The organism is Paralteromonas sediminis, from assembly GCF_003820355.1.
GTDB lineage: Bacteria > Pseudomonadota > Gammaproteobacteria > Enterobacterales > Alteromonadaceae > Alteromonas_F > Alteromonas_F sediminis.
Window position 1 is genome coordinate 403,700 of sequence record NZ_RPOK01000001.1, and the last position, 230,686, is coordinate 634,385.

Genomic DNA, 230,686 nt, shown 5'->3' on the forward strand with positions numbered 1-230,686 from the left:
TTTGGGTCAGAATAAGATAAACCAAGCCGACGACAGCACTCAACTAGCGACCTTATTAAGTGAAATAGACGAACTCGTGCCAACCCATGGCACCGACTTGAGTAGGGCGCTTCAAACCATCACAGCCGCAATGCCAACCTTGAGCCATCTTTATGTGATCACTGATGGTCTACCTACTTTGCTGTCAGAGGGCAGTGGATTTCAGGAAAGCCGCGGATGCAGGCCAGTTAGTGGAAATGATACCACTATCACTGGGGATTGCCGTATGCGGCTGTTTTTACACGCGTTTAAGCAGCATGCACCCAAAGTGCCTACCAGTATTGTTCTGCTGCCCTTAGAAGGCGACTCGCAGGCACAGGCCGCCTATTGGGATTGGGCTGATATCTCAGGCGGCACCATGATAAGCCCTGCGGGGAACTGGCCATGAAAAAAACACGCGCGCCCATCGCACTATTCAGCTTGTCATTTCTCGACATTATCTCTTGTGCATTTGGCGCTGTTGTTATGCTAATACTACTAGCAAAAAATGGCGACGACGGTGAACTCTCGGACGTTTCCTCTATCGCCGAGCTCATCGTTCAACTGGACACGTTAGAACAACAACGTCAGTCGCTTGAACAACAAAACACCTCGACTGAGCAGTCTTTAGCTGCACTGTCTGCTTCAGTGTTGCGCAGTCGCGATCAGCTGCAAGTGTTGGAATCTGAGTTGGCTCAGGCTCAGAATGAGCAGCGTATGTTGGAGGATCAGGCCAGTGGACTTGAACAGGTGTTATTAGAGCGGGAGAGAGCGGCCATTGCGGTGAACCAGAATGAACGAAGGGATGAAAATGTTGGGGGGATCCCAGTTGATAGTAATTTTGTAGTATTTGTTGTTGATACATCAGGTTCGATGAAAAACATGTGGCCTCGCGTTATGCAGACAATGAATGATTTGTTGAATACCCATCCCGACGTGGAGGGTTTTCAAATTATTTCTGATAACGGCGACGTGTTAGGGGGGCGAAGACTTGGCAGCTGGCGTCAAGATAGCCCCACAGAGCGGCGACGCGCACTTTCGCAAATGCGCAACTGGAATGGCAGTTCAAGTAGCTCCCCGGTTGAAGGCATTGAATCGGCTTTGCGGGTATATCGGGGGAAGGCAGGAGATTTAGCCTTATACGTGTTAGGCGATGACTACTCAGGTGGCAGTTATGACGAAACCCTGAGTGCGATTAATAAATTGAATGATGCAGGAAATGGCAACAAGATTGCCCGCATTCACGGCGTTGGATTCAAGCCCAATGCGTTTGGACTTGAATCAACCATGATGCGTTTTTCTACCTTGATGCGTGAGGTGGCGCATCAAAATAATGGCGCGTTTATAGCGATGTAGCGTTTAAGGCATCAATAATCTGTGCCGCTTCTTGAACATCATTGTATATATGTAACGACAGGCGAAGTGTATTTGCTCTTTGATCAAAGAAGCAGTGTTGTTCAGTGAGTAATTTCGCTGTTTTAATCGCATTGTATTTTTCCAACGTCAGGCACAAGGTGCCGCCGTTGGCATCTAAATTGACGGGTTTAATATTGGCTGTGTCTATACTGTTGAGCACATAGCTGAGTAACTTGCGATTGTGCTGAAATATCGTGTCTATGCCGATCTCGAGCATGCAACCAATACTGGTTGCGGCCACAGCAAAAGGTGCAATAGAGGGGGTACCGCCCATAAAGCGCATTGCAGATTCAGCATAGTCAAAATGTCTGATATCAAACTCAAAGGGGTCTTGATGAGAGAACCAACCAACGTCGGACGGTTTTAATGACGGTAACACATCGGCGTTTATCCAGAGATAGCCCGCGCCGGGACCACCGCACAACCACTTAACACATGAGCCAATAACACAATCAACTTGCCACTGACGAAGAGAAATGGGAATGATCCCTGCGGACTGTGCAATATCGACTATGCTAAACACGCCTCGCTCTTTACATAGCTCTGCTATTTCTTGAACGGGGGATAACACGCCAGTATTGGAGTGCACATGCGTGATCAAACACGCCAGGGTGTTGTTGCAAATTGCTTCTCGCCACGCTTCAGGATCACTGGCTGAGCGCTGGCTCTCTATCAACTGCAATTGCAGGCCTGCGGAAGAAAGCGCATCGACGACGAACCCCATGGATGGAAACGCGTCAGCATGCATCAGCACAATCTTTTTGTCGCTATTTTGCGACATAGCTACCAATATCTTTGTCAGAGCACTGGACAAGTTAACCTGAGCACAAAAGTCGTCGGCTTTGCCATCAAGAAGTGTGGCTAGCTGATGATGGAAGTGATCGATTACGCCCATCCAAGTGGGCCAGGCATCACCGCCTTGCTGTTTCCAAGGCTTAAGGTAGTTATCGTGCAATGCCTGCTCGCTGACTTTAGGTAAGCAGCCTACTGAGTGGCTCAGAAAATAAGGCGACTTGGGTAAATTAAACTGTTTTTGATATGGATTCACGTACTTCTCCGTATTCACCGCCCCAACGGTCTGTCATTTCGCAACGGATGTCCCACAGCGCCGGGAAAAAGCGATGACGGGTGCCTGACTGCAAGAGCTCAACAGGTCTGCCTTTTAGTGACTTTGAGCCTAGACCAATTGAACGGTGAATAAGGAATAAGTGATTACTGCGAAATTTCTGCATTAACTCATCAAATTCAATGAGGGCCTCGGCCACCACATAGCTGTCGTCGTGCGCATACTCTTCATTGTATATTGCGGCCACTGTCTTTCCGCGCCCGGTGAGGTATTTGTCTTCAAATACTTTCCACATGTCATTGGGCATCTTTAATAGGGTTCTGAAACCTGGTGATTCCTGCCCGCTACCGTTTCCTAATTGCAAACGTATTTGCTGATATTCTTTTGGGGACATTGTCTCCAGTACATCGAGCTGTTCTATCATAAGACGCTGCAGACCATGTACGCGTTTCATTAAGGTCACGACTCTGTGGGTGTTCTCTTGTTCCATGTATTCAAGTACATCAACCAGCGTGTAAATGATGAGTTTCATCCACAACTCTTCTACCTGATGCACGATCTGAAACTGCAGTTCGTCTGCATTGCACAAATCGTTCAGCGGTTTTTGACTGGACAGCAATTTGTCACATTGCAGATACACGCCATAGTCAAGCATTTCGGGGTTGTTGAGCATGTGATGATATTTTTTTCGGAACATAGGGCCGTGACTCACAGGAAAATAATTCGACTATCGTAAACAACTCACTCACAAACATTGTTCCAAATATTCTTTATTATGGTTTATTCTTGGAACATTGTTTCAAATTTACGTTTAAATAGGGTTATTGTTTTGGATTCTATTGACAAAAAGTTGCTGGCGGCCTTAGAAAATGATGCCAGGCAGTCATTTTCAGCCTTGGGCGAATGTGTGGGTTTGAGTAAAACGCCCTGTTGGAACAGAGTGAAGGCACTGAATGAAAGCGGTGTAGTGCAGAGTTATGGCGCCAGACTTGATCCGGAAAAGCTCGGCATTCACATAAAGGCCATTGTTCACGTAGTGGTGGATTTTGCGGAGTATCAGGCTTTCGAATCAGCGATCATTGCCCACCGTCAGGTGCGTTCCTGTCAGGCGGTAACCGGTGAGTTTGACTATGTACTCGAAGTGTTTGCTACCAACATGGGACAGTTTGACGAACTGTTAAGAAACCAGCTTAGCCAGCTGCCGGGGGTGCAGCGGTTCAATACTGCAATTGCCACGCGAAGTGTTAAAGTGGGTGCGCCTTATACTGGTATGATGATTTAGTTAGCAACTCCATTAGAGGGCTGTCAGCATCTGGCGTCGTAAATATGCAATTTGAGTTTGGTGGCTGAGGTTTTTCGGGCATACATCCTGGCAGCCCAACAGCGTCATACAGCCAAAAACCCCATTTTCATTGCCTAACACCTCGTAATAGTCTTTTGACGTGCGACTGTCACGAGGATCGAGCGCAAATCGTGCCAGCTTTATCATTCCAACAGCACCAATAAATTCGTCTTTCATTGCTTTGGTGGCGCAAGCAGAGACGCAGCAACCACATTCAATACAACGGTCCAGTTCATAAATGGCTTCAGCCTTAGCTGGTTCCATACGTGCCTCAATCTGATGGATAGAGATGCTTTGCTCATGGTGGGAATGCAGCCAGGCTCCAATGCGTTCAGACAATGCCCGCATGAACTTACCCGTATTTACAGACAGGTCGCCAATCAGTTCAAAACCGGGTAACGGATGCAGATGTATATGCCCGTCTGTATACTGAGAAGTGAGTGTCCGACAGGCCAGAACAGGCGTACCGTTGACCACCATACCCGAGCTACCACAAATACCGGCGCGACAGACAAAATCAAACTTAAGGTCGGGAGCCTGATGTTCCCGGATGGCATTGAGTGCAATAAACAATGTCATGCCGTCTGTCTCTTCAAGCTGATACTGTTCTACACGAGGCTGATCGTTTTCAAGCTGAGGATCGAAGCGAAAAATATGGAAGGTGAGGGTTCTCATTTCAGGCGTCTCCTATACGTTGATTAGCAGCCTTGTAGCGTTCTGGCAAATCAAGGGATATAGGGGAGTTCTCCTCTGCACTGCGTTTCGCTGTTTCGGGATGCTCAACCACGTTGGCATTACCGTAACCCCGTGACCCCGGGGGAATTTCCATACTGTTTACGTCGATGTCTTCATACGATATTGCAACCTGGTTATTGCGCCAGTGATAAATAGAACGTTTCAGCCAATCGCGATCATTGCGTTCAGGATAGTCTTCTCTGGAGTGAGCACCACGGCTTTCTGTCCGCTTCAGTGCGCCAAGTGTTACGCATAGCGCAAGCTTTAACATTTTAGGTACACGTAATGCCTCTTCTAATTCAGGATTACAGTGACTGACCTTATTCCTTACTGCAATGTTGTCGCACTGTTGGTAAAGCGCTTGCAATGATTCATAGGCTTGCTGAAGTTCTGTTTGATTGCGAAAGATACCCACTTTGGTTGACATAATACGCTGCATCTGAGCTTTTAAAGTTTGGGCGCTGACACCTTCAGTGCGGTTGAGTATGTTGGTGATCTGTAAAGATTGCTGTTGGCAAAAGTGCTCAATAATACTGGTGTCGACCTGTAAGGTGTTTGCGTTGCAATGCTCGACTATATACTCACCCACTATCATGCCAGCCACCACAGTTTCTGCTACACTGTTTCCGCCAAGCCGGTTAAACCCGTGTAAGTCCCAACAGGCGGCTTCGCCAACAGAAAATAACCCTTTCAGGCCGATACTTTCACCCCGATGATCTGTGCGAATACCTCCCATAGAATAATGTTGTGTGGGTCTTACCGGGATGTAATCGACAGCTGGGTCGATACCCAGAAAGTGTTCACAAATTTCTTTTACTTCCCTGAGGTTTTTTTCAATGTGTTCGCGACCCAGCAGGGTAATATCCAGCCAAAGGTGGTCGCCATAAGGTGATTTTACGCCTTTGCCTTTACGCATGTGTTCAGTCATGCGTCGCGACACAACATCCCGGGAGGCGAGCTCGGCTTTTTCCGGTTCGTAATCGGGCATAAAACGGTGCCCGTCTGCATCACGCAAAACCCCGCCATCCCCGCGACAGCCTTCGGTGGTCAAAATGCCCGCTGGAACAATGGCGGTTGGGTGAAACTGAATAGCTTCCATATTGGCCAGTGGGGCAAGTTCTGTTTCCAATGCCATGGCTGCACCGACACCATCACAAATGAGCGCATTGGTAGAAATCTCATAAATCCGCCCAAAGCCGCCAGTCGCTATGGTAGTTGCTTTGGCAACGATGGCATATATTTCCCCCGTTATCATGTCCCGAACAACGGCGCCCAAACATCTTCCCTGGTGGTGAATAAGACGCAATGCCTGTTGTCTTTCCCACACCGGAATATCTAGTTCAATGGCTTTATTATCCATGGTATAGAGCATGCTGTGGCCGGTGCCGTCAGAGGTGTAACAGGTGCGCCATTTTTTGGTCCCGCCGAAGTCACGGGCAGTGATCAAACCGTGATCAGATTGTGCTTCCTCAATGGTTTGCTTTTCTGCGTTTACAATAACGTCGCGTTTACCTGCTGCTACTCGGTTCCAGGGCACGCCCCAAATTGCCAGCTCTCGCACCGCTTTGGGGGCAACATGGCAGAACATGCGAGCCACATGTTGGTCACACCCCCAATCGCTGCCACGTACGGTATCGGCGAAATGCACATCTTCATTGTCACCCTTACTCTTATAAGCAGAGGCTAGACTAGCCTGCATGCCGCCCTGTGCCGCCGCCGAGTGAGAGCGTTTTGCAGGTATGAGCGACAGGACAATCACCGCTAAACCAGCTTTTTTCCCAGCAATCGCCGTGCGTAAACCCGCCAGCCCGCCGCCTATGATCAAACTGTCAGTAACTTCTACTCTCATACTGATGCCATCCCAATTTGTATATACCGCACCAGTGCCGCACAACCAATGATTATGAATACACATGACAGGACATTTTTAACCGTTGCTAGACGAGGTCTGAAATGCGGTGAGTTAACAGGTATTAGGTTCCATTTTAGCCACACCCTGTAAAGCCCAACTGCAGCGTGTATCTCTGCTGCGACAAGCAGTGGTAGGTATAGCAACCAAAACCCTTGTTCATAAATCCGAATGGAAGATTTAACCGGACCAATAGAATCGGGTTGCGTTAGCATGACAAAAAGATGAGGGGGAAGAAGAAATAAAATGACTATGCCCGTTATGGCCTGTACCAGCCAGAAACGGGTGTCTCCGTGGTCGACAATCTGCATTTGTTGTCTTAATTTTCGCCATTGAATAAAGCTACTGGGTAACTTTCGGCATGCCAGAACTGTGTGAATAACAAACAATGCAAATATAGCGGCAGCTATTAATGACACGATAACAGGAAAACCTGAGCCGTCTTCAGTAAGGAATGCCAGTTCCATGGTTTTGGCAACCCAACGCATGGCGTCCTGGCTTATCAAAATGGACGACACCAAGATAAGATGCACCCAAAGAAATAGCGCTAGCATAGCGCCTGTTAGGCTCTGTAGGGCATCAAGCTGCCCTTGTTTTGTCAGTGCAAGGCGATACACATTCTGCTTCCAGCATCGGGTTGTTACGATACTGTAGCTGACACCTCAACAAAAAAACTTGATTTACCTCAAAGTGGGTCGTCGGCGCAAAACAACTTATACAATACAGCAATCACTTCAGTCACTTCATGACTGTTGAGTGAATAATAAATGGTTTGCGCATCCCGTCGTGTCGTGACATAGGCTTCTTTGCGCAGCCAAGCAAGGTGTTGAGATAAAGAAGACTGGGGAATGGGAATAATGTCATTCAGTTCAGACACACATAGCTCGCCATTTTGCAGCACACATAAAATCATCAATCTATAGCGATTACCCAGCGCCTTCAATAAATTGATGGCTTGCTGGGCATTGGCTTCCATTTTGGCAAAGTCTTGCATAAGCAGTGTCAATTCGCCCTATTTAGCGTTGATTCGACGGGCGACTATCATGCCAATTAACATGGCAAGAATAAACCCAAATACTTTGTCTTCCATACCACTGATATTCGCAATGGCCGGACCCGGACAAATACCGGACAAGCCCCATCCAATACCAAATAAAACAGCGCCAATGACTAATGGTTTATCAATTGAATTGGCGGAAGGAAGAAAAAATGACTTCTCGAATAACGGGCTAGTAAGTTGTTTCTTCACAATCTGAAAACCGGGGATAAACACCATCAGCGCGCCGCCCATAACAAATGCCAGGCTAGCATCCCAGTCTCCAGCAACATCTAAGAAGCCCAATACTTTTTGTGGGTCGACCATGCCTGATATCGTCAATCCCATACCAAACCCAATGCCGGCAAGTAACGCAAACAAAAAATTCATTAGGCAACTCCCATTACGTGGCGGACAATAAAAACGGTGATCGCCGCAGTGATCATGAAGACCATCACTGAGGTGATCGAACGCGGAGACAGGCGACCAATGCCACAAATACCATGGCCACTTGTACATCCTGAGCCATAGGCACTGCCAAAACCAACCAGTAAGCCGCCGGCTATCATCATCGCCCAGCTGCCTTCTATTGCAGGCAGTGAGAATCCTGTTGTACTTAAAATGATAGGACCCAGAATTAATCCCAGCACGAACATCCAGCGCCAGCCGTTACCGGGTTGTATCGTCAATAGGTTACCAAGAATACCGGATATGCCGGCAATTCTGCCACTTGCTATCAGCAACAGCAGCGCTGATAAGCCTAAAATAACGCCCCCAGCCAAGGGCTCAAAGAATTGTGTCACTTTACATCTCCTCGGGTAAAACTGATGGGTTGTTTGATATAACGTTTTCCATTTGCTGCCTTGGGCGGCAACTGACCGGCGCTAATATTGAGTTGAACTGACGGATAAAGGAGGCGCGGAATATCCAACGTTTCGTCTCGGCTCTCTCGCAGTTGCACAAACGCTTCACAGGTAGTGCCTGTGTGTATGTGGATGTTGTTTTTTCTGCTCTGTGCAACAGTGCAGTGATACTGCAGTGCTCTGCCTTTCGGTTGATAGTCATGGCACATCCACAGCACAGTGTCATCGGCAAGTTGATGCAGTTTTTCTATGCTTTTAAATAGAACCGCTGCACTGCCTCCAGGAAAGTCACAACGTGCCGTGCCTCCATCTGGCATAAACAAGGTGTCGCCTACAAAGGCATTGCCGTCGATAAGGTATGTCACGCTGTCATTCGTATGACCGGGCGTGCTCAATACAGTTACCTCTGTATTTCCCAATGAAAAGGAATCACCATCTTCAAATAAGTGGCCAAACTGACGTCCATCAGTTGGGATGTGTGACTCAGACAGGTCAAAAAAATCAACAAATGTTTTTTGCACGTGTACAACACCTGCGCCAGCAGCAAGCTTTCCACCTAGCTGTGTTTTTAAATAGTGAGCGGCAGAGATGTGGTCAGCGTGAGCGTGAGTCTCTAGGATCCATGTAACATGGAGATTATTTTCGTGGATGAAGGCTATTTGCTTGTCAGCAAACTCTGTCCAAAGCTTCCCCGAATGCGCTGTGTAATCTAGTGCACTGTCTATGATCATAGCCTCACGACTGGCTGTTTCATAGACCACATAACTTATGGTTGAACTGGCTTGGTGAAAAAAGGCATTTATAGAAATCACAACATTACCTCTGGCATTTATTTCTATATATCGTATATTATAAATATAAGATATACAAATAAAGAGAAGACTTTTGTTAACCGTTATTATTAGTGCTGTACTCATAGGGCTTAGTCTAGGGCTGCTCGGTGCCGGTGGTTCTATATTGACTGTACCCATGCTTGCCTATGGCGTTGGCTTCTCAGAGAAGCAAGCTATTGTTGGCGGTCTGTTTATTGTGGCAGCAATAAGCTTAAGCACCGTTTTGATGAATTTACGTGGCGGTCGAATCGCGTTTAATGCTGCCGCTTGGCTCTCTGTTACGGGTATGTTGGGGAGTGCGTTAGCGGCAAGTGCTTCTCACTGGATAAGCGGAAATCTGCAGTTTTTATTATTAGCTATCATTATGTTATTTGCTGGTCGGAGAATGCTGGCTGCCTCAAACATTGAGGCGCAATACAAAACGTCAAGTCGGGGACGTTTGTTTATTACCGGCCTCTTACTGGGCGGGACCACTGGGCTAGTGGGAGTTGGAGGTGGCTTTCTCATTGTGCCTGCCTTGGTAACATTACTGAACGTGCCTATGCGACTGGCTGTGAATACGAGCTTAACGGTTATCTTTTTCAATGCCAGTGCGGGTTTTGGCTATCATTTCTTTGCTAATCCTGTGTTGATTAATCAAATCGACTGGCAGGTTCTACTGATATTTACAGTGGTTGGCATTGCAGGAAGTTTTGCTGGGCAATTTCTGGCGAAAAAACTTCCCCAACATACACTGAAAAAAGGGTTTGCCTGGCTCATTCTTTTCATTGCTTTAGGCGTACTCACTCATTCACTTAGTCAATTGTTCACAGGTATATGATTATGACAAAGCTTTTAAATGGCAGACAGTTAGTCAGTATAATTCAAGGGGAAATTCAGCAGTGTGACTGTGAAGCCTTAAGCGAAGCCCTTCAACAAGGCGCTATCGTTATTGATATTCGTGAAGAGGCAGAAGTGAATTTAGGTATGATCCCAGGCGCGGTGCATATTCCAAGGGGGGTATTAGAAATGGAATTAACATCGCTTGATGCAATTAGCCATGAACAGGACCCATTGTCAGCACTGGCAACACGACCGGTATACCTTTATTGTCGTTCTGGTGCCCGCTCTGCTCTTGCCGCCAAGTCGCTGGAGTCTATGGGGCTGACCAAAGTGTGGTCTGTAGCCGGTGGTTTTAATCGCTGGTTAGCGCTGGAAAAACCCATTATTTCGAGTAAGGAGGCCAAAGTGTGGGAGGTTGATGGACTATTTGCGTGGGAGCAGGGAGGAGGGATTTAATTCACAGACTGTGCTAAGCTCGCGGCGTCTTCAGGAAGGAAAACCGATGCCGCATTCTGCTACTAAACTTTTCATATTCTTTGCACTACTTTTATTACTATTTGGTTGCACAGTGCCCATTTCTGAGCAACCTACGCCATCTAAAATTCCGGCTAAGCAGCCAGATAACGCGAATGAAGAGCGCAGGCCCAGTTTTTTACCAGATGCCCCTGTTGGTTACGAATGGCGTTTAATTCCTAAACATTCCGATGAGTTTACAACGCCCTATTTAGACACTGCTAAGTGGCAGTATATCTCCAGTGAAAACAATCCTAAGGCTTTAATAGCAGAGAGTGTGATTAATTTAGGAGGGCGAAGCCGATTAAATGCAATTAGAACGGCAGAGCCGGTAAGCAACGGATATACCGAATGGCGTTTAAGAACGATATTACCTACCTTTAACGGTCAATTAGCTTTGTTGCCAGCACTTCAAACCGTCACGGGGTGTTTAACTGGGTTGCAAATCAATATGAGTAGCGACAGCGTTGAAGGCAGTGTTCAGCGTTTCCCAAAGCAAAATTGTGACGCGCTTCAGATTGCGAGCAGCAATGCGGGCTGGTCGCAAGAAAAAACCGACAGAACCAAGTTTATAACCTTAGGAATTTGGCGGCAGTCAGCCAATAAGATAGGGATTACGCTGGATGGGCGCCCTGTTATATTGGAAAGCGATATGCACCTAGGATCAGATGAAGCCATGGTATTGGCGATGCAAGGCGATATGCAAATTGACCATATGCGCCATTATGTTCTTCAAAAAGCGCCAAACAATCTACTTAGGGCTCCTGATTTTGAAGGAGACGACAAAGCTCGCCATTGGCGTCTTTCCAGCCCCAATGCTCGTTTCGTCAGCACGCCGAATCGCATATTTACTCACTCCTACGCCCTTGAAATTGGCGCTAACAGCCGAGCCATGCAGGCGCTTGTGCTGCCCAGCAAAGGCACTTACACGCTAACTGGTTTTGCGAAAAAGATCGCAGGCGATGCGGGCGCAGTCGTGTCAGTAATCGATACCAAAGGCGATGTGTTGGCACAAGCCAGAGTGGTCTCATCACAATTTTCACCTTTGTCTCTTGCGTTTAACGTACAAAAGAAGCAACCAGTTAGTATTGTGATAAGCAATACAGACAAGCATTCGGTCAGTGTGCTTGATACCTTGTCTTTGCGAGCCCGCTAGCCCTTTTTATTGGTGGCAACTAACCAAACAGCGTGAATCACGCCTGGAAGCCATCCTAAGATGCATAAGATAATATTGATAAAGAAGTGCTTGCTGAACCCTACTTGTAACAGAGCCCCCAGAGGCGGAAGTAAAATCGCAAGAATTAGATTAACGATATTGACGTTATTTCCAGACATAGTCATTTCCTCTTATTTTTTAACAATGCCTATTTTGGTATGGGCATATACACCCTGAATGAATAGGGTAAGTTAGTATTGCTTTACACTTCTTGCTACACGTAGCTTAGCTATCGCTTTCATGAGTTGCAACTCACATTTGATGAGTTGATCAACATCACAATTTTGTAGCCTTTTTTCTGCGTTCCTACGTGCTTCCTGCGCTTTTTTCTCGTCTATGTCTTTCGCTCTTATCAAAGTATCAGCCAGAATAGATACGTTGTTCGGCTGCACTTCCATAAACCCACCAGCAACGTATAAAGAATCTTTTTCTCCCCCCTTTTTTACCATGGTTAACATGCTGGGAAGTAACCCTGTAAGCAAGGGCGCATGACCGTAACAGATACCGAGATCGCCTTCTGAGCCCTTAACCGATAAATGTACAATTGATCCTGAGTAAACATGATCAATGGGAGTGACAATTTGTACTTTGAAAGTGGACTTATACGCTGATTTCACGTTCTGTGCTGTTCCATATGTAAAGCTTCCTCCAGTAAATCTTCATGATTGAGCCACTCAAAAATCATACCTTACACCAAGTTGTGAATGATAGACATCGTCCACCTCAGCCAGTGGTGAACGCATCTGTGCTAGATAGTTGAGGCGTTCTATGGACAGCCATAGACGGATATCGCTTCTAATTGAATAAATATATTCCACTCTTAACGAATCGACTTCGCCGCTTGTTTTACATTTGTCTGCAGCCGCTCTGCCATGGATTTTGTGTGCTTGCCATTGGTAGCCGCCATACACACCATAACTGGTTCGTCTCTCTTGTGCACACGTCCGAATAGCATTGATCAGAGTAGCGGGTTCTGCCTGATGAATTTTGACAACACCTGAACTGCTTCCTGCATATTCATCGAAGTTTGATGATGCGTTATGAGCGTATACGGACAGAGTCCAATTTTTATCGAGGTAGTACCATAGCTTGGCTCCCACTAGGGTGCCTTGATGAGAACCAAACTGGTCGCGAATAATCGCGACTTGCAGTTTGAGATTCTGGTAGGAGGTTTGTCCGCCAAGTTGAACGTTGCGTAGGCCTAATGTTTGCGTTTCATCAAAGCGTATACCCATACCCATGCGGCTGTTTTTATTGTGATAGAAGTACTGCAGTAAATTGTCATCACGCAGCACGCCTTGCCTTTCTGTATCTAAGCCTCCCAGAAAATAATTGGTTCTGACAAACTGATGCCAGACCACATTTTGTCTTCCATAGAAAAGTGAGTGGTGTTTGTACAAGATACCCAAATAGGAAAGTCGTTTTTTTAAGGCATCTGTATTGTGAAGTTCATCCAGAAGCTGGCCTTTTAAGCCGTATTCGACATGACCAGTAAAAGATAAATCTTCATCTATTTTCCACTCTGGTTTAATCCCCACTCGGCTCAGGTAGTCGCGCCAGTACCAACCATCACCCTTGATGTCGGCATCAATATGCTCCAATCCCAAGCGTAAAGAACCATATGCGTGCCAACTGATATCGCTTTGGGCAAAAGCGATACTCTGAAATGCAAATAACAGGCAGAAAAAAACAGCGTTTAAACCTACCTTAAACGGTAAAAAAATGCCCATGTTTCCTAAGGAGTAATAGAAAAAGAGGTCTTCATTAGAGCAAAACTAGGCAGTTATTGATTTGACTTGGATCAGGGAGCTAGGGGATTACACGCCACTGCTTGGCTAAGATAAGGTAAAATGAAGAGTAAAAAAAAGCCTGAACAGTGTCAGGCTTCTTCTTAAAATGATTATTCGAGACTATTTTCTTTTGCGTAAAGCCATGAAAGCAGTGCCTGCTAACAGAAGCAGAATAGCCGCTGGTGCAGAAACATCCGTTGGCGTACTTTGTCTCAACCAAGCCGTGATATGGGAGGTGTCTTTGCCATTGAATACTTTGATGCTACCGCCGAACACGTAAACATTGTGCAGGCTGCTTAAATCAAACTGATACAAGGCAAACTCGTTTCCTGCTTTTACAGAAAAGATGATTTGGTCAAAAAACATCGGTTTAATGCCGTTTAGATCAACATCGAAGCCTGCATTTGTCCAACCACCTGACCCTCCATCGGTAGGTGTAACGTTAATCGATGACGACGCTGAACCTTCGAGCGGAGTGGCAGTCCAGCCACCAGCTGGGTTGATTTTTCCAAGCGATGTCCACGACGAGGCCGGGTCTGTGTCGGGAGAATTGCTGGTTAACCAACCGTCTGTGTCCCACAACTCCAGCGCACCTAAATCGCTCGAATTGAGCAAATGTGTATCATTATGACCACCGCTACCGTTGCCCTGGTAAGCAGCTAACAAGTCAGAACTTGTCAGACATGCACCTGCGCTTAACGAGAATGAAGTATCGCCGCTGCTATTGATTACGATATCGTTAGCTTGACACGTAGCTGCAGCTGCCGTTTCGGCTTGTTTGCCTGGTTTGTTTTCAGGCTTTCCTGCCAGCGCAGTAGCAGGCACCGCTGCCATAGCAATAAACATCAATGTAATAAGTGGTTTCATTTGCATCTGCCAATTAACTTCATAACTATATTTTATACCGAAATACTGAGCAAAAACCATTCCAAAAATTATATCCATATATTTCAGTTGGTTATAAATCCGTCGTTTAGACTGTGTAAAAAAAACCGACACTCTTTTGCCTTTAACTGCGAGTTTGCTGTAAAAGCTGTTCTGCGTCATTACGTTCCGGGAAGAAGAGGTCTGATGCAAGCGCACGACTAAGCTCTGCGTTGGCTTCTTTATTACGCCCCAAAGCAATGAGGACACTGGCTAGTCTGTATTTATTCGTTGGATTGACTGAATCAAGGGCGCCAGCATCGCGCAGCGTTTTTAGTGCTTTCTCATATGCCTGCTCCTGAAACTGGAGCCAACCTAGCAAACTTAGGTACTGCGCTTTCTGCGGTTGAAGCGAACTGGCTTTTTGTACATGCTTTTTGGCCTCAGCGCTGTCCGTCGTCATCAATGAGCGGGCAAGTTGAAAATGAATATCACTTTTATCGTCTAATGCTGCATTGTCTAACAAATACAGCCAGTGGTACTGGGCTTTGCTAAACGCCTGATTTTGCATGAATAACCTAGCCAGTAAACTACGTTGAAAATGCAGAGAGGGGGCTTGAGTTAACACACTCTCAAGTGTCTTTATAATTGGCTGTTGCTGACTACCCGCAATGGCTTGTTGATAGGCATGAAATGCCGCAACCTGATTGTCTGGTTGCGCGAAAAAAGCCTTGAGATGGTAGGTATTCGCATTTTCAATATTGCCCAGCGCCGATTCGGTTTGAGCAGCTAAAATCAATACGCTAGCATGTTTTGGGTGTGTTTTTAGTAACTCCGTGGTACGTTTTTTGGCATCATCAAGTGCATTTTCAATTAAGCTCACTCTTATCAGTTCAAGCTTATAGGCTAGGTTATCGGGTTCTATTTCGACAGCAGTTTTGATGCTGCGAAGTGCATTTGCACTGTCTTGCGCACGGGTTTGTAATTGGCTCAATGAAAACAGGTATTCAGGTTGTTCACGCCAGATGCCGTAAAGGATATTGAGTTGCCGGGATGCCTCATCATTTTGCCCCATGGCCAGTAATACTTCGGCTTTGGCCTGCAAATAGCGAGGTTCTAGCCTGTTTTGTTTTAGTAAGGTATCCAGTGTGGAAAGTGCTTTTTTATGTTCTTCTTGCTCAACAAAAAGGCGCGCAATCAGTTCGTAAGCATACCGACTGTCGGGTGTGATTGTCAGCGCTTTGTTGAACGCTTCCAACGCTTCGTCGTAGCGTGCTTTCGACGCCAGCACGCGACCTTTGAGCAATAATGCGTCCGCCTTTTGGGGGTGAGATGTAGTAAGCTTTTCTAATTCAATCAGTGCACTATCAGACTTCTTTTGCAAAAACAGTAGTTTGGCGTTGTTTAGCCTCGCTGGGTAAGGCGGTGTCAACGAGCGCAATAGCGGAGCCAGCGTATTCGCTGCCTCATCTAACTGGCCTTTTGCGATTAACAAGTTCGACTTTAAGATGAGTAGTTCCTGATTTTCTGGTGACAAGCTTAACGCTCTGTTAAGGCTATCGATTGCTTGGTCATACTGTCCCAGTGAACGGTATGCAGTAGAAAAGAGTGATGCAATATCCTGATTGTCTGAATTGTAAAAGTAATGATTTAGTAATTCGATTGCTTGCTGGTTTTTGTTTTCTGCTATGAGTAAACCCGCTTCAATAAACGCGATTTGTCCATTGTTTCCGTGAATTTGCTTTAAGTCATTAATCAGACGCCTACACCTAAGGAACTGTTTAGTGGAAATGTATAGCTCACAAAGTTGCCCCGAAAGTGGCGCACTTTGACTCACAACATCGGGGAATTTTTCCAATAGCGTTATCGCTCTGTCAGCCTGTTCAGTATTAAGGTAAGCAGAAACTAGCATGGATAATTGGTTGCTGTCTGGCGTATTGTCTTCAATATACGCCTCTAATTGCGCAGCAACCCCTTCAAAATTGCCCAGAGAAAACGAAGAGAGTGCACTCACCAACAATAATTCACTTTTTTGCGCCTTCACATCAGAAGGCAGTCGTGACATTAAGCTGTCAACTTCAGAAAAAACTGCCTGTGCACTTTCTTCCTGATCATTCATCATCAATAGGCGCCCTTTAATCAGAAGTGCAAAAGGGTCATTAGGCGTTTCAGCTAATAATTCATCATTGAGTTGCTGTGCTTGTGTTACATTGCCTGCGCGTAAATTAGCGTTGACCAGAGAACGCTTAAGCGGTAAATCCCGAGCATTCAGTTGGTATGCTTTTCGATAATGGTTGAGAGCGCTATCAAGCTGGTTCATTGCTTGATAATACTGCCCGAGTAAATATTCCGTTTTAAAGTGTTCGTCTTTTTGTTGCATGGCCTTGTCCAGAAAGCCTTTGGCTGCTGCAAGATCATTTTGCCTGAGGTGAAAATCAGCCAGGGCACTAAGAATATCTACATCGTCAGGATGGTTTTGATTGGCGCGCTCAAGTAATGCCAACGCACTCGTGACGTTATTTAGCTGATAGTGCGAATCAGCCTTAACCAACATTAATGCTTTGCGATTTTGCGGGATAAGCGGCTGTTCAGATATTTGAAACACTTCCTCATAGCGCTCCAGTAAATAAAGCGCTTTCGCGAGTGGCACGCTGGTTAAGTTGACATCTGCACCCATGGCAATGGCTTCATTAATTTCAATAAAAGCATCGAAGGGCAAGCCGCGAGTAAGTAGCACTTCACCCATAAGAATTTTAGATGGAAGGTGTTCGGGGTCGCCCTGAAGCGCATTTTTCAGGTAGATATAGGCTTCTGAAAAATCCTGTTTTTGAAAAGACTCAAGCGCGGTTTCATAGTCGTCTTTGGTTTGTGCAAACCCATTGCCACTCAATAAATAAAATGCAGTACAGAACTGCAAAAAAATCACTCTAACCATCTGCCAAATACATCTTGCGACTTGTTTTCTTTAGATACAGTTTACACCGTCTGCAATAGCAAACAATCTAAGAAGCTTGTTGTAGATAACTCATGGTGACTGTTATTTAGAAATTTGACTCACGATGTCGACCATTTCATTGGTCCGTTCGTTAATCTGATTAATAAAATCACCAGAACGTTTGATCAGCTCAAGGCCGTTTTCAGTACGATTCTGAATGGCGGCAATTTCTGCTACTGCGGCACTGGTTAATTTTTGATTTTCTTCAACCATTTTTTCTATTTCTGAAGTAGATGCCGACGTACGTGAAGCAAGTTGGCGCACTTCGTCTGCCACTACGGCAAAGCCTCTGCCTTGGTCGCCGGCCCTGGCAGCTTCTATAGCGGCATTCAATGCAAGTAGGTTAGTTTGGTCGGCTATTTCATGAATAGTATGCACAATATTGGATATTTCTTGGGATTGAGCACTTAATTGACTGACATTGCCGGCAGATTCAGAGAGTTCACTTTGCATTACTTCCATCGATGAAATTGCTTTTTTAAGCTCAATATTTCCCTCGTTGGCGATGTCGTCAGTTTCTTTAGATGCGGCCAGTGCTGTATTCACAGTTTGTTCTCTGGACAGGACTACCTGCGTAATGTCTGAGGCAATTTTCATTATTTTAACGAGGTTACCATTGATGTCATAAATCGGATTGTAAGAAGCCTCTAACCACAAAGGTTCACCATTCTTTTTCTGTCTTTCAAAAGTGCCATGCTGGTATTCTCCTCGGTTCAAAGCCTGCCAAAATGCATTATATTCATTGTTATTGGTAATGTGTGAAGGGCAGAACATACTGTGATGTGCCCCCACAATTTCATTTAATGAGTAGCCTGAGGCAGCACAAAAATTATCATTTGCAGTGATAATACTGCCATCTGCGTTGAATTCGATTGTGGCCATCGACCGGCCCAATGCCTCTAACTTACCTTGCATGTCACTTTTTTCATTCATCAAACTTGTGATATCTGAGGCCAATTTGACAACTTTGTATACCGAGCCGCTCTCATCCTTAACCGGGCAATAACTGGCCTCTAACCACACCAGTTCACCCTTTTTATTTACGCGCTGGATACTGGATGAGAAGGGGATACCTTGAGACAGTTTCTCCCAAAAACTGCTGTATTCTGGTGATTTTGCAAAGTCAGAAGTGCAAAACACGCGGTGATGTTTGCCTTTGATTTCATTCAGGTCATAGTGCATTGCGTTGAGAAAGTTTTCGTTGGCGGACAGAATAGTGCCGTCAGGCGAAAATTGAATCATCGCCTGACTATTGCTGATCGCAGAAAGCATGGCAAGGTTATCAGCGTTCGCCTGTTCTTTGGCAGCTTGCTCAGCACTATTTTTTTCCGTTCTTTTCCACCACATAATTAGCTTCTCGTTTGTGTTGTACGAATGGGAAGGTTGGATATCTTCATTTAATCTCCCCAAATTATCAGAGAATTCATACATCTTCGACCCAAGTATAGTCGGCATCAATGTTTATGCATAAAACGGCTTTACGTTGGGTGACTTTCAGTTGAGGGATTAAGCTTGCTAAGATACGTTGATAATTTTCTTATTTATGCCGTATATGCAAAGGATAAACATGAATAAAACCCTACTTACCGGTGCATTGTTAACTGCACTGAGTGGCAGCTTGTGTGCCGCGACACTTCCATCAGAAAATATACAGGCCTTAGGGCCAATTGACATCAGTACACCTCAGTTGCTTACTGAGAGCCCCAAAGCAGAATCTGTCTTTGATAGCCTGTCTGCAGTGGCCGGTAAAAGTGGCGACAAGCTAAATCTTTTTGGTGAAGAATATGTCTGGCAGCCGTTGAGTACATTTAATAAGGACAAAGAAACGGCGTTGAGCTTGTATCGGTTCACCTTAAGTGTTGATCGTTTTACTCAAGGCGAATTAGTCGTTGAAGGCGTAGACAAGCTAAATGTATTCGTTGCCGGGGTTGAAGCGAAAAAAGGCGAAAAAGGCTACTCACTGGCCCTACCTACCGGTGATCACGCGGTATTTATTACTGCAACAAAGCGCGCTGCAGAAACCGAGATTCAATTTAGCTTTGAAGGTAAAGCCGAACATGATCAGGTGACCCTGCATAAAGGTGGCAAAGTGCGCTTGGCGGCTAAGCAGCTGTTTGACTCAGAAACTATCTCAAGCGTTGAGCTGTCAGATAACGGTGAATATGCCCTTATCGCGAAACGGCATTATCACCAGGACACTGGCAATAAGGCTGTCACACTCACAGAGCTGGTCAATGTGGGTGATTTGTCAGTGATACACACTTGGGACAACGGCCTTCGCAGCGCAATGTTTTCACCAGACAATCAATCATTAGTTTATTTTCATAATAATAAACTTCACCAGCTAAACATCGACACGTTGAGAACCGAAACGATAAGCGCAGAATTGGAAGACGCCAGTGGCTTTAGGTTTTTTGGTAATGAAAGCCTGGTGTTTTCTTGGAATAAAGAGGGTGACGATGACGGTGATCTAGCCAAACGTTATCAGGCATTGCAGGACAGGTGGCGTAGTTGGCGAGATAACCGTCAGTTATACCAGTTAGATATTGACACTGGCTTTATCCGCCAGCTCACACAGCATGAAGCCAGCAGCACATTGCTGGATATTGATGAAACAAGAAATACCCTGCTAATAAGTCGTAGTCTCATTGATTACTCAGCCCCACCTCATGGCGCTACTGGCTTGTTTGAACTGAACCTCAAGACTGGTGAAGAACGGAAAATAGGGCACTATCGTGCATTTAGTTCTGCGCGGTATAGCAGCAAAGGATTGTATGTTACCGGTGGGCCCAATTTTGCCGGAGGCAAAGGCTTGAACGTATCCGAGGGGCTGGTTGCCAACGACTACGATGGCCAGTTGTATCATATGAACTTGCAGGGTGAAGATATTCAGGCGCTGTCTAAAGCATTCGACCCTGCTATCAACGGTATTCATGTCCTTAAAAATGACGATGTTATTTTTACAGCCAGCGAAAAAGACAGGGTGCCCTTGTATCAATATGATGCCAGTAAGGCGCGCTTTATTAAGCTGAGTGAGCAAACCGATACCGTTAGATCGTGGGCAAGTACAGACAACGCAAAAGCCCAGATTATGTACGCAGCAACCCATGCCTCACGCCCTCAGGCTCTGTATACCCAGGTTGTTGGCCGCAAGGCCAAAAAACAATGGGATGCCAGTGCGGCGTTTGCCAATACCAGTATCGCTAAGCTGAATGATTTTGACGTGGTAAATCCAGACGGCATATCCATTGATGGCCGGGTTTACTTGCCAGACAACTTCGATGCATCCAAAAAATACCCCGCGCTAGTTTATTATTATGGCGGTACGGCTACCGTTACCCGAGGATTTAAAGGGCGTTATCCTTTTAATCTATGGGCAGCAAATGGTTATGTTGTTTACGTTTTGCAGCCCACAGGGACTTACGGCTATGGACAAGACTTCTCTGCTAAACACGTTAATGCTTGGGGCGATTATACGGTTGACGACATCATTCACAGTACCAAAGCATTCTTAGAAGCGCATCCGTTTGTCGATGCTGATAGAGTTGGTCATTTAGGCGCGTCGTATGGCGGTTTTATGACCATGCTGCTAGCGACGAAAACCGATATTTTCGCAGCGTCTGTCTCACATGCCGGCATTTCAACATTAACTTCCTACTGGGGCGAAGGCTGGTGGGGCGCGCTCTATTCCGGGGTTGCATCAAGAAACAGCTTTCCATGGAACAATCCAGAGCTCTACACTGATCACAGTCCGATTTATCACGCTGATAAAGTCACTAATCCTATTTTATTAATTCACGGTGACAGTGACGTTAATGTGCCTGTTGGCGAGAGCCATACGTTCTACACCGCGCTTAAACTGTTAGATAAAGATGTGGAGTTAGTGGAGTATTTGGGCGATGACCACCATATACTCGCACGAGATAAAACGTTCCATTGGTGGGCGACGATATTGTCGTATTTTGACAAGCACCTGAAAGACCAGCCTGAGTGGTGGGAGTACCACTTTTCAAAATAGTTAAACGAGCCGGCGATAAGCCGGCTTTTTTATTCTCTTCTTCTTTTTTAAAGCGTAATCAGTTCCTCGCAAATAGGCTTAAGGTTATGCAATACATTATACCTTGTATAACAAGGTATAATGTATTATAAAGTATGAAAGCAGTAAAATTGATCAACAAAATGGCTTCTTACTATGGCAAATGAAAAAGATCTTGAGTCGAAATGGGACGTGCAGCTTCGCAAGGGGACACTCGATCTCGTAGTACTCGCTGCCTTGAACGGAAGAACCCTTTACGGCCTTGAACTACTGCAGTTGTTGCACAAGTTTGAGACAACACGCATTACTGAGGGCACCCTCTACCCACTGCTGGACAGACTAAAGCGAGACGGTCTGGTTACAGCGCAGTGGCGCCAAGAGGGTGAGACCCGACCTCGAAAATATTACGCATTAACTGAGTTGGGGAGCAACAAGCTATCAGCAGTGAGTCGCCGATGGCAACAAGCTGTATCAGATATCAATCATCTGTTGGCACACCCCGGCCCTGCACCGCTCAACGATGAGGAATAAGCAATGTCTAGATTATCCGACTCTCAGGAACGAGAGAAAATTCATTCCTACTTAAAAACACTAGGTAAGTATTTATCACGCCTGGAGGTTTACGAATCTGAAGAGGTACTGCGCGAAATAGAAAGCCACATATTCGACGCCATCGATCTTAAAGAAGTTAAAGGTGAGCCCGTAGATATCGACAGCATACTGTCTGGTTTTGGTCCGCCAAGACAGCTGGCCGAACAATACGTGAGCCATATATTACACGGAACGCCTCCTCCACCAGGCTTTTCAGCACTTGAAGTAGTAAAGCGTGGCGCTAGCAAAGGACTTTACTGGGCGACAGCAGGTTTTGGGTACGGCGTGGGGGCCGCTCTAATCCTTTTGGCCTTTGCAAAACTACTTGCGCCACAGCATGTAGGGGTTTGGTCAAGCGCTAACGGTAACAGCATTGTCATTGCGATAGTAAATAACCCCTTGCAACAAGGCGAAGATGTTTTGGGAATGTGGCTGGTGCCTGTTGCTGTAATCGCGGGCTTTCTTATTCTGCGTTTAACCTATTCGATTTTACGCGTATTTCGCGGTGCATAAGGAGATCATGATGAAAACGATACTCCTGTATTTGAAGCATTTCATTGTAGTGACATGTCTATTGTTATTAACCGGTTTTGCTAGCTTGGTTGCGATGCAAGGAAGTATTGCTTTTGGTACCGATGAACTTGCATACAAAGTTGGCGATGAAGGACCGCATATTTTTCATAACCAAGATTCATTGGACGTCATGTACATTCGCGGAAACCGGGAAACGGGATTTTCCATTGAAAAGACGCACTTTTCTTCTAATGAAACCATTGATATAGAAGTGTATTTTCCCAAAGATGGCAGTCGATTCAGCTTGCCGTTTACAGCTCATTATGAGACACCGGCCTCTCACTACAATGATGCGCAACCAATTTTTGTGATGTCTGACTTGGAAGGTAACTTAGCAACATTTCGGGATTTCTTACTACAACACAATGTCATTGATGCAGGTCTTACCTGGCAATTTGGGCAAGGGCATCTTGTGTTATTGGGAGACATGGTAGACAGAGGTTACGCCACAACGCAATTGCTGTGGTTCATTTATAAATTAGAGCAAGAAGCAAAGCTCGCGGGGGGCAGCGTGCATATGATCATTGGCAATCACGAAATCAAAAACATGCAGGGAAATATGAAGTCAGCGGCCAACAAGTATATCCCCATTGCTGGTATGCTGGGCAAACATCATGCTGAACTGTTTGGTGAGGACGCGGCAATCGGTCGCTGGCTGGCGAGTAAAAATGTGGTAGAGAGCATCAATGGATACTTGTTTACTCATGGTGGCATACATCCTGAGATTGCTGCACTAGGGTTGAGTTTGGATGACATTAATCAAACTATACGCAGTGCATATCGCCAATACTATTACCCCCGTGAAGACTATAGCCACGATCAACATCTGCTAATTTCAAATAAGACTGGCCCAGCATGGTATCGCGGATACTTTAAAGACGAGGTCAGCGAAAAACAAATGGATGAAACCTTAACGGCGTTCAATGCCAAAGCTATTGTAGTAGGGCATACGCTTCAATTTTCTGTTAACAGTCAGTTTGACGGAAAACTTTATGCAGTCGATGTTAAGCATCCTGAAGATTATACTGATAACTTCCCGTTTAAAGCATCGGAAGGACTGCTTCTTAAAGATGGCCAAGCATACAGATTATTAGATGATGGCACACGAGCGTTATTAGACGACTAAGCGTTCTAGCCGAACGTTGTTGATTCAAGGAAAACATATGAACCACGAACACCAACCGCAATACCTTGAACTATTAGCATCAAATCTGATGGGGTGGTTAGGTGAGAAAGGAGGCGCTTTATCAGAGTATGAATTGCTCGGTATTATCAAGGCAGAGATACCCCAATTCTTTCAACTGGAGCCACCACTAGATACTCTGTATCAAAAGCATTTTTGGCTATTCCATCATTTATATCGGCTTCAGCATCGCCTATCAGAGCAGAAGTTACACTTGAGTGTGAATGCGTTATCGATTCAGGTCGCGCCGTTAAACATTCAGTCTGATCATTTAGCCCAAACGGATCCGCTAAAGGCCTTTTACCTAGATATCAATAACCTGTATTTATCCCAGGACGAGGTCCATAAAATGCAAGAGAAGTTCTGGCAGCGGTATCTGGCGATTGATAAAAAAGCACAGGCGATTAAAACACTGGGTTTAACTGGCTGCCCAGAACTAACCCAAGAAGTGATAAAGCGCAGGTATAAGCAATTGGTGCATAAAAGTCATCCAGACAAACAAGGTGATGCAGCACAATTTGACGCGATTAAGCAGGCCTATAACACCTTGTTGTCACTTTTTTAGTTGCGTTAACTAATTTGCTGCCTTCGCTCGGCGAGTCAAAGTAGGGTGCCTATTTCAGACCAAACAACCAGCGTCCGACGTTAACGCGTTTGACTAATTCAAAGGTTAACCCACAACCCACTAGTGTAAAGCTCGTGATTAGTAGTAATTCTACGCCAACTGATAAAGACTGAGGCTTTAACCATGCAGCGGCAACGATAATTAGCGTTTGGTGCATGATATACCAAGGTAAGATGGCTTCATTGGCGTATTTTAAGAGGCGATTGGAAAATCGCAAGTAAGCACCAGCTAACCCAACAAGGCATAATATCCAAGCCCAGTGATTCAAAGTTACAATGACTGCATATAAACTTCGCACGGCTAAACTGTGCTCAAATTGATCGGCGAGTAATGACCAGGCATCGTGCCGATCGGCAATTAAAAATGCATAGCAACTAACAGCAATACTCAGTAGATACCAACGGCGACGAATTATTTCGGTCCACAAACTACCTAAATGAGGTAGGCAATAGCCAACGATAAACACCCAAAAATATTTAGCATGGCTATACCAGTCGTTAACCAAGTCATGGGTGACGGGAAATTCGCGTCGCATAGTTAGCCAAATCACTGACATTACTCCCACTAACACGCCAACAAAGGACCACAATGACGCAGCTTGTAGCGTGTTCAACTTACAAATTTTCACCAAGAACGGGCGCAGAAGTAGAGCGAAAACAGAGTAAACAAACACATAAGGGAGAAACCACAAATGATTCCACGTAAGTAATCCTAATGGCGAATGACGCTCTTCTGCCAAGGTTGTATTTAGGTTGTAGTAATCCGCTAAAAAAGACAGATAACTGGCGTTGTAGTCGGATGTTTCATGCAGTTCAATGAAAAGCTGCGGCGGCACTATAACCAACATGCCGAAAATCAGTGGGACCAGTAGTCGTTTACTCCGCAACGTAATTACGCCCTGATCAGGATACCGAAGTTGAAACAAACTTAACGCCATGGCGGAAAGAAAAAACAGTAATGACATTCGCCACTGATTGCTTAGTATCATGACATCCTGAAGCCAAACGCTCTGGTGTTCACTTTTTATGTGCCAGCCCCATTCAAACACGTAGTACATACCAATGTGATAAGCAATCAATATAAAAAACGCTAAGGTACGTAGCCAGTCAATGTCGTAGCGTCGCTGTTGAGTTGTCATTAGGGCCGATCTCCTTTATTTTTGGGCCATCGACAATGGATGATTTGTAGCAATGAAAACAGCCCAAAATAGCAATGTGGACGGGGAGCAGGGACAAGCGGTGGATAACAGGGATGAGAGTCCGTCGCGGTTGCAGCCTTGGATGAAAATGATTACCGAAAGACCGAACCGTTTCTTAGTGCTGGCGCTCTTTATCTACATGTTGATCAACAACACCATTAATGTAACGTCGGTATGGATGGAAATCACTCGTGATGGGCAACCCGAGTTTGCCCTGTGGGAATTGTTTGTCTGGGAATACTCTAGCCTGCTCGCTAACATTGCATTACTGCCGCTTATTTTTTTGGTCTGGCAACAACACCCTTTGCGTTTTTCGCACCCATACCGGCAATTGTTAATGCATTTTGGTGTAAGTCTTTTGTACGCCATCGGCCATGTATCCCTAATGGTGGCGATGCGAGAAGGCGTTTATGCGCTGGCAGGTGGCAATTACGATTTTGGCCCGGTATTGCGGGAGTTCTTTTACGAATACCGTAAAGATGTATGGGGCTACCTCTTCTTTCTGTTCATTTTTAACATTTATCATCGTGTATTAAGCCGTGTTTCTGGCGAGGCAAATATTATCGCCAACAGTGAAAAAGAAGCTGTTTCAGCACCACATGTACCGCCAGAACATTTATTGGTAAAAAAGTTCGACAAAGAGTTTTTAGTTAAAATTGATGAGGTGGATTGGTTAGAAGCATCTGGGAACTATGTCAACTTGTATGTAGGGGAACGTATTTATCCGCTGCGCAGTACACTGAGCCAATTAACGACAAAACTAGACAGCCAGTTTACTCGCATTCATCGCTCTCATGCGGTTAATCACAGGGCGATAGCACATATCCAATATAGCCCCAGTGGCGATGGTGAGGTAACACTGAAAAGCGGTGCCACACTGGCCGTTTCACGCCGCTATAAAGACCAGCTTAAACAAAAATTGACGGTTTAACTCAATTGAGGATTAATCACAGTTCAAATTGGCTGAGTCGATAGTGGTGCGGAGTCATTGGAACCCAAGTAAAACGCTGTTTTTTGATTGCTACTTGTTGTTGATGAAATGCCCACCTTGTTGCAAGAACAACAATGAATCGGATTGATATTGCATCTTCAGTATGATCACCAGCGTTTTTATAATTATATGAATTGAAAATCTGTATGAAAAAAATTAAAGCCATCCCAACGACGCAAACTAAAAATAATTTTTTGAGCATTTGCATATCGCCCTTGGCAATAGGTTTTAAACTACTCAAACCTGCTATTGACCAATGTTAATTCTTTTCTATACCAACCTCGGTTTAACACCATGGATCTGAATTTTCCATAATAGGTGCCGTAAACTCCTATAGAAAACCTCTCATCAGGAGGCAAGTCTATTGAATTATAAGCGAGTGTGATTTCCTCTTGCTGAGCTTGAGAAAGACTCTCCATTGTAGCCAATTTCTTAGATAAGCTAGCTGCAATCCTTTTGTGATGTAATTTAAGCGCTTTTTTAAACTCGAATTGCTCATAGGCAAGTATTTCATTGGAATCTAATTCGTTTCTAATCTTCGCCTCGAAGTTATGCTGATGTTTTTGAAGCTCAAAAATCGTTTCGGTGTAGTGTCTATCCTGCTTTATGATTTCATATTCAATTATTGTTTTCTCTTCGAGTATTGATTTCAGAGCACCACTTACCTCCGCGGTTAATTGCAGATGTTCTGAAATTTCGAGAGCCGCATGTTGAGCTTCTTTTACCAGATGCTCTTTATACGCTTCATCGTTGGGAGGATTTTTTAGCAACCCTTCTATTATAGAGGACTTTTTGTCATCAACATTGCCTTCATTGACAATACTGTTGGCGGAACTCATCTCAAGTTCAGAGTGTGTCGAGCGTGAAGACTGAACATCATCACTACTTGTCTCAGCAAGGTTCAGGATGTCGTTAGCCTGATTAACTTTTCTGCTCAAATCAATGTCATTATCAATAGCAGTAGTAGTTTCATTGATATCGAGCAAATACCATGACACTGCACATATCACGAATAATACCGAAGTGATTACAATTGCTCTTGCATTCATTTGCTGTAACTCCCTTTAGCAATGTTCGGTATCAAATTTAAACCAAAATGTTGGCTATTGACTACGACTTTTATGGTGAATTGCCTTTTTTTAGTTTCCAAATTGTCTCTAGGACTTTCCTTATTTAAATTTGCGGCATTTTATTTACGATGGACAGCGCTTGTTTGGATTATTAGTGGAAACCTCATCGATGTCATGGCGCTTTTTAGCGTAAAGAGGGTGGCTAGCGTTAAATCATTATGGAGTAGGTGTATAGGTCCTCACTTGATTTCTTCCTTGAGCCTTTGCCTGATACAATGCTTCGTCGGCACTGGAATAAAGTTGTTCAAAACTGTTTTTGCAGGATTGAGTCGTCATTCCTATTGAGGTTGTCAATGGAATTAATTCGGTGTTGTAGTAAAACTCTGTTGCTGCAATCTGCATTCGCAATCGCTCTGCGATTTCACTGGCTTCCAGTTGCGAAGAGGTGCCAAGAAATACTGCAAACTCTTCGCCTCCTATTCGACCGATGATGTCATATTGTCGCAATGTTGTCAGGAGTACTTGTGACACCTTTTTGAGTACCTCGTCTCCGGCTGGATGTCCGAATGTGTCATTGATTGACTTAAAATGATCTAGGTCCAAGATTAACATGGTGATATCGCCATTTTTTCGCGCACAACGACTTAGCTCAGATTCTACTGACTGGACAAAACTCCTGCGGTTTGGCAGTTGAGTTAGTTCATCCGTTAGCGCCAAATCATTTAGAGTTTGTATTGAATTTGAGAGTTGGTTTTCGAGCAGCTTCTGGGTGGTGATATCTTTGGCTTGTACCAGCAGTTCTCCGCTGGGTAACAATTGCTCTGAAAACAACATCCATCGGCCATTGACTAAATCTACTTCAAACAAGCGAAACTCTCTCTGACGCCGGACGGTTTCGACATATCCGAGCCAAGCCTCAATATCATCTGTTTCGATATTTATTCCCCGCTTTTTGCTATAAGCGTTACGAACGGTTTGGTCAAACGAAATAGGGTGGTTTGGGTCAAAGGTAAAACAAAAAATATCGGCAAATACATCATTGCTGTAAATAAGCTTATCGTCTGCGTCAAAGATTGCATAGCCGTCTTTGCTAACCTCTAAAAAGGTCCAAATTAACTCTAGCTTGATTTGTTTTTTCATAGCCTTAACGTCGTGCGTTACGTCTTTTTAAGCATAGTCATTAACGGAGGAATACAAAAGATCATAGGCGTGTTAAGAGTGGCTATGTAGCGATATACGTGTAACAACGAAATTTCTGTGGGCTTCCATAACGAGACGGAAATGATAACGAGACGAGCTTATGGTTTTAGAAACTTTGAAAATTATCGAATAAGAGTGATGACCCATTGTGGATGGGATGGTGTTATCAATCGTGTAAGGTGAATGCTGATCCCCCGTTTATGGGGTAGAGCCTCTTTACTTCGGCTTTAAGCGCTTGAAAATGGTGGCCCCTCCCACCATAGGTTATTTAAAAAAAGCTTTAAAAACGGGACTTTAAAGCCTTATAGGGCTATCTAATTCTAGTGTTTATAGGGTTTTGAGCCACCTTGTTCCACTCCGATTAAAAAATAAACGGTGGAGCAAAAGTGGAACATGGCTGAAATTCAAATCAACCTTACAGACAAAATTATTAATTCAATAAAGCGTCCAATTAACCTAACTGTTTACTGCGATGCAAGAAAACCAAACCTAAAGTTGATAGTTCGCCCGAGTGGCAGAAAATCATTTTATTTTCGCGGTAAACGAGGTGGTAAAGATGTAAAACGTAAGATTGGTGATACTGATAAAATTAGCTTGGCCTCTGCACTTTTACGTGTAGAAGAATATCTTCAATTATTTGACGGCGACACAACAGTAAAATCCAGTTCAGCTCGCAGAACTAAGCAGCAATATTGCATTAATGATGTCTTTGAGCTTTATAGAGACAACGAACTACGAAAAAGACAAACTATTGCGGGCAGAGCACACGGATTGGAGGTGGCATATCGCAACCATGTAAAAATGCCGTTTGGTGGAAAACTGGTTGCCGAGCTTACAAAAAAAGAAATCCGGTCATTCTTCCAAACTCTAGAATCAAAAGGATATAGCGTACATAACAAAGCACTTAGTGTTTTAAAATCAGCTTTCAATTATGTTATCGACTATGAAGAGCAAATGGAGATTCAAATAAATCCCTTTGCTCGCATGAAAAAAATGAAGGAGGTGTCTAGAAATCGTTATTTGACCTATGAAGAGGCAAAACGGCTATTATCAGCATTGGAGGTTGTAAAAAATCAGCATGTAGCCGACATTTACAGAATAGCCTTATTTACAGGAGCAAGACTTTCTAATATAAAACAGATGAGGTGGATAGATCTGAACCTCTACTCAGCGATATGGTTTATACCTGCAACAAACACTAAAACAGGACTGACTTATGAAATTCCTCTGCATGACAGGGTCATGGTTCTGCTCAAGCGCAGATCGGTAAAGCCTTTATCAAAAGAATTTGTCTTCCCTTCTTTAAATAAGTCCAAATACGGCTATATCACGGGTGGAGATAATGTTTGGAAGGAAGCGATTAAAATTGCAGGTCTTTATCACGAAAATCCAAATATTCGGCCTAGACCTCATGATTTAAGAAGAACTTTTGCAACTTGGCAGATTCAGTCTGGTGCGGATATTAGTATCGTATCGAAGTCTCTCTGCCATACTTCTTTAAAGCACACTATGATTTATGCTCATACTAATATTGAGCAGGTTAGAGAGTCTCTAGTTGGCGCATTCAAAGGGATTTAAAAAACACATGGATTTTCAATCCGTGCCAGCCTTGTTCTAATGATGCAAAGTATTGATTTTATTGATCTTAGAGAAATCTTCTTTGTGACAAATCATCGTAAAAATGCGAAAAAACGTCACACATAAAGTGTAGTTTTCTCAATCAGATTTAGCGGAGCACTAAAGTGAATGCAAGCATGTTTTGACCATGAATAGCATTCAAATAGTAAAAAATTTCACCTTGAACCAATTGTCCGAATTATAGATGTGCCCAACTGCCGAGTGTTTAAAGGATTGCCATTGGTATTTGTAATTGAAATCGATAGTGCTTCTGCAATTTCACGTAAATAAGGCTTTGTTGGTGTTTGAAGTTCTTCGCTTTTCGTAACTTCAATGGTTCCATTCTCAAGCTCTGTTATTGTATATTCTTTCCAGGTTACCTGTTGGACTGATTCTAGTTTTCTTTTTACAATTTTTGGCTGAACAAGTTTACTCATCGCAATTTTGCAAGCTGCATCTGACGATGGTTGAAACATTAGCTCCCTGGCTTCTTCAGTCGTGCCATCAAAAAGAGTTTCTATTTGCATTTCCTCAATATTGATCTTGAAAATCATTATGCGATCAACCTCATTTAGCGTTCGAGAATTAAATGAAACCTGACCACTAGAGCCTGCTCTACCTGTTGTTTTGACGGAAATTCTCTCTCCGCTTGCACTTACGACATCATAGCCTTTTTGGTTAACGTCTACGGCCATTTGTCCATTGGTGAGTAACGCTGCATATAGCTCTCCTATCCTGCCACTTAGATGCGTTAGCTCGGTTATTGGTACACCCCAGCTCAGTTCTTTGTCTAGCCAAGACATGGCTTCGCCGAGTGACTGAATAATTTGGATCTGCGTTAGGGCCATTTGATTCCCTTAATTGTATTTTGAATTAACTTAAAAGACGTTTCAGATAACTTTCCCGTTCAGACTCACTATTAAAATCGACGATGTTAACAAGTTCAATATCACCCTCGTCTTCCATGAATTCTGCCATCATTGATTCATCAATTATTACTAGGTATCTATCGCCTGACATAGCGGTATAAATAGCGCCACCTTCCGTTAACTTGTAGCGCTTTTTATGTCTAATATCCCAATGCATAACAAATTCCTCTAACGGTGTCAGTTTACCTTACTCGTTTTACTGAATACCGATAAATTTTCATTTATCTGTTTTCGAATGTCATTTTTTGCACAGGTGTATCGTCGCTACTAGCTACTTCCCGTGTGACGTTAATTCATTTATAAGAACTCGTCGAATTCACGTATTTGCTGCTCTAATAGCATCTCTCTTTGCCGAGCTGAATTGACACTGTCAACAATAGTGTGGTGATTTTCGGCAATAATGGAAGACACTTCATCTATTAACGCAGCCTTTACATTAATGAAATTACTACCTTTCAATGCTGTTTTGCGAATAGATGCACAGAGACGTTTGAAATATCTGGCCTGCTTATTCTCATCAATCGCACGAACAACAGTCATTGGAGTCAATCCAGTCACAGAGGCTCCGTCTGGTAGCAGCATAGCCGCATTAATGCCTCGTTGAGCGGCTTTATGGTCAGTTAACCATTGTCTGATGGTTTCTGATTCAATCCCTTTAGAAATTGTTGATTTCACTAGTTCATCAACTTCAATTCTTAAAGTTGAAAATAAGATTAATTCGCAGAATTCTCGTGCTAAGTAATTTGTCTGTTTAGCTTTAGGAAAGCCAAAGTCACAATATTGTTGGAAGCTAAGAGAGTTAGAAAAAGAAAACTGGGCATACCTAACGTAGTTACAGATCACTTCTTTCTCATATGAATTTACTCCATAAACGTCACGTAAGGGGTTCCAACGTGAAAAGCCAAGATGAAAATTTTCCAACCAATTCCCAATATACCGCTCTAAATATTTTGAAAACCCGTTTGTATAATCCCATTGATTTTCAGAGAAAAAATCTTTAATTGCCTCGTCTATATTAGACTCATTGATTTGTTTTTGCTCAACAATACCAAGTGGAATCGAGGACCAAGCGGAGATGTGCCGTTCTGAATCTTCTGGAAATGCTTTTTGCCAATTTTCCAAAAGGTGAGCGAGTATAGAGCGTAGCGGTCGAAAAGATAGGCTGTTTTCGATCCAGCTTGTGGATAAATATGAGGCGTCAACTCTTTGAAGTTGTAGAACATTGCAATTCAGCTCACTTTCTAAAACGTTCTTCCAATTTTCAGGTAATGCAATTGATAAAAAATGATTTAACTGTTGTATTGGTGCTTTTTCTCCTTCAAATAAGTATGAGTAGTACATAGTTACGAACTGTTTCCAAAAAGCTCGCCGATTATTGAGCTGACTCTGGCCATGCTCCATAGACAAATGCCAAATTTGATTGGGGTCATAAATTTCTTCTTCAGGCAACCCTGCATGCATAGCATTGCCAATAACAAGATCCATTTCACACTCTGTTCTTTGTCTTTGGAGTACATTTTCCATACATGCATTAACTTCACGTAATAATAGAGACTCCCTTGATTGGTCTGGAGCATTAAAATATATCGACAGCTCTGCTGGCAATTGCCTTTTTAAAAACTCTCTAACGTAATGATTTAAGTAAACTTCATTTAGACTTAATGCCTTCAACATTGGAACAATGTCATGTAAAGGCATATTCCTCTTATCTTTACAAACAGCAGACAAATTATTGGCAGAAGACAAAACCCTATTGGTATGTTTGCTGGCTTCGGAATGCCACTCATTGCGGCCCAAACCAGCTCGTTCGCGCAGTTTAGACCACATTTCACCTGAGGTTCGAAGCACCCCATCAGTTATATCAAAAATCAATCTGCTAATGCTCCTAACTAATATTTCTCGATAATAACAGCTCAAGAATAAATTAAAAAAGTATCATATTTGATATTTTATTTAGCGATTTTTGCAGGCTATTGTTTTCTTCGAGTACATTAGGTTGGAGAAAATAATGCTTTCAACACACGCAAAAATCAGGATGAAACAGAGAGGTTTTAGCCTAAATCAAGTTGAGTTAATAATTCGTTATGGCGAGGAGCGACATTCAAAAGGTGCTTTCGTTTACACTTGCACTAAGAAAACTTGCCAACATCTTCGTGACTGTGGCCAGTCTCTTAAGGATGTTGAAAAGTGTAGGGGTAGTTATGCAGTAGTTTCTGATGGCATCGTAATAACCGTAGCAAAGATACATTAAGGATAAGGAATGCCAAGAACATCATTACTAGAATCAAAAAAGCAGTTCAATGCAGCTCTCGACTCAGTGAAAAATCGTGCGGAAAGCCCAAACGTATATAGAAAACTGAAAAGACGCCTTCGCAACTTAGCAGAACTGTATACCAGTATTGTTGACAAATCTTCTCCTGAGGCTAGGCAAATACTTATTAAGCTGAATAGAGAAAGGATGGTATTAAAAGAAAAAATAGTTATCCAAGGAGCATCAGAATGTCATCGTTGTAAGGGTCGTGGTATGAGGCAATTTATCCACATAGAAGGTGGTAGGTGTTTTGAATGCAACTGCTACCCGAACTGACGACAGCATAAGAAAATACATGCAGCCCTTCACAGTTGAGCATTATAGTGATATTCATGAAGCTTGCGTCATTAGTGGCTTTTTTTGAGCTGTCATATGTACTGTCATATGTACTAGCTCAGACTTGATCTGACAGTTACCCGTTTTTTCAGGTGCCGCTGTCAGATTAGATTTGAGCTAAATTCTTTTCAGCTGTTAACACCAAGCGATTTCGTCGTACTAATTCAACCACACCATACAGTTCATCTGGTGTTTTGTTTGATCTATCTATCTTTACTGCGACTATCTTCATCTTTAAATCAACAGCTTTCCCAATCTCCCACTTTACCCAAAAGCTTTTATGAGTGTGTTTATCAACTATATATAGAAAGTAGCGGCATTATTTATCTTCGCTGAAATTGCTCGTGTTATTGCAGAAGCGTTTGTACTATTGATAGATACATCAGCCGAATGATCATGAAAGCTAAAGTTAAATTGGCTATTGGCATCCCACGCTTTTAGTAAGTTTTTATAGTTACGGTCATTGTCATAGCCATAACTTACAAATACATTCTTTTTAGCCATTATCCGCAACTCTTATTATTAACAAACCGTTCTCTTGGGTTGTTTATCCAATTGATGTGAGTGAATCGTCTGTTAAAGGCTGAATCAATCGCATTGGTCAATGTACCTTTTCTATTAGGGTAATCAATTACGCGAGCATAACAATCAACCTGAGTATCCGTTTGTTTAAGGTTTAAATTCAGGCGATTCGGGTAACTTTGCTTGTTGTAGCTCGGTAACTTAATGCCGAGAACACCATTTGGGGTGATAGTTTGCCCATTTCTTAAGGATGATTGTAATTCCCAATCTACGTACTTTCTTGCCCAAGTACATTTACCTAACATTACCAAGGTTACAGTAGAGTCCCTTAAATAAAGCTCGCGAATTCTTCTCATAACATAATCGGCATCGTTACTATCAATGATGTCGCCTGGCATTTCTTCGCCAATCCCTCTCGCAATAAACACATCTCTGCCATCATTAAAGGTACGAATAAATTGATTAACCTCATCTGCATCTTCTTTGTGATATGAAATAAAGCACTTATGCCTTGCCATGTTACTCTCCTTGTATCTTATTCTTAGAATTATTAAATGTTTCTACTTCCCAATTTTCAGGGTTTAAACTCATAAATAGCTGTTCGTATTTCTCTGCATCACTTACATTTTCAATAGCTAAATTACAATTTGATAAAGAGGCATAGACCCACTTTTTGTCTATTCGGCTTTCAAAATCACCAACTTCAACTAAATCAGTTAAATCCTTAACAATCTGCTGTCTAACTTTCTTTGCTGCAAACTTTGAATAAATTTGCTCTTCTTCATCTTCAACAGTCTTTGCTTTCTCACCCAAGCAAAAGGCGTAATTTTCTCCATTGTAGTAATCATTAGTAATGTTGAAGCATTTACCATAGTGTTCGATAGCTCTGTCTAGACTAGAAAGATCTTTCGTTGCCCACCACATGTTCTTGTATATCGCACCTGATATGCCCAACGTTTCAGGATCATTAGTTTGATGATCATCCACTACAAGCAGCGAAATAATATTTAAAGCATCAGAAAGTTTGGTCACATCACTAGGTGCCGATTTGTACGTACATAATGCCCATTGTTGTATAAAGTAGGGTTCTGACGGACTATTGTTACCAGCCTTTTCCCAAAACTTTGCCGCTTGGGTAAAGTTGCTATTACTCATTTCTAGCTTAGCTTTCTCTACTAAAGCAAAAATAGCTTTTTCTCTATCAGCTAAATCTTCAATCAGCTCTACGTATTCACTTTCCGGCAAAATCGGTGGGTTAATTTCACGAATAAATTCATAGAGTGGGCTATCAACTTGTTCTTGTTTGACCACATTTTCAATAAGTTCTACAAGATATTTTTTGCATCGTTCAGCTTCATCAACACCAATATCCTCACCAAGGTGAGAATACATGCACATTCTATTGTGATCTAAATCGAAAGGTATCTTTCCGCTTTTCTCTTTCAAGATTATAGTTGAGTAAGGCCGCACGCCATGTCTTATACCTAGCTCATAAATAGCATTAGGGTTAAAAGTCGTGATATCTGCAACAACTAAATCAGCTTGCATTAACAAGGCATACATACTCTTATCAATAAGGCCTGAATCTTTTATTTCGTCAGCGCGCACGCATTCAAAGCCAGCTTCTTCAACAGCGGGCTTAATAATGTTTTTATAGGTTTTATCTAAATCGTAAGTTTTACCAAGATCTGGATCAGTTTTCTTACCAAAACCCATAATTACAAAACAAATTTTTGTTTTAGAACTGCTATTCATGAAATGTCCTTATTGTTTCGTTAATTCACCGCGAAAAGCTTTAGCCAGAATTGACTGTGTGAGTTTGTCTAAACGAGCTTTGGCGGCGTTGTATTGCTTTTCCACAGTATTAGCGTGCTCAAATAATTCAGTTACTCGTTCAACAATCTCTAATTGCTCTTCATACGGTGGGAGCGGGTATGTTAATGCCTCTACATCCGCTACACGCAAATGCTTTACACCTGTTCCAATAGCTTGGCCATTCATACGTTCTTTAAAGTCGAAAGATAATGTATTAAAAACAAGGTAATCGGGCGACACATAACGAGGGTCGGGCCTTAGTAACATCATTCTTTGCCCCATACATAACTGGACAGCCTCCGGAACAATTCCAGCTTCCCCCATTGGAGCCTCTCTCGTAAATATAATATCGCCTGGCTCTGGCGGGCATCGGCGAGACCAGTAATCGTAAGTTTCTTGACTGATATACTTAGCCCCCTCAAGTGATATGACTCCATTTCGAATGTCAGTCGTTCTAATTAATGGTATCCCAGTGTCTATATATGGAGCGGTTTTGTTGTGACAATCAACCACTTTGACCATTGATGACATAAAAGACGTCCATACCCAGCCAGCTGGTAAACCTGCGTCTGGGAGTAAAGGGTTATGTTTTTTTATCTTGGAAATTAGTCGCTTAGTTTCCCTATTTCCATCGGCTATTTCTGCATCTAGTAATTTTTTCCTCTCTTCGCTAAATTGTGCCAGCAAATTAGCCGCAGACTCTACGTCATTCTCCTCTCGCCAATCTTTAGTAAGCTCGCCGGAGGTGGCGGCTGCGAGGACGGATTGGCGGAAACGTTTTAGGATGGTGGGGATTTTGTCGAGGCGTGCTTGTGCTGCTTCGACTTTGGCTAATAACGAATCCAGTTTATCTGCGATGTGTTTTTGGTCTTGTTTTGGCGGAATCGGTAACTCCAACAAAGACAGTTTTTTCTTTGTAATTCTTCTCCTCGTAGTTCCTGTTGCTTGCATTTGGATTTGCTGACGAATTTCAGGAGAGTTAATCCAATATTTTAATAGGCGATTATTTAATATTGAGTCGTCATTAACTCTTGCTATGCATACATCTACAACAGTTACGGATTGACTATCTAGTTTTGGAAATATACTGGCTCGGCCCAAAGGATCTGGCATTCGAGCAATCAACACATCTCCTTCTTTTAAAAATGTGCACCTCAAAAGCTCAGCTTTTTCGTGATTCATAAATCGCTGAGATTTATTTTTAAAAAAGCCATCGCCAATATCAGCTAGCTGAATTAGCCTAATTACACCATTGGAGTCTTGGTCTTTGCTCTCAACCCAGTCTCCATCGCTGAGTAAGCCACCATTTGTAATTTGAGAAATAGTTGCAACTGTCCAACCTTGAGGCAACTGACTCATGCAACAACCTCATCCGTTTCTTCCGCTGCATCTAGCTCAACCAAAATTGACTGTAAATCGGTAATCGCACCTGCTAGTTCTTCAATAGCCTCATTAATTAAAACATCAGGCTCAGGTAAGTTGGCAGAATCTTCAATGCTCTCATCTCGAATCCAAGCAAGGTCGAGTGAGTCGTCTTTAGTGGCAATTTCCTCTCGGGTAAAACAACGTAAACGGCACGTATCCACATCGCCAATTTCGCTACCGTTTTTGTGATTTTCAATGAAGGCTTGACGTTTGGCTTCGTCAACTTGAGTCAAATCGCTGCCAACTGCTTCATAAAATTCATCAAAGTGTGCTTTGGTTAAAACAGTACGCTTACCAAACTGAGGTGTATTGGCTCGAAGGTCATATACCCATACTTTCTGAGTGTTACCTTTATCTTTGGTGATATCGGTTGGCTTATCAAAAAACAGCACATTGGTTTTTACACCTGCTGCATAAAAGATGCCTGTGGGTAAGCGAAGGATAGTGTGTAGGTTGCACTTTTCCATCAAGTCATTGCGGATTTTACGCCCTGTTGAACCTTCAAATAATACGTTATCTGGCAATACAACAGCGGCACGACCACCTGGCCTCAACATGCTGTGATACATGGCATGTAAAAATGCTAGTTGTTTGTTAGAGGTGTAGTGAACAAGGTCGTCTCTTGTTGGTACACCACCACCTTGTTTAGTGCCAAAGGGTGGGTTCGCTAGAATCAAACTTGCCTTTGGTAAGTCTTTGCCTTCGTTTGATAAGGTGTCGCCAAACAGTACACCTGCATTGGTATCGTCTACCGCTAGGTCGTGCAGCATCAAATTCATCATGGCTAGGCGACGGGTGTCTGGCACTAGCTCCATGCCAAAGAATGTGCCATGTTGATATTTGTCGTAAGCGGCTTCGTCGAGCAGTTTTATGTCGTTGTGTTTTTCGATTTCATGGTGTGCTGCTATTAAAAAACCGCCAGTGCCTGCGGTAGGATCTACGATGACATCATTAAGGTTAGGCTTCATCAGCTCAACCATTACCTCAATAAGCACGCGCGGCGTAAAGTATTGACCCGCGCCAGACTTTTTCTCGCTGGCGTTAACTTCTAGCAAGCCTTCGTACATATCTCCCAAACCTTCTTGTTTGGCTGAATACCAGTCGAGGTTATCTATTTCAGTAACAAGTTTATTTAGTGTCGCAGGCTTACGAATACAGGTAGACGCATCTGCAAAGATAGCTTTGGTAATTAGTGAGCCATGTGAGCCTAAATGGATCAGTAATTTTTTATACTCTTCTAATCGTGTGGCGGCATTAAACTTTTCAATGTCTGACCAGCGGTAGCCTTCGGGGATAAGCTCGTCCTGACTGGTCTCTTCAATCATTTTCAAGAAGATAAGATAGGTCAGCTCGTTAAGGTACTCATGGTAGGTAACGCCGTCGTCACGAAGGAGGTTACATAAATTCCAGAGTTTGTTGATTAAATCTTGTGTACTCATTTAGTTGCTCTAGTTTTGTTCTTTTAAGTCGGCTTGGAAGCTGTGTATCAAAGCGTCCGAGTAATATGAAAATTATATGATTTCAATATTATATAGGGTTAGGCCGATTGCTGTTGCTCATCATCTGACCAAATAGCTTTATTAAACTGATTTAAAATCTCTGTGACAGGTTGGTCAAACAGTTTGCTGGCACGTTTAACTCCCCCCATATTTTTAAAAATCCCCTCGTTAAGGTTACTTTTATCTACCACGATATTGGCTTTAATTTGCCCTGCGATGGTTTCGAGCCACTCTCGCTGTGGTGTTTTCCAGGGTTGGCTGATAAGTATCTTGTCGAGTGCTCTATCTACGCGTTGGTCGTAAGGCTCCAGTGCTTCACCTATAGCTGCCTGACGAATAAAGCCTATGATGCGTGCAGCAATATCTTCATTTTTGACTTCTTTCCATGCTTCTTTTAGGTCTTGCTCACGAAATTCGTTTTTCTCAAGCTCTAAGGCTAACGCTTTAAGGCTGTCACGGGTTAGCTCCCAAGGGCGTTGGATTACGGTTTGAATGGCTACCATGCGATTACTGTTAGCATTCACAAAACTGGAAAATGCGGTGAGATAGTCTTCTGGCTTTTGAGCACTGCCGTACCCCGTAGACGTACCCGTGATTTCGTCGTCATGCTCGGAAATAACTATGGTAGTACCTCTACCCGAACTTGGCATTTTTATATCCAGCAGTTCACCTAACCCAGGATGATTGACAAACCAATCGGCAACGTCAGTCAACTTCATGCCCTTGAGCTCTTGAGCAAACTCTTTGGGTGGCTTGCCAACAATGCGCTCAAAGTCTGAGTTTTGCTTTGGCGAAAGATAATTCTTTTTGCTTTGTAATTTGGCGAGGAACTGGTCTTTTGCCAACTGTTGCAGTTTGGGGTCGGCGCTTTGCGTGATCTCTGTTTCTAGCTCCTTAAAAGTAATATCCACTTTGGTGACCACAGGTTTCATGCTGTTGACCTTTTCAAGCTGCTTATAGATATCCACAGCATCAAAAATACGGAATCGCTCTTTAGCAATATCGTCACAGCGGCGAGTAGCACGGCCCAGCATTTGCTCGAACAAAATGCGGCTGTTGACGCGGCGCAAGAACACAAGGTTACATATGGATGGAACGTCAACACCCGTGGTAAGTAAATCTACCGTTACCGCTATATTGGGGAGGCGATCATTTTTATATCGTCGAATTTTTTCTAGCGGTTTGTCTGATGCGCCCGTGATTTTTTGGATGGCATCGTCTTCTACTTCGCCGTGGTAGCTCTCACAAGCCTCTTTCAGTGCTTCTACTACTTCATCTGCGTGTTTGTCTGTTACGCAAAATATCAGTGACTTTTCCGGTGAGTACGGATTAAGTGAATCACTTTCTATCAACCATTTGCACACTATTTTTGTGAATTCTGGTGCAATGACTTTTCGGTTAAATTGGGCAACATCAAAGTTGAGTTCATCCGGCGTGTTAATTAAGTCCAACTGCTGAGTTTGCGGATCATAGACCTGCACTTCTTCGTTAACTTGGTACTTGATACCGTCGGTATTTAACTTGGTATGAATGCGAGTTGGTGGCAAGTGATCGACAAGGTAACCATCAATAACGGCTTCTGTGTAACTGTAAGTGAACACAGGGTCGCCAAAGATATCTTTGGTATGCAATGCAGGGGTTGCAGTTAGACCGACTTTAAATGCGTCAAAATATTCGATGACTGCGCGATACTTTGACATGTAGTCTTTTTGATCGCGGAATTTGATTTCAGTTTCACTGAGTTCGCGATCTAACAAGTAACCACGATGGCATTCATCCACAACAATGCAGTCGTACTGCCCCACACCAGGCTTAGCGCCATCATCAGATGGATACATAATACGCTTTACTAAACCTTGTACAGTGGCAACGTGAACTTTGGTGTCGTCTTCTGGGTTTGGTTTGGCGGCTTTTTCTGGCTCGATGCCTAACACTTCAAACGTATCAGCAAAGGTATTGAGGTTTTCCATTCGTACTTCGCCAAAATCAACCGTAGCTTGCACACCTAAAGCACTTCTATCGACTAAAAATAGAATGCGACGAAAACGTTCTGCTTTTAATAGGCGATAGACTAAGGCAATACAGGTTTTTGTTTTCCCTGTGCCCGTCGCCATTGCCACCATCGCTTTGTCTTTACCGTCTTTAATGGCTTGTTCAACACTTAAAATAGCTTTTTTCTGGTAGTCACGAAGTTTAAGTTCGTAATCAAAGCCCATGTCATCTAGCTCATCATTCGCTTTTTGAGGGGTTTGGCGCAGATAGGTCTTTATTTCGTGTGGCGAATACCAGCCTTTTAACGCTTTACGACGGTTAGTGTTGTCTCGAACGTCTAAAAACCAGATCCCGCTTTCTTGCTCTAGTTGTTTAATGTACGCGCGGCCATTTGTTGCGAAGGTAAGAGGTGCATTGAATTCACCATAATGGGTTACTTCTATGTCTGCTGACAATTGCTCGATGCCACTGGCGTAGCGCTTGGCTTGGTCAATTGCACCATATACATTCTTAGCTTTTTTCTTCGCTTCAATCACACCAACCAGCGTCATACCTATGAAAAGAGCATAGTCAGCTGGGCCTGATTTAGTCGGCCACTCGGCAATGGCTTTATTCTTGTTTGGTTCTGGCCGTGCGCCTTTTGAGAATCGTAAATTTTCAGTGTCAGCTTCCCAACCTGCATCAACCAGCTGTTGGTCAATAACAACACGCGTTTCTGCTTCATCCATCTCGAAGGGTGATTTTTCAATACGATTAAGTTCAGCCGCTTGTTCTTCTTTAGGTCTTGCTTTGAAGGCTTCAAAGTGATCTTGATTGGCCTTTTCTAGTTCTGCACGGTATTTAATTAACGCTTCTTCTTGTTCCTGTGCAAGCTGTCGCCACACCTCACGCTCTTCAGCCATATGCTCAGCGCGTCTGCGCTCAGCTTGAGCTTTCTCATGCTCGACTTTGCGTAGCTCTTCGGCCACTTTTATCCGGTCTGTTGTGCGTTGTGATTCTACTTGAAGCTGTGCAAGCTGCTCTTCAATCTGACGCAGGTATGCAGAAGGATCCTCGGGTTTGATGAATTTTGAAACTTTAAACCCTTTCGCTTTTTCACCGCCAAAGGTCGCATGAAACCACATTGCAAGCGCATGGCCCACCATCATCGATTTAAGTGCATCACGGTGACTACTGCTATCTATAAATTCATGGTTAGCGGTATTGCCAAGCTTTCTTAAGGTGTGAAACGCATCGCGAACGTTATCATCAAGCCTGAGCGAATAGTCGATGTCTCTAAGTAAATCGATTTGCCTGATATCACTTCCAAACTCAATACCAATCCGTGACGCAATACTCTGAGCAATAGCCTCTCCCAGCTGTCTCATCTTGATAAGCGTGGTATTGGGATCGGGTGCAAAATTTCGCTCTGCACTGGCAGCCAGGTTATAAAACCACTCGCCGTGTAATTTGAGAAATTCGAAGTTACTGGTATGAACCATACAACTGTCCCTGTGGATTCGATATACACACAGACTATATACCAAAGTAGAAGATGTATTCAAAACACATGAATTCACAAGAAATTTGTGAGATTTATTTAGTCAGCGTGATAAAGCGGACATTGAACAAACGTGGAGAGTTGTTGGCGAATACTGGTCAATCTTAGAATCAAGAGAACTAACATTATTACTGGTGATAGTTCGCCGTCCCTGGCTGAGGACAAAAACTAATAGAACCGAAGCAAGGCAAAACATAGCAACGCACGACCATCACCCTTTTGGGCGTAGCAAGCACGATAACGTCTTATGCCGAATGTTACTTTGGCGTTGAGCAAACAACTGAGTAACAACACCTCTGCGGCTGAGTAGACTATTGCAAGGGTGATGAGTACGCCGTGCAATAATCCAATGACCATGCAAAGTGCTTTCACTGCGGTGTTTTTACTCACCAGTCATCACTTAAGGCGTCAAACCATGTATCCATGAAGCTATCGCTGCCAGAGGTGTCGTGAATATCATTGAATGGGTCTATGCTACTGCCAAATATGTCATTGTCACATGCGCTTGAAGACTCACTGGTTGTTATCTCTTCTATCTCAGGCGTATTGGGTTGACCTATGGCATTACCCATGACATCAATGCTGGCATTTGGCGTTATTAGCGGTAAGCCTGTTGTAGGGTTGATTGAAGTTGATGTTGGCGAGCTATCATCTTGCTCGACATTGCTATCAGTGGCCTCAAATGTATTGTTGTCATCTTGACGTGGTGGGATACCTAAAAAACCGGCGAGGGTAAATTCATGTTTCATTGTTTTCTTTTCCTGTAAGTGATTCTCTACACTGGAAAAATTAATGAAATTATGGTAATTTTCAAATTCTTGACTGCGATGCTCAGCAACAACAATTTGCCCTAATGTAGAGATTGTTAGGTAAAAATTGGACAGGTAAAAGTGCCGACCAAATGGGCATTTGGCAGCACTGCATTTCTTTTTTGCACCTTGTGGTGCATCACTTTTAAAAAAAAGCGTATTGATTAACTGGTGTCATGTAGTGGCATCTTAGTCACACTCCTTATTGTTGATAGCTTGGCAAAAGTGGCCACGTTAATGTGTCGGTGACAGCGTTTAAATTCGGTGAACCCGTGGCTGTAGCGTATGAAGGTTAAGCAGATGAGAGCGTGCACAGACTCTCACTCGCTAGCGTTTCATAGGCATATTGTGGCCGATGCATTTTGTGCGACAAAAACTTGATTAGGCTAGGCGCTCTGCCTGTGCGAAGCGCACAACTCGCATTTGCGTAACACGCAAACTGCAAAAACAGCGTTTGTGAAACAAACCGATAAAACGCGTAAGAGAAAGACAATGACATTGTGTTTGTCTGAAGCAGGCCATTGTCCGTGGCAGCGGACTCCCCTCATTAACGTTTTGCCTCAAGCAAAATGGGGTGGCTGCTATAAGCAGACAGTCCACCTTTTTCTCAAAGCAGAAAAGCGGCATGTCGCCAACACACTACGCGTGTAAATAAATGGCACAGTGTTATGAGGCGTTAATGGGGGGAGTACGGTGCAACCGGACAATGGCCCTGGAATGGAAAGGTGAAGGTGAGAAAAACACCTTCAGTCAGCGTGTCAATTATGATTGACCGTAGAGCTGACGGGCCTTACCAGTCCATTTGCTCTCAGTGCGGTGCAGTGAGGGCAACTGCCGACAGGCAGAGTGTGTTGTGACAATCGTCACGACATTCATTCGGTTGTAGGCTTTACATCGTCTCCTGATGAAAATCAGGGTGTATGGCGCAGACTTGTGGCCTTAAAATTTCACTGTCTTGTTCCTTTTTAGTGATATCGCAATCAAAAAAGGAAACAGCATGACACTAACACCCCACGACCATGAGGTACTCAATCATTTATCCGGTATCGATATGCGCTACCACCATGGCAGAAATAATTATGAAATTGGGGCGCACAGAAAGGCATTGAGCCTATCCATCGCAGGTCGGTTTTCCATGATAGCCCCTGTGCTAATTAGGCCACTTTATGGTATTACCCAGCGCGCTGCACTGACGCACCTAAATAGCCTTGTTGGCCTTGGCTATCTGTCTGTCTTTCACACTCACCGTGCCATCGATAATCGGCTTTATGTATTAACAAGAGATGGGGCCGCCTATGCCTCTGAGCTTATTCAATACCCCATTCCATTTCGTTCCCAATCCTCACCCTCACTCCAGGTAAATCACAACACCATCGCCCATGACTTAATGAATGCGTATGTACTTTTACGCGGGGTTAATCGCGTTAATAGAAACGGGGAGCCCAATCCCCTGTGGAGCGGGTTTGTCACTGAGCGGGAATTTGCCAGGCTTTATCCATCACATCTTGTTCGCACCGTAGATGGACTAGTCAGAGAGGTTAACGAGAAGGCAGGCTTTGCGGCTCTAGAGCTTGAAAACAGTTTTAAAAGTCGGGCTTTAAGAAAAACCATCTTGGAGAAATATGCTTATGCACTTAAAAGCGGTTGTTACGACAAAGTGTTTTTGTTCTCGCAGCAACGCAAAATCTTTGATGATGCCAGGCGGCTTCATGACGATATTTTTGAGGCAGAGCGGCATGCACAAACCCAATCTAAAAAGGGAGTGTCACTGACATTGTCCGATATAGAGAGGTTAGAGCGAGACCTGATTTTTAGAACCGTGTTTTGTGATGAGCTGCAACATACATTCTACCCATAAAAAAAGCGCTCATCCGAGCGCTTCAATCATGGCGTGTACCCATACCTTCGCTTCACAGCATGAGGCGCGATGGATAAAACCCCCGCCGTTAATGATAAGAGTAGCAAGCCCTCATCCTTAACAGGCAGTGCAGGATGTAGCGGAATCTCACAGACGGCCCTTATCCCATACAAAATGAGAAAGCCGTAAGTAAATACTGTTAACACCTCTGCCAGTAAACTACATAGTGCCCTTATTAAAACGTATTTATATGTCCTCATGCATTGTTCTCCTTAAAGTTAGTCAAATGCATAGGTAAGTAGGTGCGTCGTAGGGGAAAATGACAACAAAAAGAGTGAAACGGAATAAACCCAAAAAAGAAAAGGCGGACCATAAGCCCGCCTTTTCCAAAAAAGTATTTGTCTTCAACACGAGGGTTGCGCGACGTCTCCTGCAACGACGTGACTCCATCAGAACGCTGTGGTTGCTGATTACGACGTAATATTCGTTCTGCCAATATTACCTGACTCAATCGCTAATGCGCGGCAGGTGCGCTAGGCGCATGTTTCGGCCAGTATCGTTGTCAATTTGTCCTAGTGAGGCTTCATGTGATGCCTACACAGGTATGTAGTCTCTAGGTAGGGAAATATCCAACATTTACAAAGATTTCCACCTCGCTTTTTATTTTTAGTGATACCTCCAATGATATTTTTTGAATAAACATTGCTGAATAGAGTTTCTGGGGCGGTAATGTGCGTAAAACGGTCGTTGGGATTTAGGTCAATCCCATTAAAAAAGTCTTTAGCAAACGTGTTGATGTAATTGTGGAAGTGTATATTTGCCCGTTACAAAGGCATTTAGCCATTTCGTTCAAATGAGATAAATATATATCGATAACCAACTACATCCACACCATCGACTTCACCATAAAAAGCGCTGCTACTTCCATAACCAGTTGCTCCTTCATTACGCAGAAAGTCCTGTGAATACAAATCACTATGTGCTTGGCTAGAGGTATCCGAGATCGTTTCAAACAAACGAACCTCACAACTACTTTGCTTACATGTCACTTTGTCTAGAAAAAAGCCATTTGCATCATCGTGAAAGTTCAAAAAATCACTTATCTGAGTTTCTTTATTCAAAGCCCAAGAATAATCTCGCTCCGCGTCTAAGTGTTCCTTGTACTTTTGCCGTGTAATTAAACCTGCGTACGTTATAGTATCTGTAAATGGATGGGGAAGAGCCGCATCAATTTCGTCTTGCGTCAGGTTGTCAGGTAAAGCCACACCGGCTTCCCTTAACAAATGCATTAATTCACTTATTTGATTTAGGCTCCCAGAATAGGTTTTACTCAGTCTTTCGTAGCGGTCTAAACTTTCTTGATAGGCTTCAGATTCGCATTGTCCAGTGTTTGCATTTTCGCGTGATTCAAACTGTGTGGATTTTGGAGAAGGTTCCTGTGTCTGTTGCTCATTTGATTCAATAGAGGGAATTGACTGAAACTCAACAAGGTCTGCTTCAGAATGGATAGGCTCTTGAGTTGGATTTAACTGAGTACCAAAACTATTGATTCCTAATGTATAGCCAATCAATAGTCCAGCAACTACTCCAATTAGCCACTTCCATGTACTCATATTTTTCACTCCTTTGGCTATATTAGTGATTTCTGCAATTACTTTTAGCAATTTACAACAGCTTACTGGTTCTCTTCAAATAATGCTTGAGTATCTTGAATCGTTCTATTGAGTCTCCAATCTCATAAAAGTCTGCTTCTCGCACACTTTTAATATTCGTTTGCTAGAAACCTACGCCGAATCGAATAGCTGCAAATTGTTCTTTTTAAGGCGATAAATGAAAGCTGTGCGGCTGAAAATTCCGCCAAGTGGCCCCACACGTTTTACATTAACTTAGATAAAGGGTAGCATTTTGCATCAGTTATCTATTTATCTATTAAGGGGGTGTCTTGTATGTATCGTCTATCTACAAAATCAAAATCTACACCGTCCTTACTTGCCTATCTGTTTTAGAAAGCAACTCTTACATTTATAGCTCGTAGGGACGACATTTTTATTTATTTGTCGGAATTACGATATGTACAAAGAATTAAACGGCGCTACTGCCAAACCTAAACTGTGGAATTGTTATACCGCAGATAAGCTTTGGACTGATGCTTACATCGCCAAGCAAATGCTATCTTTCCACCTTAACCCAGAAATCAATGCTGCCTCACGTTCATTTGACTTTATCAATAGGTCCGTAACTTGGATGATAGAAGAGTTCAAGTTAGGAGAAGAATCGAAGGTCATCGACTTTGGGTGTGGGCCAGGTCTCTACACCCACCGATTTAAGCAACGAGGCATAGGTAAAGTAGTCGGGGTGGACTTTTCGCAGTCTTCGCTTGGTTATGCTAAAGAACAAGCCCAAAAAGAAGCGCTCGCTATTGAGTATCACCTTGCAAACTATCTGGACTTTGAAAGCGATAATAAATATGACCTAATTACATTAGTAATGTGTGATTTCTGCGCACTGAGTCCCTTACAACGAGGTCATCTTCTCAAGAAATTCAAAAGCATGCTTGAACCCAACGGTATTATTGTACTCGATGTCTTTACGGCCTCCCGATTTGAGGGGCTTCAAGAGAACATTACCTTAGAAAAAGATTACATGGGTGGATTTTGGAGCGCCAATGATTATTGGTGTATTCATACGTCTCATGGATATGCAGATGAGAAAGTGTGGCTTGATAAATTCGAAGTTATTGAGAAGGGTAAGCAATGGGCTGTGTACAATTGGCTTCAACACTTCAGTCAGGAATCATTGAGAACTGAAATTGAATCACATGGGTTCACTATTGAGTCTTTCTATAAAGATCTTTGTGGTACTCCGCATGGAGATGCAGACGAAATGGCGGTAGTCATCAAAGAGTCGTAAAGAATCAGTGTGCAGATGGATGTAAGTCCAACTGCACACTTTTTAGATGTAAATAAAACTGATACGAAGTTCCTGAGGGTCTACAAGATTCGTACAGCAAAAACCAAGCGAACACAAATCATCTCTCACTAAAAGTGTCATTTGCAAAAAAATACGAACAAGATAGTCTGTTCTTTAGCCTAAACTCATGAAACTGCTTGTTACTTAATCCTATGAAGAAGAAAACGGACTTACAGAAAAACACAGAAAGCCTACTTAAAAATCTTTGGGTAAAAACTAAGAAAAAAACAGGTGAAACAGCAGAGAATTTAGACACTTCTTTTGATTTGTCAGGTAAATATAATTTAGCAGCAAACCAAACAAAGAAAGTTGCCAGCGATTTAAATAAAAAGCTATCAATAATAGATACGGCAAAAAGAGGGTTAGAAATCGCCTCTGACACTGCATATGAGCTTACAAGCACACAGCAGTACAAGCAGGTAAAACAAATTACAGCTACAGTAAAAGATTCAGCGAGACGTCATATCGTTAATCCTGTGAGTGATTTAATTGACGAACATGGCGTAAAAGGTTCTTTAAATGATGGTATCCAGTTGGCTGCAAAAGAATACGGTAGGGTAAGGTCTTTTATAAAACCCTATTATGCTCCAGAAACACCTCAGGAATTATTGCAAAGTACCAAAGACGAACTTGTCTATATCAACGCCTGCATATTGCAGATAAGCTGCAATGATGCAGAAGCGTTAGCCAATAAGTTTGGCTCTGCTGTTGTTTCTAAGATAGCAGGGGTCGCTTCAGCAGGATCATTACTTGCTTTAGCCGGCACTTTTGGTACAGCCGGTACGGGAACCGCAATTTCAACTTTATCAGGAGCAGCTGCCACTAATGCGTCACTTGCCTGGGTGGGAGGTTTATTAGGCGGCGGAATGGCGACAGGTGCCTTTGTTACAGGAGGGCTCTCTTTAGCTGTTGGGTATGGGGTGTACAAGCTAATCGGCTCTGAAGCTCGCCAAGAAAGTGACCTCAATGAGATAGAAAAACGAATCTTGGAATCAACAGGTTTTCTAATTGCTGCATTAAATGATGTGTTAAAAAATAAAGAATTGGCATTTTCAGTTGATGACGCGCGGTGTTTACTTGAGCAAACCTTAAAACCTTTGCATGCATTGCTGAAAGAGCACTCAGACACTATCTGTAAGCGATTAGATAATAAAAACGCTATAGCATATGAACAACATGGTCTTATCGATTTTCAAAAAAAGGTCATTGAAGGCTTTGAGTTTTTTATCAAAGAAAAAGCGCAGCAACGCCGCCAGAGATATCCAGAGTTTGCAGTTGCAGGTGTAATCTTTGCGCTCTTGACTGATTTTGAGCTGGATAACTCTAAAGAAACTCAATTAGCTTTAGAGGCAATTAGACGAGTCCGTAGTGACTGGAATGAAGACACGCCGAACGCTGAAATAGGGCAAACACTTGCATCATTTAATGACGAACAGATGCGAGGATTGGCCAACAATGCCAAAGGCATTTACCACGAATTACTTTACGTTGACAATTATAATACTGAGCACACAGATACCTATGCTCAAATTCATGAGAGCACAAACCATGCAGGCTCTGATGTTATCATTCGCAATAGCACAACGCATGAAACTATCGGAGAGTATCAACTAAAGGCCAGCAGCTCTGATGCTATTATTCGTGATCACTTTGAAAAGTATCCTGATATTGAAGTACTGTCGACCGATGAAGTTTCTAGAAAAATAACTGGTGTCGATAGTACTGGAATTAGCAATCAAGATATTACCAACGAAATAAACAGTACAACCGAAGCGTTAGCGCAAGGGGATGTCACATCCAGAGTGGAGGAGGCTGCTATTGCTGCCGCTGTCATTGCGGCGGGTAGGGAAGCTGTTCTTATGATGAATGGTGACGTTGACTCTAAATCCGGCAAAAATATCATAAATTCAGCAGGTGTGACGGCAGCTAGTACAGGTGTTGTGGCACTATTATTTGGTTGAGAATTCGTTGCCTTAGGAACTCAAAGGCCAAAGTACGGAAGCTGTACATAATTGCTACTAATAGAGTTCGTTGTGCAGCATTGCACCTTGAGTTGGACAGATGGACGTAACTCAGCCGCTAAGTTAAATCAATACCTTAGACTGGAAATGGACGTAAGCAGTCTGTCGGTACCAAATAAAAAACATTATCTCGTCCTCAAAAGCAGACCTGATTCAGCGATTGTAATTAAAGGGTTACATGTTAGTCTGGCCAAATAATTTAAATTAATTGGCGAAATGGTTCGGTCCAGCTATCCAACTGTTAAATGAACGCTTAATTATTGTTAAGGAAGTAAAACGATGAAAGCGGTACGCCATTACTCAAAAAGAACATGGCAGCAGACATAGTTTCAAAATTAAGTGGATTGATCAAAGATCCGGAGCTTGAGCGTCTCGACTTAACGCTATTAAAGCCCAACTTTTTCGAGATTTTGGGCTTGTCTCACATGGAGATACGCCACTCCAACTTTCTAGCGTGGATCCTCGACCCTCACCAAAGCCACAGGGTGGGTGATATATTTTTAAAGTGGTTCTTAAAGGATGTTTTCAGCGATCAAAAAGTGACTTGGATAAACGAGTTCAGAGTCGACAGCTTGAATACCGATTTCGTAACGATACACCGAGAGTTTAAGAGCATTGACTTATTATTAGAAACTCCTAACTTTGTTGTGATTATCGAGAACAAGCTCTGGTCAAAAGAGCACTCTGACCAGTTGTCTAGGTACAAAGCCGTGGTAGAACGCGAATTTCCTGAACGGGAACATGCGTTTGTCTTTCTAACTCCTTACGCTGAGGCACCTGAACAAGATGAAGATCGCGAAACATATGTGCTTTTTAACTACGAATCGATTATCCGTATTCTGGAAATCATCATGCAGACATACGGCCAATCAATATCTGACAAAGTCAGTGCATATATTCAGGATTACATTTCAGTCGTTAGGAGATACGTGATGCAAGATGACGAAGCTATCACCATCGCTCGTGAAATATACAACAACCATAGAGAAGCGTTAGATTTTATCTTTGAAAATAAGCCAGACCGGCTTCTTGAGGTTAAGCAGACTGTAGAGGATGCTGTTCTAAAGGCGGGTTATGTATTGGGCTCACTGGGCAAAGGTTATGCACGTTTTCTGACTCCAAAACTTGACACTGTTATCCCCAAAGGGCAGGACGGGGGATGGCGAAATGGTGAAGGATTCCTGTTTGAAGTTATCTACCGCAACAAAGTAATGACACTAAACTGCGTTGTTTCCCCTGGACCTCAGTCCTCTCGGGAGAAAATGATAAATGCCCTTAAAACCATTGATGGCGCTAAGAACCCGAAAGGCCTAAAGTGGAGCTCTGTTCATTCTCACTCACATCGTATCAATGTGAACCATGAGAAATACGACGACTTGGGTATGCTCGCAAAAGATATTGACGAAATGCTGGGCAAAGAAAAGGCATTTATTAACGAGGTAGAATCAGTCCTACTGAAAGCTTTGTATGACAAAGGTTAGGCAAAATTAACAATGCTATTCGTGTATTTAGTAGACTCGATTACTACTGTTAAAATCTTGGAATGAGCTGTTACGTGTCGATATTAGTTTGGAGTATGCTTAAACAATGCAAAATATTATCTATGTAATGCGTCACGTAGACATTGGCGGGAACGTTGATATTCCATATAAGAAAGTGGGTATAACAGGGGCAGGAAATGCGAGCCTAAGCTCTAGGTTACAACAGATTAGCAACACTAAGTCGCCCATAAAAGCACAATGCATAGCTGCCTGGGAGCATCATGATGCGAGGGCCGTTGAAAACGCATTACATATGCTCCTAGATGATAGTCGGGTTGAAGGTGAATGGTTCTTAGATAAAGACGATACTCTAGCTGAGCGAATGCAGCCAATTATGGACCTTATTGGTGCTTCAGAATTGCCGATTGAACAGAGTAATGATGCATACACCCAAAGCGTACTTCGTAAAGAAGTAGAAGCTAAACAAAAGTCTGACCATATTTTACTTGGCGAAATTTCGGATTTATTAGATAAGCCATTAAGGTCAAGTTCACGGATTGCGGGACCTACGTTTTTTAGTGATGAAAAACAGCTAACTTACTATGTAAATGCAAGAAAGTCCGGTAAGCATCACCTCTCTATTGGTCGAAGCAAAGGTGTTTATGATGATATAAAAGAATTCCTTGAAAGTAACGGGTTTGAAATTGAGCAAGGAAAAAAAGGAGGTGCAAAAGTTATGAGTTTAAGTACTGAAACTGTCGCTTCAGTAATTAATTTGATCGAATGTGAATTTGTTCCAATCAACACATAGTAGGGAATCGTCTCATTTAATCTGGCATTTTCTTTAAGGCTTGGTAAAAAGAGTGTTTAGCGGCCGTATTACTTGGATTGGCTCTAAGAATTAAACATACGTTTAAGCTAGCACAACTCAAGTTATGTAAAGCCAACACGTCTTCTGCTACAAATCATTTATAGCAAACCTTCAATTCTGAGTGACAACGAAAAAGTATGGGGCAATCAACATTTGTTAAGCATTGCTGAGCCGTGTTTGTATTAATGTTTATACTTTGGCTATTAGGTTCATAAGGCTGCTTGATGCCTATTGTGTTCGTTGGTTGCATGCACACACCTTGGTTTTTTCCAAATGCCTTTATACATTTGAGGCCATAGTCGCAGCTATAATCACTTGTGCATCTCTCGTTGAGAGAAATTACAGAATATTGACTGAATACTTCCTGGTACTTTCTAGCTGTTTGCCTGTCAGACACAGAGTTCGAGCTAGTCGGAGCAAAAGAAGTAGTAGCTTGAGACAGACCATTAAATATATTTGCTGCTTGTTGCGGATTGGAATCGATGTACTCTATGCCCGCCGCAATGGCTGCAATCGTAACAATTCCTACTACAACGTCGCCCCAAGACCAATCATTACCGGATTTGGTGCTTCTATAAACGGGTTCTCCAGCGAGCATTCGCTCATGAAACTCCTTGATATTTTGAAACCGTATCAAGTCTTTTTTAATATATTCATTTGCTAAACGAATCTCATTTTCCCATTCTTTCTGCGCAGTTCTCCATAAAATGTCATTGTTTTTCGCGTATGAACTAACTCTAGCTACGTTTTCATCAGGTGCGTAATTTTTACAGTATTTCGCAGCGATACCTTCAGTTCTATTTTTCTCGAAAGAGCAGAAACGTGAATACCAAGGTGCTTCATCGGACTTCATATAATAATAAGCTGCGGCATCATAAAGCCCAAGAGCTTCGGCATTTTCACCTAAATAATGCCATGTCAGATTTGTATCAGGCATCATTTCAAGTAAATAGAGAGTACTTGCAATGTACTTTCCATTCTTCTGAAGGTAGATACTTGAATCAAAAACCGAAGCATCAATTGGGGAACTGCTGGGCAAAACGACTGTTTTCGAAACAAAATCATCGAAACTAGTCTGACTAGTAGAACGATCCGTTATATTTGGTGCGAGTGTGGTAGCACACGAAGTGATAAAAAAGAAAAAACCAAATATCGCGTACCTTGGAATATTACGTATGTCCATTTACATTCTGTCTAAAAGTTTTTGTAACTAAAAAACTAAACTAAAACAATACTGTATAGAATGTAAAGCATGTCTTAACTATGAATGTCCGCTCCTTATCTGAAGTGGCCTGTAAGGTCAAAAGCTTAAAATAAGAGTATTAGAGTGGACACAAGTTAAATCGCCAGGAAATTGTATATCGAGCTGTTAGACAGGCAGGTTTTAATCCTGGCACACCATCTTTTCTAGCGTTTATCCGTTTTCGATTTCCCAATTCCAAGTTCAGAATTGGCTATAGTTGACAAAAACTACGAAGGATATATCTTAAAAAGAACGCTCAATAAGGCAATGAACGTAATGAAATTCAAATGGATTGGCAGCATGCTCGCTTGTTTTATAGTGTCAATGCCTGCATTCTCAAATATTACTATAAATATTCCAGCAAATAGCTTTTCTGAAAGTTATGCAGAAAACGTTCAGGTCAGCGGTTCTGTTTTGGCATCTTCTTTCGTCGCAGGTAACTTGGAATATGTCTCTCCTGACAAACTCTTTGTTTATGTTCCTCGCTCTATTTCAACGCTAAATATCATTTTATCTAGTATTGATGGACGATACACAGCGGATGCTCAAATTGAGTTGACCCGCGAACAATTTGGATGGGTGCAATTAAAGATACCAACTCAGTATAAATCCCAATTCGTCAAATATTTTCCGGATCGATTGGTCGCTTTTGCATTTGCTGATAGCGAAGATATGTTTGGAAATTATGTCCAAGAGGTATTTCCTACATCTTGGGGAGAACCAAGTGGAAATGATCTTACTTTCTACATCAATAGCGCGGGGGGAAACCCTAATATTACATTCAGAAACGGTGAACAAGAATTGATTTCAAAAGACTGCACTATTCTGAATGACAAGTATACACGCGTATTCAATCATGAATGTGAGTTTAACGAGTCGTCTATCCCTGAAAAAGTTATTGTTACATTTAGTCCAGAATACGAAAGCTCGGGGAAAAATTATATTATTTGGACATTAAATGGGAAATGATGCAGAAGAGTTATCTACCACGGAAGCTATTTTACAAAAGCTAACCGCAAAAAATTTAGCCGGCCCGACCATATTCCTTGGTGTGGCAGTTGTCCTTGTATTTATTCTTTTCTTTGTTGCGCTTGGTCACGCGACGTTTTCGAAATTAGATGCAAATACAGAATATTCCGTTCGAGCGACAACTCAAATTATTAAGTATTCACCGAATAATTCATCAATACCAACAGCGAATCTAGCTGAATTCCAATTAGTTAAAAATATTGAAAAATGTCCTCGCTTAACTCGGTTAGAATGGTTGAAAGGTGGCGAGTTGAAGTTCTACGCCAATAGTACTGTAACTGTCAGAGTTATGGAGTCGTCACTGATTCAAATCAATGTTGAGCCCATTGAAGTTGGTCAGCGAGCAGCTGAACTAACCACTTCAAAAGGTCGCTGTGTCTTAAAAGAGAAGGTTGTTATTAATGTTAAATTGAGCGAAATGAATTCAGAATTAATAATGATTCTGATCGGTGATGTGACAATCGGGAAGCAATTAAGTTATGACACAAAAACCACTCCATTGCTCTTGGAGGAAGGTGAAATAGCAATCAAGGACAAAAGTTTTTGGTTTGAAGACACCATATTTTTGCCCGATATAGAGCTCAGTAAAGGTGATACGGTTGTCTTCCCTGCTGATAAGGAAGACGCAACCATTGGTCTTGTTACCATTAGCCATGGTGATACCGCTTTTGAAGGCGTGTTTACCAAAAAAGGTGGACAAGTCCGAATTGTAAAACCGTTTGCTAATAATGATGGCGACCCCATCGAAATTAGCTTTTTCGAACGGCTATACAGCGATAACGCACTTGCCATTGCAATAAGTGCCAGTTTTATCGTCATTCAATTACTTATGTATTTGATCAATACACTCATCCGACTGACTTTTATTCCCAAGCCATATGGCGCTCATGAAAAGAGTGCTAAGGATAATAAGGGCATTTCCAATGATTAAAATAAAAAGCGCAGTAACGATGTTACTTTGTCTATTTTGGGGGCAATCGGTCTTTGCATCGGATGCGTATGTTCGGACAGTTCACCAAGAAGGGCAAGGGATTCTCCGTCCTATCGGTGAATCATGCTTTTTATACACTCCTGCACATGTAGTAACCAAGTCACAAGGAGTGCTGGTTGAAACTCGTTTAAGAAAAAACTTAAAGGGAGAGTTAATTAATACCTACCCGCAAGATCTGGCTCTTGTGAAGCTAAGAGATGCTAGCGCATGTCAAGGCAATAGCTGGAAAGATGGTGGTGAGCGCGTTGAAGCTATTATCAGTGTGATTTCAAGTGGGCGGTTAAATTATAAGCATCAGCAAGGTCGCCTTGAAGTCTTCGACGTTGATATCACAGATAAAGCTGTCGACAGCACGTTCTCTATTAAATTAAAAGATGGCAAGCAATTTCGTAAAGGCATGAGTGGGTCAATAATTACCGTAGGGGATTACCCTATTGGTATGTTGTTGTCGGTTAACGATGACGTTGGCACTGTTCTACGAATGGACACTATGGCCGACTTATCTAGGAGAGTTATCTTAAGATATGCCACGGACAAAGAGCGTATTGAACTTGGCGATTTGAGGGCTACTTTGCCTGTTGATATGCCTGAAAAGCCGTCAGATAATGCAAAAGCTCCAGTCAATCATGCCCCCGCACAACCGCCAACCGAAGACTTGGTATTCAGTGGTTCGCTGTCAAACGGGGAAACAGTTGAGTACAAATTCCTTGCACGGGGCAATACGGCTTATCGGATTGTCAGTGAGCCTCAGCGCCAAAACGTTCAATATGTTGCACAGATTCTTGATGATGCTGGGAATGAGCTATTTAGAACCGGAAGAATGTACTCAAAAAATAGAATGGATTGGGGGATAGGCGTCACGCAATCAGGTGAATATACACTGAAGATTTATGGTACAGACTATGCGGGCCAGTACCACTTTACGGTTAAGACTATTGCCACGCCAGAAGAACTAGTCTCTGACAGCAATATCATTGGAACGAATGGTACAGTTACAGGCGGATTATCAAGGGGAACCTATGCTGAGTATAAGTTCCTCGCACGAGGTAATACGGCTTATCGGATTGTCAGTGAGCCTCAGCGCCAAAACGTTCAATATGTTGCACAGATTCTTGATGATGCTGGAAATGAGCTATTTAAAACCGGAAGAATGTACTCAAAAAATAGAATGGATTGGGGGATAGGCGTCACGCAACCAGGTGAATATACACTGAGGATTTATGGAACAGACTATGCGGGGCAGTACAATTTAAAATTACTTGAAGACTAGACATCGCTAAGGTTTGTCGGTTCGCGTTGTACTGCTGTTGACTAAAACATTTGTGCTTACTGTATGGCGCTTCAAATCCAACGTGTTTGGAGTTGGCTGTAAGTATAAGCTAAGTGAGTCTAAGACCTCCTCGAATAGCTGTAATGTCCGCTCTTCGTTTAAAGCTACCTAAAGCCTCTATCTAAATATTTCAATGAAATGAACACCATGAGAAGACAATAACCAAGCAAGTGCCGTGACATTTAGTATTACTGTTATCCAAAATATAAACCTGAATTCTTTTTTCTTGGATTTATGTCTTAATATTTGCTGAGCAATCGCTGCACCAGGCCAGCCTCCTAAAATAGACAAAAAGTGTAATGTACTCTCTGGTGTTCGCCAGTCTCCTCGTTGCGCCTTTGATTTATCAAATGAATACATAGTGAATGTAATTAGGCTAAGCCCAACGTAGACATACAACAGCTTAAATGGCACGTTACCTAGGATAGAAGCAATAGTCATTGCGCTCACAAACAGAAGCGATAAGTAGATTGAAAACTTACTAACGCTTTTGGCTTGTTTTACTTGGATCTTTTCACCCGAGTACATGGCATCTGCTGCACAATTACGTCCTTGCTTATCTTTGCTAAGAGTGAATGTAATAACATCGTCTAACTGGGGCGTTCGTTTTCGATTTGAAAACGCCGTTTTATGAATAAAGATGTGGTTACCACCACCATTAGGCGCGATAAAACCAAAGGCTTTTTCAGTGTCCCATTTGACTAACTTCCCTTTCATTCTCATTCTGCTAATTCCCTGCTTTGGTCTGTCAATGGCTATGATGCCAGAGCGGTGTCGTTTTCAAAAGTTGGATCACTAATCACAAAGACAATTGACGCGAACAAACATTGTTGATGCTGTTATTGCCCCATGCTAAGTCAAAACCCAAGGAAGACCTTGAACTTACTATGGTGTAGATATTTTTCCTTTGTTGGCCCTATGTGAAAGTGAGGACAACTAACAAAGGATTATATGAGATGACATCACTAAGCCAAACCGATGATGGCCGATTTACAGCTACTGTTGAACCTGAGAGCGTTACACTGTTTGAGTGTGATAACCCAAAGGTAAGCATTGTTTTTCATAGAAATCTTCAAGAGCAATGTGAATACGTCAGTGTGTCATATGGAATAGCGACTACCAACAGCCATGGCATGCTGTATGACAAGCGCATTTTTTTGATACACGAGTATGCTGCCTTATTGCCTTTTGAAAAGGACATAGTTTCATACATCACACAATGTGAGCACCGCCACTGCTATTTTGAAGCATTCTTAAACCTTTCTGTTCACGCGTTTTTTCGCGGAATAAATAGAGCAAGTTAAGATGTTGAGAAGTAAACAGTGCTAAAACCTTGAGCCAGCAGTTGCTGGCTTTTTTCTTTTTTTAATAAAAAAGCGACTCATTAAGAGTCGCTAAACATACCTGCATCACGCAAGTCCTTGTGCCATCCAGGTGATGCGGCTTCGAGCCAACTAACCGCATCAAGTCCCATGATGGCGCAGATGTCATCAGAAAAGTGTGCGAGAAACGCGACAATCTCATCTTTCAATTTAAATAAGACCTCTATCATATCAATGCCGTTTCTGTGCTTGCCTTTGCCATCGTCAAGTTCATCGACTAATTGATTGCTGAGACTGAGTCCCAACCATCTACCGACTTCATCTCGATGCAAATACACGTACCTGTCAAAACGCAGTTGCAGTGACTCTACATTCTCAATTGATGCAAACAGCAAAATAGTTGAATCATCACCTGAAAACGGTGAGCGGCTGCTGCGTTTGTATTTTCTGATAATACTCGTTGTTTTGGCCTTCATAAGTTATCTCCGATTGATGTACTCAGAGATAACAAGGCGCATCAAAAGGGAATTTTGTCTCTACCAAAGTCAAATTGGAGTTGTAATGGCTCGTCATCCAAATGTGACTCCTCTAAATCATCACCAGGCTCACCATGCAATGCAGTATCTGAACAAACCACGGAGAGTATCGTTCTTAGCAACACTAACTCTTCATTTGAAAAGTTGAGCGCGGCATGTTGTGCAAATAGCGCATAGAGCGCCTCGTAGTTATTGCCTTCAGTGCGAATATGCAATGCGTTGATAAAATCTGACTCGCAATGGAATATGTTGCCCAGCCGAATAAAAAAGTTTTCCGCCAACGTAGCGTTAACGTATTGATTTTCCATATCTGGAATCCCTGTTTTTATTTACTTATTTACTAATAGGTGTTTCGGAGGAGAAATATTCGGTGAGGCCAAATACAGAGTGTTATGGCTTTTTTATCCCATTATTTAGTTAATTATTTAAACATTTTTACTACCAAAGAAAGAATGTTTTTGGGCAAAAAGAAACATTGAGGTTTTCAAACATAACGAACTTTTTTTGAAAGAGATGTTTTCGGCTAACCTAAAGCTCGTCGATAACTACGAGTTGAGCAATGTCAGCAACCCAATACTCTGATAATACATCAGTAACTGCGCTAAATGGTGCAGTTGGGGTTACTGTGCATACGCACCCCAATAGAATGCTCTCTGTTGAGCATGTCATGGACGAGCTTGATTTAGAGTTCATAGATGTTGTTGAATTATTTGAATCAGGAGAGTTGAGAGGTAGATATTTTAAGTCATCGAACAAGTACAAGTTTCATCCACTCGCGGTAACGTTCTTTCTTGACCAACTAGAAATGACAACACCGCAAGAGTCAGAAAAGCAGGCCAAAACTGTAACTCGAACTCAATTTCATCCAAAAAAGAATCCCGTCATCAGTAATGGCTATGAAAAAGATAATAAACGCTTTTCTCAACCAAAAACTGAACATTGCGCTTACGGAGAGGTACTGCCCGCTACTGAGGTCAAAAGCACGACAAAGCTAGTTGATGAGCCAACAGTTGCGCATATAGAGGATAAATCCGAAAAAAGTCTCTTGGATACCGTTTTAAGAAACAAGGCTATCGATTTTGAGCATATTCTCAACAATGAGATAACCGGTGCGATATTGGCTGAGGGAAAGAGGAATATAAAAATTGATGGGACAGGTATAACAGGACTTAAATTGGAGCTAACAAAATCAAAAAGAAGAATAATTGTCAAAAGTAATAAAAACAAAGATCACAGCCGATGTGCGCTTATAGATTGGCCCTTAGATTGTCCTCCGAGTTTGGATGAAGTCACAGCTACTTTGAAAAGCTACACGCGCATCCAATCTGAACTTGACAGAAAGCCAACAACTCAAGAATTTAAATTACAGAATCGCGTCGTTGAGACGTTAGGTGATGTTTTGAGTGTTCACTTAGCGTTTAATATCTCAGAGACCAAAGGAGAAGGGTCTGAGGAATATAATACTATAAAGGCCCTGATAAAAAACCACCTATCTAAACCCAAAGAGGTCACTTTGCCTAATGGGAGTAGAAAATCTATTGTGCTTACCAAGCAACGTTTAACTGACTTTTCTGTTGCCACATTCAATGCTTACTTAAAAAGTTATGCAGAAAACAATGGCGTACATGACAAGATTGTAACGAGAATAAAAGCTGCTATTAACTACTGCCTTAGAGAAGGACTCATCAGCCATAAAAAATCATTACCCTATACAAGTGCAACTAGGATAAACAAGGAAAGGCACGTAGTGATCAGTAATGAGGATATGAAAAGAATATTTCATCACATAAGCGAATCAGCAAGTCCAGAATTTGCTTTATTCTTATTGATTGAAGCAACAGGTCATTTCAGAACTAAACAGACGATTGGACTAAAATACTCACAATTTGATTTTAACAATCATAGCGTGACGATTACACCGAAAGGCGGCAACGGCTATAGTAAGCCCATACCGTTGCATAAAGAGGTATGTAAAAGAGTCTATGAAAGAATGACGTCACATCGTGAAGAATATGGACGTGCCGAATTTGTGTTCCCGTCAACACAATCTAAAAGTGGTCATCGCGAAACTTTTGATAATGAATGGAATGCGTTAAGAAATATTGAAGGCTTCTATATCATAAATGAAAAGGGAAAGAAGGAATATAAGTATCGCCTTCATGATTTTCGAGAAACACTTGTCAATAGATTATCTCATATGGACGACCAATCTCTGGCAGCATTATTGGGACATAAATCAACATATACTGTTAAGCGCTATCGAAAAGCTGATTGCTTACGAGTAAGACAAGGCTCCAACACAGCATATGAGTTACTGCCAAAACCGGAAGACGCTAAATGTTAAATGCTACGCTTCTAACGCTATTTTTTATGTGCGGTTCGATTACATATTACTTTGTATTAGTTGTTAATGAGTGGAACAATTTGACATTGCCAACTCAATACTTATCATCAAAGAGTGGAACAAAAGTGGAACAAAATCTTTTTAAAACCTCTGGAGGCCTTGATTTATAAGGGGTTCCAGTAATCGGATGGTGGCCCCTCCCAGACTTGAACTGGGGACCTACCGATTATGAGTCGGGAAAAATAACCAATACGCACCAATACCAAAATATACTAATTATAATAAAAACATTGGGTTACTGATTTTTATTGTAAGGTGGCACATTGTTTTATATTGGTATATATTAGCCAAATAACGATCCGCAGCCGATCCGCAGAATAATCCGCAAAAAAAAAGCCCCGATGTGCTGCAACACAAACGGAGCTTACCAAGTGAACCAATAGGGGGTTCAAATGGCTTCAGCCAATACTAGCACGAAAGTAAACTTTACAGCCGGAAGAGTGGCAGATTTTTCATGTCCCGAAGGAAAGCGAGAAGCGTTTCTATGGGACGCAAAAACTCAAGGGCTAGGCTTACGCGCCTTTGCGTCAGGTAAGAAAACTTACATTTACCAAGCTTGGATAAATGGCAAAACCCGCCGGGCTGTTATTGGTCCATCTGAAGTGTTTGATATTGGGCAAGCGAGAAAAGAAGCTGAAAAGCTTGCGGTTCAAGCAAGCCAGAATATTCCACCAGCTAAAGTTAAACGCGAAAAGGCAGCCGCAGAGCGCGCAGAAGAGCGTGAATTACTTAGAGGTAGGGTAACGCTAGGCGAAGTATGGGAAGAGTATGTAAAAGCGAATAAGAGCGACTGGGGCGACCGTCATATTGAACACCACTTTAAAGCAACACAAAAGCCTGGGTTACCATTGAAAAGGGGTAAAGGAGTAACCAAAGCAGGGTGTTTAAATTCGCTTATTAGTACGAAGCTAGCAGACTTTAACGACCGAAAAATTGAGCAATGGTTAAGAGAAGAAAGCAAAACCCGTCCGGGTGTTGCCGCGCAAACTTATCGTATGTTGTTTGCTTGCTTAAACTGGGCAAGTGAGCAAGAGCAATATATAGGACTAATTAAACCAGACAAGCTAAAAACAAAAGCTATAAAAAAGAGAGTCCCAAAGCTAGCGCCGAAAAGTGATGTTCTGCAAAAAGAACAGCTTGCAGGTTTCTTTACTTATGTACGGCAAATATCCGATCCAGTCGTTTCTGCTTACCTGCAAACACTGTTGCTCACTGGCGCGCGTAGGAACGAACTCACTGGGCTAAAATGGGAAGATATTGACTTTACTTGGAGTACGTTAGCAATACGAGATAAAGCCACCAGCAAAGGGCAAGACGCAGGATTGAGAGTTATTCCACTTACCCCATATGTCGCTAGCCTCTTAATCAATTTACCACGCCGTAACCAATGGGTCTTTTCAAGTCCTAGAAGTGCATCAGGTAGGCTGCAGGAGCCAAAAAAAAGCTTTCAACAAGCAAAGGCGTTAGCTGGAATTGAAATCACGTTACACGGATTGCGACGCAGCTTTTCAACGCTTTCCGAATGGGTTGAAGTGCCAACTGGAGTAGTAGCGCAGATAATGGGACACAAGCCCAGCGCTACTGCAGAGAAACACTACAAGCAACGTCCAATAGACCTACTCAGAAAATGGCATTCTAAATTAGAAGGCTGGATATTAGAACAGGCTGGGTTAGTACAACCAGCAGTGCCGGTGCAGAGATTGAATGTTGTAGGTGGTGTCCATGACGTATAAATACGCACCCATTATGCTTTTAGATACAAGTAAATTATTAAGTGGAAAGACTACAACATTTACTGAAATTATCGAACACCAGTTTGAGCAAATAGCAAATTACTGTAAAGATTTAAATGAAGAGCCTTTCACAAAAATACAAAAAACAGATGCCAGTCTGTACCGTCTCATTGGTTTGTTGGCTGTGGCTAGAGAGGCAGGAGGAAACAATGTCACTGGAATTGACACTGATCAATTGGTAGCCTCGATTAATACTTATAGAAATCTGTGGAGAGATCTAGCAATTGAACTCAATAAATTTTTTGACAACAATGGAGCAATATCGAGTACAACTGATTATGATCCAATAGATGCTTATTCTTTGGGCTATGCAGCAGGAAAACTGTCAGCATTTGAGCCAGAGCGCGAAAACTTATTTTTTGAATCACTTATACAAATCCAAAGTGAACAAGCTGGTTTGAATAGTAGAAAGAGGAACCAAAAACTTATTGAAGAGTACGTTGGTAAACTAGCAAGGGAAGTCTTAATGGAAGATACAAAAAAAGTATGGAATGTTTCAAAAGTTGCTCAAAAAGTTCATGGCCAATTAGAAGAGATTCACGGAAAAGAAAAAGTAGACATTGTTTTAAGGGGGCAATGCGGAATTGTAAATGCTGATAAAAATTTTCGTACTTTCAAAAAATACATCAGAACACAACTAACTGAGCCGAAATATGCTTATCTTTTTCCAAAAAGAGGTAGGCCAAAAAAGAATTAATTAACGTCACGATCGTCGTGCATTTTAATTCGTTTTAACCTTTGCCATATTGCTAATGCCAACTAACGAGAGGGTATTAGTATGAACGCAGTAATAACACCACAAAACTACACCACTGAAGAGTTTGCCGAGCTTATTTGTTACAAGCCCGGAGCTATCCGAACACGCCTATGCAAAGCAGGAAGTTTTTATGGAATCAGGCCAATAAAGCTTCCATCTGGTCGTCTGCTATGGCCAGCAGAAAAAGTTAGTGCTTTTTTATCTGGTCAGGAGGTTTGATCATGATTAATCGTAGAGGCCAACCAGCAGTTGCACCTGCTGGTCAGCAAATGCCAATCGACAGCACACCAATGCAATCAAATCAGCAACGAGAGTATAGCTCAGCAGTATCACAAAGTAGAGCTGTACAAATGGCGCGCTTACTTACTTATTTGAAGGAGCATAGACGAATCACCACGTTACAAGCCCGGCACTTGCTATCGATAATGCACCCAGCAGGGAGAATAAAAGAGTTACGCCAAGAGGGGCATAAAATAGAAATGCACTGGGTGTTTGATTTTGATTCAGCGGGAAAAAAACATAAACAAGGATTGTATGTGTATAAGGGGGGTAAACATGGCTGAGTTTATAAAACAAAACCCCGAAACTGGGCAGGTTAACGGGGCATTGAATGTGACTCAAAACGTGACAAGCGCACAACCTCATAATAGCACAAAACTTAAGCTATCGCGGACATTTCAAGGAGGGTATAGCAATACGGAAGTACAGCCTTTTGAACTAACCATACGCGAATTTGCAGATATGGTGAGTCTTTCCAAAGTGTCGGAAGGACAAAAAGATGGTCCCTATTTTCTAAGGGGCTATTGCAACGGCCGTCGTAACGATAAATCTATGCTTGAATCGAAGAATCTGCTGATAGTAATTGATGGCGACAAGTCTATTTCCGAGGACGGAGAGATAATTGATAGTGCGCCTAACCCTGAGCTAGTGCATAACGCAATGAAGTCTGCGAATGTTGAGCACTTAATCTATTCAAGCCATAGCAACAACAAGCAGGGGCCGGAGTTTTATAAATGGCGATTGCTCGTCCCAAGCAATGCGACAATAAAAAACCTAAAGCAAGGTGTGGAAGCAATTATTGATATTTTGCATTTAGCAAAGGTAAAGGTTGCACCAGTCAAAGAAAACTACTCCATTTCACAACCGTGGTACTTTCCACGCATAGCCGAAGGGCGAAAAGGGGGTTACTACTCTGCAAGTTATGAAACAGGACACCCATTTCACGTGCCAGAGGAGCATGTCCATCCACTACAACAACCAAAGCAACCATATAAAACCCAGCAAGGAGAAAGTGTTATACATAGTTATTGTGAGCGTTTTCCGTTAAGGGGGGAGCTACATAAAAGAGGTTTTAAATACGTGCGCGACGACCGTTATTTACCTCCAGAAAGCACAAGCGGCATTGCTGGTGCAATAATATTAACAAGCGAAAGAGACGGACGCGAACGGCTGTATGTGCACAACTCAAGCAGCCCTTACTATGGAAAGGCCAATGATTCTTTTGATTTGTTTTGTATAGATGAGCATAGAGGGGATTATAAAGAAGCAGTAAAAGCAGCGGCCGAGCTTTTAGGTTTGAGCGCCAGTGAAGATGCTTTTGCGCTATTTCTCGAAACTCAAGAGGAAGAACCTCCAAGCAACGAATCATTACCCGTTGACATTTCAAGTGTCATTTTAGAAAAGCCGCCGGGGCTTGCTGGTTTGATTTGTGACCACTTGTTGCGGACAGCAAACAGACCTACACCGCTTATTTATCCGCTTGTTGCGTTGCAGGCTATCTCTCTTGCTGCAGGCGATAAAATGGGAATTAACGGTATAAAGCTAAATCTTTTAACACTTGCAATTGCGCCTAGTGCTGCAGGAAAAGAACACGGCCAAGCTTGGTTGGCTAAAACAGCCGCAAATCTAAAGTTGGGCCGTCGTATTGCTGGTGGTATTTCTTCTGATGTTGATATGATCCGAAATCTCATCGAAGCGGACGGACGATGCTGTTATCGAATTGATGAAATACAAGGGTTGTTTAACGCAATAAAAAGCAAAAACGCCAATACATATGAAAGTAAAATAGGTGACCTAATATTAACCCTTGCAACGTCTCATGTGTTTATGTTTTCAGGTAACCATCGCCGCCAGTTTTTAAGAGAAATAGACCATGATATTGAGCAACTTAAAAAACGGATAGGTAAAGCAAAAGACGCTAAAAAAGGTGACACAGCGCTTGAAGACGAAACCGTCAATATCGAAAATCTTAACGGTCTTTTGCGCTGGTTGTTCAAAAAACGGGGTTACATTGAAAATGGTTGGCCTAATCCTATTGTTTCAATAATGGGGCATTCAACACCGACCGGGCTAGATAGTTTAGTTACTGAAGAAAATATTGGGACTGGGCTTATAGGACGTTGTATTGTTATTCGTTGTGCTGAAATGCGAGAGAAACTGCAGCGCGCAAAGAAAAGAGATTTTTTCTTTGATTACAGAGTCGAAAATAGGCTTAGAGATATTAAGGACAATATCGAAAGTGAGTTAAAAACCACGCCAGAAGCCTTGCAAATGCTTGAAGCTATTCAAGTCTATTATGATGAAGATGAACGCTTAAATGCGCCTGTTATGGGCGCAATATACGCACGCGTAATGGAGCAGGTGCAAAAAGTGGCTAGTTTACTAGCACTAGAAGAGGGAACCGTTACTGTTGAGCACGTAGCATATGCTTTTGCGCTTGTTAGCCGTTGTACTGAAGATATTGCATTTTTAGTGCAAAAAGACACAGCTTTAAAGGCTGATGCCAGTATCGCAGAAATTGCAAACTATGCTAGGGAGTCAATCAAGCGTCAATTGAAGTTACCTCAAGGGAAGACACCAAGCCAGCTTAAGCAGGTTGTACTAAAATGCTTCAAGCCACTAAAAAAGTTGGTGGAGAAGCAAAGGGCCAGGGCTTCAGATAAGGCCGATACTTTTGATTTGATCATTCAGCGAATGGTGGAAATTGGTGATATAGAGTTGATCAAGGATGGCAGAAAAACACGGTATATTTTGAAAAAAAAGTAAGAAGGCGTTCCATAAAAAAATCAGCTTGGCTAGGGTTTACAACAACCCCGCCAAGCTTTTTTTTACTGGCCGTTCATTTGATATTTTGTCTTAAGTGATCTTGAAAGGAAACTCGCGTCCCATGATCCTTCTGAGTTTTTCGGTACGCACTTGACAGTTAATCCAGATTCAGGGGAATAGAGGTCAGTGCCGGGAGTATATGTTGTAGTTGAGGTGCCAAATGCAGAATTGCCAAAACCTTGAGCGCTTGCAGTTGTCGTACTAGAACCCGGAACGTGAGCTGTTTTTATAGTTTCAGTAGCGACGTTGCCAACCTCCATATAATTTAAATTACGACTCAAGCATAGCTCACTAGCCCTTAGCATTGCGAAATCAGATGCTCTTTCTTTTGATGTAAATTCATTTCCTAGAAATCTAACGTTAAAAACATTGGGCTGTATCTCTGTTTCTGAAAAGCCACCATCATTCCAAAAAGATCTCTCGCCGTATGAAGTAGCGCAGCCAGTTAGAAAAACGGCCAAAGAAATGATTGTTAATTTATACATAAATATTCTCCATGTAATGCCAAACTGAGTTTTTTTGCAAGAATGTTCAAAAAGTTGGACAGTAGTTCGTTATACCTTCTTTATACCTAACGAGGTATAACGCAGATCCCTTTAAATTGTGAGTTAGAACGTATCTTTATACCTTTATACTATATTTTTGATTTTTTAACCTAAAAAAGTAGCTCATCTATCTCTATGTCCATCTATCTCTTAATTTTGACTGTAAAGGTTTAAAGTTGTTTGAAACAAAAGAAAAACAAGGGTTTTAGCTTATACCATGCTAGGTATAATAAAGGTGTAAAGGGAAATAGAAAATTCAAATTACCTATAAACAGCATATTGGTTCTCAATCAAGTAGGGCTAATCAAAATGAACAGAAAGTTGCAGAGAGAAAGACGCCAGTATGTTTTACAGTTGGTTTATCTGAAAGTCAGAGACACCTACAAGATACCAAGTTATAAAAGCATAGTGTTTTATCTCAATGAGGAAGGAATAAAAACCAGTAGGGGCAACCCATGGACGCGTAAGGCCTTGTTCCGCTTCTTACAAAATGCAGGCTATTCGGGGTTATGGGGGCTATCTAAGTGCGAAGGCTTGCCAAACATCAAACTCCATTCAGCATAATTCATAATTTAAAGAACTTGCCCGCTATATTTTCTAAACATAGCAATGGGTATTTTCGGCATTCTTGCGCGTAAAGGTAAATAAACTATAAAAAGGGTATTTTCAGGCTCTATAAAAAACCGTACTTAATGCCAGTTTTCTAGTACCACTCAGCCAAGTAGGCTTTATTTACGTTGCCTGCTAAACACTGATAATTATGGAAAAGCAAATTAACCAATCGTTAGTCGAAATCAATGAGAGACTTGAAATAATGATCTTTCTTCTTGAAAGAGAAATTGAAGAACGAAGATTAAAAAACAATGAAATTCCGATCCGCTACCGTTCCGCAGGATTGGAGTTGGTCTTTTGTAAGTATTTACTATCGCTTGAAGTCTTTAAAAATGGTGGCCCCTCCCAGACTTGAACTGGGGACCTACCGATTATGAGTCGGGTGCTCTAACCAACTGAGCTAAAGGGCCACATCAGAAATGCGGTGCGAAGTATAAGCACTTTTTATTTTATTGTCATTAGCAAATCCAGCACATTTTTCCGTTTGGTGAAATTTTGTTCGCATCGGTGGCTGAGTTGTTTTGATGACGTCAACGACAATCGTAATGGGTTTTGGCTAGGGTGCTAGATGTCCTACCTTTACATAAATCAACGCACCGTCGTCTTTGGTATAAGGCTGATGTGCCGACAAATGTGGACTGCGGATCCAAGTTCCTGTTGGGTAAGTGCCATGTTCGTCATAGAACGTACCTTCAAGTACCAAGATTTCTTCACCTCCCCAGTGCTGATGAGGTGAAAAGCGCGTGTTGGGAGCCCACCTTACCAAGGCAACATTTTCTCCCTCAAAATTGTGGAGTGGCATAACGGTGAGGCCCTCAACCAGTCCTGGGTGCCATGATGTAGACTCAGTATCTACAGCAAACTGGTGAGTATCGCCTTTAGAAAACTGATGGAGTTTCACAAATATGGTTGCGCCTTTTTCGCCAACTTTAGGTCGGTGAGAGGTGCCTATGGGGTTTCTAACATAGGTCCCTTTTGGATAGGCAGCATGCTCATCTTCAAACACACCCTCTAGAACAAAGAATTCCTCACCACCATCATGAATGTGGGGGCTAAATTCAGTATTCGGTGCATAGCGCACCAGCGAAGTAGCACGCCCTGTTTCTTCACCTAATCGGTCGAGTTTCATGCGCTCAACACCGGGCATGGGAGAGGGAACCCATTGATAATCTTTGGGGCGTATGACCACGCGTTTAGAAAAGTCTGTATTTAGCATGGTTCTTAACTCCAATTACAATGTGACTATCTACCTATAGGTAGATAGTAATGCCAGCATAAGTAGAAACCAAATAAATATGTTCATGGTGAGTGAGATTAACTGTAAATTAATCCTTCCAAACTAAACTTTTAAAGTGACTGCGGCACAGGGATTCATAGCGCTCATTACCGCCAATTTCGATTTGTTGTCCGTCGGTAATGGCTTTGCCGTTTTGGTCAAGACGGGCAACAAAATTCGCTTTTCTACCACAATGGCAAACCGTTTTTAATTCAAACAGTTTATCTGCCCAGGCCAACAGATGATGGCTGCCTTCGAAGGTTTCACCCATGAAGTCTGTCCTTAAGCCGTAAGCTAGAACAGGTATGTTCAAGTCGTCAACAACATCAGTGAGTTGTCGAACCTGTTGTTTTGTTAAAAATTGCGCTTCATCGATAAACACACAGTCTACCGGGGCGCTGCTGTGCATTTCATGCAACACAGTAAACATATTGGTTTGGGAGTCAAACAGCTGTGCATCGGCCTGCAACCCAATTCGTGACGAGACTTTACCCTGGCCATAGCGGTCATCTAATGCGGCCGTAAAGATACAGGTGCGCATGCCCCGTTCAGTATAGTTGTAAGCTGATTGCAAAAGTGACGTAGACTTTCCCGCATTCATTGCGGAGTAATAGAAATAGAGTTGTGCCATGAGAGAGTTGCTTTTTTAATTAATTTTTTGTGCGTTTAGCGAACTGTTTACACCATTCTGGAAGCGCGTTATTGGTCATAGGTTTGGCAAATAGATAGCCTTGTAAGCAGTCTACGCCCATTGATTTAAGGCGTTCTGCATGTGCTTGTGTTTCTATACCTTCAGCAACCGTTTTACACCTAAATTCTTTGGCAATAAATACCGTTGCCCGAATAATGGTGTCGCTGCCTTCTTCGAGATTTTGTACAAAAGCGCGGTCAATTTTGATGTGATCAAAGCTCAATGACTGAAGCTGCGAGAGCGACGAAAATCCAGTGCCAAAGTCATCGATAGAAATTTGAATGTTGCGTTGTTTAACAGCATTGATTTGAGCCAGTACTTTTTCCTGATTGTCAGCAAAAACGGATTCAGTAATTTCAATGTGCAGGCGTTCTGGGGCGAGTCCTGACGACAGGAGGACTTTGTCTAGGGAGCTGATGAAACTGTCATCCATGAGTTGGATTACTGATACATTTACTGACACCGAGGCACGAGTAAATTGCCATTGCGCTGCATCGATACAGGCCCTGTGTAATACCCAATTGCCAATATCACTAATAAGCCCAGACTTTTCAGCTAGAGGAATAAATACCGCAGGAGAAACCGGCTTGCCGTCAAAATTCCACCTTAACAGGGCTTCAACAGACCAGATAGCATCACCTTCTGCTTCGATTATTGGTTGATAACACAGTGAAAGCTCATTGTTGGCAATGGCATTTCTCAAACCATCACGCAACATGAGTTCTTCCTGCAGCGCATCGTAATATTCCTGACTATATACCGCGTACGAACCCGGCTTTCTTTTCTTTTGCTCGTACATGGTTAAGTCGGCAAGCTGAATCATGCCTTGGGCATCGTCAGCATGATCAGGAAACAAGGAAATGCCGATAGTGGCATCGAGAGAGATATTGTATGACTCTACGTCTATCGATAAGGCGATGCTGCTTCGTGTTGCATTGGCTACTGCCATCGCAGTGTCGTCATTGGCATAGGGTAACAACATGACAAACTCGTCACCTCCCCATCTTGCCAAATTGTCTTCCTCACTGTACCGCGCAAGGCGACTCGCCACTTCTTCCAATACTCTGTCGCCAACTTGATGTCCTAAGCTATCATTAACCTGTTTAAATCCATCAAGGTCAACAAACAAAATAGCAAACTTGTTATTCATTCGCTTTGATGCGGTAATTTGCTTGTTGAGCAAGCGCATAAAGCCATTTCGGTTCATTAGTCCGGTTAGCGGATCGCGATTGGAGAGACGGTGAATATCGTCTGTGCGCTTATTTACTTCAATTTCTAAAGACGCATTAGCGTGATCGAGCGCCTCGTTGGAACGCTGCAATTCTTCTTTAACACTGCTGGCTTCTTCATGGGCATGCTTGGCTAACTCTTTAAGCTGCTGGTTTTCATTTCTAAGTACTATGGTTTCATTAACAAAGCGGTTGCTTTTTAATGCTAGGCTTATCAGCGCAAACCAATATGCAAGGCCAATCGCGCCGAGAGAGAAATAATGCATACGCGAGTCTTGTAGAGCAATAACACAGAAAGGCAAGAGCACCAAAGTGCAATAGGTAATGCTCAGTTTTCGGCTCGGAGCAAGGATAGAACTTGCACCGGTTGTCATCGCGCAAGTAACAATAATGCACGCTGAGAGTGACAGAATATCAAAGTCGTCGTATAGCAGAACCACATAAGCTGACCAAACAACTGCGGTCAGTACTACTCCGGCGGCGTATCGGTAGTAGGTAAGGCTGGGTTCAAAATCCGTATCCCGAACAGTAAATGCCCAATACACCAAATCAAAGGAGCGTATCGCCAAAGTAACTACCATGGCTGCCCACAAATCATATTTAAGTGTGTTAGTGACTTCAGTAGATATTAGAAAAGTAACAACTGATACAGCGACAAAGGTTAAGACAATAGCAGTCCCCGCACTTTGGTACAGAAGCTCAATCATTTGGCGCAGTGTCTGCGTCTCACTGATGGGGGCTGGACGCGATTGTTGAGACAAAACCAGCTTATTCCTTATTCACGGCTGTTACTTACAAAAAAGGGTAGCGCAGAGGCTACCCTTAGACAATACAACGAAACGTTAATTTATGCAGCGTTTCTTTCGTCTTTCTCTGCATTTATCTGCTTCGTAGGGTCGGTTTCCTCTGGGCTCAGCAAGTCCATATCAAAGGTAAACTCGTCTACACGAACCGCCAACTTACGTTTTTCGTTGTAATCGTTCAACTTGGCAGCTTCATCGGCAGTGACAAGGCCCTTCTCCTGCAATTTATTGATTGCATTTTCGAAAGACACAAATGGCACTACAGGTTCTTTGCGCAGCGCTTTCTGTACTTTACTCAGTAGAGGTAGCACAGCGTGTTTCGCTTTAAAGGCCTGTTCGTTAATGTCATTGCCATCGCCAGGTACCACTTTAACAAGGTGTGTTAGTTGGTCTTTCACACTGTTGTCTTGCATGGCAGCCAAAGATAGCTTGCGGACTAAGTCGTCACTGATGCCCGTAACACTGTTTGTATAAGTGTTGGTCAGTAAGCGCATTAATCCACGTGCTGGCGCATTGGGGAAATTGCTTACGAAATTAACGATAGCCTGTTCAGCTTGCTGCAACGACCATTGCATGGCGTATTCAAAATACGGTAACGCAAGTTTACGGTCTTCTATACGCTGCTCGTAGAAGCGAATAGCTGCCATGGCACCGTACAAGTAGCTCATCACGTCACCTAAACGCGCTGACAAAAGCTCTGCTTTTTTCAAATCTCCCGCTAGCACAGCCAACGACAAATCAGCGAGTGGAGCCAGTTTTGCTGCCAGAGCATTAACACGTTTTTCATACGGCTTCACTTCAGGCAAGGTTGTAGAGGCCTTGCGAATAGGCGTCAGGTAGCTGTTGAATAAACTGCGGAAGGCGTTTTTCACACTAAAGCTGACTGTTTTGCGCAATACGGCGTTAAATTGTGCATCAGCACTGCTGTCATCACTGTGAATGAGGTCAACCATCTCTTTTAGATACGGATGGCAACGCATGGTACCCTGACCGAATATCATCAGGTTACGCGTTAAGATGTTCGCGCCTTCTACGGTAATCGCAATTGGCATGGCCTGATAGCCACTGGCAAGGGTGTTTTGCGGACCACGTTGGATAGCTTTACCCGCTTGTAAATCCATCGCTGAGTTAAGCACATCACGGCCAAGTTCGGTCATGTGATATTTGGCAATTGCAGTAATTACAGAGGGCTTCAAGCCCATGCCCAAGCCTTCTGTTGTTAATACACGCATGGCTTCAAGCAGGAAGTTCTTACCCGCAATGTCCGCCAGCTTTTCCTGAATACCTTCAAAGCGACCGATTGGCAAACCAAATTGTTCGCGAATAAAGGCATATTCAGCTGCGCCTTTGAACGACGTTTGTGCGGTAGCTACACCCATTGCTGGTAGTGAAATACCACGACCTGCACCCAGGCAGCTAACAAGCATTTGCCATCCGCGACCAATGTTTTTCTGACCACCAATAATAAAATCTAACGGGATGAATACATCTTTACCACGTGTTGTGCCGTTGTAAAAACGCACGCCCATAGGATCGTGTCTGTTACCCAACTCTACACCTGGGTGGGTTTTTGGTAACAGGGCACAAGTAATACCAAGTTCTACTTTGTCACCCAATAAGCCGTCGGGATCAAACACTTTAAATGCAAGACCAAGTACGGTCGCGATAGGTGCAAGTGTAATATAACGCTTGTCCCAGCTCACGCTTAGGCCAAGTACTTCTTCACCATTGTAGGTACCTTTTGTGACAATTGCCGCATCAGGAATTGCACCGGCATCCGAACCTGCCTCAGGGCTGGTAAGGGCAAAGCAAGGAATATCGCGACCATCTGCAAGACGCGGTAACCAATAGTTTTGTTGATCAGCAGTACCATAGTGCATAAGTAACTCACCGGGCCCAAGGGAGTTAGGCACCATTACTGTTACTGCCACGGCACCACTTTTCGACGCCAGCATAGACACTATGGTTGAATTTGCATAAGGGCTAAATTCAAGACCACCAAATTTCTTGGGAATGATCATTGAGAAGAAACGGTTTTTGCCGAGGAAATCTAAGATGTCCTGAGGAATATGTTCACTGTTGCCCAGTTTGAAATCATCAATCATTTCAAGCAACGTCTGAACAGGGCCATCTATAAAGGCTTGTTCGTCAGCACTTAACTTCGCCGTTGGAACAGCGCGAAGTGCTTGCATGTCAGGTTTTCCCTGATAGATAGAGGATTCGATCCATACGTCACCTGCATCAAGCGCTTCCTGTTCAGTAACAGAAATCGGGGGTAGGACTTTTTTTAGGTTTGTACGTAAGCTCATAATACTTGTCCGCTCATCTGACCAGTTAGGGTGAAATGTATGATACATCTTTTTAACGGAAGTTCAACATACCTATGGTATTGTTTAAAAAACGTACAGATAGAGGTGTATACCTAGGCTGCCAGCGAACAGTTAACAATATGATATTTAATGTATTTGTTGTTAGCTGATAGGGACACGCCTATACTAGGTGAGACTTTTCATTTTCCATTATTTAGATGGCAGGGATAGCAGCATGCTACAACACCGCCCCTTACTGGTATTAGCTGGCTGGACGTTTTTTGCACTACTGCTCGGCATTGGCATGAGTATGTTGACTTTTCGCGGTGACTATCGCGTGTATTTTGAAGATGACAATCCGCAATTACTTGCTTTTCAAAATGTGCAGGAAGTCTTTAGTAAAAGCGAGAACGTGTCGTTTTTAGTGGTCCCCGACAGTGGAAACGTATTCAATGCAGACACCTTTAGTTTGTTGATTGCGTTAACCGAGGGCGCCTGGCAAACGCCAATGTCTAGCCGCGCTGAGTCTCTGGTCAACTTTCAGCATACTTACGCGTTTGATGACGATTTAATCGTGGAGGATCTTATTGAACCTTCACGTATGAGCCAGACCGATATTGAGCGGGTAAAGCAAGTCGCAATGAGCCTGCCAGAGATAAATAATCGACTTGTGGCCAGTCAGGGTGATGCCGCCGTGGTTGAAGTGACCGTCAATTTACCGGAAGGGGACCATACTCTGGCAGTGGCTGAAATAGCTGCCTACGCGCGTGAATTAAAAGCTGAAATGGAAGCGGCACATCCTGGTCACACTATCTATTTGTCAGGGGTGGTTATGATGAATCACGCCTTTGCCGAAGAGGCACAAAAAGACGCGTCTACGCTTGTGCCCCTTATGTTTGCCATTATCGCTATAGCTATTGTATTGATGACGCGCTCTGCGGTGGCATCACTGGCAACTATGATTGTGGTCGCGTTGTCAGTTGTAATTACCATGGGGGCAGCGGGGTATGCTGGGCTATTTTTAAGTACTGCCACGGTAAATGTCCCCACGCTTGTGACCACATTGGCAGTGGCTGATTGTATGCATCTAGTAGTGAGCATACGCCAGGGGATGAAACAGGGTATGTCATTGGATGAGGCTATTCAGTTTAGTCTGAACATCAATACTAAGCCTGTTCTTATTACCAGTATTACTACAGCAGTGGGGTTTTTAACGTTGAACTTCTCCGAAGTTCCCATACTCGCCGACCTGGGTAATTTAACCGCTTTAGGTGTCATGCTTGCTTGTGCATTGTCACTTACCTTAGTACCAGCCTTCTTTCGTTTATGTAAAGTGAATTTGGCTGGTCAGACAGAGCAGGGAAATGACTTTTTTGCCAAACTAGGGCAATGGGTCATTGTCCACTACAAAATGATTTTACCCGTCAGTGTGCTGGTGTTGCTGATTTCTGCCTACTTTGTGAATAAAAACGAGCTCAACGACATTGTGGTGAAGTATTTCGACCAAAGTAGCGAGCTGCGGCAGGCTGTTGATGCGCAGGAGAGACTGATTGGCGGCATGACCAACATCGATTTTGTGATAGATACACAATCTGTGTCGGGCATTAACTCGCCGGATGTGCTGCAGGATTTAGAGGCATTTACGCATTGGCTTCGCACCCAGCCTGAGGTAATCCATGTGTTTAGCATGGCAGATACCTATAAGCGGCTTAATAAAAATATGAATAACGATGATGATAGCTTTTACATCTTGCCGCAGACTCAGGAAGAAGCTGCCCAGTTTTTATTGCTGTATGAAATGTCACTCACCTATGGGCTGGACATTAACAATCAAATTGATATTGATAAAGCAGCAACGCGTGTTGTGGCAACCCTGCAAAACTTAGGCAGTAAAGAATTTACTGAGTTTGAGCAACGGGCCAAGCGGTGGTTTGAGTCCTTAGATACTCAGGCAACCTTGTCTGCTGCAAGCCCTCCACTGATGTTTGCGCACATTGGTGAAGTCAATATGCGAAGCATGGTAAATGGTGCACTGGTTGCACTGGTGTTGATCTCAGCTATGCTGGTATTTGCACTCAAGTCTTGGCGACTAGGCGTTATTAGCCTATTGCCCAACCTTATTCCCGCGGGGATTGGTTTTGGTATTTGGGGCGTTATTTCGGGAGAAATTAACCTGGCGTTGTCTGTTGTGCTAAGTATGACCTTAGGCATTATTGTTGATGACACGGTTCACTTTTTGTCGAAATACAATGTAGCGAGGGCGCAAAATAAATCTGTAGAAGCGTGTGTTCGTTATGCGTTTAGTACGGTAGGCATGGCCTTATTCACCACGACAGTCGTCTTGGCATCAGGCTTTGGTGTGCTGACCTTCTCATCGTTTGCGTTGAATGCTGATATGGGGCTGCTGACGGTGATTATTATTGTTGCAGCGTTAATTGTTGATTTACTTTTTTTACCCGCCTTCTTATTGTGGTTAGATAAAGCAAACAACCAAAAGGAAAAGTCATATGCAAATTAGAACAGTGTCGTTAATGTTAGTTTGCGTGAGTTTGCTGTGTGCAGGAAGTTATGCGCATGCCGATGAGGCCTCTAAACTAAAGGGCCTTGAGATAGCAACAGAAAGAAAATCCAGAGACATGGGCTGGGGCGATTCCAGCGCAGAGGCAACGATGATTTTGCGCAATGCCAGTGGCCAGGAGGCGTCCAGAGAACTTAGGATGCAATCATTTGAGATGCTTGAAGACGGTGACAAGGCACTCACGATTTTCGATTCTCCCAAAGATGTGGCTGGCACTGCGTTTTTAAGTTTTTCTCATGCTAGGGAGCCGGATGAGCAGTGGATTTATCTGCCCGCAATTAAACGGGTAAAGCGCATTGCGACTAAAAACAAGTCTGGGCCTTTTGTCGGAAGTGAGTTTGCCTTTGAAGACATGACGTCCTTTGAGGTTGAAAAGTACGATTATGACTTAATACGGGAAGACACCTTTGACGGTGAAGCCGTGTGGGTTATTGAACAAACCCCAAAAGACGACTTTTCAGGCTATTCAAAAACGCTGGTATGGGTCGATAAATCTGAATACAGAGCTCGTCAAATTGAGTATTTTGATAGAAAGGGGGCACCCTTAAAGATACTCGTGCTGGAAGATTTTCGCTTGTATAAAGACAAGTACTGGCGACCTCACAGCTCTGAAATGATCAATTTGCAAACGGGAAAGAGTACCCGGCTTATAACAAACAAACTTGAATTTGATACAGGTGTAAAGGAATCCGATTTTGACAAAAGCAAGCTTAGACGTGCGCGCTAATATAGCCCTTGCTATGGGGGCTATCGCTGGCGCATTTTCTTTATCAGCCTCGGCTGACGTGACTTTTTCTGGCGAATTTGGTGTGCAGCAACGCTACTATTTACAAGACGCTTTGTATCCTACGCAGCCAAGGGCGCAGGGCTCGCTGTTTCTGCAGCCTTCCTTATATACTGAATGGAACGAGGGCTATGACAGTCTGGTATTTACGCCATTCGTTCGTCTTGACCAGGAAGACAGTGAGCGCTCTCATGCTGATATTCGCGAGTTGCTGTGGCTCCATGCTGCTGACAACTGGGAACTGCGCGTCGGCATTGGTAAGGTGTTTTGGGGGCAAACCGAATCACTGCATCTGGTTGACATCATTAATCAGACTGATGCTGTGGAGTCGGTCGATGGAGAGGATAAACTGGGTCAACCCATGGTGAGTTACACCTGGTTGCACGAATATGGCAGTTTGAGTGCCTATGTTCTGCCTTACTTCAGAGAACGGACCTTTTCTGGCTTAGAAGGAAGACTACGGCCGCCGGTACCGGTTAACACCGACAAACCCCTGTTTGAATCTGACGATGAGGAGAGCAACGTTGACTTTGCACTTCGCTGGCAGCAGTCGATCAACAGTTGGGAAGTGGGGGTATCTTTCTTTCATGGGACCAATCGAGAGCCAGAGTTGATAGGGACGTTGAACGAAATGGGTGAGCAGGAGTTGCTTCCATTTTATCGTCAAATTAACCAGGTTGGCATCGATGTATTAAACGTATCGGGCGACTGGCTTTGGAAGTTTGAAGCAATTTACAGGGCGGCTGAAACAGACAACGCCATCAGTCCTGCCATGGGTGTACCCTTAACTCCAGAATCAGAGGCGATAGACTACTTTGCTGCTGTGGGTGGGTTCGAATATACCCTGGTTGGTTTTATGGAAACGACCTATGACCTGGGTATATTGATGGAATATCAATATGACGAAAGGGATAACAATTTCTTTGCCCCTGCTCAGAATGATCTTATGCTAGGAGTAAGGTGGGCTTTAAATGATCAGGATTCTACTGAGGTGCTAGTCGCACTCATACAGGATCTTGACGACACGAATTCGAGAGGAGGCTTTATTGAAGCCTCCAGCCGTATGACGCAAAATTGGCGTTGGACACTTGAGGGCTATTTCTTCGCGGCTGAAGATCCTTTGAAGCCCCTGTATTTTGTGCGTCAGGATGATCACATCCAGTTTGGCGTAGAGTATTTTTTCTAGGAGCTGAAGTATGACAAAGGCTATAAAGCTAGCTGCACTGGCGTTAACGATGAGCTGCGCTATGTCAGTGTCCGCCACAGAGCGTATGTATGGCGTTGTGGGGTTAGGGTATGCCGACAGTGAAATCGCTAATAGCAGTACAAGTGATTTAAGTTATCGCCTGGCATTGGGGCACCAGTTTGACCGTCAGTGGTACGTCGAGCTGGGTTATCAAAAACTGGTGGATGACAGCGGAGACGGCCCGGGAACCGGGTTAACCGCAGACGCACTGTCTATATCTGCGCTGGGCAAAGCGGCCAATCGTTCCGGTGAACTTTTTTACCGGATGGGGCTAGCAAATGTTGATCTTAAAGGTCAGGCATTGGTAAATAACGATGATCAGTGCGAGGTTGGCGGCGTTATTGGACAGACAGCCGATATGGTTGATGTCTGTGGATTTGATGAAGGCGTCTTCGCGGGTGTCGTCGGCCTGGGTTTTGATTATCATCTAGGTTTAAATACCATGCTGCGACTCGAAGGCGAATACATGTTTGGTGAGGACGATTTTAGTACGGGTGCGGTTTATGTAGGCATCCGCTATAACTTTAATTAGTCGATGTAATCGTTCTGCAGAGTGGCGTCGTATGTAATGTAAAAAACAAAGGGCTCTTCTTGTGCAGAACGAATTAGATACAAAGCAGTTACTTCGTGTATTTGAAAAAGTGCGTGTTCACGGCACTCGTGAAGGTGAACAGTTTCATTTAGAAGGTCTGATTGGCTATTCGGATTTTGACGGATATACCATTTATCTTGAAGACGCCAAGGTAAAAATGAGCTTTGGCTTTCACAATACCTACCACTTCGATTACGAGGCCGCCAAGGACCTCGAAGCGTTTGAGAAGAAGCTTAGTTATATCGATAAGCACTACGACTGAGTGCGAGTAGGCCTACATACAAAAGCATCAATAAATTTAACGGGCCACCACCTGACGATGAAGGCGCTTGTGGTGGTGGCGGCGCAGTAACTGGGGCTGCCACACTTACCGTTACTGTATCTGCTACCTGAACACCAAATTCATCCGTTGCAGTAAACGAAAACGTGAGAGAGGCTTGCTGATTCGGTGCGGTAAATTGTGTAGTGTCAGCACTTGGATCATTGAGCGTGACCGACGGCCCATCGGTTTGTGTCCAACTAACAGTTAGCGCGTTGCTTTCGGGATCAGACGCTGAGCCCCTCAATTCAACGGTGGCTCTCGCGTTTACTGACATATCATCACCCGCATTGACAGTGGGGGGTAAGTTACTCTCGTCATCAGCTACAGAGATGGCAATGGAAGACGCGCCGGCCATCAAAGTAAACACTTCTGTTTCCTCAGTGAGATTGTCATCGACAATGGTTACCTGAATACTTTGTGTTTGCGATTCACCATCACGCCACACTACTTCCTGCTCCGAAAGCGTAAGATCGCTACTTGCATCGTCTTGAACAAAGGATAGAGGAACCCGTAATTCACCCGTATCGCCGCCGCTTCTGACGAGTTCGATGGTGGCGGTTTGCTGATTTTCCAAAACACGTAGCGTAGCGTTGGCAAACACCGCCTGGCCTTGTGCACTGGTATCACCAGCAATCGATACCTGTATCATCCTTTCTTGTGGCGACAGAAAGCCCCCTTGTGGTGTATGTAACCTAATAAACAACAATTCTTCAGGCTCACTCACGTCATCGCTATTGATCGTCAACGAAAGCGTACGTTCTGTTTCATCGCCGGCTTCCCAGCGAAGTTCACCTTTAAGTTCTTCAGCATCGATGCGATCAGCGGAGCCATATACCATGGTGTAATTGACAGTCATCGCATCGGTACCTTGTTTAACCACGCTGATGGTCGAGGTCTCGCCTTCACGAACTTCAATGTGAGACTGTGCGAAGCCAACATTTGCCTGTTCGGCCAAGGTGTTGTCACGTAATATCAGCAGCCCGCTTTGAATATCACTGACCAGGACTAAGCCGCTAGGTAGAAAAGGATACACGCCCCAGGCACCATTAAATGCACTGCCGTTTGCCAAGGGGTATGAATCAAAGAAACCCGCTTCGGTAACATTTAAGGGGTCACTGATGTCGAGAATGGTAAGCCCACGCTCATAATTTGACATATAATAACGACTCCCGCGTACAAACCCATTGTGGTCAATGGCGCGTGTAGGCCCAGTCCAAGTAGAGACTAATTGGGGCGCGGTCAGCTCGCTCACATCAAAAATATTGATGGTGGTATTTAATCCCAACCGTGATTCATCAAGTTCATCATGCAAAAAGACATACCGGCGATCCTCACTCCACCATCCACTGTGGGCATATTCAGCATTTGGGTAGGGCGTCTGTGATAACTCTGCTGCCGAGGTCAAAGTGGTGTTATCCCATAGTCGCAATGCATTTTCATTGAAATCAATCAATACGATACATTGCCCGTTTTGTACATTTGGACAGTCGCGTTCGGCTCTTTCATCCTGCACCAGCATGGAACTGGCATCATGCGCATAGTCACTTCTGTTGAGGTTACTTGGCACATAACTGGGCTGCGGCGAGCTTGGGTCCAGCAAATTGTAACTGCGCAAAGCGCCGCCGAAATTGTTTGCACCCATTACGTGGATTTGAGGCGCGATGTCAGTATTCGCAATATTCAAGCTATAGTCTACGCCCGAGATGTACACATTGTGTGCTCTGGGATCTGTCATGTCGCGCGTAGCCACCGAAATACCATTTTCAAGGTTGTTTAAGTCGACGACTAACAATCCGTCTGAGGCTCCGTCAGCGGTGACATACGCCCAGGCTTGCCACCTAGCCAGGGCAGGACGATATTCTTGATAGACCTTGATGTCGCGCCAAGTGGTAACCTGACCGGCTAATGAACCGACAACGCGCGGTGCTTCGGGGTCACTGATGTCTACTACAGACACGCCGTTACTCAGACCGACTATGGCGTACTCTTTGCCAGTATTAAGGTCGATATGACCCCAAATGTCATTGGCTTCCGCTGCTCCTGCTCTAAGTTCGGCAGGGTATAAGTGGCCGACAAGAGAAATCCCCTCGCACTCCAGATCACCCAAACGTGGGTTAGAACATGTATTGGCCTTGCTAGTCTTGCCAAACGCCATGGTTGGCTTTTGTGCTGCTGTTAATTGCGGGATGCGCTGTCCCTTACCATCATGTAGCACAGTAAAGCCATTTTGATAAACATGGTCGTGATGCTGTTCGGGCAATCCCAACAGCAGCGTTTCATTCAGTGAGGGATGTTGTGTGGTGAAATGATCTTGTGTGGTGTAGCCCCCTCTGACAGGGACACGATTGTTGGCGATATAAGCAATATCGCTTTCTTGAAGCATATATTGACCCGACGCCACCAACACTACATCGCCTTTATTTGCTTGTGCAGCGGCATAGGCAATTGACCTACAGGGACGAAAGCGATTATCGCACAGACCGGTATCAACACCTTGTGAGGAGACAAAGCGTCCTTTGTCATGCTCGCTGTGTGCGAAGGCATAATTCATACAGAAGTGACCAAAAGCGGCAACTAACGTTGCCCAACCAAGTCCTTTTAATTTTGCAGTCGAGCCGTTCATATACATCCAGTTATGCGTTATCTTAACCAAATAATAACAATTTATCTGTGCGAGAACATATATTGATCAGGAATAAACGCACTTATCTGACGGTTTTTGTCATCATGGTCTTGTTTGGGTTGGTTGCATGCTCCCGTCAGCCAGCGGTACTGACCTTTGTATCAGATTTGCACACGCCGCAAATTTGTGGAGCCTTGCCGAAACAGCCAGACTATCAGGTACGTCAGTTCACCTTCTATATCAGTGGCCTGGAATTGTTGATTGATGAACAGTGGCAGCCTGTAGATTTTTTTCCCACAGAGTATCAGGCCGAGCATACCGCGATGATAGATCTGACACCACATTGTGACGATGCTTCTGTTCAAACACAGGTGCAAGTGCCTTTGGCCGTTGGGTATCACCATTTTTCGAGTGCAGAGGCTATCCGCTTTGCTATTGGCGTGCCTTTTACTCACAATCACAAAGACCCGCTTACGCAGCCTGCACCCTTGAACGAAAGCAGTATGTTCTGGTCATGGCAGCGAGGTTATAAATTTTTGCGTTGGGATTTGCAGCACAATGATACGGGACATGGATGGTCGTTTCATTTGGGCAGTGTCGGGTGTACCTCAGCGTCTGCGCTCAGAGCGCCTACACAACCTTGTTCAAGCCCCAATCAAGTCACTATCAGTATGAAAAAAGACAGTAACGATGGGTATATTTTTGTTGAAGCTCAGAAATTGCTTAACGATGTCAATCTAGATAACAGCACGGGCTGTATGTTTCACCTCCCCGAAGAAGCCGACTGTCAACCTTTGCTCAATCACATCCAACAGCCCTGGATAACATGGTTAAATCGATAAAATACTGTTTTTTGGGCGTCTTACTGGCGGCCATTGTTGCTTGCAGTGGTCAGGATACGACGCCTTACCAATGGAATTTGCCAGACAGTATTCCGCCACCGCCATTACCTGAGCAAGCAGTAATGACGCAGGCCAGTGTTGAGCTTGGGAGGCACTTGTTTTACGACACTGGGCTAAGTGGAAACGGAACTCTGGCTTGTGCCAGTTGCCATATGCAGGGATTAGCCTTTGCAGACAATAGAGCTAAATCAGTCGGCGCAGAAGGCGAAGTGCTCAAGCGCAACGCGCTGGCACTGGTTAATGTGGCCTACCACTCTACATTGACCTGGGCTCACAACGGTATCACCCAGCCAGAGCAACAAATTTTATTGCCGTTGTTCAATGAACACCCAGTCGAAATGGGGGTAACGGGCAATGAAGCAGTAATACTTGAGAGGTTGCGGTCAGCACAGTACCAAAGATTGTTTGAGCATGCGTTTGGTAACCCTGAGCCGACTTGGCAAAACATCGTTTTAGCCTTAAGTAGTTTTGTTCGAACACTGGTCTCGTTTCGCTCGCCCTTTGATGCTTATGCCTATGGGGGGGATGATGACGCTTTAAGTGAACAAGCGCTTGCTGGATTAAACTTGTTTTTTAGTGAACGGCTGGAATGTTTTCACTGTCATGGCGGTATTAACTTTACCCAGTCCAGCCGACACACGTCTCAGGCAGTGCTGATCAAACCTTTTCATCATACAGGGTTTTTCACCGGGCAAGGCGACACGGGATTGTATGATGTTACCCGCGATCCCAATGATTTGGGGCGCTTTCGCGCGCCTACACTTAGAAATATTGCGGTAACTGCACCTTACATGCACGATGGCAGCTTGCAAACACTTGAGCAAGTTATTGAATTTTATGAAAATGGCGGGCGAGGAGAAGGAAAATATGATCCTCGGAAAAGCCCCTTTATTACAGGCTTTGCGCTGAATGACGAAGAACGACAGGCCTTATTGGCGTTTTTACACAGCCTAACGGATGACCAGTTTCTTTCCAATCCCGCTCACAGTGCGCCTTTTGCCGTTCCTGAGTAGTGCATAGTGCCGCAATGTTTGCTATCTTTTGATTTTAAACGATTATGTGCCTCGCCTGGAGAATATTACAATGACAGAAAAGCCTTTTCTGGTTAGTGGCCGCAACACTATTATCCACAAAGTTAGAAAGTTAGATTTACTATTATTGAACGGCGATGACTATCCGCCAGTATTAGTCACCCACAAGGGGCTAAAAGAATATACGGGCAATGTCCCTGACAATAAGCGCGACGCTAAAATGATGGATATGGAAATGGTGGATATCACTTCAGGCGAAGTGTTTGGCGATGAAAAAACCTTGCTTTTTGTACAAACACTGAACGGCAAAGAATTCAAAATTGATTATTCTAAAGTGGGTACTTCGTTGTTCATCAAAGTGCATCAAGACAACGCTTTTTGATAGTAGCCATGCGAGTAAAGTTACAGCAAACCCCGCTAATCAGCGGGGTTTGTTGTTTTAACACAAGGGGATAACTACAAGGTAATGTGGATAGCAAAAGTGATCGCTTGCTGGTTTGTGCTTTGCGGCTATTTTCTAATTGGTAGTGCCGTGTCGCGATGGCTGGATTTACCCTTATCTGGCGCAATATGCGGCATGCTGTTGCTCTTATTTAGTCAGTTTTGCAGCCGTAAACTGGCAAACTGGATATTGCTCCCCGCTCAACCCGTATTACAAAACATGACCCTGTTTTTTATTCCAGCTGTGCTCGGTGTTGTGGCTTATACCGGCATGATCAACAAAGCTTGGCTTGCACTGGTTATGGCAATAGTGGTCAGTACCATTATTTGTTTAGGTTTATGTGGGCTTGCTACGCAGTATTTATTGGCATCACGCAAAGGGAGAAATAATGACGGAACTTGATTTGTTAAAGACGTCATTGGAGTCTGCTAGCACCTTGCCCGGTATTCTGGCCCTATTTATAACGGTATTGTTGTTTGTCCTTTTTCAGTTTGTGCACAAAAAGTGGCTACCTTATTCATTGACGCACCCCTTAGTGTTAACGGCTTTATCCTTGGGGGCTGGCATTGCGTTATTGCCATATTCTGTGGGTGATTATCAAACCTTAGCGGCACTGATCCACTGGAGTTTAGGCCCGGCTACAGTTGCCCTCGCTATCCCCTTGTATCAGCAGTGGCGGGCAATCCGGCAGCAGGGCCTGCCGATGCTTTTGGGCATTATTGTTGGAGGTGTGGTGGCCCCTGCACTAGCTTGGTGGTGTGCATGGCTTTTCAATGGACCTGTGGTGATCCAACTGACATTGTTAGCAAAATCAATCACAACACCCTTTGCCATGGAGGCGGCTACTGCCATTGGCGGCGATCCGGCACTGGCTGCCGTGTTTGTAATTATTACCGGTATTGTCGGGGCAATGGCCGCCAATACCGTATTTAATGTTTTCAATATTAACGACAAACGCGCACAGGGAATTGCACTTGGCACAGTAGCACACGCCGTTGGCACGGCGAAGGCCATTTCTGATCATCCTACAACAGGGGCTTGCGCATCAATGGCATTGTGTTTAAATGGGATTATGACAGTAATTGTACTGCCGCTTATGTTTTGAGCTAATGATTGGCGAATGGAAAGATAAAAAGGAAAACTTTACAACAATGACTATGCTTAAGTAGTTGATAAAAAAGATATCAAAACAATTGAGCATTACATAACCGTTGCCGATAACGTTTGGTGATATGTTAAACCTCTGATAGATGGGTTTGTGATTGAATGTTTTCTGTTTTAGTGTGTGACGACTCGTCAGTGGCGAGAAAGCAAGTTGCTAAATGCCTGCCGCAGGATTGGCATGTGTCGGTTCATTTTGCCAAGCACGGCAGGGAAGCGCTAAATCAGCTCGATCAAGGAAAGGGCGATCTGCTGTTGCTCGACCTGAATATGCCCATTCTCGATGGCTATGAGACCCTTCAGGCCATCAACGACCTCAATCTGAATACCAAAGTCATTGTGATATCGGGTGATATCCAACCGGAAGCCAATGAACGGGTTAGAAAACTCGGCGCTATTGATTTTATCAAAAAGCCTGTGAATGGCGAAATACTGCGTGAAACCTTGGTTAAGCACAATTTGATGGCCGGGGAAGAAAACCAAGAAATCGAACCCGAAAGTCTGGATCAGGACATTCGCGATTGCTATCAGGAAATTACCAATATCGCGATGGGCCGGGCAGGGGACCATTTAGCACGCATTATGGATGTATTTGTTAAGCTACCTATCCCCAATGTTAACTTAATTGAAGTGTCTGAGCTGCATATGATGCTGTCAGATATAGAAACACATGAAAGAGTCACCGCCGTTTGTCAGGGCTTCCTGGGTGCTGGTGTAAGTGGCGAAGCCTTATGTATATTGAGTGACAGCAGCTTTAGTGATGTCGCCCGTATTTTAAAAGTGACGGAAGAAGTTGACGACCAGATTCAGCTAGAAATGGTAATGGATGCGGCCAGTATTCTCATTGGAACCTGTCTGACTGCCTTAGGCGAACAAATGGATTTGCACTTTAGTCAGGGCCATCCGGTGGTACTAGGTCAGCACCAGAGTGTCAATGACCTCATTGCTTTGAATAAGGTGAAATGGCGACGCACCTTGGCAATAGAGATTAGCTATGGGCTTGAGGGATACAATGTACATTGCGACCTGATTCTTTTGTTTACTGAGGAGTCTATGACGACGATGAACAGCAAACTGGCGCACCTGCTGGAGGATGATTAATGAGCATAGAGTCGTTAGATGAGCTGTTAGAATTTCACTGGATGATGGATATGCTACAGACGGTTGATGTCGGCATAGTGGTATTTGACAGGGAGTTTAAAATTAAAGTGTGGAACGGCTTTATGGAGAGCCACAGTGGACTTTTGCCCAGTGATGTCAGATTGAAGTCTTTGTTCTCCTTGTATCCGGGAATAAAAAAAGACTGGTTTGCGCAGAAATGTCGGCCGGTATTCGAATTAAAAACCCGAACTTTTATTACTTGGGAACAACGTCCCTATTTGTTTAAATTTCCCAATTACCGGCCCATAACTGGCACTGAACCTTTTATGTACCAAAATATAACCTTGTCTCCTTTGGTGTCAGCCAACGGTAAAGTAGATAATATCAGCATGATGATTTACGACATGACTGATGTGGCTGGCAGTAAAAAGCAATTAGAGTCTCTACAGGTTTTGCGCTCTGAGGAAGAAGAGCGCATTAACAACGGATAATTTCTGTGTTTTGTCTCAGTGCAGTACCTAACCTGCGGCAATGGGCGCATTTTTTATACCATACATCTCTATTCTTCTGACATTATTCGCCATTCAGTTCAAACTATGCAGTATGAAAATGAAGTTGATGTTTTTTATTTTTTCTTCGCTAATGTTGCTGGGTACCTCAATGAAGGTGCAAGCGGGTTACTCTTGCTCCTTTGATTTGCGCTACGGTGTTGCAGTTAGTGACGACCATATCCGTGTTTTAAAACAGGACAGAACGGTTGTTCAAATTAACCGTGCCCGCTATTTATTTATTGAAGGCAAACTTAAACGCCTCGATCAGGAACAACAAGACTTACTGTATGCATATGCTCGTGGCTTTCACGATGTTGTGCCAGAAGTGACTTTGTTAGCAAAAGAGGGTGTGGGCTTGGTTACCGACAACATTACCCGTATTTATTCTGGTCTGGTTGGCGCTGAAGTCGAGAGTGCACAACGCTTGTTGTCACAAATGAAAAAGGTTAAAGAGAAGGTTAAACATAAGTTTGGCCGCTCGTATAACTATTACTACATTAATCCTAGCAAAGTAGAGAGCGAAGACGACATTACCACAAGTCTAGAAGCTCAGCTTGAAACCGGTTTTTCAAATGTGAGTGGTATAGTTACAGCCATTGGTACGTTTGACAGTAGCAGTGAAACAGAGCAAACCAGTGAACTGAGAAAACGTGCGCATATTACCTGCAAGAAGTTATATAAGCTCAACAAACTCGAAGACGCATTGCTGTCAAAAGTTAGAGGCCTAACACCCTACGATGTGATTATTGACCGCCGTTCTGAGTGAAATTTTTGACCAGTCAATGCTCCAGCATTTGCCATTCTTAATTAATTAAGTTTATCCACAAGAGATGTTCCCTGTGGCGGTTTATGCTACTGTTTAGGAATGTTTGTGGTAGCCTCGCTTTAAAAAGCTAGCAAGCTTAGCTTCACTACATAGCTTGAAATCAGGATTATCATAATAGTTTGAGGACGATTTAAATGGATTTAAAGCCCCTACTTTTAGTATTCGCAGTTTTTTGTATAAGCTCCACTTCATACGCTGAAATAGATTCACCCGATGCACTCTACCTTGTTTCAAGTAAAGGCATTTCAGAGGTCGTGGTCAAAGGAAACAAAGATGAACATGGAAACTATTATGTCAATATTTTTGTTGTCGAGAGTATCTATCCAAACTATTACAAAAAAGGAATGCTTTTAAGCAAAGGTTGGTGGTCAACACCAACTCAGCAGTTTTATACTGAAGATTATCAGATTCGACCGAAGTTACCGCACTGTAATGCATTCGGCGAATTCAGCTGGGGTTTTCCTTATGAGCCAGTGCAGCACTCCATTGCTGGGAAGCAATACTTTGTTTATCAATCCACTGGTAAGCACACCAAAAAACGGGCACCGCAAAAATATTGTATTGACGAGAGAATCAGTCGCAGTACTTGTCGAAGGGATAGGTGCAATAAATGGGAATCGCCAGAGCCAGGTAATTATTTAGTGACTTCATTAGAGCTGGCTAAGAAGTTGAGAGCACAGTTATGAGCACGAATATCACCAAATTACAGTGCATTATCGCCGCTGCCCTGTTGTTTACTTCTCAATGGTGTTTCGCCAATTTGGAAGATTGTAGTGATATTAAATTAGGGGGAGGCGATTCGTCTAAAGAGCTTGACCCCGTTGTTATTGAGAAGTTTAAAAACCAGCTTATTCGTTGCGCTGAATCCGGGCATGAGGTGTCAATGCTCTTCCTTATCGCTAGCTACACTGAGGGTCACCCGGAACTCAATATCGAAAAAGATCACAACAAGCTGCTGAAATTGTTAGAAACGGATGCACGGAGAGGAAACTCTGATGCTCAAGATATTCTGGTTCAGCTATATACAGATGATGAATTTCTCAAACTCACAAATGAATCCCAAGAAAGTGCCAGATATAAAGCTTACATGTGGTATTACGCATCGCTTGCGTCAAACCAAAACAGTGTACGTAAATTTAAAGCAATTACTTTGCTAGAGGAGCAAATGAGCCCGGAGCAGGTCAATCGCGCTATTGTCGAGGCGAGCGACATACATTTGGCGAATTTTCAACGCAATGGCGCTAAAGTGTATCACCAGCTTGGAAGAAAATATTTTGAAGGGAAGGTGGTTAAGAAGGATCTTGAAAAAGCGCATGACAACTTTCTTAAAGCTGCCAAGCATGGCTACTCCTATTCTCAGAATACACTTGGAAAACACTACACTCAAGGCACAGGCTACGTCGCAATAGATGTGTCGGAAGGGATGCGCTGGTATGAAAAATCTGCAGAGCAGGGCAATTCATATGCTATGTTCGAACTTGGTAAGTTGCATTTACATGGCTCACATGTTGATCAAAATATACCACGAGCGATTCAATATATTGCGACAGCTGCAGAAAAGGGTGTTGATGATGCAAAGGTGTTGCTTGGGGAGTTTTACGTCAACGGGACGCACGTAGAAAAAGATGTCAAACGGGCTTTTCAGTTATTTGAGTCTGCGGCCAAGGCGAGACATGCGCAGGCTCAGTATTATTTGGGGCATAGCTACAAACTAGGGATGGCTGTGCAAAAAGATATCCAAGAAGCTTATAAGTGGTATTTGAAATCAGCCAAGGCTGGCTATGCGGCTGCCCAGTACTCTATGGGCGTTGTTAAACAAAAAGGAAATACCGAAGCAAACATAGCGATTGCACGTGTTGAGGCGTTAGAATGGTACAGCAAAGCGGCCGAGCAGGGCCACGCCAGGGCTCGCTTCAATTTGGGGGTTATCTACGCTGAAGGTGGCGGTGGGGTTGAGAAAGACTTGTTCAAGGCCTATAAAGAAGTGCTGCTTTCGGGCGTGGAGCATACTTATAAAGAGCCCGTGCTGCAGTCCATTACGCAGCAAATGTCGCAAGCAGAATTAGAAAAAGTCGGCGTGTTGTTAGAGTCACTCTAGCTTAGAGAGATTGAACAGACCTATGTCTCATTGGCAGTGTGGTAGGCTTATACAAACTCCGCGAGCAAACTGTTCAGATAACGACGCCCTGTGGGGGTGACTTGCCATGCGTGTTCAGTGTCCTCCACCAATCCCTTTTGTACAGCGTTATTCATAATGTGTATTGTTGCTGAATCCATGGGTTGAAATGTCGCCTGCTCAAAGGCGTCTTTTAATATCGGTTCATGCAATCTAAACCGATTCATAAAAAATTCAAAGGGCCGCTCTTCGGCAGTAACCGGTGTTAGCTGGTCTAAATAGGGCCTGTCCAGAGTCATATAACCGCGTGGATGTTTTACTTTGACTGTGCGTAATATTTCTCCTGTGAGTGGGTTACTTATCTTGCCGTGGGCACCGCAGCCAATACCCAGGTAATCACCAAAGCGCCAATAATTGATATTGTGCTGGCACATTTCATTAGGTTTACTGTAAGCGGATATCTCATATTGCCGGTACCCCGCTTTTTCTAATAATGCATGACCATGGGTTTGAATGTCCCATAAAATATCGTCATCAGGAAGTTCAGGCGGGCGGCTATAAAACGGCGTGTTAGGCTCTATGGTCAGCTGATACCAGCTTAGATGCGGTGGATTGAGTGCTATTGCGCGTTTTAGATCGTTCATTGCCTGCTCTAGAGATTGCTCTGGCAAGCCGTGCATTAAATCCAGGTTGAAGGTGTTGACCCCGCTGGCTTGTGCCAATGCCAGTGCATTTTCAGCTTCCTGATCATTGTGAATTCGCCCTAACACTTTTAAATGCGAGGGTGAAAAACTTTGCACACCAACAGAGAAGCGGTTGACGCCAGCCGCAACGTAACCTGCAAAGCGATGGGCCTCGACAGTGCCGGGATTGGCTTCTAGCGTAATCTCTGCATCAGGGGCTAAATTTACGCGCTCACGGACGCCTTGTAACAGTCGTTCGATAGCTTGCTCACTAAACAAACTTGGTGTGCCACCCCCAATAAAGATGGTTTCGACAGGCCGCTCGCCTATTCGCTGGGCATCTAACGCTAAGTCGTCAAGAAGATGAGCCACATACGCTTTTTCAGGCAACGACGTTTGTTTTTGACCGTGAGAGTTAAAGTCACAATAGGGGCATTTTTGAACACACCAGGGAATGTGTATATACAGTGAGAGCGGAACGCTAACCAAGGAGTTGACTCATTTTTTCACGCAGTAGGGTGACAGCCTGACCTCTGTGACTGATAGTATTTTTGGTTTTTTTATCCAGTTGTGCAGCTGTGCAGGACTGTTCGGGTAACCAAAAAACAGGGTCGTAACCAAAGCCTCCCTCTCCGTGCGGTGTTAAGGCGATTTCACCATGCCACTGGCCTTGTGCAATAACAGGAATAGGATCATCAGCATGGCGCATGAACACTAATACACACTGAAAATGCGCCTTTCTGTCTGTCATGCCTTCCATCGCATCAAGTAGCTTATTCACGTTGTCTGTATCACTGGCATCAACGCCTGCGTAGCGCGATGAAAAGATACCGGGTGCCCCCTTGAGCGCATTGACCACCAGACCAGAATCATCGGCCAATGCCGGCAGACCCGTTTCCTTGGCTGCATGACGAGCTTTAATAATAGCGTTTTCAACGAAGGTCGTGCCTGTTTCAGGCACACTGCTCACACCACACGCTGTTTGCGCAATAACGTCTACCTGCCAGGCAGAGAAGATCTGAGAAAATTCGCGAATTTTACCCGCATTACCTGACGCTAAAACCAATTGTTTCATATTACTTATCACTTTTTCTTTTTGGTTTTCTTCTTTTTGCTTTTACTGGCACTCGGTGCTTTGTGCTTGGGCCGAAGGCCGTCAATCACTCTGGGTTTTATCAGCGTGTCGGTGTAACGGCTCACTTTACCCAGCATGTCAAAGTCGTGGGCCTCGATCAGAGATATGGCAGTACCTTTTGCGCCGGCCCTTCCTGTTCTGCCGATGCGGTGTACAAAAATATCGGCTTTACGCGGCATATCAAAGTTAATCACGTGACTCACATTGGGGACATCGATGCCTCTAGCGGCGACATCTGTGGCCACTAATACTTTTATTTTGCCGGATTTAAACGAAGCCAGCGCCTGGTTGCGTTTGTCCTGAGGCATCTCACCTTGCAACCAGCAGCATTCAATTCCCTGTTGTTGCAAGGTGTCTTTCAGCCACTGGACTCGCTCTCGGGTTTTCACAAAGACTATCGCATTAGTGATTTGTTCTTTGAGAATATGGGCCAGCAACGCAGTTTTATGGTTGAGATCATCGGCCAAATGAAACCATTGCAACGTTTTGGCTTTTTCTTTACGAGAGGGGAACGCCTCAATTTCTGCTGGATTATCAAGTATCTCCTCGGCAAAGGTTCTAACGCCTTTCCCTTCTAGTGTGGCTGAGAAAAGCATGGTTTGTTTCCGCCATCGCGCTTCAGCCGCTATTTGGTTAACGATACCGCCAAAGCCCATATCCAGCATACGGTCTGCTTCATCAAGCACTAAGATCTCAATGTCACGACAGTCGGCGGTCTCTTTTTCAATATGCTCGAATAACCGACCCGGGGTCGCAACAAGGATATCCAAATTTTTCGACAGGGTTTCTTTATCGGTGCCGTAGTTAATGCCCCCAGTAATGACGCCACATTGCAAAGCGGTAAAACGCGTGAATTTTACCGCCTGCTCGTATATTTGTATCGCTAGCTCTCGGGTAGGGGTTAGGATAAGTACACGCGTTTGGCCCGGTTCACTGCGAGGGAAATCAAGCAGATACTGGCAGGCAGGCAACAAAAATGCAGCTGTTTTTCCTGTGCCAGTTGGCGCAGACGCCAATATATCCCGTTGCTCCATTGCAATGGGTATGGCCTGCTGTTGAATGCTGGTAGGTGTACCAAAACCCATTTCGGTTGTCGCTTGGCACAACGCATCGTCTAGTTCTAATTCGCTAAAAAGCATAGGATTGAGTATAAGAAAGTAAGGTGGTTAGTTTATCAAAGGTTTAGCACTTCGCCTATGCAATACAAGCGTTTCTGTTCAAGTGCTTCTTTTATTGCCATACCTTTTAAGCCAGATTCAGCTAACGCTTTTGCAGACACTTGTTTGGCGGCATCAAGGGCGTGCTTAATTTTGTGTTGTTTTTCAGGCCAGGCTGCATCACTGAGTTCAAAAACTTGACTCATCACATCCAACATCAACAAAAATTCCTCTTCTTTTCGCCACACGTCGGCTCGGTTGAACAAGGCCAATGTTGATGACGGATTGTCCGTGATTGTGGAAAGCGTGTCTTTAACCTTATCCACGGTATGGCTAAACTGACAGAGCTTTTTAGGGGCTTTTATTTGTTTTAACCATGTTGAGGCATTTCCTGTGGGCAGTATGAGACTGATGGCAATACAGCACCTTTTAACACTATCACTGTCATGTTCGCTGGCGATTTTTTGCAGTAGGTGTAATGGCGCCTCTTTCGCTATGTCAGGGTAAAGCGGTGTAAACCAAGGCGAGATGGCATTGGCGTTAGCAAGCACCTGAAAGAAAATATCCGGGCGTCGCTCTGACAAGGCTTTTTCGGTCTCTCGCCATACCCTTTCTGCCGCTAGAGAAGTAAGCTCATTAGCACGGCTCATGGTTTGCATTAATTGCAGTGTGTCATCTGCAAGGGTAAACCCCAGGTGAGCAAACCGAGCTGCAAAGCGCGCAACACGCAGAATACGAAGCGGATCTTCACTAAAGGCGGGTGATACATGACGCAGCTTTTTGAGCTTGATGTCATCCAGACCATGATAGGGATCGTAGAGATTACCTTCACTGTCTTGTGCGATGGCGTTAATCGTTAAGTCTCGTCGCAACAGATCATCTTCTAACGTAACGTGTTCAGACGCGTCACAGGTAAATCCCGTGTAGCCCTGACCACTTTTTCTTTCTGTACGCGCAAGGGCATACTCTTCTTTAGTGGTAGGGTGCAGGTAGACGGGAAAGTCTTTACCTACCTGAATAAAACCTTGCTCTACCATGTTCTGGTGGGTCGCGCCCACTACTACCCAATCCCGCTCTTTTACGTCAATGTCGAGTAAGCTGTCGCGCACTGCGCCACCTACTAGGTACACCTTGGCGTTTTTAATCATGTATGTCTTCATTTGGATCCCTGTCACTATCATAAATCAATTTGCTTTTGACTTTGACAATAATTCCACATCTAGCTAGTTTAGAGACCGACATTTAACAGTAGTTAACAGGCATGTATCTTAATTATTTTGGGTTATCGGATAACCCGTTTTCCATTGCGCCGAATCCGGACTATCTCTATATGAGTCCGCGCCATAAGGAGGCGCTGGCGCATTTGACATTTGGCTTGCGAGAAAGCGGTGGTTTTGTCATGTTGACCGGTGAAGTGGGTACCGGCAAAACCACAGTATCACGAAAGTTGTTACAACAATTGCCAGACAATACCCAGGTGGCGATGATATTAAATCCCACATTGTCAGCATTGGAACTGCTAGCGACAATTTGTGATGAGCTGGGCATTGACTATGAGGCGGCTAAAGGCAGCCTGAAGTACTTTTCTGACAAAATTCTTAAAAAACTGGCCGACAATCATCAAATTGGCGTAAACACGGTACTTATTATCGATGAAGCGCAACACCTTATGCCAGAGGTGCTGGAGCAATTACGCCTGCTGACCAATTTAGAAACAAATCGAGAAAAGTTGTTGAAAGTTGTGCTCATTGGCCAGCCCGAATTGCAACAGCTGTTGAAACGCAACGAACTTAGGCAGTTGGCCCAGCGTATTACCGCTCGATATCACTTGCTGCCGCTAGATGCGAATGAAGTGAAGCTTTATGTTGGACACAGACTAAGCGTAGCCAACGGTGATGTGCATATATTCAGTGAAGGCACGCTCAGAGCAATTCATGCCATAAGTGGAGGCATTCCAAGAGTGATAAACCTGTTGTGTGATCGCGCGTTAACACTGGCGTTCACCAAGCAGAGCGCCACGGTTAAAAAGCCGGTATTTTTGGCGGCGGCAGAACAAATACTCGGTGCTGACGTTGTCGCGCAAAGGCTGCAGAGTCAGTCCAGAGCGATTCTTATTGGGTTATTTGTGTTATCTATTGCGCTGGGTTATGGCATAGGGGCAGCTTATGTCTGAATGTATCAGTGTTTCTCAGCTGCAGCCCGGCATGGTCATTGTGCGTATCACAGAGCAAAATGGCCCGGTAAAAATTAAAAAATCGGGATTGGTTACCAGCAACGATATGATCAGAGGGTTGTCTGAAATGGGTGTGCTTGCGGTTGAAATTGACCCCGAGCAAACTGTCGAACTTGAAGCTGAAAGCGTTACCGCTGAGCCTACAGGCAGCACACAGACCCAAGCTTTGCTGAAAGGGCAATATGATCGTCAGGGGCACTATGACAATCAACTTGCAGACCAATTCAACCGCAACTTGTTTTTGCCCAGCGTGCAAGGTATTCCGTCTATGTGGATGGTGTATTTTCGCCAGTCATTGCTGATCATTATGATTGTGCTACTTGGGGGCGGAGTAGGTTTTGCAGGGGCAACCTACACGCTGTGGTGGCCATTATATGAGCAATCAGCGCCTGTTGTTGAGCAGCAAGCTGCACCCAGCATACCCACGGAGATTGCAACAGGAAAGCCCACGCAAACAGTAAATACTGAGCCCACTGAATCAGACACTCAACCAGTACCTGCGCAGCCTGTAGAGGAAACGCCTCGTGCAATCGAAGAGGCCGAGGATGATATCAGCGAAGGCACCTTGCTTACACAAACGCCTGACGACGAACCTGTGCAAGTGTCACCTGAAATTCTACGCCGGTTTAACCAAGCCGTCGAAGCGTTGGATAACGAAAGTAGCTCACGGGATGAAACGCCCCAAGTCGCTGTTCGACAGGGTAGCGATGTACAACGCATTGATCAGTTACCCGTGCGGGTAATGACAACCTTGCCCACCATGACATTTAGCGCTCATATGTATGCATCAAGACCCAGTGATAGATGGGTGAGGGTGAATGGACTGCGATTGCAGGAGGGCGACTGGATTGACGACAAGGTACGTATAGTAAACATAGAGGCACAGCGCGTTATTCTCGAATACCAAGATGAAGTATTCAGCATGGCAGCACTGACAGACTGGTAGCATGAATGACTGCGTCAGCATTTGATATTCCAAAACACTTCAAGGCGGGCAGGCCTGCCTGGGTTATTGGCTTGGGGCGATGGTTAGCTAAGCGAGCTGGCTGGTCCTTAACGGGGGCGTTTCCAGACAAGCCGGGTAAGTATGTGGTGCCTGTCGCGCCGCATACATCAAACTGGGACTTTGTTATTGGCCTCTATCTTGTGTTGGCACTGGATTTGAAAGTCAATTGGCTAGGCAAACACACAATATTTGTACCAGGGGTAGCAAAACTGTGGCGCGCACTTGGCGGTATTCCTGTTGACCGGGCACACCCTTCAGGTGTGTTGACATCACTCGAGCAACTGATGTCAACACAAGCTGCAACACTGATTGCCATAGCACCTGAGGGCACGCGCAAAAAAACTACGCGCTGGAAGACGGGGTTCCTGCGGCTGGCCTGCAACGCCAACGCGACAGTCATTCCCATTGGTATTGACAGTAAATCCAAACAATTCAAGGTACTGACGGCTTATTCACCGACTGGTGAGGTAGAGGATGATCTTAAAGCCATACAGGCTCAAATGTCCCACTGTCAGGGCATTAACCCCGACAATATGTGAAGCGCAATATCGCCGTTGCGCTATACCTGATGCACAAATACGTCGCGGAAGAAGCGAGGAAGGTTGATATTGAAATCTGCCGGCTGTACGCTGGCTTCTATCTCATCGTCAATTTTGCTTAAATCAATCCGTTTAATATCACTGTGGTGATTGCCCACCACACTGTAAAACGTCATGACGACGGGCTTGAGCATGTCATCAGGGTTCGGCTTTGCCACCAAGCCTAAACGGCCGCTTTTTAATTTCACCAATGAACCTACTGGATAGATACCGATACAAGCGATAAATTGCTTAACAAGCTCCGAATCTAAGCCTGGCGTTTTGCTCAAGCGTTTTAGTGCCACCGCGGGTGGCAGTGCTTTTTGATAGGGGCGCTCTGAAATCATGGCATCGTAACTATCAACAATGGCTGCCATACGGGCAAAAGGCGAGACGTCATCGCCCGACAACCCCTTGGGATAGCCACTTCCATCTACGCGCTCGTGATGTTGTTCCACAACGGTTCTAGAAATGGTGGGCATATCGCCACACCGTTCGAGTAAGTCCAGGCCATGCTCAACATGATTTTTAATCATCACCCAGTCATCCTGAGTTAATGACACATTGTTGTTGCGAATTTCAGGAGAAACCCAGGTCATACCCAAATCCATAGACATCACACCCAAACTCAACTCTTCAATTATCACGCTGTCATAGCCTAAATGATCAGCAAAGAGTGCAATCAGCACGCTGCAATTTATGCCGTGTTCTAGCAGGTATTGATCAGCGTTTTTAATCATGGTCAGGCAACACATAGCACTGGGATTATCGAACACACTTTCAATAATGCTCTGTGAAATATTCTGTATTGGGGTGATATCGTTTGCAGCACCAGATTTGAGCTTAGACAGAAACTCACCCTGTATCATGACGGCTTCAAGATACAAATCATTGGCTTTGTGCAAATCTTCACCGCTGGCTTCGGTATTCTGTGGTTTGCAGGATAATTCGGGCTCGGCAACTTGTTCCTTCTCTGCCGGTGCTTCGATACGACTTTTACTCAGGTCCACCTCAACTTTGGTGATACCTTGTTGCTTGATTTTTTCAATACCAACAGCCGTTTTAACCTGGCCTTTTGACCTCATCACTACGTTGCCCTGTTGCGCTACAACACGGTTAACATAGTGACCAGGTACTAGTTCATCGACAGACAGTATCTTGAGCATAAACGGATATAAAGCGCTGTGTAATCTTACTTAAACAAAAGATTAGCACACTTATATCCAATTAGTGCTATTGCCATGAAAGTTGCTTAGATTCAAATTGTGTTATGGCTTCGTCATGCAATAAAGTTTGACCAATGCTGTCCAATCCTGACGTCAATGTAAACTTATGCGGTGCTGAAATCTGAAAAGAATAGTCAACGCCATTTACCACCAGGCATTGTGCGTGTAAATCCACCTTAAACTCGGTTTCATGATCGCGTTTTACCGCATCGAAAAGCGCGTCTATGTGTTCAGATGACAGCTGAATGGGCAAAATTTGATTGTTAATGCAGTTGCCATAAAAAATGTCTGCAAAGCTGGTAGCGACGATCACCTTAAAACCGTAATCCCCCAAAGCCCATGGGGCGTGTTCACGACTGGAACCACAGCCAAAGTTTTCTCGGGTTAGCAGCACGCTTGCACCCTGGTGCTGAGGATAGTTAAGTATAAAGTCTGGGTCTGGTCTCGATGCATCTGCGTTGAGATAGCGCCAATCAAAAAACAGGTTTTTGCCGAAGCCTTTGCGCGATACCGACGTTAAAAACTGTTTGGGTATGATTTGGTCGGTATCCACATTCGCCTGGTCCAGAGGAACGGCTTTACCAGTGTGTGTTGAAAATCCCGTACTCATTTTTCACCTCCAAAGGTTCTTGCATCAGCAAAACGCCCGCTAAGGGCTGCCGCAGCGGCCATCTCTGGGCTGACCAAATGCGTTCTAGCGCCCCGTCCCTGACGCCCTTCAAAATTACGATTACTGGTTGAGGCGCAGCGGTCGCCCTCGGTCAGTAAGTCATCATTCATCCCCAGGCACATTGAACATCCGGGTAAACGCCATTCAAAACCTGCTTCAATGAATATCTTATCGAGGGCTTCCTGTTCAGCCTGCATTTTTACCTGCGCAGAGCCAGGCACTACGATAGCCGTCACAGAGTCGGCTACCTTTCCTTGTTTGGCAATGTGTGCAGCAGCCCTCAAGTCTTCAATTCGGCTGTTGGTACAAGAACCGATGAACACATGGGATACACTCACGTCTGTTAGGCGTTGACCGGGTTGTAAACCCATGTAAGCCAATGCCTTTTCGGCAGAGGCTTTTTCGACATTGTCGGTAAAGTCGTTTGGCGCAGGTACTGGCGTATTCACGCCCACTACTTGACCCGGATTTGTACCCCATGTGATTTGTGGCTCTATGTCCTGTGCAGCTAGTACCACTTCTGTATCGAATACGGCGTCGCTGTCAGTATGCAACTGTTTCCAATAAGACACTGCCTGTTCCCAATCTGCACCCTTGGGCGCGTATTCTCTGTCTTTTAAGTAGGCGAAAGTGGTGTCGTCTGGTGCAATTAAACCCGCCTTAGCACCCGCTTCAATACTCATATTGCAAATGGTCATACGCGCTTCCATAGAAAGCGCTTGAATGGCTGTTCCAGCATATTCAATAACATGACCCGTAGCGCCAGCGTGGCCAATTTTGCCGATGATCGCTAGGACAATGTCTTTGGCAGTAATGCCAACGGGCAGTTCACCTTCAATAGTGACCCGCATGGTTTTTGCTCTGGCTTGTTTTAAGGTTTGCGTTGCCAGAACATGCTCGACCTGAGATGTACCAATACCAAACGCCAAGGCTCCAAAAGCGCCATGGGTGGCGGTGTGAGAATCGCCACACACCACTGTCATGCCAGGTTGAATGATGCCCAGTTCCGGCCCCATCACATGCACAATGCCCTGCTTTTGATGACCCACATCATAAAGCGTAATTCCGTGCTTCTGACAGTTCTGAGCAAGCGTTTGCAGTTGTTTATAGTTTTCCGGGCCACAGGCATCCAATGCCAAGGATCGCGTCGAGATGCTGTGGTCCATAGTGGCTATGGTGCGGTCAGGACGACGTACCTTACGCCCTTTATCCTCTAGACCCGCAAACGCTTGGGGAGAGGTCACTTCGTGAATGAGATGACGGTCTATATACAATAGACAATCATTGTCCTGTTCGGCGACTAAGTGAGCGTCGAACACTTTTTCGTACAGAGTTTTAGCCATTTAGTTTTGCTCCGAAAGAATATGGTTTACAACCGCATCACCCACGTTTTGGGTTGTGGCGGCTTGCCCCGTTGCACCAGGCATACGCAACTCAGCGGTGAGGATTTTTGCTTCAAGCGTTGCAACAACGGCACGCTCAATAGCATCGGCTGCTTCTGCCTCATCAAAGCTAAATCTCAGCATCATGGCGGCAGACAATATTTGTGCGATAGGATTGGCGATGCCCTGACCGGCAATGTCTGGTGCTGAGCCGCCCGCCGGCTCATAAAGGCCAAACCCGGCGCTGTTCATACTCGCAGAGGCTAACAAGCCCATGGAGCCGGTCATCATGGCACATTCGTCTGAAATAATGTCGCCAAACAAGTTTGAGCACAGCATCACATCAAATTGGGCGGGGTTTTTCATCACCTGCATGGTCGCGTTATCAATGTAGATGTGTTCCAGTGTTACTTGAGGATAGTCTTTTGCTACTTCTTCAGTGACTTCGCGCCATAAACGGCTGGTCACCAACACATTGGCTTTATCTACTGAGGTTACCTTATTATTACGACGTGAAGCCGCTTCAAAGGCCGAGCGTGCGATGCGTTCAATTTCCGCGCGCGTGTAACGCATAGTATCGTAAGCAAACTCGTCATCCCCTTCGCCTTCACGGCCTTTAGGCTGACCAAAGTAGATGCCACTGGTTAACTCACGTACAACTAATACATCAACACCGCTTGCTGCAATGTCGGCGCGCAAAGGAGAGAGCGCTTCCAGACCGGGGTAAATTTTAGCAGGACGCAAATTACTAAAGAGATCAAAGTGGCTGCGCAATGTTAATAATGCGGCTCGCTCTGGGCGTTTCTCAAGCGGCAGCGTATCCCACTTAGGTCCACCGATAGAGCCAAAAAGAATGGCATCAGCGGCCTCACAGCCAGCCAAGGTAGCGGGTGGAAGGGCTTCGCCCTGTGTATCAATCGCAAAACCACCCACCGCGTACTCGTTACGGTTAAATGTCAACGAAAACCGAGAAGCAATAGCATCCAGTACTTTGTTTGCTTCCGCCATTACTTCTGGCCCGATACCGTCTCCTGCTAATACGGCAATGTTATACGTTGTCATTTATACTCCTGCTACACGTGATTGTTTTTGTTCGTCTATCTGGTCGGCCAGATAGGTATTATTTAATACATAGATAAGGGCTTTCACACCCGACTCTACAATGTCTGTGGCCAAACCAATGCCATGGAAGCGTCTGCCGCGGTATTCAGCAATAACACTTACCTGTGCCAGTGCGTCGGCACCTTCGCCTTTAGAATCTAACTTGAAGTCTACGATGGAAAAGTGCTCATCGTGTTCAAACAGGGTCATAATGGCATTAAAAGAGGCGTCGACGGGGCCATTACCGGTGGCTGAACGGGTGTGTACCTCTTCCCCTACTTGCAACCGAACAGTGGCGCTTGGGATAATTTCTTTACCCGAGGTAGCCTGTAATGCCAACAGCTTAAAGTGCGCGTATTCCTGCTTCTGCTGATCGAAAAACAGTAAAGCTTCTAAATCATAATCATAAACTTGGCCCTTCTTGTCAGCCAGTTTTAGGAACAGTGTATAGATACTTTCCAAGTCGTAGTCCTGAGACTGATATCCCAGTTCGGCTAATCGATGTTTAATCACGTGGCGACCCGAGCGCGAAGTCAGGTTTAGATTATTTTTGTTAATACCCACACTTTCCGGGGTCATGATTTCATAGGTATTTTGGGCTTTTAACACACCATCTTGGTGAATACCCGAGGAGTGACTAAACGCATTCGCACCCACAATGGCTTTGTTGGCCTGCACAGGCATATTACACAACTGACTGACCAATTTTGAGGTTCGGCTAATTTCCTGAGTGTCTATTTTGGTCTCAAGACCAAACTTGGCCTTGCGGGTATTTAAAATCATGGCTATTTCTTCCAATGAGCAATTACCCGCGCGCTCTCCAATACCATTAATGGTGCATTCAACCTGACGCGCGCCATTTTCAATAGCGGCCAGTGAGTTGCCCACAGCCAGACCTAAGTCGTTGTGACAATGCACAGAGATAGTGGCTTTATCAATATTCGGCACGCGATTGAAAAGCTGACCGATAATGCCGCCAAATTCAGTGGGGGTAGTGTAGCCAACCGTGTCCGGAATGTTCACTGTGGTAGCACCTGCTTTGATCGCGTTTTCCACCATTCTGCATAAATAATCTATATGGGTTCTACCCGCGTCCTCACAGGAAAACTCCACATCATCCGTAAATCGGCGAGCGTGTTTTATGGCAGCAACAGCCATGTCGACAATATCGTCCTGTGACTTTTTCAGTTTGTTACTAACGTGAATGTCTGAAGTGGCAATGAAGGTATGAATGCGGAATTGCTCGGCAACACGCAAGGCTTCGCCGCATGCATCTATGTCTTTTTCCAGTGCCCTGGACAAGCCACATACGGTACTGTCCTTAACAACTCTGGCTATTTCCTGAACGGAGGCGAAATCACCAGGAGATGATACCGGAAACCCGGCTTCAATAACGTCCACACCTAAACGTTCCAGAGCAAGGGCAATCTGACACTTTTCCTTCATGCTGAGACTGGCAGGCAGTGCTTGCTCACCGTCCCTCAATGTCGTGTCGAAAATGATAATTCGATTGTCCATGTTTCCTCCATTGCTACTTTGTTTAGATGTTTTTTAGCCATAAAAAAACCCGTGCGGTGCACGGGTTTTATTTGTTCTTTTGCGACAGTCGCAATCTACCCGTGCAGTCTTGCTGCCATAAGGAGTAGAAGGAGAAGCGATGCAAATTTCATTATTCTTTTCGTGCACTGTCGTTGGTCCAGTAAATGTAATCTGAATAGGCAGAAGAGGTCAACCAGAAATGCAAAGTATTTTAGGTATTAGTTAAAACAGACTGCTATAAGCGCGCGAATAAAAGTCTAATGTTTGACAGGCTTTAGTTTGAAATGCTTCCAGTCTATTTGCGTAGACAGCATCATTTGCCTGAGTGTTAACGCTTGTGGTGCACTTTTGCTTTTATGATTCCAGCTGTGTCCGCAGCACGCCGCTTGCATTATGGCTTTGGTTGGCTTTAACAGCAGTATGTTCAGATGGGAAAAGCGTTGCTCAGCATTTGTGCCGCTGTAATCGAACCAGCCATATTTGTTTAAGTGGATTTGCATGGACGCCGTGTTGACTCTATCGATACAGTCTAATTCGATGCTTTCTTTATCCAGCTCTCTTGTTCTAACGGGCACCACTAGGCCGGGTGCTGCATGTTGTTGATACCAGTGTTTTGTTCGCTCAGGATCGACATTACGCCCGGGCGACTTGGCCGCCTGCTTGCTTTGCCAAGAGCCGTTGTGACTATCAACATCGAGCGGCCATGCGTTGTCATTTTGTTGAGCACAAAGGAAGTAGGCAATGCGCTTTACGTGGTGACTTAAACCCGCCAAGCGGCGCTGCATTAATGAAAGTTGTTTGGGGCCAGAAAAGGCCAGGTTGTGAAGTTCACGCTCGTAGAGCGCGTTACAGATTTCAGCAAAGTCGCTATGAGCAGGGCTTGGCGATTGAACAAATGAGAAAAAATCAGATTGTTTATCGCTCATAGCCCTACTTAATGCAGTTGTTTACTGCCCTTTGATTTCCTGACGTCCGCGGTAAATGGCCGCATCACCCAAGGCTTCTTCAATGCGCAGTAGCTGGTTGTACTTTGCTACGCGATCAGAACGGCAAAGTGAACCTGTTTTAATTTGACCCGCTGCAGTACCTACTGCTAAATCAGCAATAGTGGCATCTTCGGTTTCACCAGAGCGGTGCGAGATAACTGCAGTAAAGCCAGCGTCTTTCGCCATTTTGATCGCATTTAGGGTTTCGGTCAATGAGCCGATCTGATTGAACTTGATCAGAATACTGTTGCCGATACCCTCATCGATGCCACGCTTGAGTATTTTGGTATTGGTAACAAACAAGTCATCACCAACCAGCTGCACGCGATCACCCACTTTTTCCGTTAATGCTTTCCAGCCATCCCAGTCGCTCTCATCCATACCATCTTCAATAGAAACAATAGGATAGCGTTCAGAAAGGCCCGCAAGATAGTCAGCAAAGCCATTTGCATTAAACGACTTACCTTCGCCAGACAGATTGTATTGACCGTCTGTGTAAAACTCGGATGACGCACAGTCCAGAGCCAGCGTAACATCTTCATTCATTTTATAACCCGCTGCTTCCACAGCTTGAACAATCACCGCTAAGGCTTCTTCATTCGAACTTAGGTTAGGTGCGAACCCACCTTCATCACCTACCGCTGTGTTAAGGCCTTTCGCCGACAATACTTTTTTCAGTGAGTGAAAAATTTCAGCACCCATGCGCAAGGCTTCTTTGAAGCTTGGTGCACCGACGGGCTGAACCATAAATTCTTGAATATCAACGTTGTTGTCGGCGTGTTCTCCGCCGTTGATGATATTCATCATAGGCACAGGCATGCTGTATTGGCCCGAGGTACCGTTAAGGTCCGCGATGTGCTCATACAAGGCTACGCCTTTTTCAATAGCTGCTGCTTTTGCCGTTGCTAACGATACTGCCAGTATTGCATTGGCACCGAGCTTCTCTTTATTTTCTGTGCCATCTAGATCTAGCATGACTTGATCAACGTCTGCTTGTGCAAGCGCATCTTTGCCGATCAGTGCTGGCGCAATGGCATTGTTTACGGCATCTACTGCTTTTTGAACGCCTTTTCCAAGGTAACGGCTCTTGTCACCGTCGCGTAACTCTAAGGCTTCCCTTGAGCCGGTAGACGCGCCTGAGGGGGCTGCAGCGCGCCCCATAGCGCCACTTTCTAAATATACGTCAGCTTCAACCGTGGGGTTACCACGTGAGTCCATAATCTCACGACCAACTATACGAGCGATTTTCGCCATTTCAATTCCTCAACAATCTTAGTTGTATTAGTGATTTTCTTTTTGATATTCACCGGCCGCAGCCACGAAACCCGTAAACAAAGGATGTCCATCACGCGGTGTGGAGGTAAATTCCGGGTGGAATTGGCCCGCCACAAACCAAGGATGGTCAGGGATTTCGATAACTTCAACAAGTCGCTTGTCGGTAGACAAACCACTGACTACAAGACCAGCTTTTTCTATCTCGCCACGTAAATTATTATTCACCTCGTAACGGTGACGATGCCGTTCGTGGATAGCTTCACTGCCATAAGCCTGATGCACTTTGGTATTGGGGATAAGGTGACAAAGCTGACTTCCCAAACGCATAGTACCGCCTAAATCAGACGATTCGTCACGTTGTTCAGTGCTGCCATCCGAATCCAGCCATTCGGTGATCAAACCTACAACAGGGTAGGGGGTATTTGGGTTAAACTCGGTACTGTTTGCGTCTTCCATGCCAACTACGTTGCGGGCATATTCTATATAGGCCACCTGCATGCCCAAACAGATACCCAAATAAGGGACTTTGTTTTCTCGTGCGTATTGGGCTGCCGAAATTTTTCCTTCAATGCCGCGCTCGCCGAAGCCGCCTGGCACAAGAATGGCGTCGTATTTGTCTAAAATACTGTTGCCTTTACTCTCGATATCTTGCGAGTCAACATAATGAATGTTCACAGTAAAACGGTTTTTTAGGCCAGCGTGTTTCAGTGCTTCATTCACCGACTTGTAGGCATCGGGCAATTCTACGTATTTGCCGACCATGGCAATGTTCACTTCTGCTGTTGGGTTGGACTCTGCATAGAGTACCTGTTCCCATTCGGTTAAATCAGCTTCAGGGCATTCAAAGCCGAACCGGTCAACGACTAATTGGTCCATGCCTTGTGATTTTAGGGTGGCCGGTATGCGGTAGATGGAATCAACGTCTTTCAGTGCGATAACCGCTTTTTCAGCAACATTAGTGAACATAGCAATTTTTGAGCGCTCTGTAGTCGGCAGTGGACCTTCAGAACGACAAACCAAAATGTCAGGTTGGATACCGATGGAACGAAGCTCTTTTACAGAATGCTGTGTTGGCTTGGTTTTTACTTCGCCCGATGCTGCCATGTAAGGCACCAAAGTCAGGTGCATATACATGGCTCTTTCACGGCCAAGTTCTGTACCCAATTGTCTGATTGCTTCCAGGAACGGGTGAGATTCGATATCGCCTACTGTGCCACCAATTTCAACAATAGCGACGTCAAAACCTTCTGCACCCTCAATAACACGACGTTTGATCTCGTTAGTGATATGAGGAATAACCTGAATGGTTGCACCAAGAAAATCACCACGACGCTCGCGTTTGAGTACTTCTTCGTAAACACGCCCAGTGGTGAAATTATTGCGCTTAGTCATATGCGTACGAATAAAGCGCTCATAGTGCCCAAGGTCTAAATCTGTTTCTGCGCCATCGTCGGTAACAAAAACTTCACCGTGTTGGATCGGGCTCATTGTGCCCGGATCAACATTGATGTAAGGGTCGAGTTTAAGCATGGTGACAGAAAGACCACGCGCTTCAAGGATAGCGGCAAGAGAGGCAGCTGCAATGCCTTTACCCAATGATGAAACCACACCACCGGTGACAAAAATATAATGTGTCATGCAAAACCTAGGGCTGTAATTGAACTGTTTTATACCAAACAAACACAAAAACCACCCGTCCCTGATACCTTATGGGGTGGGCAATTGGTCTTTGAAAGTTTGTTCTTTGGATGGCGTGATAGTATAGGCAAAAGCGGGTTGTATAACAATCATTTCCCGCTATTCTGCTCAAATTCCTGTTTTAGGGCATATACCCAATCCAGTGCCTGGCGCGGTGTCATGCTGTCAGGTTCGACCTGGCTGATTTTTTCCATGAGTGTTTTACTGTGAGGCGATTCAGCCTCTGCTTCAATTGGCTGAGATAACCAGTCTACCTGTTTGTTTGCTTCGTCCGCTGCGTGTGTGGCTTCCAAATAGTGTAAACGTTGTTTGGCTGCAAGCACCACGCGATTTGGCACGCCAGCCAGTTTAGCAACCTGTAGGCCATAACTTTTGCTAGCCGCACCATCGGTTACGGTATGCAAAAACTTCACTGTATCATTGTGTTCAATCGCATTGACGTGGACGTTGTCTACGCTAGGCAACTGTGTCGCTAATTCGGTGAGTTCGAAATAATGGGTGGCAAACAAGGTGAATGCATTGAGTGTATGCGCAAGATACTCGGCACAGGCCCACGCTAATGACAGTCCATCATAAGTACTGGTGCCGCGGCCAATTTCGTCCATTAGCACAAGAGACGTTGCCGTTGCATTATTGAGAATGGTGGCTGTCTCTGTCATTTCAACCATAAACGTCGAACGGCCTGATGCAATATCATCGGCAGCCCCAATGCGGGTAAATATACTATCAAAAACGCCGATTTGTGCATTGTTAGCAGGTACAAAACAACCAATATGCGCCATTAAAACAATGAGCGCAGTCTGTCGCATATAGGTTGATTTACCGCCCATATTCGGCCCTGTGATGATCAACATCTTCCGTTTTGGGTCCAGGGTGAGCGAATTGGCAATAAAGGGTTCATCTCTGGCGCTTTCAACGACAATGTGGCGACCATTGTCATAGCAAAGCTCACTGCTTTGGGTTAATGTCGGGCGGAACAGATTCAGGTTTTCTGCTCGCTCTGCAAATGTAAGCATGACATCCAGTTCTGCCAGTGCATTTGTACAGGTCATCAGTGCGTTGAGCTGAGCGTGCAGGGGCTCAAAAAGGCCGTCATACAAGGATTTCTCTAACGCCAGCGCTTTGCTTTGGCTATTTAACACTTTATCTTCGTGTTCCTTTAACTCAGGCAGAATATAACGTTCTGCATTCTTGAGTGTTTGGCGCCTGATGTATTCTGGAGGAATCTGCTCTGCACTGGCTCGGCTGGTTTCGATGTAAAAACCGTGGACTTTGTTGTAACCCACTTTTAGCGTCGAAATGCCGGTTCTCTCTTTTTCTCTTTGCTCTAGTTCCTTGAGGTAATCTGTTGCACCTGTGGCCAGCGCTCTAAGTTCATCGAGCTCAGATGAGTATCCATCAGCAATGACGCCGCCATCTCTCAATACGACGGGCGGGTTGTCAATAATGGCCTGTTGCAACAGATCGGCAAGTGCTGGGAAGGTGCTGATTTGTGCAGATAAGGTGTTGAGTAAGCGGTCTTCCGGCGCTTGTGACAGCTCAGCTTGCAAAGCCGGTAACTCGCACAGCGCATTGCGCAACCTGGCTAAGTCTCGTGGACGTGCAGAACGCAATGCCACGCGTGCCATTATCCGCTCTACGTCTCCAATGCGTTTTAGGCAATCCTGCAAGTCCGAATAATTGATTTGCTGTAAGCTTTCAATCGCATCGTATTGGTTATTTAAGTGTTCCTGATTGGTGATGGGACTGTGTATTTTTCGTTGTAAAAGGCGGCTTCCCATTGAGGTTGAACAGGTATCAAGCGCTGAAAACAACGTAAAGTCCTGTGTGCCAGACAGGTTTTGAGTCAGCTCGAGGTTTCGTCGTGTAGCAGCATCAAGGTGCACCCTTGAGTCTGTTCTCTCTGGTGTGAGCGCTCGAATGTGCGGTAACGCCGCGCGTTGGGTATCTTTGACATACTGTAAAACACAGCCCGCCGCGCCCAAAGACAAACGCTCATTGGTGACGCCGAATCCATCAAGCGCAGATACAGAGAATTGTTTGCACAGCTGTTGCTGGGCGGAATCTACATCAAACTCCCAGACGGGGCGTCGTCTCAGGCCCTTGTATTGTTCTATCAGTGGCGAATGTGTGAAGTCCTCAGGATAAAGCAATTCAGCGGGGTTTAATCGTTGCAATTCGGTGCTGAATGCTTCCTTAGAGGCGGCTTCAATGATACTGAATCGGCCACTGGATAAATTCAGCGCGGCAATACCAAACTGTGCTTCATGACAACATACAGCGCATAATAAGCTGTCTCGACGTTCTTCCAGTAAAGCTTCATCGGTAATCGTACCCGGCGTAACAATGCGCTGGACTTGTCTCTCAACAGGACCTTTACTGGTGGCAGGGTCGCCCACCTGTTCACAGATCGCCACAGACTCGCCTAACTTCACTAGCCTTGCCAAGTAGCCCTCAACCGCGTGAAAAGGTACCCCTGCCATGGGAATGGGCTCACCGCCAGACTTTCCTCTAGCAGTCAGAGATATGTCCAATAGCTCAGCCGCCTTCTTGGCATCTTCATAAAAAAGCTCGTAAAAGTCGCCCATGCGATAAAAAAGTAGAATATTGGGATGCTGGGCTTTGATCGCCAGGTACTGGCGCATCATGGGCGTCACTGTGTTGTTGTTTTTATCGGCGCTCATTGTGTCTCGTAGGAAAACTGCAATGGCACTATTGTATGCAGATTAAAGAAAAAACGAAGTACTTATTATAAAATCAAATCATCGTGCGCAAACCTTGAACAACGCGAGAAGAAGCTGGCTGGTCAAGGTGCACACCGCGCAGATAATTAACCTAATAGGGGCAATACCCCTTAAGTCGAGGAGAAATGTTCATGCTAAAGGAGCGGCAACAACAGCTTGAAGTACTGGCACAAACTTTGAGTGAAAAAAAATGGACGGTAACCTGTGCCGAGAGCTGCACAGGCGGTGGATTAGCGTTTGCCTTTACGTCTGTTTCAGGCAGCTCAAACTGGTTTTCCCAAAGTTGGGTTACCTATTCTAATGACGCTAAAATTAATCGTTTGGGCGTCGATGAGGACATCATCGAACGCTATGGTGCTGTGTCAATGCAAACCGTAAAACAAATGGCCACTGGGGCTAGACGCGAGGCCGCGGCAGACATCGCCGTGTCGATTAGTGGCATCGCAGGACCCGGAGGGGGAAGCAAAGAAAAACCGGTGGGACTGGTGTGGTTCGGTTTTGCGTTTGCAGACTACACACTGTGCGAAAAGCAGGTGTTTGATGGTGGACGGCAACGGGTCAGAGAGCAGGCAATTGACTTTGCGATACAAAAACTGATCCAGGGATTAGTTGAATAATGGGCCTCTCGACACCACAATACCTTTGCACGTAAAAGAAATCACAAAACCACTGTTTACAACTGTATGGTTATACAGTATCTTGTGCAAAAACGTGGTTACCCACTCACGACATTAACGCATTTATACGGATGACACCCTGTGGACGAAAATAAATCTAAAGCTCTCTCTGCTGCATTAGGTCAGATAGAAAAACAATTTGGTAAAGGTACTATCATGCGCTTGGGCGATAACCAAGCCATGGATATAGAATCAGTCTCTACGGGGTCACTTAGCATCGATATCGCGTTGGGTATTGGTGGCTTGCCCTGTGGCCGTATTGTTGAAATCTACGGGCCGGAATCTTCAGGTAAAACCACCCTGACTTTACAGGTGATCGCTGAAGCACAAAAGAAAGGAAAAACGTGTGCGTTTGTCGATGCAGAGCATGCTCTCGATCCCATCTACGCAGAAAAGCTGGGTGTAAACATTGATGAGCTCCTTGTCTCTCAGCCAGACACTGGCGAGCAAGCGCTAGAGATTTGTGACATGTTGGTTCGCTCAGGTGCGGTAGATGTGGTGATTGTTGACTCGGTAGCCGCACTAACACCAAAAGCCGAAATTGAAGGTGATATGGGTGATTCACACGTGGGTCTGCAAGCCAGACTTATGTCGCAGGCGCTGAGAAAATTAACGGCAAACATCAAAAAGTCTAACACTCTGTGTATCTTTATTAACCAAATACGTATGAAGATTGGGGTGATGTTTGGTTCACCAGAAACGACAACAGGTGGTAATGCTCTAAAATTCTATTCCTCTGTTCGTTTGGATATTCGTCGCATAGGTTCAATCAAAGAAGGCGATGAAATTGTCGGTAACGAAACGCGCGTTAAAGTGGTGAAAAATAAAGTGGCTCCGCCATTTAAACAGGCAGAGTTCCAAATCTTATACGGCGAAGGTATTTGCAAAGAAGCTGAGCTTATCGACATCGGAGTGAGCCAAAAATTCGTTGAAAAAGCCGGTGCTTGGTACAGTTACAACGGTGATAGAATTGGTCAGGGTAAAGCGAACGTAGTTAAATACCTTCGTCAGAACCCAGACACAGCTAATGAACTAGAGCAACGCATTCGTGAAACATTGCTATTGTCCAAGACTATTGCAGATGAAGAAGGCGAAGCGAAAGAAGAGCTCTTGTAAGAACAAAACCGGAACTTCCCCGTTCCTCTTTGTGCCCACTTGCCCGGTGGGCTTTTTTATGCCTCCCAACCTGTGTCGTGCTTGCCTTGCAAATAGTGAGAATAGGCAATGAGTTCGGCGATGACCATATAGAGTTCCTCTGGAATATCCTGGCCTAAATCAAGCAAGGATAAAAATTCCATCAAATAGGGATCTTCGTGTACTAATACGCCAGACGCCTGCGCTAATTCGAGAATGGACTCAGCCAATTTACCTTCACCTTTGGCAATAACCTTAGGTGCCACCTTCTTATCGTAGTCTTCGCCCGAACCGGGTGAGTATTTTAGGCCGATGGCTCTTTTTGTTTTTTCGATCATACCCGTGTTTCCAGTAACTGGATGGATTTGTCGGCCAGTGAAGCGGGTATCACGCCCGTTTGCACACGCGCAGTATTAATGTTTATGCCTTTGTTTTTCAATCTTTGTTCAAGCTGATGCAAGGTCGCTTTTATTTTTTTAATTAGTGGCTGAGATTCCGTGTATAAGTCTATTGACACTGTGTCGCCTTGTAGCCGGGTTTTGGCTAGCATACTGCCGAGATCGCCTACATCAAGCTTCATGGTCAAGTGCCAAAAGGCTTGTTTTACCTGACGTTTCTCGCTGTCTTTTTCATCTTGGTATTCACGTTTTATCAATAATTCTACAGGCGACTTACTGCCAAAGAGTGCAGGCAGTACATAGTGCAATTGGTCCTGACCATTCAAGGACGAATCGGCTTGTCTCAGTTTTGCTTGTTGGTGCCCAGCTAGCAGGCTGGCTATCTGTTTTAACAGCCTGGACTCATTGGCAGATGGGGTTGTCTCTGCACGAGGCCTTTGTGTTGTCCCTCCTTTTTCAGTGGTTTTCTTTTCCCCATTGCTCGCTTGCGCATCAGCCATTGCCTGTGAGGCTCTGGTTTGGGTACGGTTTGCCGTGAAAACTTGTAATATCACGAGGAGGGTGGCAACAAAATTACCACTGGTATTTGCCTGTGCAGAAACCGCGTTAATGGCATTCATACTGATAGGCAGGGCGTCAGTGGTAAGAATACGTTTTAGCATGCTCTCAGTGCCGACTGGCTCAGCTGCCTTGATCGTGGCGTCAGATTTTTTTGATTCCTGGGGCACTACCTCTGAAACGGAATGAACATTTATCTCTTTCGCTGTCCATTGGGCAAGGCTCTCTTTGAGTTTAACTGGTACTGTTTGTGCTTTTAATACCCGTTCAGTCATCGAGGTTATAGACTCCATTGATACCTGTTTATCCTGCATCGGTAGTGTTTGTCTAATGAGTGGAACCAGTAGACCATGAACCAATTGTTTTTGGTCGACAGACATATTGGCGAGCAAATCTGCTTTTGTTAATGGGCCACTCTTGGACAGGCCCTGAAATACAGACTCGATAGCATTCACATTTTCTTGTTTATACACCTTAGCTGCGGGTAATGAATTGGCCAATGCTGTAGCCTTCCACAGATTTGCATTTGCAATACTTGGCAAAGTGTCTGCATTTATGGGTGATATGGAGGGGGACACCTGAGGAAATGTGAGTAAGGGTGTTGTGACAGACTGACTCAGTGCCATTTTACCTTCGTTGATGTGTACCCGGCTTAACAGCGACGCCTGTGCGTTTGGCGCTGACGGTTGAGTATGAAGTGTCTTTAATTTTGGCAAAGACAAGGTTAATCCGGATGTTTTAAGTAAATGCAGCATCAATGCGTCATAACTGCTAGAACGTGATGACAACGATGTTAGTTTTACCTGGTTTTCTCCGGGGTTTTCCCACATCACAGAAAGTTGTTTGCCAGAGGGAGAAAATATCAAATCGACGGTATCGCCACTTCGCGGACGTTTTGGCGGGTTATCTACCGGTATGGTTAATGGCACAGCAGTTTTGTCTTTTGTCGTAACCACTAAAACAGAAGGCGTACTTTTTTCTACCTTTACTTTAAGACTGACTCTGTCTTCAGCTGACTCAGGTACGCGTGCCCTGATCGCACTGAGGAGAGAGGTAAAGCTTTCTTTTTGTTGCAACATGGGTTTAACAATACTGCTGCTTCGTTGATAGCTTACAAGCACATTCTGTGACTTGTTAGCGTCGGTAGAGTCAGACAAAGACGCAACGAAAAACTGCTGGTTTTTGCCTTCTGGGAGCACTACCTTAGCGGCGTCTGTTTGCAAGGTTATTTTAGTTGTGGGCAATTGAAGAATAAGCTGGCTCTTGTCAGTCTGTTGAACGGACACTTTTGATGCCGCCAATAGCAGAGACAACTGGCTAAGCTGCTGCTCGGTTAGTGCGTTAACAGGAAGCACTTTGTCGGCAGGCGGCATGGATGATAAAAAGGTTTGCATATTGGTATTATCGGCAGTCACACGCTTTTATCAACTATGGTACACTTGCACTGTTTATTTTAGTCGTAGGTTGTTGAAAAAGTGAGCAAATACAGTGGCTGACTTAATCGCGCAGAAACTGATGTGCATAAAGCGAGACAGAGTGCTGTTTGAAGCATTGGATTTTTCGTTGGGCGCAAAGCAAATTGTGCACCTTAAAGGTCCGAATGGCGCGGGTAAAACCAGCTTTCTTCGAATATTAGCCGGATTAGCGACAGCCACTGAAGGTGTCGTGAAATACAAAGAAAAGAATATAGAAAGTGCAGGTCATGACTTTTATACGTCAACCTTATACATCGGGCATAAAAGTGGTTTGAATAGTGCGCTAACGGGTATTGAAAATACCCAGTTTTGGGCAAATCAGCACGGTATTGATATATCGCAAAGCGAGATTATTGCGCTCTTAGGTATGATCGGACTAGCAGGGCTTGAGGACTTGCCTGTCGCGCACTTGTCTGCCGGTCAGCAACGTCGGGTAAGTTTGTTGCGATTGTGGCTTAAATCACAGGCAAGAATCTGGTTGTTAGATGAGCCTTTTACTGCACTGGACGTTCAGGGTGTGGCCTTGATTGAAAAGAAAATACAGGAACACGCGGAGTCCGGGGGCAGTGTGCTGATCACATCGCATCAGGCGTTGCAGCCGCACCCTTTGAAAAGTGAATTTATGTTGGAGTATCGGTTTTGAGTTCGTCATTTAGCATTATTAATGGCGTGATGAGAAGAGACCTAATACTGGCGTTTCGTCAGAAGGCGGAATTGGCTCAACCCCTTATGTTTGTGCTTATGGTGGTGACCCTTTTCCCGCTTGGTGTGGGTCCTTCTCCTGAACTTTTGCAGCGCATTGGCCCAGGGATCATTTGGATTGCTGCCATCTTGTCAGGTCTGATGGGAATGGAGCGAATGTTCAGGGACGATTATCACGATGGTAGTACAGAGCAAATGTTGGTTAGTGGTATGCCAATGGTGTTGGTCTCTGCAGCAAAGATTTTTTGTCACTGGTTGGTCAGTTTCGTCCCTTTGATCATTCTTACGCCGTTACTCGCGGTTTTCTTGAACCTCACTTGGGACATGACAGTCGCCCTGATGATTACCTTGCTTATTGGCACGCCCGTATTGTCGATGTTAGGCGCTATTGGCGTGGCGTTAACCGTTGGATTACGCAAAGGCGGGCTTATTCTGTCACTGTTGCTGATACCGGTATTTATACCGTTGCTAATTTTTGCCACATCAGCCATCGAAAGTGCGTCAATGCGATTACCTTACCTGCCCCAGCTTGCTATTATGGGCGCAATTTTGTTATTGACCGCGGCACTAGCGCCTGTTGCGGTTTCCTATGCACTAAAAGTGAGTCAACACTAATGTGGAAGTGGTTTAGCCAATATGCAAAGCCAGAAAAAGCCTACCAGCTTTGTGGCACTCTGTTCAGATGGTTCTGGTTACCTTCGTTGTTATTGATCCTGGTGGGTACTGTATGGGGGCTGGTGTTCGCGCCGCAAGATTACCAGCAAGGTGATTCCTTTCGCATTATTTATATTCATGTGCCCAGTGCTCTTTTGTCAATGAGTGCCTACGTAGCTATGGCGGTAGCCGCCTTAGTGGGGCTGGTGTGGCAGTGGCGGACCGCCTATATGGCGATGATCGCGATTGCACCTGTGGGTGCTGTGATGACTTTTATCGCTTTATTTACAGGGGCTGCTTGGGGCAAACCTATGTGGGGCACCTGGTGGATATGGGATGCGAGACTAACCTCACAACTCATTCTCCTGTTTTTATACTTAGGAGTCATCGCGTTATACAGCGCCTTCGACGATAAACAACAGGGTGGCAAAGCTGCAGGCATTATGGCTTTGGTAGGCGTGGTCAATATTCCCATTATTCACTATTCGGTTGAGTGGTGGAACACTCTGCATCAAGGCGCCACGATCACCAAGTTTGATAAGCCCTCAATTGCGCCCGAGATGCTGTGGCCACTGCTCATTAACCTACTGGGTTTTGCGCTTTTTGTGGCAGCGGTATCCATTAAGCGAATGCGCAACGAAATCGTTCGGCGTGAAATTCATCGTCCCTGGATTAAGTCTTTGTTTTTAGAGAATGAGAAGTAGCATGCAGTTTGACAGTTTGTCTGCCTTTTTAGAGATGGGAGGCTATGGCTTCTTTGTATGGTTGGCATTTGGTGTCACCTTAGGTGCCATGATTTTACTAGTCGTACAGTCTTCGTTGGATACTAAGCATCTTGAAAAAGAGATAAAAGATACCCACGCCAGAAAAGCCAGAATGCGCGCTGCTGCGAAGGAGGGGCTATGAATCCAAGAAGAAAGCAGCGTTTGACCATAGCACTGGCAGCCTTGGTGTTAATTGGCGGTGCCATCGGCCTGATGTTGTATGCACTAAATGAAAATATAGACTTGTTCTATACCCCAACAGAAATTATTGATGGCAAAAATGGTCAGAAGCCCTACGTTGGTCAACGTTTGAGAATTGGCGGTTTGGTGGTGCCGGGCTCGGTATCTCGGGATCAAGAGAGCCTTGCGGTGATTTTTAAGCTAATAGACACAGGACCACAGGTTGAAGTGCGATTCAATGGCATCCTGCCTGATTTGTTCAGAGAAGGGCAGGGCATTGTTGCTACAGGTACCTTAACGTCGCCTACCACCATTACAGCAGATGAAGTGCTGGCCAAACACGACGAAGAATATATGCCGCCAGAATTGGCTGAAAAGCTAAAAGGCATTAAGCATGTTAAGCCAAGTGAAGCAGAGTATTAAACCATGATCCCAGAATTAGGTAATATTGCGCTAACGGTTGCCCTGGTGATGGCTATCTTGCTGTCAGTGTATCCATTGTGGGGCGCGCAGACCAATAACCCAAAGCTCATGGCTACCGCCAGACCCCTTGCGGTCGGACTTTTTACGTTTACGGCCATTGCTTACTTTTGCCTGACCTACGCCTTTTTAACCGACGATTTTAGCGTGGCGTACGTGGCGCAGAACTCTAACACACTGTTGCCCGATTATTACAAAATAACCGCGGTTTGGGGGGGGCACGAAGGCTCTTTTCTGTTGTGGGTCCTGATGTTGTCGATTTGGACAGTGGCGGTTGCCTGGTTCAGCCGTGGGATACCTCAGGCTATGGTATCCAGGGTACTAGCCGTATTGGGTATGGTCAGTATTGGATTTTATTTGTTTATGTTGTTGACCTCTAACCCGTTCGACAGCATGTTGCCCTTCTTCCCTGTTGACGGGCGTGATATGAACCCCTTGCTACAGGATTTCGGGATGATCATTCATCCTCCTTTGCTTTATATGGGATATGTGGGCTTTTCCGTCGCCTTTGCTTTTGCCGCGGCCGCACTTATTTCTGGGCAACTTGATTCTACCTGGGCACGCTGGTCAAGACCTTGGGTTATTTCAGCCTGGGCCTTTCTCACCGCCGGTATAGCGCTTGGCAGTTGGTGGGCCTACTACGAACTAGGCTGGGGCGGATGGTGGTTCTGGGACCCTGTTGAAAACGCCTCCTTTATGCCTTGGTTAGTGGGCACAGCCTTAATGCACTCGCTGGCGGTCACCGAAAAACGCAAGGTATTCAAATCGTGGACGGTCCTGTTGGCCATCGCGACCTTTTCTCTGTGTCTATTAGGTACTTTCTTAGTGCGTTCTGGGGTCATTGTATCAGTCCATGCGTTTGCGAGCGATCCAACACGTGGATTATTCATTTTGGGAATATTGGTTACCCTGAGCGGTGCAGCATTGGGTCTGTATGCATTCAGGGCACGCTCATTGAGAAGTACCGGAAAATATAAACTCTTTTCGCGGGAAGTGCTTCTGGTGGGGAATAACCTGTTTTTGTGTGCTGCGACACTGGTTGTGTTGCTTGGCACACTCTTACCATTAGTGCACAAAGAGCTGGGATTGGGAACCATCTCAGTGGGCGCCCCGTTTTTTAACCAAATGTTTACTCTGTTGGTAGTGCCCTTTGTCTTCATTTTAGGTCTAGGGCCCTTGACGCGCTGGAAGCGACAATCTGCACAAGCATTACAAAAGCAGCTATTGCTCGCCTTTGGGCTGGCGATGAGTGCAGGTGTACTGATTAATCTGAGCTATGATTCACCAACTTATATGGCGGGGCTTGGTTTGGTCCTGAGTTTTTGGATCCTGATAACCACGGTACAAGAAGTGTTGCAGCGCATTGAATCTATGCCGCAAGACTCCACCATGAGCAAACTGAAAAAACTGACCCCGAGTCACTGGGGCATGGTGTGTGGGCATGTGGGATTCGCAATCACCTTAATCGGCATTACCTTGGTAAGTAATTACGAGATGGAACGTGATGTTCGCATGTTGCCCGGAGAGCGTGTGACATTGGGTGGATATGAATTTGATTTCACCGGCGTGAAACCCAAGCAAGGTCCAAATTTTACCACTGAAATCGGCATCTTTGATGTGTACCGAAACGGTGAATTTGTCGTGCATTTAGAGCCGGAAAAGCGCTTTTATACAGTACAACGTATGACGATGACAGAGGCGGGTATCCACTCAACGCTGGCCAAAGATTTATTTATTGCGCTGGGCGAGCCGCTGGATGATGGCGCTTGGGCGGTTCGCGTTTATATCAAACCGTTTGTGGTATGGATTTGGCTGGGCGCAGGTATCATGGCTCTCGGTGGCGTATTGTCAATCAGTGACAAGCGCTACAGACTGACCAAGGTAGCGCGGCTCAAATCGCAGCTCGGCTTTTCAGCAAAGCCGGTAGAGCAGGCGGTGAATTCATGAAAAAGGTTACTTTGTTTCTCATTCCGTTGGTGTTGTTCGCTGGCCTTGTGGTGTTCTTGTTTCAGGGGTTGTTTTCAGACCCCCGTGAACGGGGCTCAATGGTGGTAGATAAACCCATACCTGCATTTTCGTTACCCGACCTTATGCATCCTGATTTGCACTACACGCCTGCCGTATTTGAAGGCCAGATAACCCTGCTCAATGTGTGGGGTGTGTGGTGTGTTACTTGTGCTGTAGAGTTGCCATACCTGACACAACTTGTTGAGCAAGAAAACCTGCGCATTGTCGGACTTTATTACGATCAGGATCTAGACCCTGACTTTGGCACAAAAACCGTAACTGGTGTTCAGCAAGAAGTAAAAAACATGCTCAATCGCTTCGGTAATCCATACTCCTTTAACATTTTTGATGTCTATCGGGATTTATCGCTCGACTTAGGGGTGACAGGTGCACCGGAGCACTTTTTGATCGATCAGCACGGGGTTATAAGATTGCATCACGTAGGTGATATTAATGAAAGGGTATGGAAAAATAAAATTGCACCCGTTGTTGCGCAGTTAAAACGTGAAATGGGGAGCAGCGACTCATGAAAACGTTTTTCTGTGCGGTAGTCCTAACTACGATAGTGTTGCTGTCAGGTGGGTATGCATATGCAGCGGATGACAACTACGCGTTCGAAGACCCAAAACAAAGAGAAACATTTCTCAGGCTGACTGCCGAACTGCGCTGCCCCATGTGTCAAAATCAAAATATCGCTGACTCCGACGCCATGATTGCCCATGACATGCGCCGCAAGGTGTATCAATTAATGCAGCAAGGGAAGTCAGAGCAAGAAGTGATTGAATTCATGCGTGCACGATATGGTGATTTTGTGCATTACCAGCCGCCTGTTACCCCTGCTACCTCATTGTTATGGCTCATTCCTATAGGTTTTGTACTTATTGGCGGCGTGGCTTTCATTGCTAGGCGTTTCTACAGTCCAACGGATAAACAGGAGCAGGAAGGCAACGACGAGGCGATGGCGCTGGCCGAAGCAAATAGAATACTGGAAGAGGAAAAATAAACAGTATGTCATTAGGCGAATTTTACGCACTTGCTGCGGCATTTGTGGTCTTGGCCATTGTGATCATTGTGTTGCCATTGACGCTTGCGCGCAGCAGTAAAGCGCGCGATGCACTGACCAATGCACAATTGGTAAAAGGGCGTTTGCAAGAAATAGAACGCGAAGTCGCAGAGGGCGTGCTTGGCAAGGAAGATAAGGCAAATGCGGAAAAGGAAGTGAAGCTTGCCTTGGTGGATGAGCGTCAGGAAACCAAAGCGCTGTCTTCTGTGAGTGTGGGTGTCATGCTATTTGGCGCATTGGTCGCAATTAGTGTGGGTGCTTGGGTCTATGCAAACGTCAATCACTTAGACGGCGTTATGGATGCCGCGCAGGCGCCAGAAAACTTACAAAGTCTGAGTGCCAAATTGCTTGATCCTGAACTGGCACAAACCATCCAACCAGATGATATCCAACAGTTGGCGCTGGCGCTACGGCTGAGACTGAGAGACGAGCCCGAGGATGCCCAAGGGTGGATGTTTCTTGGAAGACTCAGGGTAACATTGGGTCAGTTGGAAGAATCCGTTGCCGCTTATGAGCGTTCTTTGCAACTAAGACCTGACAATACGCCAACCAGAGTGAGTTATGCTCAGGCGCTTATGATGACTAATCAGGAAGCGTCGCTTAAAAAGGCACAAAATGAACTATCTGCTTTGTTGGCGCAATCGCCCGACAATGACAATTTAGCGCTTATGATGGCAGTCACATCCGCCCAGTTGGGTGACGCTGAAATTGCACAGGCCAATTTTGATAAAATTAAAGACAAGCTAGCCCCTGATAACCCCATGCGCCAAACGCTTGAGCAAAGACTGGCGGAGCTCGGTGGTGTTGCCAAGGCTGATCAGGACAACAGAGCACTTGAAATCACGGTTGACATTGCTGAGGCACTTCGCGGACAGGTTCCTGAGAGCGGCTTTTTGGTGGTGTTTGCCCGGAGTGGTGAGGCTAAGCAGGGCATGCCAATTGCCGTGAAGCGACAAGCGATAACAGGTTTCCCTATCACGCTAACGCTGAGTGACAGTGACGCAATGTTACCAGAATTAACACTTTTTAACTTTGATGCGGTGAACTTAACTGCGAGAATATCCAATACACCAGATGTTAGCGCTCAGGCAGGTGACTTGGAGGGAAATCTCGTGATCACAAGTATTGCAACCGGGCCAAACAGCTACACAATCGAAATTAACAAGGAAATTCAGTAGTGAAGCATTTTTATACACTCGTGCTGTTAGGTGCGTTGATGGGGCTGGGCGGTTGTGCGGCAAACACAGCAGAGCAGCAAGCGGCGGCAACACAAAATCAAGCCTCAGAGAGTGATCCAAGAGACCCTCTAGAGCCCGTTAACCGTGTTATTTGGGATATAAACTGGGACATCCTTGATAAATATCTGTTAAGGCCGGCATCTGTTGCCTACACCACTGTGATGCCCGATTTTGCAAGGACTGGCTTACTTAATGCTGCGGAAAACTTAGAAGAGCCCGGCAATATGGTGAATAACTTTTTGCAAGGTAAAGGGGAAGCGGGTTTTACGAGTCTGTCGCGCTTCTTATTAAACAGCACATTCGGTGTCTTTGGATTGTTTGATGTGGCGACCAATGTGGGGCTGACTGTTGAAGACGAAGACTTTGACGAGGTATTGGGTGTATGGGGAATTGAAAACGGGCCTTTCCTTATGCTGCCTGCAGCAGGACCCAACGATGTCAGGGGTGTCGTTGGCGGAGTCGTTGACAACACCTACTACCCGATGGCAATCCTTAACAGCAACTTTACCCTGGCGCGGTGGCTGATCACTACGCTAGAAACCCGAGCGTCGCTCATTGCTCAAGAAGAGCAGATCAAAAGTTCACCTGACAGCTATGCGTTTATTAAAAATGCCTACTTTCAAAATAAGCTATTTCAGGTGACGGATGGGAAAATTCAGGAGCCGGCAATCGATGACGCCCAGTTAGACGATTTCGAAGAGTTTGAATCTATGCTGGACGATATCGACACATCAAAAGAAGAGAAAAAGAACAACAAATAGGGCTACTTTTCGTAGCCCATTGGGTTTGCTGATTGCCAGCGCCATGTGTCTTGGCACATGGTTTCTAGCCCCAACTCAGCCGTCCAGTTAAGTTCTTTGGCGGCGAGGGTTGGGTCTGCATAACAAGACGCCACATCGCCACTGCGTCGGGGTGCAATACGGTAGTTAATGGCTTTACCACTGGCATCCTCAAATGCTTTTACCATTTCCAGAACGCTGTATCCTTGGCCTGTACCCAAGTTGTAAACATCCAGACCCATGTTGAGGGCAAGCCTGTCTACAGCCCTTAAATGACCATTAGCCAGATCAACAACGTGAATATAGTCCCTGACACCGGTACCGTCAGGCGTGTCGTAGTCATCACCAAAAACACTGAGCTGCTTCAGCTTGCCAGAGGCAACCTGAGAGATGTAAGGCATCAGATTGTTTGGAATACCATTTGGATCCTCACCGATACGCCCTGAGCTATGTGCACCCACGGGGTTAAAGTAGCGCAACAGCACTATGTTCCATTCATTGTCGGCCTTGTACAAATCAGTAAGAACATGCTCAACCATGAGCTTAGACATGCCGTAAGGGTTAGTAGGTGTGCCTGTAGGCAAATCTTCGCGCAATGGCAATACCGTGGGATCGCCATATACCGTTGCTGATGAGCTGAAAACCAAGTTTTTTACATTGGCTTCCCGCATGGCGTTACATAAGGTTAGCGTTCCGTAAACGTTGTTGTGATAGTACTCAAGTGGCATTTGGACTGATTCACCCACGGCTTTTAAGCCTGCAAAATGAATGACCGCATCCACCTTGTGTTCACTGAACGTTGCGTTGAGCAGGATTTCATCGCGGATATCCCCTTCAATGAAGGTGACCTTTTTTCCGGTAAGTGCTTCAACACGACTCAATGACTCTGGACTGGCGTTACACAAGTTATCTAACACAACTACCTTGTAGCCTTGCTCAAGTAGTTGTAGCACGGTATGGCTACCAATATATCCGGCTCCGCCAGTGACTAATATCGTTTTCACGCTTACTCCTTTAGTTCGCTAATTTTGTGATTGCTGTGGGTCGGCTAGGTACTTTGCTGCCAGTGTGTACTGCATGGGACGCACGAAAAAAGGGTACAGCAAAATCACGAGGCCTGCCCACAAAATAGACGTCCAATCTGTTGCTGTGCGCAAAATAAGTGCAAATACAGGGACGATCACTAGTAGTTTAAATACATTTAACAGCGTTTTTTCTGGCACAGAGAGCTTCGCCGTTGCCTCATTGATTTTTTCAACGCGCTCTGTCAACGACAAATGGCGTAATTGAGGAATTTGTATCGTAGAGAAATAAAACTGCATGGGATGTCAGTACTAAAAGGCCACCTTAATGGTGGCCATGTTAGCGTATTTCAGCCGGCGTTGCTAAGAAGCATTTTCACCCTGAGTGGCTTGTTGACTTTCGGCCAGCTTTTCCCACTTGCCCGACGCAAAAGAGAGGGCAAAAAGCACAAGCCCTACGGCTGAGCTGAATAAGAAAATTTGTAAGAATAAGCTGGGCATTTGGTCAATGGCCTCAGGGTCAAAGCGGCCGGCAAACAAACCCGCCACTATGCTTCCCATTGCGTAAGTCAAAATGAATACGCCAAACATCTGACCGGCAAAACGTTTCGGAGACAGTTTGCTTACTGCACTCAAGGCTACGGGACTCAAGAACAATTCACCCACCGTATGAAGGAAGTAAGTACTAACTAGAAAATAAGGAGCAGCTTTAAGTCCACTGGCGGCTACCTGAGCGGCAAAAAACATCACAATAAAGCCAGTGCCCATAATTATGAGCCCCAATGCACATTTTAGTGAATAACTGGGTTCAATCATGCGCTTGCCAAGGGCCATCCACATGTACGCAAAGAAAGGAGACAACACAATAATAAAAAATGAGTTTGCACTTTGGAACCAAGCTGGCGGTATTTCAAATGTACCCAGCATTCTGTCCGTGTAGTCACGGCCAAACAGATTCAGTGAAGAACCCGCTTGCTCAAAGCCCGCCCAAAAACAGATAGACGCGATACAAATGAGGAAAAGTGCCCACATGCTTCTTTTTTCGGCGTAGTCCAGATTACCTGTTACATAGATGTAGCCGAAATACCCTAGGAAAACGAGCCCGATGATCACAGCAACATTTTGAGCAACAAAAGTTGGGTCAAACGAGAGGTTTCCCGTCATCAAGAGTCCACCCACTACGACAGTCAGGGCGAGAAAAGCCACGATCGTGATATATACATTGCGTGTTGCTGTTGCTGAGAGGGGTTGATTGGGTTTATCAAGAATGCCTTCAATGTTTGCACTTGAAAGCCGGTAATAAATCAGGCCCAGGCCCATGCCAACAGCGGCAGCGCCAAATGCCCAGTGATAGCCCATGGAGACTTGTAACCAACCACATACCATGTACCCAATAATTGAGCCGATGTTGATGCCCATGTAATAGATGGTATAGGCACTGTCTCTGCGTTGGTCTTCAGGCGAATACATGGCGCCCACAAGCGCGCTAATATTGGGCTTTAATAAGCCGGTCCCCAGCACTACAAATACTAAACCAACAAAAAACGTGTGATGTGAGGGAATAGCAAGAATAATATGTCCCATCATGATAATGATGCCGCCATACCACACCGCTTTTTGGCTGCCAAATACGCGGTCAGCCAGCCAACCCCCTGGTAGTCCGAAAAAATAAACTGCACCGGTATACAGGCCATAAATGGCCGATGCGGCCGCTACTGTCATGCCCAGGCCTTCTTCCTGGATTGATGCTGTCATAAAGAGTACGAGCAGGGCGCGCATACCGTAATAACTCATTCGCTCCCACATTTCTGTGGCAGAAACAGTGATAAGACCTTTGGGATGACCGAAAAATTGGGTGTTGTTACTGTTACTATTATTATTCATATTTTTATCGTTGTTTTATTGAACAGACTTTCTCATTATGCACGAGTGCCAAAATGAGGTCGAGAAAATATGTGTCAAGCGATATACTCTCGCTTTTTCTCAGGTCGCGCAGGAGCAATACTATGCAACGCAAGGGTATTATTTTAGCCGGAGGGGCGGGGTCTCGGTTACATCCGCTCACTCAGGTTGTCAGTAAACAACTAATGCCCGTGTACGATAAGCCCATGATTTACTATCCGTTGTCCACATTGATGTTGGCTGGGATAAGGGACATTCTGATTATTTCGACGCCTGAAGAATTACCGCGGTTTCAGCAGCTACTGGGCGACGGTAGTCAATTAGGCGTCAATATTTGCTATGCGCCACAACCTTCTCCAGACGGCTTAGCGCAAGCGTTTATTATTGGTGAAGCGTTTATTGCGAATGACCCAGTAACTCTGATCTTGGGTGACAACATTTTTTACGGTCATGAGTTGCAGGATATGCTTACGTCTCTTGCGAAGGAGCCAACCGGCGCTACCGTGTTTGGTTATCATGTTAATGATCCGGAACGGTATGGCGTGGTCGAGTTCGATGACGACTGGAATGCCGTGTCGATTGAAGAAAAACCGTCAAAGGCTAAATCGAACTATGCAGTCACAGGCTTGTATTTTTACGACAATCAGGTTGTCGATATTGCTAAAAATATTGCTCCTTCAGCCAGAGGCGAACTTGAGATCACAGATGTAAATAGCCAGTACCTAGCGGAAAAAAAGCTCAGAGTAAAATTAATGGGACGAGGGTCAGCATGGCTCGACACGGGGACAATAGACAGCTTGCTTGACGCGTCAAACTATATTGCCGCGATCGAGAAACGACAGGGCCTTAAAATATGCTGTCCTGAAGAAATAGCCTATCGAAAAGGCTTCATTAATAAAACCGAGCTTGAGGCACTGGCAGCGCCGCTGATTAAAAGTGGGTATGGTAAGTATCTGATCAAAATTTTAAACGAGAGAACAAAATAGATGGAAGTGATTGACGTTGCGTTAGGGGATGTAAAGCTTATTAAACCAAGGGTTTTTGGTGATGAGCGTGGCTTTTTTATGGAAACTTTTAGAGAGAGCTGGTTTAAGCAACACTGTGCCAATGAAACTTTGGTGCAGGACAATCACTCGTTATCACAGCAGGGAACGCTGCGCGGACTGCACTATCAAACCGAACAAACCCAGGGCAAATTAGTCCGCGTGGTCTCTGGGGAAGTATTTGATGTTGCCGTGGATATGCGTGAGTCATCACCCACGTTTGGTCAGTGGTATGGGGCGTATTTGTCAGCCGAAAACAAACATCAGTTATGGGTACCTGCAGGGTTCGCCCATGGCTTTTATGTAACCAGTGAGTCTGCCGAATTTGTCTACAAATGCAGCGACTATTATCACCCAGCCTCAGAAATATCCGTGCACTATGCCGATAAAGATATTGCTATTGATTGGCCATTAGTTGATGGTAAGGCGCCTTCTCTGTCAGCCAAAGATGAGGCTGGCGTGTCTTTTGCTGATGCATACAAGTTTAAGTAACCATGATTATTGTTATTGGAAAAAGCGGGCAGTTGGCTCAGGCATGCGCAGAACGGTTTACGCAATTGAGTGTGCCATTTGCGTGCTTAGGACGAACAGACATCGATGTGTTTGATCAAACTGCTATAGAACAAACGCTCAATAATTACTCAGATATCACCGCGATTATCAATGCGAGTGCATACACGGCAGTGGATAAGGCCGAAGAGGAGCGAGAGCAAGCATTGGCATTGAATTGTACCGCTGTTGGTTTGTTGAGTGATTATGCCAAAGGCCTCGGTGTGCCATTCATCCATATTTCTACCGACTATGTGTTTTCCGGCAAAGGTAACACGCCTTACTTACCTGATGATGCCTATCAACCTGTTAATGCCTATGGTGAAACAAAGATGCTTGGCGAGCGGGCCGCACTCTCTTGTTACCCAGAGGGCACCTGTATTTTACGTACCAGCTGGGTGTATTCAGAATTTGGCAACAATTTTGTTAAGACAATGCTCAGACTGTTTTCAGAGCGTGAACAGGTTAATGTGGTGATGGACCAAGTAGGCGCACCCACATCGGCGCACACACTGGCCAAAGCCTGCCATGAGGTGATTGTAAATTCGGTAACCGGTGTACACCACGTTTGTGATTTTGGTGTGACGAGCTGGTACGACTTTGCCATCGCTATTTATACACTGGCGCAGAAACAAGACTATGCATTTGGCGATGTTAGCATTCAGCCAATTGGCTCAGAGGCTTTTCCCACACCTGCTGCCAGACCCAATTATAGCGTACTGAGTACGGTCTCACTCAGACAGCAACTGCCAGATTTGCAGTTATCGCATTGGCAGGCTCCCTTGTCAGATGTCATAAAACGAATTCAACATACGAAGTGAACAATATACATGCAAGCAGCTAAATCTTTATTGGTAACCGGCGGCGCGGGTTTTATTGGCGTTAATTTTGTCCGTTACTGGCTAGAAAACTACCCCAAAGATCGCGTAGTAGTGTTAGACGCGCTCACCTATTCAGGTAACTACGAAAGCTTAAGACCAATAGAAGACAACCCTCAGTTTAGTTTTGTTCATGGCGATATTTGTGATCAGGTGTTGGTGGAAAATGTCATGCGTGAACACACCATCGATACCGTGGTGCATTTTGCGGCCGAGTCGCATGTAGACAAATCGATTACAGGGCCAAAGCAATTTATCACCACCAATATTATGGGTACCTTCTCGCTGCTTGAGGCTGCTCGAGCGCTGTGGTTAGGGGAAAGCCCTATTGTTTCAGCGCACCGATTTCATCACGTGAGCACGGATGAAGTCTACGGGACGCTGGAAGAAAATGACCCAGCGTTTAGCGAATCCACGCCTTACGCACCCAATTCACCTTATTCTGCCAGTAAAGCCGCCAGCGACCACTTAGTCAGAGCTTATTTGCATACCTATGGCCTACAGGTCACTACGAGTAACTGTTCTAATAATTATGGTCCGTACCATTTCCCCGAGAAGCTTATACCCTTGGTATTGACAAACATATTGTATGACAAAGCAATCCCTGTTTACGGAGATGGGAAACAAATACGCGATTGGCTATATGTTGAAGATCATGCCCGAGGCATTGATCTTATTCTCAACGAAGGGAAGGTGGGAGAGTGCTACAATATCGGTGGTATCAATGAATGGGCCAATATCGATATTGTGAATTTGTTGTGTCGCATGCTGAATAAGGCCTTTGTCAGCGACACGTCATTGCAGACACGTTTTCCACAAGCGACGAAAGCGGCTGCGGGCGACGCCGAGGCGCTCATTTCCTTTGTCACAGACAGGCCTGGCCATGACAGACGATACGCCATCGATCCAACAAAAAGTCAGACGCAGCTAAACTACGCGCCTAAGGAATCGTTTGAGACAGGCATTGCCAAAACGGTGTCATGGTATTTAGACAACCCTGAATGGTGGACGCCGCTGCTTAAGTAAATCCGCATAAAAGGCGCGTGTAAGCCTTAACTTAGGTCTTTTTAAGGTGGATTCTTGTGACTGAGTATTGCTATACTTCCGGTCGCATGGATGCATGGGACTGAAGTGGACGTATTTTAGACAAAATTATTTGGTACCTCATCGAAAATAGCCATACTGGTACCCACAAAAATAAAAACAATATTTTCGGGGTTAGGCACGCCGGAAACACCGCAAGGAACGTAAAACTTTATGTTTGCACACTTGGAATTTATTCCACTACTTATCGCTTTTTTTGTTGCGGTAATTCTCCTTATTCTCATGACGCCGTTTGCGCACCAGCTTGGTTTGGTCGACCATCCTGACACGCCGCGCAAGCAGCATGCTGGTGTTATTCCTCTAACTGGCGGGTTATCAATCTTTGGTGCCGTGTTAATTGCAAGCATTATGACCGATGTATGGATAAAAAATGGCTCGTGGTTCTTTACCGCTTCCTTTTTCATCGTTTTGCTAGGAATGCTGGACGATAAGTTTGATTTGAGTCCCAAGGGACGGTTGATTTGTCAGTTTTGTGTTGCTGCAATCATGGCATTGGCCGCACAAAACTACATCACATCCGTCGGCAATATTTTTGGTACCGGTGATACCACATTTGGCATTATGGGGTACTTCTTCACGCTAATCTGCGTGGTTGGCGTAATTAACGCATTTAATATGATAGACGGCATCGACGGGCTGGCCGGAGGGATCAGTCTTATAGTGCTGCTTGCAGTTGTATTTTTACTGGTTGCCGGGGGTAAGGGACAGGCCATAATGGCACCTATGCTGATCGTTGCTGCACTCGTGCCCTTTTTAGCGTTTAACCTAAGCTGGAAAGGGTTTAAGGGTAATAAGATATATATGGGCGACAGCGGCAGTATGTTCGTTGGCCTTACCATTGTATGGTTGATGGTAGATTTTACGCAGGGCCAGGATGCAGCTATGCGTCCGATTACCGCTGTCTGGATAATTGGCTTACCACTAATGGACATGGCAGCCATCATGTACCGCAGAGCCAGAAAGAAGCAATCGGTTCTCAAGCCTGACCGTCAGCATCTTCATTTTATTTTTATGCGTGCTGGATTGTCGCCGCGTCGCGCACTGGCAATGATCCTGCTATTGGGCGTCATGTACGCTGCTGTGGGAATTCTTGGGGAACTTTATCAGGTTTCTGAGTACATAATGTTCTGGAGTTTTATGGTGCTGTTGGTGGTATACAGCGCCGTATTGCAAAACATATGGACCATTCTACGGTTTGTTAGGCAAAAAACACGTGCTTAAGTGTTAAGCGTTATCATCCGAAAAAATAAGACTATCAAAGTTTATGTTTAGACAAACAATAATGATTGGTTGTGCTTTGGCAGTATTTGGCTGCTCTTCAGTTGTACAACCGGTCGCACAAGTATCATTGGTCGAAGCGCAAGAAGAGCAAGTGATTGCTGCTGACGACGCAATTCAACGCATTCTCAATACTAATGACTATGGCAGCAGCCAGGTTTATGCCGGTGAGTCATTTGTTGTGTCGCCGCGGTTTTTTTCTGCAAGAGGGGCTTATTGTCGAACGATGAGCAACAGCGTCCAATCAAAGCTGTTTTGTCAGTCGCAAAATGGCAACTGGTTTGAGGTGCCGTCTGTAATGTCGGAGCTCAATGCAAACGAAACCAGTGAGACAGAGTAATGAAAATGAATAAGTGGTTAGTATTGGTTTCAGTGCTGGTCTTAGCGTTTCCTGTGTCTGCACAGGTTAGCTTGCAAACGGTCACCGGTGCACAACAGAATGTGAATACCACGCAAGGCGTGTTTGGTGCACCCAATGTCACAGGTGGTGCGCAAAGCCTCTCCCGAGAGCAACTAATGCAGGCTCAATTGGCAGCACAGTCTCAGCAAATGGACTTGTCGCAATATATTCAGTCTAACGGCAATAGCACAGGCAGAAATTTCAATGCGCAACAGCAAATTGCCATGGCCGCCAACAGGGCAGACGATGGCAAACCAAAGCCGTATGGGCATAACCTGTTTACCAGTGGTTTTGTTGCTGAACGCAGTGACGGCTTAAACAGTCAATACAGAGTGTCGCCGGGCGATAAAATCGCCATGCAAATGTGGGGCGCAGTAGTGCGCTCTCAAATCATCACGGTCGATAATCAGGGAAATATCTTTGTGCCTGATGTTGGGCCTATCAGGGTGAAGGATATTCCGGCAACGCACTTAAATGCTGTGGTCACTGAAAGCATCAAGCAAATTTATCCCAATAACGTTAATGTGTATATTAACCTGCTTACAGCAACGCCAGTGAGTGTGTATGTTTCAGGCCCGGTACAACGTCCCGGCCAATACGCAGGTTTGGCGTCTGATTCAGTCCTGTTTTTTCTTATCAGCGCAGGTGGTATAGACCCACAAAGGGGTAGTTATCGGAATGTGTCTATCATTCGTGATGGTGAAACCTTGATCACTTATGATATCTATGATTTTCTCAAGAATGGAAAGCTAGAGAGCTTTTCGTTTAAAGACAACGATGTGGTGCTAGTGGCTGAGCAGGGGCCCATGATCACGGTAGAGGGTTCAGCTCGCTACCCCTTCAGGTTTGAACTGAAACCAGAGAGCCGCTCAGGTAGTGATTTGATCGCTTATTCCAGACCATTAAATAAAACAACCCATGTCGCGGTTACCGGCAATCGACCACACGGCCCTATTTCTGTGTATGTGCCCTTTGAAGAGTTTGAAGCGTTTGAAGTAGAAGACGGCGACGTTGTGCTGTTTAACGACGATATTCGTCCAAAAGTCATTAGTGTGCAAATATCGGGCAGTTATGAAGGGCCCTCGTTTTATTCGTTGAAAAAGGGCACACGCTTGGTTGATATGCTGAGTTATGTGGCCATCGATCCCGACTCTGCTAATTTTGAAAACGTGTATATCAAACGCAAGAGCGTTGCACAGCAGCAAAAGCAGTTACTTGAGCAATCATTGCAACGCTTGGAGCGGAGCGTATTCACTGCACCAGCATCGAGTGACGGTGAGGCGTTAATTCGCTCACGGGAAGCTCAGCTTGTTGCACAATTCATTGAACGCGCCCGAAAGGTAAAGCCGTTGGGTAAGGTGATTGTTGCCGACAACAACAACGTGGCGAACATTCGTCTCGAGCAGGGCGATGAAATAGTTATTCCTGAGCGCACAGATGTTATTCAGGTATCAGGTGAAGTCATGATGCCGCAGGCGTTGGTCTACAACGAAAATGCAAATATAGAAGACTATATTGCCTGGGCGGCCGGATTTACCGAACGTGCTGAAGCGGAGCAGGTGCTGGTTATTCATGCCAACGGTTTAAGCCGTTTCGTCACACTCGACAGCAATAACTTCTGGCTTGACGGCGATGGTGAAGCCACATTGAAACCCGGCGATCAAATTTTGGTATTGCCTAAAGTCGACACTAAGCTGATGCAAAGTGTTAAAGATATCACGCAAATTTTGTATCAAATAGCGGTTACAGCTAACGCTGTTATTGACTAGTAAGACGGGTGCGTCTTGTCAACAGTAACGCAACATAAACGGAACCGACTGGAAATATGGCGAGATGTTATTTTCGCTTTGTTTACCAGAGAAATTCGCACTGGCTTTAACGATAAGTTTGGCTTGAGTTGGGCCATCGTTAATCCGGTTGTGTTTATTGTGGTGCTGTCGTTTATTCGGGGTATTCTCAATGGCCCCTACACGCATACCTTGCCAACATTTTTGTTTATGTCAGTGGGTATTCTGTTTATACAAAGTTTTCTTAAAACGCTGCAAACGTGTGCCACATCGGTGCGCAGAAACAAGGCGTTATATGCCTTTAGGCAGGTACAGCCCATCAGCGCGGTGATTGCCTCTGCATTATTTGAAATTCTAGCCAAAATATTTACAGCTAGTGCGATCGTGGCCATTATGTATTTCCTTGGCTTGGAGTTGCAGATGGACAATGGACTGCTCTTTATTGCGAGCTTTTTTCTGCTGTTTCTTTTGGCCGCTGCGTTGGGTTTGTTATTTGGCATCATTGAGCTGTTTGTGCGGGAAATTGGGAAAGTACGAGAAATGGCATCACGCCCACTGTTTTTCATCTCGGCCAGTTTCTTTTCCTTGCAGGATATTCCTCGGGAGTTCTGGCCCTATCTGAACTGGAACCCCATATTGCATGCTATTGAACTTACCCGCTATTCCCTTATGCCTAGTTATGGTCTTGAAGGGGTGAGTTTGGGTTATCTGGCTGGGTCAGTATTAGTGACGTTATTCGCCGCATTGGCTGTTTATTTTATTTCCTGGAAACAGGCGATTAGCCGATGATTCGATTAGACAAAGTCACCAAGTTTTATCCCAGTAACTTGGGCGATCAGTATATTTTTCGTGACCTCAGCTTTGATATTCCCGGCGGCCACAACATTGCCATTCTCGGTTCAAATGGTTCGGGTAAATCTACCCTGTTTCGATTAATTGCAGGTAGTGAATACCCTAGCAGTGGTAGGATCATTACTGATCTCACTTTGTCATGGCCCGTAGCCTTGGCAACCGGTATTCACCCTGAAATGACTGGGCGTGAAAATGCGCGCTTCATTGGCAGAGTCAATGGGGTGACAGACCTTGCCGCCTATGAAGAAAGAATAAAACTATTCTCTGGGTTGGGTATTCACTTTGATCTCTTTGTTCGCGACTACTCCAGTGGTATGCGCTCCAGATTGGCGTTTGCCTGTTCTATCAGTATTGATTTTGACGTTTACCTGATAGATGAGGTGACATCGGTGGGTGATGCCAATTTCAGAAAGCGGGCGAAAGATGCCTTGCAGCGGATCAGTGATCACTCAAATGTCATTATGGTGAGTCACCAAATGAGTGAATTAAGAAAATTCTGTGACAGCGCCATTGTACTCGACAAAGGCGAGCTAACTTTTTATAACGATCTCGAAGAAGGGATCGAACGATATCAGGCTCTATGACTATGGAACAAACACCTAACACCGATGCACCACAGAGCAATCAGTTTGCAGTGATATTCAAGCGACCGCTAGTGAGCTTTGTATTGGTACCGCTACTGGTTTTTGCGTTTTACCAGGCATTTATGGCCTCTGACAGGTTTGTCAGCCACGCAAAAATTATTGTAAAAGAACAGGACTCTGCCGCGACGCTAGATTCATCATTGGCCTTATTGTCAGGTTTTGGTGTGAGTACCGGAAGCTCTGATACCGACTTGGTGCGCTCGTATATTTATTCCAATGACATGCTGGTGCATTTAGATGAGAAGCTGGATATTGTTGCCCATTATGCCAGTAGCGATTACGACATTTTCAGTCGCCTTGACAGTGAACCCAGTCGTGAAGACCTGCTAAGCTACTACGAAGACTATGTTAGCGTGGTCATTGACGACAAATCCCAGGTTATTGAGGTGTCTGTACAAGCATTTGAACCGGAATTTGCGCAGTTAATGACACAAACCATTGTTGAAAGGGCGGAGTGGTTTATCAATGAAATCAGCCGTGATTTAGCCAAAAAACAACTGGAGTTTGTGCAACGAGAACACCAGGTCGTTGACGACAGACTCAGCGATATCAAAGCAAAGCTGTTAGCGTTTCAAAGCCGTCATAACCTGCTCGACCCGCAAGTTGAAGGCATGGCTTTTCAACAAATCGCCTACACACTGGAAGCTGAAATTGCGGCGAAGCGCACACAGCTCAGATTGTTGCGAAGCAGTATGAGCGATACCGCACCGATGGTTATTCAGGCAAAAAGCGAGCTGGAGAGCTTAGAAGACCAATTGCAAAGCGAGCGAGCCAGGTTAACGCAGCAGGGCGGCTCAACAGCGGCCTTACCTGACGATGAGAAAAACCTGGGCATTGGAGAGCTATTGGCGAAATTTGGCGAGTATAAAATTGACCTTGAACTTGCATTACAGGCCTATGCGTCATCTCAAGTCTCTCTTGAAAAGTCTCGCATTGAGGCATACCGCCAAATAAAGTATCTGGTGACGGTGGAATCGCCCACCTTACCGGAAGAAGCTGAGCACCCCGAGCGCATTTACAATATTTCGTTATTCTTTGTTGTAAACCTGCTGCTATTTGGTGTGGCGCGCATTCTTATCGCGACAGTCAAAGAATTACGACGATAGGCGGTGTCTGAGCCTTTATGATGCGCAGTCTGTTACGTTTATTATTGTTGTTATTCCGCAAGGTTTTACACAGTCTGCCAAATAGCTGGCGTGTCGCTTTGCGCCATCAACACGGCTTGATGACGCTTTATGCCAATGCGCTGCACTCATCCAGGCTATTTTATGGCATGCTGTCGGACAAGCAATTACAAGCGCGCTATGACAAACTGATCCCGACCCAAACTGTAAAGCTAACGCACTTGGATGCGAGTCTTTCGCAAGAGTTAACAGCCAATGTATTATTGGTGGCGAACCTTGAACAAGAGGTGGAAGAGAGCCTTAGGCAACTTAGCCAGGTCGACAGGGTTAATAAGATCTTCATTATTTCAAACGGCGACATCAGTGTGCCTCAACATGGCAACATGGCCGTCCAGGCTGTAGCATCAATAAAAGACTTTTCGGCTGATAATAAGCCTCTTATTGTTATTCGAAGCGGCGAATGCCTTCATAAACACGCTGTAGCGGGCTTTCTGTCTTATGCACGACCGCAAGATGCGAAAGCCGACATTGTCACATGTGACACAGATAGGCTCGACGAAGCAGGTAAACGCAGCCAACCAGAATGCTATCCGCAGTGGAACCCCGATTTACAGCTCTCAACGGGGTATATTAGAACGGGCATGTGCGTATTTGGTGAGGCACTGCAACTGTGCTTGATTGAATCTCTGTTGTCCTCCCAGCAAGTTTTGAGCATTGCCAGTTGGCTGGTAGAACAGTATTTCGACGGTGCGATGAATGTTGCACATTGCCCTGTCACTCTCGTGCACAAAGCGACGGAAACTGAGGGTAACTGGTTTGCCTGTTTGTCAAAAGCCGCAAGCCAGCATGCATGGCCTATACAAGTATTACCGAGTAAGTTTAATCACAATGCAGTAATACAATGGCATCATGACGCACAGCCATTGGTGTCAATAATCATCCCAACACGTAATGGCAAAGACCTGGTTAAAACGTGTATTGAGTCGATACTCACTAAAACGACCTATCCACATTACGAAATACTCTTAATCGATAATCAGTCTGATGATCAAGAAGCTGTCGCCTACTTTGCGCATCTCAATACAACACAGGAGCGCGTACGGCTTATACCTTACCCAAAACCTTTCAATTACTCCGCTATCAACAATTTTGCAGTGTCGCACGCCAAAGGCCAGTTGTTTGCCTTTGTGAATAATGATATTGAGGTTATCTCGCCAGACTGGTTATCTCATATGGTGAGTCATGCGCTAAGACACGATATTGGTTGTGTTGGCGCTAAGCTGTTTTACCCGAATAAACGGGTGCAACATGCTGGCGTTGTTATGGGCTATGGGGGCGGAGCAGGGCATGCGCACAAGTTTTTCCCTGACTATCACCCTGGGTACTTAAACCGATTGGCTTGCACCAATGCGTTTAGTGCCGTCACCGCGGCCTGTTTGCTGTTGCGTAAAGCGACATTTGAGCAAGTGGGTGGGTTTAATGAATCGGACCTTGCTGTGGCCTTTAACGATGTTGATTTGTGTTTGAAAGTGGCAAAGTTGGGGCTACGTAATTTGTACTGCGCTGAAGCAGAGCTGTTTCATTATGAATCCATTTCCCGAGGCAGCGAAAATACTCCAGAGAAACGGGCACGCTTTGAAAAAGAGTTAACGTATTTGCAGACGACCTGGCAGCACTATATCGATGCAGACCCTGCCTATAACCCTAATCTCACCCTTCGCAGAGAAAATTTTGCACTAAAGGAATAGTCTTTTAGACCACCACCTTCATTTTGTAACAAGTATTATTTAGCATTACCGCGTTCTAGTTTGCTATACTTGCGCCAATAAAAATATGCTGTGACCTATTAACAACGAAAAACAACGCGGTCGGCAGCACAAGGTGTAAATGTTAATTGAGTAATTCGTATACAATCAGTGGCGCTAGTGAGTCGTCAGGCCAGCCTGAGTCTGTTGTGGCCATGGCCGTCTATGCCGGTGACCGATTAGATTGGGTGACCAGTGCAGTAGAAAGCATCTTGGCGCAAAGTTATCGCGACTTTTTGTTTGTTATTGTTGTTGATGGTGTTGTGGATGACGCAATACACGCCTTTATCGAGCAGACTCAAAACGAAAACGCCAATGTTGTTTTGTTTAAAGGTACGCAGAATGTGGGCTTGAGTCAGTGCATGAACTACGTTATCGAGCATGTACTCAAGCAATGGCCAGATATCCAATTTTTCTTCAGAATGGATGCAGACGACATTTCTGTGGCGAATCGCTTAGCCAATCAGGTCGCATTTTTTAAGCAACATAACGACGTCGATGTATTGGGTAGCTCGCTGGTTGAAATTAACGAGCATGGAAAAATTGTGGGGCAACGATTATTGCCACTGCATCACGAGCAGATTCTAAAAGTGTTGCCCCGTCGCTGCGCGCTCAATCACCCAACAGTAGGTGTTCGCATGTCTGTTTTTGCGCAAGGGCACAGGTACCGAAGTGAACTGATGAATACGCAAGACTATTTTTTGTGGATAGAATTGTGTGCTAAAGGCTTTAAGTTTGCTAATTTGGCCGATACGTTATTGGAGTTTAGGCGGGTAAATGACTTTTATAAGCGTCGTGGGTTAAACAAATCGCTCAACGAGTTTAAAGCCCGGTTTTTTGCTATGAAGGCGTTGAATAGCCTAACATTACTCAATGTGACATATGCCTTCGCGGTTATTTTATTGCGTGTGATGCCTGCAAGGTTAATAAAATTAGCCTATAAGATTGACCGTTTCTTTTTAAATAGATGAGTTGTGATGTGATTGGTGCCGCTGTCGTTTTATACAAACCGGATATGACGCAAACACTGCGTCTACTTCGCGCTGTGAGCGAGCAGGTTGACGTGGTAACCATTATTGACAACTCACCGCACGTTACACCCATCGAGCTTGATACGGATAATATCCATTATCACCACTTTGCCAATAATATTGGTATAGCCGCCGCGCACAATATCGGCTTGCGCGACCTGATTGCTGCTGGCTGTGAATTTGCGATGTTGCTCGATCAGGACAGTGAAATAAACGAAGAGTTTGCGTTTCGGTTGTCATCTTTACTGGTTGCCTCTCGAAAGCAAAACCGCCCGTTGATTGCGGTTGGCCCACGCATTATCTGCTCATTCTCGGAAAAAACCGTTAAACCCAGAGTACAGCGTGAGGTGGCACGTTATGATGAACTGGTGTGTGTGACACAAATTATTTCGTCGGGCATGATGATTGACCTGTCTAAGGTCGAGCAGATTGGCCTTAAAGACGAATCCCTATTTATCGATGGCGTTGATCACGAATGGTGCTGGCGCGCCCGCGAGCAAGACCTCATGGTAGCCATTGCTGAAAAAGTGGAAATGGTGCACAAACTCGGTGATGCCAGAAGTAAATTCGCCGGGGTAACCTATAAAGTCGGCTCGCCAATCAGGCTGTATTATCAATTTCGCAATATCTTTTTATTACTCAGACGTGGGTATGTGCCAAACTACTGGAAGCTGCGTAATCTTTGTGTGTTGCCCATTCGTTTTTTTGCCAATAGCTTTCTTCAGGATAGGCGGCTTGAACGCATGAAGTTTATGCTGTGTGGCATTTGGGACGGTATATGGGGTGCCACAGGGGCCTATAATGATAATTGGAAGTCTCGTTAAATGTTCGATTAACTAAAAAAGGCCGCTATTAGCGGCCTTTTTCATGTATACATGCTCATTATTTCTGAGCTGTGGTGTCGTCGGGTTTATCAATGCTAAAACCGTCAAACGTACTGAGTTTGGCATATTCGGCCATTTTAAACAGTTGAGTGACTTCGTTTACAAAATCCTCTTCTGTATATTGATACGTTTTTTGAATGTACAGCCAGTAGTTGTCGCCACTCACATCACTCTCAAGAGCTACCGGCCAAAAGCCTAACGAATGTGCATATTGTGCAAAATCTTCCAAAGACGACATCATTTTAGCAGTGAAGCGAAATTCCCATTTATAATCTTTGGATAAATCTAGTCCTTTTTCACGGATCTCGGTAAATTGCTGTTTAAGCTGTTCTTCATCCATATGCCCAGCTAACATTAGTTCAGTGGATGCTTGTTGCTCCACTTGAATGTCAGTTTCGGTAACTGATTTGACTTTATCTTCTGCTGCATAAGCATTAATCGACAAACCTAAAAATAATATAGCCATTATGCGCATGCGTTGTTTCTCCGTATTGAACATAGTTAATCGTTATTTTCTGTGGTGGGATGCAAAGTTAATTGCTCTTTAAAGGCCTTGGTTACTGCCTCTGCATCACTATTATTCTCAATCACATAGGGAGCAATGAGCACCATAAGTTCAGTCCTGTCCGTACTTTTCCCGGTTGTTGTAAATAAATGACCCAGAAAGGGAATGTCACCAAAAAATGGTACTTTTTTCTCATCAGTGGTTTCGTTGGTCTGAATCATGCCTCCAACCAATACAGAACCACCGTCTTTAATACTCAATGTGGTAGACACACTGCGTGTGAAGATCGAGGGTGTAGTGGTCGGTGATGAGGGGTCAGCGGTTGAAGCACTCAACTCCTGAGATATTTTCAGGTCCACTTCACCGCCTGCGTAAACAACTGGGGTAACAGACAAAGAATTACCTGTCTTTCTATATTGTACCTGCTGTGTAACAGCCCCACCTTCCTGACTGGTTTGCGACTGCGTAAGGATAGGAATTTCATTTCCCACATTAATACTGGCTTCTTCCCCGCTTTTCACCACAATACGAGGGGTCTGTAGGATACTGACTTGTTTGTCGGTGGCTAACAAATTTAATACTGCCCGGGTATAACCGGATGAACTCAGTGGGAAATAGCTCAGTCCATTGCTGCCAATAGAAATTGAGTTGGCCGTGTTATCACCGAGCAGGCTCGAATTAGCATTGTTGAGTGCCCACTCAATACCAAAAGAGAAACTATCATTCAGTGTCACCTCTGCCACTATTACTTCAATCATGACTTGTAGTGGGCGCTTATCCAGGCGTTCGATAGCAGGCAACATGGTCACCCACTCAGTATTCGACCCGTAAAACAAAATAGCATTACGTCCTAAATCTACCACTAAATCGCCTTTTCTTTGCTGGCTTGATGAACCATTTGAGTTAGACGATTGCTGGTTGTTATTACCTTGAGATGTACCACTTAGCGATGATTGTGAAAGCAGACTATTAATTGCATCAGCTACATCTTGGGCAGAAGTGTTTTTTACCTCATAATAAAAAACGCTCTCCCCTTTTGTTTGCTTTAGGGGTTGATCCAGTTCGAGCGCCCATTCTTTTACGTAATCGAGCACCTCATTGTCGTTGGCAAATACAATAATGCTGTTGGTTTCTTCAATAGTGAACAAACTCACCGCACCGGGGCGACCTTGTGAGGCAAAATAACCTTGGGCTTGTAGCATCTCAGTCATTCGATTAGACAACACGTCTGCCCCTAAATAGCGTGGTTCAATACGTATGCTGTTGCGTCCGCGCATGAGTGGCTGGTCTACTAGTTTTACGACTTCAACAGCTTGTTTGACTACATCCAGTGAGCCGCGTAGCCATACCGCGTTGCGCTCAGGGTCTGAGCTGAACTTAGCATTTTGCCCTTCAAAGGCCTGAGCTAACCAGCCTACCGCTCGTTGTGACTGCACCACGTTTAAATCCATCAGATAAAATACCGGTCTGTGGGTTGTAGGCACAGAAGGAAGTGCCTCACCGCTTACCAGTATAGGAGGCTCTGTGCTTCTTCCTGATGGAGAAAACTCGACCCTGACTAGGCCTTCATCGTTGCGGAGTGCCACCCCATAAGCCTGCAGTACAGTTTGTATGGTGCGATAGAGATCTTTGGGCTTAAGTGGATCTTCAATACTGAGTGTGACTAAGTCTGTTTTATCTTCTAAACGTGGGTCAAGGTGATAAGATAGGCCTAACTGATTACTCAACACTTCATGCACAAACTGCGGTAACGGCAGGCTGGCTACATTCATGCTTATAGCTTCGCCTTCCATCGCCATCACATTGTCGAAACTAAGCGCGGTGGAAGGTTGCTTACCCACTGGAGGCTGAGGCACTCCCTGACTTATTCTTGGGCCATTTAAGTTATTGGTAGAGTTTGCGTTCACTTGACTGCTGTTCGCAGACGTAGCGTTGGGTTTATTTACCTCTAATGTTTGCGGTGTTAGATCGTAGTCACGTACCACAGAACAAGATGTTAGCGATAACACCGCAATTGTTAACAATGACTGTTTAACCCATGTAGCTTTCATATTCTTACATTGCATAATAATTTTCTGTTCGTCCGCTGTCGTTAGTCACTTATTGCTGTTCAAAAAAGCGCTTAACACTGCTTGTTCCGTTTTTAGTAAATTCAACTTGGCTTTTATTTATTTTTACCAGTACAGCACCATCGGGAAGGGTGTCCCCCTCCAGAAAGCGTTGATATCTGTCTTGCGTGTTTGATTTGGCGGCTATATCCACATCAATAATCGCCACCTTACGCCCGTTGTCTTCGATAATGCCTTTTAATGCCCATGGGGTGCTAGCCGTTGCTTCAACATCCTTTTTGGGAGTCAAACCCCACAAAGCATTCATGTCAATCTGCTTCATGGTGTTTCCTGAAGCCTGTTTATAGCCAAACGAAGCTGACTGCCAAGTACCGTCGCGGCTTTCTAACGCTATGGCATCCGTAGAGGGTGTTTGTGTTACCCAAGCTGCGGTAGCTGAAACTAGGCCAACTGCGGCAACAAGCACCATCCATTGCATGCTAAATAATGCTCTAAAAGACATGATCAGGAAGACCTCTCAACCTGAAAGTAGGCGGCAATCACCAGCTTGTGTACTGGACGGGTGCGCTGGGCAATTTCCATACTCTCAATAATAATTTTCTTTTCGTTAGACTCAATTTTTTCCAGCAGCGCCATGCTGTTTTTGGCCTCAAAGGTAATATCGATCTGCCCAGCAATTCTGTAAATACTATCTTGTCCTTCAATCATAAAAGGTTCTTCAAGCCGAACTTGGGCATTGCTGAACCCGCTTTGCGTGGTCCACTCGTTTAACGTTTGTAGCAAGGTCGCCTTTGCAATACCTGCTGATTCAGCCTGCCAAAAATAACGTTCAATTTGGGTACTGGTTTCTTTCGCTTTTTCAGCGCGTTCAAACCAGGCTGACTCATTGGCAGTACGCAGCACTCTGGCCTCACGCTCAAGGGATTTTGTTATCTCATTGTCTAAAGAAAGCTTATAGTCGTGCAGTACCAAAGCTGGGTAAACCAGCACTATAAATAGCATAATCCAAAGACTTACGCGCAAGCGAACATTGGACGCTATTTGCTGTTTAGCTTCAAGCCATTGCTCGGTGAACTGTTCCTTGAGTGCGTCCATTTACCCAGCCCTCTGTATGTTCAAAGTAAACTTGTTTTGCGCATTGTTTCGCAATGAAGACACTGAAACACTTTGTATCCAGTCCAGCTTTTCAAACTCTTTCACCACATCAAGGGTATTAACCTTGCCCTCTGAAATTATTTCTAAACTGCCGCCTGAAAAGTCCCAGCCTTTCAAGATAAGGGTATGCCGGGTAAGTACTTTTGCCGCGTCGGCCATCATGGCACCTTGCGACGGATAGTCAATCAATTCGATTAAAGAGGCGGCTTTATTGTTCAAGGTTTCAGCTTGCGAACGGGCCGTTAAAATGCTTTCCACGTCCTGGGCTGCAGCCTCACTTCTGTCTTTTACCTGTTGCAGTGAGATGGAGGTAAGTACTGTACTGGTGATAACCCACAAATAAGCGGCACTTAGACAGCACAACATGAACAGCAGCAAGCTATGCTCCCAAGGGAGTTTTTGTACGATTGACCAGTTTTTGCTTTTTGCCCCCCACGGTATGCTTAGACGCTCAGTGGTGTTGCTGTCAGTGGCATGCAGACAAAGCTGCTGTAGCCTGTCCCAGTCAAGCTTGTTGGCAGTAGGTTGTTCGATTGATCGTAAAAACAAGGTAAAGCGGGCATCCGCCGGTTTGTTGGCAAACCATTTTTCCGCTACCAGATTGCCGTTATTCCATAGCTGAAAGGTAAAGCCGCCATCTACGGATGCCTGCCAGCAAGCCACTGTCTCGCTTTGTTTGGGATAATAGACAGATTCAGGTAGTGTCGATATAGCCTGCACGCCCACTTCTTCAATGTGCTGGTCGACTTTGTCCTGATCCCAGGCCCATACCCCAACTATATTGTCAAACCACACTGCATGGAAGCCAGTTTTGGCAAAAGGTGCCCAGCGTTTTACCAAAAGTGCAAGGGCGTCTTCCTTATTTTTACTCGGCAGTGCTGAAGTGGGGAAAATTCGATAGATGCACTGGCTCCTGCCCACTATCCATTGAGCACGGGTGGTTAACTTTTCCGGGAACATTATGTCCCCTGCTGCCTGAATATAGTGGCTAGCGGAAAAGGTCTGTTTGAGGTTGGCGGGGTTCAACAATGGCTTCTGATTCCGATATTGGCACAACTATATCTCTACTGATTATCCATGGAGAGTCACCAGCATTCGTAACGGACAGGAAGTGTACATCAATTTCCCGTTTAAGTCTTGCATCTGGGTACCAAAATGACAGGCGTAAATCACGGCTTGGGGTAAGCCTAATCGTGTCGAAATAAGGGTATAGGTTTAACCCTGTTCGTTGCACTATTTCGTTGATATTTAAATAGCTTTTTTCTTTTCTCTCTTCTATGAGTAACTGGGCATCTTGCTCAGATAACCCAAATGCTATTTGCGCCACTAGGGCGGGTACCGCATTAACATTATAATGCGTTGATTGAAGCGCGGCTGTCACGGACAGTAAGTCATCATTTTTCCACAAAGGCTCTACCCCTTGCCAATCCAGTACACGAACGAGCTCCTGACGGGAGAGCAGGCCCGCATTAGCAGGTGGTGCCAGGCCGCCCTGGGTATATTGGAATGCCTCGGCCCCATTGGGACGTAAGCCATCATCAATATCTAGGTAGTCAAGGAGAATTGTGCTAAGCCTGCTGCGCAGGGCTGGCTCTACATCTAGATGGGCTAATAACGATTCACTGTGCACCGGCGAACGTGAATTTAAAGGAATCAACCCACTCAAATCCTGAATGGAAAATCGTGTATCAGCGACTCCCGAGTAGACGGTACTATCAACCTTAAGCTCATTGCCTGAAACGGTAACTTGTTTGGCGCCCAGGTCGTCCACGGGAACATTGGCGAAAAACTCTTCTAGTGAAATCGATACCTCACCGCCGCCAGTGGATGTTGGGGCTGGGGTAGTGATACCGCCTGGCGTGGCGCTTTGTGTGGCGGTAATATATAAAAGAATCGCTTTTGTCGAAGCATTGTGTAGCGCCATTTGTGTTTTTTGATTTTGACTCACCGCCGTATTCAGGCTGTTTTCAACCCAGAGGGCAAATGCGCCGACCATAAGGACCAATATTGCCATCACCCAAATGGCGGCAACTAGAATAAAGCCTTGTTGAGATTGCGGAGACGTTTTCATAGTGAGTCATCTACAGTGGGTAAAGCATTACTGCTAATAGAGACATACCAGAATAAGGGAGTGTCTTTACTGGCATCCATTAACACCACACCACTGGGTAAGGCTTGTTTGGGGGCTGTTTGGTTAAAAAACGCTTCAAACGGTAAGCCGTTGTCGCTTAGGTCAGCGGGCCAACGATCACTGAGCTGGCCCTTATCATCCAGGTAACGAAAAACGGGCTCTTCTTCCATCCATGTCATTATGGGCACAGCGGGCTGTTCGTCCTCGGCGTACAACAGTTGAGTGCGGCCGCCTTCGGCTTCTAGGCGCCATTCAATGTTTGAGGGTAAGCCCGTTTGGGCAAACAGAGGCTGTAACGTGAGGCCACTAAATGACTGTTCGTCGCCCGTAAAACTGGCATTGTCATTGGGACGACCTCTGTGTAGCGCGCGAACTGTTAACCTAAACCATTGTTCTCTTAGTTCAGTGTCTTTTACCTGCACCAATTGGGTGCGAATACGTTCTTGTAGTCCCATCACAAAACTAAAGCCCTGCATCATTAGTGTGGTGATCAGGCTGACTAAAATCAGCACTACCATCATTTCTAACAGGGTAAAGCCGCGTGCTTTAGGGAATGTTCTACCTTTCACAGTATTCATGGCTATAACGGTGACTCCAATAAACCCCGATACCCGACCTGCACCACTTCAAATTGGGCTGCTTTCCCCGTGACATCTGTTAGGGTAACTGAAACGCGGTATAGGCCAAGCTCAAAAGCCGTATTGCCGCCCGTCATACTTTTTCCACGTTTGATGGGTTCAATGAGCGCTGCATCCCATTGTAAGGTAACGCCACCCAGTTCTTGTATGCCGGAAGGTCTGGCCATTACGTTGATATCTTCAATAAATTCAGTCACATTGCGCTGTGTGACATTGCGCAGCGCGTTCTCTTCGATTTTTGAAACAGACAACAGCAAATTACTGATCCAGGAGAAGGTGGTCATACTTAGCATAGTCACAAGAAGCAAGGCCACAATCGCTTCGAGCAGCGAGAACCCTTTTTCAAGTTTTATGGTGCGACCTTGCATTGGCATTTATTGCACCTCAGGGCGGCACATGGGGGCCTCAAGCGTGACTCTAAGCTCACGATCACCGCGTGTAAAAACAGCTTCACCGCCACTACAAAACCCCAGCGGATTATAGATAATCTCTGACGATGCGCGGGTATTTAATTCCCACCCATTTGGAAGTTGCAATAGCGAGGCAGAATCAGAATTTATATTATCTGCGCCAATATCTAATAATGAAAACGCTCGGCCCTGTTGATACACTGCAAAAGGCAGACTCTCCAGCTGATAAAGAATATCGTCCCGCTCTAGCGAAAAATTAACCGAGTCATACATTTGTAGTAGTCTTGGGGTGGTCAACCCCATCAACAGCCCCATAATGGCTAGCACCACCAGTAGCTCTATAAGGGTGTAGCCGCGGTGAGTTCTCACAAACAACACTTACCTTTCTGCAATATCACCGATGTCCGCATCATAGTCTTCACCGCCTAACTGACCGTCAGCCCCAAAAGAATACAATTCAAAAGGACGATTTTTGGTTTTTTGTGTCGAGTACTGATAAGGCCTGTCCCATGGATCGAGCGGCAGATCGCCGTCCAGATAAGGCCCATCCCAGTTGGGGTTAGCAGGCGAACTGTTGTTGACCAGTAGCGACAGCCCCTCTTCGGTGGTAGGGAAGCGGTTTATATCCAAACGCATGGTTTGCAGTGCACCCCGCAGCATAGTGATTTGTGCTTCTGCAGTTTGCACTTTGGCTTTGTCTGCTTGTTTGAACACACGAGGGCCGACTAAGCCCATTAATAGGCCAATAATCACCAAAACCACAATCATTTCGAGTAGCGTAAAGCCCCGAGACTTTGTATTTCTCATTCTATCCTCAATCGTTAAATAGCAATATCGTTCGCGCTCGTGATCGCTAAAATAATACCCATTATTATGACACCTATCACTACACCAATCACCAAAATCGCAATCGGCTCGATAAGCGACAGCAAGGTTTGCATGCGTTTTTTACTGGCTTGATCATACAGCCGAGACACAGACGCTAACGTGGTAGATAAGTCACCTGACTTTTCACCCACTTTAACCAAGTTGACCGTAGTAGACGACACCACCTCTTCCCTATGCAATGCCGTAGATAACGCCATCCCCGATTTTACGCCAGATTTAACTTGTGCTAGTCGGGCTTTACGCCATGGGATGCGGCTAGATTTAGCTGCCAAGGTGAGGGCGTCTAACATAGGCACTTTGCTGCCTAGTAAAATGCTCAGCATTTTTGACCATACTGCCATGTCGCTTTCGTTTAACCAACCGCCAATAATCGGCATTTTACTTGTAAAATTCAGCAGTGGCACTTTGAAGCGTTCTTGGGTTAACGTCATAAACGTTAACGCCACCAGGGCTGCAAAACCCACCAATACACCTAATTTGTTGTCGTTTACCCACACCCCTGAAGTAATGACAAACCATGCCAAAGCAGGCATGTCTTCAGCATTGTTCAGCAGTGATGCAAATTTGGGCACAACAAATAAAAACATTATGCCTACAGCGACTACACCTGACAGAACCAAGATAGACGGGTAAATTAGGGCACTGCGGGTATCAGATTGCACCTTTAAATCGTATTCCATCTGCTCTACGCCTTGCTCGATGGCATCGGCCAGACTACCGGTCATCTCGCCAGATTCAATCAGATAATACATATAATCAGGCACAGTTAGGTCGGTGTTTTTTACCGCAGCTGAAAAGGCGACCCCCGCTTTTAATTGTTTCAATAAGCTTTGAAATATCGCTAAGATTGCGTCTGAGTGGCTAGATTCACACTGGGCTTCCACGGCTTCTTTGAGGGTAACGCCGGCGCGCAACATGGTGGCAATTTCATAAAAAACTAAAATCACATCGTTTTTTTTAATTTTTGCTTTAGTGCGCGTTTTCGCTTTGCTTTGTGTCGCCACAACGGGATTAAGCGTAGTAATTTGAAAGCTTCGCTGTTCAAGCTGACGCGCAGCTGCACGAAAGCTTTCGGCATCTATAATACCTGTGACTTTTTCGCCCGACTTATCCACGCCTTCATAAGCGAACTGGCTCATAAATCACTCGCCTCGCTGGTGCGGCATACGCGAAACACCTCTTCAACACTGGTTTGGCCCATATACGCTTTTAACATACCGTCTTCATAAAGGTTTCTGTAACCTTGCTGTTTTGCCAAAGTGTACATCTCATTAACGGGCCTTTGCGCTAAAATTAGCGCACGCATTCGGTCACTTATCTCAATAAGCTCATAAATGCCCACGCGACCTTTGTAGCCTGTGCCTTGACAATGGTCACATCCCACAGCTGTCTTCCAATTGGCCGATTGGTCAATGCCACTGGTTTTGGCTATGTCCGCAATTATCGATGCATCCTGCGGAACGGTATGAGTAGGCTGGCTGCAATGGGAACACAGTTTACGTAACAAGCGCTGCGCCTGAGTGGCTATAACTGGTGTGGCGGCCATAAAGGGTTCCACGCCCATATCCACCAAACGACTAAAGGCACTTAACGAATCATTGGTATGTAGCGTTGACAGTACTAAGTGACCGGTAATGGCGGCTTGCATGGCAATTTCTGCGGTTTCCAGGTCACGAATTTCACCAATCATGATCACATCGGGGTCTTGGCGCAAAATGGTTCTGAGGCACGCGGCAAAGGTTAAGCCTATATCCTCATTGGTCTGTGTTTGCGTAATGCCTTCCAGTTTAAATTCAACCGGGTTTTCAACCGTAATGATCTTTTTGTTATTCTCGTTCGACTCATCCAGCGCGGTATAAAGTGTAGTAGATTTACCCGAACCTGTCGGACCGGTCACCAAAATAATGCCATGAGGTTGTCGCACTAACTTGGCCATGGCTGCCATCTGATCCGGCAACATGCCCAAATTGTGCATGCTAAGGCGTTTCTTATCTTTAGGTAGTAAACGCAACACCATAGACTCGCCATGCACACCGGGTAGGGCAGACACACGAATATCTATCTCTACCCCCCCTGCGCGCGTTGAAATACTGCCATCTTGCGGCAGACGTCGCTCGGCAATGTCCATGCCTGAAATTAGCTTTATACGAGAGACCAAAGCATCAAACTTATCTTTTCCCAAGGTTAGCTTAGTGGTTAATACGCCGTCACTTCTAAAGCGCACCCGAAAGCTATTTTCTTCTGGCTCGAAATGAATATCGGAAGCGTTAGCATCCACGGCTTGAGCAAATAAATTGTTGACCAACTCTATGGTAGGCGCCTCTTCTGCCAATTCTTTTAAATAATGCTCGTTTTCACTGTTTTGACTAGCGAAGGTATTTTTTAATTTATCAACCGCTCTGCATAATGCATCGTAATCTTGAGACAACACAAAACAAGGCACTACTTCTAATGACGGGCATAGCACTTCAAGTGCAGAGAGTAAGGGGTCACTTAACGGATCCCTTGCTGCGCAAAAAAGCTGTTGTTCAAGGCCTTGTTCAGACCACAATATTGCGTGTTGGTCTAGCATCCATTCCACATCGATAGTGTGTGCCCGACAGGTTTCCAACACTTGCTGCGGGTCGGGGATTTTTACATCGTCACCCAGAAGACCAAGCGATAACTGCTTAGACAGTGCTTTGATCACCACTTCTTCCGAAGAAGCACCGATACGAACCAAAATAGCACCTAATTTGCCACCAATTTCCGTTTGAATATTGAGTGCTTTGGCTAAATCCGTCTCAGTCAGTGCACCCGCTTCTACTAAGAGGGTACCTAGGGGCTGTGTCATATTATTATCTCTTGGTGATGATGCTGTGCGTAATCAGTTTAACGAAGCGGATAGTAATGCAAATAAGCAGGGAACTCAAAGCAGTGAGTAGGAAACAATCGCTCTTAACAATTGGTCATGGTTAAAACCTATGTTCTGCCTCGCTCAATAGTAAAAGACTTTACCAACTACCTGTCTAAAAAGTGGTCGATTAGAATTTGGGGCGCAGTTGTATCGTTATAAGCATCGATAATTAGTTATGGCAACAAATAAAAATGTAGATGAAGAATGAAATTTTTATGACATGAAATAGCTCGGCCTATGGATAGCTATCTACAATTGTATTTTAGCCTAGTTAAATCCATTCTTGGGCTTTAGTTCCTGAAATAACAGCAGTGCAAGCATGAGAAGCAAATGCCTTAAGTGAAAGAGTTGGGGTCTAGAAAAAATAAAATACTGCGGCCTATCTATATGTTTTTTATTGTCTTTTTTTGTCTTTGCTGCTGCTTTGCAGCGAGTGGGGTTGAGTAAGCCTAGGAGCTTTAAAAGTATCAGATGGATATATTAGGGCTGTGTGATACTATTGAAATAGGTTTTAGCTCAGACTTGTTTTTGTTTAAAAAAAAGCCTATTTTCTTGATCAGGGTTAACTATTTACCTGATTAACTTAATTTAATTGAGGTTCAGCCCCTATCTAAGGGTTGACTTCTGAAATGTTACTAATAGAATCAATTTTCGTGAAAGGCGCATCAATTAATCGGGTGCCCTATCTCAATTGATGCGTTTAGTAACATGTTTAGGCATTTTGGAACAGTGCGCTAACTGAACTACAATGATCTAAACGGCTATAGCTTTATAACTATATTTAAGGATTTTCATAATGAAATTATTTAACAAGACCGCACTCGCAGTAGCTTTGGCTTCAGCAACAGCTGTTCCTGCAGTTGCTGGCGATCTCGGCTTTAGCGGCGGTGACCAAACAGTCGTTCTTGCAGATGTTATCTTTGGTAACGGTAATCCGGGTACTGGTTCTGAAGAAACACTTATCACTGCGCCTCAGGTTACTTTCGACCTAACTGAAGGTGCAACGGTTGCGGGTGACGTTGAAGACGGAACAGCAGGTGTTGCGACTGTTAAGTTTACACTTGGCGGTGGTGCAGTTTTCGGTGAAGATTTGTCAACTACTACCCTTGTTGACAACGCAAACGGTGGTTCCGGTGCTCCAAATAGTGGTGCATTCTCGTTGACCTCTGGTGCAAACGTTGATACTGCGCTTACTTATGAAGTGGTTCAAGGTGGTGCGATTGGTGATAACACTATTACATTCGAAATTACTTTCGGAGCTGATGGTGGTGGTAACGGTGAGACTCTTGAAGGTGTTACTTTTGTCGGTTACGCAGTTAAGAATCTAACCTCTGCTCTCAATCCTAGCAGCGGTAGCAAGCGCGTTCAGTTGGGTGTTGAGTACGTAGAAGCGCCAAACGATTTCGCAGGTGACAGTGTTGCTACTACTGCAACAGACACTCCATTGACTATCTTTGGTTCAATGAAGCCGTTCACTTTGACCGCTACTCCAAATGATTTCACTGCGACAACACGCATTAACGTTGGTAACGGTGAGAAGACATTCACCGATGCGAACAGCACTAACACTACTTTTGAAGATGGTCGTTCTGACTTTGATTCAGCTGGTGATGTAAGTGTAATTAGCTTGGGTACCCTTCAGCTTGGCTTGAATGCTGCTGCTCCTACGTTTACTGGTATTACTGGTAACGTACGTAAAGAGAACGGCGACGACTTTGATTTCCAAGGTGGTGATACTCACGAGTTGTCTTTCTCTGTTGGTACAGGTGAGCTACAAGTTGGTTCAAGTGTATACTTGAGTTCAGCTGCTGACTGTTCTACTAACGCTTTCCCAATCAACGTTATCTCTGCTGCAGAAATCCAAAGCTTTGATATCGCTGTTTCTGGAACAACAACTCAATTAACAAGCACTTATCAGGTTTGTTATTCTGTGTTGGCAGGTGCTAATGCGACTACAATCCCTGAAGTTGGTCAGATTAAAGCAACTTGGAATGTAGACTTCTTCAACGCGCGTTATGATAACATCGCTGAAGAAGATGGTAACTTTGGTGACCTAGTTCGCAACGGTTGTATCGCTAGCTTCTTCAACATTCCTAAGTCTACTGCTAATGATGTTGCTTACGTTCGTTTGACAAACACGTCATCGACTAACGCTGGTGATATCCGTGGTACACTTTACAACGAAGACGGTTCTATCCTAGGTACTGCTGACACTACAGTTGCTCCAGCTCTACCTACTAGCGCTACGCAAATCTTCTCAACAGAAGCTGCTACCCGTGACGCTGCGTCTGGCCGTGAAGTTGTATCTATCGAAGAAGTATTCGGTATCACAGCTGACGACATCGAAGGTCGTGCACGTCTTATCCTTAAAGGTGCATTCGATACGTGTGAAGGTCTTGGCCTAATGCGTACTGGCGACGGTTCGTTGTTCAACATGACTGCTACTACTCAAGGTAACGAAGCAGGCTTGCCAAACGACGGTAACAACGGTAACTAATTGTTGCTACGTTTAAAACGTCTTTAAAAAAGGTGGCTTTGGCCACCTTTTTTTATGCCTGTTTGTTGGCATTTACGGTCACTACACGACATAATTACCCTCTTTCATGTAGCTTGAATTAACAGTGTGGAATGATTCACACCAGCAAAAGAAAAAATGAGGGACTAATAAAAAGATGCTTGAGGACGTTGGGCTAATACGTGGTCGTGTTGAAGTCGCGCAGAATGAATGGGTTGGCGTTGTGTTATACGCCGGAGAAAAACGGCTGGCACAGGCCGCTGTCTCGTATTCAGATTATCAGGGTAAGCGTTGGGCGCACTATCAATTTCATTCGCTGCATACCATTGACGCCAGTAGACATACAGATGCACTTCGTGTCTATATGGAGGGGGCAACAAGAATACTCCTTGACGTTATACCCAGCAATGCACTGCAAGAATTAGCGGAAACTACTAATCAGCAGCTAGCCTGTATCGATCGCATCGCGCCTTCATTGGGCTTTATCGGCGGAGCGCTTAATCAACCTTTAGTTATCTCGGTAAAGAAACCCCTTAATATAGTACGCATTGAACTAAAGGCCCAACATACCTACCTGAACTTTAGCGGGTTGGAACTAGTTATAGATGATTGCCAGGTAATTACGCCGGAAAAAATCAAACACATTACTTATAGCAGTAAGCTATCAGAGCGGGTAGATATTCATACACTACAGCGCCCTGGCTTTCATTCCGATCAGGATGATTTTCCTTGGTTAGAAATTGAATTTAATGATACTGAAGTGATCAATGAAATACGCTTTACCAATAGGGGCGATGTGTGGGGCTTCCGCGCACAACCGCTCCAAATAATAGGCGTAGGGCCAGACGACAGGCATCATTTGTTGCATCAAAATACCGGAAATAGCGAGAAACTGTCTCTGTTTCGCCAGTTAGAACGCTTGCTGGGTACGTCACAGTTTTACGCTGCTATTACCCGAGAGAATGCCCTTAGCGCGCTAGTGGCACACTTTTATGATTGTGAAGATCTGGTAAACAAGCCTACTGAACAGATAAACCTGATCCCACCATTACTTTCTTCTTGGCGAGATAAGGTGGAAGACGAAGTCTCTGTGGAAGATGAGATAAAATTACTCGCTGCTTACTTGGTGTATTACATGAAGGTACAGATATCATTGAATATCTTGTGCTTTGAACGTTTGCTGAACAACCGTCATCGGTTGCAGTTATTAGAAGACCATATCAACGTTTTGCGTAAACGGCTAAACGAACCTTTAATCGAACTGACCAAACACGGCACTGCGCTTGCGAGTAAGCTGACTACCGATCCTGGTTTATATGTATCGTCCATCAAGACTCTAATTGATGATTTAGAAACACTGGGAGCTAAGCCTTGCTTGGCTTATGGCACCTTGCTCGGTGCCGTGCGCGATAAGGCCTTTATCGCCCACGATGATGATGTGGATATTTTTGTGGAACTGCCACAAACCAATATGGACTATGCGCAAGCCCTTGCCGCTGTTGAGGAAATAACGTCTCAGCTCGATACCAGTAAATATGTGGTAAATCGTGCATCTCCCAGTGGTGACAGCTTGAACATGCATGTGTATGTAATCGAAACAGCCGTGTTAATTGACGTTTTCCCGTATTGGTTTAAGGGAGAAACGGCTACATTGCATATGGAAAGAATGCAGCTGCGGGATATTCCCGCGTCGATGATGCAAGGCAGAGAAAGCATTCCTTTTTATGGTGTATCATTACCGGTGCTGGCCAATGCAAACGCCTTTTTGGCCGAGCGTTACGGTGAAGGCTGGGCGACGCCTGATAAGTTTCACGAGTGGCCTTGGCAACTCGATGTGTAATGTGAGCAAGCAACAGTCATGACCTCAACCCCGTTTTATTTGTGTAGTGGTTTTCATCGAAGTGGCACGTCTTTAGTGGCACTGAGTATGGTGGAAAATGGCGTCGACATGGGCAGTACGCTAATGGGGCCCAGTATTTCCAATGCCAATGGACATGGTGAAGACCCAGCCGTGGTAGACCTGCACGACCACTTTTTAGCCTTAAATGGCACTGATTGGTGTTACCCCGGTGATTACGAACTTATATTGCCTGCAAATGCCTTAGAGTTAATGAAAAGCTATTTGAGTGGTCGGCAGCAGCAGTGTAGTGGCGGCGACCGGGGTTTTGGGGTAAAAGACCCAAGAGCCGTGTTGTTTCTGGACAACTGGTATCAAGCCGCCAATGGCGATATACGTTTTATTCTGGTTTATCGGCACTGGAAGTTTGCCGTGTCGTCGTTACTTAAACGTCACAGTCGAAACGTGTTGCAAAGCCATGAAGCGCTCATTCACAGACGCGAAGACATGGCATTTTGGCAACAGCCTGAGTTGGCAGCAAAAATGTGGCTAGTGGCCGCAGAGAAAATGTTAGCTTGCTTTTCCAAACATCCTGATAAAACTTTGTTATTTGAACAGTCAGCCTTTGTCGATCAAAACAATACTCTGTGTGATATTGCGGCAACAAAAGGTATTCACAGCGCGGCCTTAACGTCGAACAGTTTTGACCCGTCGCTGATGCAAAAAGATGTCCCAGAAAGTATGTTGGATATGCTTCCAGACGAAATAAAAGCGCGCTGTGAGGCGGTCAATCAACAACTGCAGGATTTGGCAGATGTCAGCGCGCCTTCCAAAGTGGCTACGCGTTCCTGTCATTCGCTTGTTGAAACCTTGGTAAATACCACGCTGCAAGGAACTGAAGAGACAGTTGGCGTTGATCAAGAAGACAGCACGCACTACCAACGAGAAAAATTGCAATTTGCATCAAAAACGCCCAGTGAAGCCATCGCGATAATGAAAAAGCTGGATCGTGACCTACTGCCTTATATCGACTGGGACTACTGGCTTATTCGGCCAGGTTGCACGCCTACAGAGTCGGTTGAACTTTTTTACTTGGCAGTAAAGTGCAAACAACCCCGCGCCGCAGAGGTATTTTTAAGTCGAGCCGTAATTATGCGCGACCTGCATTGGCAGTGGCTGCACTTAGGTAATTTGTATTTTAATTTAGGCTTTATCAGTAACGCCAAACACTGTTACCAGGTGGCATTTGAAAAAGCGCCCAATAACGCAGGTATCATTGCTAAGCTGGCCGACATCAATACTGCTGAGGGTAAGCTGGCTGAGAGTAAAAAGTGCATTGAAAAAGCCAAAGCCATTGCTGAGGATAACCCGGCAATAAAAGATGCCCAAGTTAGGTTAGACCGGGCGTTGCAAAAAAGGGCCGATGAAGCGGCTTATCAAAAACACAAGCATACGCTCTTTACCCCAGAGGCGGATTACCAAGCCTTGGTCAATGCGTTTGAAACCGACAAAAAGTTGGGCCGTAAGCTCGACCGCTATATGGCCCAGGCGCACTTTATTTTAAGAGACAACGTGAGTTGGCTAGAGCAGGGCTGTGAGCCCTTATCAGAGGCTGCTAAGCGGTGTTTTCTCGATTATTTGTGTCATCATCTTGAGCAGATTTGGTCAACAGCCACGCTACATAACGCTTTATTACCCTATGGCGACCAGCCCTCATTGAATAATTCAGCTACAGACAACCGCCCATCTGTAGAACCTGTTGTCACCGATTACCAGCTTGGCGTGCATCTTCACGCTGAATATCCCCATGCGGTGCCTGAGATACTGGACTTTTTGAAGGTACTGCCCGCTACTTTTCAATTAGTGGTCACTGCCGCTGAAGTAAACCAAGAGACGCTTACTGAAATGCTTGCACAATACCCCCAATGTCAGCTGGTCATTGTGCCTGAAGGTGGGCAAGATGTGGCGGCATGGCTACTACATGCGGCTCCGCTTTTAAGCACCTGCGATCTAGTATTGAAACTGCACACGCAGGCTAGGTCCAATGAAAAAGGCATGGCCAGCTGGCCTTTGCAATTGCTCTGGTCACTGTTGGGTGATGCGTCTATTGTCAAACGAACCCTTAATGCGTTTTCTGCTAACCCATTTACCGGCTTAATGTTACCGCCTTATCTGCCTGCCGCAGTAAAGCATGTTGATTGGGAAATGACCCATCATATCCCCGACCTTGTCACCGAAAGAGTTAATACTGAGCTTAGGCAAAATGGGCCGCTGGGTTACTTTCCAGTGGGCAGAATGTTTTGGTATCGCCCCGATGCGTTAGCCAGTCTCACCAGTGGCAAGTGGTTACAAGATGATTTTGCGGGGGATGACGCGGGCAGTGAAAGCTCACTTATTGAAGATATTGAACGCATTATTGTGAAAGTGGCTTTAGCGCAGGGCTACGGTTTTCACTTTATTGATGTTTTTCCTAAAGTCTTTAGAATGTGAGCCCTTCGAAAAATGACGAATAATAAGCCAGCTGCCATGCTCGGTGAGGGGAAGTGATTGACGACTATAGTGACCTACGGCACCTTTGATTTGTACCACATCGGGCATGTAAAGCTATTGAAGCGCCTAAAGCAAATGGGCGATCGCTTAGTGGTGGGGTTGTCTACGGATGAGTTTAACCAGCTAAAGGGCAAACAAGTGGTTATCCCGTTTGAGGACAGGAAGGAGATCTTGTTGTCTTGTCGCTACGTTGATGATGTGTTTGAAGAGCACAGTTGGGAACAAAAGCGGGATGATCTTATCCGTGAAAAGGCGGATATTTTCGCCATTGGTGATGATTGGGCAGGCAAGTTTGATGATCTGGAAGATATCGTTAAGGTGATTTATTTGCCCAGAACCAAAGACATATCCACCACCGAACTCAAAACTGTGCTGTCTTATTTAGACAAGGAAAAGGTCAGCGAAGTAAAAAACGTTATGGACAACTTAGTCACGCTAATTAACCAGTTGTAATACCGGTGTCTGGAAACTGTGTCTTCATTAATGAGGCACTGCCGTGTATGATAATTTCAACGAAAAATATGCGTTTAAAAAATAATAATGTATTAGTGGGATCCGCTCCTTGTGAAAAAAGTTAAGTCGCTCGTTAAACGTCTCCTTGGACGTCCCGTTTCTGAAGCCGCCCCTGTCACCGTAGATATTTGCTCGCAAACACACAATGGCTTTGTGGTGATTGGTTGGTATTTTGCCGACAGGGTAAGTGATGTTGGTTTAGTCGATGCTGAAAACGCGAAGCTTGACTATGACTTGACTTACATAGATCGGCAAGATGTGGTTGAGCATCTGGGTCGACCCGCTAAGGGTTTTCAGTTGCTGAGTACTACTGAATTGGCATTGTCAGACATAAAACTTGCCGTTACCTTATTCAATGGCTTGTCAGAGTACCTTCCGTTGGCACTCGTTAATGCTGATCAATTTGCAATGCCGAGCGGCACAGCAGAATCCGAAATAGAAATTACTGAACAAGACGTGCGAGAACGTGCGTCTTGTCACTATGCCATTGTTACTGACACCCATGCTTTTTTAAGTGGTTGGATAGCTGACGAAAATGACACTATCTCAGGGCAATTGGTCACCAAGAAGGGGCGCAACCTCGGCCATATAGTGAAACAGCTCCGCGTGGGACGAAGCGATGTTCAAGATGTGCTTGGTGAAAAAGTGAAATGGCTCAACGGTTTTTTGGTTTTGATTGAGCTAGACGATGTAAAAGTACCGGAAGGGGGGGAAATCTTTTTCTCTATACAACACGCCTCTGGAAAAGAGCAGCGCGTAGCCGTTCAAGAAGTGTATCGGGCTGAAAAAGAGCCCATGGCTAACCTCAAGCGTTTACTCAATGCCTGGATGCCACACATTGCTGAGCATTTAGATGCGCACACGTTATTCAAACCCATTATTGACGTGCTATACCCACTGGATAAAACGACACAAGCCAAACGCGTTGATGTGGGCGGCCGAGTGGCAAAGCCAAGGGCTTCTGTGGTCATTCCGCTCTATGGCCGATACGATTTTATGCGTTATCAGCTTTCGCATTTCGACCGTTATGACGCCTATGCCGATGTAGAGATTCTCTATGTGGTGGATGACCCCAGAATTGAAGACAAGGTCAAAAAGCTGGCCAACACTTTAAGCTACAGCATCAAGCATCCATTTAGTGTGGTGTACCTAAAAGAAAATGTGGGTTTTGGTAAGGCGAATAACATTGGGGTGAAGCAGGCTTCGTCAGAACATATCGTACTGCTGAATTCAGACGTTCTGCCCAAAGACAGCAGCTGGTTGGCTGATATGCTTGCCTTAGCCCAACAGCCGCAGGCCGGTATCGTGGGCGCGCGTTTGTTGTATGAAGACGACACGATACAGCATGATGGTATGGCACCTATGACAGTAGCTGAATATCCCGGCTTATTTTTCAATGACCATCCAAAGAAGGGTTGGCCCAAGCATTTGGTTGCCGTGCCAGAGCCTGAACCTGTATCTAAAATGGCTTTACTCACCGCTGCGTGCTGGGTCATGAAAAAAGCCTTGTTTGAGGAGGTTGGCGGGTTTGCACCTGAATACATATTGGGTGATTTTGAAGATTCAGATATGTGTTTAAAAGTATTAGCCAAAGGCTATACGAATTACATGGATCACGGGGCTGAGCTATACCATCTTGAACGTCAGTCTCAAAACCTGGTGGAATCAGGTAGCTGGAAGCATAACGTCACTATTCTCAATGCCATTACGTTTAACCGCAAGTGGGAGAAGCAACTCAACCACTTAGTGCAATCCGGGGACAATCACCATGGATAAAGTTGTATTTATTTCTCATGGCCACCCGGACCTCAGTAAAGGTGGTGCAGAAGTTGCCTCTTGGAATCTGTATCAGTTGTTGAAGTCGGAAGGCGTAGAATGCTTGTATATCGCCAGAGCGGATGAAAAGAGCCACGGGGGCTCTACCTTCTCACAGCGGGGCGACGAAGTGCTCTTTCACACTAAAATCCAAGACTGGTTTAGTTTAAGTTCGGGCAATACCAAAGCTTTATTTGGTGATTTGGGTAAGCTGCTAAAGAGTTTCTCGCCTGATATTGTGCATGTACATCACTATGCCCATATGGGGATAGAGATTTTCTCAGCCATTAGGCGTGCTGTGCCCAAGGCTAAAATTGTGTTTACGCTCCACGAGTTCATGGCAATGTGCTTTCACAATGGCCAGATGGTTACCAAAGACAAACTCAAGTTGTGTAACAAAGCTGTTTTTTCCGATTGTCATGGTTGTTTTCCACAGCATTCACCGGGTGACTTTTTCTTACGCAAGCAATACATACTTGACCATTTTTCTCATGTTGATCAGTTTGTCTCGCCTAGTGAATTTCTGGCCGAGCGCTATGTTGAATGGGGAATACCGGAAGATAAAATGACGGTGCTTGAGAATGTGCTGCCAGACGTTGAGCCTATCGCGCCGCGGGCATTATCAGACGGCGACAAGCGTTACCGGTTTGCCTTTTTTGGGCAGATTAACCCCTACAAGGGGCTCGACCTGTTATTGCAAGCCATTGCGTTATTACCGCAGGCCATTCGCAGCAAAATCAGACTGGATGTGCATGGTGCCAACCTCGATGTGCAGCAAAGTAGTTTTAAGGAAAAGGTCACTGAGTTACTTGAAGAGGTAGAAGACGTGGTGCACCTTCGTGGTCAGTACGACGCTGACCAGTTACCTAGCAGAATAGCCGAATGTGACTGGGTAGTCATGCCCTCAATATGGTGGGAAAACTCGCCGGTAGTGATACAAGAAGCCATTCGATTTGGCAGACCCTTAATCGGTGCCAACATTGGTGGTATGAAGGAAAAGATTGAAGGAAAAGCCGGCTTAACGTTTGAAGTGCGAAGTGCCGCCTCGTTGGCAGATACCATTAAGCGGGCCATTGAACCTGACGTATTTGATCACTGGCATGCAAAGCTAGAGACGTATGCGTGTGCAAAATCAGCGCATCTCAAATTTTTGCGTTCGCTGGTATAAAGATAAAGTATTGACCTAAGTGAATCGCAGGGCGATGGTTATGCTAACTGTGTGTAAAGGAGTGTAGAGAGAAATGCGTGTTACGGTATTTGGAATTGGCTATGTCGGCCTGGTGCAAGCCGCAGTAATGGCTGAAGTGGGGCACGACGTAGTCTGCATTGACGTTGACCAAAATAAAGTGGATAAGCTCAAAGAAGGCATCATTCCCATTTATGAGCCTGGTTTAACGCCTTTGGTAAAAAGCAACTTTGAAGCGGGTAGATTACAATTTACCACAGACGCAAAAAAGGGCATTGAACACGGAAACTTGATATTCATTGCCGTAGGCACTCCTCCTGACGAAGACGGCTCGGCCGATCTTAAATACGTGTTAGCGGTAGCTGAAACCATCGCCACGCACATGCAAGGCCACAAAGTGGTTATCAACAAGTCCACGGTACCTGTAGGTACGGCTGACAAAGTGCGCAATAAAATATCAGATACCCTTAAAAGTTTAGGCAAAGAGACGACTTTTGATGTGGTGTCTAATCCTGAGTTTCTAAAAGAAGGCTCTGCGGTTAATGATTGCATGCGCCCTGATCGCATTATACTGGGCACAGACAGCGAGCAGGCAGAAAAGCTGTTGCGTGAATTGTATTCCCCGTTTAACAGAAATCACGACAAAGTGATTACCATGGACATCCGCAGTGCCGAGCTCACTAAATATGCGGCTAACTGTATGCTGGCGACCAAAATCAGTTTTATGAATGAGATTGCCAACCTAGCAGAGCGTTTTGGAGCCGATGTAGAAAATGTGCGTCGCGGGATCGGATCAGACCCGCGAATAGGGTATCAGTTTATCTATCCTGGTTGTGGATACGGCGGTTCGTGTTTCCCCAAAGATGTGCAAGCGCTTGTTCGCAGTGCAAATGCAGCTGGGTATCAGGCTCGCGTTTTAGAGGCGGTTGAAGCGGTAAACTACGACCAAAAAGAAAAATTATTTGAATACATTAACCGTCATTTCTCGGGCGACCTGAAAGGTAAAAAAGTGGCGCTGTGGGGGTTGTCGTTTAAACCGAATACTGACGACATGCGAGAAGCGTCTAGCCGTGTATTGATGGAAAAATTATGGGCTGCAGGGGCTAGCGTGCAGGCGTTCGACCCTGAGGCAATGGAAGAAACTCAGCGTATTTATGGCGTGCGCCAGGATTTGCAGCTAACCGGCACAAAAGAAGCCGCGTTGGCGGGTGCCGACTTTTTGGTTATCTGCACAGAGTGGCAAGCATTCAGAGCACCTGATTTCGAAGCCATTAAGGCCGCGCTGACATACCCGTTAATTTTTGACGGTCGAAACCTATTTGAACCAACACGTATGATGGAATACGGATTGCATTACTACGCTATTGGTCGCGGTTTATCAGTTCAAGGACAATAACAAATGAGTCAAGTTAAAAAAGCCATTATTCCTGTTGCGGGGCTGGGTACCCGCATGTTGCCAGCAACAAAAGCAATTCCAAAAGAAATGTTGCCCGTGGTAGACAAGCCTCTTATTCAGTATGTAGTGAATGAGTGTGTACAGGCAGGGATTAGAGAAATCATTTTGGTGACCCACGCCAGTAAAAACAGTATCGAAAACCACTTTGACACCTCGTTTGAGTTAGAAGCTACATTAGAAAAGCGGGTTAAACGTCAGTTACTGGAAGACGTACAAGCGATTTGCCCCAAAGACGTTACAATCATGCACGTGCGTCAAGGTGTTGCGAATGGTTTGGGACATGCAATTTTGTGTGCTCGGCCGCTTATTGGTGAAGCGCCCTGCGCCATTGTGTTGCCTGATGTCATCATTGACGACAACGCGAGTAATCCTAAAAAGGATAACCTGGCTGATATGGTGGCCAAGTTTAATACCACACGGGTTAGTCAGGTGATGGTGGAGCAAGTGCCACAAGAAGACGTAACCAAGTTTGGTATTGTCGATCTGGACGGCGCGTCGATTAACCCGGGCGAATCGGCAAAGATTCATCAAATGGTTGAAAAGCCGGCTCTTGAAGATGCGCCATCAGACTTAGCGGTTGTAGGGCGTTATGTGCTTTCTGAAAATCTCTGGGATTTGCTCGAATTTACCCCACCCGGTGCTGGCGATGAAATTCAGCTTACCGACGCCATCGCTTCATTGATGAAAACGGAGCAGGTGGATGCTTACTACATGAAGGGTAAGAGCCATGACTGTGGCAGTAAGCTCGGATATATGAAAGCGAACGTCGAATATGCCATGCGTCATCCAGAGCTTGGAGAGGCCTTTAAGGAATACCTTAAAACCCTTTCCTAATTTATCGATGATGAAAAAAGGGCTCAAAAGAGCCCTTTTTAGTTTACTGAGATTTGGTCACTGAATTTTGCTAACAGCTTGTCGCCAATTCCTTTGACTAGAGTAATATCGTTAATGGTTTTAAACTGACCAAACTGCGTGCGGTATGCCACAATCGCTTCTGCTTTAGACTTTCCCACACCTGGCAACGACATCAGCGTATTCACATCGGCCGTGTTCAGGTTAATTTTATCAGATGTTTGTTGGCTCGCAGATAGCGATGCTTGTTGTGCTTCAATAGCGGTTGCGCTTGAGTGAAAGCTAGCTGCGCATGCACATGCACCGAGCAGGCTGGCAACGAGCAGAGTTTTAAAGTGCTTCATAATATCTCCTTGATTAATGATTTAATGCCTCCTGGCATCACAAACAAAAATAGCAAAGAAGATAGAAGTGAGATAGACGAGGTTATGATCAGGTTTTGTGTTGAGGTGCCTACAAATGCAGGCACCTCAATGAATATTAAAGACGCTCTAGTACGGCTTGTGTGAATTCAGTCGTACCGTGTTCGCCACCCAGGTCACGCGTTGTGCGATCACCTGATTCAATGACATCTTTCAGCGCTGAGCGAATTTTTTCAGCTTTATCACCCATGTTCAGGTATTCCAGCATTTGGATAGCAGCCAGGATCACTGAGGTGGGGTTAGCCAGGTTTTTGCCTGCGATATCAGGTGCTGAGCCGTGTACAGCTTCAAAAATGGCACAGTCTTCACCAATGTTGGCGCCCGGTGCCATTCCTAAACCACCGACCAGACCCGCACACAAATCTGACAAAATATCACCAAACAGGTTTGTGGTGACAATCACGTCAAACTGGTGTGGGTTCATCACTAACTGCATACAGGTGTTGTCGACAATCATTTCAGAGGATTCGATGTCAGGATAGCGCTCGCCCACTTCTCTTGCGACTTTCAGAAAAAGCCCTGAAGTCGATTTCAGGATGTTGGCTTTGTGTACCGCCGTGACCTTTTTTCTGCCTTCGCGTCTGGCTAGCTCATAAGCAAAAGTAACAATCTTTTCAGCGCCTTCACGGGTGATTTTACTCATGGCTTCAGCTTCATTGCCGTCGTCAGAGACTACCTGGCCAAGGCCTGAGTACATGCCTTGAGTATTTTCTCTTACCGTGATGATGTCGATGTCTTCATAGCGGGCTTTTGTACCTTTAAAAGAAAACACAGGACGTAGGTTTGCATACAATTTAAATTGCTTGCGCAGGCTGACGTTTATTGAGGTAAAACCTTCACCAACGGGCGTAGTCAGTGGGCCTTTTAGTGCAACTTTGTTCTTGGCAATCAGGTCAAGTGTGGCCTGGGGTAGTAATTCGCCGTGATTTTCCAGTGCCATGAGTCCGGCATCTGCGTAGTCGTATGCGAAGTTACATCCAACTTTGTCCAAAATTTGTGTTGCGGCATCGATAATATCGGGTCCAATGCCATCACCGCGAATGACAGTAATATGTTGCTGTGTCATGTAAGCGAGCCTTTATAGAGTGATTCGTTAAAAATGCGCTGAAGTTTAGCGTATTCGCGGGATTTCGCCTAGTGTAAACCGCAGATCTACGACTTAATGCTTAGATAATGGGCAGAATAAGTGCTCAGAACAATCAAATATCAGTGAATGTTTGTCAATCAACTGCATAGAAAGGGTCTGCATCGCCTTGGCTTCTTCTTGGTCGTCTGAAGCTTCTAGGGCGGTGCCTTGTTGGATTTGCACAGCCCACAGCAGTGTGAGCTGTAGCAGCGATGTTAACGGTGAGGACTTGGCGGTATCACCTCGGCAAAACTGAGAAACCTGCTTGGTAAGTCGCGGGGGAAGCGCCCAAGCTTTTGCCAGTGTTATGGCGGACTTTTCAAACGTGCCAGTGGGACAACCATTGATCAGAGCATCAATGGAAAAACCAAAATGCGGTGTTTTTGCGATGCGCCACTGAGTTTGGGTTTTTAACGAGGGGTAGGTAAATAAGGCACTGTTGGCTAGCAAGGTCACCAGTGCAGCGGTTTGTGGAATACTCACGCCACTGCGCACTGCCAGTTCAGAGCACACCATCATTTGCAAACTTACGAAGCGCATGAGGGGAGATTTGAGTGGATATTCACTCTGCCCAAAGCGGTTCAACAATGCATGGGTTATCAGCATGTCGCCCAGACGCTCTAGGCCATGCGTCATAATTCCTTGCTTTACGGATGTGACGGCTAATCCCATTCTGTTGCCCTGCGACGCCGTTTGTTTTACAAATTCGGTAAAGCTTGGCTCGTTTTCAACCGCTTTAGCCAGCTTGTCGATGTCTACCTGAGCATCCTTAAGCATCCTCAATACCCTGACCAAAGAGGGTGGCGGACGCGTGACTGAGAAGGCGTCCTGAAAAGGTGTTGCTAGGTCGCGACCATTTATAAGTTCATACCACAACGCTGGGTTAAGTAGTGGTTTGTCTACTTTAATGTCTTCTTTCGCTGTACGGAGTTCGCCTTGTGCGGCATCGAAAAAGTGCACGCCCTGCTGTGTCACCCCTAAGCAGGTGTAAGATTGGGCCTGATAAGTAAAAATTGTTGCCGGGGGGCAAAGGCTTGGGTATTCCAGAAGTGGCTGCAAATACTGATGTGTCCATGACGGACAATGTTGAAACAGGTAGCTTAGCTTGTCTTTCCAGCTCACCTTTTTTTTGTTTGCTGAGCTTAAGCAAATACTCCAGACCGAGAACCATTGCCAATACGTTAGGCGACAATGGGGGAGGTAGGTCCAAATTGAAGAAGAATCCAGCAAACGGGCAATCTTTAATGCGTCGCTGGCGATATCCAACTTAAGCTTGGCAGCAGACGTCAGTAATACCTGGGTCAGGTGTTTTTTGTCTTTCGCTTCAAGCGCAATATCCACCAGCATATTACCCATTACAAGCGACAACAGTGCGTGTTTGTTCAATCGATTTTGAAGTGCGATAACAATAAGCAATACCAGGCGAGCGAAGGGGGCCTGGTGTGGGAATGCGGCTGGTTTACTCTGGGCGATCATAGCAAGCCCAACGGGATGACTGGGAGCGCGTTTGACTGCTTCTATCAATCGCTCAGATAAGGCCTTTGCGGTCTCAAAGGTGCTCTTAATATCTAGCCTATGAGCTAACGTTGTGATCTGCTTTATATCTGATGAGAAACATGATGTTAGCTTGTCCTGCATGGGATTCGCTAGGATTTTACGATCTGATAACTTTCGTAAGCGCCTTCACCCCATGCCACCAATTTTTGGTTTTCAAATAAAAGTGGTGTGCATTCATCCTGTGTTGTCAGGCCATCTGCTTTAACGTGTTGAGTACGAAAAAACATCACCTGTATGGTGCTGTCATCATCGAGTATTTTGGCTTCAGTAATATCTGGCGACCCTAGCAAGGCGAGCACTTCATCACGGGTTGTACCCAATTTAAGCTTGGTAATTTGTACCCGGTTAAAGGCTTCTCTATCTTGCCAGTCCATATCCTCGGGTTTATCAGGTACAAAGGTCATTACCGCCATAACCATGAGTGCGTAGGCAGCAAATCCAATGACCAGTATTTTTACGATATTTGACTTTTGCATGATAGGTAAATCAACTTATTCTATAACAGGGAATATATTCACTTCCCGGAAGCTTCATTCTCTGCTGTGCAACAAACGAGGTCAATAGCTTATCCATGCGTTCCATCAGTTCAGGGTCGCCGTTCAACGCAAATGGCCCGTTTTGTTTGATAAGCGCAATGCCCTCCGCTTTAACATTGCCCGCTACAATACCTGAAAACGCACGTCGCAGCGCAGCTGCGCGCTTGCCGATAGGCTGATCCGAATGCAACGGCAATTCAGCCATACTTTGATGCGTGGGCACGAAAGGCTGTTGAAACTCATGTGCAATTTTAAGTGACCAGTTAAAACTAAATGAATCACCAGACTGCCGTCGGTATTGTTCAACTTCGTTAAGTGATGTTGCCAGGTATCGTGCAACGGCTTCTGGATCATTAACGATTATCTTGTATTTAGACTGCGCCTCCGGTCCAAGGGTTTTGCCGACAAACTCATCCAGTGCCTCAAAATACGCCTCGCTGCCCGCAGGACCGGTTAGCACTACCGGGTAGGGGTGCTCGGCATTTCGCTCATCCAGCAGTATGCCCAACAGGTATAACAGTTCTTCTGCTGTACCAACGCCCCCAGGGAAAATAATAATACCGTGCCCAAACCTGACAAACGCCTCCAAACGTTTCTCAATGTCAGGCATGATAATTAACTCGTTAACAATGGCATTAGGGGGCTCAGCCGCAATAATACTCGGCTCTGAGATACCAATGTAACGCCCCTCCTTAATACGCTGCTTAGCATGTCCGATAGTGGCCCCTTTCATTGGGCCTTTCATCGCACCGGGTCCGCAGCCTGTGCAGATATTCATGTCTCTGAGACCAAGGTGGTAGCCCACATGTTTGGTATATTTGTACTCAAACTGGTTGATTGAATGGCCACCCCAACACACAATGGTATTGAGGCGCTCATTGCCATCTATCGCATCGGCATGCCGTAACATGTCAAATACCATATCAGTAATCTGGGCACTTTCAGTAGGACAGGATTCATTGGCAAAGGCGTACTTATTGCCCATGAAAAGCAAGTCTCGCATGACTGAAAATAAATGCTCATGTACCCCTTTTATTAATTTGCCATCGACAAAAGCCACTTCAGGCGGATTGATCAGCTCCATCTTTACGCCGCGCTCACGCCTGAGCAATGTAATATCAAAGTCTTTATAGGGCGAAAAAAGCGCCTCTGCATTGTCTTCGTCAACACCGCTGTTGAGTACTGCCAAGCAGCAATTGCGAAACATTTTGTAAACAGGGCTTCTTGCCGAGTCCTGTAGCAGTGCCACTTCGAGTTGTGACAATTGGCTCATCCAGCCTACGGGGTTCAATTGTACTTTAGTCATAATATTGATTGTGTATGTTATTCACTTAACACTACACAGTTTCTTCCTTGGTTTTTGGCTTTGTACAGCGCCGCATCAGCGCGCTCGAAAGCCTGTTGTGCCGTTTCGTCTTCAGCAAAGCAGCACGCGCCAAACGATGCAGTTATTTTTACTGGGGTTTGCTTAAATTTGAAGGGCAGTTCACTCAGTGAAAGACGAATTTTTTCCAGCCTGTCAAACAAACCGTCTTTTGCCTGATTGTGCATTAAAATGACAAATTCTTCGCCACCCCAGCGAGCGACAAACTCATTGGGCTGCAGGCATTTTTTAAAGTGATTGGCGATGACCTGTAGGGTTCTGTCACCGGCGGCATGGCCATACTGGTCGTTGATACTTTTAAAGCGGTCAACATCAACAATGGCCAGACATAATGGCTGCTCAGTAGTTTGAGCCTGTTGTATCGCTTTGAGCACTTTTTCATTGTAGGCCAGCCGATTGGGTACCTTGGTGAGAGGATCAGTGTAAATAGTGGCTCGCTGTTCAAATAAACGCTTTTTATAAGACTCGGTTTTTCGCTGCAAACTGTGTAATTGGTTTTGCATGTCATTGAGCAGGTCCATCAGGACCTGCTGGTCCTTCTCGCCCGATGTTTGCTGGTTATCAATCGCCTCACGCATTTTTGAAATTTGCTTATGGGCTTTTTCTTTTAGGGCTTCAACATCGTTGCCATCATCAATGTCATTGTCCAAATCACCAAGCATATCCTGAAGGTCTGCTTGCTGCTGTGCTTGTTTGTCGAAATTTTTCTGTGACAGCGACTTGGTTTCATCAACCTGCGTGTTGACTTTAGTAATGGTGTTAGTGAAGTTTTGCACCAGCTTGCCACTGGTAGAGGCGTCCATCATGGTTTCACTAATGATAAACCGGATGACTATTAAGCAGGTTTCCAATAGCTGCTTGTCATCGATGCCTTTTTCCAATGCGCTTTTTATTGACTGCAGGGTGGTATCCTGTGGCTTCTTACGCGAGTAAACATCGATAAGCTGTTGCAACTCTGTGGTTATCTCGGCGCGTATTTCTTCAGGGAGTTCGTCAAATGTCTGCCCCTCTTGCAGGCTTTCGGATGCGTAATTGTTGTAGGCCTCATTATTAGCGCCGTCAGATTTGTCAATGGCCACTTGGGCCAAAGAAATCGCATTGAAAAGATGTTCAAACAGTAAACCCAAAGACGCTGTTGGCAGCGATAAGGTACCTAGTTGCTTAGCCGCCAACTGGCGGATAGTGGTAGACGCACCATCAAGTTGCTGTATTGCTTTGAGCTGCTTTTTAAGCTCTGATATTGCTGACGTTATGCGCTTTGGAATGTGCTGGCCGCCGTCCATGAGGAGCGCGTTAACTTTGCCAATGCTGATCTCAGCGAGGGTAAAGTTTGGGGTACCTGCCAGATGTCCTTTTAGTATTTTCAACTCATTATCGATAGCGGGGTGTGCACCCTCGTAAAAAGCCGACAGGCGCATGATGAGTTGAGCCAGCTGGTCGGCGTATTTAGTTAACGCCTGTTGCTTTTTTTTGTCCATTCATCGCTCTCATTGACGAGGTAATCGGATATCTTCATACGCTTGCTCGAAATTAGACCGAAATGGATTGATGTCCAATCCGCCTCGTCGAGTATAGCGCGCATACACAGACAGCTTGTCTGGTTTACATGTATTGAGTATGTCACAAAATATGCGTTCTACACACTGTTCGTGGAACTCATTGTGTTGTCGAAATGAAATAAAATATTTCAGCAGGCTAGCATGGTCGATTTTTCTACCGCTGTAGCGCACCTGAATACTGGCCCAGTCTGGTTGATTTGTGATCAAACAGTTGGATTTCAACAAATTACTGTTTACCGTCTCTTCGACAACATCGTCGAGCGTAATAAGCAAGTTCGCATCTGGCTGATAAGTTGATACTGTGATGTCTTGCTCATCAATACAGGTTCCATCGAGCGCCCCCAATGGCTGACCGGCAATTTCATTCATGGACAGCAGCATAACGCTAACACTTTCCCCAGCACAGGCGGACAGATCGCTTTTGAGTGTCGCTTTGACGTCATCCCAAGTCGCGAAATGGCTCTGATTAAAACTATTCAAGTACAATTTAAATGACTTGGATTCCACTAAATTGAGTGAGGTATGCGGGATAATACAGCGCAATATTGCCACCTGAGGCTTACCTTTTGTATTAAGCCAGGACAACTCATATCCATTCCAAATATCGACGCCTTTGAAAGGCAGTGATGTTCCAAGTGCTAGCGTATCTCTGCCTACACTTCTTGGGACGGCTTGTAGCAGCGCATTAGAATACTGTTCTTCATAGGTAACTGACTGGCCTAAGGTGAGATCCTTAGGTAAATCCTGATGATTTTTAATTTCTTTCAAGGACATCGGGTTATAATTGAAATCATTAGCGTATTTGATATGTACACTTATTGTAGGAGTAAATTGCGTGGACGTACACCAAGCATTGGCAGAGTTTGTTGAAAAGTTTTGTACTCAAGTGGATGAAAGCAAACGCCAAATCCAATTCGACAGTGATTGGCCATCCCCCTGTATTTTGGAAGAACACGCTGAAGATGGTCAATTGGTTACATGGAAACCTGTCCTGCAGGATGCGGGGCAGTCATTCGACAACCTGGAGTCCGCACTGGAATTAACCATTCACCCCGATATAAAAGCGTTTTACACGCTATTCTGGAGCGACCCTCTTTCTGCCAAAGCCGAACAGGGAAACTGCGAATTACTGCAGGCATGGAACCAAGAAGATTTTCACAGACTTCAGGAAAACCTTATTGGCCATGTGTTAATGAAACGCCGATTGAAACAAGCTGTTACTTTTTTTATCGGTTTAACCGATGAAGAGGACTTTATACTTAGCGTTGACAACGACACGGGACAAGTTTGTTTGGAGCAGGTTGGGTGTGAACCCACTCGTGTACTGGCACCCTCAATCAGCGCGTTTCTCCAGGGTCTCGACCCTAAGCAGTAAAGCACGCACCTGAGATTCCAGTTCATCCACACGATTTTCGAGAGAAGACGGTGCTGCTTGAGGAGGCGCTGCGTCTTCTTTAACCGCGGTGGGTTTAATACCATCCTTGAATTGCTGCACTGCCTTAATGGCGCTTTGTAAGCTCACTTTCCCGGTCGTGCGGGCACGCACTAACCCAACCGACGGCGTGATGCCTTTGGCATCGAGTTCGTAGCACAGGGCAAGAAGTTGGTTGCTGTCTGACATAAAGTAATTGCCTTAATAATTTGGTTAATTTAACCAAAAAAGTGGTCAATTGCACAGCTTTTGAATGGTTATAAACGCCAATAAAATTTAAATAGTTAAGTTAAACAACTACATAGCTAGTTGGCCTGGTATTTGTAACTGTTTGGCAAACGATAAAACAGGAAATGGAAGAAAAATGAAAAAACACCTTGTTCTTATTGCTGCACTGAGTGCGCCTTTATTGCTTTCTGGTTGTGTCATTTCTGTGGGGGATGGCGATTCTGGTAGCTATTATGGATCTGACTGGCAAAAACGCGAGCAGAACAACCGTACCCATATTTCAAATTTAGAAACAGGTATGCGCTATCAGGACGTGACCCGTAAAATGGGCGTGGCTGATTTTAATGAAATGGTGCAAAAAAACGGTGTTAACCGACGCGTGCTTTACTACCGCACGCAACGTCTCTCCGATGATGGGGTAACCAGCAAAGACGAATGCACTCCCTTAGTGTTCGAAAATGATGTACTGGTGGGCTGGGGTAACTCGGCACTTTAAATTATCCTGGTATGTAACAAAGTTGTTAACAATAAGGCCTGCTTGTTGTAGGGTTAATGAGAACGAACATAACTCTACTCACAATCAGGCCTGCTCATGTTAACAGACACGTCAGTTACTTTTGATTTAAGCAATGTTAAAGCTGCATACCTCACCGCTGAAGAGCTGCGCGTAGCCGCCTCTATCCTCTACAATGCTTATCATGACGACCCACTTTTCTGTGATATTTTCAGGTCGGAGGATGAGGGATACGAGGATAGGCTCAGAAGTGCGATTAAAGAAGAATTGCACACTTTTTATAATGCAAAACAGCCAGTGATTGGGCTTCATTTAAACGAACGCCTGCTTGCTGTTGCGTGTCTCATTGCTCCTGATGCCGCGTTTGGGTCAGGCCGCTACTGGCATTGGCGCTTAAGAATGTTGCTAACGGCTGGTATGTTTGGAACCAAACAAATGTTGGAGAAGGAGCAGCGCATTCGTCAGTCTATTCCTGCAGACCGTTTTCACATGCTCTCCTTTATCGGTGTGTATCCCGAATATCAGCACCTTGGCTTGGGCCATGTATTAATGGGTGCGATAGACAGCGTACTTTTGGAAAGCCCAGATAGCGAGGGAGTGGGTGTTTACGTGACAGTGCCTAAGTGCAAAGCTTTCTTCGAAGATGGGGCATATGAATTGGTAGATCACTGCACCGTTGGCTCTATTACTGGCGAGGTGATGTTTAAGCCTCGCAGCAAAATAAGTCACTGACTTGCTAAATCCAAAACCCATCACTACATTCATAGAAAGGCGCAACACAGGGCATAAGTAAGCCATCTAACTTTTATAATGCAGAAGAGAAAGTGAATGCGACTGAAATCCAGTTCTGATTTAGTGGGGCATATAGCGGGCTTTACCTCACTAAGAGATGTTGACCTGCTTGAAATGAGCTTACTCAAGACAGTTTTCACCACCCTTAGGCCCCTCAATGTTAGCCTGATATCCCTAGACACTAACAACATCATTCTCAAGCGGATTGACTATTCCAGCGAACAAGTTGGGCACGTCAGTATCAGGATAAAAGCCGATGACCTGTTGCTAAGAGCCTCAGAGCAGCTAGACAGAAGTACCAAAGAATATTGTACGCTCAATGAGGGTGACAGAGCCATCACAGTGTACTTGCTATCTCAGAATAGGCGAGTATCGCATTACATTTGTATTGAAGCTAAAGGCAATATTGTAACCCAGTCTGATTCTTACCAAATTATTGGCATGTTGCGCGTTTTCCAGAACTTCAGGGCACTACTTACAGAAGCGCAAACTGATGAATTGACTGGGTTACCGAACAGAAAAGCATTCAATAATGTGACCGAAAAAATTGGAGAAGCTGTAGTTGCATCACCAGAGGTTATTGAGTGTGATAAACGCAAAAGCAGTGATGAGCCGCCACAATTTTGGCTTGCGCTAGCCGATTTAGACAATTTTAAGGTGATTAATGACAGTTTTGGTCATTTGATGGGCGACGAAGTGTTAGTCAGAACGGCACAAACTATCCAGGGCTCTATTCGTGAAGACGATATGGTATTTCGCTATGGCGGCGAAGAGTTTGCCATACTGGTAAGCGCGAAAGAAAAAGAGCAGGTTATTCAGGTGCTTGAAAGAGTGAGACAGAATGTAGAAGGATTAGACTTTCAGCGTTTGGGCAAAATTACCATCAGTATCGGCTTTACCGAGATGAAAGATGATGTGTTTGCACTTACTCTGGTTGAAACTGCAGATAAAGCCCTCTATCAGAGTAAATCTAATGGGAAAAACCAGATTACCTATCAGCCCACTCTTTCTCAGCAGGCTTATCATGAGGATATCGAGGATGATGCAGAGCTATTCTAGCGTTATGTGTTTTTACTCTTGTTACAATACATTCGTAATTCATCGATAGGCATGGGTTTTGAATAGTAGAAACCCTGTATACACGTGCAGCCTAGGTCCAAGAGTTGATTAACCTGTTCAATGGTCTCAGCACCTTCCGCAACCACTCTGAAATTAAGTCGGTCGGCTAAGTCTATAGTAGAACGAATAATTGCTACTGACGCTTCTCGGGTTGCCATAGAAGCCACAAAAGAGCGATCAATTTTAAGCTCATTGAATGGCAACTCATTGAGTTCTTGAATGGTGCTATAGCCAGTACCAAAATCGTCTAGTGACAGCGATATGCCACGAATACGCAATTTAGTAAGGGTACTTTTTACCTCAGAATTGATATCCAGTGCTGACAACTCGGTCACTTCAAGGCAAAGTTTGCTGGGAGGGATAGCGTGTTCAGACAAGTAATTCAGTAACCAAGCTAAGAAGTCGGCCTTAATTGAGTTAGCATCAAGGTTAAAAGAAAAAATCACGTCGTCATTGAGGTGGAGTGTGCCGAGCTCAGCCAAGCCAATTTGAATAACCTGCTCGGTAAACGCTTCCATAACATCCAGCTCTATTACGCGTGGTAGAAAATCAAACGGGCCATATAGGCCTTTTACCGGGTGCGCCAAGCGAGCCAGGCACTCAATACCGGTCAATTCACCGCTCTGTGGTTGAATTTGGGGCTGATAATACACAGTAAACCAGTTGTTTTTGAGCGCGTCATAAATATCCTGATCGCTTAAGGCTGCGCTTACCGCCGGAATAGTATTTGTGCTTTTTTCGCCTACTGCCGCGTCCAGTTTGCTAATAGCATGCACAAAATCGTAATAAGTGAAGGGCTTTTTCAATTCTCCGTTACATATAAGGTTTTTGTCTAGAAGCAGGTCTCTTGTCGCGTTTAAGATGTTTTGCTCCATCCCAGAACACAAAATTATAGGCGTTTGAACATTGTGTTTGGCCAGCATACTGATCACGTCCAGCCCATCGTGTTCTTCCAGCTGTAAATCAAGCAGGATTATGTCAGCATGGTGAAGTCTCTCGATATCGAGTGTGTGCGGGCCAGAGAATGCCTCAAAGGCAACATCGGTCGCTTCAGCAAATTCGCGGATCGTCGAGATAATGCTTTCATCATCTTCGATGGCAATAATTGAAAATACGGGATTTGCCACTAAAACAACTCCGCATCATCGTCCATGAAATCATCATCATCGTCTTCTTCTGTTAGATCCTCACTTTCTAGTCGCTCGGCGGTTTCTTTAAGCAGGTCGACAATGTGAGCAAACTTATCACTCGTTGTGTCTACGGAAAGCTTATTTTCTATAAGATCTAGAAAAAACTTTTCTTGCACTTCTGTCATTTCCAGCTCGTGAAAGCTAATACCGATGGTGGCGGCAATCTGCTCAAGGTTGTCTTTGCGCTCTTGCTCCATTAGCTGAATAGATTGGCTAATAATGTCAATGGTTTCATTGAGTTGCTCTCTAGACGAAATCATAGCCTGTACATTTAACAACGCATCGAAGCGACTCCCTAAAGCAGGTACCAACTTGGCCAATAAATCGATGGCTGCGTCGTAAGAAGAGGTGCCCTCGGTAGGCATGTTTTTGACTAGCAACGAGGCATTACTTTCATTAAATATAGTTCGTTTGCCAAAGTTGTAAATTCGTCCTTTATCGTGCAGTAACTGAAAAACCTTCTTTTCATTTGCACTACAAGTTCGTGTATCTACATCGAAGTTATAAGTGTGCTTGTCTGAGCGAAATTCCACTGCACAGTGGTAACCTTGAGCAAGCAGTCCATAGGCCACTTTTTCCATTAAACTGTCGACGGTTTTACAGGTGTTTAATCGAGCGAGCAAATCTAGACCACTTCCGTAGGCCGCCGCTTGTTTCATTGCGGTATCAGCGAGGCTCCTTCGACGGTTATCTTCTCCCCGAAGTGCTTTGACCTGAGTAATATCCCTAGACAGGCGCATTAGCCGCTCGTGAAAAGCGACAACGTTGAATGGCTTACCTATGTAGTCTGTAGCGCCATAAGAAAAGGCCTTGTGAATGGTTTCATCACTCATATCCCCAGATAACATAACAATACTGGGGCGATTGTTTGGTGGTAAGGTTTGTACAAATTCACAAATTTCGATACCACTTCCCTGCTTCAAATGCACATCCACAATTATTATGTGGTAATTATTCTCCTTCAGATATTCTATTGCCCCCTGAGTATCGGGTGTTTTTGTGAGTTCAAAATCATCCTCTAACATCAGTTCCAATACTGACAGTAGGTCCTCGTCATCTTCCGCAATCAGCAGTTTGAATTTATTCACTCACCGTACCCCAACTACGCACATTCCATGGATAAGAATCACTTAATTTATTTACAGCATTGATCTCTGTTTCGTTAACGATAGTCCATGAATGTAAATTGCGGCAAATTTTAATGCTAAGTATCTAAAAAAAATAAATTTAACAGTTTTCTTTTATATCTAAATTTTAGTGCTATACCTATGTTAAGTAGCTAAAAAAAGCGCACTAAAAAACAAAATAGAAAGGAAACGCAGCACAATGGCTAAAATTCTGACAGTTGATGATTCAGGTTCGATGAGAGCCATGGTGTCCCACACATTGAGTGAAATGGGACACGATGTAGAAGAGGCCGAAAACGGCCAACTCGGTCTTGAAGCAGCTTTATCAACCCAGTTTGATTTGATTATATCTGACGTCAACATGCCTGTTATGGATGGGATCACCTTTGTGACCAATATCAGAAAGGAAGCAAACTACCGTTTTACCCCCATCTTAATGCTGACCACTGAGTCTGGACAAGATAAAAAGGGAGCGGGCAAACAGGCGGGTGCAACTGGTTGGATAGTTAAACCGTTTAACCCTCAAAAACTCGTGTCATTAGTGAATAAAGTACTGAAATAAGCGGGTTCCCCCTATGTCTGATCCAATGGAGAGGTTTAAGCAAGTCTTCTTTGATGAAAGCGCAGAAGCGCTAACTGCCATTGAGCAGCATTTGCTAAAACTCGACTTGTCGGATGTGACGCCCGACGTTATTGACGATATTTTCCGTTCTGCCCATTCTTTAAAAGGGGGCAGCGCGACATTTGGAATGAGTCGTCTGGCAGAGTTTACGCATTTTATGGAAACGCTGCTGGATATGATTCGGGCCGGTCAGCGCAGCTTTTCACAACAGGTTGTCGATTGTCTTTTTGAATGCCTTGATTGTCTGCGCAATCTGGTGAATCACTATCAGTTTGAAGAAGAAGTGAACACAGGGCTTATCGAAGCCGTTGAGGCAAAACTACAGGCGCTGATTGATGATAAAGAGCCTGGCACTACAACAGATACCACCGAGTCGTCCCAAACTGGCATTGCAATGGGCAAAGAGTGGAAGATTGGATTTGCACCTGAGCCAGAGTTACTTTTGTCAGGCAATGAACCTCTTCGGTATATTGAAGAGCTGGCTGAGATGGGAAAGATTTCGGTTCAATGCGACACGCATTCAGTGCCGAGCCTAGCAGAGCTTAACCCGATTCACCTTAAACTGAGTTGGACCATCACATTAAGTAGTGCACAAATTATCAGTGTTGAAGAGCTTAAAGATGTCTTTTTATGGGTAGAGGATGAGGCAGAACTCAGTTACACCTGCTTGGATCAGGAAGCACTCTCTATACCAGATAAAACCGACATTCCTGCGACGGCCTCCGAGCCTCAGAATACGGAACAGACACAAGCGAAGTCTGCAGCGAAACCTTCTGTTAAAAAAGCAGCGGAAGCCAAGAAAAGTAACCAGTCTATTCGTGTTGAGATGAGCAAAATTGACAGCTTAATTAATTTGCTCGGTGAGCTGGTTATTACACAGTCTATGCTGAGCACTTTTAATAATGTCGAGCAATTTCCTGGGCTGGCCAGACTGCAGGAAGGGCTAGGACAACTAGAAAGACACACGCGCGATCTCCAGGATGGCGTAATGCAAATTCGAATGTTGCCCATTGATTTTTGTTTTAGTCGTTTTCCAAGAATGGTACGTGACCTTTGCTTGCAACTTGGTAAAGAAATTGATGTTGTCATTGAAGGTGAAAATACGGAAGTCGACAAAACTGTTATTGAAGAGCTAACAGACCCGCTTGTTCACCTCGTTCGAAACAGTATCGATCATGGTATTGAGATGCCTGACGAGCGTGAAGCTAAAGGTAAACCGCGCAAGGGTGTATTAAAGCTAGTGGCTTATCACAGGGTTGGCAATATTGTGATTGAAATCAGTGATGATGGAAAAGGGTTAGCCGTTGAAAAGATCAAGAATAAAGCTATTGAGCGAGGGCTCATTGACGAACAGGCAAAATTGCCCGACCAGACCATCAAGGAACTCATATTTTCAGCTGGTTTTTCAACAGCAGAGTCAGTAACGGATTTGTCTGGACGAGGTGTCGGTATGGATGTTGTAAAACGCAATATCCAGTCTTTGGGTGGTCAAATAGAACTGCGATCTGAGGAAAATGTCGGAACGACATTTAGCATAAAGCTGCCTCTCACTCTGTCTATTTTGGATGGTCAGTTGGTAAAAGTCATGGGAGAAACTTATGTGATCCCTATGTTGGCAATCATTGAGTCGATTAAGGTCAGTCGCGATGACATCAACAAGATAGGCCAACACGACATTTCGTTTAAGTGGCGATCTCAGTTTATTCCTCTGCTCAATGTTGCTGAAACGTTTGCGCTGCCAAGTAATGGAGAGTCTATAGATGATTCCATGTTGGTCGTGGTTGTAGAGCATGACAGTCATCAGTTTGGCCTTATTGTGGATGAGCTGGCCAATCATCAGCAGGTGGTTGTGAAGTCACTAGAAGCCAATTACATCAAAATAGACGAACTTTCAGGCGCGACCATATTAGGCGACGGTTCAGTTGCACTGATTCTGGATGTCGGTGCGTTGGTTAATAGATTGAAGGTGCATTAGTTATGTCTGAGTCAGAAGAATTAGACGAACTCAAAGAGGAAGAAGCGACCTCAGAATGGTTGAGCTTTGCACTTGGAGAGAGTAGCTATGCTGTTGATATTCTTCGTGTAAAAGAAATCAGAACGTGGGAAAAAATGGCGCGAATTCCCAACTCTCAGCCGTTTATTTTGGGGTTGATTAATTTAAGGGGGGCCATCGTACCCATTATTGACCTCAGGCTTCGCTTCGGTCTTGAACAGCGGGAAAGAGACCGCGAAACGGTAGTGTTGGTCATGACTGTAATGACTGAAGACGGTGAAAAAACCATGGGCATCATGGTGGATAACATTTGTGACGCGGTGAAATTAACGGAAGACGATATCAAGAGCGCCGAGAAGTTTGATTTAGCCATCGCAGAAAGGTTCGTGCACGGTATTACGGATATTCGTGGCGCCATGGCGGTGTTGCTTAATATCGATTCTGTGTTAGACACAATTGATTTTTAACGGGTATAGGAAAACGGGGTAACAACAATGAATGATAGCCAAAAGAACTTTATTCCTATCGCCATTGCACTGGCAGTAATTGGCGTGCTGGTCTCGGTATGGCAATTAAATGCCACACCCTGGATATTCGCGGTTTTGGCGGCTCAGCTTGTCACAGCAGCGGTGGCAGTTTCACTCCTTAAAAAAGGTGAGAGCGCGAGCGCAGTGCTAGTAGATGAAGCTAGGCAAAGTGCAGCGGCGCATGAGAGCAAGTCCCAGCAGTGGGGCAAAGCCATGCAGCGACTGACGACCAATATCATGATGGCTGATTCAGACCTGAACATCACGTTTGTCAATGACACCCTGCAAGCCATGTTAAGCGAAAACGAACAAAAAATTCGCACTGAATTACCCCAGTTTAATGCCCGTAATCTGGTCGGTGTAAACATTGATGTATTCCATAAAAATCCAAGTCACCAAAGGCAACTTTTGGCTCGTTTAACGTCGAGTTTTGAAACGACCATATCCGTCGGTGGTCTGACATTTGGTCTGACAGTCTCACCGGTATTGGGCGCTGACAATACCCCCGAAGCGTACACCGTGGAATGGCATGATCTGACCATGAAACTGGCCCAGGAAAGGCAGTTGAAAGACAATGCCCGCCTGCAAGTCGCATTGGATAATGTGAATACCAATGTAATGATGGCGGATACCGATTACAACATCATTTACATGAACAAGAGTCTGACCAAAATGATGTCAGACAACCTCAGCACGTTCCAGTTGTTGCGAAGCGACTTTGATCCCACTGCGTTAATTGGCGTCAATATCGACACTTTCCACAAAAAACCTGCGCATCAACGTGCCATCTTAGACGGACTGACTAGCACCTATAAAACAGAAATTGGTTTAGGGGAAATGTTTTTCGAGTTAACGGCCACGCCAGTTGTGGATGATAAAGGGGAACGTTTAGGTACGTCGCTCGAGTGGTCAGACATTACAGAATTAAAACGTCAGGAAGAGATCGCTGCGGCCAATGCGCGCGTGAAGTCGGCGTTGGATGGCGTCACAACCAATGTCATGGTGTCTGACGCTGAGTTGAATATTGTGTATATGAACCACTCAGTGCAGGCCATGCTTTCGGAGGCTGAATCAGACTTGCGCAAAGAACTACCGTCGTTTGATGCCAAAAACCTGATTGGTCAGAACATAGACCAGTTCCACAAAAATCCACAGCATCAAAGAAGCATGCTGAGCAAACTTGAATCAACGTACCGCACGCGTATAGAAGTGGGCAGACGCAAGTTCAATTTGATCGCATCGCCTGTGTTTGCCGGCAATCATGAACGCATCGGTTTTGTGGTGGAGTGGGCCGATGTTACTTCACAGGTAGAAACCGAGCAGGAAGTCGAAAAACTCGTGACCAGTGTGGCAAACGGTAACTTGGGTGCGTTGGTGAGCACAGACAACAAAGAAGGCTTCTTCCTGAATATTGCCAACGGACTAAACCAGCTTTCTCAAACTGTTAGTGCTTTTGTTAGAGACGTTAATACAGCGCTTCAGCAAGTGTCTGAAGGTGACATGCGCGTGCAAATTACCGATGACTATCAAGGCATGTTTGGTGAAGTGAAAAATGCCCTGAACGACACCACGCGCAGACTTAACAGCGTGATTGGTTCGATTAAAACTAGCGCTGGTTCTATTCGTTCTGCCAATCATGAGTTGTCTTTGGGTAATGATCAGCTATCTGAACGTACCGAAAAGCAGTCGTCTAATTTGGAAGAAACCGCAGCAAGTTTGGAAGAGCTCACGGGTAACGTAAGAAGTACTGCAGACAATGCATCAACTGCTAACAAAGCGGCTGAGCAGGCTCGAGACAAAGCGAATCAGGGCGAACATATTGTGTCTAGTGCAGTGAAATCAATGGAAGAAATCACCGAGAGTTCAAACAAAATTAGCGCCATTATTGGCGTGATTGATGAGATTGCATTCCAAACTAACTTGCTCGCGTTGAATGCCTCGGTAGAAGCGGCTAGGGCGGGTGAGCACGGTCGTGGATTTGCTGTTGTGGCCAATGAAGTTCGCAACTTGGCACAGCGATCGGCTACGTCAGCGAAGGAAATTAAGGAACTCATTGATGACAGTTCAAGCAGGGTTAAGACCGGCAGTGAATTGGTCAGCAACTGTGGCGAGTCTCTTAAAGAAATATTGGCCAATATTGACCAGTTGTCGTCGCTGATATCGGACATAGATAACGCGACCAATGAACAAGCGAGCGGTATTGCACAAGTTAATCAGGCAGTTGCCGAACTCGACGATATCACGCAGCAAAATGCCGCATTGGCAGAAGAAGCCTCCTCCGCGAGCCAGTCTTCGGTGGAACAGGTTGATGAAATGGTAGATCGCGTGTCTTTCTTTAAAGTGGACGATGGTGCCGAGCTTGATATACCGCGCTCAGCCCCTTCTACAGCACAAACAACCATGGCCAAACCGGTTGCCAGAACACGTCCGGCGGCAGAACCTAAACGCGTCACTTCCATGCCGCAAACGAATGACGAAGAGTGGACTGAGTTTTAGCCGATGACCGCCACCATTGACCAAATGCTAGAGTTATTGAACCTCGATGTGGGGGGAGATTTCTTTGCCATCAATATCACACAAGTACAGGAAGTCAGGGTACTTGATGCTATCAGGAAGATGCCTGATCTCCCTGACGGTTGGCTTGGTGTCATCGATTTTCGGCAGAGTATCGTGCCGATCATTGACTTGAGGGATGTGTTGAGCGGCACTGCGACCGAACTTAAACCGAAAACCATTATCGTGGTGGTGCAAGTATGCACGGCCGATGATGCTAAGACCATTGGCCTGGTCGTTGATGCGGTTTCTGAGGTGATCAGCGTCGATCCTGAATCGGTCAGGCCACCACCCAAAATTCAGCAAAGTGCTAAAAAAGCGGTACAAGGGCTGTTTAAGCATGATGAACACATAGTCGTTATTTTGGATTTGGCCGTTTTAATAGAGTTGAATGATTTTGATGGTCTAAGAGCTCAGTTGGCGGATGCAGACGATGTGTAGTTATGACAAGGATCATTAGCTGCGTAAATCAAAAGGGTGGTGTGGGGAAAACGACATTGTGCGCGAATCTGGCACATGCCCTAGCGTCGCTCGGAAAGCGGGTGCTGGTTATTGATGCGGATCCGCAGGGGCATCTCAGTCAGCACTTGGGTGTGGTGGATGATCCAGAGCTTGGCTTGTTTAGTGTTTTGCAAGAAGAACACACACTGCTACAGGCGAGCGTAAAGGTGACAGACAGTATTGCGCTTATCCCGCCAGGTAGGCAACTGGTGAGGTTGGAGTCTGTTCATATGAAGCCGGGGCGGGGCTTGTTGTTGCGAAAGGCAATGCAGCAAGCAGCATTGGAGGAGTTTGATTTTGTTCTGTTGGACTGCCCACCTTCAAATGGCTTTTTGGTGGTTAATGCGATTGCTGCCAGTAAGGAACTACTAATTCCGGTGACACCCGATTATTTAGGCCTGAGTGGTTTGTCGAAAATGGCCAAGCAAATCAAACGATATGAACAGGTAATGGGCGATTTTACTGAGCTTTGGATTGTTATTAGCCGCTTTCAACGACGAGCTGTCAATCGCGAAGCTGAGCAAAAAATTCGGTTTTATTTCGGTGACAAGGTGACACCACAAGTTATCTTTGAACGAGCGGCAACAGCTGAAAGCCCAGGACATGGTATGTCAGTGCTTCAGTACGCACCAAACAGCAAAAGCAGCGACGAATTTGTTGCACTGGCTGAGCAAATTTCGCAGAGGGGGGAGTAATGGGAAACACCCACGATCAAGATGCTAACAAATTGGGCCATGATCCACTTGAATGGCTTGGCGAAGAAGAGGCCGACACTGAAACAAAACCTAGCGTCTCTTTAGAGGCCTCACCACAATCCAGTGAGCCGGTATTAAAACCTGAATCTGATGCACCTATTTCAGAGCCCGAAATCCTCGAGGGGCCGCTCACTGTGGCGCAGGTTGAAGAAGTACATGCAACATTGACAACCCTTATCGACGGTTTACCAGAGGGGGGAAACTGGACACTGGATTTGTCTGGTGTCACCCAGCTGGATTCCAGTGGCTATCAACTGCTAGTGAGTGCTTTTAATAGCTGTAAGCTCAAGCAAATTGCTGTTTCTGTCACGGGGTTGTCTGAGTCGATTTCAGAGCTACTTACTATGCTGGGCGATTCCACACTTAAGGCAATGGCAGACAAGGGCTGAGATGAGTACGCAACGAGAGTTTGAATTTACATTTGCCCATTTTGATGCGTTAAGAAAGCAGGCTCATAACTATTCTGGGATTAATTTTACCGATGACAAACTTGAGATGTTTTATGCCCGTCTTGCCAAACGGCTTAGAAAGCTAGGGATAACGTCGTTTTCGGAATATGTTAAGCGCGTTAAACAAGACCAAGCGGAATTCTCTGAGTTCGTAAACGCTGTAACTACTAATATTACTGCCTTTGAGCGAGAGCCGCATCATTTTGCTCATCTGAAAGAGCAGATGAAAACGTTTAAAAAATCTACTGTCAACATTTGGTCAGCGGGCTGCAGTACGGGTCAGGAGCCATACACTATTCTGGTCAATATATTACCTTTTTGCCGACAAAAACGGATCGAGGTAAAGGTATTGGCATCGGACCTCGATACTGATGTGCTGTCTAAGGCTCAAGCCGGCATTTATAAAGTGAAAGATGTTGAGATGTATGGGCAAGCCGTCAAAAAGCAGTTTTTTCGCAAAGGCATCGGACCCAAAGAAGGGTTTTGTATGGTTAAGCCCGTTTTATCTGAGTGCATCGAGTTTAGGCAACTTAACCTGTTTTACCCCTGGAAACTGGATAGGAAGTTTGACTTCATTTTTTGCCGAAATGTATTGATTTACTTTGAACAGAAGAAAAAGCTGGAAATCATTGATCGCTTTGCCAGCAATCTTGTTCCTAATGGCATCTTATTTTTGGGGCACTCAGAGTTGATCCCACGTGACGACCCGCGCTGGAAAAATATTGGCACCAATATGTATCAGTTAACGGGGGCGGGATAATGAGCGTACAACCTTGTCAACCCGGTTTTGAGCACATTAACCGCTACTTCGACCGGCAGGTGGGCATGAATACCGCCAAAATACTGCCAGGTGAGTTTTATATTTCACAGCAGAAAGAAATCATCACAACTGTGTTAGGGTCCTGCATATCAGTATGTGCCTATGATTTACAGCAGCAAGTGGGGGGGATGAACCACTTTTTATTGCCAATGAGTCGGTCTGAAAAGCTTGACTTAGGGAGTGAAGCATTTCGCTATGGCGATGTCGCCATGGAACAAATGATCAATGCCTTACTGAAATTGGGTGCTGAGCGGCGCCGTTTGCAGTTTAAGGCGTTCGGTGGCGGCCAGATTATTAAAACCATGACACCTATTGGTGAGAGCAATATTAGCTTTCTAAAGAAATTCATGGCCCTTGAGGGGTTTAAAATAGAGGCGTCTGACATGGGAGGGCCTTACCCCAGAAAAGTACGGTTTGATCCGCTGACCGGTCAAGTTTGGGTAAAGCGTCTGGCTCATTTGCACAATGACACTATCAGTAAACGTGAGGCTGATTATCAGAAGAACTTAAATGAGCATGATCAGTCTGGCGAAATTGACTTATTTGAATAAATTATGAATGCAATCAAAGTACTTATTGTTGATGATTCCCGCTTAATACAAACCGTGCTCAACGAGATACTGGGCAGTGATGGCCGCTTTGTTGTTGTGGGGATAGCAGAAAACCCTCACGAGGCCCGTCAGCTTATCAAGGAAACCGATCCGGATGTACTGACTCTGGATGTTGAGATGCCAAAAATGAACGGCATTGCTTTTTTAAAAAATCTTATGCGATTGCGCCCTATGCCCGTAGTGATGATTTCGACCTTAACCGCTAAGGGTGCGGGTGTAACGCTAGAGGCGATCGAGTTAGGCGCCGTTGATTTTGTTGAGAAGCCCTCTGATTTGAGCCAGTCGATCGACCACTATCGGCATGAAATCTGTGAAAAGGTATTTGCGGCATCAAAGGTCTCTCGACTAAAGTTATTAGAAACGCAGCAGCGTATAAGAGGAGAAGGGCAGTCGTCTGTTACGCGCTCCGTGACACAATCTGCCCCAGCACAGGCATCTCTAGCTATACAACGGGGCGTGGCCGCACATCGAATTTGCGCTATTGGCGGCTCGACTGGCGGCTTAGAGGCATTGTCTAATATGCTTCGTCAGGTGCAGTTTAATGGCAGAGAATGCATTGTTGTTTGTTTACATCTGCCCGCAGGGTTTACTGCCTCTTATTCAAGGCGTTTGGACAGCTTGTTACCCATTGACGTGAAAGAGGCTGAACACGGTGACAAACTGGAGCAAGGGTGCGTTTATATTGCGCCAGGTGGGCTACACATGGAAGTTGTGAAGCGGGCAGGCGCTTTTTGCATAAGAATTAACGACGATGAGCCCGTGAACAGACATAAACCGAGTGTCGATGTACTATTTGACTCTGTTGCTGACTGTGTTGGCGCAAGTGCCATTGGGTTTATCCTTACCGGAATGGGACGAGATGGAGCATTAGGCTTAAAGCGAATGCACGAAGCGGGATGCATGACTTATGCACAGGATGAAGCCACCGCTGTTGTATGGGGAATGCCTGGGGCTGCAGCAGAAATAGGTGCCGTTATCCCAGAAAACATTGCACCTTTAACCAAGCTCAGTGCGTATTTAACTGACTACTATCAGAAAAAGTAGCTGGGCAGGAGACACTATCATGGCAGGCAGTATTCACCGACTAATCTACTTAAGCGATGTTAATCGTGAGCTGTTCGACTCTAATGCGTTAAGCGGTATTCTGAAGACGGCCAGAGAAAAAAATCAGCAGCTAGGTATCTCTGGCATGTTAATTTGTGATTATCATCATTTTTTACAGGTGCTAGAAGGCGATAAAGACCATGTCAGCGGTATCTATGATGTTATCGCCCATGACCCGCGGCATACAGGGGTGAAGTTAATTGAAGCGGTCGATACCGACACGCGGTTATTTGGCGAATGGGCAATGGGTTTTTCTCGGGTCATTGAATCATCCTCAGGTAAGCTGGCTGAACTGAACGCTCAGGAGGCAATCGATCTTCTAAAGCAGTACGCAAGAAACCGTGACAGTGGCACGGCAGTTAGCTGACTAATGGATAATAAGGTTTTTGGCAAACATCTGCATACTATTGCCAATCGTGCCATGCCATTGACGGGAAAGCTTACCCTTATGCGGATGGGAAAGGTACCTTGCAGCACTGAACAGCTCACGTTACTGGAAGAAAAGTGTCATCACCTACATCAGGCAATTGACATTGCGCGTCAGGAACTGGAAGCCGCTCAGGTATTCGGTAGTGACGTTTCATTATTATGTGTTTTACGGATTGAATTAAAACCCTCCCCTGAAATGTCAATCGAAGGGTTGTTGGTAGATTTGCAAACACACTTAAACCTTAGTGAGTGGTCATCAGGTGCTAGCGTAGTTGCGCTTCACTATGAGGGCGCTATTGTGCTTTACGTCCAGGGTGATCCGGCAAAGGTCAGCACAGTGCTGGCCAAAACGCTTTTGTTTTCACATACCAGGGCAGTTGAGCGACTCATTAACGAGACACACCGTCAGCAGGCGGATACGCTCTGGGAGGGCGGGCACTTTTTTGATTTGTCCTCTTGTGGCAAGGAAACACACTTAAGGGCATACACAGAGGAATTATTTTCAAGGGAAGTGAACCCTACGGATGTCCCACTCTTATTAAACCGTATAAACAAAGAACTGGAAGCGTTAGAGGAAGGACCAGGTGCTCCCTCTGTTTCAGCGTTAAACAATGAGTAAATACTCTTACGCGAGAGCATGTCTATGAAAGACACACTGTTTCAGGGGCCGAACCTCGGTAGTTTGTTTGAAATTGTGTTGGAGCGTAGCTTCGAAGCGATTTTGATCACAGATGCAGAGCCTGAAAACCATAAGATATTGTATGCCAACGACAAATTTTGTCAGATGACAGGCTACACCAGAGAGGAATTGTACGGTAAAAACCCGAGAATTCTGCAAGGAAAACGCACCAGCCGTCGGGTTATTGAACGGCTCAAAGCCGCGTTAGCATCTGCATCACCTTTTATTGGCGCAACCTTTAACTATAACAAGCTGGGGGAGGTGTATCCCGTACAGTGGAATGTTTACCCTGTGCTGGACGAGCACCAACAACCTCAATATTTTGTCTCAATTCAGCAGGATTTAAGTGAACTCAGAAACAGCTTGGCTAGGTTAAAGTCATCCAGTGCAAGCTTTCGTCATTTCCTGTCAGAACTCAAGTCTCAAGGGCAAAGTGACTCGGAACAATACCGGGTGGCACATCAAGGGCTGGTTGAAAACAGCAAGGTATTGTCACGGTATGTAAATCGTACTGTTACTGAAAAAAAGGAGACGGAAGAGTTCTTTGATTTCGACAGTAATATTCAAAAAGCCTCAGAACATAAGCCGGCTAAACGCGCTATAAGTGCGGAGCATTACATAGCGTCTATTGGCGAAGACAACCCCAGTATCAATGAATTAGTGGGCTTGGCACACAGTCTTGCCAGTGTCATTGAGTTGGAATCCTTAACCGATATTAGTATGTCACGACGTAAGGAATTAATCAGTGATATCCAGGAAATCGCTAATGCATTGTTTTTCCTCGAAGAGTTTATGGATGTATCGGTGGCATTGAGCGAACTCGCCGTAGCCATGTATCACAATGTTGAAAAAGAGTACGACATTATTATATCTGAAGCGATTAAAGGCTTAGTGATTGACCTTGATACCTGGATAAGTGAAGTATTTGTGGCGCGTAGTGCAGACAATGTGCATATGCTGGATGACAGTATTGTTGGCAGTTGCGGGCAGATTTTAGTTTTTTGCAGAATTGATGACAATGAAGAAGAGGACGATGATGAACTGTGGTAAAGCGCCATATTAGCTCAATACTTTATTGATACAAGCATTGAGCTCGGCGAGTCTATATGGCTTTTTAATAATGTCGATGACACCCATAGACAAGAGCTCTGATTCTGAATTTTCAGCCATAAAACCAGACGCTACAATCGCTTTTACTGACGAGTCAATGGCTTTCAAGGCTAGGTATGTTTGCTTACCGTCTAATTTTGGCATAATCATATCCAGGATCACCAAGTCGACGACATTGTGTTTAAATAGCTCAATAGCGTCTTCCCCGTCTTTTGCCAACAAAGCTTCATGACCTAGTGAATCTAAAAACTCTGCACATAACTCCCTGATCATAGCTTCATCATCAACCAGGAGTATCTTTCGTTTTCTATCGGGCTGAGCGTCTTGGCAAGGCGTAGTCTGTTCAGTAGGTACAGTGCTATCATAGACGGGTAAATCGATATCAAACCGCGTACCCTCACCGACGGTACTGGTAACCTTAATGTTACCGCCCATATTTTCTATCGTGCCATACGCTGATGCCAGCCCAAGTCCTGTGCCTTTTCCTACAGCTTTGGTCGTAAAAAATGGCGTAAAGATTTTGTTCAGATCTTCTTTTTTAATGCCGCAGCCGGTATCAGAAAATATCACATGAAGGCCTTTGCCTGTAGCCGTAGGAATAGTTTCTGTTTGAATGAAAATAGTACCGCCCTTTGGCATCGCATCCCTCGCGTTCAGCCCTAAATTTAACAGTGCATTTTGCAAGAGCGCATAATCTCCCTTAACAATATGCAAACTGGCATTCAGACGTAAATCAATGGAAATGCGCTTGTCGATAGAGTGGCTGATGATATCAATGGTATCGCTTATTAGTTTGTGCAAATCAAGTGGCTTGAATTCTGTTTTGTCTTGCCTCGAAAATGCCAATAATTGTCGTGTTAGGTTACTGGCGTTTTCTGCACAAGCAATAATTTTTCCAACGTAGGTTTTAGAGCTATCCAGATCGTTTGAGGCACTGATGAGTTCAGCGAAGCCCATAATACTGGAAAGCTGATTGTTAAAGTCATGGGCCACTCCGCCTGCAAGTTGACCTAATGCTTCCATTTTTTGTGCTTCTTTTAACTTGTTTTGCAGTTCAATTCTGTCTGTAATGTCGGTGTGTGAACCGAGTAACCTGACCGGTTTACCTTCTTCATTTAAAAAGCTGGTTGCATGGGACATTATCCAGCGATAGTCGCCGTTTTTATGTTGCATGCGAAAAACGGCCTCGTAGGTTCGCTGGCCGTCATCGGTCACATTGGCTATTTTTTGTAATGTTTCCTCAAGGTCCTCGGGGTGCACGCGGCGCTCCCATTCCGCATAGCTGTCGTTTATCTCATGGGCTTCATAACCCAGTTGTCGTTTGTATTCATCAGAAAAACGGGCTTCATTGGTCACTAAATTCCAGTCCCACAAGGCGATACCACCTGCGACAATGGACTCATTTAAGCGTAATGCGGTTTCTTCTAACGCTAGCTTAGCCTCCTTGAGTGTAGAGACGTCCTGAAAGGTGCCCACTAAACGTGTGACTCTGCCTGCGTCATCCAATATGGGCTCACAGCGAGCTACCGCAAATCGCCGGTCATCGCCCTTGCTATTGAGTTCGAGCTCGAGTTCATAGGGGGTACCGCGCTCAGCCGCATTGGCCACTGCCGGTTGCAGGAGCTGCCACGATGAGGGGGTAAATAGTTTGTGATGTGTTTCGTAGGGCGGGGCATGCTCTGATACGGGTAATCCAAAAATCCTGAAAAGTTCAGGCGACCACCATACTTGCTCACTGAGTAAATCGTAATACCAGGTTGCGGTTTTGTTGATTGATTGGCTGATGTTCAATGACTCTATGGCAGCCTCGCGCCGGGTAACATCAGTCACTAAAACTATGATTTCAAATTGCGTTCTATTAACGAAGAGCTCTACAGCTACTGGTTGCTTATTCTTTTTATAAGCCGTAAATACACGCTTGGTTGTGCTGTTGGGTGATTGAAGCCAAAAAGAATTATCACTGGTGACGCTGTTTTGTTCGAGTTCAGGTATAAACGCAGAAATGGGTTTACCGATTAAGTCATGGGGCGCATAAAGAAAAACCTCTGACAAATAATCGTTGATCAGCCTAATGTGGCCCGTTATGTCGACAACCAATATTGGACTTGGAACAAGGTTTATGGAAGCTGAATCTGTGTGTTCCATGGGCGCTATTTATCGGGACTGTACTAAAAGCGTAGATGAATATTCACATGTTTTCTAAAACAAATCCGCTAAAAGATTGTTTTGAATCAATAGAGCTTGCCTAATACTTTTTGCGGATCAGGGTAAAGGCGTAATGCGGCCTCTAAATCAGCCTTGTTTACCACTCCGGGCATGTCACAGCGAGATGGACATTCGTAGCAGAGTTGTAGATGAAGATGTGCAGGCCAGCCACCATTTTCTTCAGGTGGCCCCATCCAGGCAAACTGCTCACCCTTAGCTACTATTTTTCCCGGAGGATTGTTGTGGTACGAGGCCTTACTTAAATGTCCAAACAATGCATATAGGGGCGTGTTGTTGAGCTCGTATTTAAGCACTAGGGTATAGCCGTAATCCAGTGCTTCACCGTTATAAGCGCGCTGATACACGACGCCGTCATAAAAATTGTGTATTTCAGTGTGTTGTGGGGCAAAGATATCAATGCCAATGTGATAGTCACGCTCGCCCGCAAAAAGCGGTGAGCTGTAAATATCTGGCCTATGTTCATTATATTTTCCCACGCCATAAGTAAAATTAGGGGGCATATCCATGGCACCAGAAGTAAGGTCAAACACATGATACTGGGGCGGAAGCTTAACCACTTCTGCAAAACTAAACGCCTCAAAATCAATGTCGGATTGACGACTCATACCTGAACATACCCCTCTTTTAATTAGGACGCTTTTACAAATTTAAGGGTAAAGCGGTCACTTTCACCTATTTTACGATTGCGCTCTTTTAATGCCTCGTCTTTCACGCTCAATGACGGCGGTAAAGACCACACACCATTTTCGTGGTTGGCCGGGTCGTTTGGATTGGCATTTATTTCTGATGATTCTACGAGTTTAAGTCCCGCAGCTTCAGCCATTTCAATGACCCAGCTTTGCTTGACGTAGCCAGTAAACTCTGAGTCATCGCCATCTTCAGGAAGGCGGTGCCCAACAATACCAAAGGTACCGCCTGGCTTAAGCACGTCATAAACAGATTTGAGTACGTCGCCGAACACGCCATCACGTTTCCAGCCATGAACGCTTCTAAATGACAGTACCATATCAGCCGAACCCGACTCACCTAAGCGGCTTTTGGCGGGTGGATCAAACGGTACGATGTCTATGTCGCCAAATCTTTCCTTATCGGCAATACGTTCTTTGTACGCCGCCATGGCTCGCGTAAAATACGCAGGTGCATTTTCCCTTTCCATATTAAAATGGCCGGCAATCAGCTTGCCTTCTTTGGCTACATAGGGTCCAAGGATTTCACTATACCAGCCACCACTGGGCGCCAACTCCACGATAGTCATATTGGGCTCAGCACCAAAGAAACTCAGTGTTTCATAGGGATTTCTGTACTTGTCACGTACACTTTCTTCAGCTCGCTCCTGTGCTTCGATAACGTTCTTTAGGTGCTCATTCGCCATCGCTGCCTGAGTGAGCGTCATAGTGACAAAACAGGCCCCTGCTACAATACTCGCAATGGGCTTGGTCAAGGTCTTTAACATAGTTTTTCCCTTTTGATTGTTGTTAATACGCTAACGTCTACGTTGTTCTGGCATATTTCGCTTAAAAATACACGTCGTAGAGTAACGACTGTTACCGCAAAAAGGCAATGCTATTTGACTATTTTGTGGTGTGGTCCATGCACTTATATCGAAAATATCAAAGGCTTCTGGTACTATGTCATTTTATTAACAAAGGAAAAGCCTTGATGCGCATAGCCATGATAGGACTGGGCGATATTGCTTTAAAAGCGTATTTGCCTGTAGTGACTTCTCACCCAAAGGTTACCCCTGTTTTATGCACACGAAATGCTGCTACACTGGCTGCGCTGGCGAAACAATACAGAATTCAGGAAACCTACACGGAATTGGCAGCACTCATAAAAAGTCAGCCTGATGCCGTAATGATACACAGCAGTACCGATTCACATTTCACTATTGCTATGCAGTGCCTGCAAGCGGGTATTCCCGTTTTTATCGACAAACCCATCAGCTACTATATGAATGAGTGTGAGCAGGTTATGGATGTGTCTGCGCAAAAAAATATCCCTATATTTGTGGGATTCAACCGTCGATATGCCCCTCTTTATCAACTATTGCTCAGCGTGTCTCCGATTCATATCAAGTACCAGAAAAACCGGTTTGCACTGCCGGATGAGCCCAGGGTTTTCATTTTTGATGACTTTATTCACGTGCTTGATTTTTGCATATTTGCAGGACAAACCCATGGTTGTACCCTTGATGATGATCAACTCAATGTGTTTGCTCACTCCCAGGGAGCTGAACTTGGGGTGATATCGGTTGAATGGCGCTGCAAGCATGTACTGTTTAGCGCCAGTATGAACCGATTGAACGGCGGTAATGAAGAGCGTCTGGAGTATTTTGCTGAGAATCAAAAATGGCAAATCGACAACCTGCGCGAAGGCCATGTATTGAAGAACAATACTCGTTCGCCATTGCGCTTTGGCGATTGGGACAGCACGCTGTATAAAAGAGGGTTTGTTACCATGTTTGAGCAATTCATTGCCAGTTTGGAACACGGAAAAACGAGTACAACTTATCACGATGGCATTTTACGCGTACACAGATTATGTGAGCGATTGGTGAATCAGCTCCATAAACATTAACGGTTAAAACGTGACTTTTGGCACACTAACTTAAACTATTCGCTTGCTATCTTTGGCCTTTCAACGAGAGGACAAAACATGCGATCTATTTTTTATGCCACCTTGCTGTTTGTTATTTGTGCCCATGGCGTATCTGGCGAGGTCAACGGGAATACTGCAAGTGCACTGACGCAGGCAAAAGCGGCGATGGGGACAGATCTGGACCGGGCTGAAGCACTTATTGAAAAAGCCTTGGCAGATACACCCAACGACGCAGATGTGCAATTTACTTGTGGCCGGATAATGGGTAAGCAAGCAGAAAATGCCATCTTTTCTGCATTGAGCTATGCGAAAAAGTCGTTGCGATGCCTGCAACGCGCGGTGACACTTCAACCCCACAATACTGATTATCGCAAGGCTTTAATGCACTTTTACCTTGGCGTACCCGGTATAGCTGGCGGTGACAAAGCCCTTGCCTGGCAGCAGGTAGAGCAGATTGCCACAATAGACAGTTTGCAGGGGGTGAAGGCTGAGCTCAGTTACTATCGGGAAACAGAGCAATCAAGCCAATACGAACAGTTGCTAGCAACAAGTCGCGATACGTATCCTGACCATGCAGAATTTCACTATCGGTATGGTTTGGTATTGCAACAAAAGCAGCAATACGGTGAAGCGATGGATATGTTTGAACATGCCATTAATGCGCCTGAAGATGACGATAATACTTTTGTAATGAATGCCTATTATCAAATTGGCCGCACCGCAGTTTTCTCTGAGCAGCAAGTAGACAACGGCATTAAGGCATTAAATCATTATCTAACCCAGACATTGGATTCTCGACGCTTACCAGAAAAGCACTGGGCCCACTTTCGTCTTGCACAACTGCATGATTTAGCGGGCAATGAGAGCATGAAAAAGCAACATTTCACTTTGGCGAGTGAGAGTAACGACAAGGCACTTCAACGTGAATTACGAAAACGCAATCACTAAGCGCAATACCAAGCTGGCTGCCCACATCTCATTGGTGGCGATAGTCCTTTTTGTACTCATGGAGTTACCAGTAAGGCTTTTACTGCAGCCCGATCCCTGGCTGCTTGATACCCTTCACTGGTACTTTAATCAGCCAATGCGAATGATGATAGAGCTTTCACTGGTGGTTACATTAGTTATCAGTCTGGCCTTGTTATTTCCACGCTTACTCGCATTCCCTCGAGCTCAAACTTCCTTGGTAGTGGGGTGTATGCTGGCCAGCGCCTTGCTATTTGGCGTGATGGAAGCAGGGCAGTTATTTGAGAGTTTTGACGCTGGTTGGGGGCTCTGGCTTCTATGGTTTTTCACTGGATTTTGCATTGGTGTGGGTCAGGAGCTCTTATATCGAGGTCTGCTTTATACCAGCTTAACCCGCTATATGTCAGTTGCCACTGCCGCAATCGTCACAACCCTTGCTTTTGTTATTGCACCACTTCATTCAATAAGGTTATGGCACTATGCAGAGCAGGAAGCCTACCGTGCAGTGCTGCTATTAGTTGCGATCTATCTTGGTGCAAGTGCATTTTTTCAATGGCTTCGAAACAAGACGAATAGCGTAACACCGCCCGCATTGGTCCATGGTGTGGGCAATGCCATCACCTGGGTTGCCGTTTTTGCCTAAGGCCACAGTTAATAAAGAGTGCTATGCAATGACAATGTTTACCAGACCAGACTTTCTTGAAGAAAAGTCAAAAAAAGTATCAATTTGGGCATCTACAGTCCCTCAGAGCGAGATCCCCGATGATTATTTTGCGGAATCCTATGGTGAGGATGACGACTACAGTGAGTTTTGTAAAGACTTTAACATGGGCTGGTACGATCATGATTTTGCCGAAATCGCCGATGAATACGGCGAAAATAACCTAGAAAAATTGTCACTAGCTTCATTTGGCGAGTCATTTGCAGAGGAGGCTTGCAAACAATGTGGCGATGCAATTATCGATGTATTTTTCCTTCTGTATGACATTAAATATGATCCCAGCCGCTCTGGCGTCAAAGAAAGCAAATACTTCAGGTTTATTGGCGTATTCAATTACGAAGTATGAATTTCTTAAGGTTCTGTCAGTATCTTAAGCATTGCACAAATACAACAATGTCTGGCTTGAAAACAAATAAGACAATGTAGTAGCGTAATTAGAGCATAAATTATGCGTTCAGGTAATTGCGCTCTCGCTTATTCAAAAGCATTCAATAACCCATTGTCATTAAACAAAGGACGTTTTATGAAAACCCTATCAGCAACCATTAGCTCCAAATCCTTACAATCATTAACGGTATTGATTGGGATTATCTTTTATGCCGCGGCATGGTACGTGTACCAATCAACATCCAACACCACAGAATACCTCTTTAGATTGCAAGATATTCACATTGAGTCCTTTGCTTCTCAGGGGATGGACCCAAATCAGGTTATACTGAACGGAGAAACGCTTCGTGACATTGCAAGCAAATACACGCAGGGCAGCCTATTCGGTACAATTGGAATGGCCATTGCCGGCAGCCTTTTTCTTCTACTGGCTTTTGTGTTGTCGGCGTTCAAAGTAAGAATAGGCTCAGAGTAAAACTCGACCCCCGATATCCATAGGGCCTTTAAAAAACGATAGATTTGCCCCGGCCACTGGCCTCTGACGCAGCTTCCAGTTTGCCATTGCGATTAATGACCATGTGCAGATCGCCAAATCGGCGTTCCTGCATGGTATACCCGAGCGCTTTTAGTTTTTCTATAACTGACTCTGATAAATTGGGGTGATAGCGAATGGTGTCTTTGGGCCATAATTGATGATGAAAACGCGGGGTATTAACGGCCTGTTCTGCTGTCATATCAAACTCGATCGCATTGAGAATAGACTGATAGACCGAGGTGATAATGGTGGTACCACCGGGTGAGCCTGTGACCAGTTTAACGTTATTGTCTTTCAGCAAAATAGTTGGGCTCATAGACGACAGCATGCGTTTTTGCGGTTGAATTTCGTTGGCTTTACCGCCGTATGCGCCGAATACATTAGCAACACCGGGTTTGGCACTGAAATCATCCATTTCGTCATTGAGAATAAAACCCGCGCCCTCAACCACCATGCCACTGCCGAAGCCAAGGTTAATTGTTGTGGTGTTAGACACGGCGTTACCCTGTTTATCAACAATAGAGAAATGTGTGGTTTCCTCACTTTCATACAAACCGGGGTCAATCTCATCTGTGATTGAAATGGCCGTTTTATTGATTTGTGCTGCCCGCTGACTGATGTACGCATCGGCAATCAAATCCTGGACCGGCACCGGATAAAAATCTGGATCACCCAAATAGGCGGCCCGGTCAGCGAATACGCGTTTGCCGATTTCAGCAAGCAAATGGACATAGTCTGCTGAATTGTGCCCCATTGTCTTATAACTTGAGCGCACTTGTTCGTATATTTTCAACCACTGCAAAACAGCAATGCCGCCAGAGCTGGGCGGTGGTGCAGTAAGCACTTCGTATTGCTGCCATTTATCCCGAATAGGCTGGCGAGATTTTGCCTGATACATTGCTAAATCCTGATGACTGATCAGTCCATTGTGCTTGCTCATAAAAGCGACGATTTGATCAGCAGTTTCCCCTTTGTAAAAGCCATCAGGCCCTCTATCTCGAATTCTTTTTAAGGTTGCGGCAAGTTCAGGTTGTTTAAACAAGGTGTCGGCTTTTGCATCGGCAAAATAGTCTGCAAAATTCACGTTAATCTCACGTGCTTTCATGCGCTGAATAAAACCTGCCACCGATCTTCCCAGCTTGGGATGAACAATAAACCCGTTTTCTGCCAAATCTACAGCTGGCTGAACCAGATCGTTCCAGGCCAGTGAGCCATGTTTCTGATGCGCCAACCACATGCCAGAAACAGTACCCGGTACGCCAGAAGCAAGTATGCCGTATACCGACAATCCACGGATCACATCACCGTTTTCGTCCAGATACATGTCTCGATGGGCAGTGAGAGGCGCTTTTTCTCGATAATCAATGAAATCAGTCGTGTCACCCTTTTTCACTAGCATGAATCCACCCCCGCCAATATTACCCGCCTCGGGCAAGGTTACCGCCAGTACGAATTGCGCGGTGATTGCGGCGTCAATGGCATTGCCCCCTTTTTCCAGAATGGCTTTTGCTGCATCCGCACTATAAGCATCGGGCATAGCAACGGCGGCTTGCTCGGAGGCATAAGTAGTGAAATTAATCACTAGACCAAGCAGTAATATGCCTAACAGGGACTTTTTCATGATGGTCGTAATCCTTGGGACAATCTCTAGATGCCATAGAGTCTAATGAAATAAACGAGGCAAAGCCACTGCCCTAAAAACAGTGCACTAAACGCGATTTTTATAGCGAAGGGTGATGAAACGGTTCAGACTTACACTTATACATTCTTCTTGCAGGCAGAGTTAAACCGGTATAGTTTTTAGAAGGCAAAGGCCGGTCAGCGAGCGAAAAATTGGTTCAATGGCGTAGTTTCCGCAGCTGCAATTCTTAATTAGGCTTTGCGTCGCTTTTTACGCAGGGCCATTGTTACTCCATTGGTCCAGCCAAACCCGTGCTGAACATCATATTCACCCCCATAGGCGAACTGTAATGGGTTGTTTAAGTTATACTTTTCCATCAAGCAGCGGTGGCGCTTGTAGAAGTCTTCAACCATGCCGCACCAACTTGATGCGACATGGTTGGCGTCGTCAACGAAACCATAGTTAGACAGTCCTTCAAATGCAAACCATTGTAGTGGTGCCCAGCCATTGGCATGGTCCCACTGTTGTTCGCTTTGCATATTCGTAGTGTGAACACCGCATTGTCCAATCAGCGACAGCTTTGCTTTGGCCACTGTCCGAGCGGCTTGCTCGTGGGTCGCTAGTGAAGCGTAAAGAGGTAAAAAACACGCTGCACTTAATACATCAGTATGACGTTGTTTAACAAAATTATAATCATAAAATGTGCCTGACTCGTCATTCCAAAAAACCGAAAGAATCGCTGTTTTTCTGGACTTAGCAGCTTGTTTAAACTTTACCATCTCGCCAGCATTATTGGTTTCTTTATAAAGCTCCGCCAGTTTAGTTTCCAATAAATAGAGCAAACAATTTAAATCTACGGGAAGTAATGATGTGGTATTGATACTGGTGAGAGAGTTTGCAGACTCCAGCCAACGGGAACTAAAGTCCCACCCAGACTCACAGGCGGCACGGAGGTTACGCCAAAAAGCGGCTTTATCTTTTACGTTATTGGCATGTTCGACATCTTCAAAATAGGACTCTGGTCGCGGTGTATCATTTTCATCCCAGTATCTATTTAATACAGTGCCGTCAGCCAAGCGAACAGTCCGCTTGGTTGCGTTCTTTTCCGGCGATAAGCTGTCATGACCTTGCATCCAAAAATCATATTCATTTCTAAGCCCGACAATTGAGCGTTCAATGAAATTATTTCGGTCGTTGCCCCTCAGCAATGTTGGCGTAGAAAGAATAAGTTCAACCAATAGGGCCAGAACAGGAGGCTGGGAGCGACCTATGTAATAGGTACGATTACCATTGGGTATCGAGTGAACAGTTTGCTGTAAATAAAAGAAGTTATCGACCATGTTTACGACTAATTGCATCTGCTCGGAATCGACGAGTCCTAATGCCGTAAAAAAGCTGTCCCAATAATAAATTTCACGAAATCGCCCGCCCGGAATAATGTATGGGTGGGGTAGTGCCAGTAAGCTAGTTTCATTGGCTTGTTCGCTAGGTTGACGTGTAAGACTGGACCACAAACATTCAATGTAATCGGTGAGTTCAAGATTACCTGTTTTAATGTATTTGGATTCAGTGTAGGAGGCATCGGGCATTGAAAAATGATTTTCAACAAAAGTATTTAAAGAAAAGCCCTCTTTCGATTTCTCGTTTTCATAGGCGAGTAAAATATGGGTAATCGATGATTTTGGGCTAGCATCTGCAAACGTTTTACTGTCAGGAAATACGCGTGCCATTTGTACGTCGTGAAAGAGTGTTGAATTGAAAAATTGCTGCGCTTGGCTTTGTACATTTTGATGGTTTTCGGTCATGAATTTGCCTCGACATCAGCACTTGAGGATACGTCTGAATGCGCGCTCCAACGTTTTAGAAAAATGAGTGCGGTAGTGATACCTACTATTGGTAAGAGAAGCATGTAAAAAGCTTGTTGCCCACCGATTAATTCAAACAGGGTACCGGTTATGAGTGAGCCAGACGTCCCTCCTAATGCAGAGAAAACTACAATCAATCCCGTCATGGCAGATTGATTTTGCGTCGGAAGACTGCTCAGTACCACTGAGTTTAGTACGGGATAAATTGGCGCCATGAATGCGCCGATAAGAGGAAACAAAAAGGCTATAAATGGGAGTTGGATGACTGAATTTATGTTTGCCGTATCAATTTTGTCGGCCAATGGCAGACTTACTAGTATCAAAGCGGCCATACCCAAAAGACAAGTCAGCATAAACGGAAACCAAGATAAGAAGCGTAAGACTTGTCCTGCGCCTAAACGACCGAGCGCAAGTGCCAATGCAAATACGCTAGTAAGTTGAACGCTAATATCGGCAGGCAGTGCTAATACCTCATTGTTGAACGTAGGTAACCAAGTACCAATACCTTGCTCAACCAATACATACATAAATATTGAAATAATAAAGACCAACACCATTGGCTTGTATGCCAGTTTTAGCATAGCGATAAAGTCATCACTTACTTGACTATCACCATCGTTTTTTTTATTCGGTGTTGATATTGGGCTGATAAATACGAGCAGTATTGTTCCCAATAGCAAAACTGCAAGCCCCCAATAGGCGTTCAACCAGCTTAAACTTGCACTATTTTGTGCATCAATAAAATAAGCAAAATACCAGTATCCCGCCAACACGCCGAGCATAAAAATGCCCTCAATTGTGTTGAGTAGCGCAGAGTGTTCATTTGTACTTTTGGTGAGCATTCCAACAATTGAGTACACAGAAATTTTTACAAGAGCAAATGCGCTGCCGACGAGAGCAAACAATATCTTGATAGACCAAAACGCTGGAACGGCAGGCACCAGTATGCAACCGATTAAGCTGAGTACTAAACCGATAATCAATGCTATTTTGTATCCCATTCGCGGTATGAACGACGCAATAAAAAAGGACACAAATGCTATGGGAAGATCTTTAAATCCCTCAAGCACGCTGGCTTCTGGCTTGGAAATATTGAAACTGCCAATAGACTGAAGAATTACAGTCCCTACGCTGTTGAGTAGGATCGCAAAGGCAAAATAACACGCAGTAATAGCAGCAATAATTAATAAGCGATGCATAATAACGCTCTGTTAACATTTTACAGTAGTCTACTTGAGCATTTTAATTGTTGCAATCGTTTGCAATATTTTTTAATTTTTGCTACTTAAGCAGTTAAGTGCGCGTTGGATCGGAAGAGTGACGAATCTTCAACTCTATGCCTACGGCATGTGATTGGCCAGGTTCTCCGTTGAGTTGACGAAGCAATTCGGTCACCATTATTTCTGCTGCAAGCTTAGTATTTTGTTTGATGGAAGAGAGAGCAGGGTGCGACATTTCTGCCATCGGAATGTCGTCGAAGCCAATAATAGCTACATCGACAGGGATATTCACATATCTCTCTTTAAGCGCTTTCATCGCGCCTAATGCAACCATGTCACTACAGGCAAAAATGCCGTCAAAGTTCAAACCGTTGGTTTTAACACTTTGGTTGATACAGTCGTAACCAGCTTGATAGGTGAGATCTGTAGACATAACCAAGGAATCATCTAAAGGAATATTGTGGGCAGCGAGTGCGTCACAGTACCCTTTGTAGCGCTCGCCCATTTCGGCGTGTTCCAAATCTCCAAGAAACACGGGGCGTGTATGACCTAGTTTTATGAGATGTTCAGTTGCTTGTTTGGCGCCGAGTCTATTTTCACTTCCCACTACTGTATATTTCGCAGATGCGTGGGGATCTCCCCACACAACGATAGGGGCGCCTGCCTCTGCCGCAGCAATCATTTTTGTGTCGGACTTTGCTTGGCCAACCACTATTAAACCATCAGCGCGACTACTTTTGATAAAGTATTGTGTCCAGTCGTCTTTAGCCATAAACGAATTAGAAAGCAGCAGCTCGTAATTGCGTTCATTCAGCGCTTGGTTTAAATCACCAACTACTTTAAGTAAAAATGGGTCGTTTATGCTTTGTTCGGTATGTTCTGTCAGATTTAAAATTACTGCAATGACATGGGTGCGCTGAGTACGCAGTCTGCTGGCGGCTGCGTTCAGACTAAAGTTGTGTTCTAGCGCTAACGCCTGAATTCGCTCTCTGGTTTGCTGTTTTATAATTGGGTTTCCGCGCAATGCTCTAGATGCAGTGGAAGTAGAAACTCCAGCCAACTTGGCTAAATCAGACAGTGTGAATCGAGAATTGTTTTGCACAATAACCTGCTTTTTTCTTCAACTATAACGAAAACTGGTTGCCGACCTCAAGGATGAGTTTATACCTTCCGTTTACAATATTTTTGCAAACGTTTGCAAAAAGTCTTTGCAAACGTTTGTATTTTGACATAGTTTTAACATTATCGTGAGGGCGAGCTCATTTTTCGTCCTTTGTTTAACACTAAAAAGATGAATTTAAAAATAGGATTGCAAGCATGAAAGCCCGATACTCAGCGATAACTCTTGCCCTGTGCAGCGCACTCGGAGTGCACTCTTACGTCTATGCTCAGGAAACCAACGAATCATTTGATAATGACCAAGTAGAAAAAATAGTTGTTACGGGTGTGCCAAGCGGTACATCTCAGCGCAAGGTCGATACTAGCTATGCAATTACTGCATTGTCTGACGTTGACATTGAGCGTCTTGCACCGAAAAGCACTGCCGATATATTTAAAGCGATACCAGGTGTTTGGTCTGAGGCTTCTGGCGGTGTTGCTGGTGCAAACGTCTTTGTACGCGGTTTCCCAGGTACGGGTGACGCACCCTATCTAACGGTGGCAATTCAAGGTGTTCCTATTTTCACTCCACCAACTTTGAGCTTCTTAGAAAATGCATCTTTGTTTCGTATGGATGAAACCATCGCGTTTATGGACGCATTACGCGGCGGTCCTGCTTCGGTATTGTCAAACGGGCAGCCGGGTCTGACGACAAACTTCAACTTGAAAGAGGGCAGCGAAATCACTGAAGGCTTAGTGAAATACTCAACCTCTGATTACAGCTTACAGCGATTTGACGGCGTTGTTAGTGGTGAACTGGCTGATGACTTGTATTTCATGGCAGGTGGTTACATTTCAAGATCACCTGGTATCCGTGACACTGGATTTGATACTGAGAATGGTCAACAGTTTACAGTTAACATCACTAAAGAATTAGATAATGGTAAATTCTCAATTTTCCATCGAATGACCGACGATCATGGTGTTTGGTATCTGCCAGGTGCACTAAATGTTGAAGGTGTTGACAATGATTATGTGCAACTTGGCACTTTAAACCGTCAGGCAACTATTCAGGTTGGGGCAAATGGTGACTTGCGAACAATCGATATAGGCGAAGGTCGTGGCTTTAAAGGGTCGATGACTGGCGGTAACCTCGAATTAGACTTGGGCAACGACTGGACCTTGGTTGACAAGTTTGGTTACACCGAGGGCAATGCAAATACGTTTGGTTTAGTGCCTGAAGGTGGCGCAGTTGCGCTTTCAATGGTGGCTGATAATGGGGCTTCAGCGACGGGGGCGGTAACGGGCACTGTTTACAATGGAGACACTGCTGTTCAGCAATTTGGTCGCTGGGTAGTTGAAAAGCAAATTGAGTCCTTTACTAATGACCTTGCATTAACCAAATCATTGAGCGATTTAAATATCACATTCGGTTATTTCACAAGTTCATTTTCTGCCGACGATCAATGGTCGTTGGGGAATCAGGCGTACTATGTGGTTGAGAGTGGTGGTGAGCTGCTGACTGGAATTGATTGCAACGACAATCAGGACAGCTGTGCATGGAATTACGACATTGACAGCACTGGAGATGCCTCTACAGATGCCTTCTACCTAGCCGCCGACTATCAACTAAACGAAGAAGTGCGTATCGATGTGGGTATTCGTCGTGAAAACCACGAAGTTGAATATACAGTGGACGAAGGGGGGGATGGTGTTGTCACTAAAGCCGTTCAATATGATGAGTCTGACGTAGCTTGGACCGCAGGTATAAACTGGCAGTTTGAAAAAAATATGGGGGTATTTGCCAGAGCCAGTGAAGGTTCAAGAATGCCGCAGTTCGATGACTTTCGCGATAATTTTGGTGCGTTCAGTAGTGGTGAAGACTTAATTACCGACATCACCCAGTATGAGGCCGGTTTTAAAATGGCTGAGTCTGATTACAGCCTTTATGCCACTGCGTTTTTCAACGAGGTTGAAGGAAACTTATTTGTACCGCGGCCAGGTGCCCCGGCAGAGGTGACTACCAATGAGGCTTATGGTGTCGAAATTGACGGTACGTATTACGCAGATAATGGGTTCTCGATAACACTAAACGCCACTATTCAGGAAACAGAAATTACCGCCGGCGCTCCCATAAACGAAATATCTGTAGTGGGTAACGAAACGATTCGTCAGCCAGGTTGGCAAGTTCGTCTTACACCAAGTTATGATTTTTCGATGGTTGATATGGAAGCCACGGCCTACGCTGTATTGCACGCCGTTGACGACCGATTTGGCGATAACTTAAATACCAACTCTCTTGAAGGTTACGAGCAAATTGATTTTGGGTTAAATGTTTATGTTACGCCAGAGCTGGAAATTCAATTCAATATTCAGAATCTGACTGATGAAGACGGATTGACAGAGGGCGACCCCCGAAATCCCGCAGCCCCCAACGGTCGTTTCATTTTGCCTAGAAACGCAACAGTGAGTGTGAGTTACGCATTCTAAACTGCTCTACACTTAAGCAAAAAGCGCCTCTCAGGACACTGTTAAGGCGCTTTTTCATTCATAACAGCGAAGCGACCATTACGAATTTCTATGCAAAAAAGATGTTGCAGGGACTCTAAGAGCGATGGCTGCTAGCATGCTCAGTATTCTATGACAACATACCATTTAATATTGTATATCGGCTAACCACTACAGCGATGTTAGTTTGGCTCTTATGCTTGTTGTGTACAATAAAGAGCCTAAGTATCAATAAAAACAAATCTACAGCTTGAATTTGTATTCTTGTCAAGCAATGGTGTCTTATCATTCTTTGTTCTGCACAACACTGTTTACGATCTGCGGCAGCAATACTTAGTGCTTTCTGTCGAAGTTGTATAGCGCACTATTGCAAATGGAATAGGTCACCTTCAGCCATAAATAAGTGCGACTTTTTTGATGTGGTGGATTTGTTGTCGACTGTTTCAAACAAATTGGCGTGGATGTCTAGGTTATTTGGGGCCCATACTAGCTGGTGCTTTTCTAATCAACAGCTAGTGGCTTTAAGACTTGTTAAATGGGTGGAACTATCGATTTCGTGTTCTATTTTATTTGTTGGTAAAAATGTTTAATATTTTTTGAACTCTGGCCGTATTATCAGATATAGGTAAAACAACTTGCAAATATCGCTTCGTTAGATATGGATGTGTTATGAAGGTCTTTTTGACATCTGGTTTGGTTACTGGTTTGTTGGTGTTGTTAACTATGCTTATTCATTTGACTATGTTCAAAGGAGTAAAGGTCGGTACAGTAGAAGGGAAAGTAGTATCAATAGAAAGCGCCCTTATTATAACTCGTAAGTACTCGCAACGTGGTCTCGTGAATTATGCAAATGTCACTATTGATGAGCAAGAAGCAATACCAATAGAAGTTTATTGTATTTCTATTTGCAACAAAGATGATGTCATTAAGGTTGATATTTATAGCCCATTATTTGGTGGGGATTTGAATTTCGTTTATGAAAAAGGCTCATAATGATGAAGAAAGATAAGTCGCTGCTAATTATGGTACTGAGGGTTTTCAGTCTTGAAAAGATACAATAGTCTGTAGTGGTTTGCTTTAACCAAACACCAAGTTGGTGGACAAAAATGTACATGAACAAACCTAGAAGAAGACACAAGTGATCTAGTTATTAGTAAGCGCCAAACTGATAAAGATTGAAGCCAATACGAGCCCGTGACTGAGATTCTCATTTCGAATGAAAAAAGACACTTTCACACAGCCTTTCCCAAATGCCCCACCTTCTTGTAAGAAATCTCTTACATTGATGTAGGAATATGCGTGAATTTAGCATTATCACTTTCCTCACATTTTAAACTAACCCTATGTAATTTATAGAAAATAATATTGAGATGACAATGTTGTCATCGTAAATTCACAGAAGTGAAACTATTTGGTACAAACAAACAGGCTTATTTCCATTATTATTTATTTCGTCACAAGGAAACACGACTTGTCAGGAAGACGGCACGGAGCATGTGGACAAGATCAATGATGATCTCTCTTCTAGGAGAAGAGTAAAGGGATGGGATGGCACAAGGAGTGGCATAAGGACACGTTAAGGAAGATAAGAGCAGGGTTATGGATGCCTTGTTTAGGTAGGAATGAAGGAAGGGATCTGCTCAGGACGAGTAGCTCATATACGGAATGTATGAGATGAGAAGGAAAGGGCGTCAAAGGATTTGTATCTGGAAGATCAAGCTGCAAAGGAAAGCAGAGAAGGAATCTCAAAATTCTCAGGAAAGCGGTGGCATTGCCACCGCTTTTTTGGTTTATAACTATTCCACATTAAAGGTTCGGTAAGGTGGCACATCAACTTTAACGGCAAAGTGATTCTTCATATACAGCGTGCCCAAATACTTGTCTTCTTTATTGCCTGAAAATTCAAATTCAAAGGTCGCGTTCCAGCCGGGTTTACCTGAAACCATGCCGAGTTGCATCGTCTGGCGAGAAATGCTCAATAATTGAAGGTCGTGATGCTGGCAATAGGCTGAAATATGGCGCTTTGCAGCTTCAGCCATACCTCTTCTTATCCAGAACAGCCAGGAAAAAAACAATACTAAAAATAGAATTAATAACTGGGTTAACGACATAGACTAAAATCTCAACGCTATCGTATTAATTGCAGGACATGTGGTCTGATAGCCGGTAAGCGCACCAGATCTTCGTAGAAACCTTTGATTATCTCGCCGTCTGCATTTTCTGATTCGTCCAGCTCGTGACAACGCTGAAAAAATAGCGACAATAACGCTGGACTCAACGAGGTACCATATCGCCCTGCAATAACGCTTAACAGGCTCAATGTTGATGATCTTGGGTCACTTAGCAATAAAGCAAGTAAGGCCGAGACATTGATTGACGTGTTGGGGTTATGCAATGCCAGTAGCAATCGCGTTTGCATCTCTGCATTCTGGCTTTGTTTTATCTGCTGGATGAAAAACTGCTCGGTCTCGTCTGGCAGTGGAATATTTTCTAGCGCACAGAGCAACACATTTAAAAAAGCAGGAGCTAGTTGCGACCAATTTTGTTCCAGATTTTTAAACACCTTTGAATTGTCGGTAAGTTGATAGACGGCATAATGCACCTCTTGCATGCTGATGTTACGCCAGTCAACGGTTCCCGGCGCATTGATATAAGCGAAAGTCTTGATGCTGTCTTGCTGGGATAGCTGATTTAAATCTGCTTTGACCTTGGCTGTTAGCTGCGCCCTTAAAGTTTCTGCGGGTGTAAAGATATACGGGTTGTCCGGTAACCCTTTTTCCATCGAAGGGTCTTGCTGCAATGCGTCTACAATTGTGCGCAAGAAGTGGGTACGCGCGGCATTAACAATTTTACTCTGTTCATCAACAGGCAAGCGTAAAAACCAGATATACTGTCGAGACGCATTTAAGTTAACAGCGTGAGCCGCTTGCCAGAAAACCAGCGCATACCACCCTTGTTGTTGCCTGGGGCTTGGGGTGGGAAACTCTCCGTTTTCCAATTGCAGAAAGGTTTGTGACGGAATAGGCTGTATGCCTCTGCCTACATCATAAATGCGAAAGTCGGTGCCTGCGTGTAATAAGAATTCACAGATAGAATCAATGGAGTTTTCTGACATAGCTGACAAATTACATGACAATAAAACGAAAAGGGTATTGTAGCACGTGAACAACCAACCATTGTCCATTCTTTACCAGGATGATTGCGTGATCGCCATTAACAAACCGTCAGGGTTACTGGTTCACAGAAGCCCGTTAGACAAGCGTGCACAGCATTTTGCGGTTCAACAATTACGAGACCAGGTGGGAAGACATGTTTATCCAGTGCATAGGCTCGACAGGCCGACATCGGGTGTGCTTTTGTTTGCATTTTCCCCAGATACGGTTGCTCTGTTACAGAAAAATTGGGACCGTGGTGTGCAAAAGCGCTATCAGGCATTGGTGCGAGGCTGGGTAAAAGGGGCTGGGATCATCGACTATCCACTGCGTTACGAACCCGACAAAATAGCAGAAAAGCACAAACGCGAGGACAATGTGCAGCAGGCTATGTCTTACTACCAGTCGATACAACATTATCAAGCTCCTTATCCGGTAGGACGTTACAAAACAGGGCGATACAGCTTGGTTGAACTTGGGCTTTATACGGGGCGAAAACACCAGTTACGCAGACACATGGCGCATATTCGCCACCCCATTGTTGGCGATACCACCCATGGTGACGGTAAACAAAATGCCTTTATGCGCGCACAGTTTGGCTGTGAGCACCTGGCGCTGAGTTGTATCTCAATTCAGTTTGTGCACCCTAAAACCGGGCGCACAGTTATGGTATCCTCTCCGCGTTCTGAGAACTTTGAATCCTGCTTAACGCAGTTGGCACAATTTTCACTATAAGGGTCGTTCGATGGCTGAAGTCAGCATTTTTTATGGTTCTGTTTACGGTAATGCTCAACAAGTGGCAGAAGATGTTGCGTCACATTTAAGTGACAAGGGGATAGCGGCGAAAGTCGTTGAGGAGCCTGACGTTGATGCGCTCAAAAACGCCGAAGCGGTGCTTGTTGTTACCTCTACGACAGGGCAGGGCGATGTGCCACCTAATCTTGAATGGTGGGTGGATGATCTAAAGAGTACTTTTCCTTTGCTCAACCAAAAGCCATTTGCGGTTGCTGCATTGGGTGATAGCAGTTATGGCGACACTTATTGTGGTGGTGGCAAACAGGTATTTGCATTACTGGAAGAGTTGCAGGGGCAACCGATTGCGCCAATGTTAGAGGTGGATGCCATTGAAACGCTTGAGCCTGAGGCTGAAGTTATTGCATGGGTAGACAGTATTCTGGATAAACTGGCATCGTAAGATGCCAGTTAATTGAAAGCCTTATTCAGCACTTCTTAGTAGTGCATTGATACCCACTTTTGCACGGGTTTTAGCATCTACTTTCTTCACAATGATGGCGGCATATAACTGACAGTCGCCGCTGCTTGAAGGCAAGGTACCGGATACCACCACTGAGCCAGCAGGGACTCTGCCATAGTGGATTTCACCAGTTTCTCGGTCGTAAATACGCGTACTTTGACCGATATACACGCCCATAGAAATCACAGCGCCTTCTTCAACCACGACACCTTCAACAATTTCGCTACGCGCACCAATGAAGCAATTGTCTTCAATAATCGTCGGGTTGGCCTGAAGTGGCTCCAATACGCCACCAATGCCTACGCCACCTGACAAGTGAACATGCTTGCCAATTTGCGCGCACGAGCCTACGGTGGCCCAGGTATCTACCATGGTACCTTCATCAACAAAGGCGCCAATATTGACATAAGAAGGCATCAATACAACGTTCTTGCCAATAAATGAACCTGTTCTGACTGCCGCAGGTGGCACAACGCGCATACCTTCCTGGGCAAACTGCTCTGCTGTGTAGTCTTTAAATTTTAGCGGCACCTTGTCGTAGTACAGCGTTTCAGCGCCGTCGATCACGTCATTGTTATGCAAGCGAAAATAAAGTAATACCGCTTTTTTCAGCCATTGATGCACTACCCACTCACCCGCAATTTTCTCAGCGACTCTTGCTTGCCCACTGTTTAACAGCGCAATAGCATCAGCTACCGCTTGCTTCACTGACGGATCGGCATGTGTCGGTGTAATAGAATCGCGCTGTTCAAAAGCTTCTTCGATAATAGATTGTAATGTATTCATTCGATGGAAATATCTTCAAGTTGATCAAGTTTATAAAGGAGACGTTGTTTTAGATTTATCTGTTCTTGTGGGGTAAGAGATTTGCCCATGGCATTACTTATTATAAAGACATCTTCGGCTCGTTCGCCAATGGTGGAAATTTTTGCAAGTTTAAGGGTCATGTAGCAATCGACAAAAGCATGCCCGATTTTCGCCAGTAAGCCTGGCGCGTCTAAGGCTTCTAATTCTACTAAGGTGGCATCATCACCTCTGCTGTAAAACCTGATTTTTACAGGAACATCAAGTTGACGCATTCGTCGTGACATGCGTCTAGTGTTTTCGTGTGACCGGCCTGGTTTACGCATTTGTTCCAAAATTGCCTGTTCCAGTTCGTCAATTCGTCGCTGTGAACCAAGCCGAGTACCGTCATTTTCGAGAACCAGCAGGCTGTCGAATACGTAATCGTCATGAGTCACCATAATTTGCGCATCGTGAATGGAGCAATTTTTACTGTCCAGTACGCTAGCGATTTGTGCAAACAGGGCGGGGCGGTCTTTTCCGTAGATAAGGAATTCGGTGCCACCCTTTGCGCTATTGTCGTTGGCTTTAATCAACAGCTCTTCTTCAGGGCCCTTTTCATAGGCTAGTATTTGCTTTGTGTGCCACGCGATTTGGTTGGGTTTAAAACGGCTGAAATAATCGTCGTCAAAGCGACTCCACAAGGTTTCTGCCTCGCTAATGTCTAACCCTTCCTCACGCAAGGCGTCCAGTGTCTTTTGCTTGTGCTCAGCCACGCGTTCACTCAAAGTGATTTTGCATTGAAGCCCGTTGTCCAATGCCTTTTGCGTCATCAAATACAGCTCTCTGAGCAGCGACGCTTTCCAGTCGTTCCACAGGTTGTCATTGGTTGCCCGAATATCGGCCAGCGTTAACGCGTATAGCAGATTAAGGTGCAAATGGCTTTTCACAGTTGAAGCAAAGTCGTGAATGACGTCCGGATCGTAAATATCTCGCCTTTGCGCTACTACTGACATCAACAAATGATGGCGTACCAGCCAGGCAATCATATCGCCGTCAGCCGTTGGCAGACCATGGCTTTGACAAAATGCTTGTACGTCTTGTTCGCCGAGCACGGAATGATCGCCATTTCGGCCCTTGGCAATGTCGTGAAAAATGGCCGCTAAGTAGAGTAGCTCGGGTTTGTCCAAATTTTTTGCAATACGACTGCAGCGAGGAAAGCGCTTATCTTCAGGGTCGAAATAAGCAGCGACATGCTTAACTAACCTGTGGGTATGTTCATCAACCGTGTAGGCGTGAAACAAATCAAATTGCATCATACCAACGATTTGATCCCATGCAGGCAGGTACCCTTGAAGTATTTTAAAACCATGCATGACGTCCCAGGCGTAGTTAAAAAAGTTGGGATTTTTCATCAGGTTCATGAACTTTTCACGACACGCAGGTCGCTCGCAGTAGTATTGGTCTTTAAACGCGCGCCTTGCATTGCGCAATTGACGAATGCAGTCCGTGCTTAACCCCGAGACCTCTGGCGTGTCAGCAATGACGGCTAAGAAATCCAATAAAGACTCAGGTGTGGGGAATACATGCGCATGCCTAGGCGCAATCAGGTGCTTCTCACGAGCGAAGTCATCGTTAAGTGGCACCGCTTTTTCGTGTTTAGTCTGCAATATGTCGTCATTAAAGCGCAGCAAAAGCATGCTATTGAGCTCTGATATGCGGCTAATTACCCGAAAAAAGTCACGCATCATGGCTTCTACTGGGGCTTTCCCTTCTCCCGGATAACCCATTTTTGCCGCCACTTCAGGCTGGTAATCAAACAGAAGACGGTTTTCACTTCGTCCGGATATTAGATGCAATGCAAAGCGCAGACGCCAGAGGTGCATACGGCATTCAACCAACTCACTATGCTCGGCGTCAGTCATGTAGCCATGGCCTACCAGGCTCTGTCCATCGTATTCCCTGAAGTGCTGTTTAGCGACCCAGGCGATTGTCTGAATATCTCTTAAGCAACCCGGATTCTCCTTGATATTAGGTTCCAGGTTATAGGCTGTGCCATTAAATTTAGCGTGTCTTTCAGATTGTTCTTTTGATTTGGCGAGAAAAAAGGCTTTACTTGACCATCGGTGTTTCTCATTTACCTCTCGCCATAGAGTATCAAAAATGCCGCCTGAGCCGGCTAGATAACGCAACTCAACCAGATTTGTGGTGATGGTCAGGTCACTTTTGGCCAACTTGACACACTCTTTTATTGTGCGTACCGACTGACCAATATCGAGCTTTATGTCCCACAAAAAGGTGATAAACGTGCTAATGCGCTCTTTGGTATCCTCAGACAGCGCTTTTTTACTAACAATCAGCAAATCGATATCTGAATGGGGTTGTAAGTGGCCTCTGCCATAACCGCCCACTGCACACAGCGCGATTTGGGAGTCCTCAGCTAATTTTGACAAGTCCCAGGCATGGGCTAAAAGTGCATCAACAAATTCAGCGCGGCCTGTAACCAAATCGTGAATATCAGACTGATTAAATGACGCATCAAGCCATGCATAGCTTCGTTCAACGAGGCTTCGCCATCCTTTAAGGTCGGTAAGACTGTCGAGTGACTGAATCTCGCTAAGCAGTTTTTTGAAGGTGTGTGTGTGGGATTCAGTCACGATAAATTAACTGTGCCTTATTACGCGTTCGATGGTTTCATCGTCGCGTAAGGTAAGAATTTCCACGCCATCTTCAAGCACAAGCAAAGTGTGCTCCCACTGTGCACTTAGGCTTCTGTCTTTGGTCACCACAGTCCATTTATCGGGCAATATTTTTGAATGACGCTTACCTGCATTGACCATGGGTTCTATAGTAAAACACATGCCCGGCTTTAACACTTCACCTTTACCCGGAGTGCCATAGTGCACAACCTGTGGTTCTTCATGGAAGGTAGCACCAATACCATGGCCGCAATATTCTCGAACAATGGAATAATCGTGCTTCTCAACATATTGTTGAATAATATGGCCAATATCACCCAAGGTGGTACCAGGCTTCACTATTTCGATAGCTTTATATAAAGACTCTTGGGTCACTCTTATTAAGCGCTCTGCCAAGATGCTTGGCTTGCCAACAACAAACATCTTTGATGTGTCGCCGTGGTAACCGTCTTTAATCACTGTTACATCAATGTTGATGATATCGCCGTCTTTTAGCTTTTTGTCCGATGGAATGCCATGACAAATAACATGATTCACAGACGTACAGATAGATTTTGGAAAGGGTGGGTGACCGTAATTCAGCGGGGCAGGGATACCACCTTGCACATCAACGATGTAATTGTGGCAGATCGTATTCAGCTCATCGGTTGTTACACCTTTTTTGACATGCTCGCCAATCATCATCAGCACTTCTGATGCTAATTTACCTGCCACACGCATTTTTTCGATTTCTTCAGCTGTCTTAATTATTGCTGCCACGATATGAACAACTCCAGTCTTTATAATGTTGATGGATCGCTAGAGAGGGTGATGAAGAGGGGGTTATTAAAAATAAACCTTCTGAGGCATGGATGCCGAAGCAGAGCCCCCAGGGATGGGTTCACGGCGTGTTTATTTTTAATAACCCCCTCTTCATCATTCTCTCGGAACTACGAAGAATGACCACATACAATAGTCCGCAGTATGTTAACCACTCAGCGAACACTTGTATAGTGCCATAATTGAGCTGCAAACTTGTTTTTGTATCTGCGTCATGGTATAAAGCGCGCGCTTCTCAAGAAGCACACTAATTTAATTTAAAACACACATACACTAAGACCCGTTGTCGGGGTGTCTTCTCTACTTATATTTGAGTAGCGTGGATCGATAGCGAGGGTGTATGGAGGCCTAACCCCAAGAGGAAAATATTATGGCAAACGTGTCAATGCGTGACATGCTCAAAGCTGGTGTTCACTTCGGTCACCAAACCCGTTACTGGAACCCAAAAATGAAGCCTTTCATTTTTGGCGCACGTAACAAGGTTCACATCATTAACCTAGAAAAAACCGTTCCTTTATTTAATGACGCGCTTAACTACCTTTCAGGTGTTGCATCTAAAAAAGGCAAAATTTTGTTTGTTGGCACAAAGCGTGCGGCGAGCGATGCGGTTAAAGATGCTGCACTTAAGTGCGACCAGTTCTACGTGAACAAGCGTTGGTTGGGCGGTATGTTGACTAACTGGAAAACAGTTCGCCAGTCAATTAAGCGTTTGAAAGACCTTGAGCAACAAAGCCAAGACGGTACGTTTGAAAAGCTGACCAAAAAAGAAGCCCTTATGCTTCAGCGTGAAATGGATAAGCTAGAAAGCAGCCTTGGTGGTATCAAAGACATGGGCGGTCTACCTGACGCTATCTTTGTTATCGATGCAGATCACGAGCACATCGCAGTAACAGAAGCACGCAACCTGGGTATCCCAGTAATTGGTGTTGTTGATACTAACTCAAACCCTGACGGTGTTGATTACATCATTCCAGGTAACGACGATGCGATCCGTGCAATTCAATTGTATCTAGATGCAGCTGCTGACTCGATCAATTCGGGCCGCGAAAGCAACCTAGAAGTACAAGCTGAAAAAGACGACTTCGTCGAAGCAGCAGAATAATTTTCTTTTTAAACTCTGATTGAGGATTAATAAAATGGCAGTGACTGCAGCCCTTGTTAAAGAATTGCGCGAGCGTACTGGCGCTGGAATGCTAGATTGTAAAAAAGCACTTGTTGAAACTGACGGTGATATCGAGCTAGCAATCGAAAACATGCGTAAATCTGGACAGGCTAAAGCGGCTAAAAAAGCAGGTCGTATCGCAGCTGAAGGTGTTATCTTAACCAAAGTTGACGGCAACAAAGCGACTATGCTTGAACTAAACTGTGAGACTGACTTCGTTGCACGTGATGAAGGTTTCTTGGCATTTGGTAAGCAAATCCTAGACCTAGCGGCAGCAAATGGTTTCAACGACATTGACGCACTTAACGCAGCTGACCTTAACGGTTCAACTGTTGCTGAGACACGCGATGCGCTAGTCGCAAAGATTGGTGAAAACATTTCACCTCGTCGTGTTATCAATGTTGAAGGTGACAACCTTGGTGCATATGTCCACGGCGGTCGTATCGGCGTTATCTCTATTCTTAATGGCGGTGAAGCTGATCTTGCTAAAGACGTTGCAATGCACGTTGCAGCTGCAAGCCCTCAGTTTGTTAAGCCTGAAGACGTTCCTGCTGAAGTGGTCGAGAAAGAAAAAGCCATTCAGGTTGAAATTGCGGTTCAGTCTGGCAAGCCTGCTGACATCGCAGAAAAGATGGTTGTTGGCCGTATGAAGAAATTCACCGGCGAAATCAGCTTGACTGGTCAACCTTTCGTTAAAGATCCTTCAACGTCTGTAGGTGATTTGCTGAAGAGCAAAGGCGCTGACGTCATCAACTTCGTGCGTTTTGAAGTGGGTGAAGGTATCGAGAAGAAAACTGAAGACTTTGCCGCTGAAGTAGCTGCGCAAATGGAAGCCGCTAAGAAATAATTAGCGTCTTAACCTTTTGCCAAAGGCAATAGTTAGTTACACTTAAGCACCTCTTCGGAGGTGCTTTTTTATGAGAACCTAAAAGTACATATACGAGGTCACTTCCAGTTATGAGCATGACGCCAAAATCAGCCTACCGACGAATTCTGTTAAAATTAAGTGGTGAAGCCCTGATGGGCGAAGAGGGGTTTGGCATTGACCCCAAAGTGCTTGACCGCATGGCCACAGAAATCAAAGAGCTTGTAGAGATGGGTGTCCAGGTTGGACTGGTAATTGGCGGCGGCAACCTGTTTCGCGGTGAGGGCCTTGCCAGAGCCGGCATGAACCGAGTTGTTGGTGACCACATGGGCATGTTAGCCACTGTGATGAATGGTTTGGCAATGCGCGATGCCCTGCACAGAGCATTTGTTAATGCTCGTCTTATGTCTGCCATTCCTTTGAATGGTGTGTGTGACGCATACAACTGGGCTGAAGCCATTAGTTTGCTTAAATCTGGCAGAGTGGTAATCTTCTCCGCGGGCACAGGAAACCCCTTTTTCACCACAGACTCAGCGGCTTGCTTGCGCGGCATAGAAATTGAAGCTGACGCGGTTTTAAAGGCGACAAAAGTTGACGGTGTGTTTAGTGATGATCCGGTGAAAAACCCCGACGCGACTCTGTACAAACAACTGAGTTATCAGGAAGTACTTGAGAAAGAACTCAAGGTCATGGACTTGTCTGCATTTACGCTGGCCCGTGACCATGGTTTACCCATCCGCGTGTTCAATATGAACAAGCCAGGATGCCTAAAAAGTGTCGTGCTCGGTGAAGATGTGGGCACACTGATTGATAATGTAGAAAGTGTAAATCAATAGAATAGGATAAGTAGCGTGATAGACGAAATAGAAAAAGACGCGCGTGAGCGAATGGAAAAAAGCATTAGCGCGCTTAAGAGCCAGCTTAGCAAAATTCGCACGGGCCGTGCTCATCCCAGTCTTTTAGATGGCATCATGGTGCCTTATTACGGTGCCGATACCCCGCTCAAACAAGTGGCCAACGTGGTTGCTGAAGACAGCAGAACCCTGGCGCTAACTGTTTTTGATAAAAGCGTGTCAGCTGCTGTTGAAAAAGCCATTATGCAAGCGGATTTAGGCTTAAATCCAATGAGTGCCGGAACAGTTATCCGCATTCCTATGCCGCCACTTACCGAAGAGCGTCGTAAAGACCTTATTCGTGTTGTGCGTGGAGAAGCTGAACAAGGCAGAGTGGCTATTCGCAACATTCGTCGCGATGCAAACAGTGATATTAAAGAACTCCTCAAGGAAAAGGAAATCAGCGAAGATGAAAGTCGCGCTGGAGAGGAAAATGTTCAGTCGCTAACCAATGAATTCATCAAAAAAGTGGATCAGATGCTTAGTGACAAAGAAACGGAATTAATGGAAGTATAACGCTAATATGCAGCAACAAAATTTGCCCCAGCACGTCGCTATCATCATGGATGGTAACGGTCGCTGGGCAAAGCAAAAAGGTAAAATTCGTACATTTGGCCACAAGGCCGGTGTTGACGCTGTCAGAGCTGCGGTTAAATTCGCCCGTAGCGCTGGCATTAAATCATTGACGCTGTTCGCGTTTAGTAGCGAAAACTGGAAACGCCCTGAAGAAGAAGTGTCAGTGCTCATGGACCTGTTTAACCTTGTGTTAAACAGTGAAGTAAAGCGGCTGAAAAAGAATGGCGTGCGACTCAAAGTGATTGGCGACTTGCGTCGTTTTGACACTAAACTCACCGACAAAATAGCTAAGGCAGAAGCGCTAACGGCAGAAAATGATGATTTGATCCTTAATATAGCCGCTAATTATGGCGGTCGTTGGGATGTCGTAAATGCCTGTCAGCAGGTTGCTCGTCAAGTGGGAGCAGGCGAGTTGAGCCCCGATGATATTACCGAGGATACGCTAGACGCCTGTATGTCAACGGCCGGGTTACCTGAGCTAGACCTTCTGATAAGAACGGGAGGGGAATGCCGGGTCAGTAATTTTCTTCTTTGGCAATGTGCCTATGCCGAATTGTACTTTACCCCCACACTTTGGCCAGATTTTACTGAGGCCGTTTTTCAACAAGCTATCGATGACTTTGCCGAGCGCCAAAGACGCTTTGGCCTGACAGGTGAGCAGGTAATGCCTGCGGTTACGGAATAGTTCTATGTCAATGCTCAAGCAACGTATCATTACCGCGCTCATCCTTGCGCCAGCCGCACTTACCGCTATCTTATTTTTGCCAACCGTTTATTTTCAATGGGTTATCGCTGGCGTTGTCGCATTGGGTGCCTATGAATGGGCGAATATGTCGGGCATCAAGGCTAGGCAGTATAAAGCGGCTTATGCTGGGGTTATTGCGGGCATCTGCGCGCTACTGATCGCCTTTGTAGATGCGCAGGCGATTTGGTTGCAAGGCGAGCTTAATAATTTGTATACCTATATTTTGGGTGCCTCTGTGGTGTGGTGGCTTGCTTCATTAGGCATGATTTTAGCGTATCCCAAATATACCGCGATATGGCGCAACAGCTGGAAAGTCAGGGGGTTGTTTGGACTGCTAACACTCGTTCCCACTTGGGTGGCGGTTGTGACACTGCGCAACAGCCTGTACGAGGTAGACGCTTACTACGGTGCATCACTGATCTTTTACGTTTTGGGCATTGTGTGGGCAGCAGATATTGGCGCTTTTTTTGTCGGTGTAAAATTCGGTCGACACAAGCTACGGCCTAACGTATCACCGGGCAAAACCATTGAAGGTTTACTTGGCGGTATTGCTGCTTCTTTTGCCATTATTGCTTTTGCCGCGCTGCATTATCAAGTGGAACCCTCTCGCATATGGCTTCACCTTGTTATCGGGGGGGTAACCGTGGCTGTGTCGGCCTTAGGCGATTTAAACGAAAGTATGTTTAAACGTTGTGCGGGCATTAAAGACAGCGGCAAGTTACTTCCTGGTCACGGTGGCGTACTTGATCGCATCGATAGTTTAACGGCTGCATTCCCCGTATTTGCATTCTGTTATGTGGTGTGGATGGCATAATGCAAACAGTCACGGTATTGGGGGCAACAGGCTCAATTGGATGTAATACACTTGATGTCATTGCCAGGCACCCTGACAAATATCGCGTGTTTGCCATTACCGGTAACAGTCAAATTGAAAAACTACTGCAACAGGCAAAAGCCTGTGCATGTCGTTATGTTGTTATTGCTGACGAGTCACGCTTTCAGCACGCAAAGCACATAGCCGAAGAGTTGAATATTCAGGCTGAAATCCTTTGTGGCGAGCGTTACATGAATGATGTGGCCAGTGCACCCGAAGTCGATATTGTGATGGCTGCCATCGTCGGTGCAGCCGGCCTAAACCCGACCTTGGCGGCGGTAAATGCAGGCAAACGTGTACTGTTAGCAAACAAAGAATCCCTAGTGATGTCAGGCGCTTTATTTATTCAGGCAGCTAACGAATCAAACGCTGAAATATTGCCAATAGACAGTGAGCATAACGCTATTTTTCAGTGTCTTCCCAGTCATGCTGAGTACGGCGATCTGCAGGGGGTTGGAATTAGTCAAATTCTGCTGACGGGCTCAGGTGGACCGTTCCGGGACAGGCCCCTTGAAACGTTTTCGACTATCTCACCCGACGAGGCTTGTGCACACCCTAACTGGTCGATGGGCAGAAAAATCTCAGTGGACTCCGCAACGATGATGAATAAAGGCTTAGAGTTCATCGAAGCGTGTTGGTTATTTGGTGCCAAAGCCGAGGATATAACGGTAGTGCTTCACCCTCAAAGCACCATCCATTCAATGGTGCAATATGTCGATGGTTCCGTGATAGCGCAAATGGGGAACCCTGATATGCGTACACCGATAGCACATGGATTGGCTTATCCTGAACGCATTGACGCCGGTGTGGCTGCACTGGACTTCTCGCGCCTGGCCGATTTTACCTTTTCGACGCCGTGCGAGACGCGTTTTCCCAATTTGTATCTCGCTATTGAAGCTTGTCAGGCTGGACAAAGTCGCACAACCCAGCTTAATGCTGCAAATGAAATTGCGGTGGAGGCGTTCCTGAATGAACGGATCCGATTCGATCAAATAGAGACAATCAATAAAGAAACTCTGCAACGGTTGGAACCAACTGAGATTTGCTCACTCCAACAGGTGCTTGAAGAAGACAGAAATGCCCGGGATATGGCAGAGAAGATAGTAAGAGAGATAAGTTAGCGTGTTTAGTTTTTTTTGGAGCTTGGGTGCATTTATTGTGGCCTTGGGCATTCTGGTGGCAGTACACGAATGGGGGCATTTTTATGTGGCTCGTCGTTGTGGCGTTTTTGTAAAACGCTTCTCTGTCGGCTTCGGCAAGCCAATTTGGTCCAAAGTATCCAAAAGCGGAACTGAATACGTGATTGCTGCCATTCCCCTTGGCGGCTATGTCAGTATGCTTGATGAGCGGGTGGACGAGGTACCAGAGCATCAGCGCAGTCAGGCGTTTAACAACAAACCTGTGTTGCAGCGCATGGCCATTATTTTTGCCGGTCCTGGCATTAATTTTGTCTTTGCTGCACTTGCCCTCTATGTGATGTATTTGATTGGCGTGCAAACTGTCAGGCCTGTGATTGGTAACATTGAGCCGGCGTCTATCGCGGCACAGGCAAATATGCCAGCGGGAGCAGAAATCACGCAGGTCAATGGCAGAAAAACCCTTGACTGGGAAGCCATTAATTTTGAACTTATTTCTGCAATCGGTAACGAACGGTTACAGATTACGCTGGATGACAATCGCACTTACACACTCGATTTACAGCGGTGGGCTTTCGATCCCGAAAAATCATCGCCGATTCGCAGCTTGGGTATTGAGCCTTATAGGCCAGCAATTACCAATCGGATTGCAGTCGTTTCAGATAACAGTCCGGCTAAAAGAGCGGGCTTTTCTGAAGGAGACATTTTAATTGCGCTCAATGATGATAAGATAGCGCGCTGGCAGGACTGGGTTGAAGCTTTTTCTTCTATGCCAGGTGCCACGGTGAATGTATTAGTCAATCGAGATGGCAACGGTGTGGTGATCCCCGTGACGCTTGACAGTGTCGAGACAGAAACCGGTCTGAGAGGGTTTTTAGGGGTGGTGCCTACGGCAGAACCCTGGCCAGAAGACATGGTTTTTGTTCATCAGTACGGTGTTGTCGATGCTGCAGTCAAGGGTATCGAACGCACATGGCGCTTGATGGTATTGAGCGTCGAAATGATCGGCAAACTGATCACAGGGGACGTGTCGGTTAAGAATTTGAGTGGCCCAATTTCCATCGCGCAGGGTGCTGGCACAAGCGCGGGCTATGGACTGGTTTACTTTCTTAGCTTTTTAGCGCTAATAAGCGTGAATTTGGGAATTATTAATTTATTGCCTTTGCCCATGTTGGATGGGGGGCATTTGATGTACTTCATTGTTGAATGGGTCCGCGGTAAACCGGTTTCAGAGCATGTTCAGGAAATTGGTTTTCGCATAGGCGGTGTGCTTTTGTTCACACTGATGGGCATCGCATTGTTCAATGATATAGCAAGACTGTCATAAAAGAGGCAGTAGACAGTAAACGCGTCAGGAAGAAAAAATATAAATGAAGTTAAAATTAGTCGTAGCAGCCGGGCTGTTCCTGTGTGCTAGCGCCGCAGCACAAGATAACCAAACACAATTCGTCGTTCAGGATATCCGCGTAGAAGGCTTACAGCGTGTTGCACTGGGTGCAGCACTGACCTACATTCCTGTGCAAGTCGGTGACGAAATGAATGCGTTTCGTACCTCACAGTTGATACGTTCGCTTTACTCCTCTACTCACTTTGAGAATATCGAAGTGCTTCGTGACGGCGGTACGCTGGTTATTCGTGTCTCAGAGCGTCCTACTATCAGTAATATCATTTTTGAAGGTAATGATGATATTAAAGACGAGCAGCTTCAGGACAGCCTAAACGACAACGACATTCGCGTTGGGGAACCCCTAGATAAAACCGTGCTCACATCGATAGAAAACGGATTGAAAGATTTCTTCTACAGTATTGGTAAATACAATGCTGATGTCACAGCCATAGTAACACCGCTACCAAGAAATCGTGTTGACCTTAAGTTACTTTTTGAAGAGGGTGATGCGGCCAAAATAGAACAAATCAATATTGTTGGTAATGAGATATTCAGTGACGCTGAATTGATGGATCAGTTTGAGCTTCAATACGATACCCCATGGTGGGATTTCCTGTCTGAAACTCGTTATCAGCAACAAACACTTAACGGTGATATGGAAACACTGCGCAGCTATTATATGGACAGAGGCTATTTGCGCTTTAATATCGATTCTACTCAAGTTTCAATGACACCTGAAAAGAGCGGCATTTACATTGCTTTGAACGTTTCTGAGGGCGAGCAATACACAATCTCCGGCGTCGAGCTCATTGGTGACTTGCTAGGAAACGAAGAGTATATTCAGGCGGTTTTACCGCTGACTGAAGGTGAACTGTACAGTCAAGCCGAAGTGACCTACACCGAAGAGTTTATCAGTAAATATTTAGGCCGTTTTGGCTATGCCTATCCAACGGTAACCACCATCCCTGAAATCAACGACGAAGACAAAACGGTTAAGTTAACCCTTTCTGTTGACCCAGGGAAACGCATTTATGTGCGACGCATTAACTTCTTTGGCAACAATGTGACTTCTGATGAAGTGTTGCGCCAAAATGTCACTCAAATGGAAGGAACTTGGTTGTCAAACCCATCTCTTGAGTCGTCGAAAAACATCCTTTCGCGTCTCACCTACATGGAGGAAGTGGAGTTTGATACAGTGCGCATTCCGGGCAAAGACGACCAGGTAGATGTAAACTTCTCAGTTAAAGAGCAGCCTTCAGGCTCCTTTACTGCGGGTATCGGCTACGGCGACCGCACCAAATTGAGTCTACAAGCCGGGATCCAACAGGATAACTTCCTGGGAACGGGTAAACGTGTAGCGCTAAATCTGAATACCGTGTCGTATCAACAGTCTATTCAGTTATCTTATTCAGATCCCTTCTTCACTATTGACGGGATTAGTTTGGGTGGCTCCGTGGGTTACAGTGAGTTCGACGGGGGTGATTTTAACGTTGTTCAGTATAACTCTAAACAATGGTCAGCCGGTGCGACTATTGGCTACCCAATTAACGAATTCAACCGAATTAGCTTCGGCTTAACGTATTCCAACGTAGAGTTATTTAACCAAACGCGGTACTTGCAAACAGACAGGTTTTACGCGCAGTTCTTACAGGACGACCCAGACGCGGCTGTGAAATACCAAAGTTTCTTAACTTCGGTTGTGTGGTCGAGAACCACGCTCAACAGAGGTGTTTACCCTACGGCCGGTTCGTCTCAGCGGGCATCTTTTAGTATTACTACGCCGAATTCAGACGTGAACTACTTCAAGACTATGTTTGATGCCAAGTACTACTTTCCATTGACGCGTAATCAACGCTGGTCTTTCTTGGCACGCTTGAGATTGGGATATGGTAATGGTTATGGCGACACGAACGGCGTTGAGCAGATATTACCCTTTAACGAAAACTTTACCGCGGGTGGTGCTGATACCTTACGCGGCTTTGAGAACAATACAGTTGGACCGAGAGGGGTTATTCGTCAGGGCAGTTCGTTTATTACTGGGCCAGACGGGGTCATTATTCCCGGCAGTCCTTCTAATGACAGCTATTTTCTCTCATCACGAAGCTTAGGTGGTAATGCCATGGCTCTCGGTGGCGTTGAGCTGATTGTGCCTACACCTTTTGTTGAAGAAGAAATGGATAACTCCATTCGCACCAGTCTATTCTTAGATGTCGGTAACGTTTGGGACACTGAATTTGACTATGACGCGATAAAAGACCTGACAAATCAATCACAGGATCCTTTGTTAGACTATTCTGACTGGAAACTCTATCGCGCTTCGGCAGGTCTTTCTGTACAATGGCTCTCACCAATGGGGCCGATGGTGTTTAGCTTCTCCCGTGCGCTGAAAGATCGCCCAGGTGACGACGCCAAATTCTTTACTTTTAATATCGGCCAGACTTTCTAATAAAGTTTGTGGGACCAACAAGAAAATTATAGGAGCCACTTTTGAAATACGTAACAAAATCTTTAATTGCAACAGCAATGTTAGGTGCCAGCTTAGTCAGTGCACCTGTTTTAGCAGAGCAGAAAATTGCTATCATCGATGTGCAGGGTGTGTTTCAGGCTATGCCTCAAGCCGCTGAAATCAATGCAAAGATTCAGTCAGAATTCAAAACGCAAATTGATGAAATCAATCAGTTGCAAAAAGACGGTCAATTTTATGCTGAGCGCTTACAGCGTGATGCTGCGACTATGAGCGATAGCGAAAAAGAAGACCTTCAGCAAAAAATTCTGGATGTTCGTCAGCAGCTTGCTGAAAAAGGGCAACCACTTCAGCAAAATATTCAGCGTCGTACTCAAGAAGAGCGCAATGTACTACTTGGTATCATAAAAAATGCTATCGATTCAGTTGCTGCCAGCCAGAACTATGATCTTGTGCTTGATGCAGGTGCCGCATCTTTCGCTAAACCTGAATTCGACATTTCTCAAAAAGTGTTAGACGAAATCAATAAAGCGAACTAATTGAACAAAATCAGACCAGCCAGTTGGTTGGTCTGATTTGTTTTTTCGCCATAAGCGCGTATGTTTGCCGCCAGAGTTTAACCTGGCACCAAAATCACGCATTTTGCAGTATTTTGGGACGTCAGCTTTAGGAGACGCATTTGACTACTGCACTCAACGCAATTGAAATCACAGAAATACTGGATTTATTGCCCCACCGTTATCCGTTTTTGTTACTCGACAGAGTCACTAACTATGAATTAAACAGTGAAATTTACGCGTATAAAAACATTACGTTTAATGAGCCGTGTTTTACTGGGCATTTTCCCAATCAGCCTATTTTTCCTGGCGTATTGATCTTGGAGTCATTGGCACAAGCTGCCGGTGTTCTTGGATTTAAAAGCGCGGGCAAAAATGACAGCCTATACTTGTATGCAGGTATCGACAAAGCGCGTTTTAAGCGACCCGTTGTACCCGGAGACCGTATGGACATGCACGTAAAACTAATCAAAGAGCGAAGAGGGATTTGGAAGTTTTCCGGCGTTGCCTCTGTTGATGGCGAAGAGGCATGTTCAGCAGAGTTTATGTGTGCCATGAGAGAGAGTATTTAACGTGATCCATGAAACCGCAATTGTTTCTGAACACGCCAGTATTGGCGAAAATGTAACTATTGGCCCTTATTGTGTCATCGATGGTGACGTTAGCATTGGCGACAATTGTGTGTTGCATGCCCATGTGGTGATGAAAGGAAAAACCCGTATTGGTCGCGGAAATCAATTTTTCCAGTTCACGTCCATTGGTGAAGACTGCCAGGATAAAAAATACAAGGGCGAGCCAACAGAGTTGGTGATTGGTGACAACAACGTATTCAGAGAAGGTGCTACTGTCCACAGAGGCACGATCCAAGACGAAGGCATCACCAAAGTTGGCTCGAATAACTTGGTGATGGTCAACGCTCACATCGCGCACGATTGCAGAGTCGGTAACGATGTGATTTTGGCCAATAATGTTGCCCTTGCTGGTCATGTTACCGTTGAAGACTATGCAATAATGGGTGGCGGTGTAGCCGTTCACCAGTTTTGTCGTATTGGCGCGCATGCCTTTATGGGCGGTGGTGGTATCATTCTGCGCGATGTACCTCCTTTTGTGATGGTCAGTGGTACTAAACATATTCCTCAGGGCATCAACTCAGAAGGCTTACGTCGTCGTGGTTTTGGTTCAGAGACGATTACTGCCATTAAACGCGCATACAAAACCCTGTACCGTGAAGGTAATACACTTGAAGAAGCTATCAATAAAATCGCTTCCTCAGGCGCTGGTAACCCAGAGATTGGCAGGCTTCTTACTTTCCTTGCCCATTCAGAACGCGGCATTATTCGTTAATTCATGCCACCATTACGCATAGGTATTGTCGCCGGAGAAGCATCCGGTGACTTACTTGCCGCGGGCATGATCCGCGAGATTCGTGCAAGATATCCCGACGCCATTATTGAAGGCATTGGTGGTCATTACATGCAAGCTCAAGGTTTTACGAGTTTGTTTGATATGGAAACCTTATCGGTAATGGGGTTGGTAGAAGTATTAGGGCGATTACCCGCCATTTTAAAGTTGAAAAAAGCGTTGCTGGCCCACTTCGCTGCAAATCCGCCTGATGTTTTTGTCGGTGTGGATGCGCCGGATTTTAACTTGCGAATTGAAGCAGCGCTTAAAAAGCAGGGCATCCCTACCGTGCACTATGTGAGTCCAACGGTATGGGCATGGCGCGAAAAGCGTATCCACAAGATCGCCAAAGCTACCTCCTTGGTGATGGGCGTGTTTCCATTTGAAGCACCTGTCTATGAAAAGTATGCCGTTCCTTATGAGTTTGTGGGCCATACCATGGCTGACACCATTCCTTTACATCCAAGTAAAGATGCTGCGCGAACAGCCCTTGAACTGAACACCAATCAAAAGTTACTGGCGATACTGCCTGGAAGCAGGAGTAAAGAAGTTAGCAGTTTGTTACCTATCTTCATCGACGCGTTCGACAAACTCGATAGCAACAATAATTACAGCGCGATAATTCCCGCCGCAAATCGGTATAGGTATGCGCAAATAGAAGCACTACTTGCTGATGAAAATGTTTGCCCAGGTCATCTTCGCGATAAGATTCAGTTAGTTCAGGGACACTCCAGAGACGCCATGATTGCCAGCGATGCTATTTTGCTCGCATCCGGGACGGCGTCGTTGGAAGCTATGTTGTGTAAACGCCCCATGGTGGTTGCATATAAAATGTCTGGACTGACTTACAAGATCATGCAGCGCTTGTACAAGCCTGATTTCTTTTCATTGCCGAATATCTTGGCAAATGAAGCACTTGTGCCTGAAGTATTACAAGAGCAGGTAAACGGTGATAATCTGGCCAGATTGCTTAAACAACAATTACAAAAGCCAGTGCAAGAGACAGAAGAAAAATTCATTGCTTTACACCAGTCATTAAAATGTAATGCTGATGCCCGATCAGCTGATGCCGTATTATCGCTAATAGGAAAGTAACTATGATCGCAGGTGTAGACGAAGTGGGCAGGGGCCCACTGGTAGGCGATGTGGTGACAGCCGCGGTTATCCTTGACCCCAAACAGCCAATTGAAGGGCTGAATGATTCCAAAAAACTCAGTGAAAAAAAGCGTATTCTGCTTGATGCTGAAATTAGACAAAAAGCGTTAGCCTGGTCGATTGGCAGGGCGAGTCCAGCTGAAATAGACAGTATTAATATTTTGCATGCGACTATGCTGGCAATGAAGCGCGCAGTGGACGGTCTGACCGTTCGACCTCATCACGTGTTGGTAGACGGCAACCGTGTACCTGAGTGGGCCTATTCTTCTGAAGCTGTAGTCAAAGGCGATGCTTTGTATCCACAAATCTCTGCAGCCTCAATTATTGCAAAGGTTGCTCGTGACAATGACATGGTTGAGCTGGACAAACAGTATCCGCAGTTTGGCTTTGCCAGTCATAAAGGCTATCCAACCAAGGCCCATTTTGCTGCCATCGACGCGTATGGCGTGTTAACCTGTCACCGACAATCTTTTGGCCCAGTGAAACGCTGGTTAGCACAACAACAACAATAGATGGTATGACAACCGAATTTGTACATTTACGCGTCCATAGCGACTTTTCGATGATGGACGGTCTAAATAAGACCAAGCCTATTCTTGATGCCGTTGCCGAGCTGGGCATGCCTGCTGTAGCAATTACCGACCAAATGAACATGTGCGGGTTGGTTAAATTTTATTCCGAGGCGCAGGCTAGAGGTATTAAACCGCTTATTGGCTGTGACTTTTGGGTTATCAATGACGATTACCCTAACGACCCTTTCAGGCTAACCCTTCTGGCCATGAATAATGAAGGGTATAAGCAAATTACCCTATTAATTTCAAAAGCGTATTTGCGTGGTTTTGTTGCGCATCGGCCAACCATTGATCAGCAATGGCTGGCAGAACACAATGAAGGCGTTATTGTATTGAGCGGTGGCCGCGAGGGCGATATCGGGCGTGCACTCACCAAGAATAATGCCTCACAACTCGCGCAATCTGTCGCCTTTTACCAATCGCATTTTCCTGAGCGTTTTTATCTTGAGCTAACCCGAACAGGGCGAGCGGGTGAAGAAGATTACCTCCATCGCGCTGTTGCACTGTCTGAGCAAAGGGACTTACCGCTGGTGGCTACCAACGAAGTGTGCTTCTTGAAGCCTGAAGGGTTCGACGCGCACGAAATTCGAGTGTGTATTCACGATGGCTATACCTTGGATGATACGCGCAGGCCTAAAAAATACAGTGAGCAACAATATTTGCGTTCGGGTGAGGAAATGCTCGAACAATTTAGCGACATTCCCGAAGCACTGGCAAATACCGTTGAAATTGCTAAACGCTGCAATGTGACTGTGCGGTTGGGCGAGTATTTCTTGCCCCAGTTTCCCACTGGAGGTATGAAGACAGAGGACTTTCTGGTTAAAGTGTCCAGAGAAGGTCTCGAACAACGTCTTGAGTTTTTGTTTCCTGACCCTGAGCAAAGAAAAGAAAAACGACCTCCTTACGATGAACGCCTGCAAATAGAGCTCAACGTGATTAACCAGATGGGATTTCCTGGTTACTTCCTTATCGTAATGGAATTTATTCAGTGGAGTAAAGACAACGGTATTCCTGTAGGGCCAGGGAGGGGGTCTGGTGCGGGTTCTTTGGTGGCTTATGCGCTCAGTATTACTGACCTTGACCCGTTAGAATTTGACCTGCTTTTTGAGCGGTTCCTGAACCCTGAGCGGGTGTCTATGCCAGACTTTGACGTAGACTTTTGTATGGACCGACGCGACGAGGTCATTGACCACGTTGCAGAGCTATATGGTCGGGATGCGGTCTCACAAATTATCACCTTCGGTACTATGGCGGCCAAAGCAGTAGTGCGCGACGTTGGGCGTGTACTTGGCCATCCTTACGGATTTGTTGATCGCATCTCTAAACTTATCCCTGGCGATCCGGGTATGACGTTGACCAAAGCGTTCGACGTAGAACCGCGCTTGCCTGAACTTTATGATCAGGACGAAGAGGTGAAAGACCTCATCGATATGGCAAGAATTTTAGAAGGTGTAACGCGAAATGCCGGTAAACATGCCGGAGGTGTGGTTATTGCCCCCACCACAATTACTGATTTCGCGCCACTGTATTGCGATGATGAAGGCAAAAACCCGGTTACCCAATTTGATAAAAATGACGTTGAAACAGCCGGGCTGGTTAAATTTGATTTCTTGGGTCTGCGCACATTAACAATTATCCAGTGGGCCATTGATATGATTCAGGAAGGGCGCGGCGAAACGATTGATATCGCGTCAATTCCGCTTGAGGACCCGGCCTCGTTCAGGTCACTGCAGAAAGCCCAGACCACCGCCGTGTTCCAGCTTGAATCCAGAGGCATGAAAGAGCTGATAAAAAGGCTTAAGCCAGACTGTTTCGAAGATATAATCGCACTGGTGGCGTTGTTCCGCCCTGGTCCGCTTCAGTCGGGGATGGTTGACAACTTCATCGACAGGAAACACGGCAGGGAGGACATTTCGTATCCCGATGCCGAGTATCAACATGAGAGTCTAAAAGAAATTCTTGAACCGACCTACGGTATCATTCTCTACCAAGAACAGGTCATGCAGATTGCGCAGGTACTGGCCGGTTATTCACTGGGTGGCGCTGACTTACTGCGCCGAGCAATGGGTAAAAAGAAACCCGAAGAAATGGCAAAACAGCGGGCCGTATTTGAGGAGGGCTCCATCAACAATGGCGTCGATGGACCGTTATCAATGAAAATCTTCGACTTGGTGGAGAAGTTTGCCGGATACGGTTTTAACAAATCACACTCAGCGGCTTATGCGCTGGTGTCCTATCAGACGTTGTGGTTAAAAGTCCATTATCCGGCAGAGTTTATGGCCGCGGTGATGTCTGCCGATATGGACAATACCGACAAGATAGTGACGCTTGTTGATGAAGTCGAAAATATGGGGCTCACCATATTGCCGCCTGACCTTAACACGGGCAAATACAAGTTTACGGTAGACAGTGAGGGTCGGATTGTTTACGGCATTGGCGCCATTAAAGGAGTAGGTGAAGGGCCGATAGATGCCATTATCGAGGCCCGGGAACAGCACAGTGCATTCAGTGATTTGTTTGACTTCTGTGCAAAGGTCGATTTGAAACGCGTCAACAAACGGGTGCTGGAGAAGTTGGTGTTGTCGGGTGCCATGGACAACTTAGGACCGCATCGCGCAGCCTTAATGGCGACGTTGCCCGAAGCCATTAAGGCTGCTGATCAGCATGCCAAGGCTGAGTCCTATGGGCAATCTGATATGTTTGGATTGCTAACAACTGAGCCCGAAAAAGTGGAACAGGCGTTCGCCCACGTCCCAAAATGGCCGGAAAAAGTCTGGTTGGAAGGTGAAAAAGAAACCTTAGGGTTATATTTAACCGGCCATCCCATCAATCAGTATATTGATGAGGTCCGCTATTTTAGTGATGGAAAGCTGAAAGACCTGAAACCTACAGGTAAAGACCAACAAATTGCCGCGGTAGGGTTGGTGCTTGGGGTACGAGTCATGACCAACAAAAAGGGCCGACGTTGGGCCATTGTTACGCTCGACGACAAAACTGCCCGAATGGATGTGCGTTTCTTTCCAGATGCATTTGAACAGTTCGAAAGCCTCCTCGAAGCAGACAAAATCCTGGTGATAAAGGGACAGGTCAGCTTTGATGATTTCTCCGGTGGCAATACAATCACCGGTCGAGATGTGTTGGACATAGTGCAAGCCAGAGAGCAGAACGCACGCGCACTGGCATTAACGCTACATTTAGATGACTGGAGTGAACAGAAACTGGATGCGTTAAAACGGCTACTCGATGGTTATCGTGGCGGCAGTTGTCCAGTACAATTACATGTATTGCACCAAGACGCAGAGGCGACACTACTACCGTCTGCGGCGTGGTATATCACACCCGAAGATCAATTGTTGCATGATTTAAAACAACAACTAGGGGAATCTGGTGTGAGGCTTTGCTATCATAGCGCGTAGAAGAGATGGGTCACCCATAACGCGCAGTCCAGCAAAATAATAAGACCGATTTTAGGACAGAGAATGAGCATACAGTTTTTGGATTTCGAGCAGCCTATTGCAGAGCTCGAAGCGAAAATAGAAGAATTACGCTTAGTCAATCAAGGCAGCGAATTTGACGTGGGTATGGAAGAGGAAATTAACCGCTTACGTGCCAAAAGCGCTGAGCTTACCACCAAGATTTTTTCTGATTTAGGTGCATGGCAAGTCTCGCAGATAGCCCGTCACCCCATGCGACCTTACACATTGGATTACATTGAAAAAACCTTCAATGACTTTGATGAATTGGCGGGCGACCGAGCGTTTGCTGACGACAAAGCTATTGTCGGTGGGTTAGCCCGACTTGATGACACTCCAGTAATGGTGATTGGCCACCAAAAAGGCCGTGATACAAAAGAAAAAATTCTGCGCAATTTCGGCATGCCTAAACCTGAAGGGTACCGAAAAGCACTGCGACTTATGCATATGGCAGAACGCTTCAGACTGCCTATTATCACCCTTATCGATACGCCTGGAGCCTATCCGGGTGTCGGAGCAGAAGAGCGTGGTCAGAGTGAGGCGATTGCGAGAAACCTTAAAGAGATGGCACAGCTCACTGTGCCTATCATTTGTACCGTGATTGGTGAAGGTGGCTCTGGTGGTGCCTTGGCCATAGGCGTCGGTGACAGGGTAAACATGCTGCAATACAGCACCTATTCGGTGATTTCACCAGAGGGTTGTGCTTCGATCCTGTGGAAAAGTGCTGAAAAAGCCCCGTTGGCAGCAGAGGCAATGGGCGTCAGTGCAGACAAGATAAAGGCATTGGATCTCATCAACACCATTGTTGATGAACCATTAGGTGGTGCACATCGCGACCATGATAGTATGGCTGCCAATCTCAAAGCCACACTTAAACAGCAACTTAGTCAGTTATCTGCCTTACCGAAAGAGACGCTCTTGGAAGAAAGGTACCAGCGTCTAATGTCATTTGGATACTGTTAATCTACACACACCTTCTTTAGATAAGCTGCCAGCGTACGTCTGGCAGCAGCTATCTCGCATTGCGCAGCAGTGCGCTTTAGTGCCTGAAAAACAGCACTGGGTGGTGGCCTTCAGTGGGGGCAAAGACTCAAGCGCGCTGGCACATCTTTGTGCGTCTTTGCATCAACAGGGTAAGTTACCCCAATTAACTTTAATGCACATACATCATGGTTTGCAGGCATGTGCTGATGAATGGATAACACATACCCAGCAACAAGCCGCAAAGTGGCAGGTGCCCTTTGTTTATCAAAAGGTTGACGTTAACCCGGTGTCCAGACACAGTACAGAAGCCTTGGCGAGGGATGCACGCTACAAGGCGTTGCGGTCTTATTGCAGGCAACATAAGGGTGTCTTGCTGATGGCACATCACCTCGATGATGTGTTGGAAACCGTGTTGCTGCAGTTAAAGCGAGGTGCCGGTCCAAAAGGGCTTGCCGGAATGGCGGAAATCGCAGAGCAC

The 230,686-nt window shown here is 45.1% G+C and carries 219 protein-coding genes, 1 tRNA gene and 1 pseudogene (2 of these 221 cut by a window edge); 126 read left to right on the forward strand and 95 right to left on the reverse strand.

What is annotated here, in order from left to right; genetic code table 11:
- Together DRW07_RS01820 and DRW07_RS01825 are read left to right on the forward strand one after the other, a co-directional pair.
- Positions 1-427 carry the final stretch of a VWA domain-containing protein gene (locus DRW07_RS01820; protein WP_124026173.1) on the forward strand. The gene continues 641 nt to the left of window position 1, outside the view, so 427 of the gene's 1,068 nt are visible here — the last part of the coding sequence; its start codon lies off the left edge, out of view; the stop codon is at positions 425-427.
- Positions 424-1,374, forward strand: a complete 951-nt coding sequence (locus tag DRW07_RS01825; protein WP_124026174.1) for a hypothetical protein — start codon at positions 424-426, stop codon at positions 1,372-1,374. Before DRW07_RS01820 ends, DRW07_RS01825 begins: the two co-directional genes overlap by 4 nt.
- Here the strand turns inward: DRW07_RS01825 and DRW07_RS01830 are convergent.
- Both DRW07_RS01830 and DRW07_RS01835 read right to left on the reverse strand, forming a co-directional pair.
- The gene (locus DRW07_RS01830; RefSeq protein WP_124026175.1) at positions 1,361-2,482 is read right to left on the reverse strand and encodes an aminotransferase class V-fold PLP-dependent enzyme; all 1,122 of its coding nucleotides are present in this window, start codon (positions 2,480-2,482) and stop codon (positions 1,361-1,363) included. The two genes, DRW07_RS01825 and DRW07_RS01830, sit on opposite strands and share 14 nt — an antisense overlap.
- A complete protein-coding gene (locus DRW07_RS01835) occupies positions 2,457-3,197 on the reverse strand; it encodes a tryptophan 2,3-dioxygenase family protein (protein ID WP_124026176.1) in 741 nt (246 codons plus the stop codon). Before DRW07_RS01835 ends, DRW07_RS01830 begins: the two co-directional genes overlap by 26 nt.
- A gap of 132 nt (positions 3,198-3,329) precedes the next feature.
- Between DRW07_RS01835 and DRW07_RS01840 the strand changes: the two genes are divergently transcribed.
- On the forward strand, positions 3,330-3,782 hold the full coding sequence (locus tag DRW07_RS01840; RefSeq protein ID WP_240630477.1) for an Lrp/AsnC family transcriptional regulator: 453 nt from the start codon (positions 3,330-3,332) through the stop codon (positions 3,780-3,782).
- 12 nt (positions 3,783-3,794) lie between these two features.
- Here DRW07_RS01840 and DRW07_RS01845 read toward each other — a convergent pair whose 3' ends face one another.
- From DRW07_RS01845 to DRW07_RS01875, 7 genes are all read right to left on the reverse strand, one after another.
- Positions 3,795-4,517, reverse strand: coding sequence for a fumarate reductase iron-sulfur subunit (locus DRW07_RS01845; protein ID WP_124026178.1), 723 nt, complete (start codon positions 4,515-4,517; stop codon positions 3,795-3,797).
- A 1-nt stretch (position 4,518) separates the two neighbouring features.
- Positions 4,519-6,426: a fumarate reductase flavoprotein subunit gene (locus DRW07_RS01850; protein ID WP_124026179.1), complete on the reverse strand. Its 1,908-nt coding sequence runs from the start codon at positions 6,424-6,426 to the stop codon at positions 4,519-4,521.
- Positions 6,423-7,103: a fumarate reductase cytochrome b subunit gene (locus tag DRW07_RS01855; RefSeq protein WP_240630478.1), complete on the reverse strand. Its 681-nt coding sequence runs from the start codon at positions 7,101-7,103 to the stop codon at positions 6,423-6,425. The genes DRW07_RS01850 and DRW07_RS01855 overlap by 4 nt, the downstream gene beginning before the upstream one ends.
- Positions 7,104-7,171: 68 nt before the next feature.
- Complete coding sequence (locus DRW07_RS01860) at positions 7,172-7,480, reverse strand: ArsR/SmtB family transcription factor (protein WP_124026180.1); 309 nt, start codon at positions 7,478-7,480, stop codon at positions 7,172-7,174.
- A gap of 18 nt (positions 7,481-7,498) precedes the next feature.
- Positions 7,499-7,912, reverse strand: coding sequence for a YeeE/YedE family protein (locus tag DRW07_RS01865; RefSeq protein ID WP_124026181.1), 414 nt, complete (start codon positions 7,910-7,912; stop codon positions 7,499-7,501).
- On the reverse strand, positions 7,912-8,325 hold the full coding sequence (locus DRW07_RS01870; protein WP_124026182.1) for a YeeE/YedE family protein: 414 nt from the start codon (positions 8,323-8,325) through the stop codon (positions 7,912-7,914). The genes DRW07_RS01865 and DRW07_RS01870 overlap by 1 nt, the downstream gene beginning before the upstream one ends.
- Complete coding sequence (locus tag DRW07_RS01875) at positions 8,322-9,197, reverse strand: MBL fold metallo-hydrolase (protein WP_240630479.1); 876 nt, start codon at positions 9,195-9,197, stop codon at positions 8,322-8,324. The genes DRW07_RS01870 and DRW07_RS01875 overlap by 4 nt, the downstream gene beginning before the upstream one ends.
- Before the next feature lie 73 nt (positions 9,198-9,270).
- Between DRW07_RS01875 and DRW07_RS01880 the strand changes: the two genes are divergently transcribed.
- Genes DRW07_RS01880 through DRW07_RS01890 form a run of 3 tightly spaced genes read left to right on the forward strand, consistent with a single transcriptional unit; the run spans position 9,271 to position 11,709 of the window.
- Positions 9,271-10,038, forward strand: coding sequence for a sulfite exporter TauE/SafE family protein (locus tag DRW07_RS01880; protein ID WP_165870362.1), 768 nt, complete (start codon positions 9,271-9,273; stop codon positions 10,036-10,038).
- Between the two features lie 2 nt (positions 10,039-10,040).
- Positions 10,041-10,496, forward strand: a complete 456-nt coding sequence (locus DRW07_RS01885; RefSeq protein ID WP_165870363.1) for a rhodanese-like domain-containing protein — start codon at positions 10,041-10,043, stop codon at positions 10,494-10,496.
- Positions 10,497-10,542: 46 nt separating this feature from the next.
- Positions 10,543-11,709 carry a hypothetical protein gene (locus DRW07_RS01890; RefSeq protein ID WP_124026186.1) on the forward strand — a complete coding sequence of 389 codons (1,167 nt, stop codon included), beginning with the start codon at positions 10,543-10,545 and terminating at the stop codon, positions 11,707-11,709.
- Here DRW07_RS01890 and DRW07_RS01895 read toward each other — a convergent pair.
- The 6 genes from DRW07_RS01895 to DRW07_RS18630 all read right to left on the reverse strand — a co-directional run bounded on the left by DRW07_RS01895 (position 11,706) and on the right by DRW07_RS18630 (position 18,765).
- The gene (locus DRW07_RS01895) at positions 11,706-11,888 is read right to left on the reverse strand and encodes a YqaE/Pmp3 family membrane protein (protein ID WP_124026187.1); all 183 of its coding nucleotides are present in this window, start codon (positions 11,886-11,888) and stop codon (positions 11,706-11,708) included. The genes DRW07_RS01890 and DRW07_RS01895 overlap by 4 nt on opposite strands.
- Before the next feature lie 72 nt (positions 11,889-11,960).
- Positions 11,961-12,386 (reverse strand): ATP synthase F1 subunit epsilon, encoded by a 426-nt coding sequence (atpC, locus tag DRW07_RS01900; RefSeq protein WP_124026188.1) that lies wholly within the window; start codon positions 12,384-12,386, stop codon positions 11,961-11,963.
- 57 nt (positions 12,387-12,443) lie between these two features.
- Entirely contained in the window at positions 12,444-13,499 is a 1,056-nt protein-coding gene (locus tag DRW07_RS01905) for a porin family protein (protein ID WP_124026189.1), read from the reverse strand.
- 180 nt (positions 13,500-13,679) lie between these two features.
- Positions 13,680-14,426: a hypothetical protein gene (locus DRW07_RS01910; protein ID WP_124026190.1), complete on the reverse strand. Its 747-nt coding sequence runs from the start codon at positions 14,424-14,426 to the stop codon at positions 13,680-13,682.
- Positions 14,427-14,568: 142 nt separating this feature from the next.
- Positions 14,569-17,358, reverse strand: a complete 2,790-nt coding sequence (prsT, locus tag DRW07_RS01915) for an XrtA/PEP-CTERM system TPR-repeat protein PrsT (protein WP_124026191.1) — start codon at positions 17,356-17,358, stop codon at positions 14,569-14,571.
- A 102-nt stretch (positions 17,359-17,460) separates the two neighbouring features.
- A complete protein-coding gene (locus DRW07_RS18630; protein WP_165870364.1) occupies positions 17,461-18,765 on the reverse strand; it encodes a methyl-accepting chemotaxis protein in 1,305 nt (434 codons plus the stop codon).
- A 220-nt stretch (positions 18,766-18,985) separates the two neighbouring features.
- Between DRW07_RS18630 and DRW07_RS01925 the strand changes: the two genes are divergently transcribed.
- From DRW07_RS01925 to DRW07_RS01945, 5 genes are all read left to right on the forward strand, one after another.
- Positions 18,986-21,436 (forward strand): alpha/beta hydrolase family protein, encoded by a 2,451-nt coding sequence (locus tag DRW07_RS01925; RefSeq protein ID WP_165870365.1) that lies wholly within the window; start codon positions 18,986-18,988, stop codon positions 21,434-21,436.
- A 174-nt stretch (positions 21,437-21,610) separates the two neighbouring features.
- Complete coding sequence (locus DRW07_RS01930) at positions 21,611-21,985, forward strand: PadR family transcriptional regulator (RefSeq protein ID WP_124026194.1); 375 nt, start codon at positions 21,611-21,613, stop codon at positions 21,983-21,985.
- A 3-nt stretch (positions 21,986-21,988) separates the two neighbouring features.
- Positions 21,989-22,558, forward strand: coding sequence for an HAAS signaling domain-containing protein (locus tag DRW07_RS01935; RefSeq protein WP_124026195.1), 570 nt, complete (start codon positions 21,989-21,991; stop codon positions 22,556-22,558).
- Positions 22,559-22,565: 7 nt separating this feature from the next.
- The gene (locus tag DRW07_RS01940; RefSeq protein WP_124026196.1) at positions 22,566-23,744 is read left to right on the forward strand and encodes a metallophosphoesterase; all 1,179 of its coding nucleotides are present in this window, start codon (positions 22,566-22,568) and stop codon (positions 23,742-23,744) included.
- 37 nt (positions 23,745-23,781) lie between these two features.
- Complete coding sequence (locus tag DRW07_RS01945; protein WP_124026197.1) at positions 23,782-24,366, forward strand: DNA-J related domain-containing protein; 585 nt, start codon at positions 23,782-23,784, stop codon at positions 24,364-24,366.
- Positions 24,367-24,415: 49 nt separating this feature from the next.
- On the opposite strand, the gene DRW07_RS01950 is transcribed toward DRW07_RS01945, so the two are convergent.
- Positions 24,416-25,564 (reverse strand): acyltransferase family protein, encoded by a 1,149-nt coding sequence (locus DRW07_RS01950; RefSeq protein WP_124026198.1) that lies wholly within the window; start codon positions 25,562-25,564, stop codon positions 24,416-24,418.
- A gap of 52 nt (positions 25,565-25,616) precedes the next feature.
- Between DRW07_RS01950 and DRW07_RS01955 the strand changes: the two genes are divergently transcribed.
- Positions 25,617-26,555: a LytR/AlgR family response regulator transcription factor gene (locus DRW07_RS01955; protein WP_240630480.1), complete on the forward strand. Its 939-nt coding sequence runs from the start codon at positions 25,617-25,619 to the stop codon at positions 26,553-26,555.
- Between the two features lie 16 nt (positions 26,556-26,571).
- Here the strand turns inward: DRW07_RS01955 and DRW07_RS01960 are convergent, their stop codons facing one another.
- The 3 genes from DRW07_RS01960 to DRW07_RS01970 form a co-directional block, all read right to left on the reverse strand.
- Positions 26,572-26,856, reverse strand: coding sequence for a hypothetical protein (locus DRW07_RS01960; RefSeq protein WP_124026199.1), 285 nt, complete (start codon positions 26,854-26,856; stop codon positions 26,572-26,574).
- On the reverse strand, positions 26,849-27,664 hold the full coding sequence (locus DRW07_RS01965) for a hypothetical protein (RefSeq protein ID WP_124026200.1): 816 nt from the start codon (positions 27,662-27,664) through the stop codon (positions 26,849-26,851). The genes DRW07_RS01960 and DRW07_RS01965 overlap by 8 nt, the downstream gene beginning before the upstream one ends.
- Before the next feature lie 237 nt (positions 27,665-27,901).
- The gene (locus DRW07_RS01970; RefSeq protein ID WP_124026201.1) at positions 27,902-28,825 is read right to left on the reverse strand and encodes a sensor domain-containing diguanylate cyclase; all 924 of its coding nucleotides are present in this window, start codon (positions 28,823-28,825) and stop codon (positions 27,902-27,904) included.
- 90 nt (positions 28,826-28,915) lie between these two features.
- Between DRW07_RS01970 and DRW07_RS01975 the strand changes: the two are divergent.
- Positions 28,916-29,068, forward strand: a pseudogene (locus DRW07_RS01975) (transposase); the annotation flags it as partial.
- 210 nt (positions 29,069-29,278) lie between these two features.
- On the forward strand, positions 29,279-30,463 hold the full coding sequence (locus DRW07_RS01980; protein WP_124026202.1) for a tyrosine-type recombinase/integrase: 1,185 nt from the start codon (positions 29,279-29,281) through the stop codon (positions 30,461-30,463).
- Between the two features lie 215 nt (positions 30,464-30,678).
- Here DRW07_RS01980 and DRW07_RS01985 read toward each other — a convergent pair whose 3' ends face one another.
- The 3 genes from DRW07_RS01985 to DRW07_RS01995 form a co-directional block, all read right to left on the reverse strand.
- A complete protein-coding gene (locus DRW07_RS01985) occupies positions 30,679-31,350 on the reverse strand; it encodes a DUF6998 domain-containing protein (RefSeq protein ID WP_124026203.1) in 672 nt (223 codons plus the stop codon).
- A 25-nt stretch (positions 31,351-31,375) separates the two neighbouring features.
- Positions 31,376-31,588, reverse strand: a complete 213-nt coding sequence (locus DRW07_RS01990) for a hypothetical protein (protein ID WP_124026204.1) — start codon at positions 31,586-31,588, stop codon at positions 31,376-31,378.
- A 140-nt stretch (positions 31,589-31,728) separates the two neighbouring features.
- Positions 31,729-33,303, reverse strand: a complete 1,575-nt coding sequence (locus tag DRW07_RS01995; protein WP_124026205.1) for a hypothetical protein — start codon at positions 33,301-33,303, stop codon at positions 31,729-31,731.
- 136 nt (positions 33,304-33,439) lie between these two features.
- Here DRW07_RS01995 and DRW07_RS18590 point away from each other — a divergent pair, with 136 nt between their 5' ends.
- The gene (locus DRW07_RS18590) at positions 33,440-33,682 is read left to right on the forward strand and encodes a DUF4258 domain-containing protein (protein ID WP_124026206.1); all 243 of its coding nucleotides are present in this window, start codon (positions 33,440-33,442) and stop codon (positions 33,680-33,682) included.
- A 502-nt stretch (positions 33,683-34,184) separates the two neighbouring features.
- On the opposite strand, the gene DRW07_RS18595 is transcribed toward DRW07_RS18590, so the two are convergent.
- From DRW07_RS18595 to DRW07_RS02045, 9 genes are all read right to left on the reverse strand, one after another.
- A complete protein-coding gene (locus tag DRW07_RS18595; protein ID WP_124026824.1) occupies positions 34,185-34,379 on the reverse strand; it encodes a TIR domain-containing protein in 195 nt (64 codons plus the stop codon).
- Positions 34,376-34,582, reverse strand: a complete 207-nt coding sequence (locus DRW07_RS18500) for a TIR domain-containing protein (RefSeq protein WP_124026207.1) — start codon at positions 34,580-34,582, stop codon at positions 34,376-34,378. Before DRW07_RS18500 ends, DRW07_RS18595 begins: the two co-directional genes overlap by 4 nt.
- Positions 34,582-35,118 (reverse strand): TIR domain-containing protein, encoded by a 537-nt coding sequence (locus tag DRW07_RS02015; RefSeq protein ID WP_124026208.1) that lies wholly within the window; start codon positions 35,116-35,118, stop codon positions 34,582-34,584. Before DRW07_RS02015 ends, DRW07_RS18500 begins: the two co-directional genes overlap by 1 nt.
- A gap of 1 nt (position 35,119) precedes the next feature.
- Positions 35,120-36,355 (reverse strand): TRAFs-binding domain-containing protein, encoded by a 1,236-nt coding sequence (locus DRW07_RS02020; RefSeq protein ID WP_124026209.1) that lies wholly within the window; start codon positions 36,353-36,355, stop codon positions 35,120-35,122.
- Between the two features lie 9 nt (positions 36,356-36,364).
- Positions 36,365-37,774 carry a restriction endonuclease subunit S gene (locus tag DRW07_RS02025; RefSeq protein WP_124026210.1) on the reverse strand — a complete coding sequence of 470 codons (1,410 nt, stop codon included), beginning with the start codon at positions 37,772-37,774 and terminating at the stop codon, positions 36,365-36,367.
- Positions 37,771-39,279, reverse strand: coding sequence for a class I SAM-dependent DNA methyltransferase (locus DRW07_RS02030; protein WP_124026211.1), 1,509 nt, complete (start codon positions 39,277-39,279; stop codon positions 37,771-37,773). The genes DRW07_RS02025 and DRW07_RS02030 overlap by 4 nt, the downstream gene beginning before the upstream one ends.
- Before the next feature lie 98 nt (positions 39,280-39,377).
- Positions 39,378-42,812 carry a type I restriction-modification system endonuclease gene (hsdR, locus tag DRW07_RS02035; protein WP_124026212.1) on the reverse strand — a complete coding sequence of 1,145 codons (3,435 nt, stop codon included), beginning with the start codon at positions 42,810-42,812 and terminating at the stop codon, positions 39,378-39,380.
- 227 nt (positions 42,813-43,039) lie between these two features.
- Complete coding sequence (locus DRW07_RS02040; protein WP_124026213.1) at positions 43,040-43,261, reverse strand: hypothetical protein; 222 nt, start codon at positions 43,259-43,261, stop codon at positions 43,040-43,042.
- Positions 43,258-43,620 (reverse strand): hypothetical protein, encoded by a 363-nt coding sequence (locus DRW07_RS02045; RefSeq protein ID WP_124026214.1) that lies wholly within the window; start codon positions 43,618-43,620, stop codon positions 43,258-43,260. Before DRW07_RS02045 ends, DRW07_RS02040 begins: the two co-directional genes overlap by 4 nt.
- Before the next feature lie 1,057 nt (positions 43,621-44,677).
- Here DRW07_RS02045 and DRW07_RS02050 point away from each other — a divergent pair.
- Entirely contained in the window at positions 44,678-45,538 is an 861-nt protein-coding gene (locus tag DRW07_RS02050; protein ID WP_124026215.1) for a hypothetical protein, read from the forward strand.
- Between the two features lie 836 nt (positions 45,539-46,374).
- Here the strand turns inward: DRW07_RS02050 and DRW07_RS02055 are convergent.
- Positions 46,375-47,151: a hypothetical protein gene (locus DRW07_RS02055; RefSeq protein WP_124026216.1), complete on the reverse strand. Its 777-nt coding sequence runs from the start codon at positions 47,149-47,151 to the stop codon at positions 46,375-46,377.
- A 457-nt stretch (positions 47,152-47,608) separates the two neighbouring features.
- Here DRW07_RS02055 and DRW07_RS02060 point away from each other — a divergent pair, with 457 nt between their 5' ends.
- The 4 genes from DRW07_RS02060 (at position 47,609) to DRW07_RS02075 (ending at position 52,821) form a co-directional block, all read left to right on the forward strand.
- Positions 47,609-48,448 carry a class I SAM-dependent methyltransferase gene (locus DRW07_RS02060; protein ID WP_124026217.1) on the forward strand — a complete coding sequence of 280 codons (840 nt, stop codon included), beginning with the start codon at positions 47,609-47,611 and terminating at the stop codon, positions 48,446-48,448.
- Between the two features lie 212 nt (positions 48,449-48,660).
- The gene (locus DRW07_RS02065) at positions 48,661-50,469 is read left to right on the forward strand and encodes a hypothetical protein (RefSeq protein ID WP_165870347.1); all 1,809 of its coding nucleotides are present in this window, start codon (positions 48,661-48,663) and stop codon (positions 50,467-50,469) included.
- Positions 50,470-50,840: 371 nt separating this feature from the next.
- Positions 50,841-52,010, forward strand: a complete 1,170-nt coding sequence (locus DRW07_RS02070) for a PDDEXK-like family protein (protein WP_124026219.1) — start codon at positions 50,841-50,843, stop codon at positions 52,008-52,010.
- 106 nt (positions 52,011-52,116) lie between these two features.
- A complete protein-coding gene (locus tag DRW07_RS02075) occupies positions 52,117-52,821 on the forward strand; it encodes a GIY-YIG nuclease family protein (RefSeq protein ID WP_124026220.1) in 705 nt (234 codons plus the stop codon).
- Positions 52,822-52,975: 154 nt separating this feature from the next.
- On the opposite strand, the gene DRW07_RS02080 is transcribed toward DRW07_RS02075, so the two are convergent.
- Positions 52,976-54,064, reverse strand: coding sequence for a hypothetical protein (locus DRW07_RS02080; RefSeq protein WP_124026221.1), 1,089 nt, complete (start codon positions 54,062-54,064; stop codon positions 52,976-52,978).
- A 336-nt stretch (positions 54,065-54,400) separates the two neighbouring features.
- Between DRW07_RS02080 and DRW07_RS02085 the strand changes: the two genes are divergently transcribed.
- Genes DRW07_RS02085 through DRW07_RS02095 form a run of 3 tightly spaced genes read left to right on the forward strand, consistent with a single transcriptional unit; the run spans position 54,401 to position 57,414 of the window.
- Positions 54,401-55,093, forward strand: coding sequence for a hypothetical protein (locus tag DRW07_RS02085; RefSeq protein WP_124026222.1), 693 nt, complete (start codon positions 54,401-54,403; stop codon positions 55,091-55,093).
- A complete protein-coding gene (locus DRW07_RS02090) occupies positions 55,083-56,084 on the forward strand; it encodes a hypothetical protein (protein WP_124026223.1) in 1,002 nt (333 codons plus the stop codon). Before DRW07_RS02085 ends, DRW07_RS02090 begins: the two co-directional genes overlap by 11 nt.
- Positions 56,077-57,414, forward strand: a complete 1,338-nt coding sequence (locus DRW07_RS02095) for a hypothetical protein (RefSeq protein WP_124026224.1) — start codon at positions 56,077-56,079, stop codon at positions 57,412-57,414. The genes DRW07_RS02090 and DRW07_RS02095 overlap by 8 nt, the downstream gene beginning before the upstream one ends.
- Positions 57,415-57,591: 177 nt before the next feature.
- Here DRW07_RS02095 and DRW07_RS02100 read toward each other — a convergent pair whose 3' ends face one another.
- Complete coding sequence (locus tag DRW07_RS02100; protein ID WP_124026225.1) at positions 57,592-58,197, reverse strand: DUF1294 domain-containing protein; 606 nt, start codon at positions 58,195-58,197, stop codon at positions 57,592-57,594.
- A 233-nt stretch (positions 58,198-58,430) separates the two neighbouring features.
- Between DRW07_RS02100 and DRW07_RS02105 the strand changes: the two genes are divergently transcribed.
- The gene (locus DRW07_RS02105; RefSeq protein ID WP_124026226.1) at positions 58,431-58,778 is read left to right on the forward strand and encodes a hypothetical protein; all 348 of its coding nucleotides are present in this window, start codon (positions 58,431-58,433) and stop codon (positions 58,776-58,778) included.
- 80 nt (positions 58,779-58,858) lie between these two features.
- Here DRW07_RS02105 and DRW07_RS02110 read toward each other — a convergent pair whose 3' ends face one another.
- Complete coding sequence (locus tag DRW07_RS02110) at positions 58,859-59,272, reverse strand: hypothetical protein (protein WP_124026227.1); 414 nt, start codon at positions 59,270-59,272, stop codon at positions 58,859-58,861.
- 41 nt (positions 59,273-59,313) lie between these two features.
- On the reverse strand, positions 59,314-59,640 hold the full coding sequence (locus tag DRW07_RS02115; protein WP_124026228.1) for a hypothetical protein: 327 nt from the start codon (positions 59,638-59,640) through the stop codon (positions 59,314-59,316).
- A 251-nt stretch (positions 59,641-59,891) separates the two neighbouring features.
- On the opposite strand from DRW07_RS02115, the gene DRW07_RS02120 reads away from it, so the two are divergent.
- From DRW07_RS02120 to DRW07_RS02150, 6 genes are all read left to right on the forward strand, one after another.
- Complete coding sequence (locus tag DRW07_RS02120) at positions 59,892-61,676, forward strand: tyrosine-type recombinase/integrase (RefSeq protein ID WP_124026229.1); 1,785 nt, start codon at positions 59,892-59,894, stop codon at positions 61,674-61,676.
- A gap of 452 nt (positions 61,677-62,128) precedes the next feature.
- Positions 62,129-63,469: a tyrosine-type recombinase/integrase gene (locus DRW07_RS02130; RefSeq protein WP_124026230.1), complete on the forward strand. Its 1,341-nt coding sequence runs from the start codon at positions 62,129-62,131 to the stop codon at positions 63,467-63,469.
- Positions 63,459-64,226 (forward strand): hypothetical protein, encoded by a 768-nt coding sequence (locus DRW07_RS02135; RefSeq protein ID WP_124026231.1) that lies wholly within the window; start codon positions 63,459-63,461, stop codon positions 64,224-64,226. Before DRW07_RS02130 ends, DRW07_RS02135 begins: the two co-directional genes overlap by 11 nt.
- An 81-nt stretch (positions 64,227-64,307) precedes the next feature.
- Positions 64,308-64,505, forward strand: coding sequence for a DNA-binding protein (locus DRW07_RS02140; RefSeq protein ID WP_124026232.1), 198 nt, complete (start codon positions 64,308-64,310; stop codon positions 64,503-64,505).
- 2 nt (positions 64,506-64,507) lie between these two features.
- Complete coding sequence (locus DRW07_RS02145; protein ID WP_124026233.1) at positions 64,508-64,849, forward strand: helix-turn-helix domain-containing protein; 342 nt, start codon at positions 64,508-64,510, stop codon at positions 64,847-64,849.
- A 502-nt stretch (positions 64,850-65,351) separates the two neighbouring features.
- Complete coding sequence (locus DRW07_RS02150; RefSeq protein ID WP_124026234.1) at positions 65,352-67,331, forward strand: hypothetical protein; 1,980 nt, start codon at positions 65,352-65,354, stop codon at positions 67,329-67,331.
- Between the two features lie 62 nt (positions 67,332-67,393).
- On the opposite strand, the gene DRW07_RS02155 is transcribed toward DRW07_RS02150, so the two are convergent.
- Positions 67,394-67,876: a CC0125/CC1285 family lipoprotein gene (locus DRW07_RS02155; RefSeq protein ID WP_124026235.1), complete on the reverse strand. Its 483-nt coding sequence runs from the start codon at positions 67,874-67,876 to the stop codon at positions 67,394-67,396.
- A 369-nt stretch (positions 67,877-68,245) separates the two neighbouring features.
- Between DRW07_RS02155 and DRW07_RS02160 the strand changes: the two genes are divergently transcribed.
- Both DRW07_RS02160 and DRW07_RS02165 read left to right on the forward strand, forming a co-directional pair.
- Positions 68,246-68,500 (forward strand): recombinase family protein, encoded by a 255-nt coding sequence (locus tag DRW07_RS02160; RefSeq protein WP_124026236.1) that lies wholly within the window; start codon positions 68,246-68,248, stop codon positions 68,498-68,500.
- 196 nt (positions 68,501-68,696) lie between these two features.
- A complete protein-coding gene (locus tag DRW07_RS02165; RefSeq protein WP_124026237.1) occupies positions 68,697-68,903 on the forward strand; it encodes a hypothetical protein in 207 nt (68 codons plus the stop codon).
- On the opposite strand, the gene DRW07_RS02170 is transcribed toward DRW07_RS02165, so the two are convergent.
- The 5 genes from DRW07_RS02170 to DRW07_RS02190 form a co-directional block, all read right to left on the reverse strand.
- Positions 68,882-68,958: transfer RNA gene (locus DRW07_RS02170), tRNA-Ile, on the reverse strand. The two genes, DRW07_RS02165 and DRW07_RS02170, sit on opposite strands and share 22 nt — an antisense overlap.
- A 146-nt stretch (positions 68,959-69,104) precedes the next feature.
- Entirely contained in the window at positions 69,105-69,764 is a 660-nt protein-coding gene (locus DRW07_RS02175; protein WP_124026238.1) for a cupin domain-containing protein, read from the reverse strand.
- 109 nt (positions 69,765-69,873) lie between these two features.
- Positions 69,874-70,455 carry a thymidine kinase gene (locus DRW07_RS02180; RefSeq protein WP_124026239.1) on the reverse strand — a complete coding sequence of 194 codons (582 nt, stop codon included), beginning with the start codon at positions 70,453-70,455 and terminating at the stop codon, positions 69,874-69,876.
- Between the two features lie 19 nt (positions 70,456-70,474).
- Positions 70,475-72,505, reverse strand: a complete 2,031-nt coding sequence (locus tag DRW07_RS02185) for a putative bifunctional diguanylate cyclase/phosphodiesterase (protein WP_124026240.1) — start codon at positions 72,503-72,505, stop codon at positions 70,475-70,477.
- An 86-nt stretch (positions 72,506-72,591) separates the two neighbouring features.
- Positions 72,592-74,856, reverse strand: a complete 2,265-nt coding sequence (locus DRW07_RS02190; protein ID WP_124026241.1) for an acyl-CoA dehydrogenase — start codon at positions 74,854-74,856, stop codon at positions 72,592-72,594.
- A 235-nt stretch (positions 74,857-75,091) separates the two neighbouring features.
- Between DRW07_RS02190 and DRW07_RS02195 the strand changes: the two genes are divergently transcribed.
- The 5 genes from DRW07_RS02195 to DRW07_RS02215 all read left to right on the forward strand — a co-directional run bounded on the left by DRW07_RS02195 (position 75,092) and on the right by DRW07_RS02215 (position 80,318).
- Positions 75,092-77,374: an efflux RND transporter permease subunit gene (locus tag DRW07_RS02195; protein WP_124026242.1), complete on the forward strand. Its 2,283-nt coding sequence runs from the start codon at positions 75,092-75,094 to the stop codon at positions 77,372-77,374.
- On the forward strand, positions 77,364-78,161 hold the full coding sequence (locus DRW07_RS02200; RefSeq protein ID WP_124026243.1) for an outer membrane lipoprotein-sorting protein: 798 nt from the start codon (positions 77,364-77,366) through the stop codon (positions 78,159-78,161). The genes DRW07_RS02195 and DRW07_RS02200 overlap by 11 nt, the downstream gene beginning before the upstream one ends.
- Entirely contained in the window at positions 78,130-79,404 is a 1,275-nt protein-coding gene (locus tag DRW07_RS02205; RefSeq protein WP_240630481.1) for a hypothetical protein, read from the forward strand. Before DRW07_RS02200 ends, DRW07_RS02205 begins: the two co-directional genes overlap by 32 nt.
- A 10-nt stretch (positions 79,405-79,414) precedes the next feature.
- Positions 79,415-79,996 (forward strand): outer membrane beta-barrel protein, encoded by a 582-nt coding sequence (locus tag DRW07_RS02210; protein ID WP_124026244.1) that lies wholly within the window; start codon positions 79,415-79,417, stop codon positions 79,994-79,996.
- A 61-nt stretch (positions 79,997-80,057) separates the two neighbouring features.
- The gene (locus DRW07_RS02215; protein ID WP_124026245.1) at positions 80,058-80,318 is read left to right on the forward strand and encodes a DUF3081 family protein; all 261 of its coding nucleotides are present in this window, start codon (positions 80,058-80,060) and stop codon (positions 80,316-80,318) included.
- Here the strand turns inward: DRW07_RS02215 and DRW07_RS02220 are convergent.
- Positions 80,290-83,001 (reverse strand): choice-of-anchor B family protein, encoded by a 2,712-nt coding sequence (locus tag DRW07_RS02220; protein ID WP_165870366.1) that lies wholly within the window; start codon positions 82,999-83,001, stop codon positions 80,290-80,292. The two genes, DRW07_RS02215 and DRW07_RS02220, sit on opposite strands and share 29 nt — an antisense overlap.
- A gap of 62 nt (positions 83,002-83,063) precedes the next feature.
- Here DRW07_RS02220 and DRW07_RS02225 point away from each other — a divergent pair, with 62 nt between their 5' ends.
- The 10 genes from DRW07_RS02225 to DRW07_RS02270 all read left to right on the forward strand — a co-directional run bounded on the left by DRW07_RS02225 (position 83,064) and on the right by DRW07_RS02270 (position 91,113).
- On the forward strand, positions 83,064-83,843 hold the full coding sequence (locus DRW07_RS02225) for an MbnP family copper-binding protein (protein ID WP_124026247.1): 780 nt from the start codon (positions 83,064-83,066) through the stop codon (positions 83,841-83,843).
- A complete protein-coding gene (locus DRW07_RS02230) occupies positions 83,828-84,916 on the forward strand; it encodes an MbnH family di-heme enzyme (RefSeq protein WP_124026248.1) in 1,089 nt (362 codons plus the stop codon). The genes DRW07_RS02225 and DRW07_RS02230 overlap by 16 nt, the downstream gene beginning before the upstream one ends.
- Before the next feature lie 70 nt (positions 84,917-84,986).
- A complete protein-coding gene (locus DRW07_RS02235; protein WP_124026249.1) occupies positions 84,987-85,316 on the forward strand; it encodes a hypothetical protein in 330 nt (109 codons plus the stop codon).
- Positions 85,317-85,400: 84 nt separating this feature from the next.
- Positions 85,401-85,778, forward strand: a complete 378-nt coding sequence (locus DRW07_RS02240) for a CidA/LrgA family protein (RefSeq protein ID WP_124026250.1) — start codon at positions 85,401-85,403, stop codon at positions 85,776-85,778.
- Positions 85,765-86,481 carry an LrgB family protein gene (locus tag DRW07_RS02245; protein WP_124026251.1) on the forward strand — a complete coding sequence of 239 codons (717 nt, stop codon included), beginning with the start codon at positions 85,765-85,767 and terminating at the stop codon, positions 86,479-86,481. The genes DRW07_RS02240 and DRW07_RS02245 overlap by 14 nt, the downstream gene beginning before the upstream one ends.
- A gap of 161 nt (positions 86,482-86,642) precedes the next feature.
- Positions 86,643-87,638 carry a response regulator gene (locus DRW07_RS02250; protein ID WP_124026252.1) on the forward strand — a complete coding sequence of 332 codons (996 nt, stop codon included), beginning with the start codon at positions 86,643-86,645 and terminating at the stop codon, positions 87,636-87,638.
- Positions 87,638-88,129, forward strand: a complete 492-nt coding sequence (locus DRW07_RS02255) for a PAS domain-containing protein (protein WP_124026253.1) — start codon at positions 87,638-87,640, stop codon at positions 88,127-88,129. Before DRW07_RS02250 ends, DRW07_RS02255 begins: the two co-directional genes overlap by 1 nt.
- Positions 88,130-88,247: 118 nt before the next feature.
- On the forward strand, positions 88,248-88,955 hold the full coding sequence (locus DRW07_RS02260) for a DUF2884 family protein (RefSeq protein ID WP_165870367.1): 708 nt from the start codon (positions 88,248-88,250) through the stop codon (positions 88,953-88,955).
- Positions 88,956-89,149: 194 nt separating this feature from the next.
- Positions 89,150-89,701 carry a hypothetical protein gene (locus tag DRW07_RS02265; RefSeq protein WP_124026255.1) on the forward strand — a complete coding sequence of 184 codons (552 nt, stop codon included), beginning with the start codon at positions 89,150-89,152 and terminating at the stop codon, positions 89,699-89,701.
- Positions 89,698-91,113: a tetratricopeptide repeat protein gene (locus DRW07_RS02270; protein WP_124026256.1), complete on the forward strand. Its 1,416-nt coding sequence runs from the start codon at positions 89,698-89,700 to the stop codon at positions 91,111-91,113. The genes DRW07_RS02265 and DRW07_RS02270 overlap by 4 nt, the downstream gene beginning before the upstream one ends.
- Positions 91,114-91,160: 47 nt before the next feature.
- On the opposite strand, the gene hemW is transcribed toward DRW07_RS02270, so the two are convergent.
- From hemW to DRW07_RS02290, 4 genes are read right to left on the reverse strand one after another with little or no spacing between them, the layout of a single operon-like run.
- On the reverse strand, positions 91,161-92,303 hold the full coding sequence (hemW, locus tag DRW07_RS02275; RefSeq protein ID WP_124026257.1) for a radical SAM family heme chaperone HemW: 1,143 nt from the start codon (positions 92,301-92,303) through the stop codon (positions 91,161-91,163).
- Positions 92,296-92,889, reverse strand: coding sequence for an RdgB/HAM1 family non-canonical purine NTP pyrophosphatase (rdgB, locus tag DRW07_RS02280; protein WP_124026258.1), 594 nt, complete (start codon positions 92,887-92,889; stop codon positions 92,296-92,298). Before rdgB ends, hemW begins: the two co-directional genes overlap by 8 nt.
- An 8-nt stretch (positions 92,890-92,897) precedes the next feature.
- Positions 92,898-94,088 (reverse strand): ATP-dependent RNA helicase SrmB, encoded by a 1,191-nt coding sequence (srmB, locus tag DRW07_RS02285; RefSeq protein WP_124026259.1) that lies wholly within the window; start codon positions 94,086-94,088, stop codon positions 92,898-92,900.
- Between the two features lie 35 nt (positions 94,089-94,123).
- The gene (locus tag DRW07_RS02290) at positions 94,124-95,266 is read right to left on the reverse strand and encodes a tRNA nucleotidyltransferase/poly(A) polymerase-related protein (protein ID WP_240630482.1); all 1,143 of its coding nucleotides are present in this window, start codon (positions 95,264-95,266) and stop codon (positions 94,124-94,126) included.
- A gap of 101 nt (positions 95,267-95,367) precedes the next feature.
- Between DRW07_RS02290 and DRW07_RS02295 the strand changes: the two genes are divergently transcribed.
- From DRW07_RS02295 to DRW07_RS02305, 3 genes are read left to right on the forward strand one after another with little or no spacing between them, the layout of a single operon-like run.
- Positions 95,368-96,279, forward strand: coding sequence for an ExeA family protein (locus DRW07_RS02295; RefSeq protein ID WP_124026260.1), 912 nt, complete (start codon positions 95,368-95,370; stop codon positions 96,277-96,279).
- Positions 96,272-97,285, forward strand: coding sequence for a general secretion pathway protein GspB (locus tag DRW07_RS02300; RefSeq protein WP_124026261.1), 1,014 nt, complete (start codon positions 96,272-96,274; stop codon positions 97,283-97,285). The genes DRW07_RS02295 and DRW07_RS02300 overlap by 8 nt, the downstream gene beginning before the upstream one ends.
- 5 nt (positions 97,286-97,290) lie before the next feature.
- Positions 97,291-97,884 carry a 1-acyl-sn-glycerol-3-phosphate acyltransferase gene (locus DRW07_RS02305; RefSeq protein WP_124026262.1) on the forward strand — a complete coding sequence of 198 codons (594 nt, stop codon included), beginning with the start codon at positions 97,291-97,293 and terminating at the stop codon, positions 97,882-97,884.
- 20 nt (positions 97,885-97,904) lie between these two features.
- Here the strand turns inward: DRW07_RS02305 and DRW07_RS02310 are convergent, their stop codons facing one another.
- The 9 genes from DRW07_RS02310 to mutS form a co-directional block, all read right to left on the reverse strand.
- Positions 97,905-99,089, reverse strand: coding sequence for a cyclic di-GMP phosphodiesterase (locus tag DRW07_RS02310; RefSeq protein ID WP_124026263.1), 1,185 nt, complete (start codon positions 99,087-99,089; stop codon positions 97,905-97,907).
- A 67-nt stretch (positions 99,090-99,156) separates the two neighbouring features.
- Positions 99,157-99,759, reverse strand: a complete 603-nt coding sequence (leuD, locus tag DRW07_RS02315) for a 3-isopropylmalate dehydratase small subunit (RefSeq protein ID WP_124026264.1) — start codon at positions 99,757-99,759, stop codon at positions 99,157-99,159.
- Complete coding sequence (gene leuC, locus DRW07_RS02320; RefSeq protein ID WP_124026265.1) at positions 99,756-101,162, reverse strand: 3-isopropylmalate dehydratase large subunit; 1,407 nt, start codon at positions 101,160-101,162, stop codon at positions 99,756-99,758. The genes leuD and leuC overlap by 4 nt, the downstream gene beginning before the upstream one ends.
- Positions 101,163-102,263: a 3-isopropylmalate dehydrogenase gene (gene leuB, locus DRW07_RS02325; protein WP_124026266.1), complete on the reverse strand. Its 1,101-nt coding sequence runs from the start codon at positions 102,261-102,263 to the stop codon at positions 101,163-101,165.
- Positions 102,264-103,820 (reverse strand): 2-isopropylmalate synthase, encoded by a 1,557-nt coding sequence (gene leuA / locus DRW07_RS02330; RefSeq protein ID WP_124026267.1) that lies wholly within the window; start codon positions 103,818-103,820, stop codon positions 102,264-102,266.
- A 278-nt stretch (positions 103,821-104,098) separates the two neighbouring features.
- A complete protein-coding gene (locus DRW07_RS02335) occupies positions 104,099-104,767 on the reverse strand; it encodes a hypothetical protein (protein WP_124026268.1) in 669 nt (222 codons plus the stop codon).
- Between the two features lie 21 nt (positions 104,768-104,788).
- Entirely contained in the window at positions 104,789-106,081 is a 1,293-nt protein-coding gene (gene eno / locus DRW07_RS02340; protein ID WP_124026269.1) for a phosphopyruvate hydratase, read from the reverse strand.
- A 27-nt stretch (positions 106,082-106,108) separates the two neighbouring features.
- A complete protein-coding gene (locus DRW07_RS02345; RefSeq protein WP_124026270.1) occupies positions 106,109-107,740 on the reverse strand; it encodes a CTP synthase in 1,632 nt (543 codons plus the stop codon).
- Positions 107,741-107,889: 149 nt separating this feature from the next.
- A complete protein-coding gene (gene mutS, locus DRW07_RS02350; protein ID WP_124026827.1) occupies positions 107,890-110,448 on the reverse strand; it encodes a DNA mismatch repair protein MutS in 2,559 nt (852 codons plus the stop codon).
- Between the two features lie 227 nt (positions 110,449-110,675).
- Here mutS and DRW07_RS02355 point away from each other — a divergent pair, with 227 nt between their 5' ends.
- Together DRW07_RS02355 and recA are read left to right on the forward strand one after the other, a co-directional pair.
- Positions 110,676-111,161: a CinA family protein gene (locus tag DRW07_RS02355; protein WP_124026271.1), complete on the forward strand. Its 486-nt coding sequence runs from the start codon at positions 110,676-110,678 to the stop codon at positions 111,159-111,161.
- A 141-nt stretch (positions 111,162-111,302) separates the two neighbouring features.
- Positions 111,303-112,337 (forward strand): recombinase RecA, encoded by a 1,035-nt coding sequence (gene recA / locus DRW07_RS02360; RefSeq protein ID WP_124026272.1) that lies wholly within the window; start codon positions 111,303-111,305, stop codon positions 112,335-112,337.
- A gap of 56 nt (positions 112,338-112,393) precedes the next feature.
- Here recA and DRW07_RS02365 read toward each other — a convergent pair whose 3' ends face one another.
- Both DRW07_RS02365 and fliK read right to left on the reverse strand, forming a co-directional pair.
- Positions 112,394-112,693, reverse strand: a complete 300-nt coding sequence (locus DRW07_RS02365) for an EscU/YscU/HrcU family type III secretion system export apparatus switch protein (RefSeq protein WP_124026273.1) — start codon at positions 112,691-112,693, stop codon at positions 112,394-112,396.
- On the reverse strand, positions 112,690-114,726 hold the full coding sequence (fliK, locus tag DRW07_RS02370) for a flagellar hook-length control protein FliK (protein ID WP_124026274.1): 2,037 nt from the start codon (positions 114,724-114,726) through the stop codon (positions 112,690-112,692). The genes DRW07_RS02365 and fliK overlap by 4 nt, the downstream gene beginning before the upstream one ends.
- Before the next feature lie 73 nt (positions 114,727-114,799).
- Between fliK and ccmA the strand changes: the two genes are divergently transcribed.
- The 10 genes from ccmA to DRW07_RS02420 are packed head-to-tail and all read left to right on the forward strand — an operon-like array spanning position 114,800 to position 122,635.
- Positions 114,800-115,429 carry a cytochrome c biogenesis heme-transporting ATPase CcmA gene (gene ccmA / locus DRW07_RS02375; RefSeq protein ID WP_124026275.1) on the forward strand — a complete coding sequence of 210 codons (630 nt, stop codon included), beginning with the start codon at positions 114,800-114,802 and terminating at the stop codon, positions 115,427-115,429.
- 29 nt (positions 115,430-115,458) lie between these two features.
- Positions 115,459-116,103 carry a heme exporter protein CcmB gene (gene ccmB, locus DRW07_RS02380; protein ID WP_124026828.1) on the forward strand — a complete coding sequence of 215 codons (645 nt, stop codon included), beginning with the start codon at positions 115,459-115,461 and terminating at the stop codon, positions 116,101-116,103.
- Positions 116,103-116,846, forward strand: coding sequence for a heme ABC transporter permease (locus tag DRW07_RS02385; RefSeq protein WP_124026276.1), 744 nt, complete (start codon positions 116,103-116,105; stop codon positions 116,844-116,846). The genes ccmB and DRW07_RS02385 overlap by 1 nt, the downstream gene beginning before the upstream one ends.
- Position 116,847: 1 nt before the next feature.
- Positions 116,848-117,048, forward strand: a complete 201-nt coding sequence (gene ccmD / locus DRW07_RS02390; protein ID WP_124026277.1) for a heme exporter protein CcmD — start codon at positions 116,848-116,850, stop codon at positions 117,046-117,048.
- Positions 117,045-117,509, forward strand: a complete 465-nt coding sequence (ccmE, locus tag DRW07_RS02395) for a cytochrome c maturation protein CcmE (protein ID WP_124026278.1) — start codon at positions 117,045-117,047, stop codon at positions 117,507-117,509. The genes ccmD and ccmE overlap by 4 nt, the downstream gene beginning before the upstream one ends.
- 3 nt (positions 117,510-117,512) lie before the next feature.
- Positions 117,513-119,513 (forward strand): heme lyase CcmF/NrfE family subunit, encoded by a 2,001-nt coding sequence (locus DRW07_RS02400; protein WP_124026279.1) that lies wholly within the window; start codon positions 117,513-117,515, stop codon positions 119,511-119,513.
- Positions 119,510-120,103: a redoxin family protein gene (locus DRW07_RS02405; protein ID WP_124026280.1), complete on the forward strand. Its 594-nt coding sequence runs from the start codon at positions 119,510-119,512 to the stop codon at positions 120,101-120,103. The genes DRW07_RS02400 and DRW07_RS02405 overlap by 4 nt, the downstream gene beginning before the upstream one ends.
- Positions 120,100-120,576 (forward strand): cytochrome c-type biogenesis protein, encoded by a 477-nt coding sequence (locus DRW07_RS02410; RefSeq protein WP_124026281.1) that lies wholly within the window; start codon positions 120,100-120,102, stop codon positions 120,574-120,576. Before DRW07_RS02405 ends, DRW07_RS02410 begins: the two co-directional genes overlap by 4 nt.
- A 5-nt stretch (positions 120,577-120,581) precedes the next feature.
- Positions 120,582-121,814 (forward strand): c-type cytochrome biogenesis protein CcmI, encoded by a 1,233-nt coding sequence (gene ccmI / locus DRW07_RS02415; protein ID WP_124026282.1) that lies wholly within the window; start codon positions 120,582-120,584, stop codon positions 121,812-121,814.
- Positions 121,814-122,635, forward strand: a complete 822-nt coding sequence (locus DRW07_RS02420; protein WP_240630483.1) for an MlaA family lipoprotein — start codon at positions 121,814-121,816, stop codon at positions 122,633-122,635. The genes ccmI and DRW07_RS02420 overlap by 1 nt, the downstream gene beginning before the upstream one ends.
- 2 nt (positions 122,636-122,637) lie before the next feature.
- Here the strand turns inward: DRW07_RS02420 and galE are convergent, their stop codons facing one another.
- The 3 genes from galE to DRW07_RS02435 all read right to left on the reverse strand — a co-directional run bounded on the left by galE (position 122,638) and on the right by DRW07_RS02435 (position 125,559).
- A complete protein-coding gene (gene galE, locus DRW07_RS02425; RefSeq protein ID WP_124026283.1) occupies positions 122,638-123,657 on the reverse strand; it encodes a UDP-glucose 4-epimerase GalE in 1,020 nt (339 codons plus the stop codon).
- 18 nt (positions 123,658-123,675) lie between these two features.
- On the reverse strand, positions 123,676-123,975 hold the full coding sequence (locus DRW07_RS02430) for a DUF6170 family protein (protein WP_124026284.1): 300 nt from the start codon (positions 123,973-123,975) through the stop codon (positions 123,676-123,678).
- Positions 123,976-124,038: 63 nt separating this feature from the next.
- A complete protein-coding gene (locus DRW07_RS02435) occupies positions 124,039-125,559 on the reverse strand; it encodes a peptide MFS transporter (RefSeq protein ID WP_124026285.1) in 1,521 nt (506 codons plus the stop codon).
- Between the two features lie 122 nt (positions 125,560-125,681).
- Between DRW07_RS02435 and rfbA the strand changes: the two genes are divergently transcribed.
- The 13 genes from rfbA to DRW07_RS02500 all read left to right on the forward strand — a co-directional run bounded on the left by rfbA (position 125,682) and on the right by DRW07_RS02500 (position 138,896).
- Positions 125,682-126,563: a glucose-1-phosphate thymidylyltransferase RfbA gene (gene rfbA, locus DRW07_RS02440; protein WP_124026286.1), complete on the forward strand. Its 882-nt coding sequence runs from the start codon at positions 125,682-125,684 to the stop codon at positions 126,561-126,563.
- Entirely contained in the window at positions 126,564-127,112 is a 549-nt protein-coding gene (rfbC, locus tag DRW07_RS02445; RefSeq protein ID WP_124026287.1) for a dTDP-4-dehydrorhamnose 3,5-epimerase, read from the forward strand. It abuts the gene before it with no gap.
- Positions 127,113-127,114: 2 nt separating this feature from the next.
- On the forward strand, positions 127,115-127,990 hold the full coding sequence (gene rfbD, locus DRW07_RS02450) for a dTDP-4-dehydrorhamnose reductase (protein ID WP_124026288.1): 876 nt from the start codon (positions 127,115-127,117) through the stop codon (positions 127,988-127,990).
- 9 nt (positions 127,991-127,999) lie between these two features.
- Complete coding sequence (rfbB, locus tag DRW07_RS02455) at positions 128,000-129,073, forward strand: dTDP-glucose 4,6-dehydratase (protein ID WP_124026289.1); 1,074 nt, start codon at positions 128,000-128,002, stop codon at positions 129,071-129,073.
- 231 nt (positions 129,074-129,304) lie between these two features.
- Positions 129,305-130,372, forward strand: a complete 1,068-nt coding sequence (gene wecA, locus DRW07_RS02460) for a UDP-N-acetylglucosamine--undecaprenyl-phosphate N-acetylglucosaminephosphotransferase (protein ID WP_124026290.1) — start codon at positions 129,305-129,307, stop codon at positions 130,370-130,372.
- Positions 130,373-130,415: 43 nt separating this feature from the next.
- Complete coding sequence (locus DRW07_RS02465) at positions 130,416-130,769, forward strand: hypothetical protein (protein WP_124026291.1); 354 nt, start codon at positions 130,416-130,418, stop codon at positions 130,767-130,769.
- A gap of 5 nt (positions 130,770-130,774) precedes the next feature.
- Positions 130,775-132,598, forward strand: a complete 1,824-nt coding sequence (locus DRW07_RS02470) for a polysaccharide biosynthesis/export family protein (protein ID WP_205665346.1) — start codon at positions 130,775-130,777, stop codon at positions 132,596-132,598.
- Positions 132,599-132,613: 15 nt separating this feature from the next.
- On the forward strand, positions 132,614-133,405 hold the full coding sequence (locus DRW07_RS02475) for an ABC transporter permease (protein ID WP_124026293.1): 792 nt from the start codon (positions 132,614-132,616) through the stop codon (positions 133,403-133,405).
- The gene (locus DRW07_RS02480) at positions 133,402-134,052 is read left to right on the forward strand and encodes an ABC transporter ATP-binding protein (protein WP_124026294.1); all 651 of its coding nucleotides are present in this window, start codon (positions 133,402-133,404) and stop codon (positions 134,050-134,052) included. The genes DRW07_RS02475 and DRW07_RS02480 overlap by 4 nt, the downstream gene beginning before the upstream one ends.
- A complete protein-coding gene (locus DRW07_RS02485; protein ID WP_165870368.1) occupies positions 134,049-135,218 on the forward strand; it encodes a KpsE/RkpR family capsule polysaccharide export protein in 1,170 nt (389 codons plus the stop codon). Before DRW07_RS02480 ends, DRW07_RS02485 begins: the two co-directional genes overlap by 4 nt.
- A 17-nt stretch (positions 135,219-135,235) precedes the next feature.
- Positions 135,236-136,984 carry a glycosyltransferase family 2 protein gene (locus tag DRW07_RS02490; protein ID WP_124026296.1) on the forward strand — a complete coding sequence of 583 codons (1,749 nt, stop codon included), beginning with the start codon at positions 135,236-135,238 and terminating at the stop codon, positions 136,982-136,984.
- A 146-nt stretch (positions 136,985-137,130) separates the two neighbouring features.
- The gene (locus tag DRW07_RS02495) at positions 137,131-138,012 is read left to right on the forward strand and encodes a glycosyltransferase (RefSeq protein WP_338067749.1); all 882 of its coding nucleotides are present in this window, start codon (positions 137,131-137,133) and stop codon (positions 138,010-138,012) included.
- Between the two features lie 8 nt (positions 138,013-138,020).
- A complete protein-coding gene (locus DRW07_RS02500; protein ID WP_124026297.1) occupies positions 138,021-138,896 on the forward strand; it encodes a glycosyltransferase family 2 protein in 876 nt (291 codons plus the stop codon).
- 58 nt (positions 138,897-138,954) lie between these two features.
- Here DRW07_RS02500 and DRW07_RS02505 read toward each other — a convergent pair whose 3' ends face one another.
- Genes DRW07_RS02505 through DRW07_RS02560 form a run of 12 tightly spaced genes read right to left on the reverse strand, consistent with a single transcriptional unit; the run spans position 138,955 to position 149,585 of the window.
- Positions 138,955-139,422 carry a ribonuclease E inhibitor RraB gene (locus DRW07_RS02505; protein ID WP_165870369.1) on the reverse strand — a complete coding sequence of 156 codons (468 nt, stop codon included), beginning with the start codon at positions 139,420-139,422 and terminating at the stop codon, positions 138,955-138,957.
- 35 nt (positions 139,423-139,457) lie between these two features.
- Entirely contained in the window at positions 139,458-141,512 is a 2,055-nt protein-coding gene (locus DRW07_RS02510) for a type II secretion system protein D (RefSeq protein ID WP_165870370.1), read from the reverse strand.
- A 49-nt stretch (positions 141,513-141,561) separates the two neighbouring features.
- Positions 141,562-142,032: a hypothetical protein gene (locus DRW07_RS02515; RefSeq protein ID WP_124026300.1), complete on the reverse strand. Its 471-nt coding sequence runs from the start codon at positions 142,030-142,032 to the stop codon at positions 141,562-141,564.
- A 2-nt stretch (positions 142,033-142,034) separates the two neighbouring features.
- Positions 142,035-142,625, reverse strand: coding sequence for a hypothetical protein (locus DRW07_RS02520; RefSeq protein WP_124026301.1), 591 nt, complete (start codon positions 142,623-142,625; stop codon positions 142,035-142,037).
- A complete protein-coding gene (locus tag DRW07_RS02525; protein ID WP_124026302.1) occupies positions 142,626-143,645 on the reverse strand; it encodes a hypothetical protein in 1,020 nt (339 codons plus the stop codon).
- Positions 143,646-143,673: 28 nt separating this feature from the next.
- Positions 143,674-144,756 (reverse strand): type II secretion system minor pseudopilin, encoded by a 1,083-nt coding sequence (locus DRW07_RS02530; protein WP_124026303.1) that lies wholly within the window; start codon positions 144,754-144,756, stop codon positions 143,674-143,676.
- Complete coding sequence (locus DRW07_RS02535; RefSeq protein WP_124026304.1) at positions 144,753-145,394, reverse strand: prepilin-type N-terminal cleavage/methylation domain-containing protein; 642 nt, start codon at positions 145,392-145,394, stop codon at positions 144,753-144,755. The genes DRW07_RS02530 and DRW07_RS02535 overlap by 4 nt, the downstream gene beginning before the upstream one ends.
- Before the next feature lie 2 nt (positions 145,395-145,396).
- The gene (locus tag DRW07_RS02540; RefSeq protein WP_124026305.1) at positions 145,397-145,828 is read right to left on the reverse strand and encodes a hypothetical protein; all 432 of its coding nucleotides are present in this window, start codon (positions 145,826-145,828) and stop codon (positions 145,397-145,399) included.
- The gene (locus DRW07_RS02545) at positions 145,829-146,233 is read right to left on the reverse strand and encodes a prepilin-type N-terminal cleavage/methylation domain-containing protein (protein ID WP_205665347.1); all 405 of its coding nucleotides are present in this window, start codon (positions 146,231-146,233) and stop codon (positions 145,829-145,831) included.
- A 9-nt stretch (positions 146,234-146,242) separates the two neighbouring features.
- A complete protein-coding gene (gene gspG / locus DRW07_RS02550) occupies positions 146,243-146,671 on the reverse strand; it encodes a type II secretion system major pseudopilin GspG (protein WP_124026307.1) in 429 nt (142 codons plus the stop codon).
- 14 nt (positions 146,672-146,685) lie between these two features.
- Positions 146,686-147,891: a type II secretion system F family protein gene (locus DRW07_RS02555; protein ID WP_124026308.1), complete on the reverse strand. Its 1,206-nt coding sequence runs from the start codon at positions 147,889-147,891 to the stop codon at positions 146,686-146,688.
- On the reverse strand, positions 147,888-149,585 hold the full coding sequence (locus DRW07_RS02560; RefSeq protein ID WP_124026309.1) for a GspE/PulE family protein: 1,698 nt from the start codon (positions 149,583-149,585) through the stop codon (positions 147,888-147,890). Before DRW07_RS02560 ends, DRW07_RS02555 begins: the two co-directional genes overlap by 4 nt.
- An 859-nt stretch (positions 149,586-150,444) precedes the next feature.
- Here DRW07_RS02560 and DRW07_RS02565 point away from each other — a divergent pair.
- The 8 genes from DRW07_RS02565 (at position 150,445) to galU (ending at position 162,354) form a co-directional block, all read left to right on the forward strand.
- Complete coding sequence (locus DRW07_RS02565) at positions 150,445-152,145, forward strand: hypothetical protein (protein ID WP_124026310.1); 1,701 nt, start codon at positions 150,445-150,447, stop codon at positions 152,143-152,145.
- Between the two features lie 175 nt (positions 152,146-152,320).
- Entirely contained in the window at positions 152,321-154,003 is a 1,683-nt protein-coding gene (locus DRW07_RS02570; RefSeq protein ID WP_124026311.1) for a LicD family protein, read from the forward strand.
- Positions 154,004-154,021: 18 nt separating this feature from the next.
- Positions 154,022-156,490, forward strand: coding sequence for a rhamnan synthesis F family protein (locus tag DRW07_RS02575; protein WP_124026312.1), 2,469 nt, complete (start codon positions 154,022-154,024; stop codon positions 156,488-156,490).
- Between the two features lie 57 nt (positions 156,491-156,547).
- Positions 156,548-157,003 carry an FAD synthase family protein gene (locus tag DRW07_RS02580; protein ID WP_124026313.1) on the forward strand — a complete coding sequence of 152 codons (456 nt, stop codon included), beginning with the start codon at positions 156,548-156,550 and terminating at the stop codon, positions 157,001-157,003.
- 111 nt (positions 157,004-157,114) lie between these two features.
- Complete coding sequence (locus tag DRW07_RS02585; protein ID WP_124026314.1) at positions 157,115-158,839, forward strand: glycosyltransferase family 2 protein; 1,725 nt, start codon at positions 157,115-157,117, stop codon at positions 158,837-158,839.
- Positions 158,832-160,046: a glycosyltransferase gene (locus DRW07_RS02590; RefSeq protein ID WP_124026315.1), complete on the forward strand. Its 1,215-nt coding sequence runs from the start codon at positions 158,832-158,834 to the stop codon at positions 160,044-160,046. The genes DRW07_RS02585 and DRW07_RS02590 overlap by 8 nt, the downstream gene beginning before the upstream one ends.
- A gap of 73 nt (positions 160,047-160,119) precedes the next feature.
- Positions 160,120-161,460: a UDP-glucose dehydrogenase family protein gene (locus DRW07_RS02595; protein WP_124026316.1), complete on the forward strand. Its 1,341-nt coding sequence runs from the start codon at positions 160,120-160,122 to the stop codon at positions 161,458-161,460.
- A gap of 3 nt (positions 161,461-161,463) precedes the next feature.
- Positions 161,464-162,354: a UTP--glucose-1-phosphate uridylyltransferase GalU gene (galU, locus tag DRW07_RS02600; protein ID WP_124026317.1), complete on the forward strand. Its 891-nt coding sequence runs from the start codon at positions 161,464-161,466 to the stop codon at positions 162,352-162,354.
- A 38-nt stretch (positions 162,355-162,392) separates the two neighbouring features.
- On the opposite strand, the gene DRW07_RS02605 is transcribed toward galU, so the two are convergent.
- The 7 genes from DRW07_RS02605 to queF all read right to left on the reverse strand — a co-directional run bounded on the left by DRW07_RS02605 (position 162,393) and on the right by queF (position 169,724).
- Entirely contained in the window at positions 162,393-162,716 is a 324-nt protein-coding gene (locus DRW07_RS02605) for a ComEA family DNA-binding protein (protein WP_124026318.1), read from the reverse strand.
- Between the two features lie 136 nt (positions 162,717-162,852).
- Positions 162,853-163,860, reverse strand: a complete 1,008-nt coding sequence (locus DRW07_RS02610) for an isocitrate dehydrogenase (RefSeq protein WP_124026319.1) — start codon at positions 163,858-163,860, stop codon at positions 162,853-162,855.
- Positions 163,861-163,953: 93 nt separating this feature from the next.
- Positions 163,954-165,558 (reverse strand): HDOD domain-containing protein, encoded by a 1,605-nt coding sequence (locus DRW07_RS02615; RefSeq protein ID WP_124026320.1) that lies wholly within the window; start codon positions 165,556-165,558, stop codon positions 163,954-163,956.
- An 8-nt stretch (positions 165,559-165,566) separates the two neighbouring features.
- Positions 165,567-165,953 (reverse strand): DUF3192 domain-containing protein, encoded by a 387-nt coding sequence (locus DRW07_RS02620; protein ID WP_124026321.1) that lies wholly within the window; start codon positions 165,951-165,953, stop codon positions 165,567-165,569.
- A gap of 10 nt (positions 165,954-165,963) precedes the next feature.
- Positions 165,964-167,319 (reverse strand): nucleotide 5'-monophosphate nucleosidase PpnN, encoded by a 1,356-nt coding sequence (gene ppnN / locus DRW07_RS02625; RefSeq protein ID WP_124026322.1) that lies wholly within the window; start codon positions 167,317-167,319, stop codon positions 165,964-165,966.
- Between the two features lie 17 nt (positions 167,320-167,336).
- The gene (locus tag DRW07_RS02630) at positions 167,337-168,875 is read right to left on the reverse strand and encodes a GGDEF domain-containing protein (RefSeq protein WP_124026323.1); all 1,539 of its coding nucleotides are present in this window, start codon (positions 168,873-168,875) and stop codon (positions 167,337-167,339) included.
- Positions 168,876-168,884: 9 nt separating this feature from the next.
- Positions 168,885-169,724: an NADPH-dependent 7-cyano-7-deazaguanine reductase QueF gene (gene queF / locus DRW07_RS02635; RefSeq protein WP_377923147.1), complete on the reverse strand. Its 840-nt coding sequence runs from the start codon at positions 169,722-169,724 to the stop codon at positions 168,885-168,887.
- A gap of 67 nt (positions 169,725-169,791) precedes the next feature.
- Between queF and syd the strand changes: the two genes are divergently transcribed.
- A complete protein-coding gene (gene syd, locus DRW07_RS02640) occupies positions 169,792-170,331 on the forward strand; it encodes a SecY-interacting protein (protein WP_124026325.1) in 540 nt (179 codons plus the stop codon).
- Here syd and DRW07_RS02645 read toward each other — a convergent pair.
- Positions 170,290-170,577: a hypothetical protein gene (locus DRW07_RS02645; RefSeq protein ID WP_124026326.1), complete on the reverse strand. Its 288-nt coding sequence runs from the start codon at positions 170,575-170,577 to the stop codon at positions 170,290-170,292. The two genes, syd and DRW07_RS02645, sit on opposite strands and share 42 nt — an antisense overlap.
- A 175-nt stretch (positions 170,578-170,752) precedes the next feature.
- Here DRW07_RS02645 and DRW07_RS02650 point away from each other — a divergent pair, with 175 nt between their 5' ends.
- From DRW07_RS02650 to DRW07_RS02660, 3 genes are all read left to right on the forward strand, one after another.
- The gene (locus DRW07_RS02650; protein ID WP_124026327.1) at positions 170,753-171,112 is read left to right on the forward strand and encodes a DUF3192 domain-containing protein; all 360 of its coding nucleotides are present in this window, start codon (positions 170,753-170,755) and stop codon (positions 171,110-171,112) included.
- Between the two features lie 96 nt (positions 171,113-171,208).
- Positions 171,209-171,862 (forward strand): GNAT family N-acetyltransferase, encoded by a 654-nt coding sequence (locus DRW07_RS02655; protein ID WP_124026328.1) that lies wholly within the window; start codon positions 171,209-171,211, stop codon positions 171,860-171,862.
- A 96-nt stretch (positions 171,863-171,958) separates the two neighbouring features.
- On the forward strand, positions 171,959-172,981 hold the full coding sequence (locus DRW07_RS02660) for a GGDEF domain-containing protein (protein WP_124026329.1): 1,023 nt from the start codon (positions 171,959-171,961) through the stop codon (positions 172,979-172,981).
- A 2-nt stretch (positions 172,982-172,983) separates the two neighbouring features.
- Here the strand turns inward: DRW07_RS02660 and DRW07_RS02665 are convergent, their stop codons facing one another.
- Together DRW07_RS02665 and DRW07_RS02670 are read right to left on the reverse strand one after the other, a co-directional pair.
- Positions 172,984-174,168: an EAL domain-containing response regulator gene (locus DRW07_RS02665; protein WP_124026330.1), complete on the reverse strand. Its 1,185-nt coding sequence runs from the start codon at positions 174,166-174,168 to the stop codon at positions 172,984-172,986.
- Positions 174,168-175,319, reverse strand: a complete 1,152-nt coding sequence (locus tag DRW07_RS02670) for a response regulator (protein ID WP_124026331.1) — start codon at positions 175,317-175,319, stop codon at positions 174,168-174,170. Before DRW07_RS02670 ends, DRW07_RS02665 begins: the two co-directional genes overlap by 1 nt.
- Before the next feature lie 238 nt (positions 175,320-175,557).
- On the opposite strand from DRW07_RS02670, the gene DRW07_RS02675 reads away from it, so the two are divergent.
- The 13 genes from DRW07_RS02675 to DRW07_RS02735 are packed head-to-tail and all read left to right on the forward strand — an operon-like array spanning position 175,558 to position 187,451.
- On the forward strand, positions 175,558-175,920 hold the full coding sequence (locus DRW07_RS02675) for a response regulator (protein WP_124026332.1): 363 nt from the start codon (positions 175,558-175,560) through the stop codon (positions 175,918-175,920).
- A gap of 13 nt (positions 175,921-175,933) precedes the next feature.
- Positions 175,934-177,955 (forward strand): chemotaxis protein CheA, encoded by a 2,022-nt coding sequence (locus tag DRW07_RS02680; protein ID WP_124026333.1) that lies wholly within the window; start codon positions 175,934-175,936, stop codon positions 177,953-177,955.
- Between the two features lie 2 nt (positions 177,956-177,957).
- On the forward strand, positions 177,958-178,440 hold the full coding sequence (locus tag DRW07_RS02685) for a chemotaxis protein CheW (protein ID WP_124026334.1): 483 nt from the start codon (positions 177,958-177,960) through the stop codon (positions 178,438-178,440).
- 27 nt (positions 178,441-178,467) lie between these two features.
- Positions 178,468-180,996, forward strand: coding sequence for a methyl-accepting chemotaxis protein (locus DRW07_RS02690; RefSeq protein WP_124026335.1), 2,529 nt, complete (start codon positions 178,468-178,470; stop codon positions 180,994-180,996).
- Positions 180,997-180,999: 3 nt separating this feature from the next.
- Positions 181,000-181,494, forward strand: a complete 495-nt coding sequence (locus tag DRW07_RS02695) for a chemotaxis protein CheW (protein WP_124026336.1) — start codon at positions 181,000-181,002, stop codon at positions 181,492-181,494.
- 2 nt (positions 181,495-181,496) lie between these two features.
- Positions 181,497-182,249 (forward strand): ParA family protein, encoded by a 753-nt coding sequence (locus tag DRW07_RS02700; RefSeq protein WP_124026337.1) that lies wholly within the window; start codon positions 181,497-181,499, stop codon positions 182,247-182,249.
- Positions 182,249-182,698, forward strand: a complete 450-nt coding sequence (locus DRW07_RS02705; protein WP_124026338.1) for an STAS domain-containing protein — start codon at positions 182,249-182,251, stop codon at positions 182,696-182,698. The genes DRW07_RS02700 and DRW07_RS02705 overlap by 1 nt, the downstream gene beginning before the upstream one ends.
- Position 182,699: 1 nt before the next feature.
- The gene (locus tag DRW07_RS02710; protein ID WP_124026339.1) at positions 182,700-183,518 is read left to right on the forward strand and encodes a CheR family methyltransferase; all 819 of its coding nucleotides are present in this window, start codon (positions 182,700-182,702) and stop codon (positions 183,516-183,518) included.
- On the forward strand, positions 183,518-184,129 hold the full coding sequence (gene cheD, locus DRW07_RS02715; RefSeq protein ID WP_124026340.1) for a chemoreceptor glutamine deamidase CheD: 612 nt from the start codon (positions 183,518-183,520) through the stop codon (positions 184,127-184,129). The genes DRW07_RS02710 and cheD overlap by 1 nt, the downstream gene beginning before the upstream one ends.
- A 3-nt stretch (positions 184,130-184,132) precedes the next feature.
- Positions 184,133-185,233, forward strand: a complete 1,101-nt coding sequence (locus DRW07_RS02720; RefSeq protein WP_124026341.1) for a protein-glutamate methylesterase/protein-glutamine glutaminase — start codon at positions 184,133-184,135, stop codon at positions 185,231-185,233.
- Between the two features lie 19 nt (positions 185,234-185,252).
- Positions 185,253-185,660 carry a BLUF domain-containing protein gene (locus tag DRW07_RS02725; RefSeq protein ID WP_124026342.1) on the forward strand — a complete coding sequence of 136 codons (408 nt, stop codon included), beginning with the start codon at positions 185,253-185,255 and terminating at the stop codon, positions 185,658-185,660.
- A 3-nt stretch (positions 185,661-185,663) separates the two neighbouring features.
- Complete coding sequence (locus DRW07_RS02730; protein ID WP_124026343.1) at positions 185,664-186,341, forward strand: hypothetical protein; 678 nt, start codon at positions 185,664-185,666, stop codon at positions 186,339-186,341.
- 24 nt (positions 186,342-186,365) lie between these two features.
- Positions 186,366-187,451: a PAS domain-containing protein gene (locus DRW07_RS02735; protein WP_165870371.1), complete on the forward strand. Its 1,086-nt coding sequence runs from the start codon at positions 186,366-186,368 to the stop codon at positions 187,449-187,451.
- Positions 187,452-187,460: 9 nt separating this feature from the next.
- On the opposite strand, the gene DRW07_RS02740 is transcribed toward DRW07_RS02735, so the two are convergent.
- The 3 genes from DRW07_RS02740 to DRW07_RS02750 all read right to left on the reverse strand — a co-directional run bounded on the left by DRW07_RS02740 (position 187,461) and on the right by DRW07_RS02750 (position 191,190).
- Positions 187,461-189,656: a hybrid sensor histidine kinase/response regulator gene (locus DRW07_RS02740; protein WP_124026345.1), complete on the reverse strand. Its 2,196-nt coding sequence runs from the start codon at positions 189,654-189,656 to the stop codon at positions 187,461-187,463.
- Between the two features lie 86 nt (positions 189,657-189,742).
- The gene (locus DRW07_RS02745; protein WP_124026346.1) at positions 189,743-190,342 is read right to left on the reverse strand and encodes a peptidoglycan DD-metalloendopeptidase family protein; all 600 of its coding nucleotides are present in this window, start codon (positions 190,340-190,342) and stop codon (positions 189,743-189,745) included.
- A gap of 23 nt (positions 190,343-190,365) precedes the next feature.
- On the reverse strand, positions 190,366-191,190 hold the full coding sequence (locus tag DRW07_RS02750) for a class I SAM-dependent methyltransferase (RefSeq protein WP_124026347.1): 825 nt from the start codon (positions 191,188-191,190) through the stop codon (positions 190,366-190,368).
- Positions 191,191-191,396: 206 nt separating this feature from the next.
- Between DRW07_RS02750 and DRW07_RS02755 the strand changes: the two genes are divergently transcribed.
- The 5 genes from DRW07_RS02755 (at position 191,397) to DRW07_RS02775 (ending at position 194,884) form a co-directional block, all read left to right on the forward strand.
- A complete protein-coding gene (locus DRW07_RS02755; protein ID WP_165870372.1) occupies positions 191,397-192,314 on the forward strand; it encodes a Gfo/Idh/MocA family protein in 918 nt (305 codons plus the stop codon).
- A gap of 78 nt (positions 192,315-192,392) precedes the next feature.
- Positions 192,393-193,283: a tetratricopeptide repeat protein gene (locus DRW07_RS02760; RefSeq protein WP_124026349.1), complete on the forward strand. Its 891-nt coding sequence runs from the start codon at positions 192,393-192,395 to the stop codon at positions 193,281-193,283.
- Positions 193,258-193,944: a CPBP family intramembrane glutamic endopeptidase gene (locus tag DRW07_RS02765; protein ID WP_240630484.1), complete on the forward strand. Its 687-nt coding sequence runs from the start codon at positions 193,258-193,260 to the stop codon at positions 193,942-193,944. The genes DRW07_RS02760 and DRW07_RS02765 overlap by 26 nt, the downstream gene beginning before the upstream one ends.
- 28 nt (positions 193,945-193,972) lie before the next feature.
- Positions 193,973-194,368, forward strand: a complete 396-nt coding sequence (locus DRW07_RS02770) for an immunity 22 family protein (protein WP_165870373.1) — start codon at positions 193,973-193,975, stop codon at positions 194,366-194,368.
- A 177-nt stretch (positions 194,369-194,545) separates the two neighbouring features.
- Positions 194,546-194,884, forward strand: coding sequence for a hypothetical protein (locus DRW07_RS02775; RefSeq protein WP_124026351.1), 339 nt, complete (start codon positions 194,546-194,548; stop codon positions 194,882-194,884).
- 28 nt (positions 194,885-194,912) lie between these two features.
- On the opposite strand, the gene ggt is transcribed toward DRW07_RS02775, so the two are convergent.
- The 4 genes from ggt to DRW07_RS02795 form a co-directional block, all read right to left on the reverse strand.
- Positions 194,913-196,565, reverse strand: coding sequence for a gamma-glutamyltransferase (gene ggt / locus DRW07_RS02780; protein ID WP_124026352.1), 1,653 nt, complete (start codon positions 196,563-196,565; stop codon positions 194,913-194,915).
- 251 nt (positions 196,566-196,816) lie between these two features.
- On the reverse strand, positions 196,817-198,370 hold the full coding sequence (gene treF / locus DRW07_RS02785) for an alpha,alpha-trehalase TreF (protein ID WP_124026353.1): 1,554 nt from the start codon (positions 198,368-198,370) through the stop codon (positions 196,817-196,819).
- A complete protein-coding gene (locus DRW07_RS02790; RefSeq protein ID WP_124026354.1) occupies positions 198,367-199,629 on the reverse strand; it encodes an MFS transporter in 1,263 nt (420 codons plus the stop codon). The genes treF and DRW07_RS02790 overlap by 4 nt, the downstream gene beginning before the upstream one ends.
- Before the next feature lie 94 nt (positions 199,630-199,723).
- The gene (locus tag DRW07_RS02795; RefSeq protein WP_124026355.1) at positions 199,724-200,752 is read right to left on the reverse strand and encodes a LacI family DNA-binding transcriptional regulator; all 1,029 of its coding nucleotides are present in this window, start codon (positions 200,750-200,752) and stop codon (positions 199,724-199,726) included.
- 215 nt (positions 200,753-200,967) lie between these two features.
- Between DRW07_RS02795 and DRW07_RS02800 the strand changes: the two genes are divergently transcribed.
- Positions 200,968-203,238: a TonB-dependent receptor gene (locus DRW07_RS02800; RefSeq protein WP_124026356.1), complete on the forward strand. Its 2,271-nt coding sequence runs from the start codon at positions 200,968-200,970 to the stop codon at positions 203,236-203,238.
- Positions 203,239-203,925: 687 nt separating this feature from the next.
- Positions 203,926-204,249: a hypothetical protein gene (locus tag DRW07_RS02805; protein ID WP_124026357.1), complete on the forward strand. Its 324-nt coding sequence runs from the start codon at positions 203,926-203,928 to the stop codon at positions 204,247-204,249.
- Positions 204,250-205,052: 803 nt separating this feature from the next.
- Here the strand turns inward: DRW07_RS02805 and DRW07_RS02810 are convergent.
- Both DRW07_RS02810 and DRW07_RS02815 read right to left on the reverse strand, forming a co-directional pair.
- The gene (locus DRW07_RS02810) at positions 205,053-205,367 is read right to left on the reverse strand and encodes a DUF3301 domain-containing protein (RefSeq protein WP_124026358.1); all 315 of its coding nucleotides are present in this window, start codon (positions 205,365-205,367) and stop codon (positions 205,053-205,055) included.
- 17 nt (positions 205,368-205,384) lie between these two features.
- Entirely contained in the window at positions 205,385-206,371 is a 987-nt protein-coding gene (locus DRW07_RS02815) for a DUF3549 family protein (protein ID WP_165870374.1), read from the reverse strand.
- Between the two features lie 46 nt (positions 206,372-206,417).
- Here DRW07_RS02815 and DRW07_RS02820 point away from each other — a divergent pair, with 46 nt between their 5' ends.
- Complete coding sequence (locus tag DRW07_RS02820) at positions 206,418-207,143, forward strand: pseudouridine synthase (protein WP_124026360.1); 726 nt, start codon at positions 206,418-206,420, stop codon at positions 207,141-207,143.
- Between the two features lie 10 nt (positions 207,144-207,153).
- Entirely contained in the window at positions 207,154-207,603 is a 450-nt protein-coding gene (locus DRW07_RS02825; protein WP_124026361.1) for a flavodoxin domain-containing protein, read from the forward strand.
- Between the two features lie 21 nt (positions 207,604-207,624).
- Here DRW07_RS02825 and dapD read toward each other — a convergent pair whose 3' ends face one another.
- From dapD to map, 3 genes are read right to left on the reverse strand one after another with little or no spacing between them, the layout of a single operon-like run.
- Positions 207,625-208,449 carry a 2,3,4,5-tetrahydropyridine-2,6-dicarboxylate N-succinyltransferase gene (dapD, locus tag DRW07_RS02830; protein ID WP_124026362.1) on the reverse strand — a complete coding sequence of 275 codons (825 nt, stop codon included), beginning with the start codon at positions 208,447-208,449 and terminating at the stop codon, positions 207,625-207,627.
- The gene (glnD, locus tag DRW07_RS02835; protein WP_124026363.1) at positions 208,446-211,103 is read right to left on the reverse strand and encodes a [protein-PII] uridylyltransferase; all 2,658 of its coding nucleotides are present in this window, start codon (positions 211,101-211,103) and stop codon (positions 208,446-208,448) included. The genes dapD and glnD overlap by 4 nt, the downstream gene beginning before the upstream one ends.
- A gap of 6 nt (positions 211,104-211,109) precedes the next feature.
- Entirely contained in the window at positions 211,110-211,904 is a 795-nt protein-coding gene (gene map, locus DRW07_RS02840) for a type I methionyl aminopeptidase (RefSeq protein WP_124026364.1), read from the reverse strand.
- Positions 211,905-212,334: 430 nt separating this feature from the next.
- Here map and rpsB point away from each other — a divergent pair, with 430 nt between their 5' ends.
- The 17 genes from rpsB to tilS form a co-directional block, all read left to right on the forward strand.
- On the forward strand, positions 212,335-213,066 hold the full coding sequence (gene rpsB / locus DRW07_RS02845) for a 30S ribosomal protein S2 (protein WP_124026365.1): 732 nt from the start codon (positions 212,335-212,337) through the stop codon (positions 213,064-213,066).
- A gap of 34 nt (positions 213,067-213,100) precedes the next feature.
- Positions 213,101-213,973, forward strand: coding sequence for a translation elongation factor Ts (gene tsf, locus DRW07_RS02850; protein WP_124026366.1), 873 nt, complete (start codon positions 213,101-213,103; stop codon positions 213,971-213,973).
- Positions 213,974-214,083: 110 nt separating this feature from the next.
- The gene (gene pyrH / locus DRW07_RS02855; RefSeq protein WP_124026367.1) at positions 214,084-214,827 is read left to right on the forward strand and encodes a UMP kinase; all 744 of its coding nucleotides are present in this window, start codon (positions 214,084-214,086) and stop codon (positions 214,825-214,827) included.
- Positions 214,828-214,842: 15 nt separating this feature from the next.
- Positions 214,843-215,400 (forward strand): ribosome recycling factor, encoded by a 558-nt coding sequence (gene frr / locus DRW07_RS02860; protein WP_124026368.1) that lies wholly within the window; start codon positions 214,843-214,845, stop codon positions 215,398-215,400.
- 7 nt (positions 215,401-215,407) lie between these two features.
- The gene (uppS, locus tag DRW07_RS02865; protein ID WP_124026369.1) at positions 215,408-216,145 is read left to right on the forward strand and encodes a polyprenyl diphosphate synthase; all 738 of its coding nucleotides are present in this window, start codon (positions 215,408-215,410) and stop codon (positions 216,143-216,145) included.
- 10 nt (positions 216,146-216,155) lie between these two features.
- A complete protein-coding gene (locus tag DRW07_RS02870; RefSeq protein WP_124026832.1) occupies positions 216,156-217,019 on the forward strand; it encodes a phosphatidate cytidylyltransferase in 864 nt (287 codons plus the stop codon).
- On the forward strand, positions 217,019-218,200 hold the full coding sequence (gene ispC / locus DRW07_RS02875; RefSeq protein WP_124026370.1) for a 1-deoxy-D-xylulose-5-phosphate reductoisomerase: 1,182 nt from the start codon (positions 217,019-217,021) through the stop codon (positions 218,198-218,200). Before DRW07_RS02870 ends, ispC begins: the two co-directional genes overlap by 1 nt.
- Before the next feature lies 1 nt (position 218,201).
- Entirely contained in the window at positions 218,202-219,542 is a 1,341-nt protein-coding gene (gene rseP / locus DRW07_RS02880; RefSeq protein WP_124026371.1) for a sigma E protease regulator RseP, read from the forward strand.
- Between the two features lie 43 nt (positions 219,543-219,585).
- Positions 219,586-222,048: an outer membrane protein assembly factor BamA gene (bamA, locus tag DRW07_RS02885; protein WP_124026372.1), complete on the forward strand. Its 2,463-nt coding sequence runs from the start codon at positions 219,586-219,588 to the stop codon at positions 222,046-222,048.
- A 41-nt stretch (positions 222,049-222,089) separates the two neighbouring features.
- The gene (locus DRW07_RS02890; RefSeq protein ID WP_124026373.1) at positions 222,090-222,605 is read left to right on the forward strand and encodes an OmpH/Skp family outer membrane protein; all 516 of its coding nucleotides are present in this window, start codon (positions 222,090-222,092) and stop codon (positions 222,603-222,605) included.
- Positions 222,606-222,745: 140 nt separating this feature from the next.
- On the forward strand, positions 222,746-223,195 hold the full coding sequence (gene fabZ / locus DRW07_RS02895; protein WP_124026374.1) for a 3-hydroxyacyl-ACP dehydratase FabZ: 450 nt from the start codon (positions 222,746-222,748) through the stop codon (positions 223,193-223,195).
- Position 223,196: 1 nt separating this feature from the next.
- Complete coding sequence (gene lpxA, locus DRW07_RS02900; protein WP_124026375.1) at positions 223,197-223,967, forward strand: acyl-ACP--UDP-N-acetylglucosamine O-acyltransferase; 771 nt, start codon at positions 223,197-223,199, stop codon at positions 223,965-223,967.
- A gap of 3 nt (positions 223,968-223,970) precedes the next feature.
- Positions 223,971-225,119 carry a lipid-A-disaccharide synthase gene (gene lpxB, locus DRW07_RS02905; protein ID WP_124026376.1) on the forward strand — a complete coding sequence of 383 codons (1,149 nt, stop codon included), beginning with the start codon at positions 223,971-223,973 and terminating at the stop codon, positions 225,117-225,119.
- Positions 225,120-225,121: 2 nt separating this feature from the next.
- Positions 225,122-225,691 (forward strand): ribonuclease HII, encoded by a 570-nt coding sequence (rnhB, locus tag DRW07_RS02910; RefSeq protein WP_124026377.1) that lies wholly within the window; start codon positions 225,122-225,124, stop codon positions 225,689-225,691.
- A gap of 5 nt (positions 225,692-225,696) precedes the next feature.
- Positions 225,697-229,167 (forward strand): DNA polymerase III subunit alpha, encoded by a 3,471-nt coding sequence (gene dnaE, locus DRW07_RS02915; protein WP_124026378.1) that lies wholly within the window; start codon positions 225,697-225,699, stop codon positions 229,165-229,167.
- Between the two features lie 63 nt (positions 229,168-229,230).
- Positions 229,231-230,187 carry an acetyl-CoA carboxylase carboxyl transferase subunit alpha gene (gene accA, locus DRW07_RS02920; protein ID WP_124026379.1) on the forward strand — a complete coding sequence of 319 codons (957 nt, stop codon included), beginning with the start codon at positions 229,231-229,233 and terminating at the stop codon, positions 230,185-230,187.
- Between the two features lie 79 nt (positions 230,188-230,266).
- Positions 230,267-230,686: the beginning of a tRNA lysidine(34) synthetase TilS gene (gene tilS, locus DRW07_RS02925; protein ID WP_165870375.1), read on the forward strand. Its footprint extends 897 nt past the window's final position; the window shows 420 of its 1,317 coding nt (coding positions 1-420); the start codon lies at positions 230,267-230,269; its stop codon lies off the right edge, out of view.

Bases quoted from the DNA above. Each gene is read 5' to 3' on its own strand.
- DRW07_RS02210 (WP_124026244.1), top strand. From the start codon at position 79,415: ATGACAAAGGCTATAAAGCTAGCTGCACTGGCGTTAACGATGAGCTGC.
- DRW07_RS02080 (WP_124026221.1), bottom strand. From the start codon at position 54,064: ATGGACATACGTAATATTCCAAGGTACGCGATATTTGGTTTTTTCTTT.
- DRW07_RS01825 (WP_124026174.1), top strand. From the start codon at position 424: ATGAAAAAAACACGCGCGCCCATCGCACTATTCAGCTTGTCATTTCTC.
- DRW07_RS02385 (WP_124026276.1), top strand. From the start codon at position 116,103: ATGTGGAAGTGGTTTAGCCAATATGCAAAGCCAGAAAAAGCCTACCAG.
- DRW07_RS02770 (WP_165870373.1), top strand. From the start codon at position 193,973: ATGACAATGTTTACCAGACCAGACTTTCTTGAAGAAAAGTCAAAAAAA.
- ggt (WP_124026352.1), bottom strand. From the start codon at position 196,565: ATGAAAAAGTCCCTGTTAGGCATATTACTGCTTGGTCTAGTGATTAAT.
- mutS (WP_124026827.1), bottom strand. From the start codon at position 110,448: ATGATGCGCCAGTACCTGGCGATCAAAGCCCAGCATCCCAATATTCTA.
- DRW07_RS02530 (WP_124026303.1), bottom strand. From the start codon at position 144,756: ATGAAAACGTCTCCGCAATCTCAACAAGGCTTTATTCTAGTTGCCGCC.
- DRW07_RS01860 (WP_124026180.1), bottom strand. From the start codon at position 7,480: ATGCAAGACTTTGCCAAAATGGAAGCCAATGCCCAGCAAGCCATCAAT.
- lpxB (WP_124026376.1), top strand. From the start codon at position 223,971: ATGCCACCATTACGCATAGGTATTGTCGCCGGAGAAGCATCCGGTGAC.
- DRW07_RS02490 (WP_124026296.1), top strand. From the start codon at position 135,236: ATGATGCGCAGTCTGTTACGTTTATTATTGTTGTTATTCCGCAAGGTT.
- DRW07_RS02400 (WP_124026279.1), top strand. From the start codon at position 117,513: ATGATCCCAGAATTAGGTAATATTGCGCTAACGGTTGCCCTGGTGATG.
- DRW07_RS02815 (WP_165870374.1), bottom strand. From the start codon at position 206,371: ATGTCAGAAAACTCCATTGATTCTATCTGTGAATTCTTATTACACGCA.
- DRW07_RS02270 (WP_124026256.1), top strand. From the start codon at position 89,698: ATGAGCACGAATATCACCAAATTACAGTGCATTATCGCCGCTGCCCTG.
- bamA (WP_124026372.1), top strand. From the start codon at position 219,586: ATGAAGTTAAAATTAGTCGTAGCAGCCGGGCTGTTCCTGTGTGCTAGC.
- ccmD (WP_124026277.1), top strand. From the start codon at position 116,848: ATGCAGTTTGACAGTTTGTCTGCCTTTTTAGAGATGGGAGGCTATGGC.
- DRW07_RS02705 (WP_124026338.1), top strand. From the start codon at position 182,249: ATGGGAAACACCCACGATCAAGATGCTAACAAATTGGGCCATGATCCA.
- cheD (WP_124026340.1), top strand. From the start codon at position 183,518: ATGAGCGTACAACCTTGTCAACCCGGTTTTGAGCACATTAACCGCTAC.
- DRW07_RS02555 (WP_124026308.1), bottom strand. From the start codon at position 147,891: ATGAGCCAGTTCGCTTATGAAGGCGTGGATAAGTCGGGCGAAAAAGTC.
- rfbD (WP_124026288.1), top strand. From the start codon at position 127,115: ATGATTATTGTTATTGGAAAAAGCGGGCAGTTGGCTCAGGCATGCGCA.
- DRW07_RS02165 (WP_124026237.1), top strand. From the start codon at position 68,697: ATGGAAAAGCAAATTAACCAATCGTTAGTCGAAATCAATGAGAGACTT.
- DRW07_RS01965 (WP_124026200.1), bottom strand. From the start codon at position 27,664: ATGAATGCAAGAGCAATTGTAATCACTTCGGTATTATTCGTGATATGT.
- DRW07_RS02725 (WP_124026342.1), top strand. From the start codon at position 185,253: ATGGCAGGCAGTATTCACCGACTAATCTACTTAAGCGATGTTAATCGT.
- wecA (WP_124026290.1), top strand. From the start codon at position 129,305: ATGTTTGCACACTTGGAATTTATTCCACTACTTATCGCTTTTTTTGTT.
- DRW07_RS02675 (WP_124026332.1), top strand. From the start codon at position 175,558: ATGGCTAAAATTCTGACAGTTGATGATTCAGGTTCGATGAGAGCCATG.
- DRW07_RS02310 (WP_124026263.1), bottom strand. From the start codon at position 99,089: ATGCTCAAGATACTGTCTGTCGATGAACTAGTACCTGGTCACTATGTT.
- DRW07_RS02140 (WP_124026232.1), top strand. From the start codon at position 64,308: ATGAACGCAGTAATAACACCACAAAACTACACCACTGAAGAGTTTGCC.
- rfbB (WP_124026289.1), top strand. From the start codon at position 128,000: ATGCAAGCAGCTAAATCTTTATTGGTAACCGGCGGCGCGGGTTTTATT.
- DRW07_RS02630 (WP_124026323.1), bottom strand. From the start codon at position 168,875: ATGGACAAAAAAAAGCAACAGGCGTTAACTAAATACGCCGACCAGCTG.
- DRW07_RS02030 (WP_124026211.1), bottom strand. From the start codon at position 39,279: ATGAGTACACAAGATTTAATCAACAAACTCTGGAATTTATGTAACCTC.
- DRW07_RS02805 (WP_124026357.1), top strand. From the start codon at position 203,926: ATGAAGGTCTTTTTGACATCTGGTTTGGTTACTGGTTTGTTGGTGTTG.
- DRW07_RS02070 (WP_124026219.1), top strand. From the start codon at position 50,841: ATGGCAGCAGACATAGTTTCAAAATTAAGTGGATTGATCAAAGATCCG.
- dnaE (WP_124026378.1), top strand. From the start codon at position 225,697: ATGACAACCGAATTTGTACATTTACGCGTCCATAGCGACTTTTCGATG.
- DRW07_RS02235 (WP_124026249.1), top strand. From the start codon at position 84,987: ATGACAGAAAAGCCTTTTCTGGTTAGTGGCCGCAACACTATTATCCAC.
- DRW07_RS02100 (WP_124026225.1), bottom strand. From the start codon at position 58,197: ATGAGAATGAAAGGGAAGTTAGTCAAATGGGACACTGAAAAAGCCTTT.
- DRW07_RS02690 (WP_124026335.1), top strand. From the start codon at position 178,468: ATGAATGATAGCCAAAAGAACTTTATTCCTATCGCCATTGCACTGGCA.
- leuC (WP_124026265.1), bottom strand. From the start codon at position 101,162: ATGGCTAAAACTCTGTACGAAAAAGTGTTCGACGCTCACTTAGTCGCC.
- DRW07_RS02510 (WP_165870370.1), bottom strand. From the start codon at position 141,512: ATGAAAGCTACATGGGTTAAACAGTCATTGTTAACAATTGCGGTGTTA.
- DRW07_RS02305 (WP_124026262.1), top strand. From the start codon at position 97,291: ATGACTGCGTCAGCATTTGATATTCCAAAACACTTCAAGGCGGGCAGG.
- DRW07_RS02075 (WP_124026220.1), top strand. From the start codon at position 52,117: ATGCAAAATATTATCTATGTAATGCGTCACGTAGACATTGGCGGGAAC.
- DRW07_RS01955 (WP_240630480.1), top strand. From the start codon at position 25,617: ATGAAAACAGCCCAAAATAGCAATGTGGACGGGGAGCAGGGACAAGCG.
- DRW07_RS01925 (WP_165870365.1), top strand. From the start codon at position 18,986: ATGAATAAAACCCTACTTACCGGTGCATTGTTAACTGCACTGAGTGGC.
- DRW07_RS01845 (WP_124026178.1), bottom strand. From the start codon at position 4,517: ATGAGAACCCTCACCTTCCATATTTTTCGCTTCGATCCTCAGCTTGAA.
- DRW07_RS01980 (WP_124026202.1), top strand. From the start codon at position 29,279: ATGGCTGAAATTCAAATCAACCTTACAGACAAAATTATTAATTCAATA.
- DRW07_RS02540 (WP_124026305.1), bottom strand. From the start codon at position 145,828: ATGCCAATGCAAGGTCGCACCATAAAACTTGAAAAAGGGTTCTCGCTG.
- DRW07_RS02155 (WP_124026235.1), bottom strand. From the start codon at position 67,876: ATGTATAAATTAACAATCATTTCTTTGGCCGTTTTTCTAACTGGCTGC.
- DRW07_RS02685 (WP_124026334.1), top strand. From the start codon at position 177,958: ATGTCTGAGTCAGAAGAATTAGACGAACTCAAAGAGGAAGAAGCGACC.
- DRW07_RS02520 (WP_124026301.1), bottom strand. From the start codon at position 142,625: ATGGACGCACTCAAGGAACAGTTCACCGAGCAATGGCTTGAAGCTAAA.
- DRW07_RS02565 (WP_124026310.1), top strand. From the start codon at position 150,445: ATGAAATTATTTAACAAGACCGCACTCGCAGTAGCTTTGGCTTCAGCA.
- DRW07_RS02700 (WP_124026337.1), top strand. From the start codon at position 181,497: ATGACAAGGATCATTAGCTGCGTAAATCAAAAGGGTGGTGTGGGGAAA.
- ispC (WP_124026370.1), top strand. From the start codon at position 217,019: ATGCAAACAGTCACGGTATTGGGGGCAACAGGCTCAATTGGATGTAAT.
- DRW07_RS02620 (WP_124026321.1), bottom strand. From the start codon at position 165,953: ATGCAAAAGTCAAATATCGTAAAAATACTGGTCATTGGATTTGCTGCC.
- DRW07_RS02135 (WP_124026231.1), top strand. From the start codon at position 63,459: ATGACGTATAAATACGCACCCATTATGCTTTTAGATACAAGTAAATTA.
- DRW07_RS01865 (WP_124026181.1), bottom strand. From the start codon at position 7,912: ATGAATTTTTTGTTTGCGTTACTTGCCGGCATTGGGTTTGGTATGGGA.
- DRW07_RS02485 (WP_165870368.1), top strand. From the start codon at position 134,049: ATGACTATGGAACAAACACCTAACACCGATGCACCACAGAGCAATCAG.
- DRW07_RS02105 (WP_124026226.1), top strand. From the start codon at position 58,431: ATGACATCACTAAGCCAAACCGATGATGGCCGATTTACAGCTACTGTT.
- DRW07_RS02250 (WP_124026252.1), top strand. From the start codon at position 86,643: ATGTTTTCTGTTTTAGTGTGTGACGACTCGTCAGTGGCGAGAAAGCAA.
- DRW07_RS02610 (WP_124026319.1), bottom strand. From the start codon at position 163,860: ATGACACAGCAACATATTACTGTCATTCGCGGTGATGGCATTGGACCC.
- DRW07_RS02740 (WP_124026345.1), bottom strand. From the start codon at position 189,656: ATGGAACACACAGATTCAGCTTCCATAAACCTTGTTCCAAGTCCAATA.
- DRW07_RS01985 (WP_124026203.1), bottom strand. From the start codon at position 31,350: ATGGCCCTAACGCAGATCCAAATTATTCAGTCACTCGGCGAAGCCATG.
- rfbC (WP_124026287.1), top strand. From the start codon at position 126,564: ATGGAAGTGATTGACGTTGCGTTAGGGGATGTAAAGCTTATTAAACCA.
- DRW07_RS02800 (WP_124026356.1), top strand. From the start codon at position 200,968: ATGAAAGCCCGATACTCAGCGATAACTCTTGCCCTGTGCAGCGCACTC.
- DRW07_RS02335 (WP_124026268.1), bottom strand. From the start codon at position 104,767: ATGAGCGATAAACAATCTGATTTTTTCTCATTTGTTCAATCGCCAAGC.
- uppS (WP_124026369.1), top strand. From the start codon at position 215,408: ATGCAGCAACAAAATTTGCCCCAGCACGTCGCTATCATCATGGATGGT.
- DRW07_RS01950 (WP_124026198.1), bottom strand. From the start codon at position 25,564: ATGACAACTCAACAGCGACGCTACGACATTGACTGGCTACGTACCTTA.
- DRW07_RS02870 (WP_124026832.1), top strand. From the start codon at position 216,156: ATGCTCAAGCAACGTATCATTACCGCGCTCATCCTTGCGCCAGCCGCA.
- DRW07_RS02680 (WP_124026333.1), top strand. From the start codon at position 175,934: ATGTCTGATCCAATGGAGAGGTTTAAGCAAGTCTTCTTTGATGAAAGC.
- ccmE (WP_124026278.1), top strand. From the start codon at position 117,045: ATGAATCCAAGAAGAAAGCAGCGTTTGACCATAGCACTGGCAGCCTTG.
- DRW07_RS02710 (WP_124026339.1), top strand. From the start codon at position 182,700: ATGAGTACGCAACGAGAGTTTGAATTTACATTTGCCCATTTTGATGCG.
- DRW07_RS02720 (WP_124026341.1), top strand. From the start codon at position 184,133: ATGAATGCAATCAAAGTACTTATTGTTGATGATTCCCGCTTAATACAA.
- DRW07_RS02115 (WP_124026228.1), bottom strand. From the start codon at position 59,640: ATGGAAAATCAATACGTTAACGCTACGTTGGCGGAAAACTTTTTTATT.
- DRW07_RS01970 (WP_124026201.1), bottom strand. From the start codon at position 28,825: ATGAAAAAACAAATCAAGCTAGAGTTAATTTGGACCTTTTTAGAGGTT.
- DRW07_RS02160 (WP_124026236.1), top strand. From the start codon at position 68,246: ATGAACAGAAAGTTGCAGAGAGAAAGACGCCAGTATGTTTTACAGTTG.
- rpsB (WP_124026365.1), top strand. From the start codon at position 212,335: ATGGCAAACGTGTCAATGCGTGACATGCTCAAAGCTGGTGTTCACTTC.
- DRW07_RS01935 (WP_124026195.1), top strand. From the start codon at position 21,989: ATGTCTAGATTATCCGACTCTCAGGAACGAGAGAAAATTCATTCCTAC.
- DRW07_RS02120 (WP_124026229.1), top strand. From the start codon at position 59,892: ATGTCAGCAACCCAATACTCTGATAATACATCAGTAACTGCGCTAAAT.
- DRW07_RS02300 (WP_124026261.1), top strand. From the start codon at position 96,272: ATGTCTGAATGTATCAGTGTTTCTCAGCTGCAGCCCGGCATGGTCATT.
- DRW07_RS02735 (WP_165870371.1), top strand. From the start codon at position 186,366: ATGAAAGACACACTGTTTCAGGGGCCGAACCTCGGTAGTTTGTTTGAA.
- gspG (WP_124026307.1), bottom strand. From the start codon at position 146,671: ATGAGAAATACAAAGTCTCGGGGCTTTACGCTACTCGAAATGATTGTG.
- DRW07_RS02145 (WP_124026233.1), top strand. From the start codon at position 64,508: ATGATTAATCGTAGAGGCCAACCAGCAGTTGCACCTGCTGGTCAGCAA.
- DRW07_RS02085 (WP_124026222.1), top strand. From the start codon at position 54,401: ATGAAATTCAAATGGATTGGCAGCATGCTCGCTTGTTTTATAGTGTCA.
- DRW07_RS02020 (WP_124026209.1), bottom strand. From the start codon at position 36,355: ATGAATAGCAGTTCTAAAACAAAAATTTGTTTTGTAATTATGGGTTTT.
- DRW07_RS02730 (WP_124026343.1), top strand. From the start codon at position 185,664: ATGGATAATAAGGTTTTTGGCAAACATCTGCATACTATTGCCAATCGT.
- DRW07_RS01885 (WP_165870363.1), top strand. From the start codon at position 10,041: ATGACAAAGCTTTTAAATGGCAGACAGTTAGTCAGTATAATTCAAGGG.
- DRW07_RS01940 (WP_124026196.1), top strand. From the start codon at position 22,566: ATGATGAAAACGATACTCCTGTATTTGAAGCATTTCATTGTAGTGACA.
- DRW07_RS02295 (WP_124026260.1), top strand. From the start codon at position 95,368: ATGTATCTTAATTATTTTGGGTTATCGGATAACCCGTTTTCCATTGCG.
- DRW07_RS02825 (WP_124026361.1), top strand. From the start codon at position 207,154: ATGGCTGAAGTCAGCATTTTTTATGGTTCTGTTTACGGTAATGCTCAA.
- DRW07_RS02245 (WP_124026251.1), top strand. From the start codon at position 85,765: ATGACGGAACTTGATTTGTTAAAGACGTCATTGGAGTCTGCTAGCACC.
- accA (WP_124026379.1), top strand. From the start codon at position 229,231: ATGAGCATACAGTTTTTGGATTTCGAGCAGCCTATTGCAGAGCTCGAA.
- DRW07_RS02650 (WP_124026327.1), top strand. From the start codon at position 170,753: ATGAAAAAACACCTTGTTCTTATTGCTGCACTGAGTGCGCCTTTATTG.
- DRW07_RS18500 (WP_124026207.1), bottom strand. From the start codon at position 34,582: ATGGCTAAAAAGAATGTATTTGTAAGTTATGGCTATGACAATGACCGT.
- DRW07_RS02190 (WP_124026241.1), bottom strand. From the start codon at position 74,856: ATGAGCTTACGTACAAACCTAAAAAAAGTCCTACCCCCGATTTCTGTT.
- hsdR (WP_124026212.1), bottom strand. From the start codon at position 42,812: ATGGTTCATACCAGTAACTTCGAATTTCTCAAATTACACGGCGAGTGG.
- DRW07_RS02575 (WP_124026312.1), top strand. From the start codon at position 154,022: ATGACCTCAACCCCGTTTTATTTGTGTAGTGGTTTTCATCGAAGTGGC.
- DRW07_RS02660 (WP_124026329.1), top strand. From the start codon at position 171,959: ATGCGACTGAAATCCAGTTCTGATTTAGTGGGGCATATAGCGGGCTTT.
- DRW07_RS02055 (WP_124026216.1), bottom strand. From the start codon at position 47,151: ATGAGTACATGGAAGTGGCTAATTGGAGTAGTTGCTGGACTATTGATT.
- DRW07_RS02220 (WP_165870366.1), bottom strand. From the start codon at position 83,001: ATGAACGGCTCGACTGCAAAATTAAAAGGACTTGGTTGGGCAACGTTA.
- DRW07_RS02050 (WP_124026215.1), top strand. From the start codon at position 44,678: ATGACACTAACACCCCACGACCATGAGGTACTCAATCATTTATCCGGT.
- DRW07_RS02090 (WP_124026223.1), top strand. From the start codon at position 55,083: ATGGGAAATGATGCAGAAGAGTTATCTACCACGGAAGCTATTTTACAA.
- DRW07_RS02015 (WP_124026208.1), bottom strand. From the start codon at position 35,118: ATGGCAAGGCATAAGTGCTTTATTTCATATCACAAAGAAGATGCAGAT.
- DRW07_RS02060 (WP_124026217.1), top strand. From the start codon at position 47,609: ATGTACAAAGAATTAAACGGCGCTACTGCCAAACCTAAACTGTGGAAT.
- DRW07_RS01835 (WP_124026176.1), bottom strand. From the start codon at position 3,197: ATGTTCCGAAAAAAATATCATCACATGCTCAACAACCCCGAAATGCTT.
- DRW07_RS02775 (WP_124026351.1), top strand. From the start codon at position 194,546: ATGAAAACCCTATCAGCAACCATTAGCTCCAAATCCTTACAATCATTA.
- DRW07_RS02515 (WP_124026300.1), bottom strand. From the start codon at position 142,032: ATGTCTTTTAGAGCATTATTTAGCATGCAATGGATGGTGCTTGTTGCC.
- DRW07_RS02200 (WP_124026243.1), top strand. From the start codon at position 77,364: ATGCAAATTAGAACAGTGTCGTTAATGTTAGTTTGCGTGAGTTTGCTG.
- rnhB (WP_124026377.1), top strand. From the start codon at position 225,122: ATGATCGCAGGTGTAGACGAAGTGGGCAGGGGCCCACTGGTAGGCGAT.
- DRW07_RS02405 (WP_124026280.1), top strand. From the start codon at position 119,510: ATGAAAAAGGTTACTTTGTTTCTCATTCCGTTGGTGTTGTTCGCTGGC.
- pyrH (WP_124026367.1), top strand. From the start codon at position 214,084: ATGAGCATGACGCCAAAATCAGCCTACCGACGAATTCTGTTAAAATTA.
- DRW07_RS02525 (WP_124026302.1), bottom strand. From the start codon at position 143,645: ATGTTCCCGGAAAAGTTAACCACCCGTGCTCAATGGATAGTGGGCAGG.
- DRW07_RS02025 (WP_124026210.1), bottom strand. From the start codon at position 37,774: ATGAGTCAGTTGCCTCAAGGTTGGACAGTTGCAACTATTTCTCAAATT.
- DRW07_RS01945 (WP_124026197.1), top strand. From the start codon at position 23,782: ATGAACCACGAACACCAACCGCAATACCTTGAACTATTAGCATCAAAT.
- galU (WP_124026317.1), top strand. From the start codon at position 161,464: ATGAGTCAAGTTAAAAAAGCCATTATTCCTGTTGCGGGGCTGGGTACC.
- DRW07_RS02365 (WP_124026273.1), bottom strand. From the start codon at position 112,693: ATGATCGAAAAAACAAAAAGAGCCATCGGCCTAAAATACTCACCCGGT.
- srmB (WP_124026259.1), bottom strand. From the start codon at position 94,088: ATGCTTTTTAGCGAATTAGAACTAGACGATGCGTTGTGCCAAGCGACA.
- dapD (WP_124026362.1), bottom strand. From the start codon at position 208,449: ATGAATACATTACAATCTATTATCGAAGAAGCTTTTGAACAGCGCGAT.
- DRW07_RS18630 (WP_165870364.1), bottom strand. From the start codon at position 18,765: ATGTGGTGGAAAAGAACGGAAAAAAATAGTGCTGAGCAAGCTGCCAAA.
- DRW07_RS02590 (WP_124026315.1), top strand. From the start codon at position 158,832: ATGGATAAAGTTGTATTTATTTCTCATGGCCACCCGGACCTCAGTAAA.
- DRW07_RS02430 (WP_124026284.1), bottom strand. From the start codon at position 123,975: ATGCAGTTTTATTTCTCTACGATACAAATTCCTCAATTACGCCATTTG.
- DRW07_RS02230 (WP_124026248.1), top strand. From the start codon at position 83,828: ATGGTTAAATCGATAAAATACTGTTTTTTGGGCGTCTTACTGGCGGCC.
- DRW07_RS02810 (WP_124026358.1), bottom strand. From the start codon at position 205,367: ATGTCGTTAACCCAGTTATTAATTCTATTTTTAGTATTGTTTTTTTCC.
- DRW07_RS02180 (WP_124026239.1), bottom strand. From the start codon at position 70,455: ATGGCACAACTCTATTTCTATTACTCCGCAATGAATGCGGGAAAGTCT.
- DRW07_RS02615 (WP_124026320.1), bottom strand. From the start codon at position 165,558: ATGCAGGACAAGCTAACATCATGTTTCTCATCAGATATAAAGCAGATC.
- DRW07_RS01910 (WP_124026190.1), bottom strand. From the start codon at position 14,426: ATGAAACCACTTATTACATTGATGTTTATTGCTATGGCAGCGGTGCCT.
- DRW07_RS01890 (WP_124026186.1), top strand. From the start codon at position 10,543: ATGCCGCATTCTGCTACTAAACTTTTCATATTCTTTGCACTACTTTTA.
- DRW07_RS02480 (WP_124026294.1), top strand. From the start codon at position 133,402: ATGATTCGATTAGACAAAGTCACCAAGTTTTATCCCAGTAACTTGGGC.
- ccmB (WP_124026828.1), top strand. From the start codon at position 115,459: ATGAGAAGAGACCTAATACTGGCGTTTCGTCAGAAGGCGGAATTGGCT.
- DRW07_RS18590 (WP_124026206.1), top strand. From the start codon at position 33,440: ATGCTTTCAACACACGCAAAAATCAGGATGAAACAGAGAGGTTTTAGC.
- DRW07_RS02465 (WP_124026291.1), top strand. From the start codon at position 130,416: ATGTTTAGACAAACAATAATGATTGGTTGTGCTTTGGCAGTATTTGGC.
- DRW07_RS02760 (WP_124026349.1), top strand. From the start codon at position 192,393: ATGCGATCTATTTTTTATGCCACCTTGCTGTTTGTTATTTGTGCCCAT.
- DRW07_RS02290 (WP_240630482.1), bottom strand. From the start codon at position 95,266: ATGAAGACATACATGATTAAAAACGCCAAGGTGTACCTAGTAGGTGGC.
- DRW07_RS02745 (WP_124026346.1), bottom strand. From the start codon at position 190,342: ATGAGTCGTCAATCCGACATTGATTTTGAGGCGTTTAGTTTTGCAGAA.
- DRW07_RS02750 (WP_124026347.1), bottom strand. From the start codon at position 191,190: ATGTTAAAGACCTTGACCAAGCCCATTGCGAGTATTGTAGCAGGGGCC.
- DRW07_RS02435 (WP_124026285.1), bottom strand. From the start codon at position 125,559: ATGAATAATAATAGTAACAGTAACAACACCCAATTTTTCGGTCATCCC.
- DRW07_RS02130 (WP_124026230.1), top strand. From the start codon at position 62,129: ATGGCTTCAGCCAATACTAGCACGAAAGTAAACTTTACAGCCGGAAGA.
- DRW07_RS02195 (WP_124026242.1), top strand. From the start codon at position 75,092: ATGCTACAACACCGCCCCTTACTGGTATTAGCTGGCTGGACGTTTTTT.
- DRW07_RS02605 (WP_124026318.1), bottom strand. From the start codon at position 162,716: ATGAAGCACTTTAAAACTCTGCTCGTTGCCAGCCTGCTCGGTGCATGT.
- DRW07_RS01895 (WP_124026187.1), bottom strand. From the start codon at position 11,888: ATGTCTGGAAATAACGTCAATATCGTTAATCTAATTCTTGCGATTTTA.
- DRW07_RS01990 (WP_124026204.1), bottom strand. From the start codon at position 31,588: ATGCATTGGGATATTAGACATAAAAAGCGCTACAAGTTAACGGAAGGT.
- DRW07_RS02260 (WP_165870367.1), top strand. From the start codon at position 88,248: ATGAAGTTGATGTTTTTTATTTTTTCTTCGCTAATGTTGCTGGGTACC.
- DRW07_RS02790 (WP_124026354.1), bottom strand. From the start codon at position 199,629: ATGCATCGCTTATTAATTATTGCTGCTATTACTGCGTGTTATTTTGCC.
- DRW07_RS02560 (WP_124026309.1), bottom strand. From the start codon at position 149,585: ATGACACAGCCCCTAGGTACCCTCTTAGTAGAAGCGGGTGCACTGACT.
- DRW07_RS02065 (WP_165870347.1), top strand. From the start codon at position 48,661: ATGAAGAAGAAAACGGACTTACAGAAAAACACAGAAAGCCTACTTAAA.
- treF (WP_124026353.1), bottom strand. From the start codon at position 198,370: ATGACCGAAAACCATCAAAATGTACAAAGCCAAGCGCAGCAATTTTTC.
- leuB (WP_124026266.1), bottom strand. From the start codon at position 102,263: ATGACAACGTATAACATTGCCGTATTAGCAGGAGACGGTATCGGGCCA.
- DRW07_RS02755 (WP_165870372.1), top strand. From the start codon at position 191,397: ATGCGCATAGCCATGATAGGACTGGGCGATATTGCTTTAAAAGCGTAT.
- ccmI (WP_124026282.1), top strand. From the start codon at position 120,582: ATGTCATTAGGCGAATTTTACGCACTTGCTGCGGCATTTGTGGTCTTG.
- DRW07_RS02645 (WP_124026326.1), bottom strand. From the start codon at position 170,577: ATGTCAGACAGCAACCAACTTCTTGCCCTGTGCTACGAACTCGATGCC.
- ppnN (WP_124026322.1), bottom strand. From the start codon at position 167,319: ATGACTAAAGTACAATTGAACCCCGTAGGCTGGATGAGCCAATTGTCA.
- DRW07_RS02345 (WP_124026270.1), bottom strand. From the start codon at position 107,740: ATGACACATTATATTTTTGTCACCGGTGGTGTGGTTTCATCATTGGGT.
- DRW07_RS01850 (WP_124026179.1), bottom strand. From the start codon at position 6,426: ATGAGAGTAGAAGTTACTGACAGTTTGATCATAGGCGGCGGGCTGGCG.
- DRW07_RS02595 (WP_124026316.1), top strand. From the start codon at position 160,120: ATGCGTGTTACGGTATTTGGAATTGGCTATGTCGGCCTGGTGCAAGCC.
- tsf (WP_124026366.1), top strand. From the start codon at position 213,101: ATGGCAGTGACTGCAGCCCTTGTTAAAGAATTGCGCGAGCGTACTGGC.
- DRW07_RS01930 (WP_124026194.1), top strand. From the start codon at position 21,611: ATGGCAAATGAAAAAGATCTTGAGTCGAAATGGGACGTGCAGCTTCGC.
- prsT (WP_124026191.1), bottom strand. From the start codon at position 17,358: ATGGTTAGAGTGATTTTTTTGCAGTTCTGTACTGCATTTTATTTATTG.
- DRW07_RS02535 (WP_124026304.1), bottom strand. From the start codon at position 145,394: ATGAATACTGTGAAAGGTAGAACATTCCCTAAAGCACGCGGCTTTACC.
- DRW07_RS02410 (WP_124026281.1), top strand. From the start codon at position 120,100: ATGAAAACGTTTTTCTGTGCGGTAGTCCTAACTACGATAGTGTTGCTG.
- DRW07_RS02045 (WP_124026214.1), bottom strand. From the start codon at position 43,620: ATGAAACATGAATTTACCCTCGCCGGTTTTTTAGGTATCCCACCACGT.
- DRW07_RS02265 (WP_124026255.1), top strand. From the start codon at position 89,150: ATGGATTTAAAGCCCCTACTTTTAGTATTCGCAGTTTTTTGTATAAGC.
- DRW07_RS01905 (WP_124026189.1), bottom strand. From the start codon at position 13,499: ATGGGCATTTTTTTACCGTTTAAGGTAGGTTTAAACGCTGTTTTTTTC.
- rfbA (WP_124026286.1), top strand. From the start codon at position 125,682: ATGCAACGCAAGGGTATTATTTTAGCCGGAGGGGCGGGGTCTCGGTTA.
- DRW07_RS02470 (WP_205665346.1), top strand. From the start codon at position 130,775: ATGAATAAGTGGTTAGTATTGGTTTCAGTGCTGGTCTTAGCGTTTCCT.
- DRW07_RS02175 (WP_124026238.1), bottom strand. From the start codon at position 69,764: ATGCTAAATACAGACTTTTCTAAACGCGTGGTCATACGCCCCAAAGAT.
- DRW07_RS02255 (WP_124026253.1), top strand. From the start codon at position 87,638: ATGAGCATAGAGTCGTTAGATGAGCTGTTAGAATTTCACTGGATGATG.
- DRW07_RS02095 (WP_124026224.1), top strand. From the start codon at position 56,077: ATGATTAAAATAAAAAGCGCAGTAACGATGTTACTTTGTCTATTTTGG.
- DRW07_RS02505 (WP_165870369.1), bottom strand. From the start codon at position 139,422: ATGGCTATATTATTTTTAGGTTTGTCGATTAATGCTTATGCAGCAGAA.
- DRW07_RS02570 (WP_124026311.1), top strand. From the start codon at position 152,321: ATGCTTGAGGACGTTGGGCTAATACGTGGTCGTGTTGAAGTCGCGCAG.
- rdgB (WP_124026258.1), bottom strand. From the start codon at position 92,889: ATGAAACAATTGGTTTTAGCGTCAGGTAATGCGGGTAAAATTCGCGAA.
- DRW07_RS02655 (WP_124026328.1), top strand. From the start codon at position 171,209: ATGTTAACAGACACGTCAGTTACTTTTGATTTAAGCAATGTTAAAGCT.
- leuA (WP_124026267.1), bottom strand. From the start codon at position 103,820: ATGGACAATCGAATTATCATTTTCGACACGACATTGAGGGACGGTGAG.
- DRW07_RS02695 (WP_124026336.1), top strand. From the start codon at position 181,000: ATGACCGCCACCATTGACCAAATGCTAGAGTTATTGAACCTCGATGTG.
- leuD (WP_124026264.1), bottom strand. From the start codon at position 99,759: ATGAGTACGGGATTTTCAACACACACTGGTAAAGCCGTTCCTCTGGAC.
- DRW07_RS02240 (WP_124026250.1), top strand. From the start codon at position 85,401: ATGTGGATAGCAAAAGTGATCGCTTGCTGGTTTGTGCTTTGCGGCTAT.
- DRW07_RS02355 (WP_124026271.1), top strand. From the start codon at position 110,676: ATGCTAAAGGAGCGGCAACAACAGCTTGAAGTACTGGCACAAACTTTG.
- DRW07_RS02110 (WP_124026227.1), bottom strand. From the start codon at position 59,272: ATGAAGGCCAAAACAACGAGTATTATCAGAAAATACAAACGCAGCAGC.
- eno (WP_124026269.1), bottom strand. From the start codon at position 106,081: ATGGCGAAAATCGCTCGTATAGTTGGTCGTGAGATTATGGACTCACGT.